Annotated in this window: 219 protein-coding genes and 2 pseudogenes (2 of these 221 only partly in view); 84 read left to right on the forward strand and 137 right to left on the reverse strand. The window is 66.3% G+C overall.

Going from position 1 to position 220632, the window contains the following annotated elements:
- Positions 1-269, reverse strand: the beginning of a protein-coding gene (gene thrH / locus ACM0M4_RS17675) for a bifunctional phosphoserine phosphatase/homoserine phosphotransferase ThrH (RefSeq protein ID WP_003098078.1). 349 nt of this gene lie to the left of the window's left edge; only the first 269 of its 618 coding nucleotides appear in the window; it begins with the start codon at positions 267-269; its stop codon lies off the left edge, out of view.
- Between the two features lie 203 nt (positions 270-472).
- On the opposite strand from thrH, the gene ACM0M4_RS17680 reads away from it, so the two are divergent.
- Together ACM0M4_RS17680 and ACM0M4_RS17685 are read left to right on the forward strand one after the other, a co-directional pair.
- Positions 473-1207 carry a phosphoadenylyl-sulfate reductase gene (locus ACM0M4_RS17680; RefSeq protein WP_003087779.1) on the forward strand — a complete coding sequence of 245 codons (735 nt, stop codon included), beginning with the start codon at positions 473-475 and terminating at the stop codon, positions 1205-1207.
- Between the two features lie 64 nt (positions 1208-1271).
- The gene (locus ACM0M4_RS17685) at positions 1272-1619 is read left to right on the forward strand and encodes a hypothetical protein (RefSeq protein WP_003098081.1); all 348 of its coding nucleotides are present in this window, start codon (positions 1272-1274) and stop codon (positions 1617-1619) included.
- 56 nt (positions 1620-1675) lie between these two features.
- On the opposite strand, the gene cysB is transcribed toward ACM0M4_RS17685, so the two are convergent.
- The 4 genes from cysB to ACM0M4_RS17705 form a co-directional block, all read right to left on the reverse strand.
- Complete coding sequence (cysB, locus tag ACM0M4_RS17690; protein ID WP_003087775.1) at positions 1676-2650, reverse strand: HTH-type transcriptional regulator CysB; 975 nt, start codon at positions 2648-2650, stop codon at positions 1676-1678.
- A 131-nt stretch (positions 2651-2781) separates the two neighbouring features.
- The gene (locus ACM0M4_RS17695) at positions 2782-3279 is read right to left on the reverse strand and encodes a universal stress protein (protein ID WP_003087770.1); all 498 of its coding nucleotides are present in this window, start codon (positions 3277-3279) and stop codon (positions 2782-2784) included.
- A 162-nt stretch (positions 3280-3441) separates the two neighbouring features.
- Positions 3442-4389 carry a putative 2-dehydropantoate 2-reductase gene (locus ACM0M4_RS17700; protein ID WP_003140019.1) on the reverse strand — a complete coding sequence of 316 codons (948 nt, stop codon included), beginning with the start codon at positions 4387-4389 and terminating at the stop codon, positions 3442-3444.
- Positions 4389-4766, reverse strand: a complete 378-nt coding sequence (locus ACM0M4_RS17705) for a thioredoxin family protein (protein WP_003120319.1) — start codon at positions 4764-4766, stop codon at positions 4389-4391. Before ACM0M4_RS17705 ends, ACM0M4_RS17700 begins: the two co-directional genes overlap by 1 nt.
- 317 nt (positions 4767-5083) lie before the next feature.
- Between ACM0M4_RS17705 and ACM0M4_RS17710 the strand changes: the two genes are divergently transcribed.
- Positions 5084-6160: a 3-deoxy-7-phosphoheptulonate synthase gene (locus tag ACM0M4_RS17710; protein WP_003087765.1), complete on the forward strand. Its 1077-nt coding sequence runs from the start codon at positions 5084-5086 to the stop codon at positions 6158-6160.
- Between the two features lie 57 nt (positions 6161-6217).
- Here the strand turns inward: ACM0M4_RS17710 and ACM0M4_RS17715 are convergent, their stop codons facing one another.
- On the reverse strand, positions 6218-6502 hold the full coding sequence (locus tag ACM0M4_RS17715) for a GNAT family N-acetyltransferase (RefSeq protein ID WP_003087762.1): 285 nt from the start codon (positions 6500-6502) through the stop codon (positions 6218-6220).
- A 386-nt stretch (positions 6503-6888) separates the two neighbouring features.
- Between ACM0M4_RS17715 and ACM0M4_RS17720 the strand changes: the two genes are divergently transcribed.
- Positions 6889-7578, forward strand: coding sequence for a crotonase/enoyl-CoA hydratase family protein (locus ACM0M4_RS17720; protein ID WP_003087759.1), 690 nt, complete (start codon positions 6889-6891; stop codon positions 7576-7578).
- Between the two features lie 149 nt (positions 7579-7727).
- Positions 7728-7916 (forward strand): hypothetical protein, encoded by a 189-nt coding sequence (locus ACM0M4_RS17725; protein ID WP_003087758.1) that lies wholly within the window; start codon positions 7728-7730, stop codon positions 7914-7916.
- Positions 7917-7987: 71 nt separating this feature from the next.
- Here the strand turns inward: ACM0M4_RS17725 and ACM0M4_RS17730 are convergent, their stop codons facing one another.
- Positions 7988-8494 carry a macro domain-containing protein gene (locus ACM0M4_RS17730; protein ID WP_003087757.1) on the reverse strand — a complete coding sequence of 169 codons (507 nt, stop codon included), beginning with the start codon at positions 8492-8494 and terminating at the stop codon, positions 7988-7990.
- 220 nt (positions 8495-8714) lie between these two features.
- Here ACM0M4_RS17730 and ACM0M4_RS17735 point away from each other — a divergent pair, with 220 nt between their 5' ends.
- From ACM0M4_RS17735 to ACM0M4_RS17745, 3 genes are all read left to right on the forward strand, one after another.
- Complete coding sequence (locus tag ACM0M4_RS17735; RefSeq protein WP_025297358.1) at positions 8715-9203, forward strand: hypothetical protein; 489 nt, start codon at positions 8715-8717, stop codon at positions 9201-9203.
- A gap of 154 nt (positions 9204-9357) precedes the next feature.
- Positions 9358-9576 carry a hypothetical protein gene (locus tag ACM0M4_RS17740; protein ID WP_054376038.1) on the forward strand — a complete coding sequence of 73 codons (219 nt, stop codon included), beginning with the start codon at positions 9358-9360 and terminating at the stop codon, positions 9574-9576.
- A gap of 27 nt (positions 9577-9603) precedes the next feature.
- On the forward strand, positions 9604-9843 hold the full coding sequence (locus ACM0M4_RS17745) for a hypothetical protein (protein WP_003087754.1): 240 nt from the start codon (positions 9604-9606) through the stop codon (positions 9841-9843).
- 57 nt (positions 9844-9900) lie between these two features.
- Here ACM0M4_RS17745 and ACM0M4_RS17750 read toward each other — a convergent pair whose 3' ends face one another.
- Positions 9901-10623, reverse strand: coding sequence for an amidotransferase (locus ACM0M4_RS17750; protein ID WP_054376042.1), 723 nt, complete (start codon positions 10621-10623; stop codon positions 9901-9903).
- A 244-nt stretch (positions 10624-10867) separates the two neighbouring features.
- On the opposite strand from ACM0M4_RS17750, the gene ACM0M4_RS17755 reads away from it, so the two are divergent.
- Positions 10868-11239: a glutaredoxin family protein gene (locus tag ACM0M4_RS17755; protein WP_003087752.1), complete on the forward strand. Its 372-nt coding sequence runs from the start codon at positions 10868-10870 to the stop codon at positions 11237-11239.
- An 8-nt stretch (positions 11240-11247) separates the two neighbouring features.
- Here ACM0M4_RS17755 and ACM0M4_RS17760 read toward each other — a convergent pair whose 3' ends face one another.
- Both ACM0M4_RS17760 and ACM0M4_RS17765 read right to left on the reverse strand, forming a co-directional pair.
- On the reverse strand, positions 11248-12246 hold the full coding sequence (locus tag ACM0M4_RS17760; RefSeq protein WP_042853652.1) for a hypothetical protein: 999 nt from the start codon (positions 12244-12246) through the stop codon (positions 11248-11250).
- Positions 12247-12268: 22 nt separating this feature from the next.
- Positions 12269-13240: an aldo/keto reductase gene (locus tag ACM0M4_RS17765; protein WP_003117709.1), complete on the reverse strand. Its 972-nt coding sequence runs from the start codon at positions 13238-13240 to the stop codon at positions 12269-12271.
- A 151-nt stretch (positions 13241-13391) separates the two neighbouring features.
- Here ACM0M4_RS17765 and ACM0M4_RS17770 point away from each other — a divergent pair, with 151 nt between their 5' ends.
- Positions 13392-14306 carry a LysR family transcriptional regulator gene (locus tag ACM0M4_RS17770; RefSeq protein ID WP_004342915.1) on the forward strand — a complete coding sequence of 305 codons (915 nt, stop codon included), beginning with the start codon at positions 13392-13394 and terminating at the stop codon, positions 14304-14306.
- Positions 14307-14555: 249 nt separating this feature from the next.
- On the opposite strand, the gene ACM0M4_RS17775 is transcribed toward ACM0M4_RS17770, so the two are convergent.
- The 3 genes from ACM0M4_RS17775 to ACM0M4_RS17785 form a co-directional block, all read right to left on the reverse strand.
- Entirely contained in the window at positions 14556-16700 is a 2145-nt protein-coding gene (locus tag ACM0M4_RS17775) for a 3-hydroxyacyl-CoA dehydrogenase NAD-binding domain-containing protein (protein ID WP_221345406.1), read from the reverse strand.
- A gap of 13 nt (positions 16701-16713) precedes the next feature.
- Entirely contained in the window at positions 16714-17919 is a 1206-nt protein-coding gene (locus tag ACM0M4_RS17780) for an acetyl-CoA C-acetyltransferase (protein ID WP_003087747.1), read from the reverse strand.
- Positions 17920-18489: 570 nt separating this feature from the next.
- On the reverse strand, positions 18490-19377 hold the full coding sequence (locus tag ACM0M4_RS17785; protein ID WP_003087746.1) for an AEC family transporter: 888 nt from the start codon (positions 19375-19377) through the stop codon (positions 18490-18492).
- A 112-nt stretch (positions 19378-19489) separates the two neighbouring features.
- On the opposite strand from ACM0M4_RS17785, the gene ACM0M4_RS17790 reads away from it, so the two are divergent.
- Positions 19490-20311 carry a cytochrome c gene (locus ACM0M4_RS17790; RefSeq protein WP_003100707.1) on the forward strand — a complete coding sequence of 274 codons (822 nt, stop codon included), beginning with the start codon at positions 19490-19492 and terminating at the stop codon, positions 20309-20311.
- 7 nt (positions 20312-20318) lie between these two features.
- Here ACM0M4_RS17790 and ACM0M4_RS17795 read toward each other — a convergent pair whose 3' ends face one another.
- The 6 genes from ACM0M4_RS17795 to ACM0M4_RS17820 all read right to left on the reverse strand — a co-directional run bounded on the left by ACM0M4_RS17795 (position 20319) and on the right by ACM0M4_RS17820 (position 25784).
- On the reverse strand, positions 20319-21050 hold the full coding sequence (locus ACM0M4_RS17795) for a peptidase (RefSeq protein WP_221345407.1): 732 nt from the start codon (positions 21048-21050) through the stop codon (positions 20319-20321).
- Positions 21051-21131: 81 nt separating this feature from the next.
- A complete protein-coding gene (locus tag ACM0M4_RS17800; protein ID WP_003113560.1) occupies positions 21132-21932 on the reverse strand; it encodes a transglutaminase family protein in 801 nt (266 codons plus the stop codon).
- On the reverse strand, positions 21929-22882 hold the full coding sequence (locus ACM0M4_RS17805; protein ID WP_003087742.1) for an alpha-E domain-containing protein: 954 nt from the start codon (positions 22880-22882) through the stop codon (positions 21929-21931). Before ACM0M4_RS17805 ends, ACM0M4_RS17800 begins: the two co-directional genes overlap by 4 nt.
- Positions 22883-22884: 2 nt before the next feature.
- The gene (locus tag ACM0M4_RS17810) at positions 22885-24297 is read right to left on the reverse strand and encodes a circularly permuted type 2 ATP-grasp protein (RefSeq protein ID WP_003087741.1); all 1413 of its coding nucleotides are present in this window, start codon (positions 24295-24297) and stop codon (positions 22885-22887) included.
- 349 nt (positions 24298-24646) lie between these two features.
- Entirely contained in the window at positions 24647-25345 is a 699-nt protein-coding gene (locus ACM0M4_RS17815; protein WP_003100718.1) for a type 1 glutamine amidotransferase, read from the reverse strand.
- A 97-nt stretch (positions 25346-25442) separates the two neighbouring features.
- Positions 25443-25784, reverse strand: a complete 342-nt coding sequence (locus tag ACM0M4_RS17820) for a ribonuclease E inhibitor RraB (protein WP_003087738.1) — start codon at positions 25782-25784, stop codon at positions 25443-25445.
- A gap of 352 nt (positions 25785-26136) precedes the next feature.
- On the opposite strand from ACM0M4_RS17820, the gene ACM0M4_RS17825 reads away from it, so the two are divergent.
- Positions 26137-28194 (forward strand): putative bifunctional diguanylate cyclase/phosphodiesterase, encoded by a 2058-nt coding sequence (locus ACM0M4_RS17825; RefSeq protein ID WP_003113558.1) that lies wholly within the window; start codon positions 26137-26139, stop codon positions 28192-28194.
- Between the two features lie 170 nt (positions 28195-28364).
- Positions 28365-30659 carry a beta-glucosidase BglX gene (gene bglX / locus ACM0M4_RS17830; RefSeq protein WP_003113557.1) on the forward strand — a complete coding sequence of 765 codons (2295 nt, stop codon included), beginning with the start codon at positions 28365-28367 and terminating at the stop codon, positions 30657-30659.
- Between the two features lie 102 nt (positions 30660-30761).
- Here the strand turns inward: bglX and pscL are convergent, their stop codons facing one another.
- The 28 genes and pseudogenes from pscL to popN all read right to left on the reverse strand — a co-directional run bounded on the left by pscL (position 30762) and on the right by popN (position 49669).
- Positions 30762-31406: a SctL family type III secretion system stator protein PscL gene (pscL, locus tag ACM0M4_RS17835; protein ID WP_054376050.1), complete on the reverse strand. Its 645-nt coding sequence runs from the start codon at positions 31404-31406 to the stop codon at positions 30762-30764.
- Positions 31385-32005 carry a SctK family type III secretion system sorting platform protein PscK gene (gene pscK, locus ACM0M4_RS17840; protein ID WP_034010006.1) on the reverse strand — a complete coding sequence of 207 codons (621 nt, stop codon included), beginning with the start codon at positions 32003-32005 and terminating at the stop codon, positions 31385-31387. Before pscK ends, pscL begins: the two co-directional genes overlap by 22 nt.
- An 8-nt stretch (positions 32006-32013) precedes the next feature.
- A pseudogene (gene pscJ / locus ACM0M4_RS17845) lies at positions 32014-32759 on the reverse strand (SctJ family type III secretion inner membrane ring lipoprotein Psc).
- Positions 32756-33094, reverse strand: coding sequence for a SctI family type III secretion system inner rod subunit PscI (pscI, locus tag ACM0M4_RS17850; RefSeq protein WP_003120330.1), 339 nt, complete (start codon positions 33092-33094; stop codon positions 32756-32758). The pseudogene pscJ and the gene pscI overlap by 4 nt, the downstream one beginning before the upstream one ends.
- Positions 33094-33525: a YopR family T3SS polymerization control protein PscH gene (gene pscH / locus ACM0M4_RS17855; RefSeq protein ID WP_221345408.1), complete on the reverse strand. Its 432-nt coding sequence runs from the start codon at positions 33523-33525 to the stop codon at positions 33094-33096. The genes pscI and pscH overlap by 1 nt, the downstream gene beginning before the upstream one ends.
- Entirely contained in the window at positions 33522-33869 is a 348-nt protein-coding gene (gene pscG / locus ACM0M4_RS17860) for a YscG family type III secretion system chaperone PscG (protein WP_003100735.1), read from the reverse strand. The genes pscH and pscG overlap by 4 nt, the downstream gene beginning before the upstream one ends.
- A 2-nt stretch (positions 33870-33871) precedes the next feature.
- Positions 33872-34129, reverse strand: coding sequence for a type III secretion system needle filament protein PscF (pscF, locus tag ACM0M4_RS17865; RefSeq protein ID WP_003087729.1), 258 nt, complete (start codon positions 34127-34129; stop codon positions 33872-33874).
- 2 nt (positions 34130-34131) lie between these two features.
- Positions 34132-34335: a YscE family type III secretion system co-chaperone PscE gene (pscE, locus tag ACM0M4_RS17870; protein WP_003100751.1), complete on the reverse strand. Its 204-nt coding sequence runs from the start codon at positions 34333-34335 to the stop codon at positions 34132-34134.
- Entirely contained in the window at positions 34298-35596 is a 1299-nt protein-coding gene (pscD, locus tag ACM0M4_RS17875) for a SctD family type III secretion system inner membrane ring subunit PscD (protein WP_003100752.1), read from the reverse strand. Before pscD ends, pscE begins: the two co-directional genes overlap by 38 nt.
- A 1-nt stretch (position 35597) precedes the next feature.
- Positions 35598-37400, reverse strand: coding sequence for a SctC family type III secretion system outer membrane ring subunit PscC (gene pscC / locus ACM0M4_RS17880; RefSeq protein ID WP_003109511.1), 1803 nt, complete (start codon positions 37398-37400; stop codon positions 35598-35600).
- The gene (gene pscB, locus ACM0M4_RS17885) at positions 37400-37822 is read right to left on the reverse strand and encodes a YscB family type III secretion system chaperone PscB (protein ID WP_003100754.1); all 423 of its coding nucleotides are present in this window, start codon (positions 37820-37822) and stop codon (positions 37400-37402) included. The genes pscC and pscB overlap by 1 nt, the downstream gene beginning before the upstream one ends.
- A gap of 33 nt (positions 37823-37855) precedes the next feature.
- Entirely contained in the window at positions 37856-38686 is an 831-nt protein-coding gene (exsD, locus tag ACM0M4_RS17890; protein ID WP_003124833.1) for a T3SS regulon anti-activator ExsD, read from the reverse strand.
- A gap of 97 nt (positions 38687-38783) precedes the next feature.
- On the reverse strand, positions 38784-39620 hold the full coding sequence (exsA, locus tag ACM0M4_RS17895) for a T3SS regulon transcriptional activator ExsA (RefSeq protein ID WP_003120334.1): 837 nt from the start codon (positions 39618-39620) through the stop codon (positions 38784-38786).
- Positions 39621-39917: 297 nt separating this feature from the next.
- The gene (gene exsB / locus ACM0M4_RS17900; RefSeq protein WP_016253569.1) at positions 39918-40331 is read right to left on the reverse strand and encodes a YscW family type III secretion system pilotin ExsB; all 414 of its coding nucleotides are present in this window, start codon (positions 40329-40331) and stop codon (positions 39918-39920) included.
- Positions 40332-40339: 8 nt separating this feature from the next.
- Entirely contained in the window at positions 40340-40585 is a 246-nt protein-coding gene (gene exsE / locus ACM0M4_RS17905; RefSeq protein WP_003100766.1) for a T3SS regulon translocated regulator ExsE, read from the reverse strand.
- Between the two features lie 8 nt (positions 40586-40593).
- Positions 40594-41031 carry a type III secretion system regulatory chaperone ExsC gene (gene exsC, locus ACM0M4_RS17910; protein WP_009876222.1) on the reverse strand — a complete coding sequence of 146 codons (438 nt, stop codon included), beginning with the start codon at positions 41029-41031 and terminating at the stop codon, positions 40594-40596.
- 125 nt (positions 41032-41156) lie between these two features.
- Positions 41157-42044, reverse strand: a complete 888-nt coding sequence (gene popD / locus ACM0M4_RS17915) for a type III secretion system translocon subunit PopD (RefSeq protein WP_003100771.1) — start codon at positions 42042-42044, stop codon at positions 41157-41159.
- A gap of 11 nt (positions 42045-42055) precedes the next feature.
- Positions 42056-43228, reverse strand: coding sequence for a type III secretion system translocon subunit PopB (popB, locus tag ACM0M4_RS17920; protein WP_023910221.1), 1173 nt, complete (start codon positions 43226-43228; stop codon positions 42056-42058).
- Positions 43209-43715: a SycD/LcrH family type III secretion system chaperone PcrH gene (pcrH, locus tag ACM0M4_RS17925; protein ID WP_003100779.1), complete on the reverse strand. Its 507-nt coding sequence runs from the start codon at positions 43713-43715 to the stop codon at positions 43209-43211. The genes popB and pcrH overlap by 20 nt, the downstream gene beginning before the upstream one ends.
- A gap of 8 nt (positions 43716-43723) precedes the next feature.
- Complete coding sequence (pcrV, locus tag ACM0M4_RS17930) at positions 43724-44608, reverse strand: type III secretion system needle tip protein PcrV (RefSeq protein ID WP_003109502.1); 885 nt, start codon at positions 44606-44608, stop codon at positions 43724-43726.
- Between the two features lie 9 nt (positions 44609-44617).
- Positions 44618-44914 (reverse strand): LcrG family type III secretion system chaperone PcrG, encoded by a 297-nt coding sequence (pcrG, locus tag ACM0M4_RS17935; protein WP_003100790.1) that lies wholly within the window; start codon positions 44912-44914, stop codon positions 44618-44620.
- 27 nt (positions 44915-44941) lie between these two features.
- Positions 44942-45376, reverse strand: a complete 435-nt coding sequence (gene pcrR, locus ACM0M4_RS17940) for an LcrR family type III secretion system chaperone PcrR (protein ID WP_023114221.1) — start codon at positions 45374-45376, stop codon at positions 44942-44944.
- The gene (gene pcrD, locus ACM0M4_RS17945; RefSeq protein ID WP_003100792.1) at positions 45373-47493 is read right to left on the reverse strand and encodes a SctV family type III secretion system export apparatus subunit PcrD; all 2121 of its coding nucleotides are present in this window, start codon (positions 47491-47493) and stop codon (positions 45373-45375) included. Before pcrD ends, pcrR begins: the two co-directional genes overlap by 4 nt.
- Positions 47490-47819 (reverse strand): type III secretion system chaperone PscY, encoded by a 330-nt coding sequence (pscY, locus tag ACM0M4_RS17950; RefSeq protein ID WP_003087695.1) that lies wholly within the window; start codon positions 47817-47819, stop codon positions 47490-47492. The genes pcrD and pscY overlap by 4 nt, the downstream gene beginning before the upstream one ends.
- A 4-nt stretch (positions 47820-47823) precedes the next feature.
- Positions 47824-48189, reverse strand: coding sequence for a type III secretion system protein PscX (pscX, locus tag ACM0M4_RS17955; protein WP_003100794.1), 366 nt, complete (start codon positions 48187-48189; stop codon positions 47824-47826).
- The gene (gene sycN, locus ACM0M4_RS17960) at positions 48186-48557 is read right to left on the reverse strand and encodes a type III secretion chaperone SycN (RefSeq protein WP_023090639.1); all 372 of its coding nucleotides are present in this window, start codon (positions 48555-48557) and stop codon (positions 48186-48188) included. Before sycN ends, pscX begins: the two co-directional genes overlap by 4 nt.
- Positions 48544-48822: an Acr1 family type III secretion system gatekeeper subunit Pcr1 gene (pcr1, locus tag ACM0M4_RS17965; protein ID WP_003087693.1), complete on the reverse strand. Its 279-nt coding sequence runs from the start codon at positions 48820-48822 to the stop codon at positions 48544-48546. The genes sycN and pcr1 overlap by 14 nt, the downstream gene beginning before the upstream one ends.
- Positions 48803-49669: a SctW family type III secretion system gatekeeper subunit PopN gene (gene popN / locus ACM0M4_RS17970; protein ID WP_003087692.1), complete on the reverse strand. Its 867-nt coding sequence runs from the start codon at positions 49667-49669 to the stop codon at positions 48803-48805. The genes pcr1 and popN overlap by 20 nt, the downstream gene beginning before the upstream one ends.
- A 190-nt stretch (positions 49670-49859) precedes the next feature.
- Here popN and pscN point away from each other — a divergent pair, with 190 nt between their 5' ends.
- The 8 genes from pscN to pscU are packed head-to-tail and all read left to right on the forward strand — an operon-like array spanning position 49860 to position 56425.
- Positions 49860-51182 (forward strand): SctN family type III secretion system ATPase PscN, encoded by a 1323-nt coding sequence (gene pscN, locus ACM0M4_RS17975; RefSeq protein ID WP_003120341.1) that lies wholly within the window; start codon positions 49860-49862, stop codon positions 51180-51182.
- Entirely contained in the window at positions 51179-51655 is a 477-nt protein-coding gene (gene pscO, locus ACM0M4_RS17980; protein WP_003109497.1) for a type III secretion system central stalk protein PscO, read from the forward strand. The genes pscN and pscO overlap by 4 nt, the downstream gene beginning before the upstream one ends.
- The gene (gene pscP / locus ACM0M4_RS17985; protein WP_077446889.1) at positions 51643-52749 is read left to right on the forward strand and encodes a type III secretion system needle length determinant PscP; all 1107 of its coding nucleotides are present in this window, start codon (positions 51643-51645) and stop codon (positions 52747-52749) included. Before pscO ends, pscP begins: the two co-directional genes overlap by 13 nt.
- On the forward strand, positions 52746-53675 hold the full coding sequence (gene pscQ / locus ACM0M4_RS17990) for a SctQ family type III secretion system cytoplasmic ring protein PscQ (protein ID WP_003120343.1): 930 nt from the start codon (positions 52746-52748) through the stop codon (positions 53673-53675). The genes pscP and pscQ overlap by 4 nt, the downstream gene beginning before the upstream one ends.
- A complete protein-coding gene (gene pscR / locus ACM0M4_RS17995; RefSeq protein ID WP_003087674.1) occupies positions 53672-54325 on the forward strand; it encodes a SctR family type III secretion system export apparatus subunit PscR in 654 nt (217 codons plus the stop codon). Before pscQ ends, pscR begins: the two co-directional genes overlap by 4 nt.
- A 2-nt stretch (positions 54326-54327) precedes the next feature.
- The gene (gene pscS, locus ACM0M4_RS18000) at positions 54328-54594 is read left to right on the forward strand and encodes a SctS family type III secretion system export apparatus subunit PscS (RefSeq protein WP_003087672.1); all 267 of its coding nucleotides are present in this window, start codon (positions 54328-54330) and stop codon (positions 54592-54594) included.
- Positions 54591-55379, forward strand: coding sequence for a SctT family type III secretion system export apparatus subunit PscT (gene pscT / locus ACM0M4_RS18005; protein ID WP_003114621.1), 789 nt, complete (start codon positions 54591-54593; stop codon positions 55377-55379). Before pscS ends, pscT begins: the two co-directional genes overlap by 4 nt.
- Positions 55376-56425, forward strand: a complete 1050-nt coding sequence (gene pscU, locus ACM0M4_RS18010; RefSeq protein ID WP_003103203.1) for a SctU family type III secretion system export apparatus subunit PscU — start codon at positions 55376-55378, stop codon at positions 56423-56425. Before pscT ends, pscU begins: the two co-directional genes overlap by 4 nt.
- 105 nt (positions 56426-56530) lie before the next feature.
- On the opposite strand, the gene ACM0M4_RS18015 is transcribed toward pscU, so the two are convergent.
- The 3 genes from ACM0M4_RS18015 to speE all read right to left on the reverse strand — a co-directional run bounded on the left by ACM0M4_RS18015 (position 56531) and on the right by speE (position 60526).
- Positions 56531-58633, reverse strand: coding sequence for an LTA synthase family protein (locus ACM0M4_RS18015; protein ID WP_003103200.1), 2103 nt, complete (start codon positions 58631-58633; stop codon positions 56531-56533).
- A gap of 2 nt (positions 58634-58635) precedes the next feature.
- Positions 58636-59505, reverse strand: coding sequence for a YncE family protein (locus ACM0M4_RS18020; protein ID WP_031756912.1), 870 nt, complete (start codon positions 59503-59505; stop codon positions 58636-58638).
- Positions 59506-59665: 160 nt separating this feature from the next.
- On the reverse strand, positions 59666-60526 hold the full coding sequence (gene speE / locus ACM0M4_RS18025) for a polyamine aminopropyltransferase (RefSeq protein WP_003120347.1): 861 nt from the start codon (positions 60524-60526) through the stop codon (positions 59666-59668).
- A 148-nt stretch (positions 60527-60674) separates the two neighbouring features.
- Between speE and ACM0M4_RS18030 the strand changes: the two genes are divergently transcribed.
- Positions 60675-61568 (forward strand): DNA-3-methyladenine glycosylase family protein, encoded by an 894-nt coding sequence (locus ACM0M4_RS18030; protein WP_003449989.1) that lies wholly within the window; start codon positions 60675-60677, stop codon positions 61566-61568.
- 15 nt (positions 61569-61583) lie between these two features.
- Here ACM0M4_RS18030 and ACM0M4_RS18035 read toward each other — a convergent pair whose 3' ends face one another.
- The 6 genes from ACM0M4_RS18035 to aroC all read right to left on the reverse strand — a co-directional run bounded on the left by ACM0M4_RS18035 (position 61584) and on the right by aroC (position 66015).
- Positions 61584-61775, reverse strand: a complete 192-nt coding sequence (locus tag ACM0M4_RS18035; RefSeq protein ID WP_003103184.1) for a PLDc N-terminal domain-containing protein — start codon at positions 61773-61775, stop codon at positions 61584-61586.
- Positions 61776-61823: 48 nt separating this feature from the next.
- The gene (gene mtnC, locus ACM0M4_RS18040) at positions 61824-62501 is read right to left on the reverse strand and encodes an acireductone synthase (RefSeq protein WP_012614299.1); all 678 of its coding nucleotides are present in this window, start codon (positions 62499-62501) and stop codon (positions 61824-61826) included.
- 71 nt (positions 62502-62572) lie between these two features.
- Positions 62573-63118 carry a 1,2-dihydroxy-3-keto-5-methylthiopentene dioxygenase gene (locus ACM0M4_RS18045; RefSeq protein WP_003087656.1) on the reverse strand — a complete coding sequence of 182 codons (546 nt, stop codon included), beginning with the start codon at positions 63116-63118 and terminating at the stop codon, positions 62573-62575.
- The gene (locus tag ACM0M4_RS18050; protein WP_003103182.1) at positions 63115-63732 is read right to left on the reverse strand and encodes a methylthioribulose 1-phosphate dehydratase; all 618 of its coding nucleotides are present in this window, start codon (positions 63730-63732) and stop codon (positions 63115-63117) included. The genes ACM0M4_RS18045 and ACM0M4_RS18050 overlap by 4 nt, the downstream gene beginning before the upstream one ends.
- Positions 63729-64880: an MFS transporter gene (locus tag ACM0M4_RS18055; protein WP_003087654.1), complete on the reverse strand. Its 1152-nt coding sequence runs from the start codon at positions 64878-64880 to the stop codon at positions 63729-63731. Before ACM0M4_RS18055 ends, ACM0M4_RS18050 begins: the two co-directional genes overlap by 4 nt.
- A gap of 43 nt (positions 64881-64923) precedes the next feature.
- On the reverse strand, positions 64924-66015 hold the full coding sequence (aroC, locus tag ACM0M4_RS18060) for a chorismate synthase (protein ID WP_003087653.1): 1092 nt from the start codon (positions 66013-66015) through the stop codon (positions 64924-64926).
- 107 nt (positions 66016-66122) lie between these two features.
- Between aroC and ACM0M4_RS18065 the strand changes: the two genes are divergently transcribed.
- Together ACM0M4_RS18065 and ACM0M4_RS18070 are read left to right on the forward strand one after the other, a co-directional pair.
- Positions 66123-67106, forward strand: a complete 984-nt coding sequence (locus ACM0M4_RS18065; protein WP_004342835.1) for an alpha/beta hydrolase — start codon at positions 66123-66125, stop codon at positions 67104-67106.
- A gap of 77 nt (positions 67107-67183) precedes the next feature.
- Positions 67184-67963, forward strand: a complete 780-nt coding sequence (locus tag ACM0M4_RS18070; protein WP_003087649.1) for a hypothetical protein — start codon at positions 67184-67186, stop codon at positions 67961-67963.
- 24 nt (positions 67964-67987) lie between these two features.
- Here ACM0M4_RS18070 and prmB read toward each other — a convergent pair whose 3' ends face one another.
- Positions 67988-68902 carry a 50S ribosomal protein L3 N(5)-glutamine methyltransferase gene (prmB, locus tag ACM0M4_RS18075; RefSeq protein ID WP_031643022.1) on the reverse strand — a complete coding sequence of 305 codons (915 nt, stop codon included), beginning with the start codon at positions 68900-68902 and terminating at the stop codon, positions 67988-67990.
- Positions 68903-69072: 170 nt separating this feature from the next.
- Here prmB and ACM0M4_RS18080 point away from each other — a divergent pair, with 170 nt between their 5' ends.
- The 4 genes from ACM0M4_RS18080 to folE all read left to right on the forward strand — a co-directional run bounded on the left by ACM0M4_RS18080 (position 69073) and on the right by folE (position 71399).
- Positions 69073-69669, forward strand: coding sequence for a cysteine hydrolase family protein (locus ACM0M4_RS18080; protein WP_003103179.1), 597 nt, complete (start codon positions 69073-69075; stop codon positions 69667-69669).
- A 172-nt stretch (positions 69670-69841) separates the two neighbouring features.
- Positions 69842-70162 (forward strand): hypothetical protein, encoded by a 321-nt coding sequence (locus tag ACM0M4_RS18085; protein ID WP_003087644.1) that lies wholly within the window; start codon positions 69842-69844, stop codon positions 70160-70162.
- 56 nt (positions 70163-70218) lie between these two features.
- Positions 70219-70776, forward strand: a complete 558-nt coding sequence (locus ACM0M4_RS18090) for a Smr/MutS family protein (protein WP_003087642.1) — start codon at positions 70219-70221, stop codon at positions 70774-70776.
- Positions 70777-70853: 77 nt separating this feature from the next.
- Positions 70854-71399: a GTP cyclohydrolase I FolE gene (folE, locus tag ACM0M4_RS18095; protein ID WP_003087639.1), complete on the forward strand. Its 546-nt coding sequence runs from the start codon at positions 70854-70856 to the stop codon at positions 71397-71399.
- Positions 71400-71463: 64 nt separating this feature from the next.
- Here folE and ACM0M4_RS18100 read toward each other — a convergent pair whose 3' ends face one another.
- A complete protein-coding gene (locus ACM0M4_RS18100; protein WP_003087637.1) occupies positions 71464-71925 on the reverse strand; it encodes a bacteriohemerythrin in 462 nt (153 codons plus the stop codon).
- Positions 71926-72170: 245 nt separating this feature from the next.
- On the opposite strand from ACM0M4_RS18100, the gene ACM0M4_RS18105 reads away from it, so the two are divergent.
- Entirely contained in the window at positions 72171-72551 is a 381-nt protein-coding gene (locus ACM0M4_RS18105; protein WP_003114616.1) for a VOC family protein, read from the forward strand.
- A gap of 27 nt (positions 72552-72578) precedes the next feature.
- On the opposite strand, the gene ACM0M4_RS18110 is transcribed toward ACM0M4_RS18105, so the two are convergent.
- From ACM0M4_RS18110 to tssA, 17 genes and pseudogenes are all read right to left on the reverse strand, one after another.
- Positions 72579-73568: a serine/threonine-protein kinase gene (locus tag ACM0M4_RS18110; protein ID WP_003097784.1), complete on the reverse strand. Its 990-nt coding sequence runs from the start codon at positions 73566-73568 to the stop codon at positions 72579-72581.
- On the reverse strand, positions 73565-74293 hold the full coding sequence (locus ACM0M4_RS18115; protein ID WP_003087627.1) for a PP2C family protein-serine/threonine phosphatase: 729 nt from the start codon (positions 74291-74293) through the stop codon (positions 73565-73567). Before ACM0M4_RS18115 ends, ACM0M4_RS18110 begins: the two co-directional genes overlap by 4 nt.
- The gene (tssM, locus tag ACM0M4_RS18120; protein ID WP_054375959.1) at positions 74293-77820 is read right to left on the reverse strand and encodes a type VI secretion system membrane subunit TssM; all 3528 of its coding nucleotides are present in this window, start codon (positions 77818-77820) and stop codon (positions 74293-74295) included. The genes ACM0M4_RS18115 and tssM overlap by 1 nt, the downstream gene beginning before the upstream one ends.
- Positions 77821-77835: 15 nt before the next feature.
- Positions 77836-78705, reverse strand: coding sequence for a type IVB secretion system protein IcmH/DotU (gene icmH, locus ACM0M4_RS18125; RefSeq protein WP_221345409.1), 870 nt, complete (start codon positions 78703-78705; stop codon positions 77836-77838).
- 2 nt (positions 78706-78707) lie between these two features.
- Positions 78708-80039: a type VI secretion system baseplate subunit TssK gene (gene tssK / locus ACM0M4_RS18130; protein WP_003087620.1), complete on the reverse strand. Its 1332-nt coding sequence runs from the start codon at positions 80037-80039 to the stop codon at positions 78708-78710.
- A complete protein-coding gene (tssJ, locus tag ACM0M4_RS18135) occupies positions 80036-80542 on the reverse strand; it encodes a type VI secretion system lipoprotein TssJ (RefSeq protein WP_003110438.1) in 507 nt (168 codons plus the stop codon). The genes tssK and tssJ overlap by 4 nt, the downstream gene beginning before the upstream one ends.
- Before the next feature lie 5 nt (positions 80543-80547).
- Positions 80548-81741, reverse strand: a complete 1194-nt coding sequence (tagH, locus tag ACM0M4_RS18140) for a type VI secretion system-associated FHA domain protein TagH (protein WP_054375960.1) — start codon at positions 81739-81741, stop codon at positions 80548-80550.
- Between the two features lie 17 nt (positions 81742-81758).
- Positions 81759-81899 (reverse strand): hypothetical protein, encoded by a 141-nt coding sequence (locus ACM0M4_RS18145; protein ID WP_003087614.1) that lies wholly within the window; start codon positions 81897-81899, stop codon positions 81759-81761.
- Positions 81900-81987: 88 nt separating this feature from the next.
- Positions 81988-83499, reverse strand: a complete 1512-nt coding sequence (locus ACM0M4_RS18150; RefSeq protein ID WP_003097799.1) for a sigma-54 interaction domain-containing protein — start codon at positions 83497-83499, stop codon at positions 81988-81990.
- A gap of 10 nt (positions 83500-83509) precedes the next feature.
- Entirely contained in the window at positions 83510-86143 is a 2634-nt protein-coding gene (tssH, locus tag ACM0M4_RS18155) for a type VI secretion system ATPase TssH (RefSeq protein WP_079741923.1), read from the reverse strand.
- 6 nt (positions 86144-86149) lie between these two features.
- On the reverse strand, positions 86150-87157 hold the full coding sequence (tssG, locus tag ACM0M4_RS18160) for a type VI secretion system baseplate subunit TssG (RefSeq protein WP_047688359.1): 1008 nt from the start codon (positions 87155-87157) through the stop codon (positions 86150-86152).
- The gene (gene tssF / locus ACM0M4_RS18165) at positions 87121-88908 is read right to left on the reverse strand and encodes a type VI secretion system baseplate subunit TssF (protein WP_023119620.1); all 1788 of its coding nucleotides are present in this window, start codon (positions 88906-88908) and stop codon (positions 87121-87123) included. Before tssF ends, tssG begins: the two co-directional genes overlap by 37 nt.
- A gap of 159 nt (positions 88909-89067) precedes the next feature.
- Positions 89068-89229, reverse strand: a pseudogene (locus ACM0M4_RS18170) (PAAR domain-containing protein); the annotation flags it as partial.
- 10 nt (positions 89230-89239) lie between these two features.
- Positions 89240-89647 (reverse strand): type VI secretion system baseplate subunit TssE, encoded by a 408-nt coding sequence (gene tssE, locus ACM0M4_RS18175; protein WP_003097809.1) that lies wholly within the window; start codon positions 89645-89647, stop codon positions 89240-89242.
- 12 nt (positions 89648-89659) lie between these two features.
- Entirely contained in the window at positions 89660-91135 is a 1476-nt protein-coding gene (gene tssC / locus ACM0M4_RS18180; RefSeq protein ID WP_003087596.1) for a type VI secretion system contractile sheath large subunit, read from the reverse strand.
- A gap of 27 nt (positions 91136-91162) precedes the next feature.
- A complete protein-coding gene (tssB, locus tag ACM0M4_RS18185) occupies positions 91163-91669 on the reverse strand; it encodes a type VI secretion system contractile sheath small subunit (RefSeq protein WP_054375962.1) in 507 nt (168 codons plus the stop codon).
- 35 nt (positions 91670-91704) lie between these two features.
- Positions 91705-93261, reverse strand: coding sequence for a type VI secretion system protein TssA (gene tssA / locus ACM0M4_RS18190; protein ID WP_003097814.1), 1557 nt, complete (start codon positions 93259-93261; stop codon positions 91705-91707).
- Positions 93262-93958: 697 nt separating this feature from the next.
- Here tssA and ACM0M4_RS18195 point away from each other — a divergent pair.
- The 5 genes from ACM0M4_RS18195 to ACM0M4_RS18215 all read left to right on the forward strand — a co-directional run bounded on the left by ACM0M4_RS18195 (position 93959) and on the right by ACM0M4_RS18215 (position 102725).
- On the forward strand, positions 93959-94477 hold the full coding sequence (locus ACM0M4_RS18195; RefSeq protein WP_003083317.1) for an Hcp family type VI secretion system effector: 519 nt from the start codon (positions 93959-93961) through the stop codon (positions 94475-94477).
- A gap of 199 nt (positions 94478-94676) precedes the next feature.
- Entirely contained in the window at positions 94677-96719 is a 2043-nt protein-coding gene (gene tssI, locus ACM0M4_RS18200) for a type VI secretion system tip protein VgrG (protein ID WP_115288820.1), read from the forward strand.
- Complete coding sequence (locus tag ACM0M4_RS18205; RefSeq protein ID WP_022580605.1) at positions 96709-97449, forward strand: DUF4123 domain-containing protein; 741 nt, start codon at positions 96709-96711, stop codon at positions 97447-97449. Before tssI ends, ACM0M4_RS18205 begins: the two co-directional genes overlap by 11 nt.
- Positions 97446-102281 carry an RHS repeat-associated core domain-containing protein gene (locus ACM0M4_RS18210; RefSeq protein ID WP_434323469.1) on the forward strand — a complete coding sequence of 1612 codons (4836 nt, stop codon included), beginning with the start codon at positions 97446-97448 and terminating at the stop codon, positions 102279-102281. The genes ACM0M4_RS18205 and ACM0M4_RS18210 overlap by 4 nt, the downstream gene beginning before the upstream one ends.
- A 9-nt stretch (positions 102282-102290) precedes the next feature.
- Complete coding sequence (locus tag ACM0M4_RS18215) at positions 102291-102725, forward strand: hypothetical protein (protein WP_010792391.1); 435 nt, start codon at positions 102291-102293, stop codon at positions 102723-102725.
- A gap of 362 nt (positions 102726-103087) precedes the next feature.
- On the opposite strand, the gene ACM0M4_RS18220 is transcribed toward ACM0M4_RS18215, so the two are convergent.
- On the reverse strand, positions 103088-103690 hold the full coding sequence (locus ACM0M4_RS18220) for a glutathione S-transferase family protein (protein WP_003120413.1): 603 nt from the start codon (positions 103688-103690) through the stop codon (positions 103088-103090).
- 55 nt (positions 103691-103745) lie between these two features.
- Positions 103746-104912, reverse strand: coding sequence for a PLP-dependent aminotransferase family protein (locus tag ACM0M4_RS18225; RefSeq protein WP_003097818.1), 1167 nt, complete (start codon positions 104910-104912; stop codon positions 103746-103748).
- 81 nt (positions 104913-104993) lie between these two features.
- Here ACM0M4_RS18225 and ACM0M4_RS18230 point away from each other — a divergent pair, with 81 nt between their 5' ends.
- Entirely contained in the window at positions 104994-105470 is a 477-nt protein-coding gene (locus ACM0M4_RS18230; protein WP_003097819.1) for a MarR family winged helix-turn-helix transcriptional regulator, read from the forward strand.
- 49 nt (positions 105471-105519) lie between these two features.
- On the opposite strand, the gene ACM0M4_RS18235 is transcribed toward ACM0M4_RS18230, so the two are convergent.
- Positions 105520-106155, reverse strand: coding sequence for a hypothetical protein (locus tag ACM0M4_RS18235; protein WP_023081819.1), 636 nt, complete (start codon positions 106153-106155; stop codon positions 105520-105522).
- Positions 106156-106385: 230 nt separating this feature from the next.
- On the opposite strand from ACM0M4_RS18235, the gene ACM0M4_RS18240 reads away from it, so the two are divergent.
- Positions 106386-107582 carry a benzoate/H(+) symporter BenE family transporter gene (locus ACM0M4_RS18240; protein ID WP_003087572.1) on the forward strand — a complete coding sequence of 399 codons (1197 nt, stop codon included), beginning with the start codon at positions 106386-106388 and terminating at the stop codon, positions 107580-107582.
- A gap of 6 nt (positions 107583-107588) precedes the next feature.
- On the opposite strand, the gene ACM0M4_RS18245 is transcribed toward ACM0M4_RS18240, so the two are convergent.
- Together ACM0M4_RS18245 and ACM0M4_RS18250 are read right to left on the reverse strand one after the other, a co-directional pair.
- Positions 107589-108482, reverse strand: a complete 894-nt coding sequence (locus tag ACM0M4_RS18245) for a bile acid:sodium symporter family protein (protein ID WP_003117741.1) — start codon at positions 108480-108482, stop codon at positions 107589-107591.
- A gap of 158 nt (positions 108483-108640) precedes the next feature.
- Positions 108641-109402: an SDR family oxidoreductase gene (locus ACM0M4_RS18250; RefSeq protein WP_003120415.1), complete on the reverse strand. Its 762-nt coding sequence runs from the start codon at positions 109400-109402 to the stop codon at positions 108641-108643.
- Between the two features lie 250 nt (positions 109403-109652).
- Here ACM0M4_RS18250 and ACM0M4_RS18255 point away from each other — a divergent pair, with 250 nt between their 5' ends.
- Complete coding sequence (locus ACM0M4_RS18255; protein WP_003120416.1) at positions 109653-110657, forward strand: NADP-dependent oxidoreductase; 1005 nt, start codon at positions 109653-109655, stop codon at positions 110655-110657.
- A 163-nt stretch (positions 110658-110820) separates the two neighbouring features.
- Entirely contained in the window at positions 110821-112542 is a 1722-nt protein-coding gene (locus ACM0M4_RS18260; protein WP_003087559.1) for a SulP family inorganic anion transporter, read from the forward strand.
- On the opposite strand, the gene ACM0M4_RS18265 is transcribed toward ACM0M4_RS18260, so the two are convergent.
- Positions 112523-114481 carry a methyl-accepting chemotaxis protein gene (locus tag ACM0M4_RS18265; protein WP_023106744.1) on the reverse strand — a complete coding sequence of 653 codons (1959 nt, stop codon included), beginning with the start codon at positions 114479-114481 and terminating at the stop codon, positions 112523-112525. The two genes, ACM0M4_RS18260 and ACM0M4_RS18265, sit on opposite strands and share 20 nt — an antisense overlap.
- Before the next feature lie 200 nt (positions 114482-114681).
- On the opposite strand from ACM0M4_RS18265, the gene ACM0M4_RS18270 reads away from it, so the two are divergent.
- Positions 114682-115089: a DUF5086 domain-containing protein gene (locus ACM0M4_RS18270; protein ID WP_003087555.1), complete on the forward strand. Its 408-nt coding sequence runs from the start codon at positions 114682-114684 to the stop codon at positions 115087-115089.
- A 6-nt stretch (positions 115090-115095) separates the two neighbouring features.
- Here the strand turns inward: ACM0M4_RS18270 and ACM0M4_RS18275 are convergent, their stop codons facing one another.
- A complete protein-coding gene (locus ACM0M4_RS18275) occupies positions 115096-115704 on the reverse strand; it encodes a flavin reductase family protein (RefSeq protein ID WP_003087553.1) in 609 nt (202 codons plus the stop codon).
- Positions 115705-115841: 137 nt separating this feature from the next.
- Between ACM0M4_RS18275 and ACM0M4_RS18280 the strand changes: the two genes are divergently transcribed.
- A complete protein-coding gene (locus ACM0M4_RS18280; RefSeq protein ID WP_023094782.1) occupies positions 115842-116189 on the forward strand; it encodes a GFA family protein in 348 nt (115 codons plus the stop codon).
- Here ACM0M4_RS18280 and mnmH read toward each other — a convergent pair.
- The 3 genes from mnmH to ACM0M4_RS18295 all read right to left on the reverse strand — a co-directional run bounded on the left by mnmH (position 116168) and on the right by ACM0M4_RS18295 (position 118673).
- Positions 116168-117277, reverse strand: a complete 1110-nt coding sequence (mnmH, locus tag ACM0M4_RS18285; protein ID WP_003087548.1) for a tRNA 2-selenouridine(34) synthase MnmH — start codon at positions 117275-117277, stop codon at positions 116168-116170. The two genes, ACM0M4_RS18280 and mnmH, sit on opposite strands and share 22 nt — an antisense overlap.
- A complete protein-coding gene (gene selD, locus ACM0M4_RS18290; protein WP_003087546.1) occupies positions 117277-118311 on the reverse strand; it encodes a selenide, water dikinase SelD in 1035 nt (344 codons plus the stop codon). Before selD ends, mnmH begins: the two co-directional genes overlap by 1 nt.
- 83 nt (positions 118312-118394) lie before the next feature.
- Positions 118395-118673, reverse strand: a complete 279-nt coding sequence (locus ACM0M4_RS18295) for a hypothetical protein (protein WP_003097836.1) — start codon at positions 118671-118673, stop codon at positions 118395-118397.
- A gap of 114 nt (positions 118674-118787) precedes the next feature.
- Here ACM0M4_RS18295 and ACM0M4_RS18300 point away from each other — a divergent pair, with 114 nt between their 5' ends.
- The gene (locus tag ACM0M4_RS18300) at positions 118788-119825 is read left to right on the forward strand and encodes a patatin-like phospholipase family protein (RefSeq protein ID WP_003087542.1); all 1038 of its coding nucleotides are present in this window, start codon (positions 118788-118790) and stop codon (positions 119823-119825) included.
- A 3-nt stretch (positions 119826-119828) separates the two neighbouring features.
- On the opposite strand, the gene ACM0M4_RS18305 is transcribed toward ACM0M4_RS18300, so the two are convergent.
- The 10 genes from ACM0M4_RS18305 to ACM0M4_RS18350 form a co-directional block, all read right to left on the reverse strand.
- Entirely contained in the window at positions 119829-120434 is a 606-nt protein-coding gene (locus tag ACM0M4_RS18305) for a DUF4893 domain-containing protein (protein WP_034025211.1), read from the reverse strand.
- Positions 120435-120544: 110 nt separating this feature from the next.
- Complete coding sequence (gene glsB, locus ACM0M4_RS18310; RefSeq protein WP_003087537.1) at positions 120545-121453, reverse strand: glutaminase B; 909 nt, start codon at positions 121451-121453, stop codon at positions 120545-120547.
- Positions 121454-121574: 121 nt separating this feature from the next.
- The gene (locus tag ACM0M4_RS18315) at positions 121575-122267 is read right to left on the reverse strand and encodes a response regulator (protein WP_003114598.1); all 693 of its coding nucleotides are present in this window, start codon (positions 122265-122267) and stop codon (positions 121575-121577) included.
- Positions 122268-122367: 100 nt separating this feature from the next.
- Positions 122368-125025: a sensor histidine kinase gene (locus tag ACM0M4_RS18320; protein WP_003114597.1), complete on the reverse strand. Its 2658-nt coding sequence runs from the start codon at positions 125023-125025 to the stop codon at positions 122368-122370.
- Between the two features lie 107 nt (positions 125026-125132).
- Positions 125133-125684 (reverse strand): potassium-transporting ATPase subunit KdpC, encoded by a 552-nt coding sequence (kdpC, locus tag ACM0M4_RS18325; RefSeq protein ID WP_003087529.1) that lies wholly within the window; start codon positions 125682-125684, stop codon positions 125133-125135.
- A 53-nt stretch (positions 125685-125737) separates the two neighbouring features.
- The gene (gene kdpB, locus ACM0M4_RS18330) at positions 125738-127810 is read right to left on the reverse strand and encodes a potassium-transporting ATPase subunit KdpB (protein WP_221345410.1); all 2073 of its coding nucleotides are present in this window, start codon (positions 127808-127810) and stop codon (positions 125738-125740) included.
- An 11-nt stretch (positions 127811-127821) separates the two neighbouring features.
- Positions 127822-129516 (reverse strand): potassium-transporting ATPase subunit KdpA, encoded by a 1695-nt coding sequence (gene kdpA / locus ACM0M4_RS18335; RefSeq protein ID WP_034038668.1) that lies wholly within the window; start codon positions 129514-129516, stop codon positions 127822-127824.
- A gap of 10 nt (positions 129517-129526) precedes the next feature.
- The gene (locus ACM0M4_RS18340) at positions 129527-129616 is read right to left on the reverse strand and encodes a K(+)-transporting ATPase subunit F (RefSeq protein WP_003097848.1); all 90 of its coding nucleotides are present in this window, start codon (positions 129614-129616) and stop codon (positions 129527-129529) included.
- Positions 129617-129803: 187 nt separating this feature from the next.
- A complete protein-coding gene (locus tag ACM0M4_RS18345; protein WP_054376287.1) occupies positions 129804-130958 on the reverse strand; it encodes an acyl-CoA dehydrogenase family protein in 1155 nt (384 codons plus the stop codon).
- A gap of 54 nt (positions 130959-131012) precedes the next feature.
- Complete coding sequence (locus ACM0M4_RS18350; RefSeq protein ID WP_003097851.1) at positions 131013-131879, reverse strand: IclR family transcriptional regulator; 867 nt, start codon at positions 131877-131879, stop codon at positions 131013-131015.
- Positions 131880-132120: 241 nt separating this feature from the next.
- Between ACM0M4_RS18350 and ACM0M4_RS18355 the strand changes: the two genes are divergently transcribed.
- The 4 genes from ACM0M4_RS18355 to ACM0M4_RS18370 all read left to right on the forward strand — a co-directional run bounded on the left by ACM0M4_RS18355 (position 132121) and on the right by ACM0M4_RS18370 (position 136514).
- Complete coding sequence (locus ACM0M4_RS18355) at positions 132121-132906, forward strand: enoyl-CoA hydratase (protein WP_003087516.1); 786 nt, start codon at positions 132121-132123, stop codon at positions 132904-132906.
- 3 nt (positions 132907-132909) lie between these two features.
- A complete protein-coding gene (locus ACM0M4_RS18360) occupies positions 132910-134439 on the forward strand; it encodes a 3-hydroxyacyl-CoA dehydrogenase (RefSeq protein ID WP_115288821.1) in 1530 nt (509 codons plus the stop codon).
- 137 nt (positions 134440-134576) lie between these two features.
- A complete protein-coding gene (locus tag ACM0M4_RS18365) occupies positions 134577-135224 on the forward strand; it encodes a FadR/GntR family transcriptional regulator (RefSeq protein ID WP_003097856.1) in 648 nt (215 codons plus the stop codon).
- 15 nt (positions 135225-135239) lie between these two features.
- Positions 135240-136514, forward strand: coding sequence for a CynX/NimT family MFS transporter (locus tag ACM0M4_RS18370; protein WP_003114593.1), 1275 nt, complete (start codon positions 135240-135242; stop codon positions 136512-136514).
- Positions 136515-136565: 51 nt separating this feature from the next.
- On the opposite strand, the gene ACM0M4_RS18375 is transcribed toward ACM0M4_RS18370, so the two are convergent.
- From ACM0M4_RS18375 to ACM0M4_RS18430, 12 genes are all read right to left on the reverse strand, one after another.
- Entirely contained in the window at positions 136566-137633 is a 1068-nt protein-coding gene (locus ACM0M4_RS18375; RefSeq protein ID WP_003097861.1) for an AI-2E family transporter, read from the reverse strand.
- Between the two features lie 165 nt (positions 137634-137798).
- On the reverse strand, positions 137799-138605 hold the full coding sequence (locus tag ACM0M4_RS18380; protein WP_003097863.1) for a DUF4892 domain-containing protein: 807 nt from the start codon (positions 138603-138605) through the stop codon (positions 137799-137801).
- Positions 138606-138613: 8 nt separating this feature from the next.
- Positions 138614-139276, reverse strand: coding sequence for a glutathione S-transferase family protein (locus ACM0M4_RS18385; protein ID WP_003114590.1), 663 nt, complete (start codon positions 139274-139276; stop codon positions 138614-138616).
- 79 nt (positions 139277-139355) lie between these two features.
- Entirely contained in the window at positions 139356-140216 is an 861-nt protein-coding gene (locus ACM0M4_RS18390; RefSeq protein ID WP_003097867.1) for an alpha/beta fold hydrolase, read from the reverse strand.
- On the reverse strand, positions 140213-141025 hold the full coding sequence (locus tag ACM0M4_RS18395) for an alpha/beta fold hydrolase (RefSeq protein ID WP_023096833.1): 813 nt from the start codon (positions 141023-141025) through the stop codon (positions 140213-140215). The genes ACM0M4_RS18390 and ACM0M4_RS18395 overlap by 4 nt, the downstream gene beginning before the upstream one ends.
- Positions 141026-141126: 101 nt before the next feature.
- On the reverse strand, positions 141127-141768 hold the full coding sequence (locus ACM0M4_RS18400) for a LysE family translocator (RefSeq protein WP_003122890.1): 642 nt from the start codon (positions 141766-141768) through the stop codon (positions 141127-141129).
- 40 nt (positions 141769-141808) lie between these two features.
- Entirely contained in the window at positions 141809-142633 is an 825-nt protein-coding gene (locus ACM0M4_RS18405) for an AraC family transcriptional regulator (protein ID WP_003097872.1), read from the reverse strand.
- A 57-nt stretch (positions 142634-142690) separates the two neighbouring features.
- Entirely contained in the window at positions 142691-143128 is a 438-nt protein-coding gene (locus ACM0M4_RS18410) for a hotdog fold thioesterase (RefSeq protein WP_003087490.1), read from the reverse strand.
- A gap of 49 nt (positions 143129-143177) precedes the next feature.
- Positions 143178-144845 (reverse strand): AMP-binding protein, encoded by a 1668-nt coding sequence (locus ACM0M4_RS18415; protein ID WP_004342765.1) that lies wholly within the window; start codon positions 144843-144845, stop codon positions 143178-143180.
- 126 nt (positions 144846-144971) lie between these two features.
- Positions 144972-145436: a phosphohistidine phosphatase SixA gene (sixA, locus tag ACM0M4_RS18420; protein ID WP_003117751.1), complete on the reverse strand. Its 465-nt coding sequence runs from the start codon at positions 145434-145436 to the stop codon at positions 144972-144974.
- The gene (locus ACM0M4_RS18425) at positions 145433-145774 is read right to left on the reverse strand and encodes a DUF4389 domain-containing protein (RefSeq protein ID WP_003097882.1); all 342 of its coding nucleotides are present in this window, start codon (positions 145772-145774) and stop codon (positions 145433-145435) included. The genes sixA and ACM0M4_RS18425 overlap by 4 nt, the downstream gene beginning before the upstream one ends.
- Before the next feature lie 13 nt (positions 145775-145787).
- Positions 145788-146810: an NAD(P)H-dependent glycerol-3-phosphate dehydrogenase gene (locus ACM0M4_RS18430; RefSeq protein WP_003097883.1), complete on the reverse strand. Its 1023-nt coding sequence runs from the start codon at positions 146808-146810 to the stop codon at positions 145788-145790.
- Positions 146811-146960: 150 nt separating this feature from the next.
- Between ACM0M4_RS18430 and ACM0M4_RS18435 the strand changes: the two genes are divergently transcribed.
- The 7 genes from ACM0M4_RS18435 to ACM0M4_RS18465 all read left to right on the forward strand — a co-directional run bounded on the left by ACM0M4_RS18435 (position 146961) and on the right by ACM0M4_RS18465 (position 156210).
- Positions 146961-149069, forward strand: coding sequence for a TonB-dependent receptor plug domain-containing protein (locus tag ACM0M4_RS18435; RefSeq protein WP_003132906.1), 2109 nt, complete (start codon positions 146961-146963; stop codon positions 149067-149069).
- Positions 149070-149240: 171 nt separating this feature from the next.
- Entirely contained in the window at positions 149241-149999 is a 759-nt protein-coding gene (locus tag ACM0M4_RS18440) for a hypothetical protein (protein ID WP_003132907.1), read from the forward strand.
- Positions 149996-151951 carry an ATP-binding protein gene (locus tag ACM0M4_RS18445; RefSeq protein WP_003097889.1) on the forward strand — a complete coding sequence of 652 codons (1956 nt, stop codon included), beginning with the start codon at positions 149996-149998 and terminating at the stop codon, positions 151949-151951. Before ACM0M4_RS18440 ends, ACM0M4_RS18445 begins: the two co-directional genes overlap by 4 nt.
- A gap of 188 nt (positions 151952-152139) precedes the next feature.
- Entirely contained in the window at positions 152140-152655 is a 516-nt protein-coding gene (fabA, locus tag ACM0M4_RS18450) for a 3-hydroxyacyl-[acyl-carrier-protein] dehydratase FabA (RefSeq protein WP_003087475.1), read from the forward strand.
- An 11-nt stretch (positions 152656-152666) separates the two neighbouring features.
- Entirely contained in the window at positions 152667-153884 is a 1218-nt protein-coding gene (fabB, locus tag ACM0M4_RS18455; protein WP_003087471.1) for a beta-ketoacyl-ACP synthase I, read from the forward strand.
- Positions 153885-154038: 154 nt separating this feature from the next.
- Positions 154039-155664 carry a methyl-accepting chemotaxis protein gene (locus tag ACM0M4_RS18460; RefSeq protein WP_003097894.1) on the forward strand — a complete coding sequence of 542 codons (1626 nt, stop codon included), beginning with the start codon at positions 154039-154041 and terminating at the stop codon, positions 155662-155664.
- Between the two features lie 105 nt (positions 155665-155769).
- A complete protein-coding gene (locus ACM0M4_RS18465) occupies positions 155770-156210 on the forward strand; it encodes a winged helix-turn-helix transcriptional regulator (protein ID WP_003087468.1) in 441 nt (146 codons plus the stop codon).
- 173 nt (positions 156211-156383) lie between these two features.
- Here the strand turns inward: ACM0M4_RS18465 and ACM0M4_RS18470 are convergent, their stop codons facing one another.
- Together ACM0M4_RS18470 and ACM0M4_RS18475 are read right to left on the reverse strand one after the other, a co-directional pair.
- On the reverse strand, positions 156384-156860 hold the full coding sequence (locus ACM0M4_RS18470) for a DUF3859 domain-containing protein (RefSeq protein ID WP_003087466.1): 477 nt from the start codon (positions 156858-156860) through the stop codon (positions 156384-156386).
- A gap of 68 nt (positions 156861-156928) precedes the next feature.
- Complete coding sequence (locus ACM0M4_RS18475; protein WP_003097898.1) at positions 156929-157963, reverse strand: amidohydrolase family protein; 1035 nt, start codon at positions 157961-157963, stop codon at positions 156929-156931.
- Here ACM0M4_RS18475 and ACM0M4_RS18480 point away from each other — a divergent pair.
- The 5 genes from ACM0M4_RS18480 to ACM0M4_RS18500 all read left to right on the forward strand — a co-directional run bounded on the left by ACM0M4_RS18480 (position 157962) and on the right by ACM0M4_RS18500 (position 163620).
- Entirely contained in the window at positions 157962-158867 is a 906-nt protein-coding gene (locus ACM0M4_RS18480) for a substrate-binding periplasmic protein (protein ID WP_003097899.1), read from the forward strand. The two genes, ACM0M4_RS18475 and ACM0M4_RS18480, sit on opposite strands and share 2 nt — an antisense overlap.
- 38 nt (positions 158868-158905) lie before the next feature.
- Positions 158906-159328, forward strand: coding sequence for a MarR family winged helix-turn-helix transcriptional regulator (locus ACM0M4_RS18485; RefSeq protein ID WP_003120438.1), 423 nt, complete (start codon positions 158906-158908; stop codon positions 159326-159328).
- A 206-nt stretch (positions 159329-159534) separates the two neighbouring features.
- A complete protein-coding gene (locus ACM0M4_RS18490; RefSeq protein WP_003097907.1) occupies positions 159535-160026 on the forward strand; it encodes a (2Fe-2S)-binding protein in 492 nt (163 codons plus the stop codon).
- Positions 160023-162269: a xanthine dehydrogenase family protein molybdopterin-binding subunit gene (locus ACM0M4_RS18495; protein WP_003120440.1), complete on the forward strand. Its 2247-nt coding sequence runs from the start codon at positions 160023-160025 to the stop codon at positions 162267-162269. The genes ACM0M4_RS18490 and ACM0M4_RS18495 overlap by 4 nt, the downstream gene beginning before the upstream one ends.
- 49 nt (positions 162270-162318) lie before the next feature.
- Complete coding sequence (locus ACM0M4_RS18500; protein ID WP_031673141.1) at positions 162319-163620, forward strand: cytochrome c; 1302 nt, start codon at positions 162319-162321, stop codon at positions 163618-163620.
- Positions 163621-163630: 10 nt separating this feature from the next.
- Here the strand turns inward: ACM0M4_RS18500 and ACM0M4_RS18505 are convergent, their stop codons facing one another.
- Positions 163631-164413, reverse strand: a complete 783-nt coding sequence (locus ACM0M4_RS18505; RefSeq protein WP_003117756.1) for an AraC family transcriptional regulator — start codon at positions 164411-164413, stop codon at positions 163631-163633.
- Positions 164414-164493: 80 nt separating this feature from the next.
- Here ACM0M4_RS18505 and panB point away from each other — a divergent pair, with 80 nt between their 5' ends.
- A complete protein-coding gene (gene panB / locus ACM0M4_RS18510) occupies positions 164494-165315 on the forward strand; it encodes a 3-methyl-2-oxobutanoate hydroxymethyltransferase (RefSeq protein WP_016561746.1) in 822 nt (273 codons plus the stop codon).
- Between the two features lie 10 nt (positions 165316-165325).
- Here the strand turns inward: panB and ACM0M4_RS18515 are convergent, their stop codons facing one another.
- From ACM0M4_RS18515 to ACM0M4_RS18535, 5 genes are all read right to left on the reverse strand, one after another.
- Positions 165326-166051: a dienelactone hydrolase family protein gene (locus ACM0M4_RS18515; RefSeq protein WP_003114260.1), complete on the reverse strand. Its 726-nt coding sequence runs from the start codon at positions 166049-166051 to the stop codon at positions 165326-165328.
- 67 nt (positions 166052-166118) lie between these two features.
- Positions 166119-168023 (reverse strand): molecular chaperone HtpG, encoded by a 1905-nt coding sequence (gene htpG / locus ACM0M4_RS18520; RefSeq protein ID WP_003087446.1) that lies wholly within the window; start codon positions 168021-168023, stop codon positions 166119-166121.
- A 117-nt stretch (positions 168024-168140) separates the two neighbouring features.
- Positions 168141-169370 carry a hypothetical protein gene (locus ACM0M4_RS18525; RefSeq protein ID WP_023099741.1) on the reverse strand — a complete coding sequence of 410 codons (1230 nt, stop codon included), beginning with the start codon at positions 169368-169370 and terminating at the stop codon, positions 168141-168143.
- A 36-nt stretch (positions 169371-169406) separates the two neighbouring features.
- Entirely contained in the window at positions 169407-169853 is a 447-nt protein-coding gene (locus ACM0M4_RS18530) for a PaaI family thioesterase (protein ID WP_003087441.1), read from the reverse strand.
- On the reverse strand, positions 169850-170323 hold the full coding sequence (locus ACM0M4_RS18535; RefSeq protein WP_003106488.1) for a PaaI family thioesterase: 474 nt from the start codon (positions 170321-170323) through the stop codon (positions 169850-169852). The genes ACM0M4_RS18530 and ACM0M4_RS18535 overlap by 4 nt, the downstream gene beginning before the upstream one ends.
- Positions 170324-170495: 172 nt before the next feature.
- Between ACM0M4_RS18535 and ACM0M4_RS18540 the strand changes: the two genes are divergently transcribed.
- Positions 170496-170732, forward strand: a complete 237-nt coding sequence (locus tag ACM0M4_RS18540) for a hypothetical protein (protein WP_003087435.1) — start codon at positions 170496-170498, stop codon at positions 170730-170732.
- Positions 170733-170790: 58 nt separating this feature from the next.
- On the opposite strand, the gene ACM0M4_RS18545 is transcribed toward ACM0M4_RS18540, so the two are convergent.
- From ACM0M4_RS18545 to sdhC, 11 genes are all read right to left on the reverse strand, one after another.
- Positions 170791-171555, reverse strand: a complete 765-nt coding sequence (locus ACM0M4_RS18545; RefSeq protein WP_003106486.1) for a DUF599 domain-containing protein — start codon at positions 171553-171555, stop codon at positions 170791-170793.
- Between the two features lie 145 nt (positions 171556-171700).
- Positions 171701-173014, reverse strand: coding sequence for a branched-chain amino acid transport system II carrier protein (brnQ, locus tag ACM0M4_RS18550; protein WP_003114263.1), 1314 nt, complete (start codon positions 173012-173014; stop codon positions 171701-171703).
- Positions 173015-173324: 310 nt separating this feature from the next.
- The gene (gene sucD / locus ACM0M4_RS18555; protein WP_003087428.1) at positions 173325-174212 is read right to left on the reverse strand and encodes a succinate--CoA ligase subunit alpha; all 888 of its coding nucleotides are present in this window, start codon (positions 174210-174212) and stop codon (positions 173325-173327) included.
- Positions 174212-175378 carry an ADP-forming succinate--CoA ligase subunit beta gene (sucC, locus tag ACM0M4_RS18560; RefSeq protein ID WP_003087425.1) on the reverse strand — a complete coding sequence of 389 codons (1167 nt, stop codon included), beginning with the start codon at positions 175376-175378 and terminating at the stop codon, positions 174212-174214. The genes sucD and sucC overlap by 1 nt, the downstream gene beginning before the upstream one ends.
- Before the next feature lie 309 nt (positions 175379-175687).
- On the reverse strand, positions 175688-177124 hold the full coding sequence (lpdA, locus tag ACM0M4_RS18565) for a dihydrolipoyl dehydrogenase (protein WP_003087422.1): 1437 nt from the start codon (positions 177122-177124) through the stop codon (positions 175688-175690).
- Between the two features lie 68 nt (positions 177125-177192).
- On the reverse strand, positions 177193-178422 hold the full coding sequence (odhB, locus tag ACM0M4_RS18570) for a 2-oxoglutarate dehydrogenase complex dihydrolipoyllysine-residue succinyltransferase (protein ID WP_003114264.1): 1230 nt from the start codon (positions 178420-178422) through the stop codon (positions 177193-177195).
- A gap of 42 nt (positions 178423-178464) precedes the next feature.
- The gene (locus ACM0M4_RS18575; protein WP_003087413.1) at positions 178465-181296 is read right to left on the reverse strand and encodes a 2-oxoglutarate dehydrogenase E1 component; all 2832 of its coding nucleotides are present in this window, start codon (positions 181294-181296) and stop codon (positions 178465-178467) included.
- Between the two features lie 256 nt (positions 181297-181552).
- Positions 181553-182260 carry a succinate dehydrogenase iron-sulfur subunit gene (locus ACM0M4_RS18580; protein WP_003087410.1) on the reverse strand — a complete coding sequence of 236 codons (708 nt, stop codon included), beginning with the start codon at positions 182258-182260 and terminating at the stop codon, positions 181553-181555.
- Positions 182261-182271: 11 nt separating this feature from the next.
- On the reverse strand, positions 182272-184044 hold the full coding sequence (sdhA, locus tag ACM0M4_RS18585) for a succinate dehydrogenase flavoprotein subunit (RefSeq protein WP_003087407.1): 1773 nt from the start codon (positions 184042-184044) through the stop codon (positions 182272-182274).
- A gap of 3 nt (positions 184045-184047) precedes the next feature.
- Positions 184048-184416 carry a succinate dehydrogenase, hydrophobic membrane anchor protein gene (sdhD, locus tag ACM0M4_RS18590; protein WP_003104386.1) on the reverse strand — a complete coding sequence of 123 codons (369 nt, stop codon included), beginning with the start codon at positions 184414-184416 and terminating at the stop codon, positions 184048-184050.
- Entirely contained in the window at positions 184410-184796 is a 387-nt protein-coding gene (sdhC, locus tag ACM0M4_RS18595) for a succinate dehydrogenase, cytochrome b556 subunit (RefSeq protein WP_003104388.1), read from the reverse strand. The genes sdhD and sdhC overlap by 7 nt, the downstream gene beginning before the upstream one ends.
- A 348-nt stretch (positions 184797-185144) precedes the next feature.
- On the opposite strand from sdhC, the gene gltA reads away from it, so the two are divergent.
- Positions 185145-186431 carry a citrate synthase gene (gene gltA, locus ACM0M4_RS18600; RefSeq protein ID WP_003087400.1) on the forward strand — a complete coding sequence of 429 codons (1287 nt, stop codon included), beginning with the start codon at positions 185145-185147 and terminating at the stop codon, positions 186429-186431.
- 114 nt (positions 186432-186545) lie between these two features.
- On the opposite strand, the gene ACM0M4_RS18605 is transcribed toward gltA, so the two are convergent.
- The 3 genes from ACM0M4_RS18605 to ACM0M4_RS18615 all read right to left on the reverse strand — a co-directional run bounded on the left by ACM0M4_RS18605 (position 186546) and on the right by ACM0M4_RS18615 (position 188401).
- Complete coding sequence (locus tag ACM0M4_RS18605) at positions 186546-187154, reverse strand: START domain-containing protein (protein WP_003104390.1); 609 nt, start codon at positions 187152-187154, stop codon at positions 186546-186548.
- Positions 187155-187287: 133 nt separating this feature from the next.
- The gene (locus tag ACM0M4_RS18610) at positions 187288-187542 is read right to left on the reverse strand and encodes a YkgJ family cysteine cluster protein (RefSeq protein ID WP_003087397.1); all 255 of its coding nucleotides are present in this window, start codon (positions 187540-187542) and stop codon (positions 187288-187290) included.
- 103 nt (positions 187543-187645) lie between these two features.
- Entirely contained in the window at positions 187646-188401 is a 756-nt protein-coding gene (locus tag ACM0M4_RS18615) for a hypothetical protein (RefSeq protein WP_054379987.1), read from the reverse strand.
- Positions 188402-188516: 115 nt separating this feature from the next.
- On the opposite strand from ACM0M4_RS18615, the gene ACM0M4_RS18620 reads away from it, so the two are divergent.
- Entirely contained in the window at positions 188517-188858 is a 342-nt protein-coding gene (locus ACM0M4_RS18620) for a DMT family protein (RefSeq protein WP_003104394.1), read from the forward strand.
- Between the two features lie 6 nt (positions 188859-188864).
- On the opposite strand, the gene ACM0M4_RS18625 is transcribed toward ACM0M4_RS18620, so the two are convergent.
- The gene (locus ACM0M4_RS18625; RefSeq protein ID WP_003104396.1) at positions 188865-189731 is read right to left on the reverse strand and encodes an NAD(P)-dependent oxidoreductase; all 867 of its coding nucleotides are present in this window, start codon (positions 189729-189731) and stop codon (positions 188865-188867) included.
- 103 nt (positions 189732-189834) lie between these two features.
- On the opposite strand from ACM0M4_RS18625, the gene ACM0M4_RS18630 reads away from it, so the two are divergent.
- Together ACM0M4_RS18630 and ACM0M4_RS18635 are read left to right on the forward strand one after the other, a co-directional pair.
- Complete coding sequence (locus tag ACM0M4_RS18630) at positions 189835-190386, forward strand: exonuclease domain-containing protein (protein ID WP_003104398.1); 552 nt, start codon at positions 189835-189837, stop codon at positions 190384-190386.
- A 94-nt stretch (positions 190387-190480) separates the two neighbouring features.
- Complete coding sequence (locus ACM0M4_RS18635) at positions 190481-190762, forward strand: pyrimidine/purine nucleoside phosphorylase (protein WP_003087375.1); 282 nt, start codon at positions 190481-190483, stop codon at positions 190760-190762.
- 117 nt (positions 190763-190879) lie between these two features.
- Here the strand turns inward: ACM0M4_RS18635 and ACM0M4_RS18640 are convergent, their stop codons facing one another.
- On the reverse strand, positions 190880-191476 hold the full coding sequence (locus ACM0M4_RS18640; protein ID WP_054379988.1) for a DUF1287 domain-containing protein: 597 nt from the start codon (positions 191474-191476) through the stop codon (positions 190880-190882).
- 10 nt (positions 191477-191486) lie between these two features.
- On the reverse strand, positions 191487-192632 hold the full coding sequence (locus tag ACM0M4_RS18645) for an ATP-NAD kinase family protein (RefSeq protein ID WP_023132106.1): 1146 nt from the start codon (positions 192630-192632) through the stop codon (positions 191487-191489).
- 209 nt (positions 192633-192841) lie between these two features.
- On the opposite strand from ACM0M4_RS18645, the gene ACM0M4_RS18650 reads away from it, so the two are divergent.
- On the forward strand, positions 192842-193021 hold the full coding sequence (locus ACM0M4_RS18650) for a PA1571 family protein (RefSeq protein WP_003104406.1): 180 nt from the start codon (positions 192842-192844) through the stop codon (positions 193019-193021).
- A 68-nt stretch (positions 193022-193089) separates the two neighbouring features.
- Here ACM0M4_RS18650 and ACM0M4_RS18655 read toward each other — a convergent pair whose 3' ends face one another.
- Entirely contained in the window at positions 193090-193971 is an 882-nt protein-coding gene (locus ACM0M4_RS18655) for a LysR substrate-binding domain-containing protein (protein WP_003104408.1), read from the reverse strand.
- A gap of 377 nt (positions 193972-194348) precedes the next feature.
- Here ACM0M4_RS18655 and ACM0M4_RS18660 point away from each other — a divergent pair, with 377 nt between their 5' ends.
- The 6 genes from ACM0M4_RS18660 (at position 194349) to ACM0M4_RS18685 (ending at position 200738) form a co-directional block, all read left to right on the forward strand.
- The gene (locus ACM0M4_RS18660) at positions 194349-195710 is read left to right on the forward strand and encodes an MFS transporter (RefSeq protein ID WP_003144858.1); all 1362 of its coding nucleotides are present in this window, start codon (positions 194349-194351) and stop codon (positions 195708-195710) included.
- 55 nt (positions 195711-195765) lie between these two features.
- Positions 195766-196119 carry a RidA family protein gene (locus tag ACM0M4_RS18665; protein WP_003104412.1) on the forward strand — a complete coding sequence of 118 codons (354 nt, stop codon included), beginning with the start codon at positions 195766-195768 and terminating at the stop codon, positions 196117-196119.
- A gap of 10 nt (positions 196120-196129) precedes the next feature.
- Complete coding sequence (locus ACM0M4_RS18670) at positions 196130-197527, forward strand: FAD-dependent oxidoreductase (protein ID WP_003104413.1); 1398 nt, start codon at positions 196130-196132, stop codon at positions 197525-197527.
- Positions 197528-197678: 151 nt separating this feature from the next.
- Positions 197679-197867 (forward strand): hypothetical protein, encoded by a 189-nt coding sequence (locus ACM0M4_RS18675; RefSeq protein WP_003449842.1) that lies wholly within the window; start codon positions 197679-197681, stop codon positions 197865-197867.
- 127 nt (positions 197868-197994) lie between these two features.
- Positions 197995-199359 (forward strand): glutamine synthetase family protein, encoded by a 1365-nt coding sequence (locus ACM0M4_RS18680; protein WP_003106001.1) that lies wholly within the window; start codon positions 197995-197997, stop codon positions 199357-199359.
- Between the two features lie 68 nt (positions 199360-199427).
- Positions 199428-200738: an NAD(P)/FAD-dependent oxidoreductase gene (locus ACM0M4_RS18685; protein ID WP_003106000.1), complete on the forward strand. Its 1311-nt coding sequence runs from the start codon at positions 199428-199430 to the stop codon at positions 200736-200738.
- A 31-nt stretch (positions 200739-200769) separates the two neighbouring features.
- On the opposite strand, the gene tusA is transcribed toward ACM0M4_RS18685, so the two are convergent.
- Both tusA and rlmM read right to left on the reverse strand, forming a co-directional pair.
- Positions 200770-201009, reverse strand: a complete 240-nt coding sequence (gene tusA, locus ACM0M4_RS18690; protein WP_003105999.1) for a sulfurtransferase TusA — start codon at positions 201007-201009, stop codon at positions 200770-200772.
- Positions 201010-201093: 84 nt separating this feature from the next.
- On the reverse strand, positions 201094-202152 hold the full coding sequence (gene rlmM / locus ACM0M4_RS18695) for a 23S rRNA (cytidine(2498)-2'-O)-methyltransferase RlmM (protein ID WP_003087345.1): 1059 nt from the start codon (positions 202150-202152) through the stop codon (positions 201094-201096).
- A 326-nt stretch (positions 202153-202478) separates the two neighbouring features.
- Between rlmM and acnA the strand changes: the two genes are divergently transcribed.
- Entirely contained in the window at positions 202479-205211 is a 2733-nt protein-coding gene (acnA, locus tag ACM0M4_RS18700) for an aconitate hydratase AcnA (protein ID WP_003105996.1), read from the forward strand.
- A gap of 372 nt (positions 205212-205583) precedes the next feature.
- Positions 205584-207149: a methyl-accepting chemotaxis protein gene (locus ACM0M4_RS18705; protein WP_003140182.1), complete on the forward strand. Its 1566-nt coding sequence runs from the start codon at positions 205584-205586 to the stop codon at positions 207147-207149.
- 37 nt (positions 207150-207186) lie between these two features.
- Here ACM0M4_RS18705 and cprA read toward each other — a convergent pair whose 3' ends face one another.
- The gene (gene cprA / locus ACM0M4_RS18710; protein ID WP_003087328.1) at positions 207187-208344 is read right to left on the reverse strand and encodes a cationic peptide resistance protein CprA; all 1158 of its coding nucleotides are present in this window, start codon (positions 208342-208344) and stop codon (positions 207187-207189) included.
- Positions 208345-208432: 88 nt separating this feature from the next.
- Positions 208433-209065: an alpha/beta hydrolase family protein gene (locus ACM0M4_RS18715; RefSeq protein WP_003105994.1), complete on the reverse strand. Its 633-nt coding sequence runs from the start codon at positions 209063-209065 to the stop codon at positions 208433-208435.
- 187 nt (positions 209066-209252) lie between these two features.
- Here ACM0M4_RS18715 and ccoN (ACM0M4_RS18720) point away from each other — a divergent pair, with 187 nt between their 5' ends.
- The 12 genes from ccoN (ACM0M4_RS18720) to ccoS all read left to right on the forward strand — a co-directional run.
- On the forward strand, positions 209253-210680 hold the full coding sequence (ccoN, locus tag ACM0M4_RS18720; protein ID WP_003087322.1) for a cytochrome-c oxidase, cbb3-type subunit I: 1428 nt from the start codon (positions 209253-209255) through the stop codon (positions 210678-210680).
- Between the two features lie 10 nt (positions 210681-210690).
- Positions 210691-211299, forward strand: coding sequence for a cytochrome-c oxidase, cbb3-type subunit II (gene ccoO, locus ACM0M4_RS18725; RefSeq protein WP_003087318.1), 609 nt, complete (start codon positions 210691-210693; stop codon positions 211297-211299).
- 5 nt (positions 211300-211304) lie between these two features.
- Positions 211305-211490 carry a CcoQ/FixQ family Cbb3-type cytochrome c oxidase assembly chaperone gene (locus tag ACM0M4_RS18730; RefSeq protein ID WP_003087314.1) on the forward strand — a complete coding sequence of 62 codons (186 nt, stop codon included), beginning with the start codon at positions 211305-211307 and terminating at the stop codon, positions 211488-211490.
- Entirely contained in the window at positions 211487-212413 is a 927-nt protein-coding gene (gene ccoP, locus ACM0M4_RS18735) for a cytochrome-c oxidase, cbb3-type subunit III (RefSeq protein ID WP_003087308.1), read from the forward strand. The genes ACM0M4_RS18730 and ccoP (ACM0M4_RS18735) overlap by 4 nt, the downstream gene beginning before the upstream one ends.
- 364 nt (positions 212414-212777) lie before the next feature.
- Entirely contained in the window at positions 212778-214205 is a 1428-nt protein-coding gene (gene ccoN, locus ACM0M4_RS18740) for a cytochrome-c oxidase, cbb3-type subunit I (RefSeq protein ID WP_003087306.1), read from the forward strand.
- A 14-nt stretch (positions 214206-214219) separates the two neighbouring features.
- Positions 214220-214831: a cytochrome-c oxidase, cbb3-type subunit II gene (ccoO, locus tag ACM0M4_RS18745; RefSeq protein ID WP_003087303.1), complete on the forward strand. Its 612-nt coding sequence runs from the start codon at positions 214220-214222 to the stop codon at positions 214829-214831.
- 5 nt (positions 214832-214836) lie between these two features.
- Positions 214837-215022, forward strand: coding sequence for a CcoQ/FixQ family Cbb3-type cytochrome c oxidase assembly chaperone (locus ACM0M4_RS18750; protein WP_003087298.1), 186 nt, complete (start codon positions 214837-214839; stop codon positions 215020-215022).
- Positions 215019-215975 (forward strand): cytochrome-c oxidase, cbb3-type subunit III, encoded by a 957-nt coding sequence (gene ccoP, locus ACM0M4_RS18755; RefSeq protein ID WP_003087292.1) that lies wholly within the window; start codon positions 215019-215021, stop codon positions 215973-215975. The genes ACM0M4_RS18750 and ccoP (ACM0M4_RS18755) overlap by 4 nt, the downstream gene beginning before the upstream one ends.
- Positions 215976-216192: 217 nt before the next feature.
- Positions 216193-217608, forward strand: a complete 1416-nt coding sequence (gene ccoG / locus ACM0M4_RS18760; protein ID WP_003087288.1) for a cytochrome c oxidase accessory protein CcoG — start codon at positions 216193-216195, stop codon at positions 217606-217608.
- Between the two features lie 11 nt (positions 217609-217619).
- Positions 217620-218159, forward strand: coding sequence for a FixH family protein (locus ACM0M4_RS18765; protein WP_003114667.1), 540 nt, complete (start codon positions 217620-217622; stop codon positions 218157-218159).
- A complete protein-coding gene (locus ACM0M4_RS18770; protein ID WP_003159980.1) occupies positions 218156-220591 on the forward strand; it encodes a heavy metal translocating P-type ATPase in 2436 nt (811 codons plus the stop codon). The genes ACM0M4_RS18765 and ACM0M4_RS18770 overlap by 4 nt, the downstream gene beginning before the upstream one ends.
- Positions 220570-220632, forward strand: partial view of a cbb3-type cytochrome oxidase assembly protein CcoS gene (ccoS, locus tag ACM0M4_RS18775; protein WP_003087273.1) — the 5' portion only. Its footprint extends 147 nt past the window's final position; 63 of the gene's 210 nt are visible here — the first part of the coding sequence; it begins with the start codon at positions 220570-220572; its stop codon lies off the right edge, out of view. Before ACM0M4_RS18770 ends, ccoS begins: the two co-directional genes overlap by 22 nt.

Here is a 220632-nt window from a genome sequence, read left to right on the forward strand (position 1 = left end):
GAGAGGATCACCACCTGGAAGCGCTCGCGCAGCCAGTCGACGAATTCCACCGCCCCCTCCAGCGGCTTCAGGGTGGCGATCACCTCCTGGATGTCGCCCAGCTTCAGGCCATGTTCGTCGAGGATGCGCAGGCGCTGCTTCATCAGCACGTCGTAGTCCGGAATGTCCCGGGTGGTCGCCTTCAAGGCGTCGATACCGGTTTTTTCCGCGAACGCGATCCAGATTTCCGGAACCAGCACGCCTTCCAGGTCAAGACAGGCAATTTCCACAGGACTCTCCTCGAAATTCTCTGAACGATGGGGTGACGACGGACGCGGCACTCTAGCCCCTCGCCGAGGGCAAGGCAACGCCGGCTTATTCCTGGAATCAAGGTCGACAGGGGTAAATGGTTATTTAGGGCCATATGCCGCCCTTTGCTACCATTCCCGCCACAGAGCGCAACAGCGCCGCCCAGCACCAGGACCCCAGCCCGATGAGCCAGCCTTTCGACCTTCCCGCCCTCGCCTCCAGCCTTGCCGACAAATCCCCCCAGGACATCCTGAAAGCCGCCTTCGAGCACTTCGGCGACGAGCTGTGGATCTCCTTCAGCGGCGCCGAGGACGTCGTCCTGGTAGACATGGCCTGGAAGCTCAACCGCAACGTGAAGGTGTTCAGCCTCGACACCGGTCGCCTGCACCCGGAAACCTATCGTTTCATCGACCAGGTCCGCGAACACTACGGCATCGCCATCGACGTGCTTTCCCCCGACCCGCGCCTGCTCGAACCCCTGGTGAAGGAAAAGGGCCTGTTCAGCTTCTACCGGGACGGCCACGGCGAGTGCTGCGGCATCCGCAAGATCGAACCGCTCAAGCGCAAGCTCGCCGGCGTGCGCGCCTGGGCCACCGGCCAACGCCGCGACCAGAGCCCCGGCACGCGCAGCCAGGTGGCGGTGCTGGAAATCGACGGTGCCTTTTCCACGCCGGAAAAGCCGCTGTACAAATTCAACCCGCTGTCGTCCATGACCAGCGAGGAGGTCTGGGGCTATATCCGCATGCTCGAACTGCCCTACAACAGCCTGCACGAACGCGGCTATATCAGCATCGGCTGCGAACCCTGCACCCGTCCGGTGCTGCCCAACCAGCACGAGCGCGAGGGCCGCTGGTGGTGGGAGGAAGCCACCCACAAGGAGTGCGGGCTGCACGCCGGCAACCTGATCAGCAAGGCCTGAAACCGTCGATAGAGCGTATGCAATCGGGGTAAAGTGCAGGTCGAACCCCGAGCGGAGACCCAGCATGCGCATCACCATGGTCAAGAAAGTCCTCGCCAACGGCGAGGACTGCCGCAAGTGCAAGGAAGTCCGGCAACGCCTGGAACAAGGCGGCTACCTGCCGCGCATCCATCGCACCCTGGTGGCCGACGAACGCGACCCGAACAGCGCAGGCTGGATGGTCGCCGCCCAATATGGCGTAGAGACCGCGCCGTTCTTCGTGGTTCGCCACGACGACGGGCGCGAACAGGTCTACACCGTGTTCATGAGCTTCCTCCATGAAGTCCTCGAACCGCGAGCCGAGCAGTCCGCGGACGCTGATCGCGAAGCGCTGGCCAGGCTGGCCGGTCGCGACAATCTCGACATGCTCTGAGGGCCAGCCATGAAAAAGCCCGGCACCAGGCCGGGCTTTTTCATGGGCCGAGGCGATCAGTAGACCGGCAGTTCGATGCCGTCGAACAACTCGTCCAGCTCGGCCTTGTTGTGGCATTGCACGGCCTTGGCCAGCAGCTCGCGGGTCAGGTGCGGAGCGAATTTCTCGATGAAGTCGCACATGAAGCCGCGCAGGAAGGTGCCGCGGCGGAAGCCGATCTTGGTCACGCTGGACTCGAACAGGTGGCTGGCGTCGAGGATCACCAGGTCGTTGTCGAGCTTCGGATCGACCGCCATGTGCGCCACGATGCCGACCCCCAGGCCCAACCGCACGTAGGTCTTGATCACGTCGGCATCGGCCGCGGTGAATACCACCTTGGGCACCAGGCCGCGCTGGCTGAAGGCTTCGTCGAGCTTGGAGCGGCCGGTGAAGCCGAACACGTAGGTGACGATCGGCTGCTCGGCCAGGGCTTCCAGGGTCAGTTTCGGCAGCTTGGTCAGCGGATGCCCGTGGGGCACGATGACGCAGCGATTCCAGCGGTAGCAGGGCATCATGATCAGGTCGCCGAACAACTCCAGCGCCTCGGTGGCGATGGCGAAGTCGACGGTGCCGTCGGCGGCCATTTCGGCGATCTGCATCGGCGTGCCCTGGTGCATGTGCAGGGAGACGTCCGGGTACTGCTTGATGAAGCCGCTGATCACGTTGGGCAGCGCATAGCGCGCCTGGGTGTGGGTAGTGGCGATGGACAGCGTGCCCTTCTTCTCGTTGGAGAATTCCTGGGCGATCTGCTTGATGCTCTCGACCTTGCGCAGGATCTCGCCGGCGGTATGGATGATCCGCTCCCCCGCCGGCGTCACACGGGTCAGGTGCTTGCCGCTGCGAGCGAACACCTCGACGCCCAGTTCGTCCTCCAGCAGGCGGATCTGCTTGCTGATGCCCGGCTGCGAAGTATAGAGGCTCTGCGCCGTGGCGGAGACGTTGAGGTCGTGGTGCGCAACCTCCCAGATATAGCGCAATTGCTGAAGCTTCATGGAGATTCCTCGAAAAGGTTGTCGCGACCGGCGATCAAGAACCGAAGGTATATAACCATATTAATGGTTTGAGGAATAAAATTAGACGTTTTTTTTGATTTTGCACGCTTTTTCACCAGCCGACCGCTGGCCTACAGGTCGCGACTACGGTGCTGCAACATCGGCACCAGGTACACCGGTACCTCCGCCAGTTGCACCAGACGCGCGGCAGTCCGGCCCAGCGGCGTGTCGAGCTGGGTGCCGTGGCTATGGCTGCCGGCGACGATCAGGTCCACGGCCAGCTTTTCCGCCTCATCGAGGATCATCTGCGGCGGGTCGCCCTGCACCACCCGCACGCTCTTGACCAGCGCCGCATCCTGGGGCAACTCGCCGAGTTCATCGCGAAACCCTTCCAGGACCCGCTTCTCGATGCTTTCCATGACGTTGTCCAGCCCTTGCGCCCGCAGGTCCTGGAGACGCTCGGTGTCAAGGTAGGTCTGCAGGACCGACTCGGCGAACAGCCCGAGGGGCTCCACCACATGGACGACATAGAGCTCGGCGTTGTAGGCGCGGGTCAGCGACAGGGCGTGTTGCAGGACATAGGGAGCATAGAGCCCCAGATCGGTGGCGTAGAGAATCGAACGAATCATGCGGCCTCCTCGACAGCCTGCGCGGCGGGCCTCATTAGCAGATTAGCAGCAAGCATCCATTCTCCTAGCGTTCCCTGCTGTTTCAGGCTTTTTCCGGCCCGTTGGGGTAAATCCCTTTTCTCCCTGCGAGCGCGGCGCCGGCTGGTCGCCGCGCTCGGCCCTTCAGCGCGGTTGCGCTTCGAGGAAGCGCAACGCCTGGTGCAGCGCCTCGACCCTGGGCATCCGGTAGCCCGCAGCAGCAGCGCGGGCCAGGGGCGCGGCATAGATCGCCGCCAGCTCCAGTGGCCGCCCATGGGCGAAGTCGTGGTACATGCTCGGCCGATAGTCGGGCATCCGCTCGGTCGCCGCCAACAGTTGGTCCGCATAGCCCTCAGGCAGGATGAAGCCGCAGGCGCCGGCAGCACCGATGACTTCCTCCATGATCGCCTCGATCAGCGACCGACTGTCCGCGTTGGCCATCAGCGGCGCGGTGCTGCTCTTCAGCAATACCGACAGCCCGTTGTAGGGGATGTTCCAGACCAGCTTCTGCCAGCGCGCCTGCTCCAGGTCGGGCATCGCCGTGGACTCCAGCCCGGACTCGCGGAACAGCGCGGCACCCTCCTCGACGATCTCGCGCCGGCGTCGCTCGTCGGCCGGTCCGGAATGATAGCCGAGATTCACTCCGCCGTAGGCCTGGTGCTCGATCACGCCCGGTTCGCCGCGATGCACACAGATGAAGCAGAGGCCGCCCAGCAGATGCAGGCTTTCCGGCAGCAGCGGCCGCAGCCGCTCCTCCACGCCCAGACCGTTCTGCAGCAGCAGAACCTTGGCTCCCGGCGCCGCCGCTGCGCGGATCAGGGGTGCCAGTTCGTGATTGCCGGTGGTCTTGGCGCCCACCAGCAACCAGTCGCAGGGCGGCATGTCCTGCGCCGAATGGTAGGCCTGGACCGGCGCCAGGCGCCGGAAGCCATGCACCGCACTATTCAGGCTGAGTCCGGCGCGATTGACCGCCTCGAACTCGCTGCGCAGGAGAAAATGCACGTCGTGACCGGCATGCGCCAGCATCAATCCATAGAAGCCGCCGATGGCTCCCGTACCGATGACGCCGATCCGTTGCTGCTTTGAATCCATCAGGGCAACTCCTCAGGTAAAGCGGTCGACCCCGCCAGCACCGCACCCCGCAAGGCTTCCTGGTGCAGCGGAACGTTCAGTGCGCCATGGAAGCGGCCGTCGCGGACCATGAACAGGGCCGGCAGGTGAAAGACGCCGTAGCGTTCCACCAGGCCGCCATTGCGGCCGGCGTCCACCCAGCACAGGCGCTCGATGGGCAGGTCCATCGCGGGGAGATGGCGCCGGGCCCAGCGGCACGACGCGCAGCCTTCGCTGGTGAATACCAACAGCGAAACCCCTTCCAGGGCAAGCAACTGCCGGTCGGCGTCCAGATCGGTGAGTTCCAGGGACGGCACGCTGCTGACCTCGATAGAAAGGAAGAAATGGGGCCCGACCATCATCCGTATGCTTCGGCTCCTGCGATAGCGCTGGCGCCCTCCTCGGCCAGCGGATACGCGCAAGGCGCGCCCCTCCGCAGCACCTGCACAATATCGTCCGCGGCGGCCTCACCTGCAACTCCGCTGGCAGCCTTGGCCCGGAGCAACGAAGAAAACGTGCGCAGAGCGGGGAAAACACCGGCGAACCGCGTCCCGCCCATTGTCTAGGCCCGGCCCGACACGTTAAGGTTCGTCTCCCCGTTTGCGAACTTCATGCCTGCGCCCTTTCGCAGGGGGCCTCCCGGCGACCGGCGCCCGTGACCTGATTGAGTACCACGATGGCTGATTTACAGATCGACGACCTTAACGTTGCCTCCAACGAGACCCTGATCACGCCGGAGCAGCTCAAGCGTGAAATTCCCCTGACCGACAAGGCCCTGCAGACCGTGGCCCATGGTCGCCAGGTGGTGCGCGACATCCTGGATGGCAAGGACCACCGTCTGTTCGTGGTGATCGGCCCCTGCTCCATCCACGACATCAAGGCCGCCCACGAATACGCCGACCGCCTCAAGGCGCTCGCGGCCGAAGTGGCGGATACGCTGTTCCTGGTGATGCGCGTGTACTTCGAGAAGCCGCGTACCACGGTGGGCTGGAAAGGCCTGATCAACGATCCGTACCTGGACGACTCGTTCAAGATCCAGGATGGCCTGCACATCGGTCGCCAACTGCTCCGCGACCTCGCCGAGAAAGGCTTGCCCACCGCCACCGAAGCGCTCGACCCGATTTCCCCGCAGTACCTGCAGGACCTGATCAGCTGGTCGGCGATCGGCGCCCGTACCACCGAATCGCAGACCCACCGCGAGATGGCCTCCGGCCTGTCTTCCGCGGTCGGCTTCAAGAACGGCACCGATGGCAGCCTGACCGTGGCGATCAATGCCCTGCAGTCGGTCTCCAGCCCGCATCGCTTCCTCGGCATCAACCAGCAGGGCGGCGTATCCATCGTCACCACCAAGGGCAACCGCTATGGTCACGTGGTGTTGCGCGGCGGCAACGGCAAGCCGAACTACGATTCGGTCAGCGTCGCGCTCTGCGAGCAGGACCTGAACAAGGCGAAAATCCCGCTGAACATCATGGTCGACTGCAGCCACGCCAACTCCAACAAGGACCCGGCCCTGCAACCGCTGGTGATGGACAACGTCAGCAACCAGATCGTCGAAGGCAACAACTCGATCGTCGGCCTGATGGTGGAAAGCCACCTGGGCTGGGGCAGCCAGCCGATTCCGAAGGATCTCGACCAACTTCAGTACGGCGTCTCCATCACCGATGCATGCATCGACTGGGCGACCACCGAGAAGAGCATCCGCAGCATGCACGCCAAGCTCAAGGACGTGCTGCCGAAACGCCAGCGCGGCTGAGCGAGGCGGAAACGAAAACGCCGGGCTGATGCCCGGCGTTTTTCATTGCGCACCTGCTCAGGCGGCCGGATCGGCCTGACGCTGGCGACGCTCGATGTAACGCTCCACGTAGGAGCAGGACGGGATCACGCTGTAGCCCATGCGGTCGGCGTACTGCAGGGCGTGTTCGGTCAGCGCGGCGGCGATACCGCGACCCCGCAGCGAATCCGGTACGAAGGTCCGGTAGATGTCCAGCGTCTGCTTGCCCAGGTCCATATACGCCAGATAGGCACGATGGCCATCCACCGTCGTCTCGAACTGATGGCCGCCCACGTCATGATGGATGGACAGGGACTCGCTCACTTTGGATCTCCTCAACGGGTTCGTAACCCGACCCGCGCCTGATTGATAGGGTTCCTCGCGAGGATGCCCCCGCGTACCGGCCTTCAGCAGGCCGCCGGATAACTTCGTCCGTTCTCGTCCCGGCGGCTGAGCGCGCCTGGCGGACATCCTCGAAACGGGTGACCTGCACCGCATGCAAGGCCGGACTAACGATAGGGCCCATATTGCTGTCTTCCCCGGCCAGACTCAACCGTTTCTTCTGCCAGGAACGCGCAGGCGTCACTGGAGCCCTGCTCGGGAGGCCCGCGCAAGCACAATCGCGCATGACCCGCGGGTCAGCCAAAGCGCTTTACGCCGACGACGCCCATCAGTAAGGTCTGCGCCACTCCACCAAAAGGAATCCTGCCATGAGCGAGTTGATCAGCTACCAGTTCGAAGACGGCATCGCCACCCTGACCCTCAACAACGGCAAGGTGAACGCCATCTCCCCGGCGGTGATCGACGCCTTCAACCAGGCTCTCGACCAGGCCTTGCAGGACAAGGCCGTGGTCATCGTCACCGGCCAGCCGGGCATCCTCTCCGGTGGCTACGACCTGAAGGTCATGACCTCCGGCCCGGAGAATGCCGTCAACCTGGTCGCTGCCGGCTCGACCCTGGCTCGCCGCCTGCTCTCCCATCCCTACCCGGTGATCGTCGCCTGCCCCGGGCACGCGGTAGCCAAGGGCGCCTTCCTGCTGCTCTCGGCCGACTACCGGATCGGCGTCGACGGGCCGTTCCAGATCGGCCTGAACGAAGTCGCCATCGGCATGACCATGCACCATGTCGGCATCGAACTGGCCCGCGATCGCCTGCGCAAGTCGGCGTTCACCCGCTCGGTCATCAATGCCGAGATGTTCAGTCCGGCCGCTGCGGTGGATGCCGGCTTCCTCGACACCCTGGTCAGCGCCGACCAGTTGCAGGAAAGCGCGCGTGCAGCGGCCCAGCAGTTGAAGAAACTCAACATGACCGCGCACCGCAATACCAAGCTCAAGGTGCGCAAGGCACTGCTGGAAACCCTCGACCAGGCGATCGAGCTGGACAAGAAGCACCTGGGCTAAGGCCCGCTCCAGCGAAAGCCCGGTTGATACCGGGCTTTTTTGCGCCCAATAATTACTTATTACGCAAAGGTAACTCTCCAGAACTGCTATTTTTAAAAAATTATTACGAATTATCCTGATGACATTCCCAAGGAAAACCGGAGGTCATCATGAAACGCAATGTCTTCGCCGCCATTCTCCTCGGCATGGCTACCACCCTCGCAGTGCAAGCCAGCTTCGCCGACGAATCCAGCCTGATGGAAAACCGCATGGTCCAACTGAACCAGCACGCCATCGAGCAGGCCCAGCAGCAACAGGCTACGGCGCCAACCGCGAGCGACACCGATGCGCAGGGTTGAACGCCGCCTGCCAGGAACGTTTTTCTTTTCCCCGCAACCCTGAAAAGCCCGGCTCACGCCGGGCTTTTCGTTCAGGCCAGCTTTTCCTCGGCCGCCACGCCCTTGCGATAGACCTCGTAGAGAATCACCGGGATCTCCAGGTCGCCCAGGTGGCGAACCACCAGCGGCTTGACCTCGGACCAGTCCAGCCCGCCCACTCCCGTCGCCACGCAGGGCAGAGCCAGGCTGCTCACCCCTTCGCTGCGCACATAGCGGGCCAGCTCGCGCAGGGCATGGCCGACATCCTCCAGGCTCGCCTTGCCCGGCTTGGCGCTGCGACCGCTGTGCAGCATGCCCTGGGTGATCAGGTTGACGATGCACTGGGTCTTGCCCTGCTCGTCGACCCCGGCCCAGACCCAGATGCCGCCCGGCTCGGGCGCTCTGGCATGGGCGGCATGCCGGTAGTCGCGAACCATCGACGGCCAGCGTTCGCGCAAGGCGAGGGCCAGGCCGCTGTCGAAATGGTCCTGGGGCGCGATGCCGTGGGCGATCACCTGGGCCCCGGAAAGCAGAATGTCACCTTCAACTTCACGAATCATGAGCGTTTCCTTCTTGGCTTCGGGACAGGCGCTTCGTGCGCCGCCCTGCATCTTTCACCGTACGCCTTGCCCGCCGGCGCCAGTTGATGCGTATCAAAGACGGCCGGTCCCATCCGCTACGGGCCGACTAGACTGCATGCGAGGGAACCTTGGAGGCGCCTCGCCTCTCCATTGGATTCCAGCCTCGTGCCGTCTCATCCATGACAAGGAAACAACCGCCATGCCGAAATGGATTGCACTTTGCCTGATCCCGCTGTTGGCAAGCTGCGCCACCTGCCGCCAGGACAGCGACAGGGAAAAACTGCTGTACGAGAACGACATGCTGCAGGCGAAACTGATCATCGTCGCCAACGACCGCGATCGCCTGCCGCTGGCCCAGGCCCTGCTGGAGCGCGCGGCGCGCGACGACCGCAGCGGCGAGGCGGACTTCTACCAGGCCGTGCTGTTCGCTCGCCGCGACGGCCAGGCCAGCGATTGCGAGCGCATCACCCGCCTCCTCGAACGTTCCGCCGAGCGACGCTACCCGCTGGCCAACGCAATGCTCTACAAGATCTACGCCGAGCCCTTCCTGTTGCCGCGCGCCGACATTCCCAAGGCCGAGACCTATCGCCAGGCCTACGCCGAGCTGCCGGTCGCGCGCAGCGGCTACCCCTCCTTCGAGCGAGCCCGGCAGGTGGTCGATCGCCTGCTCGCGCCGACTTCGTCCTGATCCATCGGGCCCGAACCCGGGCCCCGCAACCCGTACCGGTCGTTCGGCCAAAGCATCATTTCTGTCGATATTTAATAGCGCGAAAATTCGTTATCCAATCGAATTCTTCTCCGCGATCCTATGCCCATCCGAGGTATCGATCACGGAAGCCGCCATGAAACGTCGCAGCCCACGCCATTACGCCCGCAACACCGCCCTGGCCACCCTGGGTCTGTACGCCATCCTCATGCTGGTCGTGCTGAGCCTCGTCGCCGGCGCCGAAAGCGCCAGGAACGCCATACCGGACAACGACACCGCCACGACCTTCTCCAACCAGATCGGCCAGGCCCTGCCAGGCCTGCTCTCGGGGTTGAACAGTCGACGCGCCGGTTGAACGCCGGCTTCTTTCCCGGGAAACAGCATGAGAAGGCAAACACGGAAATTCTGGATCGTCGCCGCCCTGGCGATATTGACCAATGGCTACTCGCTACTCGGCCTCGCCCAAGGCTCGGCAGGCGCACTGGCGCGCACCATCGAATGCAACCAGGCGATGGTCCGCGCGCTGGCGGCCAACCTGGCGCTGAAGCTGCAGAGCGGCACCCCGCCGGCACGCCCGCAGCGCTGGATCCCGGAGCGCTTCATCCTCGACTGCCCGGCCTGAAACGAAAACGCCGCCAACCCCGGGAGGCTGGCGGCGCTCGCATGGCGCGGAGCCGGCTCAGGCGCCGGTCGGCTGGCGCGCGACGAAACGCATCATCCATTCGGCGACGACGGTGCCCTGGTGGTCCCCCGCCAGGCTATCGACCCCCTTGCGATAGAGTTCCTCGCCCAGGTGCTGCTGGCGCAGTTCGAGCAGTTCGCGGGAGTAGTCGTGGACGAACTCGGGATGCCCCTGGAAGCACAGCACCTGGTCGCCGATGGCGTAGGCGGCATAGGGACAGAAGTCGCTGGAAGCGATCACCCGCGCGTTTTCCGGCAGCCGGGTGACCTGGTCCTGGTGGCTGATCAACAGGGTCAGGTCCGACAGCGCCGGGCTCATCCAGTCGGCCCGTTCGTTCAACTGGTACTGGTGGATGCCCATGCCCCAGCCCTGGCTGGCGCGCTCGGCCTTGCCACCGAGCAGCAGGGCCAGCAACTGGTGGCCGAAACACACGCCGAGGAGCTTGTCGCCGCGCTCGTAGCGGTCCAGGAGGAAGGTCTTCAGGGTCTGGATCCACGGGTCGGGACCGAAGGAGTCGGCCTTGCTGCCGGTCACCAGGTAGGCGTCGAAGCGCTCGTCGTCCGCCGGATAGCGCCCCTCCACCACGTTGTAGATGACGAATTCGGCGGCGATCGGTTGCTTGGCGAACAGTTGCTGGAACATCCGGCCGTAGCCTTCGTAGCGCTCGATCAGCTCGGGACGAAGGATATCGGTTTCCAGGATACAGATGCGGAGCGACATAAAGACTCTCTGAAGAAGTGGGGTTATTGTCGTTTTCGTTTGATTTAATTAACACAGGAGCGCGGGCAAGGGAACCGTCGCCCTGGCCTCGAAAGGAATATCCGGACGATTCGCCAAAAAACAAGCAGCCGGCAGAAAGATTCCCGAGACGCCCAGCCGTAAAGAAATCTGCACAGGAGACGGAAGGACTCCCCATGCCCGGAACCGCCACGTAAACTGGCGGTTTTCCCGCGAGGCACACGCCATGTTGCTCAAGGCAGTACGTAACGGACTGGGTCAGGCGATTATCCTCGCCGACTTCGTCAGCCGCCCCCGCAAGCTGCAGCGCAGCGCCGAGGCCCAGGCCGAGGTCGAGCGGGCGCTGCGGAACCTGTCGCTCTACCAGTTCCGCGCCTGTCCGTTCTGCGTGAAGACACGCCGCGCCATGCACCGGCTGAACCTGCCGATGCAACTCAAGGACGCCATGAACGATCCGCAGGCCCGCCAGGCTTTGCTGGAAGGCGGCGGCAAGGTCAAGGTGCCGTGCCTGCGCATCGAGGAAAACGGCCAGGTGCGCTGGATGTACGAATCCAGCGAGATCATCGCCTATCTGGAGGGTCGTTTCGCCAACGCCTGAGCGGCCGATCAACCGCCCCCGGCCGCGTCCAGGGGCAGCCGGTGGATCAGGAAACGCGCCGGCACCTCGCCCTCGCGCCCCGGCAACAGGCGGTGGCGAATGCGTGACTCGCTGACATAGGCGCAACCCTGTCCGGTGACGGTCAGGTTGACCGGCGACTCCAGGCCCTCGCGTATCACTTCGATGCCGCGCCGCCCTGGAGCGAGCGGCTCGGCGATCCGCAGCACCTTGCCGGCACCGCTGCGGATGGCGTTCTCCAGCACGATCAGCGAGCCGTCCGGAGCCAGCGCCATGCCGTCCGGATTCTCCAGCGTTCGGGGCAGCTCCATCTCGCGCAGCCGCGGACGCGAGGCGACCCCTTCGACGACATGGATCGCCCCGCTACCGAAGTTGCCGACCAGCAGGGTGTCGTCGTCCACCCGGACGATGCCCGCCGCGCCCAGGCCGCCGGGGCCGGCCAGGCGGCTGTCGCGCAGCAACACCTGGAACGCCGGTTCCCCGGGCCGCAGCCGCATCAGGCTGCCATCCCGGGTTTCGCTCAGGTAGACCGTTCCGTCCGGCGCCACCGCGAGATCGTTACCCATCCCGTCGCCGGGCAGGGTCAGATATCGGCGCACGGCACCGGCCGCGAGATCCAGGGCGAACACCCCATGCGGCCGGCGCCGGCCAGCGGGTAGGAAGTCCGGCGAATTGCCCCAGAGCAGGCCACGCGGCTCGTCCAGCCGCAGCGCGGTGGCAGCGAAGATCGCCGGGCTGCCGGCGAAGAAGGTTTCCCACTCGCCCCCGGGAGGCTTGCGCAGGATGCGCCCGCTGGTGACCAGACCGACGTACAGCGTTCCATCGGCGGCATGGGCGATGCCGTTGGGATACCGGGCCCCCGCTGGCAGGACGATGCTCGTCGCGGCGCAGGACGGCTCGCGCTCGCCCGGCGCACGGGCGAAAACCGGCAAGACGGTCGCCGATACCATGGATACCAGCAGCAACACGGAAGCCTGTCGTCTCATCATGCTTTCTCCGTCGATGTGCGCCCTACCAGCGCGGGGTCCGGGCGCGCACCGTGAGCGGCGCCTCCAGCGTGGCGCACTCCTCTTCGGCGAGGTCCAGCGTCAGCGCCGCGAGGGCATCCTCGAGGTGATGCGGCCTGGACAGGCCGACGATCGGCGCGGCGACACCGTTCCGGCCAAGCAGCCAGGCCAGGGCGAGTTGCGCCGGTGGAAGCCCGCGGGCAGCGGCGAGTTTCTCCAACGCGCCGAGTGTCGACTCGACTTCCTCCCTGCCGCCGTACCAGCGCGGGGCCTGTTCGTCCGTCCGGGTCCGCAGCGTGCCGGCGCTTCGCGCTCCGGCCAGCAGCCCACGCGCCAGCGGCGACCAGGGCGTCAACGCGATCCCCTCTTCCCGGCACAGCGGCACGAGGTCCTCCTCGTCCTCGCGAACGATCAGGTTGTACTGGCTCTGCATCGAGATGAATTGCGCCAGGCCGTGGTGGCGCTGGAAGGCGAGCATCTTCATGAAGCGCCAGGCCGGCATCGACGAGGCGCCGAGGTAACGGACCTTGCCGGCACGCACCAGGCTGTCGAGGGTTTCGCAGGTTTCCTCGATCGGGGTTTCCGGATCGAAGCGATGGATCACGAAGAGATCCAGGTAGTCCGTACCCAACCGCCGCAGCGAGGCATCCACGCTGGCAAGCAGATGCTTGCGCGACAAGCCGCAGGCGTTGGGCCTGTCGCTCATGGGAAAGAACGCCTTGGTGGCGATTACCAGGTCCTCGCGCTGCGCGAAGTCCCTGAGCGCGCGTCCGAGGATCCGCTCACTCTCGCCGGTGGAATAGATATCGGCACTGTCGAAGAAGTCGATCCCGGCTTCCAGCGCCTCGCGAATGAACGGACGCGCCCGTTCCTCGTCCAGCACCCATGGACGCCACGCCGGATCGCCATAGGTCATGCACCCCAGGCAGAGTCGGGAGACTTTCAGGCCGCTGTTGCCAAGACGGACATGCTGCATCGTACGACCTCGTCGGAGGGCTCTGAAAAGAGCGGTTTCCCCGGCCCCACCCTGTTCATGAGCCAGGTTTCCCGACGATGCTATATTGCTGCCGAATAGCTAACTATCCTGGAAAAATCTCTTTCATTGATCGAGTTATTTTAATAATCCAATGAAGAAGCCCGATCTCGCCGGTCTCGCCGCCTTCGTCGCCATCGCTCGCGAACGCAGTTTCCGCCGCGCCGCCGCCACCCTCGGCGTAACCCCGCCGACGCTCAGCCACACCCTGCGCGAACTGGAAACCCAGCTCGGCATCCGCCTGCTCAACCGCACCACTCGCAACGTCTCGCCGACCGAGGCCGGCGAGCACCTGCTGGCACACCTGGACCCGGCGTTCGAAGACATCGCCGCCGCGCTGGACAGCCTTAACCGCTTTCGCGAAACGCCTCACGGCCTGGTACGAATCAACGCACCGCGAAACGCCATCGGTCTCGTCCTCGCGCCACGTTTCGGCGAACTGGCCCGCGACTATCCCGGCATCACCCTGGAAGTGGTGGCGGACGAGGGTTTCGCCAATATCGTCGAAGCCGGTTTCGACGCCGGCATCCGCCTCGGCGAAGACCTCCAGCACGGCATGCGCGCCGTGCGGGTCGGCCCGGACCTGCGCTTGGCCATCGTCGCGACCCCGGCCTACTTCCGACGGCAAGGCAGGCCGGGTAGCCCGGAGGAATTGCTCGGCCACCGTTGCATCGGCTGGCGCAAGGTGTCTTCCGGAGAGCTTTACAAATGGCAATTCAGCAAGGGCACGAAAGCGCTTTCGGTGGCCGTGAGCGGACCGCTGGTCCTCGACGACCCGCGCCTGATGCTACAGGCGGCGCTGGCCGATGTCGGGATTGCCTTCGCCATCGAGGAGGAAGTCGCCGAGCACCTCGCCGCCGGCCGCCTGGAACGGGTCCTGGCGGATTGGTGCGCCCCCTTTCCCGGTTTCCATCTCTATTATCCGAACCGCCGCAACCACCCGGCGGCGTTGAGCACCGTGATCGACCTGCTGCGCTACCCCGGCGAGGAACACCCAGGTCCCGCGTAGGCACATCGGCGGAAGCGCCCGTGGCGGCCTGGAGGCAAGCATGGAGGCTGGCCTGTATCGACGCACGGCGTAGGGCGGATAACCGCATCGCGGTTATCCGCCGAACCTCGGCATATCGGCGGATAGCGCCCATGGCGCTATTCGCCCTACCCGTGGCGGCCTGGCTGGCAAGAACCTGGGCATACCGGGGTGGCGTCATCCGCCGCGGAAAGCCGGCCCGAAGGCCGGCTCTCCATGCGACGCCAGGACTCAGAACAGCTCGCCCTTCGCCGCCTTCTCCAGCAACAGCGCCGGCGGCTCGAAGCGCTCGCCGTACTGTTCGACCAGGTATTGGGCGCGGGCGATGAAGTCCTTCAGGCCGTACTGGTTGATGAACTGCAAGGCGCCCCCGCTCCAGGCGGCGAAACCGATACCGAAGATCGAGCCGATGTTCGCGTCGGCGGTGGAGTGCAATACCCCCTCCTCCACGCAACGCACGGTCTCGATGGCCTGGATGAACAGCAGGCGGTCGCGTACGTCCTCGGCGGATATTTGCGCATCGGGCTTCTCGAAGCGGCTCTTGAGTTCCGCCCAGAGATGTTTCCTGCCGTTCGCCGGGTAGTCGTAGAAGCCGGCGCCGGCCGCCTTGCCCGGGCGCTTGTACTCATTGACCATCAGGTCGATCACGGCGAACGCGGGGTGCGTCGGCAGAGCCTTGCCCTCGGCCTCGAGGTCACGGGCGGTCTGGTTGCGGATGTGGGTCATCAGGCTCAGCGAGACTTCGTCGGAAATCGCCAGCGGCCCCACCGGCATACCGGCCTGGCGCGCCTGGTTGTCGATCATCGCGGCGCTCACGCCTTCGCCGAGCATGGCGATGCCTTCGTTGGTGAAGGTGCCGAATACCCGCGAGGTGAAGAAGCCGCGGCTGTCGTTGACCACGATCGGCGTTTTCTTGATCTGCAGCACGTAGTCGAAGCCGCGCGCCAGGGTTTCGTCGCTGGTCTTTTCGCCGCGGATGATCTCCACCAGCGGCATCTTGTCCACCGGGCTGAAGAAGTGCAGGCCGATGAACTTCTCCGGCCGCGCCACCGCCTGGGCCAGCCCGGTGATCGGCAGGGTCGAGGTATTGGATGCCACCACCGCATCGGCCAGGGCATGCTTCTCGGCCTCGGCGGTGACCTTGCCTTTCAGCGCGCGGTCCTCGAAGACCGCCTCGATGATCAGGTCGCAGCCTTCGAAGTCGGCTTCGCTGACGCTCGGCACGATCCGCGCGAGGAAGGCGTCGCGCTTCTCGGCGGACAGGTGCCCACGCGCAACTTTCTTGTCCAGCAGCCTGGCCGAATAGGCCTTGCCCTTCTCCGCCGCTTCCAGCAAGACGTCCTTGAGCACCACCTCGATGCCGGCCGCCGCCGATACGTAGGCGATGCCCGCGCCCATCATCCCGGCGCCGAGCACGCCGACCTTCTTCGTCGCCCGCACCGGATACCCCTGCGGCCGCGACTTGCCGGCGTTGATCTCGTTGAGCTGGAACCAGAAGGTGCCGATCATGTTCTTCGCCACCTGGCCGGTGGTCAGCTCGGTGAAATAGCGCGCCTCGATCAGTTGCGCGGTGTCGAAATCGACCTGGGCGCCTTCCACCGCCGCGCACATGATCTTCTCGGGCGCCGGGAAGCAACCCTTGGTCTTGTCGCGCAGCACCGACGGTGCGATGGCCAGCATCTGCGCCACGTTGGGACTGGCAGGCGTACCGCCGGGAATCTTGTAGCCGGCGCTGTCCCAGGGCTGCTTCGCCGCCGGGTTGGCGAGGATCCAGGCGCGGGCCTTCTCCAGCATTTCCTCGGGGCTGTCGGCCAGTTCGTGGATCAGCCCGGCCTTGAGCGCTTCCGCCGGACGCACCTTCTTGCCTTCGGCGAGGTACGGCAGGGCTTTCTCCAGGCCAAGCAGTCGCACCATGCGCACGATCCCGCCGCCGCCCGGCAACAGGCCGAGAGTCACCTCCGGCAGGCCGAGCTGCACGCCGGGATTGTCCAGGGCGATGCGGTGGTGGCAGGCCAGGCAGATCTCCCAGCCGCCGCCCAGCGCAGCGCCGTTGATCGCGGCGACCACCGGCTTGCCGAGGGTCTCCAGGCGCCGCAGTTGGCCCTTGAGTTCGAGGATGCCCTGGTAGAAGACCGGGGCGTCGGCCTTGGTGACCTTGATCAGCTCGTTGAGATCGCCGCCGGCGAAGAAGGTCTTCTTCGCCGAGGTCAGCACCACGCCGGCGATCCCCTCTTTCTCCGCCTCCAGCCGTGCGATGGTCTTCGCCATCGCCTCGCGGTAGACACCGTTCATGGTGTTGGCGCTCTGCCCGGGCATGTCCATGGTCAGGACGACGACGTTGTCCTGGCCTTTTTCGTAACGGATAGCGTCAGTCATTCCGGTTCTCCCTTCACACGCGCTCGATGATGGTGGCGATGCCCATGCCGCCGCCTACGCAGAGGGTGGCCAGGCCGTAGCGCAGGTTGCGCCGCTCCAGTTCGTCGAGCAGCGTGCCGAGGATGATGCAGCCGGTGGCGCCGAGCGGGTGGCCCATGGCGATGGCGCCGCCGTTGACGTTGACCTTGCTTTCCGCCACGCCCATGTCCTTCATGAATTTCATCACCACCGAAGCGAACGCCTCGTTGACTTCGAACAGGTCGATGTCTTCCACCTTCAGGCCGGCCTTGGCCAGGGCCTTGCGGGTCGCCGGCGCGGGGCCGGTAAGCATGATGGTGGGGTCGGTGGAGGTCACCGCGGTAGCGACGATCCGCGCCCGCGCCTTCAGGCCCAGTTCGCGGCCCTTGGCCTCGGAGCCGATGAGCATGGCGCTGGCGCCGTCGACGATCCCCGAGCTGTTGCCCGGCGTATGCACGTGCTCGATGCGCTCGACCTGGCTGTACTTGCGCAGCGCGGTGGCGTCGAAGCCCATCTGCCCCATCATCTCGAAACTCGGTTTGAGCGCGGCGAGCCCTTCCAGGGTGGAGTCGGCGCGAATGAACTCATCGTGGTCGAGCAGGACGATGCCATTCTGGTCGGCGACCGGCACCAGCGACTTGCCGAACAGCCCTTCGGCGCGGGCCTTGGCGGCCTTCTGCTGGGAGCGCAGGGCGAAGGCATCGACATCGGCGCGACTGAAGCCTTCCAGGGTGGCGATCAGGTCGGCGCCGATCCCTTGCGGGACGAAGCTGGTGTGCAGGTTGGTTTCCGGATCCAGTGCCCAGGCGCCGCCGTCGGAGCCCATCGGCACGCGTGACATGGACTCGACGCCACCGACCAGGACCAGGTCCTCGAAGCCGGAGCGTACCTTCATCGCCCCCAGGTTCACCGCCTCCAGGCCGGAGGCGCAGAAACGGTTGATCTGCACGCCGGCAACCTGTTCGTCCCAGTCGGCCACCAGCGCCGCGGTCTTGGCGATATCGGCGCCCTGGTCGCCCACCGGCGTCACGCAGCCGAGCACGATATCGTCGACCTGGGCGGTATCCAGGTCGTTGCGCCGCTGGACCGCGCGCAACAGCCCGGCCATCAGGTTCACCGGCTTGACGCTGTGCAGCGCGCCATCCTTCTTGCCCTTGCCGCGGGGAGTACGCACGGCGTCGTAAATGAATGCGTCGGTCATGGCGGTCTCTCTTATCCTGTTCTCGTCCGGCCGAGCGGGCCTCCGCCTACCTTAAACAGGCTCGCCGGCGGGACAATGACCGAACCGCTCAGGCTGATTGACCGCCCAGCTCAGCCTGCAACGCCGGGAAGATAGCACCATGCCATCTTTCGACCGGAAACCCGGACACCGGACGAACGGTCGAGACGCACGCCAGAGCCGTCACCACGCTGTCATATAGAGGGAATATGTCTAGACCGCAGCAGCTTGTATCCAAGTGGTCTAAGCCCGCGCAGGCCGGGGCTTAGACTGATTCATGCAAGCGTTCGAAAGGGAGGTCGACGCCGGGGATGCCGGGCCGACCGAAGAGTACGCCACTGCGTGGCAAGCCGTTCCGCCGGGCCGTAGCGCGGAGCAGGCAGCCACCCGACAACAAGAAAGGCAGACAGGCCATGTTGAACGAGCAGCCAAAAAGATGGCGGCAAGCGAGCCTCATCGTCTTCGCCACCACAGTCATCCTGATCCTTCCCAACCTTAACAGTCTGATCCGCTAGGGCACCTGCTGCCTGCACGCTGCGCACCGCCTCGCGGTCAGCGCAGCGCAGGCAGCCACCAGGTCAGCAGCAGCGGAATGAAGGCGAACGACAGCAGGGTCGAACACAGCACCAGGCTGGCGACCTGATCCGGCGAACGATTGCCGCGCAAGGCGTAGAGATAGTTGAACACCGCCACCGGCATCGACGACTGCACCACCAGCACCCCCTGCGCCAGCGGCGGCAATTGCAACGCCAGCGCCACCGACCAGCCCACCAGCGCCCCCAGCAGAAGACGCAGGCCGCCATAGAAGAAGCCATTGCCCAGTTGCCGCGGGCGGATGCTGGCCAGGGACACGCCGAGGGTGATCAGCATCAGCGGAATGGTCAGCCCGGCCATCAGGTCGACGGTATTCGCCATCCAGCGTGGCAGTTGCAGGTCGAGCCCCATCAACAACAAGGCCAGCAGCACGCTGAGCAGGATCGGATTGCCCAGCAGCGAGCGCCAGGAGCGCTCGCCGCTCATCCAGAACACGCCGAGGCTGAAGTTGCCGATCGACATGATCAGGTAGAACGCCACCGCCAGGGTCATCCCCGCCTCGCCGAACGCATACAGGCACACCGGCAGGCCCATGTTGCCGACATTCGGGAAGCTGTAGGCCGGCACCAGCACCTGCCACTCCTGGCGCCCGAGGCGCGCCGCCGCCCAGCCCAGCGCAGCCATGCAGACGCAGATCAGCGCGCTGGCCAGGGCCATCCGGCCGAAACTGTGCAGGTCCACCCGGGTATGCGCCAGGGTGGCGAGGATCAGGCATGGCGAACCGATGTTGAACACGATGCGCGAAACGAACTCGGTCGGATAGGCGTGTCCGAGACGGACCCAGACGTAACCGACACCGGCGCCGAACAGCACGGGCGCCATCACGGCGAACAACTCGGCGAGCACGGGAACCCCTTGGTTAGCCAGCTATGCAATGGCCCGCATGCTACCGCGAGGCCCCCGTTCCGTGCCAATCTCTCGCTCCATGCCATAACCGGCGGATGCACGAGGAACCCGCATGCCTGTCACTCTCCCGCGCCTGGCGTTGCTAGGTGCCCTGCTCTTCCCTGTGGCTGCCGCCTGGGCCGCCGAGCTCCGCCTGGAACTGCCGGGGGGCACGCAGACCTGGAGCAGCGAAGAACTGCTCAGGCATCCGCAGGCCCGCGACCTGGACATCCCGGCCGACGTCGCCTACCGCCGGAACATGCGCTACCGCGCCGTGCCACTGGCGGCGTTGTTGAAAGGCGTGCATCCCGAAGACCATTTGCAGGCCGTGGCCAGCGACGGCTTCGCCGCCGAGTTGCCGGCCGCCCCGCTGCTCGCCGAACAGGGCTCGCAAGCCTGGCTGGCGATAGAGGATCCGCAGCGCCCCTGGCCGCCGCTGGGCGCCGGCAAGCCGTCCGCCGGGCCGTTCTATCTGGTCTGGAGCAAACCCGAGGAAAAACGCATCGGTCCGGAGCAATGGCCCTTCCAGGTCGTCCGCATCCGCTACCAGTCCCCTCTGGCCGAACGCTTCCCGGCCCTGCTGCCGGCCGCCGACGCCAGCGCGGAGGTGCGCGCCGGCTTCGCCGTGTTCCAGAAGAACTGCCTGGCCTGCCACCGTCTCAACGGTGCCGGCGACGCCCAGTTCGGCCCGGACCTGAACCTGCCGTACAACCCCACCGAGTACTTCCAGCCGCAATTCCTCGCCCGCTACATCCGCGACCCGCAGGCGCTGCGGCAATGGCCGCAGGCGAAGATGCCGGCGTTCCCGGAACGGGTGATCGACGACCAGGAGTTGCGCCAGTTGATCGGCTACCTGCGCCACATGGCCGGCCGCAAGGCGGGCGCGGCCGGCTGAAGCGGCGTCAGATGTTGTACACCGAGGGCGGCGACGGCAGGCGCTCCAGCAAGTCGTGCAGGCCGGCGCTCCACTGGCGGCGGATGGCGCTGAAATAGGCGTCGTCCTCTGTGACCCGGTAGCCCTCCGGCAGGATCAGGCTGTCGCGGTGGTAGACCAGCAGGTCCAGCGGCATGCCCACCGAGAGGTTGCTGCGGATGGTCGAGTCGAACGACACCAGCGCGCAGCGCAGGGCCTGCTCCAGCGGCGTGTCGAAAGTCAGGTTGCGGTCGAGGATCGGCTTGCCGTACTTGCTTTCGCCCAGTTGCAGGAAAGGCGTGTCCGGCGTGGCCTGGATGAAGTTGCCCTGGGGATAGATGCTGTACAGCGCCGGCGGTCCGCTGGCGATCTGCCCGCCGACCAGGAAGGAACAGCTCAGGTCGGTATTGCCGGCCAGATTGCCGCTGTCGCGGGCCAGCACCTCGCGGGTGGTCTCGGCGACCAGCGCCGTGGCGTCGTAGACCGAGGGCACGTTGAGCAGGCTGGCGCCGTCCCGGCGGATGCGCTGCTGCAGCAGGTTGATCACCGATTGCGAGGTCGCCAGGTTGCCGGCCGTCTGCACCACCAGCAGGCGCTCGCCGGGCGTGCCGAAGGTGAACAGCTTGCGGAAGGTGGCGATATGGTCGATCCCGGCGTTGGTCCGCGAATCGGAGGCGAACACCAACCCATCGGCCAGGTGCATCGCGACACAGTAGGTCATCTCGAATCTTCCTTATTCCGTCCGTCCCCGCCCCTCAAGCGTAAAGGCAATCGCCGATAACGCCAGGCGCGCAATGGATCGTCACTGTTGCTGCACCTGCAGCAGCGGCACGCTGACCAGCACCCTCGCATGCATCTGCTCGCAACCGCCGCCACGGCGCAAGCCGCGCACCGGGCAGGCATCCAGGTAGTCGAGGCCGACGGCCAGCTTGAGATGGCGCTCCGGACGGCCGAGCCGGTTGGTCACGTCGAAGCTGTACCAGCCGTCGCCGAGCCAGGCCTCGGCCCAGGCATGGCTGGCCAGGTGCGTATCGTCCTCGGTGTAGAGGTAGCCGGAGACGTAGCGCCCCGGCACGCCCTGGCTGCGGACGCAGGCGAGGAAGGCATGCGCATGGTCCTGGCAGACCCCGGCGCGTGCGCCGAAAGCCTCGATGGCGGTGCTGTCGACGCGGGTCGCCCCCGGCTGGTAGAGGATATGCTCGTGCAGCGCATGCATCAGGTCGAGCAGGCCGCCGCGGTCCTTGCGGCCGCCCATGGCGCGTTCGGCGAAGGCGCGCATCTCGGCATCGGCGCCGGTCAGGCGGGTGCTGCGCAGGAACGGCAACGGCGACTGGCGATCGTGCTCCACCTCGCGCTCCTCGTCGATCTCGACCAGGCCGTGGGCGGCGATCAGGACCGACTCATGCGGTTCGTCCAGGGTCAGGACGTGCAGGATGTTGCCGTACGGATCGCGCAGCGGCCGCGCCGGGCGCGGCAGGTCCAGGCGCCAATCGACCACGTGCTGGCGCTCGCTGTCCTGCGGGGTCAGGCGCAGGTACTGGATGCTGGCGCGCACCCGGTCTTCGTAGCGATAGGTGGTGTCGTGGGTGATCGAGAGTCTCATGCGGCCTCCAGGTAGGAGCTGTGAATGGCGTTGGCCAACTGGCGAACCAGCAGGATGTAGTCGGTGATCCAGGTATGCAGGCCCTGTTCCAGCACCTCGTCGATGCCGGTGTAGCGCACCCGTGCCTCCAGCTCGGCGGCCAGGCGCTGCGCCGGCCGGCCGTTGACGCCGGGCAGGCCGGAAAGGATCTCGCTCAGTTCCTCGATGCAGGACAGCAGCGAACGTGGCACGTCCTCGCGCAACAGCAGCAATTCGGCGATGTTGCGCGCGTTGGGCGAGGCGCGGTACAGCTCGGTGTAGCCCTCGAAGGCGGATAGCGCCCGCAGCAGCGCGCTCCACTGGTAGTAGCCGCGCGCGGTGCCCTCGTCCGCCCCGGCGAGCGCCGCTTCGCCCTGGGTCTGGTAGCGCGCATCGAGCAGGCGCAAGGTATTGTCGGCGCGTTCGATGAAGGTTCCGAGACGGATGAAGCGGAACGCATCGTTGCGCATGCTGGTGGCGAAGGTCGCGCCGCGGAACAGGTGCGAGCGGTCCTTCACCCATTCGCAGAAACGACTGATGCCATAGCGCAGGATGCCCTCGGCGGCGATGCCGCGCATTTCCAGCCAGGTGGCGTTGATGTTCTCCCACATGTCCAGGGTGATCCGCCCGCGTACCGCGTGGGCACTGGCACGCGCAGCGGCCAGGCAGCTGTATATGCTCGCCGGGTTGTCCGGGTCGAGGGCGAAGAAACTCAGCAGGCGCTCGGCGGCCAGTTCGCCGTGGCGCTCCAGGTAGGCGTCGAGGGTGCCGGTGATCAGCAGCGGCATGGCCAGTTCGTCCAGGCCGCCGCCGTTGCGGTCCTGCGGCAACAGCGACAGCGAATAGCTGACGTCGAGCATGCGGGCGAGGTTCTCCGCGCGCTCCAGGTAGCGCGACATCCAGTACAGGTCGGAAGCGGTCCGGCTGAGCATGCTTATTCCTCCACCACCCAGGTGTCCTTGGTGCCGCCGCCCTGGGACGAATTGACCACCAGCGAGCCTTCGCGCAACGCCACCCGGGTCAGCCCGCCAGGCACCAGGCGAACCCGATCCGGCGCCGACAGGACGAACGGCCGCAGGTCGATATGGCGCGGCGCGACGCCGCTCTCGACGAAGGTCGGGCAGGTCGACAGGGACAGCGTCGGTTGCGCGATATAGGCCTCCGGGCGAGCCTTCAGGCGCTCGCGGAACAGCTCGATTTCCTCCCGGCTGGCCGCCGGTCCGACCAGCATGCCGTAGCCGCCGGAACCCTGGGTCTCCTTCACCACCAGCTCCGGCAGGTGCGCCAGGACGTGCGCCAGTTCCTTCGGCTTGCGACATTGCCAGGTCGGCACGTTGTGCAGTAGCGGGTCTTCGCCGAGGTAGAAGCGGATCATGTCCGGCACGTAGGGATAGATCGACTTGTCGTCGGCCACCCCGGTACCGATCGCGTTGGCCAGCACCAGGTTGCCGGCCCGGTAGGCGGCCAGCAGGCCGGGCACGCCGAGCAGCGAATCCGGGTTGAACGCCAGCGGGTCGAGGAAGGCGTCGTCGATCCTTCGGTAGATCACGTCCACCGGTTGCGGTCCGGCCGTCGTGCGCATGTAGACCCGCTCGTCGCGGACGAACAGATCGGCGCCTTCGACCAGTTCCACGCCCATCTCGCGGGCGAGGAAGGCGTGTTCGAAGTAGGCGCTGTTGAAACGTCCCGGCGTCAATACCACCACGCTCGGCGATTCGACGTCACTGGCCCGCTTTAGGGTGTCGAGCAGCAGGTCCGGGTAGTGGTCGATCGGCGCCACGCGCTGGCGGACGAACAGCTCGGGGAACAGGCGCATCATCATCTTGCGGTTTTCCAGCATGTAGGAAACACCGCTGGGCGTGCGCAGGTTGTCCTCCAGCACGTAGTAGTTGCCGCTGCCGTCGCGGACCAGGTCGACCCCGGCAATGTGCGCGTAGACGTTGCCCGGCAGGTCCAGTCCCTGCATCGCCAGTTGGTACTGGTCGTTGGCCAGGACCTGCTCGGCAGGAATCACCCCGGCCTTGAGGATGCGCTGTTCGTGGTAGAGGTCGGCGAGGAACAGGTTCAGCGCCTGGACGCGCTGGATGCAGCCGGCCTCGATGTGCGCCCACTCCGCCGCGGGAATGCTGCGCGGGATGGTGTCGAAGGGGATCAGGCGCTCGGTGCCCTGCTCGTCGCCGTACAGGGTGAAGGTGATGCCGGCGCGGTGGAACAGCAGGTCGGCTTCACGCCGGCGTTGCAGCAGTTGCTCTTCAGGGGTGTCGGCCAGCCAGCGAGCGAATTCCCGATAATGCGAGCGGCATTCGCCGCCAGCATCGTGCATCTCGTCGTAAAACATGCGTGCCATGCCGGACTCCTTGTCGTCACGAACGATGGGGAACTCGCAAAGCCCGTGCCAGCGCGCGGATCACGGCTCGTCGGCGATTCGCAGGGTCGGCGCGGCGGGTTCGCCCCAGTCTGGTGCATCCTGCCCACAAGGAGAGGAAGGGCGCCCCGTTCGACGGCATGCGCGCCCCGCGGCCACGGACCGGCATCGACCTGCCGATCGCGAAGCGACCTGTGGGACCGATAAGTCTAGAACAGACCCGGAAGGGAGACGGCTTATCCCCTCCCTTCCATGCAGACAGCCGTCTCGCTCGAACGAGCGATAAAGCGGACCGGCGGTAGTGCCAGGGGGGCGCCCGCGGCCGGGAAGGTCAATCGATCAGCGACAGCCAATGACGGTAGAAACCCTCGGCCACCCGATTCAGCCCGGCAATCCTGGCAGGCAACCCGGCCAGCATGTCCTCGGCGGATTGCTGGCTGGGCTGGGAGGGATCGAGCAGGTGCGGCCAGCCGGCGATCCAGCGCCGCACCAGTTCCTCGGTCATTTCCGGATGGCCTTGCAGGCCGAGTACGTGACCACCCCAGGAAAACCCCTGGTTCTCGCACCACGGGCTGGACAGCAGGCGCTCGGCGCCCTGCGGCAGGTCGAAGGCATCGCCATGCCACTGGAAGATCGAGAAGCGCTCCGGCAGCCCGGCCAGCCATGGACTGTCGCGGCTTTCCCGCTGCATGGGCTGCCAGCCCATTTCGGTGTAGGGCTGTTGCCGCACCGTCGCGCCCAGGGCGCGGGCCAGCAACTGGCCGCCGAGGCAATGGCCGATCAGCGGGATGCGCCGCTCGATGAAGCGACGCAGCAGCGCCAGTTCGTCGCGCAACCAGGGCAGGTCGTCGTTGACGCTCATCGGCCCACCCATGATCGCCACCGCTCGCGGGCGTTCGGCGTCGAGACCGGCGAGTTCGCCGAGATCGGCGCGGATCACGCGGAAGTCCAGGCCGCGCTCCGCCAGCACGGCACCCAGATGGCCTGGCGGACAGAACTCGGCATGGGTCAGGATCAGAATATCGCTCATGGCTTACCTCCTTCCCCAGTCTGAAGGAAAGCCTTCGAGGAAGGAAAGCCCGACGCAGGAGCCCCGGCCCAGGATCGCGGCCGGGGTCCCGCCGCCGTCACGGACGCAGCGAAGTGACCTCCTGGGTCACGCCCCACCCGTCCAGCACGCCGCCCAGCGGCACCACGACTTCCTCCAGGTCGTGTTCGAAGGCACCGATGGCGGCATGGGTGGCGTACATCACCTTGCTGACCTGCAGGTTCCAGGAGCCATCGTCGCGAGCGACGACCTGGGCCCTGAGGGATTCGCCGCGAAACTGGCCCGCTGCCTGGCGGGCCTCCCGCTCACTGGGAAAGATGGCGAAGAAGTCGATGGGATGGATGCGCGCGAAGTCGAAGCCGCCTTCTTTCATGCGACGCAGGACATTCACGCTGACATCATCCGAGAAGGGCTTTTCCATGAGACGCACCTCCTGTCGAGACATTCAGAAAGTTCACCGATTCCCCATTCAGCTGAAGCCATCGTCGGCGATCATGAGAGTTTTTTGATCAAGCCAGAGGAAGATCGGACGACCATGGCTTCTTTCAGGGTAGCGTCAACCTGCCAGCGCTGCCGAGCTTTCCGCCGCCTGCCCCGGCGGGCGGCGACCGGCGGCAGACAAAGCGCTGTACAAAAGGCCCGGCCGTTGAGCAAGATTCCGCCTGCGCCGGCAACCGTTGGTCCTGCCCGATGGCATTGGCGAAAGCGACTCGTGCAATAATATCAGGTTGATATCAACCACTTCTCTCCCGCTATCCCGTTCGGACGCTTTCATGCTTATCAGCAGCTACAACCAGGTTCTTGTCGCCTTTTCCCTGATTGTGGCCATCCTGGCGTCCTACACCGCTCTCGACATGGCCGGCCGGGTGACCCTGGCGAAAGGCCGCGAGGCGCTCTCCTGGCTGATCGGCGGCGCTTTCGCCATGGGCTTCGGCATCTGGTCGATGCATTTCGTCGGCATGCTCGCCTTCAGCCTGCCGATCCCGCTCGGCTACGACCTGGGCCTGACCCTGCTGTCGCTGCTACTGGCCGTCGGCAGTTCGGCCTTCGCCCTCTGGCTGGTGTGCCAGGCGGAACTCCCCTGGCAACGCCTGGCGCTGGGCGCCCTGCTGATGGGCAGCGGCATCGCCGCCATGCACTACACCGGGATGGCCGCCCTGCTGATGATGCCGGGGATCGTCTACGACCCGCTGTGGCTCGGCCTCTCCATCCTGATCGCGGTGATCGCCTCCGGCGCCGCGCTGTGGATCGCCTTCCGCCTGCGCCATGGCAGCCGGCGCATCGTCCTGGTCCGCGCCGGCGCCGCCCTGGTGATGGGCTGCGCCATCGTCGGCATGCACTACACCGGGATGGCCGCCGCGCAGTTCCCCCTGGGCAGCTTCTGCGGCGCCGCCGGCCGAGGCATCGACAACGGCTGGCTGGCGGTGCTGGTCATCGTGATCACCCTGGCGGTGATCGCCATCGCCCTGATCGTCTCGGTGCTGGACTCGCGCCTCGAGGCACGTACCTCGGTGCTCGCCACCTCCCTCGCACGAGCCAACCGCGAGCTGATCCAGTTGGCCCTGCACGACAACCTGACCAAGCTGCCCAACCGCATGCTCCTCGACGACCGCCTGGAGCAGGCGATCCAGCAGGCGATCCGCGACGATCGCCGGTTCGCCGTGCTGTTCATGGACCTGGACGGCTTCAAGGCGGTCAACGATGCCTACGGCCATCACCTCGGCGACCTGTTGCTGATCGAAGTCGCCGAGCGTATCCGCGCCAACGTCCGCGCCCAGGACACCATCGCCCGCCTCGGCGGCGACGAGTTCGTCCTGCTGATCGAGGCCCGAGAGCCCGCCGACGCCGCGACCCTGGCCGAGAAGCTGGTGAAGCGGATCAGCCAGCCGTACCAGATATCCCGCCACGAGGTGCGGATCTCGGCGAGCATCGGCATCGCGCTCTACCCCGGCGACGGGCAGACCCGCCACGAGCTGATGATCAATGCCGACGCGGCGATGTATCACGCCAAGGACCAGGGACGGAACGGCTACTGCTTCTTCGAGAGTTCGATGAACGCCAACGCCCAGGAACAGTTGCAACTACTGCATGACCTGCGCCAGGCCCTGGAGCGCCGGCAACTGGTCTTGCACTACCAGCCCAAGGTACTGGCGCCGAACGGACCGATGATCGGCGTGGAAGCGCTGCTGCGCTGGGAGCATCCGCAACACGGGCTGATCACCCCCGGCCAGTTCCTGCCGCTGGCGGAAAAGACCGGCCTGATCGTGCAGATCGGCGAGTGGGTGCTCGACGAAGCCTGTCGGCAGATGCGCCTCTGGCTGGACGGCGGACATGCGGACTGGAACATCGCGGTGAACCTTTCGGCCCTGCAGTTCGCCCATGCCGGCCTGGTCGACTCGGTACGCAACGCACTCCTGCGCCACAGCCTGGAGCCCAGCCACCTGATCCTCGAGGTGACCGAATCGACCGCCATGCGCGATGCCGATGCCAGCCTGGTGATCCTCGAGCAGTTGTCGGCGATGGGCGTCGGCATCTCCATCGACGACTTCGGCACCGGCTACTCCAGCCTGCTGTATCTCAAACGCCTGCCGGCGAGCGAACTGAAGATCGACCGTGGCTTCATCAACGAGCTGGCCCACGACAGCGACGACGCCGCGATCGTCTCGGCGATCGTCGCCCTCGGCCGCACGCTGAACCTGAAGATCGTCGCCGAGGGCGTGGAAACCGAGGCCCAGCAGGAGTTCCTGACCCGCCTCGGCTGCAATTCGCTGCAAGGCTTCCTGCTCGGCAGGCCGATGCCGGCCGAGCAGTTGCTCGCCAGCGTCGCCTGAGCGCCGCCAGCGGCGCGCCACGGGACCTGTCAGAACCGGCAGATTCGCCCATCGCCGTCTCGTTGACTTCCGCCCGCGCTGCGAACACCTTATGTCGCGCCCGCCGGGCGGCATGCCGCGACATGTCACGCCGCCACGACGAGCGTCTATCCAATAACGAGAAAACATGCATGAACAGGCTGTGTGTACTGGGGCTTCTCATCGGGCTGAGCGGGAGCCCGGCACTGGCGGCTGGCCAGGGCGAATCCGGCAATCCGCCGGCCACCGACAAGGAGCGTTTCATCGCCAGCCTGATGGCTCGCATGAGCAACGCGGAAAAGATCGGCCAGCTACGCCTGGTCAGCGTCGGCGCCGACCATCCCAAGGAAGCGCTGATGGCGGATATCCGCGCCGGCAAGGTCGGCGCCATATTCAATACCGTGACCCGCCCGGACATTCGCGCCATGCAGGACCAGGTCCGCCATAGCCGCCTGAAGATCCCGCTGTTCCATGCCTACGACGTGGCCCACGGGCACCGCACCATCTTTCCCATCAGCCTCGGCCTGGCCGCCAGCTGGGACCCCGAGGTGGTCGCCCGCAGCGCGCGGATCTCCGCCCTGGAAGCCAGCGCCGACGGGCTCGACATGAGCTTCTCGCCGATGGTCGACATCACCCGCGACGCGCGCTGGGGGCGGGTCTCGGAAGGCTTCGGCGAAGACACCTACCTGACCTCGCTGCTGTCCGGCGTGATGGTCCGTGCCTACCAGGGCTCCAACCTGGCCGCCCCGGACAGCATCATGGCGGCGGTCAAGCACTTCGCCCTGTACGGCGCGGCCGAAGGCGGCCGCGACTACAACACCGTGGACATGAGCCTGCCGCGCATGTTCCAGGACTACCTGCCGCCCTACAAGGCCGCGGTGGACGCCGGCGCCGGCGCGGTGATGGTCTCGCTGAACACCATCAACGGCGTGCCCGCCACCGCCAACCGCTGGCTGCTGACCGACCTGTTGCGCCAGCAGTGGGGCTTCAAGGGGCTGACCATCAGTGACCACGGCGCGGTGAAGGAACTGATCAAGCACGGCCTCGCCGGCAACGAGCGGGACGCCACGCGCCTGGCGATCCAGGCCGGTGTCGACATGAACATGAACGACGATCTCTACTCGACCTGGCTACCGAAGCTGCTGGCGGCCGGCGAGATCGACCAGGCCGACATCGATCGCGCCTGCCGCGACGTGCTGGCGGCGAAGTACGACCTCGGCCTGTTCGCCGATCCCTACCGGCGCCTGGGCAAGCCGGACGACCCGCCGTTCGACACCAACGCCGAGAGCCGCCTGCACCGCCAGGCCGCCCGCGAGGTGGCTCGCGAAGGACTGGTCCTGCTGAAGAACCGCGACGGTCTGCTGCCGCTGAAGAAACAGGGGCGGATCGCCGTGATCGGCCCCCTGGCCAAGAGCCAGCGCGACGTCATCGGCAGTTGGTCGGCAGCCGGCGTGCCACGCCAGGCGGTAACCGTCTACCAGGGCCTGGCCAATGCCGTCGGCGAGCGTGCCACCCTGCTCTACGCCAAGGGTGCCAACGTCAGTGGCGACCAGGCGATCCTCGACTACCTGAACAGCTACAACCCGGAAGTCGAGGTCGATCCGCGCTCCGCCGAGGCGATGCTCGAGGAGGCCTTGCGCACCGCGCGCGACGCCGACCTGGTGGTCGCCGTGGTCGGCGAATCGCAGGGCATGGCCCACGAGGCCTCCAGTCGCACCGACCTGCGCATCCCGGCCAGCCAGCGGCGGCTGCTGAAGGCACTGAAGGCCACCGGCAAGCCGCTGGTGCTGGTGCTGATGAACGGCCGACCGCTATCGCTGGGCTGGGAGCAGGAAAACGCCGACGCGATCCTGGAAACCTGGTTCAGTGGCACCGAAGGCGGCAACGCCATCGCCGACGTGCTGTTCGGCGAGCACAACCCCAGCGGCAAGCTGACCATGTCCTTCCCCCGCTCGGTGGGCCAGGTTCCGGTCTACTACAACCACCTGAACACCGGCCGGCCGATGGACCACGACAACCCCGGCAAATACACCTCGCGCTATTTCGACGAAGCCAACGGCCCGCTCTACCCGTTCGGCTACGGCCTCAGCTACACCGAGTTCAGTCTCTCGCCCCTGCGCCTGTCCAGCGAACGGCTGGCCCGCGGCGCTACCCTGGAAGCGCGGGTCACGCTCAGCAACAGCGGCAAGCGCGCCGGCGCCACGGTGGTCCAGCTTTATCTGCAGGACCCGGTCGCCAGCCTCAGCCGTCCGGTGAAGGAACTGCGCGGGTTCCGCAAGGTGATGCTGGAGCCCGGCGAATCGCGGGAGATCGTCTTCCGCCTCGGCGAGGCAGACCTGAAGTTCTACGACAGCCAGCTCAGGCACACGGCCGAGCCAGGCGAGTTCAAGGTCTTCGTCGGCCTGGATTCGGCGCAAACCGAAAGCCGCAGCTTCACCCTGCTCTGAAGGCGCCGACCGCACCGCCAGCGTCGCCGCCGCGGGCGAACGGCAGCGCCTCAGCCCTCGGCCCGGAGCCAACGCCCGGGCCGGGGGCGGCGCCTGGTTCCCTCAACCGGCGTCCCCTTCCTCCTCGCCGCTCCGCGCCACGCTCTCCGTCAATGCGGCCTGCAACGCCGCCAACTGGCTGTCGAGCGAAGCGTCGATGATCCCGATCTCGGTTTCCAGGATGCAACCGCCCTGGTCCAGCCGGGCATCGCCGACCACTTCCAGGTAGCCCACCTCGGGGAAATCCTTGAGCACCCGGGCGACCTGCTCGCGCACCGCGGCCAGTTGTTCCGGCTGGACGTGCAGGATCACCTGCTTCTGGTTGCTCACCAATGCCAGTGCCTCGCGCGTGGCCGCCAGGGTCAGCTCGACAGCGTCGTAGTGGCGCAACACCTTGCGCACCGCCTGCAGCACCACCTCGCCAAGCTGGCGATCGACCTGCCGGTAGTAGCGATTGCAGCGCAGTAGCGTTTCCTGGATCAGCCCGGCCTGGCGCAGACGCGCCTCCTCCAGTCCGGCCTCCCAGCCCAGGCGCTTCTGCTCCTGGTAAACCTCGTGGGCCTCGCGCTCGATTTCGGCGGCACGCTCGCGGGCCGCTTCCACCAGGCGGTTGGCGCTGAGGTAGTCCTGGAAGTCGCGGGCGCGCAACAGGGCCTGCCCGGGGGCCAGCCGTACGCGACTGGCGTCTAGTTCAACAAATGGAAGCATTCATCGCTCGCTTGTCGGGCGACCTTCAGGCACAGGGTCCGCGCCAGGGATCGCCGTTGTTCGTCGAAGGTCCAGTCCGCCGGGGCCGGCATGGCCTCCAGGCGCAGGCGCAGACGCCGCGAGAAACCGCAGTCGGCATCGCTACAGGCGGCCAGCCAGAAAGCCAGGCCGCAGCGCCGGAAATAGCCTTCTTCCGGGTTTTCCGGCAAGGCCCGCTGCCAGCCGGGCGGCCAGCGACCGATGAGCAGGTCGAGCTGTTCCAGGCAGAAACGCTGGCCCTGTTCGCCGATCTGCGCGCGGATGCGCCGAACCCGCGCACCATCCAGCACCTGCCGCAAGGCCTGGCCGTGCAGCAGCGCGCCGAGCCAGCCCAGGGTCCGTTCCAGCGCCGCCTGCGGGTAAAGGGCCAGCCCGCCCAGTTGCGCGGGCATGCGGAACGCGCAGTCCAATTCCAGTTGCTCCAGCAGCCAGGCGTTGAGAACGCTCTGTCGCCGCCAGTCCGGCAGCGCCGGCAGCAACCGCAGCAATACCGCGGGCAGGTGCGACTCGTGAATGTAGCAGGCCGGGCAGAAGCGCAACTGGTAGGCCGTCAATGGCATCGCGCCGCTCAGCCCCGTTGCCGGTGCCAGAAGAACTGCGCCAGGTTGCTCGCCAGCAGCAACGCCAGCAGCAGGCCGAACAGACCGAGCAGGCGTCCGCGCGAGTGCTCCGCCACCTGGATCGAGAAGACACTCTCGAAGCGTGGCGCCAGCGGGACCTGGCGGACCCCGGCCGACGGCACCAGGACCACGCTGATGCGGTCGTAGCTGAGTCCTTCGATGCCGTTGTTCACCAGTTGCTTGATCTGCGGCACGTAGGCATCCAGTTGCACGTCGGCGGCGTGCTTGATGAACACCGAGGCCGATGCCGGCGAGGACTTCCTGCCCAGTCCGTCGCGCTCCTCGGGCAGCACCACATGGACCCGCGCCACCAGCACGCCATCGATCTCGGAAAGGGTATGGGAAATCTCCTGGGCCTTGGCGTAGTTGAGCCGCGCGCGCTCTTCGATGGGCGAGGAAATCAGCCCGTCCTTGGGAAACACATCCTTCAGCGTGGAGAAGTTCTCCCGCGGATAGCCCTTGCGCTTGAGCACCTCCACCGCCTCGGCGATATCCGATTCCTCCACCAGCAGGCGCACGGTGCCATCCTTGTCCGCCTGCTTGTCCGCGGAAACGCCCTCCGAACGCAACAGCGCCAGCATCTCGTTACCTTCCTTCTGGCTGATCCCGGTATAGAGTTCGACCTTGCACCCGCCCAACGCCAGGACCAGCGCCAGGAGCGCCATGCGCGACAGACCTTTCCCGTTCGCCTCATTGGGTCTTCATCAGGGTTTCGACGTTCTGGCTCATGCGCCCGACGGTCTTGGCGATCAGCTCTTCCTGCATGGTGATGCGCATCAGCGACCACTGCATCTGCATCAGGCTGTTGGGATCGTCGCCGGGCGTCGACAGCTCCACCTGCAACTCCTGCTTGGCCTGGCTGAAACGCTCCCTGATCTGCCCCAGTTCGCTGAGCAGGTCGCCGCCCAGGCTGCCGGCACCGCCCATCGCCCGTTCGAACTCGGCGACGTGGGCCGCGCCGGCCGGGCCGCCGGAGAGTTCTTCGAGACTGGTGATCTGCGCCTGGGCGCCCATCCGAGAGATATCCATCATGACTCCAGGTCGAGTTTGTGGCTGTTGCGCACGAGGTTGTCGAGCATGCCGTTGAGCGGGATCAGCACCTGCAATTCGCGACGCGCCATTTGCGCCAGGTATTCGCCGCCCGGCGCATGCTCGACTGCACCGAGCAACTGGAGGAGAAAGGTTTGCTGCTGGCGCCCCAGCGGCAGTTCCGCACGGAGCATCGCCTTCAGCTCCAGGCGGTCCGCCTCCAACCCTTGCAGCGGCTGGGCAAAGCGCTGCAGCAGGCGCTCGCCGAGAGCGCCGTTCTCCAACCCGGCCAGGCGGCGTCCGGCCGCCGGCGGCTCGCCGCCGAGGGCCTGCTCGAAAGCCAGCACCTGATCGACAGCCGGCAGGTTCGCCGCCTTTGGACTGGCCGACGGATAGACGGCGAATCCCGGCGGCGTGTCGATGCGGCTCATGTCCGCACCTGGGCGCGCATGCCGGCGGCGAAGTCGGCCAGGGCAGGATCGCTGCTGCCGCCCAGCCCGGCCAGCCTGCGGTCCAGCGCGGCGCCCAGCCCCAGGTGCCACTCGCACAAGGCGAACCAGGGCTCCAGCGCCGGCCAGGGATTGCCATGGGCGAAGGCCAGGGCTTCCTGATAGCGCCCCTGGTTGGCCAGGCTGGAAATCCGGATCAGCCGCGCCGCTTCGTCCTGTCCGAGGCGCTCCAGCCACTCGGCGATGCACAGCGCCTCTTCGTGGCAGTGCTGCCCGCTGCCGGCCAGCGCCAGTTCCGCCAATTCGCGTATCAGTGAAGTGTCCATGTTCAGATCTTCTGCAGGATGCCTTGCATCAGGTCGCGCAGCGCACGGGTCACCGTCGAGTTGATGTTGTAGATGACCGACCACTTGTTGATCTTGTGTTGCAGCTCGGCCAGCAGCGCCGGGTTGTCGGCATTGTCGGTCCCCTGCAAGGCCTTGATCGCGTCGTTGACGTCCTTGTTCGCTGCGTTGGCCTGCTCCTTCAGGGCATTGGCCACGGTATCGAGGGTATTCCCCGGGTTGGGGTTGAATATCTGCGCCATGCTTAGTCCTCTGTGAGCTGCGAAAGAATGCCGAGACCGCCTTCGAGGGCCCGGGCCTGCTGTTGCAGGAACTGGAAACGCTCCGGGCCGGCGCCTCTGGCCAGTTCCCGGCGACACTCCGCCAGCGCCGCCTGCAGACGCTGCCGGAGCGCTGCGGCATGCGTGCCGTCAGCGACCGACAGTCGCGTTTCCAAGGCTGTCATCATGGAGCACCTCCCCTTTGAGATTGATGATGAAACGCTGCTTGCCGCGGGCCACCAGGATCGACTCCGGCTCGATGGCGAGGATTCGCACACCGCGGGATGTCGAGGCGCCCACCGGGTATTTCTGGCCGTCGCCGAGCACTACATAGGGCACCCGCCCCAGCGACACCGAGCGAATCGTGAACTCCAGTTCGTCGCCGCTGGCGCGCTTGCCGCGACTGAGCAGCTCCAGGCTCGGGCGGTTGCCGAATTCCTGCTGGAACTCGCGCTGCAGGCGGTAGAAGGCGCTGAGCTGGACCTCGTCGAGCGTGCCGCTCAACTCGATGCGCTCGCCGCGCTCGCGGAAACTCAGTTGCCGGTCGAGGCCGGCGTCCGCCAGCAGGCGCTCGAGGCGGCGCAGGTGCGAGCCGGCCACCCGGACCTGGTTTTCCACCCCGAGCAGGCCCGGCACCTCGGACTCCAGCAATGCGTCGATCCGCGCCCAGCGTTCGTCCTGTTCCGCCAGTTCGCCGTTGAGCCGGACCCAGCCAGGCTTGTCCGCGTTGCTGCTGAGGATCTGCCGATAGCCGAATTTCTGCAGGATGAAATCCACGCCCTGGCGAATGTCTTCCATGCTCCGTGCTTCCAGTCGGTAGTCCACGCCGCTGCCATCGAGGTAGCGCTGTAGCGCCAGGCGCCGGGCGTTGTCCTCCAGGTAGCCGCCGAGCAGGAGACTGTCGCCCTGGCGCTGCACATCCACCTCGCTCATGCCCTGCTCGCGCAGGTAGGCGCGCACCTTCGCCAGGGGCTCCTCGCCGGCCATGCCGTGCTGGCGGGCCGACCAGGGTTCGACGAGCATGCCCAGCAGACACAGCGCCAGCGCCAGGCTGACGCCGAGCAGCCAGGCCCCGCCGGCACGGGCGGACGACTTGCGGCGCACTGGCGCGGTCTGCACCTCGGCTTCGGGGAAACGCTCGGGAAAACTCCGCTGCGGGTCGCAGAATGCCCAGCGCAGCGGGCCGCAGGTCTGCCCGGCAAGCGCCTGCAGGATCGCTCCGGCGACTTGCGCCTGGCCGTCCTGGCGAGGCTCGCAGCCCTCCGCCCATTCCAGCAGGCGCACGCCCTGGGCATCGACCTCGAGCACCAGGTGGACTGCCGCGATGCCCTCGTCGAGCAACACCAGGTCGGCCTGCAACGGATCGCTGCCAAGCGCCACCCGGCCCTCTCCGAGCGAGACTTCGGCGCCCTGGTTCAGCCCGCTGTAGAAGCGGATCTTCCAGGCCATGCTAATTCCCGCGCTCCGCGCCGACGCACCAGGCGCCGTCCTTGGGACAGGCGCCGTCGGTCACCCGCCAGCCCTCCTGCGCACCCATCCGGCAGGGCGTGAGGAACGAACCCTGGCCGGCCTGGCGCAAGCGCTCCTGTTCGGCCCTGGCCGGCGCCAGCGCCTGGCAGCGGGCGCTACCGAGCAGCTTGCGCAACGACAGGCTCTGGTTCGACAACTCGTCGATTTCAAGCAGGCCGCCGCGCAGGTCGCGACGGTTGTTCAGCGCCAGGTAATGGCCGACGCCATCGTCGATCAGCCGCGGCTCGATGAGGAACAGCCGCACCGAGCGGCGCACGGTGTCCGCGGTAGTGCGGAACAGCGCGCCGAGATAGGGAATGTCGCCGAGCCAGGGTACCTTGCGCTGGCTCTGGCTCAGTTCGTCGCGGTAGATGCCGCCGATCAGCAGGCTCTGGCCATGGCCCACGCGGGCGATGGTATCGATCACCGTGCGGTTGATCGTGGGGATCTTGTCCAGGCCGGCGCTATTGGGTTTCTGGCTGCCGTCCTCGATGTGCAGACTGAGGCTGATCTCCGGCGTATCGCCGAGAGTCACCACTCGCGGCGTCATTTTCAGCATAGTGCCGTAGGTGATCGCCTTCAGCTCGGCCACCCGCTCGCCCGTGACCCGCACATAGTAGGTTTCGCTCTGGTCGAGCACCGCCTGGGTATTCTCCTGGGTCAGCAGGGTCGGCCGGGATCCGATCTGCGCCTGCCCCTGGCTCTGCAACAGGGTGACCTTGGCCAGCAGGAAATCCAGCCCGCGACTGTCCACCAGGCTGCCGACCGCCCCGTTACCGGCGCCGCCGCCCTCCTCGCTATCCTGGCCGGTGGTGCGGATCTGGATCGACTTGTTGTTGCCCAGGCGAATCCCGGCGCTCCAGTCGACGCCCAGCTGGGCGAGGTTCTCGGCATTGATGTCGATGATCGACAAGCCGACCTCGATCCGCGCCGAGGGCCGGTCGAGGGCTTCGATCAGGCGGCGATACATGGGCAACCGGTCCTTGTGGTCGCGCACCACCACCGCATTCAGCGACGGTTCCGCCTGGACCACCGCATGGCTCGATTGCGGTCCCGGGCGCAGCTTGCCCGGCTCGTCGCCCACCGCAACCACGTTGGCATCGCTGAGCACCCGCGAGAGGATGCTGGCGATGCCCGGCGCCTCGATCTCGTCGTCGCGGTACTCGATCTTGCGGTCCTCGGCGACCGCATAGCGCAGCGGGAAGATCTCCACGCTGAGGTCGCCGGTCTTTTCGCTGCGCAGGGTGTATTGCTGCTCCAGCACCTGGGCGGTCTGCTCGACCAGTTCGAGATAGCGCCCCGGACCGGACACGTGCACCAGCCGCCCGGAAGGGTCGGCACGCCAGCCGAAGCGCGGCTCCCAGATGCCGGCGGCGGTCAGCGCGCGCTTCAGCTCGGCCTCGCCGACCTGCTCCAGCCTCACCAGCCGCGATTGCATCTCGGTGGTCTTGAATACGTACAGCACGGTGCCGTCGTAGTACCAGCCGAGGTTGTAGAGGGAGGCCATCAACTGCAGGAAGGCCTGCGGGCTTTCCAGGTCGAAGCGACCGCTGACCTGGTCGTTGACCTTGTCGCTGACGATCACCGAGGCATCGTAGTTGGCGCCGAAGTTGGCCAGCACGTCGCGCAGGCTTTCGCCCTGCGCCACATAGTCGTAAGGCAGGCTGGGCCAGTCCAGCGGCTGCGCGCGCAAGACCGCGCCAGGCAGCAGCGCCAGCAGTCCGCCGATCAGCAGGCGGCGCATCAGGGACGCCACACCGGAGCCTGCGGCGGCAACCCGCGGGGCAGCGGTTCCAGCTCCGGCGCCAGCGCCTCGAGCAGCCCCACCTGGGCGGCCAGGGCCCGTTCGAGTCGCTCGGGATCGAGGCCGTCGAGGCCCAGCCGCGCCTGCAACAGCAGGCGCCCGTCCGCGTCCAGGACGATGGCCTGGGGATAGCGCCGGCTCCAACTGGCGACCCGCGACAACAGCGCCCGCAGCAACCCCAGCTGGTCGCGCTGCGGATCCAGGGGGGCGTGCTCCAGCGGGCTTTCCAGCAGCAGGTCGTCGCCCTGGCGCAGCAACAGGACGCTCTGTCCGTCGATGCGCAGGTGGTACGAACCCGTCCGATCGGCAACAAAGGGCCCTTGGCCCAGGCGAGTGGCCAATCCGCTCAACAGATGATCCATGATTCCTCGGTAGGGCCGGCTTTCGCCGGCCGCTCAGCTCTGCCAGTAGAAGTGATCCTGTGCCTGGCACAGGTTGCGTTCGTGCAGCCAGGCCTGGACGGCGTCCGCCGCGCCGACGTCGTCGTCCAGCCGGCAGAGAGGTTGCCAGAGGCATTCGAGGACCTCGGGGATCGGCTCGAAGCCGGCCAGCCCGCCGCTGGCGAGCAGCGTCGCCATGCCCCGCTGCCAGTTCGGCCAGGCGCTCTTCGCCAGTGCCGAAGCCGTCTCCAGCTTGCCGGCCAGTTCGGCCACCTGTTCCTGGGTGCGCGCCTGGCACTTGGCGACCCTGGCCAGTTCCTCGCGGGCCTGCTCCGGCTCCAGCTCGGCCACGCGGGACCAGAATTCGGACTTGACTCGCAGTTGCCGGGACTGGGTCTCCAGCTCCACCAGCGACAGGCGCCAGCCGGGGATCGCCTGGTCGAGCAGGCTTTCCCACCAGCCATAGACCGGCAGCAGGACCCAATCGATCATCGACTGCGGCACGGCGAGGTTGACCCGGTCGCCCAGTTCGGCGCACCAGCCGTCGTCGTCCTGCGCCGCGCAGAGGAGAATCTGCCGCACCTCTTCGCGCCCCAGCGCCAGGCCGCGCGCCAGGCGCTGCTGCAACCACTCGCAGCGGAACAGTTGCTCCAGCCGCAGGCGCGGCAGCATCCGCTGCAGCAACGCCAGTTGCCGCGCACTGATGATTCCGGACTCACGATACAAACTGCTCGATGCGTAACCCGGCACCCGACCCCGCGAGCGGGCGTCCGAGCCCACCACGGATACCCGCCTGCCAGCGAACACCGCTTCTCGGGAGTATTGCTTATCGTCTTCCTGCTCCATTCTCTGCCTTGGCTTCCTCACTACATTGCGCGCTCGTCAGAGCCTGCAATTTGGGCCGATTCTACTCATGCAGCCGCTACCGGGCTTTCAAAAAACGTCAGTTATTTTTAGCCCGGCATTCGTCCTTCCCCTGCCGCGAGCGGCTCGGTGTGCAGCCGAAACGGCGGCGATAGCTCTGGGTGAAATAGGACTGACTGGAAAAGCCCGCCTCCATGGCGATATCGACGATGCTCATGTCGCTGTTGAGCAGCAACTGATGGGCATAGAGGATTCTCCGCTCGCTGATCCAGGCGCGCGGCGAAACCCCATAGACACTGCCGAACAGCTCCTTGAAGGTGGTCAGCCCCATGCCGAACTCGCGGGAGAAGTCGGACAGCTTCCACTCGTTGAGGTAGTGCTTCTCCATGAATAGCTGCAGACGCTCGACATGCCGGTTGCTCAGTTGCCGCAGGACCGACATCAGCAGCGGCCCCTGCGGACTGAACGCGAAGAGCATCAGCAACTCCTCGATCTTCAGGCAGGCGAGCATCGGCGGATGCTCATGCACAAGCAATTCCTTCAACCCCTTGACGCAACCGGCCAGCAGAGGCGTGGCAGCGAACGCGATGATGCCCGGCACGGGCTCGTCGCAACGCTCGACTTCACTCAACAGCGCGCCGAAGCGCTGGACGAAGCCTTGTAGAAACTGGGCAGATAATGGAATCCAGAGTATTCGGCTGTCCTTTCCCTTGGTACTTACGACATAGCTTCCGCGGCGGACGAAAAGCAACTCGCCAGGCGCCAGGCAAAAAGTGGAATCGATGTCCTGGACGGTCAGTTCGCCCTCGAGCAGAACATATACGCCCTCTTCCTTGTTTACCCTGTATTCGAAAGTTGGAATGTTCCAATGACAAGACGTTATCTGCTTTCGGCCAAGAGATTTGGCTCCTTGCATATTATAAGAACCCCAACACTTCCCGTCGTACCTTGAATGCCCCGCCTAGCGGAGAGGCATGAATACGCTCCGTTTTATTGATTTTCAAAGCCATGAGCACGGAGTCGATTTTATAATAATCAGGATTATCCGACGTGCGCTGATTCGCAGAGCGAGTCGGCTTCCGCCAATTAATCCAGCCTTCTTTAGAAGCGGAACAAAAGTACCAGCTTTATTATTCGAGGCCTTCCCTGAAAACGAACGAGACTTGCACTTCTTTAATCTCCATACGCACTTTCCGAAACAGCAGGCAATGTATCAATCGTTGCCAGATCTTTCTTCCGGGCGAGCGGCCGTACAATTCGGAAAACAGTCGCGCCGAACCAGCCGGACCCGCTCATCGACGCCCGCCGCCACCTGTTGCCAGGCGCTCGCCTGGACCGCCGCGACGCCCACCCAGGAAAGCTCGGTACGCAGGTACAATGCCTCGCCCTCCAACCTGTCGACCTCCAGATCGAAGGCATAGCGCAACGGCAACCCGGACACCCAGTAGCGCCGCTCGGCAATCGTTTGCATCCTTCCCTGAACGACGGCATACAGGCGCAGCCTGAGTTGCGCCTGGCGCGCCTGCAGGGAAACGCCGCCCACCGAACCACCCACCGTCACCTTCGGCGACATCGGCGCGGGCTGGCTGACGCAACCGCCGAGCAGCAACGCCAGCGGCAACAGCATCCAGCACCTCACCTGCGCCGGACCGTGCGCGCCTCCAGCGGCGTGCCGTCACCGTCGGCGAGACGCTGCAAGGCCTGCTCACTACGCGGATCGCCAGCCACGTTGCGCGCCAGCCAGCGCGCCAGCCCGGCCACGCTGGAACGGTCCTCGCCGCGAACGGCCGCGCGGGTCACCGAACGCCCCTCGAAATGCCCCACCGCCTCAGCTCCAGCGTCTTGGGACGGCTGCACCGGCGAAATCGATTCGATTTTCATGGGGCCGCTCAAACCCTCATGCCGACCGCAGCGACCGCCTCGCGATCACTGTCGCACGGCAGCAGGCGCTGCCAGAACTCGGCGTGATCGAGCAGGTTGGCCAAGGTCGCCTCAAAGCATTCGAGGGTCAGTTGCGCTGCGAGAATCTGCGCATACAACTGGACCTTGCCGGTCAGCTCGTCGAAGCCGAAATGCAGATCGAAACGGTGCCAATGGCGGTTGAAGCTGGCGAGCTGGCGAAAGATCCCCTCGCCCAGCACATCGATGCCCACCACATCGGCCTCCAGCAACAGACGCTCGCGCTCGGCGAGCAGCAACAGGGTGACGCCCACCTGTTCGTCGAACAGGAGGCTCGCCATGCCCTCCTCGTCGAGGGACAGGGAAGGCAAACCGATACGGCCTGCGAACTCGGCAAGCAGTCGGTTGACCTTGCTCGTTAAATCCATGGGGGCGCCTCCTAAAGCTCAGCGCATGCTAGCACCGGGCTATGCATCGCTTTTGTCACTGAGAGACTTTTCTTTTAAGAAAAAAGCCACATCGCTGTGGCCTTTTCCTCCCGCGCGGAGACGGCTCAGACCACTCCGGCCGCCGCACGCCAGGCCTGGTTATGGCTCTGGGTGTACTGCTGGATGAGCTGCAGGACGTCCTTCATGAAGCCGGCATCGAAGCTCATCTGGTCCTCGACCTTCTGCTTCTGGCTCTGCCCGATGGTGGCGTTGACCTCTCCTTCCCGGGCGCTCGCCTGCGATTCGCCCTGGCGCACCTGGACCGAGGCGTTGGCCATCTGGACGAAGGACTGGATCACCGTGTTGGCCACCTGTAGGGCGCCGTTGCGGCTCTCGAAGGCACGGCCCGCCGCACGCAACGCCACACTGTCCTGCACCTGGTCCGCCGCCCAGACCTTGCCGACGATCTTGCGATCCTCGTCGGAGGTCTTGCCAAGCGCCTGCATCTTCGCGTCGATCAGTTCGTTGCGCCCATCGATGTTCTTCTGCAGGGTCTTCTCCTGGCTGATGGCCTTGCCGTTCTTCAACGCGCCGAGACTGCCGACCACTGCCGAGGCCAACGCGCCGACGCCGGCGATCACCGCCATGGCGATCATCAGCGTGGCGCCGCTGCGCATCTCGTCCACCTGCGCCTTCTGCGCATGGATGATCGCCTGGTTCTCGTTGTCGCGCTGGAGCACGCCCAGCTCGCGCGCCTTCTGCGCGATGCGGAAGAGAATCAGCAGAAGCTCGACGCTGCTGTCCAACTCGCTGCCGGCCGCTTCCATGCGCACCGGGTCGAGCGCCTGGCGCGGAGCGTTCAGCTCGACCCGGTCGGCCCGCGTGGCCGGCGCCTGCGCCAGTTCCGCAGCCGCTTGCGGCGTGCCGACGGAACGCCCGGCAGCGCCGGGAGCGATCGGCTCGGAGGGGATCGCGGCCTGGGTAGCCGCCAGGGAATATTGCGTATCGATCATGTGACGCCTCCTCAGATCGCTGCCGGTCGGCTGGACAGGTTGTGCAGGGTTTCACCCTTGGCCTGGAGCATGGCGAAGATCCGCTCCATGATTTCCTGGAATGCTTCCAGCATGCGGCTCAGCTCTTCCTTCAGGCGCTCGATCACGCCCTGCAGGGTGGTCAGGTCGGCACGCGATTCCTGCACGTCGGCCTGGCGGTTCGCGGCCTTCGCCTGGAATCCCGAATGAGTGGCCTGGGCCGCGCCGTTGGCGACGTCCAGGGTCAGGTCGGAAACCTGCACGCCGAGTTTCAGCGAGTGCGACAGCGATTGGCCGGCCAAACTGCCGAACTTGCCGCCCAGGTCGGCGACCTTGCTCGCCAGGCTGGCGGTCATCTCGGCCGCCTTGCCGCCGATCTTCGCGCCCAGCTTGGCCAGCCCGCCGACCGCTGAGCCGCCGAAGCTGACCACCGCCGCCAGCAGCGCGACGGCGATCTCGATACCCATCAGTGCCGGGCCGAGCTTTTCCATCACTTCCTTGCTGATCAATCCGTCCGCGGCTGCCTGCTGTACCGACTGGGAGACCACTCCCATGACACCGCCCGCGATCATCAGTGCACCCGCGGCCGCGCCGACGCCGGTTGCCACCATGATTGCGCCGACGATGATCGAAGCTATTGCACTGATCCAACCAAAGATTTTGGCTGCCAGACCGGACTTCTGGGCTTCTTTCGCGGCTTCTTCCGATTCCCTGATCTTCTGCTGGTTGTCCTCCATCTTCTGCAGGTTCTGCTTTCGCGCCTGCTCGATTTCGGTCAGCTTGAGTTTCTTCTGCTGGTTCTCGACTTCGCCGGTGATTTTCGCCAGCTCGATCTCGAACGCCTGCGGCGACATCAGGCCGGTGGACAACAGCGTCGAAGCGCCGGCCAGCACAACCTGCCGCGCCAGTCCGGCATCCTCGCCCACTGCTTGCACCAGGCTGGCGATCTCCGCACGATTGGCGACCTCCAGGCGCTGCTGGCTGGCTGCGGACGGCGGCGTCAGCGCCACCCCCGTGCCGCTCGCGGAAGCCGCGGCCGGCGCCGCCAGGCGCTCCACCCGCAGACTCTCGACATCCCTCGCGACCGGCCTGCCGAGCGCCGGGATATCCCCGGCGTCGGCCACCCCGTAGGGCAGTCCGGCGCGTTCAAGCGTTATCGGATTCATATGCTCGATCCTTTCTCGCGGTTACGGCTTCCAACATGGCGCCGGCACGCGCGGCCAGGGCCTCGTGCGCCGGCTGTGCCGCGGCCAGGGCCCGGGCCGAGTAGAAGCCACTCTCGGCTCCGTCGAGATCACCCAGTTGCAGGTGGCACTCGGCGGCATGGAAGGGAAAGCGCGGCTCGTTGATGTCCATCAGCGCGCCGTAGCTGTAGCTCTGCAGGGCCTGTTCATAGAGACCGAGGGACTGGCGGCAGGCGCCCAGGCCGAGAAAGTAGCGGGCGTCGTAGTGGTCGAGCATGCACAGTGCCTGGAAGATCTTCTGCGCGTCGTCCCACTTGCCCGCCTGGTACTGGTTGAAGCCCAGCGCATAGAGCTGCTCCAGGGTGTCCTCGCTGAGTCCGCGAAGCATCGCCAGGGTGCCGCCGTCGCGCAGGAAGGCCTCCAGCGCCTGTTGCTGGTCGGTGTCGGAAGGGGTCGCTTGCTGGTTCATGGATACCTCTAGATCGCGCTGAGAATGTCGCGCAGGACGCTGTCGTATTTCTGGATGAAGCGGTTGAGCGCCTCGACCGCCGAGTTGTAGCGGGAGCTGGTGTCGTTGAGCAGGGTGGTCTTCTCGTTGACCTTGTCGTTCAGCGGACGCGAGCGGTCGCTCACCGTGGTGGCGAAATTGCCGACCGGGTTGTTGTCCTTCTCGAAGGGGTACTCATCCTTGAGGCCCTTGAGTTCCCCGCTCTGCTTCGGCGAGCCGCTGAGAAAATCCTTGATCGACAGCTTGCCGCTGAAGGTATCCAGATTGCTCAGCAGCGCATACTCGGGGCTGTCCTTCCACCTGGGATCGCCGACGGCATAGCCATAGAGCGTGGGGTCGACCAGATCGATACCGCCAGCGTCGATCCTGATGCCCTGCTTGGCCGACAGCGCGGCGTTGATCTGCGACTGGATCACGCTGTAGACCTTCAACTCCGCGGTCAGCGCCTTGAGCTCGTCGAGCAGCGCCTTGCGCTTGCCGTCCTGGGTCTGCAGGACATCCTTGTAGACACCGATGACATCCTCGTCGAGACGGCCGTGCAGGCTGAAATAGGCCGACACCAGGAACTCGCGCAGATCCCACTGCGCACCGGGCTGCCGACGTGCCTGCAGGACTTCGCGGAGTACCTCGAGGCCCTGCCCCGGAGGCGCGGACGGATTGGCCGCGAGCAACCAGGCGAGCGCCTTGAGCACTTGCGCCTCGCTCAGCGGCTGGCCGGCGTGGGCCAGCACGATCCGCTCGCTGCGCAACAAGGCCAGCAGTTCCTCCTGCTCGGCACTGGCAGGCGCCGCCGGCGCGGCCAGGAGTTCGTCCAGGAACAGCTCGCGAGCGGCATTAAAGTTTCTGACTTCCATCGTGATTCCTCAGATCAACAAGCCACGCATCGGCGTCGGACGCCGCGGCCGGGTACCCTGCTCGCCCTGCGTCGGCTGAGAACTGCGCATGCGCCGCAGTTCGGCCAGCAGCTCCTCTTCGGCGGCTCGCGCCAGCTCTCGCTCCGGCGCCTGGAACAGCAGCTCGCCGGCGTCCGCGGCAAGCCCCAGGCCTTGCCACATTTCCGCCAGCAGGCGGCCGCGTTCCTCGCTGTCGCGAATCGCCAGTTCGGCGGCCTGGACGGTCGCCCGCAGGGTGTCTTCGGTGTATTCGTTCATGTCGCCCATGGTAGGGATCGACGTTGCCGGAGCCTGTCAGGCACGGTCGGGTTTTTGTCGTTTTCGCAGGCTTCGCTGCGTCACCACCCGCCCGGCCTCCAGCTCGAACCAGCCGTCGGCGGGCTCGGCGGCGCCGGTCCAGCGGCGATAGAAGCGCGCCATGCGCTCGCCAGGCAGTGGGCTGCCGGCCAGCGCCAGGACCTTGCCGTAGAGACGCTGGCGCGGCCCCAGCGTATCGAGCGTGGCCTCCGCCAGCAGGTACAGCGCGGCGAATGGATTGGCCAATCCGCTGCGCGCCTGCCGCCGACGCAACATCACGATCCAGACCCGCTCGCCGTCGCAGCGCCAGGCCAGTTCGCAGCCATAGGCCAGGACCTGCCAGCCGAGCGCGATCGAGGTGTCGCGCAGGCAATGCGGACGCACCGCCAGGCCGCGGGCGAGAAACCAGGGAATCAGCGGATCGGCGCTCACAACACGATCCTGCCAAGCGGCTGGATGTTGATCTGCTGGGTCAGCTCCTGGTAGGACAGCACCGGCAGCCCGGCATAGTCGCTCTCCACCAACTTGCGCACGTAGCGGCGGATATCCATGGAAACGATCAGCACCGGCCGGTTCTGCATCTGCGCGAGATCGCCGACGGTCTGCCGCACGCGCTCGAGGAAGGCCTGGGTTATCGCCGGGTCGAGGGCCAGGTAGCTGCCGGCGCTGGTCTGGCGGATGCCACCGCGGATCTGCTCCTCCACCGCCTGGTCCAGCAGATAGGCGGGAAGGATATTGTTGCCGCTGGAGTACTTGTAGCAGATGTAGCGCTTGAGGCTGCTGCGGATGTACTCGGTGAGCTGCACCACGTCCTTCTCCTTCTGCCCCCACTCCACCATCGCCTCGAGGATCGCCCGCATGTTGCGGATCGAGATGTCCTCGCCGACCAGGCGCTGGAGAATCTCGGTCATCCGCTGCAGGGGAACGATCCGCTGCGCCTCCTTCACCAGCTCGCCGTAACCCTGCTCCATCTGCTCCAGCAGGTAGCGCGTCTCCTGGATGCCGATGAAATCCTCGGCGTACTCCCGCAGCACATGGGACAGGTGCCAGGTGAGCACCTGCTCCAGGCCCAGGCAGGCACAGCCGGAACGCTCCAGGCGATCCTGATGCGCCTGCTCCACCCAGCTCGCCTCTTCTCCCGGCACCTGCAGCTCTGCCGGCTCGTGGGGGACCGCGAGCAGTTCCAGCTGCGCGGCGCGTTCGCGCACCAGCAACCAGCCCGGCCGCAGGCATCCGCGCGCGACCGGGACCTCCTGTAGCTGCACCAGGTATTCGCCATCGCCCATCGCTTCGTTGAAGCGCAAGTGGATACCCGGGAACGGCACGCCGAAATCCAGGTACAGCGCGCGTCGTACCCGCACCAGCTCCTCGTTCAGCGACATCGCCTCGAGACGTTCCTGGAGGCTGGCATCGACGTCGATCAGCAACGGCACGGTGAGGGCGAATTCTTCCTGCTCGGCGAGACGCCCGGCCTTCGGCTTGCCGCCGCCAGCCTTGCCACGCGCCTTGGCCGATGGCGCTCCGGCGCCCTGCGCGAGCAGCGCCGGCAGGTCGCGGGAACCGGCGCTGGCCTGGGCCCGCTGGCGCCAGAGCATGAAGTAGCCGCCGCCGCCGACCAGCAGCGCGAGAGCCAGGAAGGTCAGGGTCGGGAAACCGGGAATCAGGCCGAACAGCACCAGCAACAGGCCGCCGATCAGCAGCGCCTTGGGCTGCGCCACCACCTGTTCGCCGATGTCGCTGCCGAGGTCCGCCGATTCGTCGGAAGACACCCGGGTGACGATGATCCCGGCGGTGATGGCGATCAGCAACGCCGGCACCTGCGAGACCATGCCATCGCCGACGGTCAGCACCGCGTACAGTTGCAGCGCGTCGGCGGTGCTCAGGCCCTTCTGCGTGACGCCGATGGCGATGCCGCCGAGGATGTTGACGACGATGATGATCAGCCCGGCGATGGCGTCGCCCTTGACGAACTTCATCGCGCCGTCCATGGAGCCGAACATCTGGCTTTCCTTTTCGATCACCGCGCGCCGCGCCCGCGCCTCGTTGACATCGATCACGCCAGCACGCATGTCGCCGTCGATGCTCATCTGCTTGCCCGGCATGGCATCCAGGGAAAAGCGCGCGCTGACCTCGGCGACCCGCTCGGCACCCTTGGTGATCACCAGGAACTGCACGATGGTGATGATCAGGAAGATGATGATGCCCACCACCAGGTTGCCGCCGACCACGAAGCTGCCGAAGGTGTTGACGATCTGCCCCGCGTCGGCCTGCAGCAGGATCATCCGTGTGGTGCTCACCGACAGCGCCAGGCGGAACAGCGTGGTGATCAGCAGCACCGCCGGGAACACCGAGAACTGCAACGGCGAGCCGATGTACACCGACATCATCAGCAGGACCACGGAGATGGTGATGTTGACGGCGATGAGGATGTCCAGCAGCAGCGGTGGCAGCGGCAGCACCATCATGAACACCACCGCCAGCAGCAACACCACCAGCAGGATGTCCTTGCGCTCGCCGACCCGGCCGAGAAGCCCGCTCAGGTCGTTCATTCCCGCGCCTCCAGCTCCAGCGCCCGGGCGTGCGCGGCACGCGCCGCGTCGAGACGCCCGGCGAGCTGTTCGGCACGGCTCAGGCAAAGCCACAGACCGGGCTCCTCCTCGCCATCCTCCTGCAACTGCCGGCACAGGCGCACGGCGGGCTCGCCGAGGCCTTGCTGGAGCAACGCCAGGAGCAAGGCGCGGCGCCCGTCGCGGCGCTCCGGCGCAACGCTCAGCAAGGCCTCCAGCAACACCTGGGCGCGTCGCGGCTGGCCGCATTGCAGGTGCAGCCAGCCCAGCATCAGCAACAGGCGCTGTTGCGTCGGTTTCAACGTCATCGATTCATACCTTGTGCAACAGGTTCAGGGCCATTTGCAGCAGTCGCTCGTCTTCGTCGCGCTCGCCGAGCAGGCAGGCCGCAGCCTGCAGGGCTGGCTGGCGGGGCAGCGTGAGGGCCAGGCGGAGATCGCGCAGCGCCTGGCGGAAGTCGCCGGGGCGCAGCAGGCCGTGGAACTCCAGCTGGGGCCGGGCGTAGTCGAACAGGCGCTGTTGCGCCTGCTGCGCGGGATACAGGCTGGCGACGTGGGTCTCCACCGGCCGGCCGTCGGGCGCCAGCAGATGGCGCTCCGGCAGGGGCGGCGCGAACGGCTCGGCATGCGCCAGGTCGAGTCGTTCGATGCCGATGTGCCAGGCACCGACCCGGCTCATGCGGCGAGCACTTCGCTGCGCGCCGAGTGCAGCGCCTGCAAGGCCTGGTGCAGCGTCGGGATGCCGACCTGCCGGGCTTCCAGGGTGATGCACAGCAGCAGGCGCGATTCGCCGCTCCAGGCGCAACGCAGCGGCAGGCTCCCGGCCGCGCGCGCATGGCACAGGCGCAACGCCCGCAGGGTGCCGCGATAGGCCTGGTGCCAGGCCAGGTCACAGGCCAGCCAGAGCGACAACTGTTCGCCATGGCGTTCCAGCTGCAAGGTGCCGCTGTCCTCGAAATCCAGTTGCACCACGCGCGCCAGCGGCGCCGGTACGCTCACCCGCAGGTCCTGGCAGAACTGCGCGACGGCCAGCTCAACCCAGTCCATGCTGCTGCTCCTCTTCGCGCTCGATCGCCAGGTCGAGTGCCATCTGGCAGGCATTCAAAAGATTCTGGCGCTGCTCGTCGTCGCCGAACACTTCGACCGGCAACAGGCGGTAGAGACGCTTCAGTTCGCGGAAGAAATGGATCTGCCGGGCGACGTCGGCCAGCGGCAACGGCTCGAGCAACGCCTGCACCTCGGCGACGCCGACCCAGCGCTTCTCGAGCAAGGCGATGACTGCGCCGGTCAATTCAGAAGGCCCGTATGCCATGGCCCCGCTCCCCCGTCACCAGCACCTGCCAGAGCGCCCCCACCTGCTCCGCCAGGCCGCCGAGCACGCGCAGCTTGTGCATGTCGCTCATGACCCGCTCCAGCTTCACCGGATCGAGCCGGCTCGACTGACTGTCCAGGTCGGCGCTCAGGGCTTTCTGCAGGAAGGCCACGACCCGCTCCAGCGGCGTCGCGGCGAAGCGCGCCTGGATGTCCTGCCAGGCCGCCGACAGGCCCCGGTAGTCGAGTACCGCGTCACGGTAGGTATCGCGCAGCGCCTGGATATCGCCGACACCGGCGGCGGAAGCCTCGGCGGCCAGCGGCTCGATGCGCAGGCCGAGTTCGATCTCCAGGCCCTGCTCGTCGGCCATCCGCAGCAACGCCTGGTCGACCAGCGCCAGCATCGCCCGCGCCTCCGGCCGCCCGGCCAGGACGTCGCGCGCCCGCGACAGCGCCAGGAAGCGCTGGCTGATCTCGCTGGAGAAGCCCTCCAGGTAAGCGCTGAGCTGCGCCAGGCTGCTCAGTTGACCGCTGCCCAGGTGGGCGATCAGCGCCTCGAGCTTCTGCTGGCTTTCCAGGTCCGGAATGCGCTTCCAGTACTCCTGCAGCATGGCCTGGACTTCGCTCAGGCGCGCATGGGCGTCGCTCAGGCGGCGCTTGGCCAGGGATTTCTCGGCGCGCTCGGAAAAGGCGAAGGTCAGCTCTTCCGCGGCATCGGCCAGCGACTGCGAAACGGAGACGTAGTGGACGCGCTCGCCCTGGAAGCTGCCGCCGGCCTGCTGCGCGGGGGCGTTGGCCGCTTCCCGCGGCGCGAGGGGCGCGGCGGAGGAACTCTGGAGGATGTCCATCGTGGCTGTGGCTCCTGGTCTGCAAAGGCGGCGCAGTATAGGAACCGGCCCGGTGCCGCCGATGCCAATATCGGCCGGTTTTTTTTAGCCGCGGCGGCAACCGATTTCTAAAAACTCCCGGCTGGCACTGAAATTCGTCGCGCGAGGCTTTCTCTATAGTGCGCGCCGACTCCAGCCGAACCGATCCGCCATGCCCGCGCCTCTCTCTCCTCTCATCGTCCGGATGCGCCACGCCATCGAAGGCTGCCGGCCGATCCAGATCCGCGGGCGGGTCACCCAGGTCACCGGAACCCTGCTCAAGGCCGTGGTGCCCGGCGTGCGCATCGGCGAACTCTGCCAGTTGCGCAATCCCGACCAGAGCCTGGCGCTACTCGCCGAGGTCATCGGCTTCCAGCAGCACCAGGCGCTGCTCACCCCGCTCGGCGAGATGCTCGGGGTTTCCTCCAACACCGAAGTCAGCCCTACCGGCGGCATGCATCGCGTGGCGGTTGGCGAGCACCTGCTCGGGCAGGTGCTCGACGGCCTCGGCCGCCCCTTCGACGGCAGCCCGCCGGCCGAGCCGGCGGCCTGGTATCCGGTCTACCGGGATGCCCCGCAACCGATGAGCCGGCGCCTGATAGAGCGGCCGCTATCGCTGGGTGTGCGCGCCATCGACGGCCTGCTGACCTGCGGCGAAGGCCAGCGCATGGGCATCTTCGCTGCCGCCGGCGGCGGCAAGAGCACCCTGCTGGCCAGCCTGGTGCGCAATGCCGAGGTGGATGTGACGGTACTCGCCCTGGTCGGCGAACGCGGTCGCGAAGTCCGCGAGTTCATCGAAAGCGACCTCGGCGAACAGGGGCTGCGCCGCTCGGTGCTGGTGGTCGCCACTTCCGACCGACCGGCGATGGAGCGCGCCAAGGCCGGTTTCGTCGCCACCAGCATCGCCGAGTATTTCCGCGACCAGGGACGCCGCGTCCTGCTGCTGATGGACTCGCTGACCCGCTTCGCCAGGGCCCAGCGCGAAATCGGCCTGGCGGCCGGTGAACCGCCCACCCGCCGCGGCTATCCGCCATCGGTGTTCGCCGCGCTGCCACGCTTGATGGAGCGTGCCGGGCAATCCGAGCGGGGCTCGATCACCGCGCTCTACACCGTGCTGGTGGAAGGCGACGACATGAGCGAGCCGGTGGCCGACGAGACCCGCTCGATTCTCGACGGGCACATCGTGCTGTCGCGCAAGCTGGCCGCCGCCAACCACTATCCGGCCATCGACGTGCTGCACTCGGTGAGCCGGGTCATGAACCAGATCGTCGACGACGATCAGCGCCATGCGGCCGGACGCTTGCGCGAATGGCTGGCGAAGTACGAGGAAGTCGAGTTGCTGCTGAAGATCGGCGAATACCAGAAAGGCCAGGACAGCGAAGCCGACCAGGCCATCGAGAAGATCGCGGCGATCCGCCAGTGGCTGCGCCAGGGTACCCACGAAACCAGCGATTACGCACAGGCCTGCGCGCAGTTGCGGAGCCTCTGCGCATGAGCCTGGCGCTGCTGTTGCGCGTCCGACGCCTGCGCCTGGACCGGGCCGAGCGCGCCCAGGGCCGCCAATTGCTACGGGTTCGCGCCGCGGCGCAGGAACACACCGAGCGCCAGGCGGCGCAACGGGACTACCGCGACTGGCGACTGGCCGAAGAGCAACGGCTGTTTCTCGCCTGCCAGGCGGCCATGCTCGACCGCCGGCGCCTGGAAGCCTGGCAGCAGCAGGTAGGACTGCTGCGGGAAAAGGAAGCCGGCCTGGAACAGGACTGCGCCGAGACCGCGCAGCGCCTCGAAGGGGAGCGCGAGCGCCTGCGGCAGTGCCGGCGAGAACTGCTGGAACGCCAGCGGCAACTGGAGAAGTTCGCCGAACTGGAGCGCCACGTCGACGCCGAGCGCCAGGGGCTGCGCGAACGCAGCGAGGAAGGCGAACTGGAAGAATTCACCCGCCACGAGACCTGGCCATGCTCAAGCTGAACGCCGTGGATACGGCTCCGCTCGTGTCGTCCGACACCCCTGCCCCCCTTCCGCCGCTGCGCGCGCAGCAGATCGCCTTCGAACAGGCCCTGCCCGCGCACCGACCGCCGGCGCCCAGGCCACCGTTCGACAAGGGCGACGAAACGACAGAGGCCGAAGAGCCCGCCGCGACAGCCGACGCGCCGACCTCGACGCCTCTCGCCGACCAGCCCGCGGCGCCTGCCGCCGACCGGCCGCCGACCACTCGGCAAGCCCCCGTGCCAGTTGCCGCGGACGCAACGCCAACGCCAACGCCAACGCCAACGCCAACGCCAACGCCAACGCCAACGCCAACAGTGTCGCCGTCCGGATCGGTAGCACGGCAAGCGCCGGCGGTCTCCGCGCGCGTCGCGGCGTCCACGCAAGCCCGGGAGCCGGCCAGCGTTTCGGCGCCTCCGGTCGACGAACCGCCGCTGGTGCCGGTGTCCTCCCACCCGCAAATCGCAGGTCGGACGCATGAGCGGCCACAGCCCGGCCCCGGCTTCCCGGCGAAAACCGCAGCCGAGGTCGCGTCCACGGCGCAGGCCAGTGTCCAGGCTTCGCCGCCCGCGCCGACAGCGGGCGGCGAAGGCCGCGGAGAGGAGCGTCGGCAACCCGGAGAAACCGATCCATCCGCACTGCCCCCCGACGACCAAGCGCCTGTGCCACTGCCTGCCATGCAAACCCCCGGCGACCGCCTGCTGGCACGCCTGCTGGCATCGAGCGGGAGCCGGCCACTGCCGCTGGCCGATCTCGCGCGCCTGCTCGATGCCGTGCAGGGGCGCATCCAGGTCGCCAGCGCAGCCGAAAGCCATGCGGCGCGCCTGCAGGTGCGACTGCCCCAGCTCGGCGCCGTGGAGGTGCAGGTCCTGCATGGCCATGGCCAGTTGCAGGTCGAGATCAGTGCCAGCCCCGGCAGCCTGGCGTTTCTCCAGCAAGCCCGTGGCGAGTTGCTCGAACGCCTGCAACGGCTGCATCCGGAACAACCGGTGCAACTCACCTTCAACCAGCAGCAGGACAGCGGCCAGCGCTCGCGGCAACGTCGCTACCTGCATGAAGAGTGGCAAGCCGAATGAACGGTACGGACCTCGACCTGCCGCTCGCCAGCCGCGCCGAACTGGATCTCCAGCGACGTCTCGCGCGTTGCCGTCGCCACTATGCCGGCAACGCTTTGCAAGCGCGCCTGGACATCGCCCAGGCCGCCCCCGACGTCGATCTCGAACTGAGCCTGGCGTGGGACGGCCTGCCCCTGCGCTTTCTCTGCCAGGCTCCGGCGCTCGCCCACTGGCTCGCGCCGAACCTGCAGGAGGCAGCCTTCGCCAGCCTGCCGGCGGCCCTGCAACTGGCCTTGCTGGAGCGCGAAGGCAACGTCTTTCCCGGCCTGGTCTGGTACGGCCTGAGCCCGGCGCAACCACGCGCTGCGATGGGCCTGCGTTTGAGCCTGGAACGCGACGACCAGCGCCTGGCGCTCTGGCTCGACGGCGATCCCGCGACGCTGCTGGCACGCCTGCCGCCGCGCCCCTCGGCGCAACGCCTGGCCATACCGCTGCGCCTGTCGCTGCAATGGCCCGGCCTGCCGCTGGACGCCAGCGAGCTGCGCACCCTGGAGCCCGGCGACCTGTTGCTGCTGCCTGCCGGTCATCGCCCCGACGCAGCGCTGCTGGGGGTTCTCGAAGGACGCCCCTGGGCGCGCTGCCAACTCCACTCCACGCAACTGGAACTGCTCGACATGCACGACACCCCCTCCCTCGCCGACGGCGAGGACCTGCACGAACTCGACCAACTGCCGATCCCGGTCAGCTTCGAGGTCGGCCGCCGCACCCTGGACCTGCATACCCTCTCCACCCTGCAGCCAGGCTCGCTGCTCGATCTCGACAGTGCCCTGGACGGCGAAGTGCGCATCCTCGCCAACCAGCGCTGCCTCGGTATCGGCGAACTGGTCAGGCTCCAGGATCGGCTCGGGGTGCGCGTAACCCGCCTGTTCGGACACGACGAAGCATGATCCAATTGCCCGACGAGCTCGGCCTGATCCTCGGCCTGGCCCTGCTCGCGCTGGTCCCGTTCATCGCGGTGATGGCGACCTCCTTCATCAAGATGACCGTGGTCTTCTCGCTGCTGCGCAACGCCCTGGGCGTCCAGCAGATTCCGCCGAACATGGCGATGTACGGGCTGGCGATCATCCTCAGCCTGTACGTGATGGCACCGGTCGGCTTCGCCACCCGCGACTACCTGCGCAACCACGACGTCAGCCTGAGCGACTCGGCATCGGTGGAACGCTTTCTCGACGAGGGCATGGCGCCCTACCGGAACTTCCTCAAGCGGCAGATCCAGGAGCGCGAACACACCTTCTTCATGGAAAGCACCCGCCAGGTCTGGCCCAGCGAATACGCCGAGCGGCTCGACCCGGACAGCCTGCTGATCCTGCTGCCGGCCTTCACAGTCAGCGAACTGACCCGTGCCTTCGAGATCGGCTTCCTGATCTACCTGCCCTTCATCGCCATCGACCTGATCATCTCCAACATCCTCCTGGCGATGGGCATGATGATGGTGTCGCCGATGACCATTTCCCTGCCGTTCAAGCTGCTCCTGTTCGTCCTCCTCGACGGCTGGGCGCGGCTGACCCACGGCCTGGTCATCAGCTACGGAGGCTGACCATGAGCAGCGCCGACATCCTCCACTTCACCAACCAGACCCTGTGGCTGGTGCTGGTCCTGTCGCTGCCGCCGGTACTGGTCGCGGCCCTGATCGGCACCCTGGTATCGCTGGTCCAGGCGCTCACCCAGATCCAGGAGCAGACCCTCGGCTTCGTCGCCAAGCTGGTGGCCGTGGTGGTGGTACTGTTCGCCACCAGCGGCTGGCTGGGCGGCGAGCTGTACCGTTTCGCCGAAATGACCCTGCTGAAGGTGCCGCTGGTGCGATGAGCGTCCAGGACCTGCAGCAACTGCTGCTGACCTACAGCCTGCTGCTGCCGCGGATCATCAGTTGCTTCGTGGTCCTGCCGGTGCTGGCTAAGCAGACCCTGGGCGGCGGCCTGGTGCGCAACGGCGTGGCCTGTTCGCTGGCGCTGTTCGCCTACCCGATCGTCGCCGGCAGCCTGCCGCCGGCCCTCGGCGCGCTGGACATCGCCCTGCTGATCGGCAAGGAAGTGCTGCTCGGCCTGCTCATCGGCTTCGTCGCCACCATTCCCTTCTGGGCCATGGAAGCGACCGGCTTCATCATCGACAACCAGCGTGGCGCGGCACTCGCCTCGACCTTCAACCCCAGCCTGGGCAGCCAGACCAGCCCCACCGGGCTGTTGCTGACGCAGACGCTGATCACCCTGTTCTTCTCCGGCGGCGCCTTCCTCGCGCTGGTCGGCTCGCTGTTCAGGAGCTATGCCAGTTGGCCGGTGAGCAGTTTCTTCCCGCAGCTCGGCAGCCAATGGGTGGCATTCTTCTACGCGCAATTCTCGCAGATGCTGATGCTCTGCGCGCTGTTCGCCGCGCCGCTGCTGATCGCCATGTTCCTCGCCGAGTTCGGCCTGGCGCTGGTCAGCCGCTTCGCCCCGTCGCTGAACGTGTTCATCCTCGCCATGCCGATCAAGAGCCTGGTGGCCAGCCTGCTGCTGGTGCTCTACCTGGGCATCCTCATGGAGCACGCCTACGATGCCCTGCTGCTCGCCGTCGACCCGCTGCGCCTGCTGCGTCCCGTGCTGGAGACGCCATGAGCGCCGAGAAGACCGAGCAGCCCACGGCGAAGAAGCTGCGCGACGCCCGCCGGCAAGGCCAGGTGGTGAAGAGCAAGGAAATTGTCTCCAGCGCGTTGATCCTGTCGCTGGTGGCGCTGCTGATGGGCTTTTCCGACTACTACCTGGAGCATCTCGGCAAGCTGCTCCTGCTGCCCGCCGAGTACATCGACCTGCCGTTTCGCCAGGCGCTGGAGACCATCCTGGAGAACCTTCTCCAGGAGCTCCTCTACCTGCTGGCGCCGGTCCTGCTGGTCGCGGCGCTGGTGGTGGTGCTCAGCCATGTCGGCCAGTACGGTTTCCTGCTCAGCCTCGACAGCGTCAAACCGGACCTGAAGAAGATCAACCCGGTGGAGGGCGCGAAGAAGATCTTCTCGATCCGGAGCCTGGTGGAGTTCCTCAAGTCGACCCTGAAGGTCGCCCTGCTCTCCCTGCTGGTCTGGTTGACCTTGCAGGGCAACCTGGCCAGCCTCCTGCGGATTCCCGCCTGCGGGCTGGACTGCGTGGCACCGGTGAGCGGGCTGATGCTCAGGCAACTGATGCTGGTCTGCGCGGTCGGCTTCCTGGCGATTGCCGTCGCCGACTACGCCTTCGAACGCCACCAGCACTACAAGCAGTTGCGCATGAGCAAGGACGAGGTGAAGCGCGAGTACAAGGAGATGGAGGGCAGTCCGGAGATCAAGAGCAAGCGCCGGCAATTCCATCAGGAACTGCAATCGAGCAACCTGCGCGCGGATGTCCGGCGCTCCTCGGTGATCGTCGCCAACCCGACCCACGTCGCCATCGGCATACGCTATCGACGCGGCGAAACGCCCCTGCCGCTGGTCACCCTGAAGCACACCGACGCCCTGGCCCTGCGGGTCCGGCGCATCGCCGAGGAAGAAGGAATCCCGGTGCTGCAACGAATTCCGCTGGCACGGGCGCTGCTGCGCGACGGCAATGTCGACCAGTACATACCGGCGGACCTGATCCAGGCCACCGCCGAAGTCCTGCGCTGGCTGGAAAGCCAGCAGACGGATACGCCCTGATCGCTATCGGGCAGGGCGGCCGCCGCGGCACCGGCGACGCAAGACGCTGCGACCTGGCGCCGAAAAAAAGGGGCCCGAAGGCCCCTTTCACATGCTTGCTACGGGTCAGTCCTTGTCCGGGATCCCGTGTACCACGCCCGCGGTATTCTCCAGCAGGCTCTTGGTCGCGGTCTGGATGAACGACTCCAGCTTCTTCTGCAGCTCGGCCTGGTCCGGCACTTCCTTGGTGATCACCGCCTTGGCATCGCCGCCCAGCTGGTAATCGTAGACGCGCACGTCACCGTCCTTCGGCCGCACCAGGATGCGGTTGCCGGAGACGATGGCGACGTTCTGCTCGCTGCCCGACGGCTTGATCACGCCGAAGCCCTTGTCGCCTTCCGGCAGGTTCAGCAGGTCGCGGCCCCAGCACTGGTGGACGGTCTCGCCGCCGAGCAGGCCCATGATGGTCGGCACGATGTCGACCTGGGTACCGACGGTCGGCAGGTGGGTACCGAACTTCTCCTGGATGCCGGGGGCGATCAGCAGCAGCGGCACGTTGAAGCGGTGCAGGTCCATCTCGGTGAGCTGCTCGGGGCTGCCGAAGCCATGGTCGCCGACCACCACGAAAAGGGTGTCCTTGTAGTACGGCGACTTCTTCGCCTTCTCGAAGAACTGGCCCAGCGCCCAGTCGGAATAGCGCATGGCGGTCAGGTGCTCGTCGAGCGAACCGTAGCCGGTCACGCGCTCCACCGGCAGGTCCTTCGGCAACGCATAGGGCACGTGGTTGGAGAGGCTCTGCAACAGCGCATAGAACGGCTTGCCGGTGCTCGCCAGCTTGTCCAGTTCCTCGTTGCCACGGGCGAACATGTCCTGGTCGGAGACGCCCCAGGTCGGATCGGAGAACACCGGGTCGACATAGTCGTTGCGGCCGATGAAGGTGGTCATGCCCTGGTTGCTGAAGAAGCCGGACTGGTTGTCCCAGGCGAAATCGCCGTTGTAGACGTAGACGTCCTCGTACTGGCGGGCGCTGAGCAACTGCGGCAGGCCGGAGAACTTGTGGCCGCCCTCCGGGGTTTGCATCAGGTATTCGAAGCCCGGCAGGTTGGGGAAGCAGGCCATGGTGGCGAACATGCCCTGGTGGGTATGGGTGCCGTTGGAGAAGAACTGGGTGAACAGCAGGCCTTCCTTCGACAGCTTGTCGAAATACGGCGTGATGTTGCCCGGCGCGCCCAGGGCGCCGACATAGTGGCCGGCGAAGCTTTCCAGCAGGACCACCACCACGTTGCGGATCGGCAGGGTATTCGCCGCCGGCGGGGTGAACTCGCGGCGCACCGCGGCCTCATCGGCGTCCACCAGCTTGTCGTTGGGGGTCAGCAACATCTGCCGGGTGGTCTCCAGGGCGACCTTGTCGTCCAGGGTGGCCTTCCAGATGTTCGCGCGGTCTTCGGAGAAGCGCTCCTTGGCCGCCTTGACCAGGGTCAGGGTGCCGTTCAGGCCCAACTGGTTGGCGAACATGGACTCGGTGGTGAAGGCATCGCCCCAGCGCAGCGGCGGGCCCTGGCGCAGGGTGCCGCGGGCGGCGAGGACGCAGACCAGCACGCAGAGGAACAGCACCACGCCGCGCACGTACCAGGGCGCGGCAGCGCTCGGCCGGGCGATCACGCTGTCTTCGCGCGGCTTGCGCTGGCTCGGGCGGGTCGCCAGGTCGATGGCCTTGAACACCCGGTACAGCACCCAGGTGGCGAAGGCCCAGGCCAGCAGGTAGCGGACCACCGGGAAGCCGTACCAGAGCATGCTCATGACGGTCTTCGGGTCTTCCGACATGTACTGGAAGACCAGGCTGTTCAGGCGCTGGTGGAACTCGCGGTAGAAGTCCAGTTCGAGTACGCCGAGGAACAGGGTGATGCTGGCGAACAGCGTCAACCATGTACGGAACAGGCCGCGAGCGGCCATCGCGCGTACCGCGAACAACGACAGCACCAGCGGCGCCACGGCATAGACGACGACCCGCAGGTCGAAACGCACGCCGTTGCCGAACGCCTCGAGGAAGGTGCTCGCCGGGGTCGCGCCGATCAGTTCGCGGTTGTAGATCAGCAAGGCCAGGCGCAGCAGGCTGAACATGACCAGCAGCACCAGCGCGCTGAGCGCGGTGAACGCCAGGTGGCTGCGGATGGTGGGCTGGAACAGCCGTGGGGGCGATTGGGTGGTTCGGACTTCCGTTTGGTCCATGTTTACAATTCGCTCTTCTGTCGTTCGATTTCGAGAATGCGGTCCCGCCCCTGCTCGGCCAGCAGGTAGCGGCCGGGCCCGATGGGCAGTAGGGACTGTGCGGAACGCAGGCGCCGTGCGATCACCTGCAGCGGCCCGTCGGGCGGCAGCAGCAAGGCTCGCGCGTTATGCGTCGAGTCCTCGGTGATCCACAGGCCTTCGCTGTCGCACAGCAAAAAGCTCGGTGCATTCAGTCCGTTCAGCACCACCTCGTCCTCGGCCCCCTCATGCAGACGCATGACGTGGCCACGTTTCTTTTCCGTGTAGAAGACGCTTCCGTCCGGGCAGGCGGCCACCCCTTCGGAGCGCTGCAATCCCTCGCGCAGTACCGTCAGTCCGCCGGTCTCCGGGTCGTAGCGGAGAATCCGCCCGTCCAGGTCGCGATCCTCGGCGGCGTACAGGTAGCGGCCGTCGCTGGCGACGCCCTCCACCTGGATGCCGTCGAACAGCGGCCGGGCCTGCTGGGCATGCCACCAGAACACCGGCGAGGCGCCCTGCTCCTGGCTGATCGCGATGCCGTTGCGGAAGCTGGCCATGCCGTCGGGCTTGGACAGCCCGTCGAGCACCGTATCGCGGCTGCCATCGGCGGCGATGCGGAACACCAGGCCCTTGCCGTCCTGCAACTCCTGGCTCACGTAGAGCAGGCCGTCCGGGTCGCGGGCCAGGGCGCTGACGTGGGGAATGTCCTCGAGCACTACCCGGTAGGTCCAGCCGGATACGGTGGCTGCCGGGGCGAAACGCTGCCAGCCGAGGAAGGCCAGGGCGATGAAGAGGACGCTACCGAGCAGGCAGGAGACTACTACGCCGCTCTGGCGCAATCGTTTGGTCAGCATTCGATGCACTCAAGGACAAAACTGCCATTTATAGCCATGGCAACGGAAAAAAGCGCGCAGATTTTCCCGGATCGATTGTGAAAAAAATGTTAGCTGGCAGTAACAGGGGATGTCGGAGCGACGCATGAAAAAGGGCCTTGCGGCCCTTCTTGGTGAAGCGTCAGTCGTTGTCCTGCTTGCCGATGGCCTGCAGCACGTACTGCGGCAGAGCAAACGCGCCCAGGTGGATATCGGCGTTGTAGTAGCGGGTGGCGATGCCGCTGTCGCGGAAGCGCTGGCGCAGCGTTTCCAGCGGAAGGCGACGCAGGCCTTCGCGGGTCGAACCCCAGGCGAAGGTCATGGCGCCGCCGATATAGGTCGGCACCGCCGCCTGGTAGAAATGCCAGTCGGCGAACAGCCCGTCGGTACGTGCGGCGGTGGTGCGCACTTCCTCCAGTTGCATGAACGGCGTGCCGTTCTGGGTGACCAGGATGCCACCCTCGTTCAGGCAGCGCCGGCAGGCCTGGTAGAAGTTCTCGGAGAACAGCACCTCGCCAGGGCCGATCGGGTCGGTGGAGTCGGAGATGATCACGTCGAAGCGTTCTTCCGTGGTAGCCACGAAGCGCATGCCGTCGTCGATCACCAGGTTCAGCCGCGGGTCGTCGAAGGCGCCCTGGGAGTGGTTGGGCAGGAACGCCTTGCACATGTCGACCACGGTGCCGTCGATCTCGACCATGGTGATCCGCTCGACGCTCTTGTGCTTGGCCACCTCGCGCAGCATGCCACCGTCGCCGCCGCCGATGATCAGCACGCGCCGGGCCGCGCCGTGGGCGAGGATCGGCACGTGGGTGAGCATCTCGTGGTAGATGAACTCGTCGGCCTCGGTGGTCTGGATCACTCCATCGAGCGCCATCACCCGGCCCATCCGGGCGTTTTCGAAAATCACCAGGTGCTGGTGCTCGGTGCGCACCTCATGCAGCATGTTGTCGATGCTGAAGCGCTGGCCGTAGCCCTGGTACAGAGTTTCCTGATAATCGCTCATGGGCCGGGATCTCCCTGGTAAGGCTGCAATCTGGCAGCGGGACTTGCCCGCGCCGCGAAGAAAGGCGCGCATTCTACGCTGGCGGCAATGACAGGTCGAACCCCGCCGGCGGATGGCGCCGGCTGCGCCGGACAGGTATCGTCTGCCCATGAGCCAGCCTACCTCTCCCCTCGTCCTGCACCTGCCCTACCAGTCACCCTGGGAATGGCGCCAGTTCCACCAGCATTTCGCCCTGCGCCTGCTCGCCGGTGTCGAAAGCCTGGGTGACGACCACTATGCCCGCAGCTTCCGGGCCAACGGTCGCCCGGCCTGGTTCGAGGTGCGACCGCTGGCGGAACGCCAGGTCCTGGCGCTGAGCCTCAGCCCGTCCGCCCATGCCCTGGCCGCCGAACTCGAGGCACGGGTCCGCCGGATGTTCGACCTGGACAGCGACCCGGCCGCCATCGCCCGGCATTTCGCCGGGGATCCCCTGCTCGGCCCGCTGGTGGCCGCCAATCCGGGACTGCGCCTGCCGGTGGCCTTCGATCCCTTCGAACAGGCGGTGCGCGCCATCGTCGGCCAGCAGGTCACGGTGAAGGCCGCGGTGACCATCACCGGGCGCCTGATCCAGCGCCTCGGCGAGCCGCTGGAAGATCTCGGCTACGACGGCATCAGCCACCTGTTCCCGACGCCCGCCGCGCTGGCGCAAGCCAACCTCGACGGCATCGGCATGCCCGGCAAGCGGGTACAGACGCTGCAACGCTTCGCCGCGGCGATCGCCTCGGGAGAGCTGAGCCTGGACCTGGCGGACGGCCCCGAGGCCCTGGTGGAGCGCCTCTGCGCGTTGCCCGGCATCGGCCCCTGGACCGCCGAATACATAGCCCTGCGTGCCATGGGCGAAGCCGACGCCTTCCCCGCCGCCGACCTCGGCCTGCTGAAATCCACGGTCTGGGGGCCGCAAGGCATCGATGCGCGCAGCCTGAAGGCCCGCGCCGAGGCCTGGCGGCCTTGGCGCGCCTACGCCGCGATCCACCTGTGGAACCACTACGCCGCAGGCGGCTAACGCCGCGGCGGGAGGCTACAGCCTGACGTTGCCGCGCGGGCCGGCGATGGCCCAGATGATCAGGCCGAGCACCGGCAGGACGATGATCACCAGGACCCAGATGATCTTCATCCCGGTTTCCGCAGCGCTTTTCAGGATGTTGACGATGGCCCAGATATCCAGGGCCAGGATGACCAGGCTGATCAGCCCGCTGAGGGTGGAACCCATGGCGCGATGCTCCCGAGCAAGAGTGTTCCCTCAGGATAGCCGGCGCGTTCACTCCACGAGGATGTCGGCGAAGCTGGCCACCGTCGGATGGCCGTCCAGGCTGCCGCCTTCGCGGGCCAGGCCGAGCGTGCGCATGCCCGCGTCGCGCGCGGCATCCAGTTCCTGCACCACGTCGGAAAGGAAAAGGATTTCCGCGGCCGGCAGGCCGATGGCCCCGGCGATCCGCGCATAGGAGGCGCTTTCCCGCTTCGGCCCGCTGGTAGTGTCGAAGTAGCCGGAAAACAGCGAGCCCAGGTCGCCGGCCTCGGAACAGCCGAAGATCAGCTTCTGCGCCTGGATCGAGCCGGAGGAATAGACGTACAGGTCCAGCCCACGGGCCTTCCACTCGCGCAGCGCCTGCACCGCGTCCGGGTAGACGTGGCCCTTCAACTGACCGTCGCGGTAGCCCTGGGCCCAGACCATGCCTTGCAGGGCCTTCAGCGGCGTCACCTTGCGGTCCTCGGCGATCCATTGCAGGAGGATCGCGATCACCCGCTCGACATCGGCGTCCGCCTCACCGCTCTCGGCACGCACCGCCGCCAACTGTGCGGCTACCTCGGTCTCTCCGGCGTGTTCGCGGACGAAGTCCGGCAGGTGCCGGGCGGCATAGGGAAACAGCACGTCGAAAACGAAGCTGACCGCGCTGGTGGTGCCTTCGATGTCGGTGAGGATGGCTTTGATGGTCATGCGGACTCCGGATGAAACCGCCCCCGGCAGGACCGGGGGCGCGGATGGTGACGGATGGGACGGTGCCTCGCTCAGTCTTCCAGCAGGGGGAAGCGGCTGGCGATGTCGTCGCCGGTGAACTGGGCGACCCAGCCCTCCGGGTTGTTGAACAGGCGCACGGCGACGAAATGCGGGTGCTCGCCCATGTCGAACCAGTGGCGGGTGCCGGCCGGCACAGAGATCAGGTCGTTGCGCTCGCAGAGCACGGCGTAGACATGCTCCTCGATATGCAGGACGAACAGGCCGCGCCCGGCGACGAAGAAGCGCACCTCGTCTTCGCCATGGCGGTGCTCGTCGAGGAACTTGGCGCGCAATTCGGCCTTCTGCGGGTGGTCGCTGTTCAGGCTGACCACGTCCACGGTGATGTAGCCGCGCTCGCGCTTGAGCCGCTCGATCTCGTGGGCGTAGGCGGCGATCACCTCGTCCTGGCTGGCGCCGGCGGCGATCGGCGCGGCGGCTTCCCAGCGTTCGAAACGGACGCCGACCTCGGCCAGGGTCGAAGCGATGTCCTCGGCATGGGTCAGCAGCTTCAGCGGCTGCTCCGGCTGGTTCTCGTGATAGACGGTAAGGCTGCTCATCGGCTCAGACTCAGTACTTTCAGTTCACACTCGAACAGAAACTCGAAAGCTTCCACCTGACGCAGGGCATCGCTCATGCGCGCGCCCCAAGTGTACAGCCCGTGGCCGCGGATCAAATACCCCGGGCAGTGCGGATGCGCCTCCAGCCAGGGCTGCACGCGGCTGGCCAGGCGGGCGATGTCCTGGTCGTTGTCGAAGATCGGCACCTCGACCTGGCCTTCGTGGGTGGTGACCCCGGCGAAGGCCTTCTGCAGTTCGTAGTCCTGCAGCACCAGGCGGTCGCCGCGGACCAGGCGGGAAAGCACGGTGGCATTCACCGAGTGGGTATGCAGCACCGCGCCGATCGCCGGGTTCCAGGCATACAGCTGGGTGTGCAGGAGGGTCTCCGCCGAGGGTTTCTTGCCCGGTTCCAGGCTGTTGCCGGCCAGGTCGGTGGCCAGCACGTCGTCGAAGCCCAACTGGCCCTTGTGCTTGCCCGAGACGGTGAGCAGCGCGCGCTGTTCGTCCAGGCGCGCGGAGTAGTTGCTGCTGGTTGCCGGCGACCAGCCGCGGCCGTAGAGGAACCGGCCGGCGTCGATGATCTGCTGGGTCAGCTGTTCACGGTTGTCGTTCATGCCCGCACCTCTTGCAAACGGGTACTGATGATAGCGGCTGCCAGCAAGGCTGCCAGGCTGGCGATGGCGAAGGTCCAGGCAGGGCCCAGGCTGTTCCAGCTATAGCCGGAATACAGCGCGCCCAGGGCTCCGCCGGTACCGGCCAGCGCAGCATACAGGGCCTGGCCCTGGCCCTGCTGGCGCGGGCCGAAGCTACGCTGCACGAAATGGATGGCAGCCGCATGAAAACTGCCGAAGGTGGCGGCATGCAGCGTCTGGGCAAAGACCAGCAGCGCCAGGCTGTCGGCCAGGTTGCCGAGAAGCAGCCAGCGCAACGACGCCAGCAGGAAGCTCGCGGCCAGCACCTGGCGCAGGCTGAAGCGTTGCAGCAGGCGTGGCATGGCGAGGAACAACATGACCTCGGCGACCACCCCCAGCGCCCAGAGCAGACCGATCAGCGCCCGGCTGTAGCCCAGCGATTCCAGGTGCAGGGTCAGGAAGGTGTAGTACGGCCCATGGGACAGCTGCATCAGGCACACGCACAGGTAGAACGCCAGCACGCCCGGCTGGCGCAACTGGGCGAGGAAGCCGCCCTCGCCTTCGCGCGGTTCGCGATGGGCCGGCTGGGCATTGGGCACCCACCAGCTGCACAGCACGATGCCGAGCATGATACCCAGCAGCGTCGCCGGGTAGACATCCAGGCTCAGGCGCTCGAACAGCGCGCCGAGACCGACCACGGTGCAGATGAAACCGATCGAGCCCCACAGGCGAATCCGGCTGTAGCTGGCGCTGCGCTCGCGCAGGTGGGCCAGGGTGATGACCTCGAACTGCGGCAGCACGGCGTGCCAGAAGAACGCGTGCAACGCCATCACCAAGGCCAGCCAGGCGTAGCTGTGGCTGACGAAGATCAGCGAGAAGCCCAGCGCCGTGCATACCGCGCCGAAGCGCACGATAGCCAGGCGCTGGCCGCTGCGGTCGCCCAGCCAGCCCCACAGGTTGGGCGCGACGCAACGCATCAGCATGGGAATCGCCACCAGCTCGCCGATGCGCGGGCTGGGGAAGCCCAGGTGATGGAAATACAGGGCGAGGAACGGCGCCGTGGCGCCGAGCAGGCTGAAATAGAAGAAATAGAAGCTGGACAGGCGCCAGTAGGGAACCGCGCTGGTCACGATCCGCCGTTCACCCGTCCCGCATCGCTGCCTGCCACAGCCCTCACAGCTGCGGCAGGACCGGGGTGTCGACGCGCACGTCGGCGTTCTGCCCACGCTGGCGCAGCAACTGGTCGAGCAGGACGATGGCCATCATCGCCTCGGCGATCGGCGTGGCGCGGATGCCGACGCACGGGTCGTGACGGCCCTTGGTGATCATGTCCACCGGCTCGCCGGCGGTATCGATCGAGCGCCCGGGAGTGGTGATGCTGGAGGTCGGCTTCAGCGCCAGGTGGGCGACGATCGGCTGGCCGGAGGAGATCCCGCCGAGGATGCCGCCGGCATTGTTCGACAGGAAGCCTTGCGGGGTCAGTTCGTCGCGGTGCTCGGTGCCGCGCTGGGCGATGCTGGCGAAGCCGGCGCCGATCTCCACGCCCTTCACCGCGTTGATGCTCATCAGCGCATGCGCCAGTTCGGCGTCCAGGCGGTCGAAGATCGGCTCGCCCAGGCCCGGCGGCACGCCTTCGGCAACCACGGTGATCTTCGCCCCGACCGAATCCTGGTCGCGGCGCAATTGGTCCATGTAGGCCTCCAGCTCCGGCACCTTGTCCGGGTCGGGGCTGAAGAAGGCATTCTGCTCGACGCTGTCCCAGCTCCTGAACGGAATCTCGATCGGCCCGAGCTGGCTCATGTAGCCGCGCACCTGGATGCCCAGGCCCGCCAGGTATTTCTTGGCGATAGCCCCGGCGGCCACGCGCATGGCGGTCTCGCGCGCCGAGGAACGGCCGCCGCCGCGGTAGTCGCGCACGCCGTACTTGTGGTGGTAGGTGTAGTCGGCATGGGCCGGGCGGAACAGGTCCTTGATCGCCGAGTAGTCCTTGGACTTCTGGTCGGTGTTGCGGATCAGCAGGCCGATCGGCGTGCCGGTGGTCTTGCCCTCGAACACCCCGGAAAGAATCTCCACCTCGTCGGCTTCCTGGCGCTGGGTGGTGTGCCGGCTGGTGCCGGGCTTGCGCCGGTCGAGGTCGCGTTGCAGGTCCCGGGCGGACAGTTCCAGCCCCGGGGGGCACCCATCGACGATGGCGACCAGCGCCGGGCCGTGGCTTTCGCCTGCGGTGGTGACGGTGAAGAGCTTGCCGTAGGTGTTGCCGGACATGCGAGGCTCCGCGTGAGAACGAGAGGGAAAGACATCGGAGTATACCCGTCAAGGACGGGCCTGCGAACCTTCCCCGGAGGACGCGATCAAAGCGCTATCATCGGCCCATGAAGACCTCCATGCCGCGCGCCCTCCTCGCCCTGTTCTGCCTGCTCGCCAGCCTGGCCCACGCCGCTCCCAACAGCATCCTGCACCGCCCCTACGACCTGGACACCGGGCACGGCGTGCTGCGCGGCTCCTTGCTGCTGCCGCGCAGCGCCGTGCCGCCGCCGGTGGTCCTGCTGGTCGCCGGCTCCGGTCCCACCGACCGCGACGGCAACAACCCCTTCGGCGGCAACAACCGCTACCTACTGCGTCTCGCCGAGGCCCTGGCCGAACGCGGAATCGCCAGCGTGCGCTACGACAAGCGGGGAGTCGCCCGCAGCCTGGCGGCGGCGCCGCGCGAGGAAGACCTCAGCGTCGGCGTCTATGTCGACGACGTGGTCGCCTGGAGCGAGCGGCTGGCCCGCGACCCGCGCTTCTCCCGGCTGATCCTGGTCGGCCATAGCGAAGGCGCGCTGATCGCCAGCCTGGCGGCGCCTCGCACGCCGGCCGAGGAATTGATCGCCATCGCCGGCAGCGGCCAACCCATCGACCGGGTGTTGCGCGAGCAACTGCGCGGTCGCCTGCCGCCGGCGCAACTGCGCCAGGCCGACTCGGTGCTGGCTTCGCTGAAGGCCGGGGAGACCCGCGGCGATATCCCGCCGGCGCTCGCCAACCTGCTCCGCCCCAGCGTGCAGCCGTACCTGATCTCGCTGTTCCGCGAAGACCCGGCCCGCGCGTTCGGCAGCCTGCGCATCCCGACCCTGATCGTCCAGGGCCGCAATGACATCCAGGTCGGCGTCGCCGACGCCGAGGCGCTCCAGCGAGCCAAGCCCGACTCGCAACTGGTGCTCATCGACGGCATGAACCACATCCTGCGGATCGCCCCGAGCACCGGTCTCCAGCAGCTTTCCGCCTACAACGACCCGAACCTGCCGCTGGCCCGGCAACTGGTCGAGGCGGTCAGCCGCTTCATCCTGCGCGGCGCAGAGGCGGAAAAAGGCCGCTGAGCCGCTACAGAAATCGCTTCCCGCGCCGACAAGTTCTGAAAGCCGGCCCGTGAAGGCGGCCGGCCAGAGGATGTCCGATGATCGATAGCGATACCCAACCGGCCGCAGAAGAAGCCGAGAAGAAACCGCCGCACCCCTGGGCCGAACTGGCGCCGGAGCATTTCCGCCTGCTCCGCCTGGCGCCACTGCCCACCGACCGCGCGACCGGCGCCCGCCCCCTGCGCTTCGTCCAGCTCGGCAGGGTCGAACGGCACAGCGCGGACCAGAGCCTGCTGCGCCTGAGCATCCAGGTGCCAGGCCTGATGCTGCGCAAGGAGCAGAACCTGCTGGAGGTCTGGGCCGATCATCGCAACAAGGAAGTGCGTTTCGGTTCGGACGCCGGGCTCAGCCTGGAACCCTTGAACCGCGGGCTGGGCCGTTTCCTGCTGGCCCAGGCGATCGCCTGGGCGCAACGACGCTGGGCCCACTACAAGGTGGAAGGCGGCGCACTAGCGCTGAAGGATGGCCTGACCGAAGACGCACGCCTGCGCCGCGACCATTTCATCCGCGCCCAGGGCTTCGACGTCAGCTATGAGGACCAGCGGTTGCTCAAGGCCCGCTACAGCGCCGGCCGGGTCAGTGAGCTGCACAGCGATTGGCACAAGGACAAGGTGCAGATCGTGCCGCTGCTGGACGCCGCGGCGATGCTGGAACAGGCCGAGCAGACCCTGCAGGCCCAGGATGCTGAGATCCGCCAACTGGAACAGCGCATCAACCACTACCGCCGCGACGACACCAGCCTGCGCTTCACCATCGCCTGCCTGACCGCCTTCGCGGTGTTCCAGGCCGGCCTGCTGATCTGGATCGCCACTCACTGAACCGGCGGCACCAGCCGCCTCCGATCACTTTTCCAAGCGCGAACGGAACAGTTCCCGGTGCTCGCGGCACTGCGCGGCGGACAGCATGAACACCCCGTGGCCGCCGTGCTCGAACTCCAGCCAGGTGAAGTCCACTTCCGGATACAGCACCTGCACATGGACCTCGCTGTTGCCCACCTCGACGATCAGCAGGCCTTTCTCGCTGAGGTGGTCGGCCGCCTCGGCGAGCATCCGTCGCACCAGGTCCAGGCCGTCGTCGCCGCAGGCCAGGCCGAGTTCAGGCTCATGATGGAACTCCGCCGGCATGTCGGCGAAATCCTCGGCATCCACGTAGGGCGGATTGGACACGATCAGGTCGAAGCGCTGGCCGGGAAGCCCGGCGAAACCGTCGCCCTGGACGGTGTAGACCCGCTCGCCGAGGTCGTGGCGCTCGATATTGACGTTGGCCACCTCCAGCGCATCGAAGGACAGGTCGGCGAGCACCACCTCCGCCTGCTCGAACGCATAGGCGCAGGCGATGCCGATGCAGCCGGAACCGGTGCAGAGGTCGAGGATTCGCGCCGGCTCGGCCGGCAGCCAGGGCGCGAAGCGCTGTTCGATAAGTTCGGCGATAGGCGAGCGCGGCACCAGCACGCGTTCGTCGACGCTGAAGGGAATCCCGCAGAACCAGGCTTCGCCCAGCAGGTAGGCCGCCGGAATCCGTTCCTCGATGCGCCGCCGGAGGATCTCCGCCAACTCGGCGCGTTCATCGTCTTCCAGGCGGCAATCCAGGTAGCTGTCAGAAATTTCCCAGGGAAGGTGCAGGGAACCCAGAACCAGGTGGCGCGCCTCGTCCCAGGCATTGTCGGTGCCGTGACCGAAGAACAGGCCGGCGGCGTGGAAACGGCTGACAGCCCAGCGGATGTAGTCGCGCAGGGTGAGCAGACGGGACTCGGACATGACGGAATTGCTCCTCGCAACGCACAAAAGGGCGACATTCTAGCCGATCGCGCCGGAGCTGGCCTCCAGCGCGGGAAGTCCATACCACTTTAGTGCGCATGCGGCAAAGGTTCACAGGCTCGCCGATAGGGGCCAGAATGAAAGGCATGTGCCTTCTCAGGAGTAGTGACATGCCTCATCCGCTCACCCTTTTGCAGATCAGCGGACGCGGCTACCCGCCAGCCCCCCTTCGGCAGAGCACCTTGCTGATCATCGATGCCCAGGAAGAGTACCGCAGCGGCGCCCTGCGCCTGCCAGGCCTCGACGCCGCCGCCGCGGAGATCGGCGTGCTGGTGCAGGCGGCCCGCGCCAGCGGTACGCCCATCGTGCATGTACGCCACCTGGGTATCCAGGGCGGCCTGTTCGATCCGCAAGGGCCGCGCGGCCAGTTCCTCCCGGAACTGCAACCGGAAGCCGGGGAAAAGGTCGTGGAGAAACGCCTGCCCAATGCCTTCTCCGGCACCGAGCTGCACGACCTGCTGCAGAACCACGGCCGTCTCGACCTGATCGTCTGCGGCTTCATGACCCATTCCAGCGTCAGCACCACCGTGCGCGCGGCCAAGGACTACGGCTACCGCTGCACCCTCGCCGATAGCGCCTGCGCCACCCGCGACATACCCACCCTGAACGGCGGGGTCCTGAGCGCCGCGGATCTGCAACGCGCCGAGATCGCCGCCCTCGGCGACAACTTCGCGGCGATCGTCGCCCAGGCCCGGGAACTGCTCTGACCGCCCATCCAGCCGCCCTCCCGTCCCGCCCTGCGGAGGACTAGTCTGCCTGCAGGGCCATGGCTTGCGGCGAGAAGACGAGTGGCGCACGGTTTGCCCACGGCTCCCGGGAATCCGGGAACCCGGCCGGAAGGTTCCGGTCCTAGCCCCGATGACACACGAGGAAGTCGGGATGAAGTTGTCCGATAGTTTCGATGCGCGCCGGCTGCGCCCGCGCCGGCCGAGAGTCTGGCGCTGGCGCCTGGCGGCGGCGTTCGCGGCCCTGGTGGCGAGCCTGGGCGTGCTGCTGTCGCTGGCCGGCACCTCGGCCTTGATCGGCCGCCAGCCGGCTGTCGGCATGCTGCATATCGAACCCGCCGCTGGCGGCGTCTTGCTGGCCCTTGGCCTGCTGTCGCTCTGCCTCGGCGTGTTCTTCTGGCGTTTCAGCCGCCGCCGCAGCCGCCGCAACAGCGACCTGAGCCTGTCGCCGAACCTGATGAAAAAGCGCGACTGAGCGGGCTGCCGGCGTCCGGCCGATCCGGTAAACTGCGCCGCTTCGCGGAGGCTCCCATGCAAGACGACGACTTTTCCCTGTTCAAGAGCGAGATGCGCGGCGTCAAGCGCATCTCGGTCGATCGAGCCGATACCGGCAAACCTCGCAACGACCGCCAGCAACTCAAGCAGCGCCAGCTCAATGCCAGCGTGCGCAACGACGAAATCCGCGTCGATGGCCTGTCCGACCAGTTCGTCATCGACGTCGGCCCCGAGGACGAGCTGTCCTGGGCCCGCGACGGCGTCCAGGAAAGCCAGTTGCGCAAGCTCAAGCAGGGCCTGGTGCCCTTCGACGGTAGCCTCGACCTGCACGGCATGAGCGTGGAGAAGGCCCGGCAGACGCTATGGGACTTCCTTGCCGAGGCCACCCGCCTGGAAATCCGCTGCGTGCGCGTGACCCATGGCAAGGCCGCGCGCAAGGACGGACGCAGCCCGCTGGTGAAAAGCCACGTCAATACCTGGTTGCGCCAGCACCCGCAGGTGCTCGGTTTCACCTCCTGCCTGCCACGCCACGGCGGCACCGGCTCGGTCTACGTGATGCTGCGCAGGACCATGCTCGAAGGCCGCGACGAGTAGCCGGCAAGCGCCGAGTCTTGCCAGCGGCCCGGCGACGTCCTACCCTCCGCGCTGGTAATCGTCTGACTGGAACGCCCATGTCCCTGGAACAACACTACTCCTCGATCCTCACCCAGCTCGGCGAGGACGTTAACCGCGAAGGTCTGCTGGACACGCCCAAGCGTGCCGCCAAGGCCATGAAGTACCTGTGCCGCGGCTACCAACAGAGCCTGGAAGAAGTCGTCAACGGTGCCCTGTTCAGCTCCGACAACAGCGAAATGGTATTGGTCAAGGACATCGAGCTGTACTCGCTCTGCGAGCACCACCTGCTGCCCTTCATCGGCAAGGCCCACGTGGCCTATATCCCGAACGGCAAGGTGCTCGGCCTGTCGAAGGTCGCGCGGATCGTCGACATGTACGCCCGCCGCCTGCAGATCCAGGAGAACATGAGCCGGCAGATCGCCGAGGCGGTCCAGCAGGTCACCGGCGCCCTCGGCGTCGCGGTGGTGATCCAGGCCCAGCACATGTGCATGATGATGCGCGGCGTGGAAAAGCAGAACTCGTCCATGGTCACTTCGGTGATGCTCGGCGAATTCCGCGACAACGCAGCCACCCGCAGCGAATTCCTCAGCCTGATCCGCTGAGGCCAGGTCCGCTGGCGAAAGAACCGGCCCCACTGGGCCGGTTTTGCGTTTCCCTCCCCGGCGATCAGCCGAAGAAGCGCTTCATCGAGCGCGACAACCAACCGCCCTCGCTCTTGTCCTTGACCAGTTCGGACATGCTGTGGCGTACCGCATCCACATATCCGGCGTCGTCGTTGCGGATGTGGTTGAACAGCCAGCGCGAGAGCAAGCCCTTGAGTTCGTCGCCGACATCCTCGCCGGCCTGGAAGCGCACCCGGTATTCGGAGACCCGGCGGATGAACAGCTCGTGGATCTTCTTGTGCGCCCGGGAAAACTGGTAGCCGGCGTCCTCCATCAGGGTTTCCTCGAAGGCGAAGTGCGACAGCGTGTAGTCCACCAGCTCCTCGATCACCTCGGCGATCGCCGCGTGTTCCTTGCCTTGCTGGGCGTCGTGCAGGTGATTGATCATCTCGACGATGCGTTTGTGTTGATTGTCGATGACCTGAATACCGGTATTCAGGTCATCCTGCCAGACCAGATGCGCCATGATGACTTCCCCCAAGCGAACAGCGAACGGCCTTTCCGAACGGCCTGGGGCCAGGGTATTTTTGTGACGCAGTACGGGTATTGACGCCGATCAAGCGGGACAAGATGTTAATGAATTTCGCATGAATTCATTCGCCCCCCTCGCGGCGGCATGCCCGCTCGATCCGCTCGGTTTCGCGCGGCTGAACATCGGCCATCGTCGCCGGAAAGCAGCGTCACCAGTGGTCCCGACAGGACAGGAAGGAAATGAACCTGATCGCGCACGTGGAAATACCGGTGTCCGACCTGGAGAGGGCGATGCGTTTCTACGCCTCGGTGTTCGGAGTGGCGTTCGGCGAGGTAGCCACCCTGCACGGAAGCAGAATGGCGCATTTCCCCTTCGAGGAAGGCCGTGACGGTGCCAGCGGCGCACTCGCCGAGGGCGACGTCTACGTGCCTACGCTACATGGGGCGATCATCTACCTGAATGTCGCGGACCTGGATGCCGTCATTGCCCGGGCCCTCGGCGAAGGCAGCGAAATCCTCTTCCCGAAGACGCCGCTTGGCGACGGCGTGTTCATCGCCGAGATCAGGGACAGCGAAGGCAATCGTATCGCCCTGCAGAGCGCTTGCGGAGAGCGGCCGTAGAGGTCCTGCAAACCGAGCGCCGCCGGCTCAACGGGCAAGAACGCCGGCCAGCCAGGAACGCCGCGCGCCCAGCGCTTCCTGCAATTCGCGGACGCCGATGCAGCGCCGTTCGGGGTCGAGGCTCAGGGCGGTACGCAGCGCCGGCCAGCAGCGCCGAGGCAGGTGTCCGGGCGCGCGCAGCTGGCGCTCCAGCCCCTGCTCCCGGGCCTGGTTCGAGGGCAGGCGGCGGAACGGATGGCGACCGTCGGCCAGTTCGTAGAGGACGCAGGCCAGCGCATACAGGTCGGCCGCCGGCGACAATGGCGCGCCCTCGAGCAGTTCGGGAGCGGCGTAGCCCGGAGTCCAGGCGTCGATGCGGCCCCGGCTGAGCTGCGGCAGGCCATCCAGGATGCCTGCCTGCGCCTGGCCGAGGCCGAAGTCGAAGAGCCGCACGCCCTCTTCGCCGAGCATCACGTTGCTCGGCTTCAGGTCGCCATGCAGTACTCCTTGTTCGTGGACGTAGGCCAGAACATCCAGCAACGGCCGGGCGATCGCGCTCAGCTCGGACCAGGGCAGGCCTTCGGGACGCTCGCAGAGCAGGCGGTCGAGCGGCAGGCCAGGCATGAGTTCCATGACGATGTAGGCGCGCTGGCATGCGGTGTCGACGTCGAAGGTGAACAGACGCACGACGTTCGGATGGCGCAAGCGCCGGGTCAGGGCGAACTCGCTATAGAGCAAGGCGCTGGCGTCGGGTGACTCGGCGACCGACTCGTTGAGCAGCTTCAGCGCTACCAGCGGCGCCGGGTCGCCGAACTGCTCATGGAGCAGGTCCCGGGCACGGTAGACCGTCCCCATGCCGCCGGCGCCGAGCATCCGCTCCAGACGGTAGCGCCCGGAAAGAACGTCCGGCAGCGGACCGGGCAACACCGCCGGCAGGTCCGGCGCCGAGGCGGTCGGGGCGGCGAAGGCGAAATAGGTCAGGTTCGCGCCGCCCTCCTCCTCCGGCAGCAGCTCCAGCGACGACAGCGGTTCGTTCATTGGCGGATCACCACTGCCGTCAGGTTGTCCCGTGCGGCGCCGCTCAGGGCACCGTCGAACAGCCGCTCCACCGCCACCTGCGGCGATGCCAGGCTCAACGCGCGACCCAGCGCATCGGCGCTCAGCTCTTCGTAGAGCCCGTCGCTGCAGAGCAGGAAGACATCACCGGGATGCACCTCCAGTTCCAACACGTCCAGCACCAGTTGTTCGCTAGCGCCGACGGCACGGGTCAGCGCGCGCGCCGAGGGATAGGCGCGGGCCTGCTCGATATCCATCCGCCGTTCGTCGACCAGTCGCTGCAACAGCGAGTGGTCGCGGGACAGCTGGTACAGCCGCTGGCCGCGCCACAGGTAGCAGCGGCTGTCGCCGACCCACACGCAGGCCGCCCGCGAACCCTCCACGACCAGCGCCACCACCGTACTGCCGATGATCCTGTCGCCGCGTTCGGCGCTGAGGGTGAGTTCCTCGCCCAGGCGCCGGTTGAGCCAGTGCAGGCACTGGCGCATCGCGTTCAGGCGCTCGTCGAATCCCGCCCGGGCCGGCAGTTCCGCCAGGCTGGTGACGATCATCCGGCTGGCCAGGTCGCCGGCCTGGTGCCCGCCCATGCCATCGGCGACCGCCCAGAGCCCGCGATCCGGGCAGTCCAGGAAGGCATCCTCGTTGCGCGCGCGGACCTTGCCGCGATCCGTGCGTGCCGCGCTGCGCCAGGGCTCGGTGCGTTGCATCAGAGCTGCACCGGCATGCGGAAGCTGCGCAGGACCGCGAGATCGAACGGATTCGGCGTGCGCTGGGCGAGCAGCAGGTAGTTGGCGCGCAGGCCGCCCAGGTCGGCCTTGAGCACCATCACGTCACGCCCGCTGAGGTACTCGGTCTGCATCAGGTCGAACAGCCTGAACAGCGACCAGGGCCCGGTATTGCGTTCGATTCCTACCGGTCGTCCGGCCATCTTCTCCAGCACCAGGCTGGTGCGGCCGCCGTCGGCGTCGCTGGGCCACTTGAACGACATCGGCACGATCGGGCCGTGGCGGTACTCCATGGACTGACCGTCGAAACGGAACTCGGCGCGGCTGACGCCAGGATCGAGGGTATAGGGCTCCAGGCGGAAGCGCACCTGTGGCTCGGCCGGGTTCTCGGCGAAGAAGCTCTGGCGGATCACCTGGGCCGTGCCCATCTGGTCGAGATAGACCTTGGACATCGGCAGACTGTAACCGTCCACGCTGCGCAGGCGGTAACTGCCCGGGTCGCCGCTGACGAAGGGCCGCATGTAGGTTTCGAAGAAGCGTTCGGCGACGCCCTGCGCCTTGAAGAACTCGCGGAAATCGCTGACCGCGACATCGCTGGCGCTGTGCGCGTTGAACGGGTAGCGCTTGTTGATCGCCTTGCTGTAGAAACCGTACAGCTCGCTCTGGTAGCGCTGGTTGAGGTACAGGTAGGCATCGCCGAGGACCAGCCGCCAGGCGTCTTCGGCCAGCACGCTGAACCATCCGCCGAGCGGTCGCGGCAGTCGCGCGGAGGCGTTGCGCAGGTTGCTCAGGGCATCGCGCTGGCCGCCCATGCGGCTCTTCGCCATGTCGAAAGCCGCCTGCTCCGGCTGGCTGGCGCGCGCCAGTCCGGCGAGTTGCAACTGCAACTCGTTGAGCGCCTGCAACAGCGGGGTGAGGTCGGCCGCCGGGCCGTTGTTATCGTCGAGCAGGCGATGCAGGGGCTCGAAGCGGCGTTGCAGGGACTTCTTCGCGGTATCCGGCAGGTTCTTCGCCAACGCGTCCCTGGCCTTGCCGGCCGCCGCGGCGGCCGCCTTGCCCAGCTTGCCGCCCTTTTCCGCGGCCTTGTCGCTGGCCTCTGCCAGGGCCTCGGCGCTCTCCGCCAGGACCGGGAAACGGGTGTTCTCACGGACCTCCAGCAACAACTGGAGGATCGGCGAGTTGGCGGCGAGCAGCCCGGAAACCTGGTCGGCGCCCTCGCCGGCATCGTTGAACGGCAGCAGGCCCAGGCGTCCGACCGCCTCGCTCCAGAAGTTCGCGTAGTCGCGGAAATACAGCTGCTCGAGTTCGACCATCAGGCGCCGCAGGTCCATGTCGCTGATCCCGCTGCCCTCGCCCAGGACCCAGTTGTCGCGAAGGATGTCGTTGACCAGGCTGGCGCCCTGGACCACGAAGTACTGCTGGTAGCCCTGCTGGGTGTAGAACCCCGGAATCACGTAGTCGGTGCCGACGAACAGACCGGCCTGCGGCCCCAGGTGCTGGCCGAAGCGATACTCGGGCAGGCTTCGCGCCTGTTCGCGCAGCACCCGGTAGACCACGTTGGCCAGGGACTCGCTGCGCAGCACCTGGCGTGCCTGGGCCACCAGGGTCTCGTTCAGCGGATAGCTGAACGGTTGCTCGAGCAGACGGGCGAAATGCGTGTTCAGGCCATTCTGCACGGTGCCGTTGCCGGCATAGCGCTGCGACCAGTCGGTAGCCACCCAGTCCTTGAGCCATCCGTTCTCGCGGCGCTCGCGCAGATTCAGCATCAGGTAGGCCCGCAGGCTGTTGAGCAGGCGTTCGCGATTCTGCATGTTGCCGCGGATCTGCGCTTCGAGCATCCGCGCCACGCGCGGCAGCAGTTGCGTCTCCAGCTCGCGGCGATAGGCCGCGGCCAGCGGCGGGTTGACCTCGTTGCCCTGGTACAGCCCGGCGCGCTCGTGCAGCGAGACTTCCCCTTTGGGCGGAAACACGGTGGTCGCCGCATAGCTGCTATCCAGCGTCTTCAGCGCCGCCATGGCGTCATCGCGCTCGCCAAGCGCCTGGCGCTGCTGGGCCCATTGCTGCGCCAGCTCGCGGACCCGCTCCAGGCGCTCGTGGTTGGCCGAGAAACCGCCAGCCCAGAGCAGGCCGAATAGCAGAAGGAGCGCCAGCGAACCGACGTACAGGGCTCGCTGGCCCCAGTGGATGCGCGTGCGTTCGCGGCGATCGAGACCTGCCAGGTTGGCCTCGGGGAAGATCACCTGGCTCAGCAGGTGATGGATGAAGCGCGAGCGCCCGTTGCGCAGGGTCGGCAGCAGGCCGCTGGCGATCCCCAGGTTGGCGCCGATGCCGGCGGTGTCCTCGTCCAGCTGCTGGGCCAGGTGCGGCGCGCTGGTCAGGTAGAAGCCGCGCAGGCGGCTGGCGCGCTGGTAGCGGTTGCCGGTGAAGGCGAGTTCGACGAACAGGCACAACCGCTCGCCGATCTGGCCAAGCTGGTGCGGGAAGTCGAGGATGCGACCGCGACGCAGGGTATCGCGCTCCTGGTGGATGCGCATGATCACCTGGCTGTTCAGGCGTCGCAGAAGGTCCTCGAACGCCTGGCGCAGGACCGTCACATTGGTGCCGTTCTGCTCCTTGCCGAAGCTGGTGCCCAGAACCTGGTCGCTCTCCTCGCGGCTCAACTGGTCGAAGAACTCGTCGAAGCCGAGCAACTGGTCGGCCTTGCTCAGCACCAGGTAGACCGGCAGATCGAGGTGCAGGGTCTGCTGGATTTCCTGCAGGCGCGCGCGCACCTGGCGAGCCAGCGTATCCAGCGCCATCTCGTCGTCACTGAGCAACGTTTCTACCGGAATCGACACCATCACGCCATTCAGCGGCCGTGCGCGGCGGCGCTTGCGCAACAGGCCGAGCAGGGTCGCCCAGGCGCCCCCGTCGACCTCGCCGTCGGCTTGGGTCAGGTAGCGCCCGGCGGTGTCGATCAGGACGCCGTGGTCGGCGAAGTACCAGTCGCAGTAGCGCGTGCCGGCGGTGTCGCGGGTCAGCTTGCGGTCGATCCGGTTGATCGGGAATTCCAGTCCGGAAAAGTCCAGCAGGCTGGTCTTGCCGCTTCCCTGCGGGCCGATCAGCAGGTACCAGGGCAGCTCGTTGCGCCAGCGCTCGCTGCGACCGCGGTACAGGCTGGAGGTCTTCAGGGTGCGCAAGGCATCCTTGAAGCGGCTGCGCAATTCCTTCTGTTCGTCTTCGATCAGACCGTCGCGGCGCAGGCGCTCCTGGCCCTCGTCGCTGTCCTCGACGGCCTTGCGCCGCACTCCGGCGCGCCAGCTGACGAAGACCATCGCCAGCCCCCAGACCAGGAACATCAGGCTGATGCTCAGCAACCGCGAGGTCGGGCTTTCCCAGAACTTGTAGTCGGCGACCGCCAGCAGCGGCCCGACGAACCACACCAGCAATGCCGCCAGGAGTACCAGCAGCAGCGTCCAGACCCACGTCTTGCGCAGGAAGGCGCCGACTTTCTTGAAGAAGTTTTTCATTTCGCGTCCCTGTGTTTACGAACCGGGCTGTCCTGCCGCAGCATCGAGCGACTGGTAAGGCTGCAGCACCGTGTCGCGTTGTTCGCCGAGAACCCAGGCGAATCCCAAATACATCACCACCAGGCAGACCAGGGTGAACAGCGCCACCATCCACCAGGGCACGATCCGCACCAGGCCGCGACGCTGGTCGCTGAGCCCCTGCCAGTGCGGCGACAGTTCGCGCGGCACGTCGCCGCGCAACTGGCGGATCTGCCGGTAGAGCGCATCGGAAATACCGTCCAGGTCGAGCACGCCGCGAGCCATCACCCGGTACTTGCCCTCGAAGCCGAGGGCCAGGCAGAGGTACATCAGCTCCAGCATCGGCAGATGCTTGACCGGGTTCTTCGACAGCCGGTCGAGCAACTGGAAGAACTTCTCGCCGCCGAAGGTCTCGTTATGGAAGCTACTCAGCAGGCTGATCTTCGACCATTCGCTTTCGTTGCCCCACGGGGTGGTCACCACCGCCTCGTCGACCACCGTGCACAGCACGTAGCGCGCCGCCATGACCTGGCTGTTTTCCACGCCATCCTGCACGGCGCGGAATTCGAAGAGCTTCATGGCGGAGGTCAACCGCTCCTTGAGCGCCGCAAGGTTCTCCAGCACGCTGCTGTGCTTGAGCCGGACCACTTCCGAAAGCAGTTCGGAAGCCGCCGCCACCAGCGGGTTCAGGCTGACGTTGAAGGCCTCGCCCGGACGCAGGCGTGCCGCGTAGATCATCCGCTCCTCGAGCTGCTCGAAGCGCGGCGGTTCGGCGAAATCGGTCAGCGGCCCCTGGGCCGGTACCTGTCCCTGGTGATCGAGGAGGACGGTCTTCTCGTCCTCGTGGTATTCCCTTTCCTTGATCATGTTCAGTTCCTGATGGCCCAGAATTTCAGTTCAAGCTCGGAGAACTCGCCGGATACGTGGAACGCGAAACCGCCGGAGCGCTCCAGCTGGGTCATATCCTCGGCGTTGGGTTCGAGAATGAAATAGGTCTTGTTGGAGTGGAACGGGATCTGCCGCGGCGCCACCGGCAGCGGCTTGACCCGGATCCCCGGCAGGTGCAGGTTGACCAACTGGCGAATGTGCTCGACCGCACCCACCTTGAGATGCGCGGGCAGGCGCTGGCGCAGTTCCTCCGACTCGCAATTGGCACTGGCGGCGAGCACGAACGAGGCGCTGCCGAGCAGCTTGTGGTCGTGCAGGGGCGAGACCAGGATGCCGTACTGGCGGGCCTGGAGAGGCAGTTCGATGGCATGCTGCTCGAGCACCATCGACAGGACCTGGCGAATCGCCTCCATCAGCCTGCGGAAGCTGGCGCCCTGGTCGCTGTGCTGGTAACGGCTGTCCAGGCGCGGACGCTTGCTCTCGCTGCCGAAGGTGGCGAGGTCGCCGAGCATGGTCAGCAGCACCCGGTACAACTGCTCCGGATGCACCTGCTCCAATCCCAGGTAGTGGCGCAGCAGCAACTCGGTGCGATTGATCAGTTGCAGCATCATGAAATCGCCGACCTCCGCGCCGCCGACCTTGCCATTGGACCGGATACGCTCGGCGATGGTGTCGCCGCGATGGCCGAGCATGCTAATCACCTCCTTCAGGCAGGACAGCAGGTAGGCGGATGCGTGGGCATGGAGGTAGCTCGGCACGAAGTCGGGGTCGAGGCTGATCACCCCGTCCGGCGTGGTATCCAGCACCACCGCCACCTTCAGTTTGACGTAGGCCTGGTCGCTCTGCTGCTCGCCGAGCAGCAGGCGAAAATCCGGCCGCGCGCAGCTGACCTGCACCATGGAATCCTCGCCGGCGTTGGAGTCCGCCACCTCCAGATCGTAGGCGGTATAGCGCGCCAGGACCTCGGCCTGCTCCGGCCGGCGCGCCTCGATGTGGTTACCGGTGACCAGCGGCAGGGCCAGGTAGATCGGCACGTTCGAGGTATTGGGCGGCACGTCGAGGGCGAGCGGCTCGGTGTTGCCGCCGAGTTCGAACAGGCTGCCGTCGGGCAGTACGCCGGAGGCCTGGCTGATCACCAGCTTGCCCATGTTGAGGAACTGGCGGTCCAGCTCCAGGGCGAGGAAGCCCCAGTTGTAGCTGCCCAGCAACTGGGTCCGGGCCTTCATCTGGTTGTCGTAGTAGCGGTCGTTGTGTTGCAGATGCTGCGGGCGCAGCAGCATGCCTTCCTGCCAGACGATCTTGTGCACGTTCATCGCGCGTCACCCGCCTTGCCGAGCAGTTCGCCGGCATTCAGGATGCCCTTCCGGCCCAGCTTCAGCTCTACCCGGGTCAGCTCTTTCGCCGTGACCGGCACCACGTAGCGCCAGCTTGCCTCGCCGAGATCGCGGTAGGCGGCGAGCACGCCCACGTAGCGGCTCCCCTCCTCCACGCTGAGCTTGAGTTCGACCCGCTCGCCGGGCCGCAGCTCCAGCTCCTCGCTGGTCACCAGGTCGGGGTCCAGGGTCTCCTTGGGACGTTCGTAGAGGCTGAAGAAGTCGGCGTTCTCGAACGCCACCGGGTGCTTCAGCTCGAACAGCCGCACTACCACCGGCGACGGCCGGCCATTGAGGTCGGGATTGACCCGCTCGCCGGCGCTCAGGGCGAGGTCGAGCTTGGTCAGTCTGGAATACGGCGACAGCGTGGAACAGCCGGCCAGCAGCGCCAGGACGGCGAGCATGGCCAGCGCCCTGGCTGGCGGAATCGGGCGACGAGACATGGCGATCATCCTTGGTGCTCGGTGTAGAGGGTGGAAATCAGGCGAACCTGCTCTTCGTAGGCCTGGGCGAAATCACGTGCCAGCAGGCGCTCGCTCCAGTCGTCGTCCTGGCATAGCGACTGGTGGTAGCGACCATAGGCACGCCAGCGGCTGCCCGAGGTGGCCAGCAACGGCCGGCGGCCGTCGCGCTCGAAACGCAGGGTCAGCTGCTGCGGCGAGAAATGCTCGAGGGTCGCGCGCACCGCCGCCCGGCTGGCGCCGAGCAGCGCCACCTGGTGCGCCTGGAGGTCGCGGAAACTGCGTGCGACGGCCTGTTCGCCACTCAACTGGCCAGGCTTGCCATCCCGTAGCAGATGCCCCAGCGCCTCGCCGGCATCGGCGCTGAAGCGCAAGGGATTCTTGCCGGTATCGCGCAACGTGCTCAGCGACAGGCGCAGTTCGTTCTTCAGTTCGCTGCGGGTCCGCAGGCTCTGCTGCAAGCCGCCGATGCACTGCCGCAGCAAACCGGCGGCGTTGATCGCCAGCGCTTCGCGCGCAGCGCCGTCGAGGCCTTCGAGGTCCATTCCCAGAGCCTGGCCGAAACGCTGCCAGAAGGCTTCGTCGCGTTCCGGAGGCGGACTTTCCACGGGTTCCTGCGGAGCCGCCGGGGCGGGCACCAGCTCCGGTACGACCAGGCTTTCCATGTCGATCCGCGCGTAGTCCGCACGCGCCCCGGCCTCCTGGCTGGGCTGGGTGATCGCGCTCAGGTCGTCGAGTTCGTAGGCATCTGCACCGTCCTGGTCGAGCGCCTGCAACGGATCGAGGGCCAGGAAGGCATCGTCCGGAATGATGCTGCCCGCCGGCTGCGGCCGCCCGACGTCCATGGCGAACTCGTCGGGCTCGCGCAGCAGCCGCGCGCGGATCTCGAAGTCGCCGAGCAGGAAGACGCTGTCCTGCTCGATGCGCTGCGGCTCGCCATGCGGCAGGCGGCTGCCGTTGCCGGCGCGGATGCCGTTGCTGCTGGTGTCGGTCAGGTAGAACGCGCCGTTGCGATAGCTGACCCGCGCATGCTGCTTGGACAGGTGCCGCTTGCGATCGGGAATCGCCCAATCGCACTCACCGCCGCGGCCGATGAGGCCGCCGTTCCTGCCGAAGGTCTTGCTGCATAGCTCCGTCGGTACGAATTGCTTGGCGCTGAGCATTTCCAATACCAGTTCCATGAGATCGCTCCTTGCGGTCACTTGCCGCGATTGACCGCCTGCGGATCGCCAAGCGGGCGATAGTCGCCGTCGTTGAATTTGTAGTTGCCGCTGCAACCGGCGAGGCCGCAGAGGACGGCCAGGGCCAGAAGCACGGCGGGCCAGTGACGAACAGGCATCAGGGAGTCTCCATGGAAGGGCCGCGGACGCCGCGCTCCAGGCGCGCGCCCGGCTGGGCTGGTTGGAAGGAAATCTCGATCATGGGCTTCAGGTCCGGGGATCGCCGAAATGAATGTTCAGGCGTCCCATGCGATAGATCAGGGTTCGTCGCGGCAGACCCAGTTCGCGCGCGGCGAGGGTCTGGTTGCCAGCGTTCCTGCGCAGGCAGGCGAGCAGCAGGTCCCGTTCGATCTGCTCCAGATGCTCGCGCAGCTTGAGCGGCGCCTCCGCTTCCGGGGGCGCGCGCAGGGAAAAGTGTTCGGCCAGCAGCACCTCGCCTTCGCAGAGCAGTACCGCGCATTCCACCAGTCCCTTCAGCTCCCGAACGTTGCCGGGAAAGCCATATCCGTCGAGCAGTTCCAGCGCTTCCGCGGACCAGCCCAGCGGCGCGCGGCGCAGGAACACGCAGGCGCGCTCGGCGAAATGCCGGGCCAGTTCGAGGGCGTCGCCCTCGCGCTGGCGCAACGGCGGCAACTCGATGGGAAACTGCGCCAGCCGGTAGTAGAGGTCTTCGCGGAACTTGCCATCGCGTACCAGCAGGGCGAGGTCACGGTGGGTAGCGGCGATGATGCGTACATCGACCTTGTGCGTGTCGTTGCCGCCGAGCGGGCGAATCTCGCCTTCCTGCAACACGCGCAACAGCTTGGCCTGGAGCGAGAGGGGCATGTCGCCGATTTCGTCGAGCAGCAGGGTTCCGCCATCCGCGGCATCGAACAACCCGGGACGATCGCGCTCGGCACCGGTAAAGGCGCCCTTGCGGTAGCCGAACAGCTCGCTTTCCAGCAGGTTTTCCGGAAACGCCGCGCAGTTCTGCACCACGAACGCCTGTGCACGCCGCGGGCCGTACTCGTGGATCGCCCGCGCGACCACCTCCTTGCCGGTGCCGGTCTCGCCCTGCAGCAACACGGTATAGGGGTTGTGCAGGACCTTGCTGATCAGGCGGCAGGTCTCACGCATCGCCGCGCTCCTGCCGATCAGCCCGTAGCCGCTGACCACCGGTGCGCTGGACGGTCCCTGCGGCTCGCCGGAGGGTTGCGAGAGGCGTTGCAGCAGATGCAGCTGGGCCAGCACGAACGAGCCCAGCTGGCCCAGTGGATGGGCGAATCCCTGCAGGTCCAGTGGGCGCCGGGTAGCGCAGACCACCATGCCCTCGACCGTTTTCTCCGGGCTCACCAGCGGAACGCAGAGCAGGGACAGCCAGGGCTGCTCCCCTGCCGGCAGGAAGCCGGTCTCGTGCAGCCGCGACGGCAGGTCGACGAGACTGACCACGCGGTTCTGGCACAGGGCGAACTGCAGCAACTGCTCGCCGGTGTAGTCCGCCGGCAGGCTCGACGGCTCCAGCGCCTGCAACAGGCCGTCCCGGCATTCGGCGTTGAGGGTGAGCGCGGTATGGGTCTGGTCGAGCAGATACAACTGGCTCAGCTCGCAGCCGCTGAGTTCGCCGACTGCGCGTGCGAAACCGCCCAGCAGGGCCGTGATGTCGGTTTCCCGCGACAGCGCGCCGAACTGAGCGAGCAGGGCTTCGGCGAAGGCCAGGGGTTGCGGTACGCGGCTGAACATCGCACCCACCTCAGGCGAACTCGCAGAGCACGCGGCCGTGCTCGCCCAGCGTCGCATGGACCCGCTCGAGACGCTCGTCGCGCGCCATCGCTTCCAGCAAACGGTCGGCCACCAGCGGCAGCAGGTGCGTGTCCAGCAGGTGGTCGATCAACCGTGCGCCGCTGTCGCTCTGGGTGCAACGCTCGGCCAGGTGGCCCACCAGCGCCTGGCTGTAGTCGAAAGCCAGTTGACGGCGCGCCAGGCGCTCGCCGAGGCGTTGCAGCTTGATCTCGATCAGCTCGCGCAGTACCGGGCCGCCCACCGGGTAGTAAGGCACCACGCGCATGCGCGCCAGCAGCGCCGGCTTGAAATGCCGGCTGAGCGCCGGCCGGATGGTTTCCTCCAGGAGTTCGGCGGAAGGCCGCGCGCCGTCCTGGCAAAGCGCGGCGATGTGCTCGCTGGCGAGGTTGGAGGTCATCAGGATCAAGGTATTGCGGAAATCGATCTCGCGCCCTTCGCCATCGTTGGCCACGCCCTTGTCGAAGATCTGGTAGAACAGGTTGAGCACGTCCGGATCGGCCTTCTCCACCTCGTCCAGCAATATCACCGAATAGGGCTTCTGGCGTACCGCCTCGGTGAGCATGCCACCCTCGCCATAGCCGACATAGCCGGGCGGCGCGCCGATCAGGCGCGAGACGGTGTGCTTCTCCTGGAACTCGGACATGTTGATGGTGGTGATGAAACGCTCGCCGCCATACAGCAGGTCGGCCAGCGCCAGCGCGGTCTCGGTCTTGCCCACCCCGCTCGGGCCCACCAGCAGGAACACGCCGACCGGCGCATCGGGCTTGTTCAGCCCGGCCGCGGTGGCGCGCATCGCGCGGTCCAGGGCACTGACCGCCTGTTCCTGGCCACGGATCCGCGCCCGCAGGTCGTCGGCGAAACCCATCACCTTGGCGTTGTGTTCCCGCGCCAGTTGTTCCACCGGTACGCCGGTCCAGGCGCCGATCACCTCGGCAACCAGGCGCGGGCAGACCTCGAAGCTGACCAGCCGCCCCTGGGCCTGGGCATCGGCGAGCGCCTGGCGGGTTTCGTGAAGGGCCTTTTCCAGGGCTTCGACACCGCCATGCTCGTCGGCCGGGAAAGTCTCCGCGTCCGCCTCGCCGCCCTGCTCTTCCCGGTTCGCCTCGCGGGCCCTGGCCAATTGCTGGCGCAGGGCGAGCAGGCGCTCGGCGAGTTCGCGCTGGCGGCTCCACTGGTCCTCCTGTACGTGCCGCTCGCTTTCCGCCTGGGCCAGGCGCTCCTCCAGCGCCTGCAGGGCATCGTGGTCGATCGGCAGGCCTACCTCGGCATCGCGGCGCAGGGCCTGGCGCTGGCGCTCGCCTTCGGCCAGCTCGCCGCGCAGGCGCTCGAGGCTCTCCGGCGCCGCCGCCAGGCTGATGCGTACCCGCGCACAGGCGGTGTCGAGGACGTCGACGGCCTTGTCCGGCAACTGGCGACCCGCCAGGTAGCGGGCGGACAGTTCGGCGGCGGCCACCACCGCGTCGTCGCGCAGGTAGATACCGTGGCTTTCCTCGTAAACCCGGGCCAGGCCACGCAGGATCGTCACCGCCTCGGCAACGCTCGGCTCATGCAACTGCACGGGCTGGAAGCGCCGGGCCAGCGCCGGGTCCTTCTCGAAATACTTCTTGTATTCGGCCCAGGTCGTCGCCGCGATGGTGCGCAACTCGCCACGTGCCAGGGCCGGCTTGAGCAGGTTGGCGGCATCCGAGCCGCCGGCCTGACCGCCCGCGCCGATCAGCGTATGGGCCTCGTCGATGAACAGGATGGTCGGCCTGAGCGCTGCCTTCACTTCGTCGATGACGCCTTTCAGGCGCCGCTCGAACTCGCCCTTCACGCTGGCACCGGCCTGCAACAGGCCCATGTCGAGGGACAACAGCTCGACGTCCCTCAGCGCCGGCGGCACTTCCCCTGCGGCGATCCGCGAGGCCAGGCCTTCGACGATGGCGGTCTTGCCGACGCCGGCCTCGCCGACCACGATGGGGTTGTTTTTCCGCCGACGGGCCAGGATGTCGACCATCTGGCGAATAGCCCCGTCGCGACAGAGCACCGGATCGAGCTTGCCGTCGCGCGCCTGCTGGGTAAGGTTGTGGGTGAAACGCTGCAACAGGGACTCGCCGCCGCCCGGCTTGCCGCTGGGCGCGCCCTCCAGCGGCTGCGAGAGCGCGAAATCCTTCAACCGCTCGATGTCGAGCCGCGCCAGCAGCGGCTGGTAGCGGCTGCCGGCATAGCGCAACGGGTTGCGTAGCAGGGCCAGGATCAATGCCGCCTGGTCGATCTGGCTACGGCCCAGTTCGAGGTTGGCCAGCAACAGCGCATCCTGCAGCCACTGCACCAGCTCGGGCGCGAACACCGGATTGCGCGAGGCACTATGCTCGCCCCGCGCTTGCAACGCGGCGTTGAGTTCGCCGGCGTCCACCGCGGCATCCTGCAGGGCGCGCGCCAGCAGTCCCTGGGGACGCTCCAGCAGGCCCAGCAACAGGTCCTCCACCAGTACCTTGCTGCCGCCACGGGCTACGCAGCGCTCGGCCGAGCCTTCGAGGTCGCGCCGGGTGTCGGCATCCAGCGCCTGAATCAGTTGTTGCAGGTCTACGTTGATCATGCTCATCCATCCTTAATGAATCTTGCTGCCCAGCGTCACCACGCCATCCGCGCGCTCCCGGCCCAGCCAGCTGGTCCAGCCAAGGCGGCAGGCGTTCTGCGCGCCGATGCGGAACTCACGGATTTCCTCGTGGCGCAAGACCAGCCGGATGTCGTAGTCGAGCGGGTCGCGCAGGGTGAAGCGAACCAGCGCGCAAAGCGGCTGGTAGCCGGGACCGATCGGCAGGAACTCGTGGAAGCGCTGCCAGTCGAGCTGGCGGATATGAATGCGGAACTTGCCGCTGCGGTCGCGGACCCGTTCGCCCAGCACCGCGTCTTCGCCAAGCTGGCTGTTGAACAGGCCGAGCCGGTTGCGCTGCTCTTCGAGGATCGCGACGCGCCGTTCGATACACTGCTCGGCGACCAGTTCGGCATGCTTGAAGTAGTAGCGCAGCACCGACTCGATCAAGGCCGCCGAGTGCGCCCGCAGGCTGAGCAGGCCCAGGTAGGGCAGCAGGCGTTTCCAGTTCAGTTCCCTGGCCTTGCGGATCTCTTCCCCGCCCAATCCGACGAGGGCGAACAACTGAGCGGAGAACGCATCGCTCGCACCGCTCTGGAAGCTCACCCGGTAACGGTACTTGCGCCAGATCGGCAACAGCAGCCGATGCAGGCGGTGATGGAAGAGATCGAGGAAGTTCCGCGTAGGATTGCCCTCCTCGCTGTCGCCCAGGGCCTGCTCGCTGTAGAACGCCGGCAACGGCGAACTGGCACCGAACAAGCCGATCAGGTTGAAACGCAGCCGCGCCCGCAGCATGCCGCGCTCTTCGAAGAACTCCACCCGATCGACATCGCTGCCCGGGAAGCCGAGGCTAGGATTGGCCTGGAATTCCAACTGATCGTAGAGCGCCTCGTCTCCCAGGCCGGGATGTTCCTGGCGCAGGCGATCCATGACCAGCAGGACCGCCTGGAACAGCGAGTACTCGCGAATGCCCAGGGCCAGCGCGCTTACAGCAGGGGCTGCAAACCCATGCGCGGTTTCCATTGGTACACGTCTCCCTGTGTGCTCCTCACCCGCAACTCGTGGTAGGAGTTGATGCTGGCGTAAAGCGCGAAAAATTCGTTCAGAACCGAAGCGAACACGAACAGGTCGCCCTCGCCGATGTAGCCTTCCGGATCGATCGCCAGCTCGGTACGCAAGCCGCGCAGCGGCAGGCCCCGATGCAGGCGGTCGACATGCTCGTGGCGGACCGACTTGAGCCCGCCCAGCAGGCGCTTGCTGACCTTCGCCGCATGCTGGTCGTAGTAGCGCGGCAGGTCGTAGGTTTCGAGGATCACCTTGAGCGCGTCGACGTTGGCCAGCGACAGGTAGTTGAGCGACATGTTGCTGATCAGTTTCCAGAGGAAATCGCGGTTCAGCGGCGGCGCGTAGCTCGGCGTCGCCGGGGTGATATTGCGGAAACCGAGGAACTCCGGCGTGCCTTCGCAGGCGACGCAGATATCGCCCAGGCGCAGCCGTTGGGGCAGGTTCTGGTTGGTGCAGGTCAGTTCCACCGACAGCGTCTCGATCTGCTCGGGATGGCGGATGCCGAAGCTCAGGTAGGTGTCCAGGCCATCGTGCAGCAACGAGGTACGTTGCCGGACGCTGTAGTGGGGCCGTGCTTCGGGAACGTCGAAGCTGGGATCGTGCTCGAAGGACTCGAACGGCACGTAGGCCTGGTAGCCGAGCCCACCCGGCCGCCAGCCGGTGACGCCCTCTACCGAGAACACCCCGCAGTCCTCCAGGCTGTATTCGGCCGGCATCAGCAGGTATTCGTCCTGCTTGCCGTCTAGGCGGATCGGCAGCGCATCGTGGCGGAACAGGTTGGCCACCGGCGTACAGTACAGCTTGACGTTCTCCAGCGTCGGGTGCAGGCGCTGGATGCCGCTCTTGCGGATATCGAAGCGCAACTCGAGGCCGCGGACCTGCTTGAGGGTTTCCTCGGGCAGCGCGCCGAGCAGGTCCAGGCCATCCACGTCGACGAACAGGAACTTGTCCTGGAACGCGAAGTACTCCTGCAGGTAGCGATAGCCACGGAAGGTATTCAGCGGATAGGGAATCAACGCCTCGTCTTCGGCGAAACCCACCGGCTGCACCCGCTCGCCCGTCAGGCGGAACGACATCGGCTTGCCGGCCACGCCATCCAGCGGCCGCCCATGGGCGTCCAGCGGAATCAGCTGGATGCTCTCCAGGTTGCGCAGCAGGCACAGGTAGAGCATCTGGCTGATGTAGCGCTCGCCGGCCAGGTGCAGGCGCAGCCGACTCAGGCCCAGCTCGCCGAGGTGCCCGTCGCAGTTCATCGCCAGGCGCAGGCCGAGCAGCGCGCCTTCGCCGGTCACCGAATAGTTGAGCGCCTCCAGCACCAGCGGCAGGACCTCGGTGGCGTAGCAGGTACGGAAGCGACAGGCGACCTCGCCCACCGGCCGGCTCTCGACCGGCGTATCGCGCTCCACGCGCAGCGCCCCGCCCGGGCGGGTCAGGGGGTCGAACTGGAGAATGCTGAAAGCCGGCAGCGGGCGCATATAGTTCGGCCACAGCAGGTGCATCATCGAGTGGCTGAGTTCCGGCAACTCGTCGTCCAGCTTCTGCCGCAACCGCCCGGTCAGGAAGGCAAAGCCCTCGAGCAGGCGCTCGACATCCGGATCGCGTCCGACCTGCCCGAGAAACGGGGCCAGGGCCGGGCTACGCTCGGCGAAACGGCGCCCCAGCTGGCGCAGTGCGGTGAGTTCGCTCTGGTAGTAATGATTGAAGGACACGGCCTACCTGCTGGATATCGTTTCACTGATGGCAGTCGTCTGACCGCTGCCGCCAAAACCGCAATGACATTTCTGGCCTGAAGATCGGAAACCCACGGTGTCCGTTGTCTTTCCGTAATCGACCCGATTCGCGCCCATCTCAGAAGACCTCATGGACGAACCAGGCATCGAAGCGCGCCAGGCCGAGGCGTCACCCTGGCGGGCCGCCGCGAGGCCGTCGAAGAACACGTCGGCGGAACCGACGACGATTGGATTGCTGCCGTGCCCGGGGAGCGGACAAGCGGTGGGATCGGAAACGCGGGCTGCGGGTTTGCCGGACATCGAAACCTCCTTAGCTGACCTTCACCTGGCCGCTGCCATCCAGGCATGCGGAAAAACTCACCTGGCGCTTGAAACCTTCCACCTCCAGCAACCCTTCGATGCTGAAGGCCAGGCGGAGCTGGTCGTTGTCGCGCGGCAGGGAAACGACACGCACGTCGCTCAAGCGCGGTTCGTAAGCCTCGATGAAACCTTCGATGGCCGAGCGGGCCTGGCTCAGGGAGTCGTGCAGGCTCAGGCGCATGTCGTTGAGATCGGGCAACCCGTAGTCGGACAGCGTCTGCACGCTGCCCGCCCGGGTGCTGAGCATCTTGCCCAGATGGGCAGCCACCGACGCCATGGCGGAAACCTCGCGGCTCCAGCCGACGCGCTTATCCGCGTCGCCGTTCAGGCGCTCGAACAGGCTGCCGTATCCGGTCATGGAAAGCTCCGCTTACTCTTTGTCCAGCTTGCCGACCAGCGACAGGGTGAAGTCCGCCCCCATGTACTTGAAGTGCGGGCGCACGTTCAGGCTGACGCGGTACCAGCCCGGCTCGCCCTCGACGTCACTGACGATGATCTGTGCAGCGCGCAGCGGGCGACGGCCGCGCACTTCGGCGCTGGGGTTTTCCTGGTCGGCGACGTACTGGCGGATCCACTTGTTCAGCTCCAGCTCGAGGTCGGTACGCTCCTTCCACGACCCCAGCTGTTCGCGTTGCAGGACCTTCAGGTAATGGGCCAGGCGGTTGACGATCATCATGTACGGCAACTGGGTGCCGAGCTTGTAGTTCAGCTCCGCGGCCTTGCCTTCGGCGCTGATGCCGAAGAACTTCGGCTTCTGCACCGAGCTGGCGGAGAAGAACGCGGCGTTGTCGCTGCCCTTGCGCATGGTCAGGGAAATGAAGCCTTCCTCGGCCAGTTCGTACTCGCGGCGATCGGACACCAGCACCTCGGTGGGGATCTTGGTCTCGATCTCGCCCATGCTCTCGAAGTGGTGCAAAGGCAGGTCCTCCACCGCACCGCCGCTCTGCGGCCCGATGATGTTCGGGCACCAGCGATACTTGGCGAAGCTGTCGGTCAGCTTGGTGCCGAAGGCATAGGCGGTGTTGCCCCACAGGTAATGCTCGTGGCTGTTGGCCACGGTCTCCTTGTAGGCGAACGACTTGACCGGATTCTCTTCCGGATCGTAGGGCGTGCGCAGCAGGAAGCGCGGTACGGTCAGCGCCACGTAGCGGGAATCCTCGGACTGGCGGAAGCTCTGCCACTTGGCGAACTGCGGGCCTTCGAAATGATCCTTCAGGTCCTTCAGGTCCGGCAGGCCGGTGAAGCTTTCCAGGCCGAAGAACTTCGGACCGGCGGCCGCCACGAACGGCGCATGGGCCATGCAGGCCACGCTGGAGACGTATTGCATCAGCTTGACGTCGGGCGAACTGGGCGACATGTAGTAGTTGGCGATGATGGCGCCGACCGGCTGGCCACCGAACTGGCCGTATTCGGCGGTGTAGATGTGCTTGTACAGGCCGGACTGCATCACCTCGGGCGAGTCCTCGAAATCGTCCAGCAGGTCCTGCTTGGAAACGCTGAGAATCTCGATCTTGATGTTCTCGCGGAAGTTGGTGCGGTCGACCAGCAGTTGCAGGCCGCGCCAGGCCGACTCCAGCGCCTGGAAATCGGGATGATGGAGGATCTCGTCCATCTGCGTGCTGAGCTTGGCATCGATCTCGGCGATCATCCGGTCGACCATCGCCTTCTTCACCGGCTCGCCGTCGTTCTGCGGCTTGAGCAATTCCTCGATGAAAGCGGAGACGCCGCGCTTGGCGATGTCGTAGGCCTCGTCGTCCGGGCTCAGGCGGGTCTCGGCGATGATGCTGTCGAGAATGTTGTATTCGCCGTTCTGGTTCCGGCCTTGCTGTGCGGCACTGGTGCTCATGTATCTGCTTCCTTGGCTAGGGGTGGCTCAGGCGTCCTGGGAGGGGGCGGCGCTCAGCCCCAGCTCGCCCAGCACACGGCTACGGGACTCGTCGTCGGCGAGTACGCTTTCGATGGCCTTGCGGAACGCCGGGGCGTTGCCCAGCGGGCCCTTGAGGGCCACCAGCGCATCGCGCAACTCCATCAGCTTCTTCAGCTCGGGCACCTGCTCGACGATGCTGGCCGGGTTGAAGTCCTTCATCGAGTTGATCTGCAGCGCCACCGCCAGCTCGTCGCTGCCGCCCTCCTCCTGGAGACGATTGGGTACGCTCAGCGTCAGCCCCAGCTCCTGCTTGGCCAGGACCTCGTCGAAGGTCATCTTGTCGATGCCGATCGGCTTGCGGTCCTCCACCTTGCGCTCATCCGCGCGCTGGGTGTAATCGCCGATCGCCAGTAGCTTCAACGGCAGTTCGATTTCTTCCTGGGCACCGCCAGTGGCGGGCTTGAAGGTGACGTTGATGCGTTCCTTTGGGGCTACCGAGCCTTCTTTGGCCATGGCTTTTTCTCCTTGAGAATTGAGGGCGCGAAGCCCTATTCGAGCACCACCTCGAGATCGAGGTGGCACAGCCTGCGATAAATGTCTTCCTTGCGTTCTCGCACGGCGTGGTTCTGCGGCAACAGCTCGCAGCAGCTATGCAGCAGGTGCAGTACATCCAGCGCCAGATCGGGCTCCCAGGCGTGCAATCCCGATTCGTGCAACTGATGGTCGAGGCTCTCCAGCTGGGTCTTGGCCAGCTCGTACTTCTTCGCCAGGAAGCACAGTCGCGCGAGGCTCAGTTGCCAGAAGAACCGGGCGCGCCCGCCGTGGGCGCGCTTCATGCCCTGCTTCAACACCTGTACCGCCGCCTTCAGGCCGTCCTTGCGCAACACCGGCTGGACCTCGTCCAGGGCGACGTCCCATTCGGCCTGCAGGGCCACGGTCTCGACCTTGCGCGGCGCACTGTCGTTCTGGAGATGGGGCATGACATGGGCGCTGATCCAGCCGCGGGTGGCCGCATCGGCGAATGCGCTGCCGTCGTGGAAACGCAGCTCCACCAGCCCCGGCAGACGCTGCAGGAGCAAGGCGAAATGCATTTCGACTTCCCGCATCGCCTGCTCGGCGTTGAGCCCTTGCAGGCACTCCCAGACCAGGCGCTGGCCGTCGAACCAGAACGGCGCCCGTGCCAGGCTCGCCTCCAGCTCCACCAGGAGATCGGCGTACAGGCCCTGGGCGAAACGCTCCTGGTAGCTTTTCAGCTTGTCCGCCGGCACTCCCCTTAGCGCGGTGACCTGTTCGGCATTGCGCTCGGGCATGGACTCGATGGGCAGCCAGAGCATCGTCCGGTTGAGGCGCAGCGCGCGCAGATCGGTGGCTTTCTGCTTCAGCCACCAGGCGCACAGGGGGCGTGCAGCCTCCTGCTGGGCGCGCATGGCCTTGTGGGCGTCGCGCTCGTTGTCGATGGGCGCACCAGGCGCCAGCAACTGGCTGGCCGCCTGCTTGACCTGGGCCACCACGGCGCCGACCACGCCAGGTTCGGGCTGGTTGTCGGCGGCGCGCTGGAGCATGCCCGAAAGGCGTCGACTGATCGGCAGCAACAAGGGCGCGTCGTCGCCCAGTTGCGCGGTCAGCGCGGTATCGAGTTTTTCCAGGTGCTCGGCGAGACGCCGGAACAGGGGGAGTTGCTCCTTGATCGGTACGTTCTCGTTCAGCGCCTGCTCCAGCCGGGGCACCAGCCAGGCAATGGCCGCGGCGCGAGTGCGCGCCTTGAGCGGATGGATCTCGACCCAATGCCGGCTGCACAGACGTTCCAGCAATCCCAGTCCGGCCAGCAAACCGGGAAAGGATTCCCGTTGGTAGAGGGCCCAGGTCAACCAGGCTGCAACACGCAGGTCCTTGGATTGGGCACGAAGCAGCGCTTCGCTGTTTTCCAGGATTTTCAACCAGTCAGTCTGGCCGTTCTCATGGAGCGAGAGCGCCTTGCCCAGCTCATTTTCCAGCGCCTCGTATTCGCTGGAAAAACGCACATCCTCACCCGCAAAGACATCCTTTGAAATCGGCTGTTCCGCGAGTTCCAGATAATGCGAGGAGAGCTTGCTCGAATAGGTCATCCTAACCCTTCAATGCACACCATGTGCGCCAATGAATATCTTAACAATTCAACTAGTTGGCATAAAAACCGAACGAAAATCCCAATAGCCTGAAAAGCTCTTTGCCTTTTCCATGAAAACAACATAAAAACTGGCAAGCAACAGGACATTCCCTCTTTGGGAATTTTCCTATTCATTGATACGAATCAATGAAAGATTTTCAGCCAAACGTCAGGCGTCTGCGTCCATGCCCTTTACGGCTTGGCTATAGCCATCATAACGACATTGATGGCCATTTGGAAAACCCTACCAAAACAGGTAGTTAAAAATTTATAAAAAATAAGGCAGGCAACAGTGGATTCCTCTGGAGAGCCTCGAAACATAGGCCTTCCAAGCGGACCAACAGCTGATTTAGAGCGTAATAGCGATTGTGCAAGAAGTTGCACAATGAAAACCAAGAAACATCCCCAATAACAGCCCACAGCCCTTGAAAATACTGGCCTGGACACTACTGCGCAAAAAGTTGCACAGCACTGCGCAACTTCTTGCTCAATTCACTTGTTATTTTTCATTCAAAACGAGACATGGATAACAATTATCCGTCGGATGCGTTTGATTTATAAGGATAGTTAAAACACTGGCATGAGAATTGTTAGGTGAAGTTGCCCGAGGGGTGGTCCAACCCGCGGGATTTCCTACTCACGCAAGGAGAGCATCCATGGCAACCCCCGCCTATATGTCCATCACCGGCACCAAGCAGGGCCTGATCACCGCCGGCGCCTTCACCGAGGACTCGGTCGGCAACACCTACCAGGAAGGCCACGAGGACCAGGTGATGGTCCAGGGCTTCAACCACGAAGTGATCATCCCGCGCGACCCGCAGTCCGGCCAGCCGACCGGCCAGCGCGTGCACAAGCCGGTGGTCATCACCAAGGTCTTCGACAAGGCCTCGCCGCTGCTGCTGGCCGCCCTGACCTCCGGCGAGCGCCTGACCAAGGTCGAGATCCAGTGGTACCGCACCTCCGCCGCCGGCACCCAGGAGCACTACTACACCACCGTCCTGGAAGACGCGATCATCGTCGACATCAAGGACTACATGCACAACTGCCAGGACCCGGGCAACGCCCACTTCACCCACCTGGAAGACGTGCACTTCACCTACCGCAAGATCACCTGGACCCACGAAGTCTCCGGCACCTCCGGCTCCGACGACTGGCGCTCCCCGGTCGCCGGCTGAGCCGCGACCGCCGCACGGGGCCAGCCTTGCTGGCCGTCGTGCCCTCGATGACCCATAGCGCCGTGGTCAGGAAAGCCCGCGCCGGGTCGATGCCGCTTTGTTTGTTGTAGGCAGCTTCCGATCGAGCCTGCGCGCCCTTGTCTCGCCCGCGCCAGGCAGGACAATCGAATCGGTCGCCTGCGCCAGTGAGGGACAACGGATGTTCGCAGCAGCCAACCAGACCCACTTCAGCCTCGCCATCGACGGCCTCGCCATCGACCTGCAGGTGCTCTCCTTCAGCGGCCGCGAAGCCATCAGCCAGCCGTTCGCCTTCGACCTGGAGCTGGTCGGCGAACGCCCCGTGCCGGACCTCGAAAGCCTGCTGCACAAACCCGCCTTCCTTACCCTCGGGCCCGCCGGCAACGGTATCCACGGCCTGGTGCGCAGCGCCGGACAGGGCGACTCGGGCAAGCGCTTGACCCGCTACCGCATCACCCTCGTCCCGCAACTGGCCTACCTCGCCCAGCGCACCAACCAGCGCATCTTCCAGCACCTCACGGTGCCGCAGATCGTCGGCCGGGTGCTGGAGGAACACGGCATCCTCGCCGACGCCTACCGCTTCCAGCTCGGCACCCGCTACCCCGAGCGCGAATACTGCGTGCAGTACGACGAGAGCGACCTGCAGTTCGTCCAGCGCCTGTGCTGCGAGGAGGGCATCCATTTTCATTTCCAGCACAGCGCCACGGCGCACCTGCTGGTGTTCGGCGACGACCAGACGGTGTTCCCGCGGCTCGCGCCGGTGGCCTACCAGCAGGACTCCGGCCTGGTCGCCGACCGGCCGGCGGTCAAGCGCTTCGGCGTACGCCTGGAAACCCGCACCAGCCGCGTCACCCGCCGCGACTACGACTTCGAGAAACCGCGCCTGACGCTGGAAAGCGCCGCCCGCGGCGAAGCCCGGCCGGACCTCGAGGACTACGACTATCCCGGTCGCTTCGTCGACCGCGAGCGCGGCAAGCACCTGGCCAGGCGTGCCCTCGAACGGCAGCGCAGCGACTACCGCCTGGCCGAGGGCCGCAGCGACCAATCGTTGCTGCTCAGCGGCCACTTCCTGCCGCTGGCCGCCCATCCCCAGGCGGGCTGGAACGACCTCTGGCTGCTCACCGAGGTGATTCACGAGGGGCGGCAGCCGCAGGTGCTGGAAGAAAGCATCGTCTCCGACGTCTCTGCGAGCCCGGACGACTTCCGGCAGGGTTACCGCAACCGCTTCCAGGCCACGCCCTGGGAGGCGTTCTTTCGTCCCCCGCCGACGCCGCCGAAGCCGCGCATCCTCGGCACGCAGAGCGCGGTGGTGACCGGACCGAAGGGCGAGGAAATCCATTGCGACCGCTACGGTCGGGTGAAGGTGCAATTCCACTGGGATCGCGAGGGCCAGGCCGACGACAGCAGCAGTTGCTGGTTACGCGTTGCCTCCGGCTGGGCGGGAAGGAACTACGGTGCCATCGCCATCCCGCGGGTCGGCATGGAGGTGCTGGTGACCTTCCTCGAAGGCGATCCCGACCAGCCGCTGGTCACCGGCTGCCTGTTTCACAGGGAACATCCGGTGCCCTACGAACTGCCGGGGCACAAGACCCGCAGCGTCTTCAAGAGCCTCAGCAGCCCTGGCGGCGGTGGCTACAACGAGCTGCGCATCGAGGACCGCAAGGGCCAGGAGCAGATATTCGTCCATGCCCAGCGCGACTGGGACGAAAACATCGAGCACGACCAGAAGATCCGCGTCGGTCACCAACGCCACGACACCGTGCAGGCGAACAGCTACAGCGAGTTCAAGGCCGAGGAACACCGCACCACCCACGCCGAGCGCAAGGTGGAGATCCGCGCCAGCGACCACCTCACCGTAGCCAACGACCAGCACCTGAAGATCGCCAGCGGCCAGTTCGTCGAGGCCGGCCAGGAGATCCACCTGAGCAGCGGCCTGAAGGTGGTACTGGAGGCCGGCGCCGAACTGACCCTCAAGGGCGGCGGCAGCTTCCTCAAGCTCGACGCCAGCGGCGTGACCCTCTCCGGGGCCAACGTCCGGGTCAACTCCGGCGGCAGCCCGGGCAGCGGCAGCGGCGCGGCGCCGCTGTTGCCGGGGCCGCTGCGGCAGGCCGACAGCGACAAGGCCGGCGCCCTCCTCACCCCGGCCCAGATCAATACCCTGAAGCGCAACGCGCCCTTCTGCGAAGAGTGCGAGAAGTGCAAGGACGGTGCCTGTGACCTCTGACGCCCTCTCCCCGCGAACCTGGCTGGCCCGACATCCGCTTCAGGCAGGCGAATGCTTGTACGCGATCTTCGGCAGCGCCAGCGATGCCGCGCCCCTGCAAGCCTACTACCGGGAAGACAGCCCACCCCTACCGCTCCCTCTCTGGAACGGTACGCCATATGCCGACTGGCAACCGGTGATGCCCTACCTCGCGAAGCTGTCCCCCAGCAGCGTATTCCTCGATTGGGCTGCCAGCGAAAAGTCTCGCGACTGGGGTTGGCTGGCAGTTTCCACCTGGTCGACAGACGCAATCCTAGAGCACCTACGCAGCCTCACCCAGGTACGCATGCCGGATGGCAGCGAAGTGTTCTTCCGTTTCTGGGACGGCCGTCACCTGCTACCGATACTCGCCCACCTCGGCGAGAAAGCGCACGAAGTACTGCCGATGTTCGGCCGTTACCTGATCAATGGCAAAGCACTCGAAACCGGCCAGGGCCATCTCCATGCCGCCCGTCCCTACCCCTGGTGGGAGGTTCCGCGGGCACTGGTCGACACGCTGCATGCCGACGACCCGACTACCGCTATCGACAACCTGCTGCAGTGGCTGCGCGAGAACCACGCAGATCTGTACTTCGCCTATCCCGAGCGAAGCCTGCAATTGCGCGCCAGACGCCTCATCGCGAAAGCCGTCGCCATGGATGAGATCGGCGGCCTGTTGTTGAACCAGTTGGAAAAGGACCTGACCCCATGATCTCGTCGTTCTACGCCATGTTCATGCTGCGCGGAGTGAACGCGAAGCAGCCGGATGCCAGCCAGTTGATCGGCGAATTCAGCTCCGGGGTGCTCAACCGCTATGAGGAATATGCGAACAGTTGGCTCTGGGGCTGGGCACTCGACGTCCAGCAGACCATCGCCCTTTCCGATGGGAACGGCAACGAGTTGACCAGGCTGAAAGCCGACAAAGACGCCAACATCCTCGAAGACGTCGCCTCATGTCCGGTCAACGGTCAACTGAAACTGCTGCATACTTTCGAATCGACCAGTTTCGTGCCCATCGGCAACACGCCTTACGAAATCACTCGGATAGGCAGCAGGACACCGCAGTTCAAGGGCGTACTGGATGCAGATGGGATGGCGAGCATAAGCGGCTGCGCTCCCAATACGCTGTACCAGGTCAAGTTCTACCCAGAGGTAAGCATCCAGGAGATCGACGCGCTCTACCGCTCCTACGACGACGTAATCGCCAAGCTGAACGAATGGCTTCTGGAGCAATGGAACGGCCCGCTTTCCGCCGAATGGAAAAGGCTCGCGCCGGTTGGCGACCGTAGGCGGATGGAGCAGATAAACGACGCCTATCTGGACGGCATGGGCAAAGCGCTGGTCAATCTCTGGGATGATGTGGTCGAGCTGTTCAGCATCCTCGCGAACCTCGACGAGCACGCGGCGAAACTCCTTGAGTTCATCAACGAAGCGGATTTCGAAAAGCTCAAGGCTCAGGCCAAGGAACTCCTCGGTACCGCCTTGCTGATCGCCAGCGACGAACCGCTTCTGTTCATCTATGCCAGCGCCATCGTGTGCTGGACCCAGTTGCTGCCGCCCACGACTGCCGCGGAAATGGTCGCGGAACTCTCCACCGGCCTGCTCCTCGATATTCTGCTCGGCATCATCCTGACCGGCGGAGCCGGTCTCGCCGTTCGCCTGGCCGTCAAGGGCTCGAAAGCGATCAAGGCCTCCGAAGGTGCGATGCTGCTGCGCAAAGCCATGCAGGTGCTGATCGATACCAGCTGTCGGCATTCCCTCCAGTTGCACGCGGAAAAGCTGAAACCTCTGGCCGTCCGCGGTGAAGTGATGGCCAACAGCTCCAACAAGATCACCGCACAGATCCAGAGCACCGCCCAAGGCATCGCCCGCACCGAGCCCGACACCCTGCCGCTGAGCCGAGGAAAGCGCGCGAACACCTCGCTCTCCAGCAGTCATGCGACGCCCGATGCCTCCGCACCCGGTAGGACGCCCGCCGGCAAACCCGCCGACCAGGCCGCCCAGACCTGCGTCAAGGACTGTCCCGTTTCGATGGTCACCGGCGAGGAGCTGCTGACCCTGACCGACTGCGAGCTAGACGGTCCGCTGCGTTTCGCCTGGACGCGCCTGTACCGCACCAGCGCGGCGGAAATCGACAATGGTCTGGGCTTCGGCTGGAGCCATGCCCTCTCCCATCGCCTCGATCGCGACGGCGACGAGTTGGTATGGACCGATCACGAGAACCGCCGGACCCGCTTCCCGATCCCTGACGCCCAGCGCCCGGCGATCACCAACCGACTGTCGCGCGCCGCCATCTACCTCGGCGGCGACCCATCCGAACTGATCCTTGCCCAGGCCGGCGAAAAGCCGCGCTTCTACCACTTCCGCAAAGACCCGGACGGCGCTTACCTGATCGCCATCAGCGACGCCTACGGCAACCGCCTGGAACTGAGTCGCGACCGCCTCGGCCGGCCGCGCCGCCTCAGCCACAAGGCCGGGCGCGCGCTACTGCTGTGCTACCAGGGCAGGCACATCGAGCGCGTCGAGTACCAGGTGTACCAGCCCGCCGATAACCTGGAGGCCTGCTGGCACACCACCCAGGTACTCGCCCGCTACCGCTGCAACGAACGTGGCCAGTTGATCGAAGCCGGAAACGCACTCTACGAGGCCGAACGCTATCGCTACGACGCGCGCAATGTCATCCTCGAGCGCCAGTTGGCCGGCGGCGCCTCGTTCTTCTGGGAATGGGAAGGCGAAGGCAAGCAGGCCCGCGCGGTCCATCACTGGGCCAGCTTCCCGCAGATGGACTCGCGCTACGTCTGGAACGAAGACGGCAGCGTTACCGCGATCAACGCCGACGGCAGCGAGGAAGTCTATGTCCACGACGACAACGCGCGCCTGGTACGCCAGGTCGATCCCGACGGAGGCGAAACCCTCAGGCACTACGACGAGAAGGGCCAACTGGTCGCCGAACGCGATCCGTTGGGAACGATCACCGAGTACCGCTACGACCAGGCCGGACGCTTGGAGGCACTGCTCCCGGCCGAAGGCGAGCCAACCTGCTATAGCTACTTCGACGGCTTCGTGCGCCGCGGCGAGGCGCAGTGGAAGTACGAGCGCAACGCTCAGGGCGACATCACCCGCCAGACCGATCCCGAAGGCAACGTCACCCACTACGCCTACGACCACCGCGGCTGCCTGGTGGAAATCACCCATGCCGACGGCAGCCTGCACCAGTTGACCTGGAATCCGCTCGGCCAGTTGATAGAAGAACAGCTTCCGGACGGTAGCGTGCGCCGCTATCGCTACGACACACTGGGTAGACAGATCACCCGCCAGGACGAAAGCGGCGCCATCACCCGGTTCCAATGGGATGCAGCAGGCCGCCTGAGCCAGATCACCCTGCCCGGTGGCGCCAGCCGCATGTACCGCTACAACGCTTACGGCAAGGTCACCAGCGAGTGCGACGAACAGGGCCGGATGACCCGCTACGAATATCTTGACGACCTGCACCTGGTCAGCCGGCGGATCAACCCGGACGGCAGTCAGCTGCGCTACCGCTACGAAAACGCCCGGCTACTGCTCAGCGAGATCGAGAACGAACGCGGCGAACGCTATCGCCTCGATTACCACGGCAACGGCCTGATCAGCCAGGAAACCGGCTTCGACGGCCGCCGCACCGCCTATCGCTACGACCTCAAAGGCCAGCTTCTGGAGAAAACCGAGTACGGCGACGACGGCAGCGAACTGCGCACCACCTACCAGCGCGACAGTACCGGGCGCCTGCTGGCGAAGACACTGCCCGACGGCAATCGGGTCGACTACCGCTACGATACGCTCGGACGCCTGGTCGCCGTCGACGACGGCACCTGGCCGCTGGCCTACGAATACGACCTACGGGACCGCCTGGTCCGCGAGCACCAGGGCTGGGCCACCCTTCACTACGCCTACGACGCCCTCGGCCAGTTGATCCACTGCCGACTGCCCGACGGCAACCGCGTCGACTACCGCTACCAGACCGGCGGCACCCTCTCGGCAATCGATCTCAACGGCCAGTCCCTGACCCGGCACCAGTTCGGTAGCGGTCGCGAACGCCAGCGCCAGCAGGGCGAACTGCTCAGCCAATACCACTACGATGAGCAGGGCCGCCTGCTGGCCCACCAGGTCAGTCAGCGGCAGCGCCATCTCTACCAGCGCCAGTACCGCTATGACGCTAGCGGCAACCTGGCCGCCATCGAGGACAGCCGCAAGGGCATTCGCAGCTTCCACTACGACCCGCTGGACCGCCTGCTCGGCGTACGCGGTGAAACCCCGGAAAGCTTCGTGCACGACCCGGCCGGCAACCTGCTCGCCCAGGGCGGGCAATTCGACGCGCGACAGATGGAGGTTCGCGGAAATCGCCTGCTGACGCAGGGCGACCGGCATTTCGACTACGACGCCCACGGCAATCTCGTTCGCGAACGCCGCGGCACCGGGCAGAAGCTGGTCACCGAATACAGCTACGACTGCCAACACCGCCTGATCGGCGTCAGCCTGCCGGACGGGCGCCAGGTCGTCTACCGCTACGACGCCTTCGGCCGACGCATCGCCAAGCAGGTCGACGGGCGCAATACCGAGTTCCTCTGGCTCGGCGAACGCCTGCTCGCCGAGAGCGGCGACCGGCACTACCGCACCTATCTCTACGAACCCGACAGCTTCCGCCCGCTGGCCCTGCTCGACGGCGAAGGCCCGGAACAGGTCGAACCCTGCTACTACCAACTCGACCACCTCGGTACCCCGCAGGAACTGACCCGCGCCGATGGCCGCCTCTGCTGGTCGGCGCGCTACCGGGCTTACGGCAATGTGCTCAAGCTGGACATCGCCGAAGTGGATAACCCACTGCGCTTCCAGGGCCAGTATTTCGACGCCGAGACCGGGCTGCACTACAACCGCCATCGCTACTACAATCCAAGCACGGGACGCTACCTGACCCCCGATCCGATCAGGCTGGCAGGTGGGTTGAACAGCTACCGGTACGTGCCGAATCCGACGGGGTGGGTGGACCCGTTGGGGCTGGCCTCAAATAAAACTCGCTGTCCCGAAGCATTAGACAATAATCCCCGCAAAGGGATTAACTCCACATCCGGCAGCAAAAAGCCGGCAGGACCAATCGTAGAGCTGGATGCGCAGGGAAACGAGATTTACTACCGAACACTAAGCGAGCAGCACCTTGAGATACTGAGGAACAACTTTGAAGTACCTCCGACGAGTGAGACCTTCATCTCCCCGCTACAATCCTACTCCCAAGAGTATGATGGGAAATTAGTAAGACTTACAGCCAGTCCAGGCACCATGAATGAGCTGTCTAAAATTGGAGTAACTGCAAATTCCGGAACCGGCCTATTGCTTCCAGATCTCCCTCCCGCCCGAAAGGGCTGGAAACAGAACAATGCACTATTCAAACTCGAAGCACTAAAAAAGCCAACGATAAATGAAGGAGGCGGCGTTATCAACACTGGCCTTGGGGATGGAAAAGCCCTAGAGATTTTCAACAAGAACCTAATAGACTTCGAAGTAATAGACTAGAGAAACCTCATGAAAACCATTTACAACTTCAAACAGCGTATCAAAGAAGACCCCGAGTACATTCGAAAAGCCCATGAACTCACTTTGAATACAACGAAGCCTAAAGCTGGCCTTAAAGGGACTTATGGACTACTGGGCTCAAAGGAATGGTGGGACAATCTTGAAAACGGATCAATTCCACAAAAAGAAATTTCCGGAACCATAAAGAAAGTATATTTAACGGGGCAAGACAACACCGAAGATTTCAACACGATAGATATAGAAACAGAAAACAAAACCCTCTGCACGGAGGGCACTTACACAAACAAGAATACCGACAGAAAGCATTACGAAGCAGGAAAAAAAATCACCATAAAATATGCTTTCGACCCACTAAAAAAGCCCAAGCCAAATGGAGAAATCGACTATTCAAAAATAGTTGTTGAGATATCAATATCCGAATAACTGAAAATCAGCCTTAGGGAAGGTTATATAAAAAACCAAAAGACAGAAGCAAATGAAAATCCCCTATCCATGGGAATCATACATCGGAAAGTTGACATGTTCTTTTCTCGAATAACCAGAAAAGCTGGAGGATGCCAGCGAATCAGGATCGCTCCGACGAAACGCTAGCAAAGCACCATGAGCAAGTATGAATCCAGCTGAGATAACGCACACTTACTCATGACCTGGCCCAACACTGCCGGGAATTTTCCCTGGCACAGGAAGTTCACGCATCTTGCCCAATGAGTGGAAATTTCGCTCTACCCGAAATTCCCGCTCATGACAGAAATCACTGCCTCGCCAACCGCTGATCGAATCTCCCCTCAATCCAGCATCCCCACATACCCCGGCACCTCCCCCACTCGCTTGATCCACGCGCGGATCGCCGGGTAGGCCGTCAGGTCGAAGCCGCCTTCATGGGCGACATGGGTGTAGGCGTAGAGGGTGATATCGGCGATGGAGAACTGTTCGCCGACCAGGAATGGCGTGCGCGACAGCTGTTTCTCCATGACGTCGATGGCCTTGTAGCCGCCGATCTTCTTCTCTTCGAACTCGGCGCGGCGGGCTTCCGGGAGGCCGAGGTAGAGCTTGATGAAGCGCGCCACGGCCACATAGGGCTCATGGCTGTATTGCTCGAAGAATTGCCATTGCAGCACCTGGGTGCGCAGGCGCGGTTCGCTGGGCAACAGGGCGCTGCCGTCGGCGAGGAAGTTGAGGATGGCGTTGGACTCCCACAGGCAACTGCCGTCCTCCAGCTCCAGCACCGGTATCTTGCCGTTGGGGTTCTTCGCCAGGAACTCCGGGGTCTGGGTCTCGCCCTTGAGAATGTCCACCGGTACCCACTGGTAGTCGATGCCGAGCAGCGACATGGCCAGCTTGATCTTGTAGCAGTTGCCCGAACGGTAATCACCGTAGACCTTGTACATCGTGTCGCTCCTCGGATCGGATGGCCGGCGCCCTCGGAGGAGCGCCGATGAGGGTTCAGGCCGCTTCGGCGGCCTGGGCGTCGCGGACGACCTTGGCCAGGCGCCGCAGGCCTTCGTGCAGGCGCTCCGGGGCGACGTGGCTGAAGTTCAGCCGCAGACGCCCGAGGTTCTGCTCCGGCTCGGCGAAGAAAGGTTCGCCGGGCATGAATGCGACATCGGCGGCCAGCGCCGGCTGGAGCAGGGTGCGGGTATCCAGCGGCTGCCTGAGGGTCAGCCAGAAGAACAGCCCGCCCTCCGGGATATTCCATTCGGCCAGCTCACCGAAGTGTTCCAGCAGCGCCTCCTGCATGGCGTCGCGGCGGACCCGGTAGAACTCGCGCAGTTCGGCCAGGTGCTGGCGGTAGGCCTCGCTGCCGAACCATTGCAGCGCCTGCCACTGCCCTACCCGGTTGGTATGCAGGTCGGCCGACTGTTTCAGCCGCAGCAGGTGGGGGAACAGGTCCGGGGTGGCGATCAGGAAACCGACGCGCAGGCCCGGCAGCAGGGTCTTCGACACCGTGCCGGTATAGATCCAGCTGGACTTGCGCAGGCGGCTGACCAGCGGGGTTGCGCGGCCCTCGTCGAACACCAGTTCGCGATAGGGTTCGTCTTCGATCAGGGTCACGCCGAATTCGTCTAGCAGCGCCGCCACCGCGTCGCGGCGTTCCTCGCTGTAGCGCACGCCGGACGGATTCTGGAAAGTCGGGATCAGGTAGGCGAAGGCCGGCTTGTGTCGCTCCAGGCGCTGCCGCAGGGCAACCAGGTCGGGGCCCTCGGCACCCAGCGGCACGGTCACGCAATCGGCGCCGAACAATTGGAAGGCCTGTAGCGCGGCGAGGTAGGTCGGCGCCTCGAGCAGCACCTCGGTGCCCGGATCGATGAACAGCTTGCTGGCCAGGTCGAGGGTCTGCTGCGAACCGCTGACGATCAGCACCTGGCTCGCCTCGCAGGGGACGCCGAGGGCGCGCGCTTCGGCGGCGATGGCTTCGCGCAGGGCAGGCTCGCCTTCGCTCATGCCGTACTGGCCCATGGAGGCCGGCATCTGCTCCCACTGCACCTTCGGCAGCATCGGCTCGGCCGGCAGCCCGCCGGCGAACGACATCACCTCCGGACGCTGCGCCGCGGCAAGGATTTCGCGGATCAAGGAGCTTTTCAGGCGGGAGATGCGTTCAGAGAAGGCCATGGGATCACCGGTAGCGTAGGCGGGAAAAAATGAGTCAAACTGCTTGACCGAAACTACGATGCCGCGCCCGGAAGCGTCAATATGCCTGACCTGAAAAACCACGCCGTCCAGCAGCAGGCCATGATGGAAGCCTTCTTCTTCGCGTACCAGGCCTTCACCACCAAGCCTGACGAGATGCTCGCCCGCCGCGGCCTGGGTCGCGTGCACCACCGCGTGCTGTTCTTCATCGCCCGCTATCCGGGCCTCAGCGTGAAGGAACTGCTGGCCCTGCTCGGCGTGACCAAGCAGGCGCTGAACATCCCGCTGCGCCAGTTGCTGGAGATGAACCTGATCGGCAGCGCCACCGCCGACGACGACAAGCGCAAACGCCTCCTCGGCCTCACCGCCGAGGGCGTGCGGTTGGAAAAGGCGCTGCGTCGCGAGCAGTCGCGGCTGCTCCAACGCTGCTTCGAGGAAGCCGGCGGCGAAGCGGTCTCCGGCTGGCTGGCGGTCAATCGCACCCTGGCTCGGGCGCATGCAGGCAGCCGCGGCGAAGCGGCGACGGAGGCCGCCGACTGACGCCCATGGGCCTGGCGCCTGGACGCTCGGCAAGCCGACCGGCTGCCCGCTAGCCCCGCTCCAGCTCCCGCGCCGCGCGCCAGCAGGCCAGCGCCATGGCCAGGGTGGCGGCCAGCAGCGGCAGTACCGCCAGCACCAGCAACAGCACCGAAGCCAGCATCGCGCCGCCGGCGATGTCCAGCCAGGCCATGATCCGCAGCGACGGATAGAGGTTTTCCTGCTTGAGCAGACGCAGGCCCAGCCAGAGGGTGGTAGCGCCGATCAGCGCAAGCAGCGCGAAGTACACCAGCGCCTGCCAGTTCCAACCCTGCAGCGCATCGTCGGTAACCGCCAGCAGGCTCCAGCCCTCGCCCAGCAGGGTCAGGAGAATCGACAACCATACCGGCCAGGCCAGCGAGGGGCCGCGAAAGCGCGACTCGACCAGGTGCTTGAGCCGCAGCAGCAGGTAGGCGCCGAGCAGGCTGAGGAGCAGGCCCAGCCAGTCGGCGTAGACCCCGAACGCGGCGCCATCGCCGAATGCCTCCAGCAGGCTGAGCACCATCAGCACCACGCCGCCGGCTATCGAGGCCACGCAGAGCCAGGCGAGGATGCGCAGTTGCGCGGGCGTCCAGCGCCGGCGGAAAGCATCCGGTATGCCCTGCTCGACCAATTCGACACGCGGCGTGGCGTAGGGGTTTGCATCCATGGCGAAGCTCCTCGGCAAATGCCGGGAAGTTACCAGCTCCGCCAGCTTCCGGCAGCTGCGACTGTATGGCCAACTATGTCCGCGGCTGTACCGGGACAGCCCCTGGCCGGCTGTTTAGGCTGCGCAAAACAGAAAAAGATGATCGGCACTCCGCGCCTCGCGCAACCTGCCCCGTGGCTCCGCCCACCGCCGTGCCCGGTCGTCCCGCACACTCCATGGAAGTACCCGGCATGACCGAAACCACCCAGCCCCAGCCTCGTCTGCGTCCGTTCGCCGACTCCTCTCCCGCCGCCGTGGTGGCCGGCTTCGTCGCCATGCTCACCGGCTACACCAGCTCGCTGGTACTGATGTTCCAGGCCGGGCAGAACGCCGGCCTCAGCAGCGCGCAGATTTCCTCGTGGATCTGGGCCCTGTCGATCGGCATGGGCCTGGCGACCATCGGCCTGACCCTGCGCTACCGGGTGCCGATCGTGATCGCCTGGTCCACCCCCGGCGCGGCGCTGCTGATCAGCAGCCTGCCCGGAGTGCCGTACAGCGAGGCGATCGGCGCCTTCATCGTCTGCGCCCTCCTGATCACCCTGTGCGGCGTCACCGGCAGCTTCGAACGCCTGATGCGCCAGGTTCCCTCCTCGCTGGCCTCGGCGCTGCTGGCCGGGGTGCTGTTCCGCATCGGCATCGAGATCTGCAACGCCGCCGAGCAACAGACCCTGCTGGTGCTGGCGATGTTCTTCAGCTATCTGCTGTGCAAACGCTTCTCGCCGCGCTATGCGGTGTTCGCTGCGCTACTGGTGGGGGTGCTGCTGGCCGGGATACTGGGCCAACTGGACTTCAGCAGGTTCCGCCTGGAACTGGCGGTACCGGAGTGGACCACGCCGAGCTTCTCCCTGGCCGCCACCATCAGCATCGGCATCCCGTTGTTCATCGTCGCCATGGCGTCGCAGAACATGCCCGGCATCGCCGTGCTGCGCGCCGACGGCTACCAGGTGCCGGCCTCGCCGCTGATCTCGAGCACCGGCATCGCCTCGATCCTGCTGGCGCCGTTCGGCTCCCACGGGATCAACCTGGCGGCGATCAGCGCGGCGATCTGCACCGGTCCCTCGGCCCACGAGGACCCGCACAAGCGCTATACCGCGGCGCTCTGGTGCGGCTTCTTCAACTGCGTCGCGGGAACCTTCGGCGCCACCCTGGCAGCGTTGTTCGCGGCGTTCCCCAAGGCACTGGTGCTGTCCATCGCCGCCATCGCCCTGCTCGGCTCGATCATGAACGGCCTGGCCAACTCGATGGCCGACGAGCGCCAGCGCGAGGCCGCGCTGGTGACCTTCATGGTCACCGCCTCCGGCTTCACCCTGCTGTCCATCGGCTCGGCGTTCTGGGGCCTGGTGGCCGGCCTGCTGACTCAGTTCGTGCTCAACTGGCGGCGCGGCTGACCGACCTCAGTCCGGCGCCGTCACGGGCGCCGGCGCGGCCTGGTGGCCACGGCTGACCCACCAGCCGAAGGCCGCCGCGGTGAAGAACATCAACACCCCGTAGATCGCCGGCGGAATCGCCATGGTGCTGTTGTTCAGCAGGCTCGGACTCAGCGCCAGGGCGATCGCCAGGGTGCCGTTGTGGATGCCGATCTCCATGCCGATGGCCACCGCCTGGGCCTTCGGCAGGCGCAGCAGGCGCGGCACCCAGTAGCCCACCGCCAGGCTCAGCAGGTTGAAGGCCAGCGCGGCCAGCCCGACCACCGGCGCGTAGGTGACGAAGGTCTGCCAGTCCTTGGCCAGCGCCAGCAGGATGATCACCAGCAACAGCAGCGCGGAAAGGATCTTCACCGGCTTCTGCAGGCGATCCGCCACGGCCGGCAGGCGGTTGCGCACCAGCATGCCGATGGCCACCGGGCCGAGGACGATGACGAAGACCTGCACGACCTTGCCGAACTGCAAGGGAATCGCCTGCCCGTCGCCCATGAAGTATTGCAGCGACAGATTGACGATCAGCGGCATGGTGAGGATGGCGATCACCGAGTTCACCGCGGTCAGGGTGATGTTCAGTGCCACGTCGCCATGCGCCAGGTGGCTGTAGAGGTTGGCGGTGGTGCCGCCGGGCGAGGCCGCCAGCAACATCATGCCGACCGCCAGGGCCGCCTCCAGGGCGAAGCCCTGGACGATCAGGAAACAGGCCAGGGGCAGCAGGACGATCTGGCACACCAGGCCGACCAGCACCGGCTTCGGGTAGCGCACCACGCGGAGGAAGTCGGCCGGGGTCAGGGACAGTCCGAGACCGAGCATGATGATGCCCAGTGCGATGGGGAGGAACAGGGTCAGGATGGGATCGGCGGTCATTATTGTTATTGCTCCGATGCGATGGAGACGGGCTCAGGCCCCGGATTCTCGACCCAGGTTAGTCCCCCGGCAGTGGCCTGGCGCGCCAAACCGCGCACCGACCTGTAACAGAATGCGAATGCCCCGCGCCGGGGCATCCCGATTGTATCGCCGCCCGCTCAGATCGCCGTCGCCCCGCCGTCCACCGGCAAGGCGATACCGGTGGTGAAGCCCGCGTGGTCGCTGCACAGGTAGAGCACCGCGGCGGCGATTTCCTCGACCCGTCCGACCCGACCCAGCGGATGCATCGCGGCGGCGAACTCGGCCTTGCGCGGATCGGCCTCGTAGGCGCGGCGGAACATGTCGGTGTCGATCACCGCCGGACACACGGCGTTGACGCGGATGCCCTTCTTCGCGTACTCGATCGCCGCCGATTTGGTCAGGCCGATCACCGCGTGCTTGGAAGCAGCGTAGATGCTCATCTTCGGCGCCGCGCCGAGCCCGGCGACCGAGGCGGTGTTGACGATCGCGCCGCCGCCCTGGGCCAGCATCAGCGGGATCTGGTGCTTCATGCACAACCAGACGCCCTTCACGTTGACAGCCATGATGGCGTCGAACTCGGCTTCGTTGCCGTCGGCCAGCTTGCCCTGCTCGATCTCGATGCCGGCGTTGTTGAAGGCGTAGTCGAGACGGCCGTAGGCCGCCGCGCAACCCTCTACCAGCGCCTTGACCTCGGCGTCGCGGGTGACGTCGCAGCGAATGAAGAGGGCTTCGCCACCTGCCTGGCGGATCGCCTCGACCGTGCCCTCGCCGCCGGCGCTGTCCAGGTCGGCGACCACCACCTTGACCCCGGCGGCGGCGAAGGCCAGCGCGGTAGCGCGGCCGATGCCCGCCGCACCGCCAGTGACCAGTGCGACCTGGCCGGAAAGAAGTTTGCTCATCTGCTGCTCCTCGGAAAATCGCCTTCCGCCAACCGCGACGGAACCGGGCCGCGCCAGTCTAGCCAGGGCCGGCGCAAGGCATAGCACTATCAGGGGACTGGAGGATGGGCCATCCAGCCCGCTGATAAGACTGATGGCGGCGAATCATCGGCATAGATGACCGGTCATTTCCGCACTCGCCTTCGCTTGCCGCCGGCGCCGGCGCCAGCTATCCCTAGGGGCCTGTTTCCCGACATTCGAGTGCCCTGCCATGACCTCCCAGATCAATCGGCAATACCAGTTGGCCCAGCGTCCCAGCGGGCTGCCCGGCCGCGATACCTTCAGTTTCGTCGAAACCCCGCTCGGCGAACCGGCCGAGGGCCAGATCCTGGTGAAGAACGAGTACCTGTCGCTGGACCCGGCGATGCGCGGCTGGATGAACGACGCCCGCTCCTACATCCCGCCGGTGGGGATCGGCGAGGTGATGCGCGCGCTCGGCGTCGGCAAGGTGCTGGTTTCGAAGCACCCCGGCTTCCAGGCCGGCGACTACGTCAACGGCGCCCTCGGCGTGCAGGACTATTTCGTCGGCGAGCCCAAGGGTTTCTACAAGGTCGACCCGTCCCGCGCGCCGCTGCCGCGCTATCTCTCGGCGCTGGGCATGACCGGCATGACCGCCTACTTCGCGTTGCTCGACGTCGGCCAGCCGAAGAACGGCGAGACCGTGGTGATCTCCGGCGCCGCCGGTGCGGTGGGCAGCGTTGCCGGGCAGATCGCCAGGCTCAAGGGCTGCCGGGTGGTGGGCATCGCCGGCGGCGCCGAGAAATGTCGCTTCCTGGTCGAAGAACTGGGCTTCGACGGCGCCATCGACTACAAGAACGAAGACCTCGCCGCTGGACTCAAGCGCGAATGCCCGAAGGGCATCGATGTGTTCTTCGACAACGTCGGCGGCGAAATCCTCGACACGGTGCTCACCCGTATCGCCTTCAAGGCACGCATCGTCCTCTGCGGGGCGATCAGCCAGTACAACAACAAGGAAGCGGTGCGCGGCCCGGCCAACTACCTGTCGCTGCTGGTCAATCGGGCGCGCATGGAAGGCATGGTGGTGATGGACTATGCCCAGCGCTTCCCAGAAGGCCTGAAGGAGATGGCCACCTGGCTGGCGGAAGGCAAGCTGCAATCGCGCGAGGACATCGTCGAAGGCCTGGAGACCTTCCCCGAGACCCTGCTCAAGCTGTTCAGCGGGGAAAACTTCGGCAAGTTGGTGTTGAAGGTCTGAGGTCCGCCGCCGGCGCGAAGAAGCGGCGGATAGCGCCTTGCGCTATCCGCCCTGCGCCTCGCCTCGAAGAGCGTGTGCACTGAAGAAATAATGATTCCCGGCAATCCTGCCGCCTGTCCTTCGGGCTAAGCTGCGGCATCCGCGCCTGCAAGGAATCAGCCGCATGCCACTCGCCCGCTGGGTACCCGGACTCGATAGCCTGCTCCACTACCGCCGCGCCTGGTTCCGTCCGGATGTCCAGGCCGGGCTGTCGGTGGCGGCGATCCAGATCCCCACTGCCATCGCCTACGCCCAGATCGCCGGCTTCCCGCCCCAGGTAGGCCTCTATGCGTGCATCCTGCCGATGCTGATCTACGCCCTGATCGGCAGCTCGCGACAGTTGATGGTCGGCCCCGACGCGGCGACCGCGGCGATGGTCGCCGCCGCCATCACCCCGCTGGCGGCGGGCGACCCGCAGCGCCTGGTGGACCTGTCGATGATCGTCGCGATCATGGTCGGGCTGTTCTCCATCGTCGCCGGCCTGGCCCGCGCCGGATTCATCGCCAGCTTCCTCTCGCGACCGATCCTGGTCGGCTACCTCAACGGCATCGGCCTGAGCCTGCTGGTCGGGCAACTGGGCAAGCTGTTCGGCTACGAGGCGGCGACCAGCGGCTTCGTCGCCGGCATCCTCGCGCTGCTGGAGAACCTGCTGCACATCCATTGGCCGACGCTGATCCTCGGCAGCCTCTCGCTCTTGCTGATGGTGCTGCTGCCGCGGCGCTTCCCGCAGTTGCCCGGGGCGCTCTGCGGCGTCCTCCTGGCCAGTCTCGCCGCGGCGCTGCTGGGCCTGGATCGCTACGGCGTGGAACTGCTTGGCGAGGTACCGGCCGGGCTGCCGCAACTGAGCTGGCCGCAGACCAGCCTGGAGGAACTGAAAAGCCTGCTGCGCGACGCCACCGGCATTACCGTGGTCAGCTTCTGCAGCGCCATGCTCACCGCGCGCAGCTTCGCCGCCCGCCACGGCTACAGCATCAACGCCAACCACGAATTCGTCGCCCTCGGCCTGGCCAACATCGGCGCCGGGGTCTCCCAGGGCTTCGCCATCAGCGGCGCCGACTCACGCACCGCGGTGAACGACATGGTCGGCGGCAAGACCCAACTGGTCGGCGTGGTCGCCGCGCTGGTGATCGCCGCCACCCTGTTGCTGCTGAACAAGCCCCTGGGCTGGGTGCCGATGCCGGCGCTCGGCGCGGTCCTGTTGCTGGCCGGCTGGGGCCTGATCGACGTGCAGGCGCTAAAAGGCTTCTGGAAGCTCAGCCGCTTCGAGTTCAGCCTCTGCCTGCTGACCACCGTCGGCGTGCTCAGCGTCGGCGTGCTGCCGGGAATCTTCGTCGCCGTCAGCATCGCCGTACTGCGCCTGCTCTACTACACCTATCGCCCGAGCGACGCGGTGCTCGGCTGGATGCACGGCATCGACGGCCAGGTCGAGCTGGCCAAGTACCCGCAGGCCACCACTCTTCCCGGCCTGGTGATCTACCGCTTCGACGCCCCCCTGCTGTTCTTCAACGCCGACTACTTCAAGCAGAGGGTGCTTGCCGTGGTGGACGGCAGCGAGCGGCCGAATGCGGTGCTGCTCAACGCCGAAGCCATGACCAACCTCGACATCAGCGGCCTGGCCACCCTCCACGAGGTGCAACAGATCCTCAAGGCCCAGGGCGTGCACCTGTCGCTGGCGCGGGTGACCGGGCAGACGCTGGACCTGCTGCAACGCTCGAGCATGCTCGGCGAGATCAAGCCGCCGCTGGTGTTCAGCTCGGTGCGCTCCGGGGTCAGTGCTTATCGCTACTGGCTGCGCCAGCAGGAAAGACTCGCCGCCCAGGCCGCGGCTACAAGCGGAAATGCCTGACCATGCCCTGTAGTTCGCGCCCCAGCTCCGCCAGTTGTTCGCTGGACGAAGCCGTCGACTGCATGGCCTGGGCCGACTGATCGGCCACCTCGCGGATCGCCGTGACGCTGCGGTTGATCTCCTCGGCGACCGCGCTCTGCTGCTCGGAGGCCGCGGCGATCTGCTGGTTCATCTGCTGGATCAGCGCCACCGCCGTGGCGATGTTGCCCAGCGCCGCCTCGGTCTGCAGCGCGTCGTCGACGCTCTGGTCCACCAACTGGTGGCTGCGCTGCATACGCTGCACCGCCTGCTGCGTGCCATTCTGCAAGGCACCGATCAGGGTCTCGATCTCGGCCGTGGACTGTTGGGTGCGCCGCGCCAGCGCCCGCACCTCGTCGGCGACCACGGCGAAGCCTCGACCCTGGTCGCCGGCCCGCGCCGCCTCGATGGCGGCGTTCAGCGCCAGCAGGTTGGTCTGCTCGGCCACGCTCTTGATCACGTCCAGCACGCTGCCGATGCGCTGGCTGTCGGCGCTCAGCGCCTCGACGCTGGCGGTGGCCGCGCGCACCGCCTCGGCCAGTCGCTCGATCCGCTCCAGGGTCTGGCGTACCACCTCCTGACCGACGCTGACCTTGCCGTCGGCGCTTTCCGCCGACCCCGCGGCTTCCTCGGCGTTGTGCGCCACTTCGTGGACGGTGGCGGCCATCTGGTTCATCGCCGTGGCCACCTGTTCGGTTTCCGCCCGCTGGCTGTCGATTCCCAGGCGGGTGCGCGTGGTAACGCCGGACAGCGCCTCGGAGGCGCCGGCAATCCGCCCGACGCCGTCCTGCAACTGGCTGACGATACCGCGCAGGCTACCGGTCATGGCGCGCATCGCGGCCATCAGTTGGCCAACCTCGTCGCGCCGCTCGCTGTCGACCCGCACCGCCAGGTCGCCTTCGGCGATCCGCTGCGCCACGCCCATCGCCTGGCGCAGCGGACGGACGATCAGCAGGCTGATGCCGAAGGCTGCGCCCAGGCCCACCAGCAGCGCCAGCACGGCGGCGCCGACGATCAGCAGGGAGTTTGTCCGCAGGCTGTGGAGCATGGCCTGCTGCTGCGCCTCCCAGCTACGGTCGACACGCGCCATCACCTGCCCGGCACGCTCGCCCATGGCGGCGTACATCTGCCGCTCCTGGCGCTGGCTGGCGCGGTACTCGGCGAGCTTGTCGGCGAAACCGCGGATATTGGTCAGCACGTCCTTGACCACCGACACGTAGGCATCGTCAGTGATCGCCTGCTCCAGCCGGGCGGCCAGCTCCAGCGCCTCGCGCAGCGATTTCGGCGGCCCCTCCTGCGCATCCGCGGCGCGCGCTTCGAGACGCGAGCGGGCCTCGTCCAGCCCCTGCAGGACCAGGCGATTGACCTGGGCGACCTGGGCCGCCTGCTGCAACAGCGGTTCGCCGTCGCGTCCCTGGCTCTCCTTCAGCGCATAGGCGCCATCCTCGGCCAGGCTGGACTGGAGGATATCGAGGCTGTTGGCGGCGCCGTTCAGCGACCAACTGGCGCTTTCCCAAGCCAACTGGCGTCCCTGGATGGACTGCTCGAAGCGGCCGAACGCTTCGAGGTACGCTGCCAACACCTGCTCCACCTCGGCCATGCCAAGCGCCTGATCGGCGTCGCCGTCGGCCTTGAGCCGGCCCACCCGTTCGAGGGTCGCGGCCAGGCGCTGGCGCAAGCGCTCGGCGTCGCTCTTTTCCCCGTGCAGGGCAAAGTCCTTCTCGGCCTGGCGAACCTCCAGCACGTCGCGATTGATCGCGCTCATCTCCTGCAGGCGCGCGAAGCGCTGCCCCAGCGCATGCAGCGAGAGCACCGCGAGCGCGGCCACCAGCGCGGTCAATAGCAGGACCAGGGTAAAACCGATGGCCAGTTTCTTCGCCGTGCCGAGATCGGCCAGACGCCTGCGCAGCAACCCCAGCATGACTCCCCTCCCCCGTGCGCGCCGTCTGCGTGCGCATTTCCCGCTGTATCGCGCGTTTTTCGCCGAACCTGAGCGGCCGGGCAAGGTAGTGGCACGATAATGGCCAGGAGAGATATGCGCAGGTCGTTTCCAGGATATCCGGGCTGACGTCGGTCGAGCGCGGAGCCATACTGGGCGCCCCATGGAAAAAGGAGCTTGCCATGCGTCCCGTATTGCCGCTGTTGCTGTCGCTGAGTCTGTGCGCCCCCGCCCTGGCCGACTGGAGCGGCCCGATCGAGCAGCCGCTCTGGTCATTGCCGGCGGCGCCGGGCCTGTCGCGCTGGCTGATCGTGCACAACCTGTCGAGCGCGGCGGCCGACGGCCTGTACCACGTCGAGGTCCTGGAGCGCCGCCAGGGCCAGCAGCCCTGGCAGTTCCAGCGCCTGGCCGCGCACCTGGCGCTGACCGAACAGGCGCTGCGCGCGAGTATCGTGGCGCCGCTGAAACGCGGCGGGGTGTATCCGGAAAGCTACCAGTTCGCCTATCGCCAGTGGCAGGAACGCCAGGCCGCGGGCCAGGCGCCGGTGTGCCGGCGCACGGTCGACGAGTGCCTGCGGGCGCCGGACTGAGCCCGACTACCTGGGCCGGATCATGCTGAACGTGTCGCGGGTATAGCTGTAGTGGCTGCCGCCCAGGCGACCGACCAGGTCGAGCCTGTCGCTATCCACATGGCGCTCGTCGGCCAGCACGGCATCATCGACATGGGCCAGCAGCACGCGGGCGAAGATCAGGTGGCAATTGGGGTTCTCCGCCGGATACGGCTTGATCTCCGCCACCTCGCACTCGAAGGCCACCGCCGCCGCGGCGATCCGCGGCGGCGCCACGCGTACGCTGGACACGGTAGGGATGCCGACCGTCTCGATCTCGCTCACGCCATGGGGTAGCCAGGCGGAGGTGGCGTTCATGGTCTCGGCCTGGGCGGCGCCGACCAGGTGGATAACCAGCTGCCCGGTGGCCTGGACGTTGCGCAGGGTGTCCTTGAGGCTGCCGTCGTCGCGCAGGCTGACGTTGACCATCAGGGTCGGCGGCTCGTCGCTGATCACCTGGAAGAAACTGAACGGGGCCAGGTTGCTGGCACCCTCGGCGGACAGGGTCGAGACCCAGGCAATCGGTCGCGGGGTGACGGTGGAAGCCAACCAGCGATAGGCCTCGGCGGGAGCGATGGTGGTGAAGTCCAGTTGCATGGCGGTCTCGCGGAAATCGACGGAGGGGACGCCGATTATGCCGCAGCCCCGCAGCTCTCGCGACCGTCTGCGCCGCGGCCCTGCGCCACCTGGAGGCAGCGGCTAGACTTGCCCTACCCTCACCCAGGAGCCCTGCCATGAACTATCGAGGAAGCTGCCACTGCGGAACCATCGCCTACGAAGTCGAAGGCGACCTCGACCAGGTGATCCAATGCAACTGTTCACTGTGCAGCCGGCGCGGCTGGCTGCTGTGGTTCGTCCCGCGCGAGCGGCTGGCGCTGAAGACGCCGGCCAGCGCGATGCACACCTACACCTTCAACACCCATCGCCTGCAGCACCACTTCTGCCCCACCTGCGGCTGCGCGCCGTTCAGCGAAGGCATAGGCCCGGACGGCCAGGCGATGGCCGCGGTCAACGCGCGCTGCCTGGAGGACATCGACGCCAACGCGCTCCCGGTACAGCACTACGATGGCCGCAACGCCTGACGCTGGCGCAGGTAGCCGATCACCTCGGCCTGGTTGCCGCGGAACTCGACGCGGTCTTCCTTGCTCTGCCGCTGGAAGGCGTACATCGGGTCGTAGTACTCCTTGAGCAGCCCCTCGATCCAGCCGCGATGGGTATCCACCGAGCCGTCGCGGCCCTGCTCTTCCAGCGCCTGCACGAGGATCGCCGCCAGCCGCTGGTAGCGCTCGCCGCCGAGGCGCTTGACGATGCCGGCGAGGCTCTTCTGCAGGTAGGCGGAGAAGGCGGCGAAGCCCTCCTCCACGCCCACCACACGCTCGAACTCGCTGCGCAGATCGATCACGTAGTCCCTGAGGATACGCTCGACACGCTGCTCGAAGGCATCCTCCAGCCAGACCAGCGGGTAGCCCTGCATACCCTGGTACAGCTCCAGCGGCAAGGAGCAGCTGCCGACGATCCGCCCCTCGTCCTCAAGGACGAACTGGCCGACGCCACGATGACGCTTCTTCAGGATGTCGATGGCCAGGCGGTTCTCGAAGTCTATCTGCGCCGGCTGCGGCGTGGCTCGCCGGCCAAAGCTGGAGCCGCGATGGTTGGCGTGGCCTTCGAGATCGAGGCTGTTGTCCAGCGCCGCGATCACCTCGGTCTTGCCGCAACCAGTGAGGCCGCCGACCAGCACGAAATCGCACTCGTCGACCGCCGCGCGGGTGGTTTCGAAAAGGAAGTTGCGCAACGCCTTGTAGCCGCCGATCACCCGTGGGTAGTCGATGCCGGCGTCCTGCTTCAGCCACTGCTGGACGATCTGCGAGCGCAGGCCGCCGCGGAAGCAATACAGGTAGCCGTTCGGGTTGGCTTCGGCGAAGGCTTTCCAGGCCGCCAGCCGTTCGGCCTTGAGCGCCCCGCAGACCAGTTCGTGGCCAAGGGCGATGGCGGCCTGCTGGCCGTGCTGCTTGTAGCTGGTGCCGACCTTCTGCCGCTCGATGTCGTTCATCAGCGGCCGGTTGACAGTGTTGGGAAAGGCGCCCTTGTGGTACTCCACCGGGGCGCGCACATCCATCAGGGGGATATCGTCGAGAAACAGTTCGCGGTAGTGCTGGGTGTTGTCGCGCATTACAGCACCTGTACCGCGAGACTCTGTCGCTCGACCAGCTCGCCGATCGGCGCCAGTTGCAGGCCGAGTTCCGCCGCCACGGCGAGGAACTCCGCCTCGCCTTCCGGAGCCACCGCCACCAGCAGGCCGCCGCTGGTCTGCGGATCGCAAAGCAACAGCTTCTGCACTTCCGGCAGTGGCGCGATGCGCTCGCCATAGCTGTCGAAGTTGCGCAGGGTGCCGCCAGGCACGCAGCCCTGCTCCAGGTAATATTCGGCACTGGCCAGGCGCGGTACCGCGGCGTACTCCACGCGTGCGGTGAGCTTGCTGCCGTCGGCCATTTCCACCAGGTGGCCGAGCAGGCCGAAACCGGTGACGTCGGTCATCGCCTTGACCCCCGCCAACCGGCCGAAGCGCGCGCCGGGCCTGTTCAGGGTGCACATCCAGTCACGCGCCACGCCGACGTCCTCGGCGCGCAGCCTGGCCTTCTTCTCGGCGGTGGTGAGGATGCCGATGCCCAGCGGCTTGGTCAGGTACAGCCTGCAGCCGGCCTCGGCGGTGTCGTTGCGTTTCATGAAGCGCTTCTCCACCACGCCGGTCACGGCCAGGCCGAAGATCGGCTCGGGGGCGTCGATGGAGTGTCCGCCGGCCAGCGGGATGCCGGCTTCCTCGCAGACCTTGCGGCCGCCGGCGATCACCTCGCGGGCGACTTCCGCGGCCAGCACGTTGACCGGCCAGCCGAGGATGGCGATGGCCATCAGCGGGTCGCCGCCCATGGCGTAGATATCGCTGATGGCGTTGGTCGCGGCGATACGGCCGAAGTCGAAGGGGTCGTCGACGATCGGCATGAAGAAATCGGTGGTGGAGACCACCCCGCGCTCCTCGTCGAGGGCGTAGACAGCCGCGTCGTCGCGCGAGGCGTTGCCGACCCAGAGCTTCGGATCGAGGTTCTGCGCGCCGCTGCCGGCGAGGATCACCTCCAGTACCTTGGGCGAAATCTTGCAGCCGCAGCCGGCGCCGTGGCTGTACTGGGTCAGGCGGATCGCCTCGCTCATCGGTGTACTCCCGTGGATGTCGGAAAAGTGCCCATTCTAGCAAAGCCGGCGCCGCCGCCAGAGGACCGATCGCCGCGCCCGGCTCAGCGCCCGGCGCGCGACTCGCGGATATAGAAGCGCGCCTTCTCGGCCTTGCTGGTGCAGCCCTCGTAGGCCTCGAACTGCTGCTGGGTCTTGGCCCCGGTGAGCAGGGTCAGGGCCTTCGAGTAGCTGACGGTGCCGGCGAAGCCTTCGGCCTTGGCCAGGTCGAGTTCCTTCCAGGCCGCGTCCAACTGGTCGGCGCAGTTCTCCCGGTAGGCGGTCTTGCCGGCGCAGCCGGCCAGGGTCAGGGCAAGGACGGGCAGAACGATCCAGGTTTTCATCGAACGATCTCCGGACAGGGAAAGGGCCGCGCATCGCCGCGACGCACTTGGCGGCGGCCGGGCGACACGCGTATCGTTTTCGCTTCGTCACGCAGTATTGGCAAGGGGTTGCAGATGAGCAAACAGGTCGCCCTGGTATTGGGCTCCGGCGGTGCGCGCGGCTACGCGCACATCGGCGTGATCGAGGAACTCGAGGCACGCGGCTATGAGATCACCTGCATCGCCGGTTGTTCCATGGGCTCGGTGATCGGCGGCATCTACGCCGCCGGCAAGCTGCGCGAGTACCGCGAGTGGGTGGAAAGCCTGGATTACCTCGACGTGCTGCGCCTGCTCGACGTCAGCTTCCGCCTCGGCGCGATCCGCGGCGAGCGGGTGTTCGGCAAGATCCACGAGATCCTCGGCGAGGTAAACATCGAGGACCTGTCGATTCCCTACACGGCGGTTGCCACCGACCTCACCAACCAGCAGGAAATCTGGTTCCAGGAAGGCTGCCTGCACCAGGCCATGCGCGCCTCGGCGGCAATCCCCAGCCTGTTCACACCGGTCATGCAGGGCAGCCGCATGCTGGTCGACGGCGGCCTGCTCAACCCGTTGCCGATCGTGCCGGTGGTGTCGGCCCACAGCGACCTGATCATCGCGGTCAATCTCAACGCCACCAACCAGAAGCAGTACCACCTGCCGGTGATCGAGCGTCCGGCCGCGCTCAAGGGGCGCTTCGACAGCATGATCGAGAGCCTCGGCCACAAACTCTCGTTCTTCCGCCGCCACGGCGACGACAATACCCCGCCGGAGCTGAGCGCCGACGCCCTGCTCCATCCGGTTCCGGCGGAATCCGAGGAGCCCGCCGAGCCGCAACTGCAACAGCCAGCCGCGGCGCCGCAAGGCAAGGACTCGCCGAAGTCGGCCAGCGGCACCACGGTGGTGGAAAGCAGCGGTCCGGCATCGCTGCTGGAACTGGTCAACCAGAGCTTCGAGGTGATGCAGACCTCGCTGGCGCAGTACAAGATCGCCGGCTACCCGCCGGACATCCTGATCAACGTGCCGAAGCGGGTCTGCCGCTTCTTCGAGTTCTACAAGGCGCCGGAATTGATCGCCCTCGGCCGGCAGATCGCCAGCGACACCCTGGACCGCTACGAGGAAGACAACGCCTGAGCCTCAGCGGCTGAACTCGAGGACCTCGTAGCCGCCGCGCCGTTCCGGGAACAGCAGGAGGAAGCCACCGGCGTGCGGGCGCAGCAGCGCGACCACGTCGGACTCAGCCGGCGCGCCGTGGGCCAGGCCACTGAAGGCCACCTGGGGCTCGTCGTTGACCGTGGCGCCGCCGAGGAACACGTAGCGCTGCGTGCCTTCGCGGAACAGGTAGCCGCTGACCCGCTGCGAACCGCTGGTCTTCTCCAGGAACAGGCCGCGGTCGGTACGCCGGATGCGGCACTGGAAGTTCGGATAGCGATAGATGCCGTACTGGTCGGCCTGGGTCGAGCGGCACTTCCAGTCGCCCAGCAGGCCTTTCTCGTCGACGGCGACGACGGGCTGCGCCAGGCTGAGTTCCAGTTGCTCCAGTTCCGGCAGGAATTCCTCGAAGGCACTGTCGTAGTAGCGCTTGTTGATGGCCTGGGCGTCCTGCTCGACGGCCAGCACGCTGCGCTGCTGCTGTTCGCTGGTGTAGCCACGCCAGTCCGGTTCGGCGGCGCCGGCATGCGCGCAGGCGGCGAGAACGGTGAGGCAGGCGAAGACACGGGAAACGGGGATCGGACGGGACATGGCGACCTTCCTGGCGAGTGGACCGGCGCATCCGGCGCCGGCAAGCGGTAGCCGCAGAACATAGCGCAGCGGCGCCGGGAATTCGAGCGCCGCCACGACGGGCGGCGGTTTCAGAAGATCGACCAGCCGATCCGCTCGCTGAGTTTCTCCAGCGCGGCGATACCCGCCAGCGAATTGCCCGCGGCGTTCAGTTCCGGCGACCAGACACAGACCGTGAAGCGCCCCGGCACTACCGCGATGATGCCGCCGCCGACACCGCTCTTGCCCGGCAGGCCGACCCGATAGGCAAAGTTGCCGGCCTCGTCGTAGAGCCCGCTGGTGGCCATGATCGCGTTGACCTGCTTGGTCTGCCGCTCGTTGAGTACCTGCTCGCCGCTGTGCTTGCAGAAGCCCTTGTCGGCGAGGAAGCAGAACGCCCGCGCCAGGTCGACGCAGCTCATGCGCAGCGCGCAATGATGGAAATAGCTGAGCAGCACCGCCTCGACGTCGTTGTGGAAGTTACCGAACGATTTCATCAGGTAGGCCGCCGCCGCGTTGCGCGAGCGGTGCTGGTACTCCGAGCGCGCCACCACCGAGTCCGACACCACTTCCGGGTTGCCGCACAGGCGCCGGACGAAATCGCGCATCGATTGCGCCGGCGCGGCGAAACGCGACTGGTTGATGTCGCAGATCACCAGGGCGCCGGCATTGATGAACGGGTTGCGCGGCTTGCCGCGCTCGAACTCCAGCTGCACCAGGGAGTTGAAAGGCTGGCCGGAGGGCTCGTGGCCAAGGCGTTGCCAGATGTCCTCGCCGGAATGCTGGATCGCCTGGACCAGGCTGAACACCTTGGAAATGCTCTGGATGGAAAACGGCCGAAGGGCGTCGCCGGCATGGAACAGCTCGCCGTCGCGGCTGTACACGGCGATCCCCAGCTGGTTCGGCTCGACGCCGGCGAGCGCGGGGATGTAGTCGGCGACCTTGCCGCGCCCGATCAGCGGGCGGACTTCATCGAGAATCTCGTTCAACAGTTGCTGCATGATGACCTTCGTGGTGACACCGGGGCACCGACCCGGGCGCATCCGGGCCAGCGCGAATGCGCGGCATCATAGGCGATGAACGCACGGGAGGCATGCCCCTCGCGCAGAATTGCGCTGCGCGTCAGCTGTCGCGCAGGCGATAACCGACACCCGCCTCGGTCACCAGGAAGCGCGGGCTGGCCGGATCGTCGCCGAGCTTCTGGCGCAGGTGGCCGACCACGACCCGCAGGTAATGGGTGTCTTCGACATGGGTCGGCCCCCAGATATCCTTGAGCAGTTGCTGCTGGGTCACTACCCGTCCGAGATGGCGTGCCAGCGCGGCGAGCACTGCATACTCCTTGCGCGTCAGCGCCACTTCCGCACCCTCCAGGGTGACTCGGCGATAGGCGAAGTCCACCTGCAACGGGCCGACCGCCACCGACGCCTCCGGGCTTTCGCCCTGCGCCGCCTGGCGCAGCAGGACGCGCACGCGGGCGAGGAACTCCTGGATGCCGAACGGCTTGGTCACGTAGTCGTTGGCGCCGCCGTCCAGGGCCAGTACCTTCTCGCCCTCGCTGGCGCGCACCGACAGCACCAGCACCGGCACCTGCGACCATTCGCGCAGGTCGCGAAGGATGTCCTGGCCGTCGCGGTCCGGCAGGCCGAGGTCGAGCACCACCAGGTCCGGTCGGTTCAGCGCGGCCTGGGCCAGCCCCTCTTCGCCGGTGCCGGCCTCGAGCACCCGGTAGCCCTGGGCATTGAGGCTGATACGGAGGAACTTGCGGATCTGCGGTTCGTCGTCGATCAGCAGGATGCTGTTCTGCAATTGGGTCATGGCACTCGGCACGGCAGGTGAACACGGCGACAGGCCAGCGGCGGCGTCGCGGAAACGGCAGGAATAGCGCGAGCGCAGGCGCCAGGCAAGTGCGCCGGGCTCATTCGTCGCCCTCCAGTTGCCCGAGGTCCGGCTGCGGATGCAGCGGCAGGTGCAGGACCAGCGTGGTGCCGCGACCGTCGAGGCCTTCGCCGACGCTGATACGCCCGCCGTGGGCGCCGATCATGCCCTGGCAGATCGCCAGGCCCAGGCCGGTGCCCTGGCCACCGCGGTCGCCACGGGCAGCGGTGTAGAACATGTCGAAGATCTTCTCCCGCTCGGCCTCGGGAATCCCCGGCCCCTCGTCGCTCACCGCGAAACGCAGCTCGGCGGCATCCTGGCTGACCTCGATGCGCAACCGGCCGTGGTTCGGCGAGAAGCGCGCGGCATTTTCCAGCACGTTGATCAGCGCCTGCTCGATCAGCGCCGCATGCACGTAGAGCAACGGCAGGTCGTTGGCCACGATCGCCTGCACCCGGTACGGCGCCAGCACCGCGCGCAGGCGGTTCAGCGCGCTGCCGACGATGTCGCCCGGCGCCACCCAGTCGCGCGCCAGCTTCAGGCCACCGTGGCCGAGACGGGTCATGTCGAGCAGGTTCTGGATATAGCGGTCCAGTCGCTCGGCCTCGTCGCGGGTGCTTTCCAGCAGTTCGCGACGATCCGCCGGCGGGATCGCCTCGCCCAGCGCCAACAGGCTGTCGATGGAGCCGCGCATGGCCGTCAGCGGCGTGCGCAGGTCGTGGGAGACCGAGGCGAGCAAGGCGCTGCGCAGTTGCTCGGTTTCGCCGTGCAGGCGCGCGGCCTCCAGGTCCTCGGCCAGGCGAGCCCGCGCCAGGGCCTGGGCCAGGGGCTGGCCGAGGGCGGCGAGCAGGCGCCGGCGCTGCGGGCTCAGCGGCTGGCCGTCAAGCGGCGCGACACCGAGCAGTGCCAGCGGTCCCTCTTCCGCCGACAGCGGCCACCACCACCAGCGTCCTCCGGGCAGCGTGCCAGTACCGAGGCCGGCCGGCTGGTCGTGGGCCCAGGCCCAGTCCGCGGCGACCCGTTCCTGGTCGGCGAGTTGCCGCTGCACGCCGGCCTCGGTCTTCCACTCGCCATTGACCTGACCGAGCAGGCAGACCTCGACGTCCTTCCAGTCGTCGAACTGCTGGGCGGCGGCGGCCAGCACCGCCTGGCGGTCGGTGGCGGCGGTGAGCTTGCGCGACAGCTCCAGCAGCAGGCTGGTTTCCTCCTGGGTATCGCGCAGCGCCTCCAGCTGGCGCCGCTGGCGTGCCGCCAGGTTGCCGGTGAGGCCGGCCATGAACAGGAAGAACGCCAGGCTCAGCAGGTCTTCGTGGCGATGGATGGCGAAGGAAAAATGCGGCGGGATGAACAGGAAGTCATAGGCCAGGAACGACGCCACCGCGCACAGCAGTGCCGGCATCAGGCTGCTGCGCACTGCCACCAGCAGCACCGCCATCAGGAACACCAGGGAGATGTTCGGCAGCTCCAGCAGGTGCGCCACGATCCAGGCCAGGCCGCTGGCCAGGGCGGTCGCCAGCAGCGCCAGCAGATAGTCGTTCCACACCACCGGATAGCGTGGCCGCGGTTCCGCCGGGCGCAGGTCGGCCTCGCTGTCCAGGGCACTGATCTCCAGGCCCTGGCCGTCGCGCAGCAGACGCCCGGCGAGACCACCGCCGAAGGCCCGGCGGTACCAGCGGCGCCGCGACTGGCCAACCAGGACCAGGCTGGCGCGGCGCTCGCGGGCATGTTGCAGGAGGGTCCGCGCCACCTCGCCGGCGCGCAGCACGACGATCTCGCCGCCGAGCCGCTCGGCCAGTTGCTGCGCACCCTGCAGGCGCATCCGCGCCTGCTCGCCGCGCAAGCCGCCGGTATCGACGTGTACCACGCTCCAGGGCAGGTGCCGACGTTCGGCGACCCGGCAGGCGTGGCGCACCAGGCGTTCGGCCTGTTCGTCACCGTCGATGCCCACCAGCAGCCGCCCGCGCAACGCCGGCGCTTCCTCGCCGCGCTGGCGGTAGCGGTGGTTGAGGTCGGCGTCGACCCGCGCGGCGGCGGTCTGCATCGCCAGTTCACGCAGCGCGGTGAGGTTGGTCTGCGAGAAGAACGCATCGATCGCCGCCCGCGCCTGTTCCGGCACGTAGACCTTGCCCTCGCGCAGGCGCTCCAGCAGCTCGCGCGGCGGCAGGTCGATGAGGACGATCTCGTAGGCCTCCTGCAACACCCAGTCCGGCACCGTCTCGCGGACCTGCACGCCGGTGATGTCGCGGACCTGGTCGTTGAGGCTCTCCAGGTGCTGGACGTTGACCGTTGTGTAGACGTCGATTCCCGCCGCCAGCAACTCCTGGATGTCCTGCCAGCGCTTGGCGTGGCGGCTGCCGGGAACGTTGCTGTGGGCCAGTTCGTCGACCAGGGCCAGCGCCGGCGGGTCGGCGAGGAGACCGTCGAGGTCCATTTCCTGCAGTTTCATCCCTCGATACTCGAGGCTGCGCAGCGGCTGCTGCGGCACGCCTGCGAGGAGGGACTCGGTTTCCGCCCGCGAGTGGGTCTCGACCACCCCGGCGCGCAGTTTCACGCCCTGGCGCAACTGGGCCTGGGCGGCCTGCAGCATGGCGAAGGTCTTGCCCACCCCCGGCGCCGCGCCGAGAAAGACTTTCAGGCGGCCGCGCCCGTCAGCGGGCAGGTCGGCCAGCAGCGCGTCGGCGCGTGCGGTGTCGGTCATGGATCGGTCGTACTCCGTTGCTCTGCGCCGCGCAGGGCGGACGATCGCCGGCGATCATCCGCCGATGCGGCGATATTGCAAGCCCTTGCGCGGGTCTCTGGGGAAACCTAGCGCTTCAACCCCGCCAGCGCCATGTTCAGCGCCAGCACGTTGACCACCGCCGGCCCCACCAGCGGCCGCTCGGTGTGGCTTTCCACCAGGTCTTCCACCAGCCGCAGCGGCAGCCCGCGCGCCGTGGCCACCCGCAGTGCCTGGTAACGCGCGGCCTGCGGCGGCAGTTGCGGATCGAGTCCGCTACCGGAGGTAGTGACCAGCGCCAGCGGCACCGGCCCCTGGTCGGCGATACGCTCCTGGGCGGCGTCCCTGGCGATACGCTCGGCCAGTGCCGGGTTGCTCGGCGCCAGGTTGCTCGCGGCACTGGAAACGGTGGCGTAGTCGCCCGCCGAAGGCCGCGAATGGAACCACTCCTCGCCGTCGAACTTCTGCGCGATCAGCCGCGAGCCGAGCACCTTGCCCTCGGCGTCGCGCAGCAGGCTGCCATTGGCCTGCTCGGGGAACGCCAGTTGGGCGATACCGGTGACCAGCAGCGGATAGGCCACGCCGGTGACCAGGCTCAGCACCAGCAGTGACGCCAGTGCCGGACGGAGTTGCTTGAACATGTGCAGATCCTCTCTTCAGTCCCAGGCCCTCGCCCGACGGCGAGGGCCGTTGTTCATGCCAGGCCGACGGCGGTCAGCAGCAGGTCGATCGCCTTGATCCCGAGGAACGGCGCCACCAGGCCGCCGACGCCATAGATCAGCAGGTTGCGCTGCAGCAGTTGCGAAGCGTCCGCCGCCTGCACCCGCACGCCGCGCAAGGCCAATGGGATCAACGCGACGATGATCAGCGCGTTGAACACGATGGCCGACAGGATCGCGCTCTGCGGGCTTTGCAGGCGCATCACGTTGAGCACGTCGAGCTGCGGGTAGATGCCGACGAACAGCGCCGGCAGGATGGCGAAGTACTTGGCCACGTCGTTGGCGATGGAGAAGGTGGTCAGCGCGCCGCGGGTGACCAGCAACTCCTTGCCCACCTGGACCACGTCGAGCAGCTTGGTCGGGTCGCTGTCCAGGTCGACCAGGTTGGCCGCCTCGCGGGCGGCCTGGGTGCCGTCGTTCATGGCCATGCCGACGTCGGCCTGGGCCAGCGCCGGGGCGTCGTTGGCACCGTCGCCGCACATCGCCACCAGGCGACCTTCGCCCTGCTCCTGGCGAATCCGCGCCAGTTTCTTCTCCGGGGTAGCCTCGGCGATCACGTCGTCGACCCCAGCCTCGGCGGCGATGGCAGCGGCGGTCAGCGGGTTGTCGCCGGTCACCATCACGGTGCGGATGCCCAGCCGGCGCAGTTCGGCGAAGCGCTCGCGAATGCCCGGCTTGACCACGTCCTTCAGGTGAATGGCGCCGAGCAGCCGGCCGTTGGCTACCACCAGCAGCGGGGTGCCGCCGCTCTGGGCGATCTTGTCCACCTCCCGCGAAAGCACCTCGGGCATCTTCTCCCGCGGCAGGTCGATGAAGCGCAGCGCCGCATCCACCGCCCCCTTGCGGTACACCTGGCCGTTCCAGTCGACCCCGGACAAGCGGGTTTCCGCGCTGAAGGCGATCGGCGTCAGCTCCTCGCGGCGCGGCTCCTCGATCGGATGCAGGATGCGCAGGTATTCGACCATCGACTTGCCTTCCGGGGTGTCGTCGGCCAGCGAGGCCAGCAACGCGCCCTCGGCCAGTTCCTTGCCGCTCACCCCCGGCGCGGCGTACAGCGCGCTGCAGCGGCGGTTGCCGAAGGTGATGGTGCCGGTCTTGTCGAGCAGCAGCACGTGGACGTCGCCGGCCGCCTCCACCGCGCGACCGGACTTGGCGATCACGTTCAGGCGCACCAGGCGGTCCATGCCGGCGATGCCGATGGCCGAGAGCAGGCCGCCGATGGTGGTCGGGATCAGCGTCACCAGCAGCGCCACCAGGAACACCAGCGGCAGGTTGCCGCCGGCGAACAGGGCGAACGGCTTGAGGGTCACCACTACCAGCAGGAAGATCAGGGTCAGGCCGATCAGCAGGATGTCCAGCGCCACTTCGTTGGGGGTCTTCTGCCGCTTGGCGCCTTCCACCAGGGCGATCATCCGGTCCAGGGTCGACTCGCCCGGGTTGGCGCCGATCCGTACCAGCAGCCAGTCGGACACCACCTGGGTGTTGCCGGTCACCGCCGAGCGATCGCCGCCGGACTCGCGGATCACCGGCGCCGATTCGCCGGTGATGGCGGCCTCGTTGACCGCCGCCACGCCTTCGATGACTTCGCCGTCGCCGGGAATCATCTCGCCGGCCTGGACCCGTACCACATCGCCCTTGCGCAGGCTGCTGGCAGCGACGCTCTCGAAACTGCCGTCGGCGCGCCGCTTATTGGCGGAGAGGCCCTGGCTGCCGGCCTTGAGACTGTCCGCGCGGGCCTTGCCACGTCCCTCGGCGAGCGCTTCCGCGAAATTGGCGAAGAGCACGGTGAACCACAGCCAGAGGGCGATCTGCAGCGCCACCGAGGTCGGCACCGCCTGGTCGGGGACGAAGCACAGCAAGGTGGTGAGCACGGCGGTCAGTTCGACCACCAGCATCACCGGCGAGCGCAGCAACTGGCGCGGGTCGAGCTTGACGAAGGCTTGCAGCAGCGCCGGCCGCCACAAGGCGGCGAGGCTGGTGGACGCGTTGTGGCGACGTTCGAGCGATTTGTGCAAGGCGTTCTTGGACGCCTGGGTCTGAGCGTTCATGTGCGATTCCTTCAGAAGCCGAGGCTCAGTTGTTCAGCGATCGGGCCGAGGGCCAGGGTCGGCAGGAAAGTCAGGCCGCCGACCAGCAGGATGGTCACGGTGAGCAGGCTGGCGAACAGCGGACCATGGGTCGGGAAACTGTTCGGCCCCACCGGGCTGGCCTTCTTCGCCGCCAGGCTGCCGGCGATGGCGAGGATCGGCAGGATGTAGCCGAAGCGGCCGATGAGCATGGCCAGGCCGATCATCAGGTTGTGGAACGGCGTGTTGGCACCGAAACCGGCAAACGCCGAGCCGTTGTTGGCGCTCCCCGAGGTGTAGGCGTAGAGCAGTTGGCTGAAGCCGTGCGGGCCGGGATTGGTCACCGCCGAGGCCGGCCCCGGCAGGCTGGCGGCGATGGCGCCGAGCACCAGCACGCCGACAGGCATCACCAGCAGGGTGAATACCAGCAGGCGGACCTCCTTCGCCTCGAGTTTCTTGCCCAGGTACTCCGGCGTCCGCCCGACCATCAGGCCGGCGAGGAACACCGCGATCAGGACGAACAGCAGCATGCCGTAAAGGCCGGCGCCGACGCCGCCGAAGATCACCTCGCCGAGCATCATGTTCAGCAGCGGCAGCATGCCGCCCAGGGGGCTCAGGCTGTCGTGCATGGCGTTCACCGAGCCGTTCGAGGCGGCGGTGGTGGTGATCGCCCAGAGCATGCTGGCGGCGGTGCCGAAGCGACTCTCCTTGCCCTCCATCGGTGCGCCCTGCTCGACCGGCAACTGCGCCAGCGCCGGGTTCGGCTGGTATTCGGCCCACAGCGACAAGCCCAGGCCGAGGCAGAACAGCAGCAGCATGCAGCCGAGGATCGCGCGGCTCTGGCGCAGGTCCTTCACGTAATGGCCGAAGGTGAATACCAGCGCCGCCGGGATCAGGATGATCGAGGCCACTTCGAACAGGTTGCTCCAGGCGCTCGGGTTCTCGAACGGATGGGTCGAGTTGACGCCGAAGAAGCCGCCGCCATTGGTGCCCAGCTGCTTGATGGCGATCTGGCTGGCCGCCGGGCCGAGCGGGATGGTCTGCTCGGCGCCTTGCAAGGTGGTGGCATGGACATAGTCGAAGAAGGTCTGCGGCACACCCTGCCAGACCAGCAGCAACGCCAGCAGCAGGCACAGCGGCAGCAGCACGTAGAGGGTGCCGCGGGTCAGGTCGACCCAGAAGTTGCCCAGCTGTCGTGTGGAGCGGCGGCTGATGCCGCGCGCCAGGGCCACCAGCACGCAGAGGCCGACCGCCGCGCTGACGAAGTTCTGCACCGTGAGGCCGACCATCTGGCTGAAGTAGCTCAGCGAGGCCTCGCCGCTGTAGGCCTGCCAGTTGGTGTTGGTGACGAAACTGACCGCGGTGTTGAACGCCAGTGTCCATTCCAGGCCCGGCAGGTGCTGCGGGTTCAGCGGCAGGCTGCCCTGCAGCATGAGGATCGAGAACAGCAGGACCAGGCCGGCCAGGTTGAATGCCAGCAGCGCCAGGGTGTAGGTCTTCCAGTCCTGCTCGCTCGCCGGATCGACGCCGAACAGGCGATAGCAGACGCGCTCCAGTGGCGCCAGCGGCGCGCTGAGGAGATTGCGTTGGCCTTCCATCACCTTGAAGCAGTAGCGCCCGAGGAACGGTGCAGGCACCAGGACCAGGGCGAAAAAGGCCAGGATCAAGAGAATCTCGTGGCTGTTCATGTGCCCTCCCCTAGGCACGGTCGGCGCGTAGCAGCGCCACCAGCAAATAGACGAACAGTCCCGTGGCCAGGGCCAGGGACAACCAATCCAGAACGGTCATGTGTGCGATCTCTCCTTCGAGCGGCCTCTGCCGCTTGAGGGAAAGTCTCCGCAAAGGGGGCGTAAAGAAGCGATTCAGGGCCGCGTCGGACGGCATAAAGAAAGCGTAAAGAGTGGCGCGGACAGCGCCTGGGACAGCAACCGGCCGGGGACTGCGCCACGGCCGGTGACAAGGCGAAGGATCGACGCTAGCCCTGGGCGGCGCGGATCATGTTGCGGGCGATCAGCAGTTGCTGGATCTGCGTGGTGCCCTCGTAGATGCGGAACAGCCGCACGTCGCGATAGAAGCGCTCGATCCCGTAGTCGCCGATATAGCCGGCGCCGCCGAAGATCTGCACCGCGCGGTCGGCGACGCGGCCGCACATTTCCGAGGCGAACAGCTTGGCGCAGGACGCCTCGGTACCGACATCGCGGCCTTCGTCGCGCTGCCGCGCGGCGTCGATGACCATGCAGCGCGCCGCGTAGGCTTCGGCCTTGCTGTCGGCAAGCATCGCCTGGATCAACTGGAACTCGGCGATCGGCTGGCCGAACTGCTTGCGTTCCAGGGCATAGCGCAACGCATCCTCGAGCATCCGCTCGGCGACCCCCACACAGACTGCGGCGATGTGCAGGCGGCCCTTGTCGAGCACCTTCATCGCGGTCTTGAAGCCGACGCCCTCGACCCCGCCGATCAACTGACTGGCAGGCACCCGGCAGTCGTCGAAGATCACGTCACAGGTATGCGCGCCCTTCTGTCCCATCTTGCGATCCGGCTTGCCCAGGGACAGCCCGGGCGTACCGCGCTCGACGACGAAAGCGGAGATTCCGCCGGCGCCACGGATCACCGGGTCGGTGCGCGCCATCACGGTGTAGATGCCGGCCTGCGGGGCGTTGGTGATGAAGCGCTTGGTACCGTTGAGCACGTAGTGCTCGCCGTCACGCACCGCCGTGGTCTTCAGCGAGGCGGCGTCGGAACCGGAGTCCGGTTCGGTGAGGCAGAACGAACTGAGCAGTTCGCCCGACGCCAGGCGCGGCAGGTAGCGCCGCTTCTGTTCTTCGGTGCCGTCGATGACGATGCCCTGGGAGCCGATGCCGTTGTTGGTGCCCAGCAGCGAACGGAACGCTGGCGAGGTCCGCCCCAGCTCGAAGGCGATGCTCACCTCTTCCTCCATGGTCACCCCGAGGCCGCCGTAGGCCTCCGGGATCGACAGGCCGAACAGGCCCATCTCGCGCATGCGGGCGATGATCGCCTCGGGAATGCGGTCGGTTTCCGCCACTTCCTGCTCATGAGGCACCAGGCTTTCGCGGACGAACTGGCGGATGCTGTCCAGCAGCAGGTTCAGGGTTTCCGGATCACGAATCATGCTCACTCCAATAGGCCCCTAGGCCGGTTGCCATGATTCCGTCACCGGCCTCGGTCAGCGGGTGGCGGCCTCGATGTTGTGGACCATGTGCAGCAGGCGCGGGCCGATGTCGTCCTCCAGTTTCTCGCGCTTGAGATGGAAACTCGGCCCGCCGCAATTGAACGCCAGTAGCCCATGGCTCTCATGGTGCAAGGCCACGCCCACCGCGTTGACGTCGCGTTGCCACTCGCCGAGCGACAGGCAGAAGCCGTAGTCGGCATAGTCGCGGAAGGCCCGCTCCAGCCCCTTGCGCACTTCCGGCCAGTCTTCCGGGTGGCGCTTGCGGATGTGCCCGAGGATGAACTCCCGCTCGTCCTCCGGCATCGCCGCCAGGCAGGCCCGACCGATCGCGCTGCGGTGCAGCGAGAGGTGGCTGCCGACCTGGCGACGCATGGTCAGGTTGGCCTCGCCATGCACCACGTCGAGGTAGACCATGCTCAGCCGGTCGCGGGCCGCCATGGCCACCGCGGCCTTGGCGTAGCCGGCCATCTCTTCCATCAAAGGGCGGGCGAGCGCGCGAATCGACAGGTTCGAGAGCATCGCGTAGCCGAACGACATCACGCCCACTTCCAACTGGTACTTGCCGCTATGCGGCAGGTGACGCAGATAGCCCAGCCGGGTCAGGGTGTGGGTCAGACGCGACACCGTCGGCTTCGGCAGGCCGGTCTTCTTCGCCAGTTCCTGGTTGCCCAGCAGGCTTTCCCGTGGTGTGAAACAGCGCAGCAATTCCAACCCGCGGGCCAGCGCGGTGACGAACTGGCGGTCCTTGAGTTCCTCGTCTTTCTCCTGCATCGGGTCGATCAGCACAGCTTCGAAGGCGGACACTTCCGCTTCCGTACTGGCACCTTCCGCCGGACTCCGGCGCTCGTCGTTGCCGCGCATAGTAGGGACCCCTTTTTCAAAAAATCAATAAAACAAAATCATATTTCGCATAGCGAAACTAATAGAAGAACCCATGCACTTTCAACAACGAAAATAAAATCCTTTTAAAACAGTAAATTGTATAAGTAGATCGTCCAAAATCCGACGCGAGTATTTACAACGCCCCGGCTGGCGCTGATTATTTTCGATAAATCATGAAACTATATTTCGCATAGCGAAATATCAATTCATCGGAGCTTCCATGTCCGCCGATCCTTCGCCCGTGGTCCTGCTCGAATTTCCCGCAGCCGATATCGCCCTGCTTCGCCTCAATCGTCCGCAAGCCAGGAACGCGCTGAACGACGAAGTGCGCCAGCGCCTCGCCAGCCACTTCCAGACGCTCGGCGCGGATCCGGCGATCCGCGTCATCGTGCTCACCGGCGACTCGCGCTGCTTTGCAGCTGGCGCCGATCTCCGCGATCTCTCGACGAGCACGGCGATCGGCCTGTACGGCCGCCACAGCGAGCGCTACTGGGAAGCCATCGCGCGCTGCCCGAAGCCGGTGATCGCCGCGGTCAACGGCTTCGCCCTGGGCGGCGGCTGCGAACTGGCGATGCATTGCGACCTGATCGTCGCCGGCGAGTCGGCACAGTTCGCCCAGCCGGAGATCAAGGTCGGGGTGATGCCGGGTGCCGGCGGCACCCAGCGCCTGGTACGGGCGGTGGGCAAGTTCCAGGCGCTGCGCATGCTGTTCACCGGCTGCCTGGTGAAGGCTCCGCAAGCGCTGGCCATGGGCCTGGTCAGCGAAGTGGTGGCGGACGAGTCGACGCTGGCGCGCGCCCTGGAACTGGCCACGGAGATCGCCCGCCTGCCCCCTCTGGCGCTGGCGCAGATCAAGGAGGTGGTCCTGGCCGGTGCCGACCTGCCGCTGGACAGTGCCCTGGCCCTGGAACGCAAGGCGTTCCAGTTGCTGTTCGACTCGCAGGACCAGAAGGAAGGCATGCACGCCTTCCTAGAGAAACGCCCGCCGAACTACCAGGGGAAATAGACGATGCCCGATATTCGTTGTATCGCCGTGGTCGGTACCGGTGCGATGGGCACCGGGATCGCCCAGATCGCCGCCCAGGCCGGCCTGACTGTGTGGCTGTTCGACAGCCGCGCCGAGGCCGCCGCCAAGGCACGCCAGCGCCTGCGGCAGACCTTCGAGAGCCTGTGCGGCAAAGGCAAGCTGAGCGCCGCCGACGCCGAGGCCGCGCAAAACCGGCTGCGGGTGGCGGAACGCCTGGAACAACTGGGCGACTGCGAACTGGTGGTGGAGGCCATCGTCGAGCGCCTGGAGGCCAAGCAGGAATTGCTGCGCCGGCTGGAAGCCATAGTCGCGCCGGAGACCATCCTCGCCAGCAATACCTCGTCGTTGTCGATCACCGCCATCGCCGCCGCCTGCGAGCGGCCGCAGCGGGTCGCCGGCTTTCACTTCTTCAACCCGGTGCCGCTGATGCGCGTGGTCGAGGTGGTCGACGGCCTGGCCAGCGCTCCGGAAGTCGGCGACGCCCTGCTCGCCCTCGCCGCGCGCCTGGGCCACCGCGGCGTACGGACCAAGGACAGCCCCGGCTTCATCGTCAACCATGCCGGCCGCGCCTATGGCACCGAGGCCCTGCGCATCCTCGGCGAAGGCGTCGCCGAATGCGCCGAGATCGACCGTGTGCTGCGCGAGTGTGCCGGCTTCCGCATGGGGCCGTTCGAACTGCTCGATCTTACCGGCCTCGACGTGTCGCACCCGGTAATGGAATCGATCTACCAGCAGTACTACCAGGAACCGCGCTACCGCCCGCACCCGCTGACCCGCCAGTTGCTCGCCGCCGGCCGTCTCGGGCGCAAGAGCGGCCAGGGCTTCTATCGCTACGTCGACGGCCAGCCGCAGGACAAGCCCGGTCCGCAACCGGTGCCGCAGGCCGCCATCCGGCCCCCGGTGTGGCTGGGCTGCGAAAACGAGGACGACCGTCGCACGCTCGCCGAACTGCTGCATCGCCTCGGCGTCGAGCCGGAAACCGGCGAACGCCCTTCCGCCGCAGCGCTCTGCCTGCTGGCCGCCTGGGGCGAGGACCTGAGCAGCGCCGTGCAGCGCTTCGCCTGTCCCGCCGAGCGCAGCGTCGGCATCGACCTGCTCTGCGACCTCGAGCGCCGGCGCTGCCTGATGCTCTCGCCACTGACTACCCCGGCCATGCGCGACGCCGCCCACGCGCTACTGGCTGGCGACGGCGTCGGGGTCACGCTGCTGCGCGACAGTCCCGGCTTCGTCGTCCAGCGGGTACTGGCGATGATCGTCAACCTCGCCTGCGACATCGCCCAGCAGGGCATTGCCAGCGTCGAGGATATCGACCAGGCGGTGCACCTCGGCCTCGGCTATCCCCACGGCCCGCTGGAATGGGGCGACCGCCTCGGCCCGCGGCGCCTGCTGAGCATTCTCCAGCGCTTGCAGACGCTTACCGGTGACCCGCGCTACCGGCCCAGTCCCTGGCTGCGCCGACGAGCGCAACTGGGCATCTCCCTGCGCGCCGGCGAAACCGCCGCCGTAGGCTGACGCATCGGCGACCTGGCGGCGCAGCGTCATGCGTCTCGCCGCCAAGCCAACGCTTTTTCCCCGAGCGACGCTTTCCGGGCTTGCAGCTGCCGAGGTATCCTGCGCGCAAATTCATCCGATGATTGGATGTTTCTTCCGTGACCATTCCCCTCAAGCGCTCCCTGGTGGACATCGCCCTGGAGCAGATCCGCCAGCGCATCGACGCCGGCCATTGGCCGCTCGGCCAGCGCCTGCCGCCGGAGCCGGAACTCGCCGAGCTGCTCGGCATGAGCCGCAACACCGTGCGCGAAGCGGTGCGGGTGCTGACCTTCTCCGGCGTGCTGGAAGTCCGCCAGGGCGACGGCACCTACGTGCGCGCCTGCGCCGATCCGCTGGAAACCATGCTGGTGCTGGCGCGCAGCGCGGTGCAGCACTCCCTGGAGGCACGCGGGATGATCGAGATCGAGGCGGCGCGCCTGGCAGCCGTTCGCCGCGACGACAGCGACCTGAGCGCATTGCGCGAACATCTCGACGCTTCGCGCCAGCGCTACGGCAGCGCCGACCTGCAGGACTACATAGAGCACGACGTCCGCTTCCACCAACGGATGGTCGATGCCGCCCACAATCCGGTGCTCAGCGAACTCTACCGCTATTTCTCGCAGGTCATCCGGACCTCGCTGGAACGCACCATGGCCGACCCACAAAGGGCCCAGCCCTGCTTCGAGCTGCACCAGCAACTGCTCGACGCCATAGAACGCGGAGACCCGGACGCTGCCGCCGCGGCCAACCGCGCACTGCTGATCTGAACCCGGGACAGACCCATGACTCACGCCTTGAATGCCCGGCCGGGAGCGCATCCCGGCCATCCTCCGGAAGAACTGCTGATCGATGCCGAAGTCGACGACGAACCAGTTCCGCCGGCGCCGCCACTACGCCCCTGGCTGCTCCTGCTGGGCCTGGTGCTGGTGGCGCTGAACCTGCGCCCGGCGCTGTCCAGCCTCGCCCCCCTGCTCAACCAGGTGCGCGACGATACCGGCCTCTCGGCCGCTGCCGCCGGCCTGCTGACCACCGCGCCGGTACTCTGCCTGGGGTTGTTCGCGCCGCTCGCGCCGCGCCTGGCCCGGCGTATCGGCGCCGAGCGCAGCGTGCTGCTGATCCTCTTCTGCCTGGCCGGCGGCATCGTCCTGCGCAGCCTGTTCCCGGTGTTCGGCCTGTTCGCCGGCAGCGTCCTGGCCGGCGCCAGCATCGGCATCATCGGCGTGCTCCTGCCGGGCATCGTCAAACGCGACTTCCCGCGCCAGGCCGGGGTGATGACCGGGGTCTACACCATGGCCCTGTGCCTCGGCGCAGCGCTCGCCGCCGGCGCTACCGCGCCGCTGGAGAAGCTCTTCGGCAACTGGGAACTGGCGCTGGCGTTCTGGTCGCTGCCGGCGATCCTCGCCGCCGCCTTCTGGCTGCCGCAGACCCGCCAGGGCCAGCACGCCCATCGCCAGGCCTTCCGTGTCATCGGCCTGTGGCGCGACCCGCTGGCCTGGCAGGTCACGCTGTACATGGGCCTGCAATCGTCCCTGGCCTACATCGTCTTCGGTTGGCTGCCGTCGATCCTGATCGACCGCGGCATGACTGCGGTAGAAGCCGGCCTGGTGCTGTCCGGCTCGGTGATGCTGCAACTGATCACCGCCCTGCTCGCGCCCTGGCTCGCCGCTCGCGCCAGGGACCAGCGCCTGGCGGTGGTGCTGGTGATGGCGACCACCCTCGCCGGCCTGCTCGGCTTCCTCTATGCGCCGCTGCAGACCATCTGGGGCTGGGCGGTCCTGCTCGGCCTCGGCCAGGGCGGTACCTTCAGCATCGCCCTGGCGCTGATCGTCCTGCGCTCGCGCGACGCCCACGTCGCCTCGCATCTGTCGGGCATGGCCCAGGGCGTCGGCTACACCCTGGCGGCCATGGGGCCGTTCATGGTCGGCGTGGTCCACGACCTGACCGGCGGCTGGAACGCGGTCGGCTATATCTTCATCGGCGTCGCCATCGCCGCCACCCTGTTCGGCCTCGGCGCCGGGCGCAGCCAGTACGTGGGGGCCCGCAGCGAACACCTGTAGCCCCGCAGACGCAAAAAGCCCCGCATCGCGGGGCTTTTTCTCCTTCGTCACTCAGGCATCCGGGCCGCGCCCTTCGGCGGGCGGCGTCCGCGGCGTGCTGGCGATCCAGTCGCTGAGCAGGTTGTAGGCCACTGCCAGCAGGATCGGGCCGAGGAACAGGCCCATGAAGCCGAACGCCAGCAGGCCGCCGAATACCCCGAGCAGCACCACCACCAGCGGCAGGTTGCCGCCACGGCTGATCAGGTAGGGTTTGAGGATGTTGTCCACCCCGCTGATGATGAAGAAGCCCCACAGGCCGAGGAACACCCCGTGGCCATAGTCGCCCTTGAAGAACAGCCAGGCGGTGGCCGGCCCCCAGACCAGCGGCGGGACCATCAGTAGGCTGCAGGCGAAGGTCAGCAGGCCGAGCAGCATGGCTCCCGGTACGCCGGCGATCATGAAGCCGATCCAGGCCAGCAGGGCTTGCGCCGCGGCGGTACCGATCACCCCGTTGACCACCCGCTGTACGGTGCCGGCGACAAGGTCGCGATAGTGCTCCGCGCGGTTGCCGATCAGGCGTTCCAGGGCACGGTGGACGATGGACTCCAGGCGCGGCCCGTCGCGGTAGAAGAAGAAGATCAGGATCAGGCTGAGGACCAGTTCAAGGATCCCTCCGCCGATCTTCGCGCTGCGCGCCAGCAGCCAGTTGCCGACCTCGCCGACATAGGGCTTGAGCACGTAGAAGAACGCCACGCCCTGTTGGTCGATGGAGTCCCACCAGCCGATCAGGCGGTCGCCGATCAGCGGTACGCCGGCCATCCACGAAGGCGGCGGCGGCAGGCCCTCGACCTGGAGATTCTTCAGCAGCTCCATCAGCGAGCGAACGTTGTCCGCCAGGCCGAAGCCGAGCCAGATCAGCGGCAATGCCACCAGGACGATCCAGCCCAGGGTCAGCAGGCCCGCCGCCAGCGACTCGCGGCCACCGAGCAGGCGCGTGAGCATGCGCATCAGCGGCCAACTGGCGAAAGCCAGCACCGCGGCCCAGAACAGCGCCGACCAGAATGGCGCCAGCACCCAGAGACTGGCACCGAGCAGACCGAACAGCAGCACGCGAAGCAACAGCCGATCGTTATCGAACATCAAGGCAGGCCTTCCTCAAAGGGGGATACACCGATAGACAGCGCTCGGCGTGCGCCGTTTCCAGCCGGAGCGTGGGGCGCGGGGGAAAGGCAGTCTACTCTGGCGGGCGGCCTTGCCGAAGGCATTTTCGCCATCGCCCGGGCCCGCAGGCCCGGGCGAACGCGTTCAACGCAGCCAGTTGAGGTGCAGGCCCTCGACCTCCGACTGGCCCAGCTCCATGCGGCTGTTCAGCACGCCCTGCCCGCGCAGGGCGTCGCGCCACTCCTGGGCGTGCTTGCCGGACAGCTCGACCCGCACCCCGGTATCCAGGCGCAGGGTCCGCACCAGCAGCTCCAACCAGGAGCCGGCCGGCTCCGCCGGCACATGGCTGAGGGTCAGTTCGCCGTTGGCCTTGAGCAGGCGCAGCAGGGTCGCCGGGCTCGGCAGCAGTTCCGCCAGCGGCGCATCGGCCTTGAGTTCCTCGGCCTGCAGGTAGGCGCGGCGATTGCCACGGGTGATCGAGTAGACCGCCACCAGGCTGTTCTCCTGCGGCGCCGCCAGACGCACCAGCAGGTAGGCCTGCTGCTCGTCCGGGCCGTACAGCTTGGCATTGCCGAACACGGCGTTGGCCAGCAGGCTGCTGGAGCCGCAGTCGCGTCGCTCGCACCAGAACAACGGCGTGGCGTCGGCCTTGAGCAGCGCGGTGCGCGCCGCGGCGAACGCCTCCTGGCTGCTGTGCTCGGGCGGCAAGCGGTAGGTCAGTGCGGTCAGCTCGCCTTCGGCGCGCACCTCGCCCTCCATGCGCAGGCGACCGCTGATGCGACTGATCGCCCCTAGCGGGTAGATCCGTTCCTCACTCGGCGCCTGACGGAAGTCGACGATCTCGGCGCGCGGGAAGCGCGGCAGGATGTCCAGGTCATGGCTGCCGGGAAGGTCGGCGGCCAGCGCCGAAAAGCTGAAAACGCCCAGGGATAGCAACAGGAACCCTCGCATACCGGCCCTCAACGGGTCAGCATCGACTGGGCGGTACGGATGGCGTCGTCGCCCTCCTTCTCCCGCCGCGGCACCAGCAGTCCGCGCTGCACCGCGGGACGCGCCTCGATGGCGGCGATCCAGCGCTGCAGGTTGTCCAGCCCGTCGACGGCGACACCGGACCAGTCGTGGATGCGCACCCAGGGATAGGTGGCGATATCGGCAATGCTGTAGTCGCCGGCGAGGTACTCGGCCTCGCCCAGGCGACCGTCGAGAACTTCGTAGAGGCGCCGGGTCTCATGCTGGTAGCGGTCGATGGCGCCCTGCAACTTCTCCGGGAAATAACGGAAGAACACGTTGGCCTGCCCCTGCATCGGGCCGACCCCGCCCATCTGGAACATCAGCCACTGGATCACCCGCGAGCGGCCCTTGACGTCGGTGGGCATCAGTTGCCCGGTCTTCTCGGCGAGGTAGATGAGGATCGCGCCCGACTCGAAGACGGCGAAGTCGTCGTTGTCGCGGTCGACGATGGCCGGGATGCGGCCGTTGGGATTGATCCTGAGGAATTCCGGAGCCTTCTGCTCCTTCTTGTCGAACGACAGCGCGTGCACCCTGTAGGGCAGGCCCATTTCCTCGAGGGCGATGGAAACCTTGTGGCCGTTCGGCGTGGCGGCGGTGTAGAGATCGATCATGCGGTGACTCTCCGTAACGATCCGTCCAGCCTTACGGCTGGACCCGGAATAGTCAAGGAAACAACGGCAAGCCGGTGTTTCAGCGCGCGAAGAAGGCCGCGAAGACCCTGGCCACCGCCTGCGCCCCGGCCTCATCGTCCAGATGCAGGTGATGCCCGCCCGGCAGGTGGTGCCGCTCGAACGGCAGGGTCTCCAGCAGCGCCCGCATGCGCGGCTCCACCGCCAGCATGCCCTGTTCGGCCAGCACCAGGCTGACCGGGCATTCCACGCTGCGCACGAAGTTCAGCGCGTGGGCCTGGGTCAGGCGCAGCGGCGACGGTAGGGTCAGGCGCGCGTCGGTGCGCCAGGTATAGCCACCGGGCACCGGTTCCAGGCCGCGCTGGGCGAGCAGTTCGGCGGCCTCCCGGGAGATCTCGCCGACCCCGCGCATCCGCGCTTCCACGGCTTTTTCCAGCTCGGCATAGACCGGCTTGCGCTTGTGGCGTAGCGCCAGTTGCGCCTTCAGCGCTTCGCCGAGCTTCTGCGGCGCCTTGTCGGCTTCGCCAGTGTAGGGAATCAGGCCATCGATCAACGCCAGCCGCTCGATGCGCTCGGGCAAGGCCCCGGCGAGCAGCACCGAGACGATGGCGCCCATCGAGTGCCCCAACAGGGAAAACCGCTCCCAGCCCAGTTGCTCGGCCACCATCAGCACGTCCAGCGCGTAGTCCCAGAGCAGGTAGCTGGCGCCCTCGGCACGATGCGCGGAATGCCCGTGGCCGGCGAAGTCGAGGGCGACGATACGCAGCCCGGCGAGCTTCGGCGCCAGGCGCGAGAAGCTCATGGCGTTGTCCAGCCAGCCATGCAGGGCGATCACCGGCTTGCCGTCCGGCGGACCGAACAGATGCGCGGCCAGTTCGATGTGCGGCAGGCTGATGCGTACTTCCTCGACCTGCAGGCTCATGCCGAACGCTCCTCGGTCGCCCGCGACCAGCGATCGAACACGCCTTTCAGCAGTTCGGCGGTTTCCCGCGGGCGCTCCAGCGGGAACATGTGGCCGCCGGGCAGCGACATGAACTCGCCGCGCGGCATCGCCCGGATCAGCCGGGTGTGGTGCGGCAACACCACCTTGCTGTGCCGCCCGCGCACCATCGCCAGCGGCACCTGCAACTGTCGTGGACGCCCCGGACTGCTGTGCGGCACGCTACGGTAGATGCTGATCTCGGTGGCCGGATCGAAGCGCAGGCGCAGGCCGGAACCGCCGCCGCTGTCGGCCAGCCCGTGGCGTACGTAGGCCTCCAGGCAATCGGGGTCGAAGCGGCGGAACAGCGCCTTGCCGGAGAAGTACGCCCGCGCCTCTTCCAGGTCGGGGAACGCCTCGCGACGCCCCAGGGTGCGCCCGGCCGGAGTGATCCGGTCGATGAAGCCGAAGCGCTTGGCGGCACGGATCATCAGGCGGTCGGCGAGGGTCAGCACCGGCGAATCGAGCATCACCACGCCGCGGTAGAGTTCCGGCCGGCGCAGCGCCGCGTGGTAGTGCAGCACGCCGCCGAGGGAATGGCCGACGCCCCAGACCGGCTGTTCCAGGCTGGCGAGGTGGTGCAGCAGTTCGTCCACCAGGTTGTCCCAGTTGTCGTTCACCGGGAAACGCGGGTCGTGCCCGTGCATTTCCAGGTGATCCACCCGGTACTCCGGCGCCAACGCCTCGAACAGCTTGGCGTAGGTAGCCGACGGGAAGCCGTTGGCGTGGGCGAAGAAAACCGATTGCGACATGCGCGACGTCTCGACAGGGCTGATGCCAGGGATTCTCCGGCAGCCTCGCCGAGGCGGCAATGGCTTTGCCGGCTGCCTTGCACGGCGAAGCGGCCAAAACCTCAGGCAGAGCGGACGAGATGCTCGAGGATCGCCGCCGCCACCAGCAGGAACACCACCCCGCAGGCCGCGTCCAGCCAGGGCACCGCGCGCAACAGGCGTGCCTGCAGGGCCGGGCGGGTAAGGGTCAGGCTGAGCAGGCCGAACCAGCAGGCGCCCATGCCGAACAGCAGCGCCGCCACCGCCAGTTTGCCGCCGAGCGACATCTGCGCGGGAATCAGGCTGCCGAGCAAGGCGATGAAGAACACCAGCGCCTTGGGATTGAACAGATTGGTCGCCACTCCGCGCAGCCAGGGCCCCAGGGGCGACGGCGGCAGTGCCCCGTCGAGCCGGCCCGGCTGGCCGTCGCCGCGCCGCAGCCAGGCGCGCAGCGCGCCGACGCCGAGCCAGGCCAGGTACAGCGCGCCGAGCGCCTGCAGGATGGCGAACAGCACAGGCGTACGGCTGAGCAGCAGCGACACGCCGGTCAGCACCAGGGTGGTATGCAGGAGAATCCCGCAGGCCAGCCCCAGCGCGCTGGCCAGGCCGGCCCGCCGCCCTTGGTGCAGGGACGTGCGCACCACCAGGGCGACATCGGGACCGGGGCTGACCAGGGCTATGGCGAACACTGCCGCCAGGGTCAGCAAGACAGACAATTCCTGCATGGCTACTCCACGAAAAAGGGATCGGAAAGGAAAACGCGAATCAGCGCTGGCGCAGGCGCGCCGGCGGTAACCCATAGGTGCGCCGGAACAGACGGCTGAAGTGCGCCTGGTCGTAGAAACCGAACTGCTGGGCCACCTGGCTCAATGGCTGCTCGCCGCGCAGAACCAGCGGCAAGGCGCGCTCCAGGCGCAGTTGGGTCAGCCACTGATGGGGCGGCAGGCCGCAGTGACGGCGGAAGCGCCGCAGCACCTGCCAGGGGCTCAGGCCGCAGAAGGCGGCCAGTTCCTCCAGGTTCGGCGGGTACTCCAGGCGCGACTCCAGCCAGTCGCGCAGCCGCGTCCAGTCGCGCTGGCCGAAGCCTTCCCGGTCGCCCTCCTCCAGGCGCAGGCTGCTGCCCAGGCTGAGCAGGCAGGCCAGCGCCTGCCAGAGGTGCTCTTCCAGGGCCAGACGGTTCTCCAGCGCCGCCGCTCCGCCGAGCATGCCCAGGTGCAACTGACGCAGGCGCTGCTGCAGACGCTCGTCGCGGACCAGGCTGCTGGTCAGGCGCGGCGCCCCCCGGCGGCCGTCGCTGAAGTCACGGCTGGCGCGCTCCAGCCAGTCGGCATCGAGCGCCAGGACGCGGATACGGTAGCCCTCCTCGCCGGCGCTGCTGCCGTCGTGGATGCTTTCCGGCGCCATCAGCAACGCGTCGCCGGCCCCGGCCAGGCGCCGTTCGCCGCCGGCGGCATAGCGATGCCGGCCCTGCAACAGCAAGCCGATGTGGTACTCCAGGTGGAAGTGCCGGGGAAAGGAAAAGCGGTTGTGCTCGGCGTCGATCAGGCGTACGCCGGGAATTCCGCTGCTGAGATGGGTGATCTGTTCCATCCCGCTACTCTACCGCCCGCGGGACGGAACGATCTTGGACAAAATTGCGGACCGCGCTCAGCCCGCCCTGCCCGCCAATGGCACCACCGCCATGGTCAGGCGGGCGATGCAGCTCGGCTTGCCGTCGTCGCCACTGAGGCGGATGTCCCAGACATGGGTGGTGCGCCCCAGGTGGATCGCCCTGGCCACCGCGGTGACCCGGCCGCTGCGCAGGCCGCGCAGGTGGTTGGCGTTCACTTCCAGGCCGACGCAGTAGTACTGGCTGGTATCGACGCACAGGTAGCTGGCCATCGAGCCCAGGCTTTCCGCGAGGACCACCGAGGCGCCGCCATGCAGCAGGCCGAACGGCTGGTGGGTACGCGAGTCGACCGGCATGCTGGCGGTCAGCGACTCGTCGTCGAAGGCTTCGAAGCGGATGCCAAGCAGGTCGCCGATGCTGTTCTTCTGCGAGGCGTTCAGTTGCTCCAGGTCGGGCGTTTGTCGCCAGAGGCTCATGGGAATTCCTTGCGCAAGGGGGAAGCCAAGGGCTTCCCGTCGGTGGGAGTCATTCGTGCCAGAGCACGGCCTCGCGGCGTTCCACCCATTCGTGGAAGCGCGAGCCATAGGCACCTTCCACCATATTGCGCTTGATCTTCAAGGTCGGTGTGAGGAAACCGTTGTCCACCGCCCAGGTTTCCTGCACCAGGACCAGGCCGACCAGGCGCTCGTGCTTGTCAAGCGCACCGTTGACCTGTTCCAGGTGCGCCCGCAGGCTGCTTTCCAGCGCCCCGCGGGTCCCGTTGAGGGCCTCCCGGCGACCGACCTCGGAGAGCACGCAGAGCCCCAACGGCGCGCTGAGGCCCTCGCCGACCACGCAGACCTGCTCGATGCGATCGTGCACCGCCAGGCGGTTCTCGATCGGCGCCGGCGCCACGTACTTGCCCTTGCTGGTCTTGAAGATTTCCTTCATCCGCCCGGTCAGGCGCAGGTTGCCTTCGGCGTCCTGCTCGCCCTTGTCGCCGGTGCGCAGGAAACCGTCGGCGGTGAGCACCTCTGCGGTCTTCTCCGGCTCCTTGTAGTAGCCGACCATGGTCGCGCCGCTACGCACCTGCACCTCGCCCTCGTCGCTGATGCGTACCTCGACGCCGGGGCTGTTCTGGCCGATCCAGCCGGTCTTCTGCCTGCCGGGCCGGCAGACGTGGGAGTAACCGCTGTTCTCGGTCATCCCGTAGACCTCGAGCACATCCAGGCCCAGGCGGCGATACCAGAGCAGCAGCGCCTCGGGTACCGGCGCCGCGCCGCAGAGCGCGTAGCGCACCGCGTCCAGGCCTAGCCCGGCGAGCACCTTGCGACCGACGATGCGGCCGAGGAACGGCAGCTTCAGCAGGCGGTCGAGCTTCTGCGCCGGCATCTTCGAATACACCCCCATCTGGAACTTGGTCCAGATGCGCGGCACGCCGAACAGCAGGGTCGGCCGCGCACGCTTCATGTCCTCGACGAAGGTGTCCAGGCTTTCGGCGAAGAACACCGTGGTTCCCCCGTAGAGCGACCCCATCTCGACGAACATCCGCTCCGCCACGTGGCACAGCGGCAGGTAGGAGAGCATCCGGTCGTCTTCGCGGGTGCCGAACAGTTCCACGCCGCGGCTGGCGGCGAAGGCGAAACTGCTGAAGTTGTGCATCACCCCCTTGGGCACGCCGGTGGTTCCGGAGGTGTAGATCAGGGTGGCGAGTTGCTCGGCGGCGGTCGGCGTATCGCCTTCGAGCGGCGCGCAGGCCTGCAGGTCGCTCCACTGGCGGTCGAAACGCCCTTCCGGGTGCAACGGCATGGCCACGGTCGGTATGCCCTCGGGGACTCCGGGCGCCATCGCCGGCCAGTCGTCGAGCTTGCCGACGAAGACCACCGCCGACTCGGAATGCTCCAGCACCTGGCGCGCCGACTCGGCGGTGAGATTGGGATAGAGGGGGACGGAAACGTGCCCGGCCATCCAGATCGCCAGGTCAGTGACGATCCAGTGCGCACAGTTCTTCGAGATGATCGCGATACGGCTGCCGGCGGGGAGATCCAGGCTGCGCAACCAGGCGGCTGCACGCCGCGCCTGGTCGCCCACCTCGCCCCAGCTCAGCTCCTCGACCCGGCCGCCACCGATGGGCTGCACCAGGTAACGCCGTTGCGGATGACGCTTTTCGCGCTCGAAGAAGACTTCGAGCGGCAGACGATTTGCAGTGACCACGTACCGCCTCCGTTGTTGTTGTTCTGGGAGATCGACCAAGCACTTGCTTGGTCGAATATTCCATCACAGCCAACCGCAGGCAAGCCGGGAAATGTTTCGGTTTGTAGTCGTTGTGCCAGGCGCTTCCTAGCCGTGCCGCGGGTGATGCAGCGAGACCAGGGTCATCAGCCCGGCGGCGGCGAAGTCGCCTTCCAGCTCGGCCAGCGAGGCAGTGCTCATCGGCAACGGATCGCGCCGGTTGCCATGCACCAGCAGACCGCCCAGCGCCCCGACCAGGGGCTGGTGGCTGACCAGCAGGAGATTGCGCTCGCTGCGCTCGTCGAGGAAACCGAGCACCTCGCGCGGATCGTCGTCGGGGGTCAACCAGGGCGCGGTGCCGACCGGCTCGACCAGGCCCAGTGCCTCGCGCACCAGCTCGGCGGTCTGCTGGGCGCGCACGTAGGGGCTGGCGAGAATCCCGTCCAGCGGCAACCCGGCCAGCCGCGCGGCGCTCTGCAGCACCTCCTTGCGTCCATGGGCGGTCAGGCGCCGCTCGGAATCCCGGCTGGCGTGCGGTTCGGCCTCGCCGTGGCGCAACAGCCAGAGTTTCACAACTTCGGCTCTTCGTCGCGCGCCGGGTGCGCGGCGGGCGGCACGCTGTGGGCGGCCTCGCCCTCGGCGGCGCGGGCGCTCGGCCAGTCGGCGAACGGCCAGGGTTTCTCGTCGCTGTGGAAGGTACCGAAACGGCCGATCTGCGCCAGGTACTGGCTGAGGCTGTCGCCGAAAGCCATCAGGCTGCCGTTCGGCGCGCCGTAGATCAGTCGGTAGACCAGTTGGATCACCACCACCGCCCCGAGGAGCAGTTCGGCGACCTGCCAGACCAGGACGAACAGCAGCATCCAGAGGATGCGGATGGCGATCGATTCGCGTGCTTGCGGGTCTGCGGACATGGCGGTCTCCTCGTCAGAAGCCGGTGGTGGGAATGAAATCGACGTCGGTCTTCGGCTCGCCGCGCATCAGCAGCTGGATGACCTGCGCCAGGGTGCGGCCTTCGAAGAGGATCGCATGGAGACCGGCGACCAGCGGCATGTACACCTGCATCTCGTCGGACTTTTCCTTGAGTACCTTGAGCGTGTTCACACCCTCCGCGGTCTCGCCCATGCGCGATACCGCCTCCTCCAGGCTGAGCCCCTCGCCGAGGGCGTGGCCGACCTGGTAGTTGCGGCTCTTCGGCGAGGAACAGGTGACGATCAGGTCGCCGACGCCGGCGAGGCCGAGAAAGGTCATCGGGTTGGCACCGAGCTTGACGGCGAACCGGGTCATTTCCGCCAGCGCGCGGGTAATCAGCATGCTGCGGGTGTTCTCGCCCATGTCCATCGCCGCGGCCAGGCCGGCCATGATCGCGTAGACGTTCTTCAGCGCACCGCCGAGTTCCACTCCGAAGCGGTCGCGGCTGGCGTAGACGCGGAAGGTGCGGCCGTGCAGGGCCGCCTGGACGCGGGCGCACAGCTCGTCGTCCTCGCTGGCGACCACCGTGGCGGTCAGCTCGTGCTCTGCGATCTCGCGCGCCAGGTTCGGGCCGGAAATCACCCCGATGCGGGCTTGCGGGGCGATTTCCTCGAGGATCTCACTCATCAGCTTGAAGGTGTGCGCCTCGATGCCCTTGGTCAGGCTCACCAGCAGCTTGTCCGTCAATGCCGCCTGGTGTGGTTGCAGCACCTTGCGCAGGGCGCTGGAGGGCAAGGCGACGAAGATCAGTTGGCAATCGGCCAGGGTGCGCTCCAGGTCGGTGACCGGCTCGACCCCGGGATGCACCTTGACCCCTTTCAGGTAGCGCGGGTTCTCGCGTCGGCTGCGGATCGCCTCGGCCTGCTCCGGGTCGCGCATCCACTGGCGGACCGCCTGGCCGTTCTCGGCCAGCAGGTTGGCGATGGCGGTGCCGAAACTGCCGCCGCCGAGCACGGCAATCGGTTGCTGCTCTGTCATGATTCATCCATTTCTGGCCGCCACGCGGCAATCACGCCATTATACGGTCGGCCAGCCGGCCGACCAGTCTTGACGCCGGCGCTGGCAAAAGCCCGCGCCTCGTTTACCATGCCCGGGCCAGACAATACCTATCGAGAACAAGGTCGTTCCGTGCCCATCGCTTCACGTGCTCCCGCCTCCCTGACCCTGCTGGCCCTGCTGTTCGGCGGCAAGCTCGCGGCCGCCGACCTGTTCAACGATCCCAGCGGCGTTCCCGAAGTATTGACCGCGACACGCCTGAAACAATCCCCGGCGGAAGTTCCCGGCAGCATCAGCGTGCTCGACCGCGAGCTGATCGTCGCCAGCGGCGCCCGCGACATTCCCGAACTGATGCGCCTGGTCCCGGGCATGATGGTCGGCTACCTGTCCGGCAACCAGCCCACGGTCAACTACCACGGCACCAGCATGTCGGGGGCGCGGCGCCTGCAGGTGCTGATCGACGGCCGCTCGGTGTACCGCCCGGGCCTTGCCAGCGTCGACTGGAGCGACCTGCCGCTGGCCCTCGAGGATGTCGAGCGGATCGAAGTGTTCCGTGGGCCGAATACCGTCAGCTACGGCGCCAACGCATTGATGGGGGTGATCAACATCATCACCCGCGCCCCCGGCGAGTCGCCCGGCACGCGCCTGAAGTACACGGCGGGCCAGCGCGGCATCCGCGACTGGTACGCCAGCCAGAGCATCGCCCTGGAAGACAGCGACTTCCGCCTGTCGCTGTCCGGCCAGGAAGACGACGGCTTCGACCGCGACCACGACGGTCACGCCCTGCGCGACGGCCGCCGGCTCAGCCGCTTCAACCTCAACGCCAGCCACAGCCTGGCGCCGAACCAGAGCCTGGAGTGGCAACTGGCGGCCAAGGAAGGCTCGAACCAGCACCCCTACGCCTACCGCTCGCCGTTTCCCCAGGTTCCCGACGACATCGACAACTCCGATACGCTCGCCCACGACTATGCCGGTTCGCTGCGCTGGAATGTCGACCTCGACCCGCGCCACAGCTTCTATATACAAGGCTACGCACAGCACTGGGAGCGCCGGCAGGAATGGAACGCCTGCGAGGCGGCCATTGCCTTCAGCCCGCAACTGGCGCAGCTCTGGGAACTGAACCCGGACTACCTGCGCAGGTTCGCCGACGATCCGACCCGGCTGCCGCCCGGCAGCGCCCAGGAGTTGCAACTGGCGACCCAGGTCCTCGACCAGCTACGCAATGGCGGACTGCGTCCGGTCTGCGGACGGGTCGACCGCAACATCCGGGAAAGCCGCTACGACCTGGAGATGCAGGACACCCTCAGCCTGGGCGACAACCTGCGCCTGCTGAACGGCCTGAGCTACCGCTACGACCAGGCAAACTCCGAGACCTTCTACGGCGGCAGGGTCAGCAGCCAGATCTGGCGGCTGTTCAGCCAATTGGAGTGGCATGCCGGCGAACACTGGCTGCTGCAGGGCGGGGGGATGCTCGAAGACGTCGAGGGCTCCGGCAGTTCGTTCAGCCCGCGGCTGGCGGTGAACTACCTGTTCAACCCCCAGCACAGCCTGCGCGCGGTCTATTCGGAGGCAGTGCGGTCACCGGGCATGTACGAAAACGACGTCGACTGGCGCTACCGGGTCCGCCACCTGACACCGACGCCCTATGGGCAGAGCGAAGCCTACTACTTCGCCAGCGCCCACGGCCCCGGCGACCTGGGCAAGGAACACACCCGTTCGCGCGAGATCGGCTACAACGGTTTTTTCCGCGAGACCGGACTGGCCGTGGATGTACGCCTGTTCCACGAGGAAATCACCGGACTGATCAGCGATCCGCTCAGCGTCGTCGACTTCAGTCCGGACAACGGCGATCGCATCCGCTTCTCCGGCGCGGAAGGCCAGCTCGACTGGCGCCTGGGCCTACGCGACCGCCTGCGCGCCACCTACGCCTATCTCGACTACGACGCCACCAGTCGCTACGACCGGCGCCTGACCGCCCGCCACGGCGGCTCGGCCGGCTGGATGCACGACTGGGGCCAAGGCTGGTCCAGCGCCCTCTTCTATTACGGCGACGATTCGCTCAATGGACATCGTTTCGAACGCGTCGACCTGCGCCTGGCCAAGCGCATTACCCTGGGCAAGGCCGCCCTGGAATTGGCCGGCGTGCTCCAACAGCGTCTCGACGACCAACCGCTGACGTTTCCCGACAACCGCTACGACAGCCGCCACCTGCTCTACTTCAGCGCCGAGGTGACGTTCTAGATGCGTCGCTTGCGCCCCGCCCGTCGGGCTTTCCAGGCGCTGCTCGCGCTCGTCGTCTGCTGTCTCGCGCATGTCGGCGAGGCCGCGCAACTGGTCCTGGTCAGCGCCAACCAGGGGGCCGCGGTGAACGCCTTTCGCGACGCCCTGTCGCAGCGACGGCCGCAGGACCAGGTGGAACTGCGCACGCCCGCGGCCCTGGCGGAGGGGATGGTCTTCAACGACGACACCCGCCTGCTCCTGCTCGGCCCCGAGGCCCTGGCCTGGCGCCTGCGCCAGCACCGGGCGCCACCGACCCTGGCGCTGCTGCTCAACCGGGTCGATGGCCAGCGCCTGCTGCCAGGCGCCAACGGGCATGGCGGACACGGCGTCGGAGGGCTCTGCGTACTCTGGAGCGACCCGCCGGCGGCCCGCCAGCTCCGCCTGGCGCGCCTGATCCTGCCGGGCATCCAGCGCATCGGCGTGCTCTACGGCAAGGACAGCGAATTCCTCCTCGACGAGCTTCGTCGCGAGGCCCGCAGCCAGGGGCTCGAGCTGTTCGTCGCCAGCAGCAGCGGCAACGACGACCCGCGCCCGCTGCAGTTCCTGCTCGGCAATAGTGACCTGCTGCTCGGCATCGACGACAAACAGCTGTACAACTCGCAGAGCATCAAGAGCCTGCTGCTCGGCAGCTACGCCAAGAACCGCGCGCTGCTCGGACCCACCGCAGCCTTCGTCAAGGCCGGCAGCCTGGCGAGCAGCTACAGCGACCAGGAGGACTGGCTGGACACCCTCGACGAATTGCTCGGCCAGGCGCCCAGGCACTGGCCCCTCAGCCTCTATCCAGGGCATTTCAAGGTGCTCGGCAATCGGCAGGTAGCCCGTTCCCTGGGTATCGACCTGGCCAGCGACGCCGACCTCGGCCGGCGCCTCGCCGAAGGAGAAGAACCATGAGCCAGCGCCACGGCTGGGACATCCGTACCCGCATGCTGGCGATCAGCCTGGGCCCGGCGCTGCTGCTGACCCTGTTGCTCACCGCCTACTTCACCTACTCGCGCCTGCAGGACCTGCGCCAGGAACTGACCCATACCGGCCAGTTGATCGCCGACCAGTTGGCGCCGGCCGCCGAATACGGCGTGATCGCCGGCAACACGCCCGTGCTGCAGAAGCTGCTGCAGGCCACCCTCGACACCCCGCATGTGCGCTTCATCGAGGTACGCGACCGCAACGACAATATCCTGGTGTACGTCGAACAGTTGCCCGGCGCGTTGCAGAACGCCGCGCCGATCGACATCTTCCACTCCACCATCCAGCGCCAGCGTATCGCCCTGGCCAGCGACCCGCTGCTGGATGGCGCCAGCGAAGGCGACGGCCAGTCCGGCGAGGACTACCTCGGCCGGGTGGTGGTCGGCATGTCCAACGACGCCTTCAGCCAGCGGCAACAGGAAATCCTCCTGAAGGCCGCCCTGCTGGCCGCCTTCGCCCTGATCCTCACCTTCCTCGTCGCGCGCCGCCTGGCGCAGCGCCTGTCGGCGCCGATCAGCACCATGGGCCAGGCGGTCGAGGCGATCCAGAGCGGCGACTACAAGACCAGCCTGCCGATCCTCGACGACGGCGAGATCGGCGACCTGGCCCGTCACATCAACAATCTCGCCAGCGGGCTGGACCGCGCGAGCCGGGAACAGGAACAGGCGATCAGCCAATTGATCAGCGCCCGCGAGGAAGCGGAGCAGGCGAACCGGGCGAAGTCCGACTTCCTGGCGATGATGAGCCACGAGCTTCGCACCCCGATGAATGGCGTGCTGGGCATGCTGCAACTGCTGGAAACCACCGAGCAGACCCGCGAACAGGCCGAGTACACGGCGCTGGCCACCGAGTCCACCGAACACCTGCTGAAGGTCATCAACGACATTCTCGATTTCTCAAGGATCGAACGCGGCGCGCTGGAACTGGAGTGCATCCCCTTCAACCTGCTGGAACTGGTGCAAGGCTCCGCCCTGGTGTTCCAGCACAGCGCCCAGCAACGCGGACTGGCGCTGGAATTGCAGATCCAGGCCGGCCTGGAGAATATCGAGGTCTGCGGCGATCCGACGCGGATCCGACAGATCCTGGTGAATCTGCTGGGTAATGCGCTGAAGTTCACCGAGGAAGGCGCCATCCATCTCAGCCTGGAGTGGCAGGCTCTCGATCACGACGTACTGTGGCTGACCTGCGCGGTGCACGACAGCGGCATCGGCATCTCGCCGGAACGCCTGGAACATATGTTCGACGCCTTCCAGCAGGCGGATTCGTCGATTTCCCGACGCTACGGCGGCACCGGGCTCGGCCTGGCGATCGCCAGGACCCTGGCGGAACGGATGGGCGGCACCCTGCAGGCAGAGAGCAAGGAAGGCTCGGGATCGACCTTCACCCTGGAGATTCCGCTGCCCTTCCAGCAGTCGCCGGCGCACCGGCAGCAGGCCGCCGGCGACGCTGCCCCGGTCGCCGCCGGTCAGGAAATCCTCCTGGTCGAGGACAATCCGGTGAACCAGACAGTCATAGAAGCCATGTTGCGCAGCCTCGGCTATCGCGTCACCCTGGTCGCCGACGGTATCCAGGCGGTACGCAGCGCCGAGCGCCAGCGCTACGACGCGATCCTGATGGACTGCCGCCTGCCGGTGCTCGACGGCTACTCGGCGACACGGGAAATCAGGGCCCAGGAGAACGGCCGGCAGGTACCGATCATCGCCCTGACCGCCAACGCCCTGCAGGGCGATCGGGAGAACTGCCTGCAGGCGGGAATGAACGATTACCTGGCCAAGCCATTCAAACGGGCGGAATTGCAACGCATACTGCAACGCTGGATCGGCTCGCAGCCGGAACTCCCCGTGACATCGAACGAAACCGGACGAGGGGAGCCGGAATGATCTACGACAAGGGCGGCAAGCGGACGCGGGAATAAAGTGAACATCTGTTCGCCGGACACTGTGACTTTCACCGCAACGCAACAGTCTATGACTAGGCTGCCGCTGCGACGCCGATACAATAACCCGGCGCGACGGCCGCTGGACGAACCGCCACAACCCTGCAGTTCAGGGATTTTTGAGGAGCTCGCATGACCAAACAACACGCCTTCACCCGAGAAGACCTGCTGCGCTGCAGTCGCGGCGAGCTGTTCGGCCCGGGTAACGCGCAACTTCCCGCCCCCAACATGCTGATGATCGATCGCATCGTTCACATCAGCGATGTCGGCGGCAAGTATGGCAAGGGCGAGCTGGTCGCCGAGCTGGATATCAACCCGGACCTGTGGTTCTTCGCCTGTCACTTCGAAGGCGATCCGGTCATGCCCGGTTGCCTGGGCCTGGATGCCATGTGGCAGCTGGTCGGTTTCTACCTCGGCTGGCAGGGCAACCCCGGCCGCGGCCGCGCCCTGGGTTCGGGCGAAGTGAAGTTCTTCGGTCAGGTTCTGCCGACAGCGAAGAAGGTCACGTATAACATTCATATCAAGCGCACGATCAATCGTTCGCTGGTCCTGGCCATCGCCGACGGCACCGTCAGCGTCGATGGCCGCGAAATCTACAGTGCCGAAGGCCTCCGCGTCGGCCTGTTCACCTCCACTGACAGCTTCTAAGGGTTATCCGCATGCGTCGCGTCGTTATCACCGGTCTGGGCATCGTTTCCTGCCTCGGCAATGACAAAGACACCGTTTCCGCCAACCTCCGTGCGGGTCGGCCCGGCATTCGCTTCAATCCGTCCTACGCCGAGATGGGCCTGCGCAGCCACGTTTCCGGTTCGGTCGACCTGAACCTCGAAGAGCTGATCGATCGCAAGGTCTTCCGCTTCATGGGCGATGCCGCCGCTTACGCCTACCTGGCGATGGAGCAGGCGATCAAGGACTCCGGCCTGACTCCGGAACAGATTTCCAACCCCCGCACCGGCCTGATCGCCGGCTCCGGCGGCGCTTCCACCCTGAACCAGATGGAAGCCATCGACACCCTGCGCGAGAAAGGCGTCAAACGCATCGGCCCATACCGCGTGACCCGCACCATGGGCAGCACCGTATCGGCCTGCCTGGCCACGCCGTTCCAGATCAAGGGCGTCAACTACTCGATCTCCTCCGCCTGCGCCACCAGCGCGCATTGCATCGGCCAGGCCATGGAACAGATCCAGTTGGGCAAGCAGGACGTGGTCTTCGCCGGCGGCGGCGAAGAGGAACACTGGAGCCAGAGCTGCCTGTTCGACGCCATGGGCGCCCTCTCCACCCAGTACAACGAGACGCCGGAAAAGGCCTCCCGCGCCTACGACGCCAAGCGTGACGGCTTCGTCATCGCCGGCGGCGGCGGCATGGTGGTGGTCGAGGAGCTGGAGCATGCGCTCAAGCGCGGCGCCAAGATCTACGCCGAGATCGTCGGCTACGGCGCCACCTCCGACGGCTACGACATGGTCGCCCCGAGCGGCGAAGGCGCGATCCGCTGCATGCAGCAGGCGCTGGCCACCGTCGACGCGCCGATCGACTACCTGAACACCCACGGCACCTCCACCCCGGTCGGCGACGTCGCCGAGATCCGAGGCGTGCGCGAAGTGTTCGGCGACAAGGCGCCGGCCATCAGCTCGACGAAGAGCCTGTCCGGCCACTCGCTGGGCGCCGCCGGCGTACACGAGGCGATCTATTGCCTGCTGATGATGGAAGGCGGCTTCATCGCCGGCTCCGCCAACATCGACGAACTCGACCCGGAAGTGGCCGACCTGCCGATTCTCCGCGAGACCCGCGAGAACGCCAAGCTCGATACCGTCATGAGCAACAGCTTCGGCTTCGGCGGCACCAACGCCACCCTGGTCCTCAAGCGCTGGCAGGGTTGATTCCCTCCATAGCCGCATGAAGCGCCCTTCGGGGCGCTTTTTTGTACCCAGCGTTTCTTTACCCGGACTGCATGAACGGGCTAAACCTCCCGCCCTGCCTGCCGATAGTACTGGTCAGCCCCGTCCCTCTTCCTGCCCCCTGGAATCCGCCATCATGTCTTTGCGCAGTATGCCCATCGCGACCCGTGCCGCCCTGAGTTTCGCCCTGATCACCGCTCTGCTGGTCATCACCGGCATCTTTTCCCTGAACCGGATGGGTTCGCTCAACGAAGCCTCTTCGGACATCAGCGACAACTGGCTGCCTAGCGTCCGCGAAAGCGCCGAGTTGAACGTTCTGCTCGCCGAACTGCGGCAGGTGCAACTGGCCCATGTGCTGGCGGCGGACGATAGCAGCAAGCGCTTCCTGGAAAGCCGCATGACGGAAATCGGCAAGGAACTGACCGATCGCGAGGGCGCCTACCAACGGCTGATCAGTGGTGCCGACGAGCGCTCGATCTACGAGCGCTACCTGGCTACCCGGCAGACGCTCCTGCAAAGCCAGCAGACCCTGGTGCAGATGTCGCGCAGCAAGCCGCTGGAAGAGACCCGCCAGTACACCGAAAGCACCTTGCTCGACCAGTACCGCGCCACCCAGCAGCAACTGCAGGCGCTGATCGACTTCAACGTCAAGGGCGCCAGCCAGGCCAGCCACACGGCCGATGAGGTCTATGACAGCGCCTTCGCCGCAGTGATCGGCGTACTGCTGGTCGCCGGCCTCGCTACCGTGGTACTGGCCTGGCTGTTCACCCGCAGCATCACCCAACCGATCGGCGAGGCGCTGCGAGTGGCCGAGGTGATCGCTTCCGGTGACCTCACCAGCCGCATCGACACCTCTGGCCGCGACGAACCGGCCAAGCTGCTGGTCGCCCTCCAGGGCATGCAGGCACAACTGCGCCAGACCATCCAGCAGATCGGCAGCTCGGCGACCCAACTGGCCTCCGCCGCGGAGGAACTCAGCGCCGTCACCGAGCAGGGCAACCGCTCGCTGACCCAGCAGAACGACGAAATCCAGATGGCCGCCACCGCGGTCAACGAGATGACCGCCGCCGTCGAGGAAGTGGCGCGCAACGCCAGCTCCACCTCGGACGCCTCGTCCGCCTCCGAGCAATCGGCGCAGAACGGACGCCAGCGGGTACTGGAGACGGTCCAGGCGATCCGCCTGATGAGCGAAGAAGTGGACAATACCTCGGCGCTGGTCGGCGGCCTGGCGGAAAAGGCCCAGGACATTTCCAAGGTCCTCGACGTGATCCGCGGTATCGCCGAACAGACCAATCTCCTGGCGCTCAACGCGGCCATCGAGGCGGCTCGCGCCGGCGAGCAGGGCCGCGGTTTCGCCGTGGTCGCCGACGAGGTTCGCGCCCTCGCCCATCGCACCCAGGAATCCACCCGCGAGATCGAGCAGATGATCGCCAACATCCAGGAAGGCACCGGCGCCGCGGTCGGCGCCATGGACAGCAGCAGCGTACGCGCCCGCAACATGCTGGAGATCGCCGAAGCCGCCGGCCTGGCGCTCAACGAGATCGCGGAGCGGGTCGGCCAGATCAACGAGCGTACCCTGGTGATCGCCAGCGCCTCCGAGCAGCAGGCCCAGGTGGCCCGCGAGGTCGACCGCAACCTGGTGAACATCCGCGACATCTCGCTGCAGACGTCCGCCGGCTCCAACCAGACCGCCGCCGCCAGCCAGGAACTGTCGCAACTGGCCATCGACCTGAACAACATGGTCACCCGCTTCGTCGTCTGACCATGCCGTGCGCCGTCTCACGGCGGCGCACTTCCTCCGGTTGCCCAGCGTGGAGCCCGGGTTTTACCATGAAACCCGATCCTCTCCCCCTCCGGAGCCGCCCAGATGGTCAAGCGCACCAGCCACAAGCAAGCCAGTTGTCCAGTCGCCCGCCCGCTGGACGTGATCGGCGACGGCTGGTCGATGCTCATCGTGCGCGATGCCTTCGAAGGACTGACGCGCTTCGGCGAATTCCAGAAGAGCCTCGGCCTGGCCAAGAACATCCTGGCGGCGCGCCTGCGCAACCTGGTGGAGCACGGCGTGATGGTGGCGGTCCCGGCCGAAAGCGGCAGTCACCAGGAATACCGTCTGACTGACAAGGGACGCGCGCTCTTCCCCCTGCTGGTGGCGATTCGGCAGTGGGGCGAGGACTATTTCTTCGCCCCGGACGAATCCCATGTCCGCCTGGTCGAGCGCGACAGCGGCCAGCCGGTGCCGCGCCTGCAGGTACGCGCCGGCGACGGCAGTCCGCTCGCCGCGGAAGATACCCGGGTCAGCAGGGACTGATCGAAGGACGAACAGGCTACCGACGGCATCCGTTCGTACGCCGCCCAAACGGCGGATAACCGCAGGCGGTTATTCGCCCTACCGCACGCAGGCAACCCTTGCCCGGTAGAGCGAATGGCGCCCCCGCGTTATCCACGCCACACAAGAAAACCAGCGCTTTGCATGGCTCGCGCTCAGCGCACGTCGAAGGATTTCTCCGCCAGCAGGCGATCGCCCTGGAACACCATCAACCGCCATTCGCCCTTCACCACTTCGTGCGGCTCGGTGAATTCGTAGGCCATGACATCGGTCGGCGCGCCCGGCACCAGCTTCTGCACCACTTCGAACTTGTCATGCCGCTGACCATCCGGAGTGACCACGCCCGGGGTGAGGTAGAGCAGCGTCAAAGGCGTATCGCCTTCCTGCTTGCCGCTGAGTTGATAACGCATGCCGAACTTGGTGCCGAGCTTGGCCGGGACTTCGGTGGTCTGCTGGATGTTCTGCTCGCTACGGGTCAATACCCGTTCGCCGGGCTGGAAGTCCTGGTAGCGGCTTTCGAACACGCCATATTCGATGGGGCCGTCGATACGCACCTCGGCCTGCGCCGCCACGGCGACGCCGGCGCCGAGCAGGAAGACGGAACGACTGATGCAAGAACGGATGAAGGACATGACTCACTCCTGGATGGGACTGGCGCGAGCCTATGACGCCGGCATGACAGACTGATGACGAATCCGGGTTATTCGCCTCGCGGATCGGCGGGCTGGCGCGGCAGCACCGCCAGAAAGTTGTCCCGCGCCACCTGGCGAGCGACCTGCTCGGGCAAGGCGTCGAGGAACGGATCGAAGCTCGCCATCAACTCGGGCAGGCTGTCGAACTGGCCGACCACATCGGAACCGAGCATGAAGCGTTGCGGAAACCGCTCGACCAGTGCCAGCCACTGCGGATCGGGCTTGCCCTGCTCGTCCAGCAGGTACGGGCGCAACACCGACCAGGACAGGTCGATGTAGAGGTTCGGGTAGCGCTGTAGCAGACGCCGAAGGGTCGGCAGGAGGAAGTCCAGTTTCTTCTGGTGGCGATGGATCTCCATGCTGGTCCCGGCATGGGCCCAGATGAACCGCACATGCGGGTGATTGCGCAGGGGCTCCTCGATTTCCGCCAGGTACAGCGGGTTGCGTTCGCGCTTGGAAGTGACGTTGGCGTGCAGCAACACCGGCAGGTCGAATTCGGCGGCCAGGTGATAGACCCGCGCCAGCGCCTCGTTGTTGGCCCTCGGCACGTCGCCGTAGGTCAGCGCGGTGAGGTCGTCGTGACGGGTAAAGATCTCGCCGATGCCCTGCCAGAGTCCCGGGTCCAGCTCCAGCATGCGACGGATGTGCGCGTCGGCGTTCTTGTCGGTCGGGTTGAAACCGGTCAGGAACGGATGCACGCGCCGCCGCTGCTCGGCTGGCAGGGATTTCACCGCCGCCGCCACGATCACGTCGGTGGCGCTGTACCAATAGGCTCCGGCATCGTCACCAGCGTAGTAGCGCGGCCGCTTCGGCTCGTCCTCGTGCCATTTCTTGGCGACCGCGACGCCGCTGAGCATCACATGGTCGACCCGGCCTTTGTCCATCGCCTCCAGCAGCCGCGGCATGCCTTCGCTTTCCTGGAAAAAATCCACATAGTGCACGTGAGCGTCGCTGTAGCGATAATCCCTGGCATGGGTCAAGGATGTCACCAGGGACAGGGCGAACAATGTCGAAAACAGGGCACGCGTACGGGGGCCAGCCATGGCATTCCTCCTGATAGGCCTGAGTGAACATAGACCGCTGCCGCTCGGCCAGGGTTCGCCGCTCCGCTGGCTGGCCCTGCTGTTCGGCCTGCTGGCCTGGCATGCCGGGGCTGGCGAACGGGTGATCTATCCGCGCCACTCCGAAGGGCGCAACCCCGAACCCTACGTCGTCGAGCTGCTGCAACTGGCGCTGGCCAGGAGCGGCGGCGACTACCGCCTGGAGCCCAGCGCGCAGCCCATGCCGCAGTCCCGTGCGCAACTGCGCCTGGAGCAGGACGATCCGGGCCTGCAGGTGATGTGGGCGCAGTCCCGCGACGACCTGGAAGAGACCCTGCTGCCGATCCGCATTCCGATCTATCGCGGCCTGATCGGCTGGCGCATTCCCCTGGTCAGCGCCGCCAACAAGGATATCCTGGCCTCGGCGCGGACCCTCGACGATCTCCGCCGCCTGCGCTTCGGCCAGCGCCAGGACTGGGCCGACACACCGATCCTGCGCGCCAACGGCCTGGAGGTGAAGACCAGCCAGAACTACGAGAGCCTGTTCCGCATGCTCGATGCCGGTCGCTTCGAGGTCTTCCCCCGCGAGGTCGTAGTGATCGACGGAGAACTGGAGGACGCCTCCCGCGCCGGGCTGCACCTGGCGATCGACCAGCACGTGGCCCTGCACTACCCCGCGGCCTTCTATTTCTTCGTTTCGCGTCAACGCCCGGAACTGGCCGAGGCCATTCGCCAGGGCCTGGAGAAGGCGATTGCCGACGGTAGCTTCGAACGGCTGTTCGAGCGACATTTCAAGACGCGGCTGGGCAAGCTTGCCCTTCGGCAGCGGAGAATAATCGAGCTGAAAAACCCCTATCTTCCAGGAAAAACTCCTTTTCAGCGCGAGGCGCTCTGGTACCGGCCGTGAGCTAGAATGAAGCCCTCACGCCACCACCGATGTCCAGCATGTCCCGTAACGCCCCGTACCGCCTCGACGACCAGATCGGCTTCATCCTGCGCCAAGCCAACCAGCGCTATGCGGCGTTGTTCGCCAATGGCATCGGCAACGGCCTGACCCCCACCCAGTGGGCCGCCCTGGTCCGCCTCGGCGAGACCGGACCCTGCCCGCAGAACCAGCTCGGCCGACTCACCGCCATGGACGCCGCGACCATCAAGGGCGTCGTCGAGCGCCTGGACAAACGGGGACTGATCCAGCGCAGCGCCGATCCGGACGACGGCCGGCGCCTGCTGGTCAGCCTCAGTCCTGCCGGACGCGCCGAACTCGAGGCCGGCCTGGCGGCCGCCCGCGAGATCAACCGGCAGGCCTTGGCCCCCCTCTCCCCGCAAGAACAGGAAACCCTGCGCGGGTTGCTCGCTCGCCTGACCTGAGGCCATTGCGGTCTATCCTTTTGTCCGCGTTGCGTCGCCCGGAGCTGCGCCTTTCGTCGTAGCGGCCTGCCATTGACAGTTCGCCGCAGGCGTTCATAACATGTTTGTATACAAACAAATTCCCGCATAGCCGCATGCTACCAGGCACGGCTGACGGGATATACGCCTGATGAACAGCCATGCCGCCGGCATGGGGAGAAACCGCCATGAGCGATGCCCTTGCCCTGACCGTCAACGGTCAGTCCCTGCGCCTCGATGTCGCCCCCGATACCCCCCTGCTCTATGTCCTGCGCAACGACCTGCAACTGAACGGTCCCAAGTTCGGCTGCGGCCTCGGCGAGTGCGGCGCCTGCACCGTGCTGATGGATGGCGTCGCCACCCGCTCCTGCATCACCCCGGTGGAGGCCGCCGTAGGCCGCCGGGTGGTTACCCTCGAAGGACTCGGCGATGCCGCCCATCCCCATCCGCTGCAACAGGCCTTCATCGACGAACAGGCCGCCCAATGCGGCTACTGCATCAACGGCATGGTGATGACCGCCAAGGCGTTGCTGGATCGCAACCCGAACCCCAGCGACGGCGAGATCCGCCAGGAATTGGCCTACAACCTGTGTCGCTGCGGCACCCATGTGGAGATTCTCAAGGCCGTGCGGCGTGCCGCCGAGAGCCTGAAGGAGCATCAGGAGGAGCACCCGGCATGAGCCTGGCCAATCCCTCGCGACGCGGCTTCCTCAAGGCCGGCGGCCTGCTGCTGGTCACCGTCAACCTGCCCGCCCCGCTGCTCGCCCTTGCCGAGCAGGGCGCCACCGACCTGCCGCTGGACCAGGTCGACTCGTTCATCGCCATTGCCGCGGACGGCAAGGTCACCGCCTTCTGCGGCCACGTCGACCTTGGTACCGGCATCCGCACGGCACTGGCGCAGATCGTCGCCGAAGAGTTGGACGTCGCGTTCGAGCAGGTCGAGATGATCCTCGGCGACACCCGTCGCACACCGGACCAGGGGCCGACCATCGCCAGCGCCAGCATCCAGGTCAGCGCCGTGCCGCTGCGCCAGGCCGCCGCCGAAGCCCGGCGCTTCCTCCTGCGTCAGGCCGGAAGCCATTTCCCGGTGCATCCGGACAGCCTGCGCAGCGAAAACGGCCAGGTCTTCGCCGCCGCCAATCCGCAGCGACGGATCGGCTACGGCGAGTTGCTGCGAGGCCAGCGCTTCAACCTGAACATCGACGGCAAGGCGCCGCTCAAGCCGCGCAGCGAGTACCGTCTGGTCGGCAAGCCGGTGCGTCGGGTGGACATCCCGGCGAAGCTGACCGGTCAACTGACCTATGTCCACGACATGCGCTTGCCCGGCATGCTGCATGGACGAGTGGTACGCCCGCCCTATACCGGCGCGGATGTCAGCGCCCCGCTCGGCAGCGGCCTGCTGGCGGTGGACGAAAGCTCGGTCGCCGGGCTGCCGGGGCTGGTCAAGGTGGTCGTGATCGGCGACTTCGTCGGCGTGGTCTGCGAACGCGAGGAGCAGGCGATCCGCGCCGCGCGCCAGCTCAAGGTGCGCTGGAAGGACTGGCAGGGCCTGCCGCCGCTGGAACCCGACCGGCTCGAGGACACGCTTCGCCGGCATCCGAAGAAGCCACGCACGCTGCACGACTCACCCGGTCTCGAGCAGCACCTCGCGGGCATCGCCCGGCCGCTGTCGGCCACCTATGTCTGGCCCTACCAGTTGCACGCCTCCATCGGCCCTTCCTGCGCCCTCGCCGAGGTCGATGCGCAGCGCGCTCGCGTCTGGTCCGGCACGCAGAACCCGCACGACCTGCGCAACGACCTGGCCAGGCTGCTGCAGCGCGAGACCGGGGACATCGAGGTGATTCGCATGGAAGCCGCCGGCTGCTACGGACGCAACGGCGCCGACGACGTCAGCGCCGACGCCGTGCTCCTGGCGCAGGCAGTGGGCCGGCCGGTGCGGGTACAACTGATGCGCGAACAGGAACATGGCTGGGAACCGAAAGGCACCGCGCAACTGATCGAGGTCCGCGGCGGTCTCGACGAGCAAGGCCGGGTGGCGGCCTACGACTTCGCCACCTGCTACCCCTCCAACGGCGCGCCGACCCTGGCCCTGCTCCTCACCGGGCGGATCCCGGCCACCCCGCAGGTGGCCGACATGGGCGACCGCACCGCGATCCCGCAATACCGCTACCCGCGGATGCGGGTGGTGGCCAACGACGCCGCCCCTATCGTCCGCGCGTCCTGGATGCGCGGCGTCTCGGCGCTGCCGAACGTGTTCGCCCATGAGTCCTACGTCGACGAACTGGCGCACCTGGCCGGCATCGACCCCATCGCCTTCCGCCGCCGCTACCTGGACGACCAGCGCGCCCTGGCGCTGATCGACGCCCTGGTCGCCCGCGCCGGCTGGCAGCCACGCACCTCCCCCAACCCAGAGGCGCGCCGGGACGGCTTGCTGAAGGGACGCGGCTTCGCCTATGCGCGCTACTTCCACAGCAAGTTTCCCGGTTTCGGCGCCGCCTGGGCCGCCTGGATCGTCGACGTCGAGGTGAACCCGGAGAACGGCGCGGTGCGCGTCGCCAAGGTCTGGGTCGCCCATGACTGCGGGCAGATGGTCAATCCCGATGGGGTCAGGCACCAGGTCCACGGCAACGTCATCCAGTCCACCAGCAGGGTACTCAAGGAGTTCGCCACCTTCGACCGCCGTGGCGTCACCAGCCTGGAATGGGGCGGCTACCCGATCCTCGGCTTCCCCGAACTGCCGGAGATCGACGTACTGCTGCTCGACCGCCCCGAGCAGCCACCGATGGGCGCTGGCGAGTCAGCCTCGGTGCCCAGCGCCGCGGCCATCGCCAATGCGATCTTCGACGCTACCGGGGCGCGCCTGCGACAGGTGCCGTTCACTCCGGAACGCGTACTCGCGGCGCTGCGCAGCGCGCAGGCCTGATCCTTTTCCCCGGGGCGCCGCGGCGCCCCGCGCAGTGGATGACTGACAGATGAAGAAGGCAACACGCATCGGCCTCTGGGCCTCCGGCAGCCTCGTCGCGCTCGCCGCCATCGCCCTCGGCTACGCCTGGCAACCGGCCATCGGGCCACTGGAAGGCACACCCGGTCCCTTCAGCGCCGAGCAGATCGCCCGCGGCGAACGCCTCGCCGCCCTCGGCGACTGCGCGGTCTGCCACACTCGCGAAGGCGGCCCGCGCAACGCCGGCGGACGGGCCTTGCCGACGCCGTTCGGGACGATCTACAGCAGCAACCTCACGCCGGATCGCGCGAGCGGCATCGGTGGCTGGTCCTACCCCGCCTTCGAGCGGGCCATGCGGCATGGCGTGGCCCGCGACGGCAGCTACCTGTATCCGGCGTTCCCTTACACCGCCTTCACCAGGACTCGCGACGAAGACCTGAAGGCCCTGTACGCCTACCTGATGAGCCAGCCGGCGGTGCACAGCGAAACGCCTGCCAACCAGCTGCCGTTCCCCTTCGACCAACGCCAGCTGATGGCCGGCTGGAACCTGCTGTTCCTGGAGCCCGGCGCCTACCGCGACGAGCCGACGCGCAACCAGCAATGGAACCGCGGCGCCTATCTCGCCGAAGGCCTCGGCCATTGCAGCGCCTGCCACTCGCCGCGCAATGCGCTCGGCGCGGAAAAGTCCGGCAGCGCGCACTTCGCCGGCGGCGAGGCGGAGGGCTGGACCGCGCCAGCCTTGAACGCCAGTTCGCCGGCGCCCATCGCCTGGAGCGAGGAGGCCCTCTACGCCTACCTCCGCCACGGCTATTCGGCCTACCACGGGGTCGCCAGCGGGCCGATGGCGCCAGTGGTCGGCGAAGGCCTGGCCAAGCAGTCGGACGAGGACCTGCGGGCCCTGGCCCATTACCTTGCGTCCTACGCCGCTGCCCCGGCCGGGGAAACCGATCAGCAACAGGCGCAACGCCTCGACCGGCAGGGCTACGGCCGCGTGCAACCGCCCAGCGGCAGCGGCGCGCGCCTGTTCGCCGGGGCCTGCCTGGCCTGCCACCATGACGGCGACGGACCGCGCTTCTTCGGCGTGCGTCCATCCCTGGCGCTGAACAGCAATGTGCATGCGGACAGCCCGGACAACCTGCTGCGGATCATCCTCGACGGCATCCACAGCCCGGCCACCGGCGACCTCGGCTATATGCCCAGCTTCCGCCACAGCCTCGACGACCGGCAAGTCGCCGCCCTGGCCAACTACCTGCGCGAGCGTTTCGCCGGCAAGCCCGCCTGGCCGGACCTCGCGGCCAAGGCGGCAAGCCTGCGCCGACAGGCGGCGCCCTGAAGCATGCGGCTCAGTTGGGCAAGCGCAGGGAGCGGGCGAAGCAACCGGGGGTCTGGCCGAAATGACGCTGGAACAGGCTGATGAACGCCGAGGTGGAGTCGTAGCCAAGGTCGCTGGCCACCCGCGTCACGCTGGCGCCCTCCTCCAGCGCGGCGACCGCGTTGAGCAGACGCAGGCGCTGGCGCCACTCGCGAAACGACAACTGGGTCTGCTCGCGGAACAACCGCGCCAGGGTCCGTCGGGACGCCCCCACCAGTCCCGCCCAATCCGAGATGCCGCGCGGATCGGCGGGATCCGCCTGTAGCGCGTCGGTGATCCGGCGCAAGCGCGGGTCGCCAGGCAACGGCAGGTTCAGCGGCGCCTCGCGAAGGCGCCCGACCTCATCGGCGACCACCTGCATGAGACGCTCGGCCTCGCCACCCGGCGGATATTCACGGGGAAACTCCGCCGCCCGCAGCAACAGTTCGCGCAGCAGGCCGGACACCTCCAGTACCCGGCAACCGCCGGGCAGCGAACGATCCAGGTAGAGACTGCGGAACAGCACAGGGTTGCAAGCCTCCGCGGCGTGCCGGACGCCCGGCGGAATCCACAGCGCCCGCTGCGCCGGCACCAGATAGCTGTGCCGCTCGGTGCTGGCGCGCAAGGTGCCGCTGGCGGCGTACATCAGTTGGCCCCAGGGGTGCTCGTGCATCTCCACCCGGTGCCCGGCGGGCATCTCGAAGGCGCGCAGGTACACCGCGCAGGGCAGGCTGCGGAATCGCGGCAGGTCGCGTTCTTGTCCCGTTTGCGGCATCGGTTGTCCCCATCCGTCGAGTGAGCGGTGCGCGGCCGATGGTAGCGTGTGGCTCCCCATAGACAAACCGGAGCCACGCCATGAGCAGTCATCGCCCGCAACATCGCCTGTCCGTTCCCGATATCCGGCGCCGCAAGGGTGCCGGCAGCCTGGTGGCGCTGACCGCCTACAGCACGCCCATGGCCCGCCTCCTCGATCCGCATGCCGACCTGCTGCTGGTCGGCGATTCGCTGGGCATGGTGCTCTATGGCATGCCCAGCACCCTGGGAGTGAGCCTGGAGATGATGGTCGCCCACACCCTGGCGGTGATGCGCGGCAGTCGGCGCGCCTGCGTGGTGGCCGACTTGCCGTTCGCCAGCTACCAGGAATCGCCCCGACAGGCGTTCCGCAACGCCGCACGCCTGCTGGCCGACAGCGGCGCCCAGGCGGTGAAGCTGGAAGGCGGAGAGGAAATGGAAGAAACCGTGGACTTCCTGGTACGCCGTGGCATACCGGTGCTCGCCCATATCGGCCTGATGCCGCAGCAGGTCAACGCCATGGGCGGCTTCAAGGCCCAGGGGCGTGACCCGGAAAGCGCAGAACGGGTACGCCGCGACGGCCTCGCCATGCAGCGCGGCGGCGCCTTCGCGGTGGTCATCGAAGGCGTAGGCGAGCCGCTGGCCCGTCGCCTTAGCGAAGAACTGGCGATCCCCTGCATCGGTATCGGCGCCTCGCCGGCCTGCGACGGCCAGGTACTGGTCAGCGAGGACCTGCTCGGGCTAAGCGGCGAACAGGTACCGCGCTTCGTCGAACGCTACGCGCGCCTCGACCGGGAAATCGACGAGGCGGCCCGGCGCTTCGCCGAAGACGTGCGCGAACGGCGCTTCCCCGAGGCCAGGCATTGCTTCGCCATGCGCGAGTGAGCCGGCGGTCTCAGGCGAAGACTTCCGCCAGCAGGTCGTCCATCGCCTGGAAGGCACGCCGGGAGGTCCTGGCGTCATAGTGCATCTTGCCCGGCAGCTTGGCGTTCGGATCGGTGAAGGAATGCACCGCGCCGCCGTAGCTGGTGAGCTGCCAGTCGACGCCGGCATCGGTCATCTCCCTGGCGAAGGCCGGCAACTGCTCGCGCGGCACCAGCGGATCGGAGGCGCCGTCGAGGACCAGTACCGCGCCCTTGATGTTCCTGGCATGCGCCGGGTCCGGCGTATCCAGGGTGCCATGGAAGGACACGAAGGCCTTCAGCTCGGCGCCGTCGCGAGCCAGCTCCAGCGCGCAGCAACCGCCGAAGCAGAAACCGAAGGCAGCCTGGCGGGTCGTATCGACAGCCGCGAGCGCCTGTCCGCGCAAGGCCGCCAGCGCTGCCTGCATGCGCTTGCGCAGCAGGGCCCGGTCGTTCTTCAGCGGCATCATCGCCGCGCCCGCCTCGTCGCCGTTCTGCGGACGCACGTCCCTGCCGTAGAGGTCCGCCACCAGCACCACGTGCCCACGGCCGGCGACCTGCCGGGCGATGTCCAGCGCGGCGGCGCTCACGCCCATCCAGTTCGGCGCCATCAGCAGGCCCGGGCGCGGCCCCGCGTGGCTGGCGTCGTACACCAGTTGACCTTCGTACGGCTGCCCATCGATGTCGTAGGCGACCGGCTCTACACGAATCTCACTCATGGGTACTGCTCCTGCGAGAGTTGGAAAAGACAAAGCCCGCCGAAGCGGGCTTTGTCGGGGCTACTGCTTAAGCGGACAGCTCCACCAGCAGCTTGTTCAGTCGGCGTACGTAGGCGCCCGGATCCTTGAGGCTGTCCCCCGCGGCCAGGGCGGCCTGGTCGAAGAGAATATGCGACAGCTCGCCGAAGCGGTCCTCGTCCGGCTCCGCATCCAGCTTCTCGATCAGCGGATGCTGCGGGTTGATCTCGAAGATCGGCTTCGAGTCCGGCACTTTCTGCCCGCTGGCCTCGAGGATCTGGCGCATCTGCAGGCCAAGGTCCTGTTCGCCGATGGCGAGGATCGCCGGCGAATCGGTCAGGCGGTGGGAAACGCGGACTTCGCTGACCTGCTCGTCGAGCACCTTCTTCAGGCGCTCGATCAGGCCTTCCTTGCTCTTGGCGACTTCTTCCTGGGCCTTCTTGTCCTCTTCCGAGTCCAGGCTGCCCAGGTCCAGGTCGCCGCGGGCGACATCGACGAACTGCTTGCCGTCGAACTCCGGCAGGTAGCTCATCAGCCACTCGTCGATGCGATCGGTGAGCAGCAGCACCTCGATGCCCTTCTTGCGGAAGACTTCCAGGTGCGGGCTGTTCTTCACCTGCGAGTAGCTCTCGCCGGTGAGGTAGTAGATCTTGTCCTGGCCTTCCTTCATCCGACCGATGTAGTCGGCCAGCGCTACGCTCTGCTCGCCCGAATCGTCGCCGGTGGAGGCGAAGCGCAGCAGGCCGGCGATCTTCTCCTTGTTGCCGAAGTCTTCCGCCGGGCCTTCCTTGAGGACCTGGCCGAAGTTCTTCCAGAAGGTCTTGTACTGCTCCGGCTCGTTCTTCGCCAGCTTCTCCAGCATGTCCAGCACGCGCTTGGTCAACGCCGACTTCATCGAGTCGATCACCGGATCCTTCTGCAGGATTTCCCGGGAGACGTTCAGCGACAGGTCGTTGGAGTCGACCACACCCTTGATGAAGCGCAGGTACAGCGGCAGGAACTCGTCGGCCTGGTCCATGATGAACACGCGCTGTACGTACAGCTTCAGGCCCCGCGGCGCTTCGCGATGGTACAGGTCGAACGGCGCGCGGCCCGGCACGTAGAGCAGCGAGGTGTATTCCAGCTTGCCTTCGACCTTGTTGTGGCTCCAGCTCAGCGGATTCTCGAAGTCATGGGCGACGTGCTTGTAGAACTCCTGGTATTCCTCGTCCTTCACCTCGGCGCGCGGACGGGTCCACAGCGCGCTGGCGCGGTTGACCGTTTCCCATTCCGGCTCGGCCGGCTTGTCGGCCTCTTCGCCGTGGAATTCCTTGGGTAGCTCGATCGGCAAAGCGATGTGATCGGAGTATTTCTTGATCACGTTGCGCAGGCGCCAGCCATCGGCGAACTCCTCCTCGCCCTTTTTCAGGTGGAGGACGATGCGGGTGCCGCGCTCGGGCTTGTCGATGGTGGCGACGTCGAACTCGCCCTCGCCCTTCGACGACCAGTGCACGCCTTCGCTGGCCGGCTGGCCGGCGCGACGGGAGTAGACATCGACCTTGTCGGCGACGATGAAGGCGCTGTAGAAACCGACGCCGAACTGGCCGATCAGGTGCGAATCCTTCTTCTGGTCGCCAGACAAGTTCTTCAGGAAGTCGGCGGTCCCGGACTTGGCGATGGTGCCCAGGTGAGTCACCACATCCTCGCGGCTCATGCCGATGCCGTTGTCTTCCAGGGTGACGGTGTTGGCTTCCTTGTCGAAGCTGACGCGGATCTTCAGCTCGGCGCCGCCCTCGAGCAGCTCGGGATTGGCCAGGGCTTCGAAACGCAGCTTGTCGGCGGCGTCCGAGGCGTTGGAAATCAGTTCGCGGAGGAAGATTTCCTTGTTCGAATAGAGAGAATGAATCATCAGGTGAAGCAGTTGCTTCACTTCAGTCTGAAAGCCCAGTGTCTCTTTTTGGGTTTCCACGCTCATCGCTCCAAGCTCCATCAATGACATAAGCCGCGTACCACGGCGGATGTCCCCTAGGTGGGGCCTTCTTCCGGCTTTTCAAGCGCTTATGCGAAAAAACCGCGCACCGTCGTACGACGACTAGCGTTCGAGCAGTTCGAGACGGGCGATCTCCGCCGGGCGCAACAGGTAGCTCGCCTCCCCCGCACCGGGCATTTCCCGGCGGATCACCAGGCGCCCCTCGCTGTCGAGGCCGGTGAAACGGCCCTCGGCGATACGCCCGCGTACCGTAGTGGCCTTGACCAGGCGCTGGCTGTAGCGCTGCGGTTCGACCTGGACCAGCTCCAGGTCGAGGGTGGCGTTGCCCGGCGCCGGCAGCGCCTGCGGCTCGGGCGGCGCCACCGCGGCCACGGTCGCAGGCTCCGCCGGCAAAGCGGGGAACGCGTCGCCGCGCACCGACCACTCCCGCCGGGCGTTCTTCTCCAGCGTCAGCTCCAGTACCTGAGCCTGGCCGGCCACCAGGGCCTCGATACGCAGCGGCCGCGCATGGCTGGCCGCGCGCCAGGACGGCGCCCGCACGAGGCTGACGTCGCGGCTGGCGAAACGTCGCTGCAGATAGTCGCGCAAGACCAGGGCTAGGGTATCGTCGGAGTCGTAGCCCAGGTCGACCTTGCCGTGCCGATAGCGCAGCCGGTCGGTATACAGCTCGACGTGGCCGCTGAGGGTGGTCCGGTAGTCGCTCGGCAGGCTCAGGTGGAACTCGCCCTCCAGGCGGTTCGGCGCCTTGGGCCGCAGGTCCAGGTGCAAGGTATAGCCACGCAGGAGACGACGCGCCTCGGGCAGGTCCTGATCCGGTTGCAGCCAGCTCAGCTCGACTTCTGGCAACGCGCCGCCGTCCTCGGGCAGCACGTCCAGGCGCAGCGCCCCGAGCGGCTGTGCCGGAAGGCGGATCTGCAGCTCGCGCTGGGCGTAGAAATCGTGCCCCTGGCGCAGGCTCAGCACGCCGCCGATCAACTCGCCGCTCTGCGGCGCGAAAGGCTTGCCGTTGAACTCCCCGCTGAGCGCGATGGCCAGTTCCGCCGGCGGCCTGGCCTCCGGCTTTAGCCAGCGCAGGCTGAGGATCGCCTCCAGTCGCGCAGCGTCGTGACTGGCCAGCAGCGCCAGGCCGACCACCAGCGGGATGCAACCCAGCGCGGCCAGCCCGACGCCCTTGCGCGCCGTACGCCAGTGCACGCCGATATAGGCCAGCGCCACCGGCGGGAAAAGGCTGCCGTAACCCCACAGCAGACCGGTACCGAAGGCCAGGACGATGACCCAGATATAGCCGGCGACCATCAGCAGCAGGCCGCCCAGAATCAGCAAGGCATCCATCGCGATATCCTCAGCCCACTTTCCGCAGCGTACGGCTCACGGCTCGTCCACCTTGAAATGCGCCCGCGCAGTGGCGATGGGCTCGCCCTGGGTGGTCTGCCAGGCGTTGATCGCGACGTTCGCCACCCGTCGCCCCTGGCGCCAGACCTGGCATTGCGCGTAGGTATCGCGGAAGTGCCCGGCACGCAGGTAGTCGATGGAGAAATCGATGATCTTCGGCAGGTGCGGAATGCTCATGAAGGTCAGCAGGTGCAACATCGCCGCATGCTCCATGAAGCCGGCGATCACGCCGCCATGGATGGCCGGCAGGGTCGGGTTGCCAATGTTGTCCTTGTTCGCCGGCAGGCGGAAGACCATGTCGTCGCCCAGGCGCAGACATTCGATGCCGAGCAGCTTGGCGTACGGGATCAGCTCCACCAGCGGGCTGTAGTCGTTGTTCCGACGCGCGTCGCGGACCAGTTGCTCGAGGCTGGTCGGGCTCATGCCGCACCTCCCTGCGCGGCCGGCCTGGCCGCCCCGGCGCGGGCCGAACCGCCCATGCGCATGAAAGCGCCGACGACATGGGCGATGGGCTGGCCCGGATCGTCCTGGTAGGCGAAGCCGCGGGTGAAGATCACGTTCGGCGTGACCCGGTAGCACTCGGCGAAGCCATAGACATCCTTGTGCGGTTCGGCGGGATGCATGTAGTCGATGCGCAGGTCGAGCGTCGGGCAGATCTCGAAGTCCGGCAGCACGCAGACCGTGGAAATACCACAGGTGGTGTCCATCAGGGTGGTGATCGCGCCGCCGTGGACGACCCCGCTTTCCGGGTTGCCGATGATCGCCTGGCTGTAGGGCAGGCGCAGGGTCAGTCCTTTCTCGTCGGCGGCCTCGACCGTCAACCCCAGCACCTGGCAATGACGCAAGGCCGAGAGAAAGCGCCGGGCGCGCTCGAGGAGAGGATTTTCCGACATGACGGCGACCTTGCTGGGAGTTTTCTGGAGGGCGAATCATACCCTGCCGCCAAAGCCCCGGCAGCCGGGGTTTTGGACATAACGATCGAAATAGTCGAAGTGTGTGGAACTTCACGCCAGCGCAAATGTTCAAAGGGCTACAACGAGGAAAGCCGCACATGGAGGCTAAACGATGAAAAAGACCGTAACTCTTGCCCTGCTGCTCGCTGCCAGCCTTGGCCTGGCCGCTTGCGACAAGAAAGAGGAAGACAAGGCAGCGGCCCCGGCAGCTCCGGCTACCGAGACCCAGCCGAGCGCTCCGGCTACTCCCCCTGCCGAGCCCAGCGCCCCGGCGCCGTCGAGCGACACTCCGGCAACCCCGCAGACTCCGGCACCGACTCCGGAGCAACCGCAACAGAACCAGCAATAAGTTCTCGTTGACGTACCCTGAAAGAGCCCGCGCAAGCGGGCTTTTTCATGCCCGGGATTCAGCCCCTGGGCACCTCGCCCTCGCCTTCCCGCGGGCTTTCGGCGATTGCGGTCTCGGTGTAGACCATCACCTCCAGCACGTCCGAATGGAATTCGCGGCGATACAGGACCAGCACCACGCCGGCCGTCACCAGCATGAAGAACCAGGAATTGATGAACCAGGCGAGCATGGCCAGGCCGAAATAGTACGAGCGCAAGCCGAAGTTGAACTGGTTGGCCGCCAGCGAGATGACCCGGGCGGCACGCTCGGCAAAGGATTTGCGCTCCAGCTCGCCGACGTTGCGCTCGCCGATCATCGGTGCCGAGCCGACCAGGATCGCCGCGAAGTTGTATTGGCGCATGCACCAGCTGAAGGTGAAGAAGGCATAGACGAAGACCACTGCCAGGCACAGCAGCTTCAGTTCCGACAGTCCCCGGCTGGCCTCCTCCACGAACGGCAGGTCGGCCAGTACCGAGACGGCGCGATCGGTGGAGCCCAGCAGGGTGAGGATGCCGGCGAGGATGATCAGCGTGCTGGAGGCGAAGAACGACGCATTACGCTCCAGGTTACCGATCACGCTGGCGTCGGCGATACGGTTGTCGCGCAGCAGCAACCGGCGCATCCAGTCCTCCCGGTAGAGGTGCAGGACGCTGGCCAGGCAGGCGGTGTCGCGACCCTTCCAGGTGGCGTAGCGGGTGTAGCCCACCCAGCAGAACAGGAACCAGAGCGCCGCCAGCAGGTGTTGCAGCAGGTGCCCGTTGAAAATGCCGAGTTCGGCGGTCATGAAAACTCCCTCTTGAGCCGGCCGGGAATCGCCCCGCCGTTGTTTCGCGCCGTTGGGACGCCGCTCGCCGCGGCCAGGACACGACTTTCGTCGGCTCATGAAAAAGGCCGCCCGGAGGCGGCCTTCCTGGGGTTCGCCTGACGTCTCAGGCGACCGCTTCGCGCGGCTTGCCCAGCAGCCGATCGCAAACGACTGCCAGGACCAGCGCAATGGATACCGGCAGCAGCCAGCCAAGGCTCTGATCGGCGAGCGGAAGCTTGGCGAAGACGTCCGGCACCCACCCGTTCAGCTTGGCCGCCCCCAGCCCGTCGACGATGCCGAAGAGCAGCGCGACGATCATCACCGGCACGAACACCCGCGGGGCCGACACCCAGAGCCGGTCGAACAGGCTCAGGGCGATCAGCACGATGGCGAGCGGATAGAGTCCCACCAGAACCGGTACCGAAAGGCTGATCAACTGGGTCAGTCCCTGGTTGGCGACCAGCAGGCTGAACAGCGAGAACACGATCACCACCGTCTTGTACGAAACCGGCAGCAGGTCGCTGAAGAACTCGCCGCACGCCGTGATCAGCCCTACCGCCGTGGTCAGGCAGGCCAGGGTGATGACCACCGCCAGCAACAGGCTGCCGGAAACGCCAAAGGTCTGCTGCACATAGGCGGTGAGGATCTGTACGCCATTCTGGGCGTCGCCGGCGATGCCCTGGCTGGTGGCGCCAAGATAGAACAGCGCCAGGTAGACCAGGGACAGGCCGGTGGCGGCGATGACCCCGGCGATCATGGAATAGCGCGTGACCAGCCGGCTGTCGCTGATGCCGCGGTCGCGAATGGCGGTGGCGATGACGATACCGAAGACCAGCGCACCGAGGGTATCCATGGTCAGGTAGCCCTGCAGGAAGCCCTGCACCAGGGGCGCGCTCTGGTACTCGCCGGAACTGCTGCCGATCTCTCCCGCCGGCGCGAAGATCGCCGCGCCGCCAAGGACCAGCAGGGCCGACAGCAGCACCGGCGTGATGACCTTTCCGACCCGGTCGACAAGGCGACCCGGGTTCAGCACCAGGAACAGAACCACGGAGAAGTAAGCGACGGTATAGATGAGCAACGGCACGCCGCCGTCCCCGGTGAAGGGCGCGACGCCCATCTCGAAGGACACCACGGCTGTACGCGGGGTGGCGAACAGCGGGCCGATGGCAAGATAGACGGCGATGGCGAACGCCACTCCCGCGCGCCGCCCGATCGGCTGGGTCAGGCGGCCAATACCGCCTCCGACCCGGGCCAGGGCGACCACCGTCAGCAACGGCAGGCCGACACCGGTAAGGAGGAAGCCGAAAGCCGCGCTCCATACGTGTTCGCCCGCCGCCATGCCGGCACTGGGAGGAAAGATGATGTTACCCGCGCCGAGAAAAAGCGCGAACGTCATGAAGCCAAGGGCGAGCAGGTCGAACCCTTTCAAATGAGTCATAGGAGGATGTACCACTGGCAGAAGTCTCGGTTGTTCGGGGTTTCCCTTTGGGGGTGTTAGGAAACAACGTCCTTCCGGATGAGGAGGACCGGTCAAGCCGCCCGACCCCTTTTGAGGGCCATGTGGCGTTATAGCTGCAGGCGCACTGGCCTGCGGGATGATGCGTGGCGCGCCCGGGGTTTTGTCGGACACGAACCGTTGGCAATGATAGCGCATCGCGGCAACATTCGTTTGACGGATGCGATAGAACGACGAAGGCCACCGCTGTGAGGCGGTGGCCTTCGTCCTGGAACTCAGAAAACCCGGGAAATCAGGCCTTCTTCACTTCCCAACCGGTCAGCTCGGCCAGGGCCTTGCCGATGTCGGCCAGGGAACGCACGGTCTTCACACCGGCGTCCTGCAGGGCGGCGAACTTCTCGTCCGCGGTGCCCTTGCCGCCGGAGATGATGGCGCCGGCGTGGCCCATGCGCTTGCCCGGAGGGGCAGTCACACCAGCGATGTAGGACACCACCGGCTTGGTCACGTTGGCCTTGATGAAGGCCGCGGCTTCTTCTTCGGCGGAACCGCCGATCTCGCCGATCATGACGATGGCTTCGGTCTGCGGATCTTCCTGGAACAGCTTCAGGATGTCGATGAAGTTGGAGCCCGGGATCGGGTCGCCGCCGATGCCCACGCAGGTGGACTGGCCGAAGCCGGCGTCGGTGGTCTGCTTCACGGCTTCGTAGGTCAGGGTGCCGGAACGCGACACGATGCCTACCTTGCCCGGCAGGTGGATGTGACCCGGCATGATGCCGATCTTGCACTCGCCGGGAGTGATCACGCCCGGGCAGTTCGGGCCGATCAGGCGTACGCCCAGCTCGTCGCACTTGACCTTGGCGTCCAGCATGTCGAGGGTCGGGATGCCTTCGGTGATGCAGACGATCAGCTTGATGCCGCCGAATGCCGCTTCCAGGATCGAGTCCTTGCAGAACGGAGCCGGAACGTAGATGACCGAGGCTTCGGCGCCGGTGGCTTCCACGGCTTCCTTGACGGTGTTGAACACCGGCAGGCCGAGGTGGGTGGTGCCGCCCTTGCCGGGGGTCACGCCGCCGACCATCTTGGTGCCATAGGCGATGGCCTGTTCGGAGTGGAAGGTGCCCTGGCTACCGGTGAAGCCTTGGCAGATGACTTTGGTGTCTTTGTTGATCAGGACGCTCATTACTTACCCTCCGCGGCCTTGACGACTTGCTGGGCAGCGTCGGTCAGGCTGGTTGCCGCGATGATGTTCAGGCCGCTTTCGGCCAGGACCTTGGCACCCAGTTCAGCGTTGTTGCCTTCCAGGCGGACGACAACCGGAACCTTCACGCCGACTTCTTTGACGGCGCCGATGATGCCTTCGGCGATCATGTCGCAACGCACGATGCCGCCGAAGATGTTCACCAGGACAGCCTTCACGTTGCTGTCGGACAGGATGATCTTGAACGCTTCGGTCACGCGCTCCTTGGTCGCACCGCCGCCAACGTCGAGGAAGTTGGCCGGCTTGCCGCCGTGCAGGTTGACGATGTCCATGGTACCCATGGCCAGGCCGGCGCCGTTGACCATGCAGCCGATGTTGCCTTCCAGCGCGACGTAGTTCAGCTCCCACTTCTGCGCATGGGCTTCACGGGCGTCGTCCTGGGACGGGTCGTGCATGGCGCGCAGCTTCGGCTGACGGTACAGGGCGTTGCTGTCGATGTTGATCTTGGCATCCAGGCAGTGCAGGTTGCCGTCTTTCTTGATCACCAGCGGGTTCACTTCCAGCAGGGCCAGGTCGTAGTCCTGGAACAGCTTCGCCAGGCCGACGAAGATATGGGTGAACTGCTTGATCTGGTCGCCCTTCAGGCCCAGCTGGAAGGCCAGCTCGCGGCCCTGGTACGGCTGCGCGCCGACCAGCGGGTCGATGGTAGCCTTGAGGATCTTCTCGGGAGTGTCGTGGGCGACCTTCTCGATGTCCACGCCACCTTCGGTGGAAGCCATGAACACGATGCGGCGGCTGGAACGATCGACGACGGCGCCGAGGTACAGCTCCTTGTCGATGTCGGTGCAGGACTCCACCAGGATCTTGCTGACCGGCTGGCCGTTGGCGTCGGTCTGGTAGGTCACCAGGTTCTTGCCCAGCCACTGCTGGGCGAACGCCTTGGCGTCCTCTTTGCTCTTCACCAGCTTCACACCGCCCGCTTTACCGCGGCCGCCGGCGTGCACCTGAGCTTTGACGACCCACTCGCTGCCGCCGATCTTGTCGCAGGCTTCTGCGGCCTCTTCGGGGGTGTCTACGGCAAAGCCCTTGGATACAGGCAGGCCGTATTCAGCGAACAGCTGCTTACCCTGATATTCGTGGAGATTCATGCTTGTCTACCGTTATTCGTCTAGGTATTGCGCATTTCGGCGGAGCGCTCGTGGCGCCCCACCACCTGTGACCGTCGTTTCGCGAACCACCCGGCTCGCGAAAAAACAGTCCGGCGGCATACGCCCGCGGCCACCTCGCAACGGTCGCCGGCGCTCACCCGCCGTGGTTCTTCTGAAAGTCTGCCGCCTGCGGCATCCCGACGCAGGCGGCAAACCGTGGATTCTACAGAACCCGGACCCGACAAGGCCAGGAACCTGTCCTGGCCTGACGGACGACGCGTCCCGCGTCGCTGTGACGCCCCGGATCACTCAGCGCTTCTTGCGGTTGGCGATGTGGATGGCATGGCCATTCACTGCCAGGGCAGCTTCGTGCAGGGCTTCGGACAGCGTCGGGTGAGAGAAGACCATCATGCCCAGGTCTTCGGCGCTGGTGCCGAATTCCATGCCGATCGCGCCTTGCTGTACCAGCTCGGCGGCGCTCGGGCCGATCACGTGGACGCCCAGGACGCGGTCGGTCTTCGCATCGGCGATGACCTTGACCAGGCCGGTGGTGTCATTGGCAGCCATCGCGCGACCGCTGGCGGCGAACGGGAAGGTGCCGACGTTGACTTCGACGCCCTCGGCCTTGAGGGTCTGCTCGGTCTTGCCGACCCAGGCGATTTCCGGGTGGGTGTAGATGACCGACGGAATCAGGTCGTAGTTCATCTGCGCCTTGTGGCCGGCGATGCGCTCGGCGACCATCACGCCCTCTTCCGAGGCCTTGTGCGCGAGCATTGCGCCGCGAACCACGTCACCGATGGCGAAGACGCCCGGAACGCTGGTCTTGCAGTGGTCGTCGACGTAGATGAAGCCACGCTCGTCCAGGGTCACGCCGCTGTCGGCGGCCAGCAGGTCGGTGGTCACCGGGCGACGGCCGACCGCGACGATCAGCTTGTCGAAGGTTTCCTTCTGCTCGCCGTTGGCGTCGGTGAAGGTCACGGTGACCTGCTTCTTCTTCACTTCCGAAGCGGTCACGCGGGCACCCAGGCGAATGTTCAGGCCTTGCTTGGTCAGGACCTTCAGGGCTTCCTTGGCGATCTGCTCGTCGGCAGCCGGGAGGAACTTGTCCAGAGCTTCCAGCACGGTCACCTCGGCACCCAGGCGGGCCCATACCGAACCCAGCTCCAGGCCGATGACGCCGGCGCCGATCACACCCAGCTTCTTCGGCACGGCCTGGAATTCCAGGGCGCCGGTGGAGTCGACGATGATGTCGTCGGTCAGCGGGGCCGGCGGGATCTCCACCGGGCGGGAGCCGGAAGCGATGATCACGTTCTCGGCTTCCAGGACCTGGGTCTTGCCGTCCAGGCCGGTCACTTCCACCTGCTTGTTGGCCAGCAGCTTGCCGTGGCCTTCGAAGGAGGTCACGCCGTTGGCCTTGAACAGGGTAGCGATGCCGCCGGTCAGGTTCTTGACGATGTTGGCCTTGCGCGCAACCATCGCCGGAACGTCGATGGTGACGCCCTTGGCTTCGATACCATGGACTTTGAAGGCCTCTTTGGCCTCATGGTACTTGTAGGAGCTGTCCAGCAGCGCCTTGGACGGGATGCAGCCAACGTTCAGGCAGGTACCGCCGAGCGCCACCTTGCCTTCCTTGCCGATGTACTTCTCGATGCAGGCGGTCTTCAGGCCCAGCTGGGCAGCGCGGATGGCGGCAACGTAACCGCCGGGGCCGGCACCAATCACTACCACGTCGAATTTCTGGCTCATATCTCAATCCTTATTCGGGTGAAACCGGACGGCCCCACGAGGGGGCCGCCGTGAAGAGAAACGCTAAATCAGACGTCCAGCAGCAGGCGAGCCGGATCTTCCAGCAGGTCCTTGATCGCCACCAGGAAGCTCACCGCTTCCTTGCCGTCGATCAGACGGTGGTCGTAGGACAGCGCCAGGTACATCATCGGCAGGATCACCACCTGGCCGTTCACGGCCATCGGGCGCTCCTGGATCTTGTGCATGCCGAGGATGGCGGTCTGCGGCGGGTTGACGATCGGGGTCGACAGCAGGGAACCGAACACGCCACCGTTGGAGATGGTGAAGGTGCCGCCGGTCATGTCTTCGATGGTCAGCTTGCCTTCCTTCGCCTTCTTGCCGAAGTTGGCGATACCGCCCTCGATCTCGGCCAGGCTCATGAACTCGGCGTTACGCAGTACCGGAACCACCAGGCCGCGGTCGCTGGAAACGGCAACACCGATGTCCTGGTAGCCGTGGTAGACGATGTCGTTGCCGTCGATGGAAGCGTTGACCCCCGGGAAGCGCTTCAGCGCCTCGGTGGCGGCCTTGACGAAGAAGGACATGAAGCCCAGGCGCACGCCGTTGTGCTTCTTCTCGAACAGGTCCTTGTACTTCGAACGCAGGTCCATGATCGGCTTCATGTTGACCTCGTTGAAGGTGGTCAGCATGGCCATGGCGGACTGCGCCTCGACCAGGCGCTCGGCGACCTTGGCCCGCAGGCGGGTCATCGGCACGCGCTTCTCGACACGGTCGCCGGCGGCGAAGATCGGCGCCTCGGCAGCCGGGGCGGCAGGCTTGGCCGGGGCGGCCGGGGCGTTCTTCTTCGCTTCGACCGCAGCGACCACGTCTTCCTTGGTCACGCGACCGCCCTTGCCGGTGCCGGCGATGCTGTTCGGATCGATGCCGGCTTCCTCGGCCAGCTTGCGCGCGGCCGGGGACAGGATGGCGTCGTCGCCGCCAGCGGCGGCCGGAGCGGCGGCCTGGGCAGCCGGAGCGGCGGCGGGCGCAGCGGCAGCCGGAGCGGCCGGAGCGGCGGCACCGCCTTCGTTCAGCTTGCCGAGCAGCTCGTTGCTCAGAACGGTGTCGCCTTCGTTCTTGATGATCTCGGCCAGCACGCCGTCAGCCTCGGCGAGAACCTCGATGACCACCTTGTCGGTCTCGATGTCGACGATCAGTTCGTCGCGCTTGACTGCTTCGCCCGGCTTCTTGTGCCAGGTGGCGACGGTGCCGTCGGCGACCGATTCCGGGAAGGTTGGGGCTTTGATTTCGATAGCCATTGTGTGCGTTTCCTTAAATTCGGTTTCTTCAGCGCGTAGGCGTTAAACAGTAAAGGCGTCTTGCAGCAGTTTTTCCTGCTGCTCGGCGTGCATCGAGGCGTAGCCGCAAGCCGGAGCAGCGGAGCCTTCGCGGCCGGCGTACTCGAGATTGAGGCCCTTCTTGTGCGCGGCGATGACACGACGCATGTGATGCTGGCTGCAGAACCAGGCGCCCTGGTTCATCGGCTCTTCCTGGCACCAGACGATGTGCTTGAGGTTCTTGTACGGAGCCAGAACTTCCGCCAGGTCGTCTTCCGGGAACGGATACAGCTGCTCGATACGGACGATCGCGGTATCTTCGCGGCCTTCCGCGCGACGCTTCTCCAGCAGGTCGTAGTACACCTTGCCGCTGCACAGCACGACGCGGTCGACCTTCTTCGGATCCAGGCTGTCGATTTCCGGGATCACGGTCTGGAAGGAACCGTTGGCCAGATCTTCCAGGGTCGAGATGGCGAGCTTGTGACGCAGCAGGGACTTCGGCGTCATCACCACCAGCGGCTTGCGCAGCGGGCGGATCACCTGACGGCGGAGCATGTGGTAGACCTGAGCCGGGGTGGTCGGCACGCAGACCTGGATGTTCTGCTCGGCACAGAGCTGCAGGTAGCGCTCCAGGCGCGCGGAGGAGTGCTCCGGGCCCTGCCCCTCATAGCCGTGCGGCAGCAGCATGGTCAGGCCGCAGAGTCGGCCCCATTTGCTTTCGCCACTGGTGATGAACTGGTCGATGACCACCTGGGCGCCGTTGGCGAAGTCGCCGAACTGGGCTTCCCAGATCACCAGCGAGTTCGGCGTGGTGGTGGCGAAACCGTATTCGAACGCCAGCACGGCCTCTTCCGAAAGGAAGGAATCGTAGATATCCAGGCGCGGCTGGCCGTCGAACAGATTGGCCAGCGGTACGTAGACCGAGTCGTCCTTCTGGTTGTGCAGCACCGCGTGACGGTGCGAGAAGGTGCCACGGCCGACGTCCTGGCCGGTCATCCGTACCGGATGGCCTTCGAACAGCAGGGTCGCGTAGGCCAGGGTCTCGGCGAAGCCCCAGTTGATCGGCAGGCCACCGGCCGCCATCTTCTGGCGATCTTCGTAGATCTTCGAAACCTGGCGCTGAACCACGAAGCCTTCCGGCACTTCCAGCATCTTGCTGGACAGTTCCTGCAGGGTCTTCAGGTCGAAGCGGGTGTCGTGACGCGCGGTCCAGGCATGACCCAGGTACGGACGCCAGTCGACGAACAGTTCCTTGTTGGGTTCCTTGACCAGGCTCTTCACCACGTGCAGGCCGTTGTCCAGGGCGTCGCGGTAGTCGTCGATCTTCGACTGAACCTGCTCGGCGCTGAGCACGCCGGCATTCACCAGGGCATCGGCGTACAGCTCGCGGGTAGTACGCTGCTTGGCGATCTGCTGGTACATCAGCGGCTGGGTGCCGCTCGGCTCGTCCGCCTCGTTGTGGCCGCGGCGACGGTAGCAGACCAGGTCGATGACCACGTCACGCTTGAACTGCATGCGGTAGTCGACGGCCAACTGGGTGACGAACAGCACGGCTTCGGGATCGTCGCCGTTGACGTGGAAGATCGGCGCCTGAATCATCTTCGCCACGTCGGTGGCGTACTCGGTGGAACGCGCATCGTCCTGGCGGCTGGTGGTGAAACCGACCTGGTTGTTGATCACCAGGTGGATGGTGCCACCGGTCTTGTAGGCGCGGGTCTGCGACATCTGGAAGGTTTCCATGACCACGCCCTGTCCCGCGAAGGCGGCATCGCCGTGGATGGAAATCGGTACCACCTTGTCGCCGGAGCTGTCCTTGCGGCGGTCCTGGCGAGCACGAACGGAACCCTCGACCACCGGGGAAACGATTTCCAGGTGCGACGGGTTGAACGCCAGCGCCAGGTGGACTTCGCCACCGCTGGTCATCACGTTCGAGGAGAAGCCCTGGTGGTACTTCACGTCACCGGAGCCCAGCTCGACGATCTTCTTGCCTTCGAACTCGTCGAACAGGTCGCGCGGGTTCTTGCCCAGGGTGTTGACCAGGACGTTCAGGCGACCGCGGTGAGCCATGCCGATGACGATTTCCTTGGCGCCGTAGGAACCGCAGCGCTGGATGATCTCGTCGACCATCGGGATCAGGCTTTCGCCGCCTTCCAGGCCGAAACGCTTGGTGCCCGGGTACTTGGTGCCCAGGTACTTCTCCAGGCCTTCGGCCGCGGTCAGGCGCTCGAGCAGGTGCGCACGCGCCTCGGCGGAGAAGCCGGGACGGCCACGCACGCTTTCCAGACGCTGGAGGAACCACTTGCGCTGCTCGGAATCGACGATGTGCATGAACTCGGCGCCGAAGGTACCGCAGTAGGTGCTCTTCAGGCTGTCGACGATTTCACGCAGGGTCGCCTCTTCCTTGCCGATGTAAAGCTCACCGGTGCGGAAAGTGGTGTCCAGGTCGGCACCCGTCAGACCGTAGTGGTCGATCGACAGGTCGGCAGGCGCGGGACGCTGCCACAGGCCGAGCGGGTCGAGGGTGGAAGCCTGGTGGCCGCGGAGACGGTAAGCGTGAATGAGACGAAGGACTTCGACCTGCTTCTTCTCGTGCTCGCTGCTCACGCTACCGGCGGAAACCGGCTGGGCACGGCGCTGGTTCTTGGCCAGCAGGACGAAATGATCGCGCACTGTGGAGTGCGAGACGTCGGGGGCGGGATTGCCATCGGCGGGAAGCTTCTGGAAATACGTGCGCCACTCTTCTGGCACAGCGTTAGGGTCGTGCAGGTAGAGCTCGTAGAGCTCTTCGACGTAGGCAGCGTTACCACCGGATAGATGGGCACTGTTCCACATCCGCTGCATTACGCTTTCGTGCATGCTAGGTCACCCTCGGTAAGGGGACAACCACCTGGCGAAACCTTGAAGGCTCCGAAGTCCTCAGGCAGCGACATCGGTATGGCCACTACAGATCCCGCAGATAGTCCGGGTACCAGCCCGGATGCCCCTGCTGGTCATATTTTTCAAATCTGGGCCATGGCTTTGTGAGCTTGGCCCGCTTAGTTGCTGCGACGCCGGAAGAACTCCGGCGCCACAGGTGTTGCTAGGTACAACTCATATAACAACTGCGAGAGGATCAGGTTCCGCTCTGCAGCAGCATATTACGCACGTGGCCGATCGCCTTGGTCGGGTTCAGACCCTTCGGGCAAACGTTCACGCAGTTCATGATTCCGCGGCAGCGGAACACACTGAACGGGTCGTCCAGCGAAGCCAGGCGCTCTTCGGTCTTGGTGTCACGACTGTCGGCCAGGAAACGATAGGCTTGCAGCAGTGCGGCCGGACCGAGGAACTTGTCGGGGTTCCACCAGAAGGACGGGCAGGAGGTCGAGCAGCAGGCGCACAGGATGCACTCGTACAGACCGTCCAGCTTCTCGCGCTCTTCCGGGGTCTGCAGACGCTCGATGGCCGGGGCCGGCGTATCGTTCTGCAGGAACGGCTTCACCTTCTCGTATTGCTTGTAGAAGATGCTCATGTCCACGACCAGGTCACGAATGACCGGCAGGCCGGGCAGCGGACGGATCACCAGCTTGCCGCCCTTCAGGCCGGCGGCCGACAGCGGGGTGATGCAGGCCAGGCCGTTCTTGCCGTTGATGTTCATGCCATCGGAGCCGCAGACGCCTTCACGGCAGGAACGACGGTAGGAGAAGCCCTCGTCCTGTTCCTTGATCAGCGCCAGCACGTCGAGGACCATCACGTCCTTGCCGTTGGTGTCGACCTGGAAATCCTGCATGTACGGCGCAGCATCTTTGTCGGGGTTGTAACGATAAACACTCACTTGCAACATGGCGGGCACCCTTAGTAAGTCCGAACCTTGGGTTCGAATGCCGGAACGGTCTTCGGCGCGAAGTTGACGGAACGCTTGGATACGCGCTTCTCACCCGGGAAGTACAGGGTGTGGCACAGCCAGTTCTCGTCGTCGCGCTCCTCGAAGTCTTCACGGGCGTGGGCGCCACGGGACTCCTTGCGGTGCTCGGCCGCGATCGCGGTGGCCTCGGCCACCTCGAGGAGGTTTTGCAGTTCCAGCGCTTCGATGCGCGCGGTGTTGAATGCCTGGCTCTTGTCGTTGATCTTGACGTTGGCGATACGCTCGCGCAGGTCGGCCAGCTGGGCGATGCCCTTCTGCATGTACTCGCCGGTGCGGAACACACCGAAGTAGTTCTGCATGCAGCTTTGCAGCTCGCGCTTGAGCGGAGCGACTTCTTCGCCGCTGGTGCGCTCGTTCACGCCGTTCAGGCGCTTGAAGGAGGCTTCCAGGTCGCTCTCGGAAGCGCCGCGGGCGTCGATGCCCTCTTTCAGCGCTTTTTCCAGGTGCAGACCGGCGGCACGGCCGAATACCACCAGGTCGAGCAGCGAGTTGCCGCCCAGGCGGTTGGCGCCGTGTACCGATACGCAGGCCACTTCGCCCACGGCGAACAGGCCTTCGACGATCTGGTCGTTGCCGTTGGCGTCCTGGGTGATGGCCTGGCCATGGATGTTGGTGGCAACGCCGCCCATCATGTAGTGGCAGGTCGGGATCACCGGGATCGGCGCAACGACCGGGTCGACGTGGGCGAAGGTCTTGGACAGTTCGCAGATGCCGGGCAGGCGGCTGTGCAGGACTTCCTCGCCGAGGTGGTCGAGTTTCAGCAGCACGTGGTCCTTGTTCGGGCCCACGCCGTTGCCGGCCAGGACTTCCTTGACCATGGAACGGGCGACCACGTCGCGACCGGCCAGGTCCTTCGCGTTCGGCGCATAACGCTCCATGAAGCGCTCGCCGTGGGCGTTGATCAGGTAACCGCCTTCGCCGCGGCAACCTTCGGTGACCAGTACACCGGCGCCGGCGATGCCGGTCGGGTGGAACTGCCACATCTCGATGTCCTGCACCGGCACGCCGGCACGCAGGGCCATGCCCACGCCGTCACCGGTATTGATCAGCGCATTGGTGGTGGAGGCGTAGATACGGCCGGCACCGCCAGTGGCCAGGACCACGGCCTTGGAACGGATGTAGACGGTCTCGCCGGTCTCGATGCAGATGGCGATGATGCCGACCACCGCGCCGTCCTGGTTCTTCACCAGGTCAACCGCGTACCACTCGTTGAGGAACGAGGTGCCATTCTTCAGGTTGGCCTGGTACAGGGTGTGCAGCAGCGCGTGGCCGGTACGGTCGGCGGCGGCGCAGGTACGGGCGGCCTGGCCACCCTTGCCGAAGTCCTTGGACTGGCCGCCGAACGGACGCTGGTAGATGCGACCGGTTTCGGTACGGGAGAACGGCAGGCCCATGTGCTCGAGCTCGAACACGGCCTCGGGGCCGACGGAACACATGTATTCGATCGCGTCCTGGTCACCGATGTAGTCGGAGCCCTTGACGGTGTCGTACATGTGCCAACGCCAATCGTCGTTCGGGTCGGCCGAAGCGATCGCGCAGGTGATGCCACCCTGTGCGGATACGGTGTGGGAACGGGTCGGGAAGACCTTGGTCACCACGGCGGTCTTGTGGCCGCCCTGGGCCAGTTGCAGCGCGGCACGCATGCCGGCGCCACCGCCACCGACGATGATGGCGTCAAAGGAAAGTGTACGAATGCTAGCCATGGATCACATACCCCAAAGAATCTGCACACCCCAGACGAAGAATGCGAACATCGCCATGCCGCAAACCGCCTGGAAGAGGAAACGCACGACTGTCGCCGCCTTGCCGAGAGCCATCGAAGTCAGGTAGTCGGTGGAGATGGTCCACATACCGACCCACGCATGGACGCTCAGGGCAACCAGGGTCAACAGGCTGAAGATGCGCATCCAACCCTGCGAGAACAGGCCGTGCCAGTCCGCGTAGGAAATGTTGGGGTGAGCAATGAGGTAGCCCAGCAGGAAAATGACATAAGCCGCGAGAACGACCGCGGAAACGCGCTGGGCCATCCAGTCGTAGAGGCCGGAGCGCGAGAAGTTTGTGACGTTAGTTACCATACCCATACCCCCGCCAGAACGATCAGCACCACCGCGATGGCGATGACGATTTTGGAGCCACGCTTACCGCCTTCCAGCGTCTCGCCGACGCCAGCGTCCATGACCAGGTGGCGAACACCAGCCACCAGGTGGTACAGCAGCGCAGACAGCAGGCCCCAGATCACCAGCTTGGCCAGGGGACTGGTCAGGCACGCCTTCACCTGCTCGAAGCCTTCTTCCGAACTCAGCGACTTGTCGAGCGCGAACAGCAGCACGGCAATACCGAGGAACAGGATGACGCCAGAGATACGGTGGAGAATGGACGTGTAAGCGGTGACAGGGAGTTTGATGGTCCTTAGGTCTAGGTTTACAGGTCGTTTGCTATTCACGGCTTTTTTCACACTGAGAGCCCTAACGAACAGGGCTAGTTGTCGGGAAGTGCACTTGTCAGGTACCCATCACCAGGGAGTGGCGACCGTCTATGAAAGCGGGCCAGGAATACCCCTTGCGGTCGGACGCCGAGTATAGACAGTTAGGCTACTAATGACAACGAAAACACCCATCGCCAAATGGTTGATTGCGGGCCTTTTATAAAAGGCGTAAATAGCCCCCTTTTTCTGCGAAAACCCCGCCACGGAAGGCTCTACGGCATGGATTCGCGCAAATTGACTTTCGAATTTATCCCTCTATAGTGGTGCGGGCCCTGCGTGGGGGGTACTGATGATTTCAAGCATAAATAGGAGGCCATCATGGCTGACAAAAAAGCGCAGTTGATCATCGAGGGCTCAGCCCCCGTCGAACTGCCCGTCCTATCCGGTACCATGGGTCCCGATGTAGTGGATGTACGGGGCCTCACCGCCACGGGCCACTTCACCTTCGATCCTGGCTTCATGTCGACCGCCTCCTGCGAGTCGAAGATCACCTATATCGACGGCGACAAAGGCGTCCTCCTCCATCGCGGCTACCCCATCGAGCAACTGGCAGAGAAATCCGACTACCTGGAAACCTGCTACCTGCTGCTGAACGGCGAGCTGCCCACCGCCGCGCAGAAGGAACAGTTCGTCGGCACCATCAAGAACCACACCATGGTTCACGAGCAGTTGAAGACCTTCTTCAACGGCTTCCGCCGCGACGCCCATCCGATGGCCGTGATGTGCGGCGTGATCGGCGCCCTCTCGGCCTTCTACCACGACTCCCTGGACATCAATAACCCGAAGCATCGCGAAGTCTCCGCGCATCGCCTGATCGCCAAGATGCCGACCATCGCCGCCATGGTGTACAAGTACTCCAAGGGCGAGCCGATGATGTATCCGCGTAACGACCTGAACTACGCGGAAAACTTCCTCCACATGATGTTCAACACCCCCTGCGAGACCAAGCCGATCAGCCCCGTGCTGGCCAAGGCCATGGACCGCATCTTCATTCTCCACGCCGACCACGAGCAGAACGCCTCCACCTCCACGGTGCGTCTGGCCGGCTCCTCCGGCGCCAATCCGTTCGCCTGCATCGCCTCCGGCATCGCCGCCCTGTGGGGACCGGCCCATGGCGGCGCGAACGAAGCGGTGCTGCGCATGCTCGACGAGATCGGCGACGTGTCCAACATCGACAAGTTCGTCGAGAAGGCCAAGGACAAGAACGATCCGTTCAAGCTGATGGGCTTCGGCCATCGTGTCTACAAGAACTTCGACCCGCGCGCCAAGGTCATGAAGCAGACCTGCGACGAGGTCCTCCAGGAGCTGGGCATCAACGACCCGCAACTGGAACTGGCGATGAAGCTGGAAGAAATCGCCCGCCACGACCCCTACTTCGTGGAACGCAACCTGTACCCGAACGTCGACTTCTACTCGGGGATCATCCTCAAGGCGATCGGCATTCCGACCAGCATGTTCACCGTGATCTTCGCCCTGGCGCGTACCGTCGGCTGGATCTCGCACTGGCAGGAAATGCTCTCCGGCCCCTACAAGATCGGCCGCCCGCGCCAGCTCTATACCGGCCACACCCAGCGCGACTTCACCGCCCTCAAGGATCGCGGCTGAAACCCGTCACGTCCGGCGAGAAAGGCTGCTTCGGCAGCCTTTTTTGTGCCCGCCCCTTTCCGCCGGACACAAAAAAACCGCCCCGGAGGCGGTCTTTTTGCAGGGAAGGCGCGCTCAGCGCTTCTCGGCAGCGCTACGCAGGCCCTTGAGGGTGTTCAGCGGCGCGTCGACCACGAAGCTGTTGGCCAACCAGGAAGGAATGCTGCCACCCGGCTCGGTTTCCACCTGGTAGGTCACTTCCGTCACGCCCTGCCCCTTCGGCTGCAACTTCCACTCGCCGACCAGCTTGGGCACGCGGATCTGGCCCTTTTCCTCGGGGATATAGGTCGGATCGGCCTTAAGGTGACGGATCACGGTGCCATCCGCAGTCTTCTCGGTGGTGACATGGATGACCACGTCGCGACCGGTAACTGGCCAGGGCATGTCGATCTTCGAGTAGGTCCAGGCGTCGGCGCCTTCCTGCTTCAGGAGTTTCATCTCGGCGCAGGCATGGATCCACTTGCAGGAACCCTTGACGTCCTCCTGCAGCGCCTCGATGGTCGCCACGTCGGCCTTGATGTCGGTAACGCCGCGATAAGCCTTGTACTTGGAGCCCTGGACACTGCTGAGGTAGACCTTCACGCCATCCTCGTCCTTGGCCAGCTTCCAGTCTTCGGCCAGCGCATTGCCGGCCACCCCGAACACTGCGGCAGCCAGCACGGTCATACGCAAAATGCCACGCATCGTTCCTGTTCCTCTCTTTATGGTTATTTTCGGTTCGCCGGCCGGGCGGTCGACGCCCTGCAAGCCGCGATCCTGAGCCTTCGGCGCAGGATGCGCAGCAGTATGGCGTGAGACAGCCAGACTTCCAACCCGTTCAAGCGGCAGTGATGACTTCCCACTCCGCGATCAGGGCCAGCGCCTGCTCACGGCTGTCGCCGCAGATTTCCGGATCGGCGCCGAACTGGCCGCATACGGCCGGTCGCTCCGGTCGGCCGAACAGCCCGCAGAGATGGTTTTCGTCCAGGTGCAGGCAGCGTACGCCCGCAGGCTTGCCGGCCGGCATGCCCGGCAGCGGAGAGGAAATCGACGGTGCTATGCAGCAGGCGCCGCAGCCGGCTCTACATTGCATGGGAAGGATCTCGCCCGAAAGTTGGCAGAGGAGCGGCCAGGACAGCCGTCCGAAACGGGCGCAAAGAATACGGACCGGCCAGGCCGCCGCCAAGCCCGGCGGATCAGCGGCGCGTTTCCGCCTCGAGACGCGCGCTGCGAAGCTGCCACTGCTCGCGGTTGCCGGCAGCGAACAGCCAGGCCCTGGCCGACTCCGTCGCTGCCCGCCATTGCACGCGGCCCGGCTCGCGCAGGTCGAGGGATTGCGCCGCCGTCGAGTGGCCGAGGAAGGCGTTGCCAGCGGAACTCCAGTAGCCAGCGATCCCGGCCGGCAAGACCCAGGAGCGACCTTCCGCCTCGTCATCGACGATACCGGACAAGCGCTCCCCCGCTCCACGCCGCCAGGACAGGGCGACCCGGTTCAGCTCGCTGTCCGCCAGCGCGACGCGCACCTCCACGCCGCCCTGGCGCGGCTCGAACGACAGCTCGTAGGCGCTGAGCCGGCCATCGGCGCAGCGCAGGTGCCCCTTCAGGGACAAGCGTCGACCGACCAGTTCGAAGCTCTCCAGGCTCTGCTCCTGGCAGCGCAACTGCAGGCGACCGGCGCTTTCCCGCCCGGCCCCGAGAAAACCGCCCTCGCTCTCCCACAACGGCGGCCGAGCGCTACCCGCCACTGACAGGGCGAGGCTCTTGCCGCCCCAGCTCAAGCGGTATTCGCCCAGGTCGAAATTGCGCGGGATGGCAAACGCCGGCGGCACCCGCAGCTCGCTCCACAGAGCCGGCTCCCGCGACGCCTGGCTCGCCCACCAGGCGGCTGCCAGCACGACGGCCAGCCCGCTCAAGGCGAGCCCCCACACCAGCGAGCGTTTGTGCAACCGCATACCTTTCATCCTTTTCCGAGCACCAGCCCCTACCGGTCGATGCCTGCCCACTTGGATTTATCGCCGCAGCCAATTAGGCTGCGGCGCCGTCCCAATCCCCCGGAGCCCACCCATCATGCCCGTCTGGCTGCAAACCGCCTTGTTGCTAGCCTGTTCCAACCTGTTCATGACCTTCGCCTGGTATGGTCATCTGAAGACTCTCAACAGCAAGCCCTGGATCATCGCCGCCCTGATCAGTTGGGGTATCGCGCTGTTCGAATACCTGCTGCAGGTACCGGCCAACCGCATCGGCTACACCGAACTCTCGGTCGGCCAACTGAAGATCATGCAGGAAGTCATCACCTTGGCGATCTTCGTCCCGTTCAGCGTCTACTTCATGCAGCAGCCGCTGAAACTGGACTACCTCTGGGCCGGCCTGTGCCTGCTCGGCGCGGTGTACTTCATCTTCCGCGCCTGAGCCGCGTCACGAACGCAGCCGGGCGATCAGGCTGGAGGTATCCCAACGACCGCCGCCCATCGCCTGCACTTCGGCGTAGAACTGGTCGACCAGCGCCGTGACCGGCAACTGCGCGCCGTTGCGCCGCGCCTCGGCGAGCAGGATCGACAGGTCCTTGCGCATCCAGTCCACGGCGAAGCCGAAGTCGAACTCTCCGGCCAGCATGCTCTGGTGGCGGTTTTCCAGTTGCCAGGACTGGGCCGCGCCCTTGCCGATCACCTGCATCGCCGCCTCGCCATCGAGACCGGCGCACCGGGCGAAGTGCAGCGCCTCGGCCAGGCCCTGGAGCAGCCCCGCGACGCAGATCTGGTTGACCATCTTGGTCAATTGCCCGCTACCCACGTCGCCCATTCGCCGGACCATCCGCGCATAGCTGCGCAACAGCGGTTCGGCGCGTCGATAGAAGGCCTCCTCGCCACCGACCATCACCGTCAGGGCGCCGTTGACCGCGCCTGCCTGGCCGCCGGAGACCGGCGCGTCGAGAAAGCCCAGCTCACGCTCGGCAGCCAGCAGCGACAGCTCGCGGGCGACTTCCGCCGAAGCGGTGGTGTGGTCGACGAACAGGCTGCCCGGCGCCATTCCGGCGAAGGCGCCCTGCTCGCCCAGCGCCACGGCACGCAGGTCGTCGTCGTTACCGACGCAACAGAACACCAGCTCGGCGCCAGCACAGGCCTCGCGCGGCGTATCGGCGCGCCGTCCGGCGTACTCCTCGACCCAGCGCAGCGCCTTGGCCGACGAGCGATTGTAGACACAGACGTCGTAGCCCTCTCGTTGCAGGTGCCCGGCCATCGGGTAGCCCATCGTGCCCAGGCCGAGAAATGCGACCGCAGTCATTCCGTCATCTCCTCGAAATCCGATCCCGCAGCCTAGCACAGCGGTTTGCCGAGGTCCGGAAGCCCCGCCATACTCAGCGCGGACCCTGGTATGGATAGCTCCGATGCCTCACTGGCTGGTAATCGATCTGGAGGCCACCACCGCGGAAGGCGGCTGGCCCCTGGAGGAAATGGAAATCATCGAGATCGGCGCCACCCTGGTCGCCGCCGCGGACGCCCGCGAACTGGACCACTTCCAGCGTTTCGTACGGCCGGTCAGGCGGCCGCTGCTGACCCACTTCTGCCGCGACCTCACGCATATCAGCCAGGCCAACGTCGATGGCGCAGCCCATCTCAATACGGTCTGGGAAGCCTTCGAGCGCTGGCTCGCCCAGCATCGTCCGCGACTGGCCGGCTGGGCCAGTTGGGGCGACTACGACCGCCGCCAGTTGGAGCAGGAATGGCGCCAGCACGGGCTGACCAGCCAGCTCAGCGAAGTGCCGCACGTCAATCTCAAGCAACGCTTCGGCGAAGTCCGCCAGTTGCCCCGCCCAGTCGGCCTGAACGCGGCCCTGCAACTGGCCGGGATGAGTTTCCAGGGCCAGCAGCACCGCGCCCTGGAGGATGCCCGCAATACCGCACGGCTGCTGCCGCTGGTATTGCCGGTGGAGCATTGAACGAGGCCCGCGCCGCCTAGTGACGCCTTTCCGAGGCTTGGGCATACTGGCGGGCCTTTTCAAACCCGCCTGTTCACCCCTTCAGGAGAAGCCCATGTTCAAGGTCAACGAATACTTCGACGGCACCGTCAAATCCATCGCCTTCGACATGACCGCCGGCCCGGCCACCATCGGCGTGATGGCGGCAGGCGAATACGAGTTCGGCACCAGCCAGCTGGAGATCATGCATGTGGTCGCCGGCGCGCTGACGGTCAAGCTGCCGGGCAGCGACGAGTGGCAGGAATACGCCAGCGGCAGCCAGTTCACCGTCCCGGCGAACAGCAAGTTCCAGCTCAAGGTCGCCCAGGACACCGCCTACCTCTGCGAATATCGCTGAGCCCGGGCAGACAGGAAAACCGGCCGCAGGCCGGTTTTTTCTTGCCCGTCGTCCAGCGGCTGCGGCGGAGGAATCGAGCTGCGCTCATCCGCCGCTGGAACGGCTTGCCCAGCCCATTCAGCCCTGCGGGAAGCGGTAGTGGCCGATGACCTGGTAGCGGAACAGCAGGTCCTCTTCCCGCACGCCGGCACCGATGTTGTGCAACACCAGCGGCCTGCCCTCCAGCCTGCGATCGGAAAGCACGCCGATATGCAGCAGGCCGTTGTCCAGGCGCCAGGCGACTATGTCTCCGGCCCGGTAGGCGGAAGCGTCGCGGCTAGGCGCCAGGGCCAGGCCCTGGCGGCTGAACCAGGTCATCAGGTTCGGTACGCGGCGGTGATCGATGTTGCGGTCGGTACCTTTCATTCCCCATTGCTGCGGGTAGGCCGCGAAGTGGCGACGCATGTCCTCGTGCACCGCCTTCTGTAGATCCAGCCCCTGTCCGCGCAGCGCACGGACCACCACGTCGGTGCAGACCCCGGTCTGCAGCGGCACGTCGCCGCCCGGATAGTCCAGTCGCCGGTAGGCCGGGTCGTAGCCCAGGGTAACGCCCACCTGGGCACGCGCCGCATCCACCAGTCGCTGCGGTTCGACCGCAGCGGCCGCCACCAGCGGCAGTCCGAGCATGGCGAGCAGCAACAGGCGGCGCAGCGCGCCGGATACGTCCTTGTCCATCCTTTTCCTCCTAAGCGCCCGCGGGCGCGTCCTGGTCCTTCGCGTATCCCAGCGGATACAGCAGTTCTTCCTTGTAGCCGGCCCAGACCCGGATGGCGTCCGGGAAGCTGTCGTCCAGCACCGGGTCGCCGCTGTCGACCAGCAACGGGCGGCCCCCGAGGGTCCCCAGCTTGCGCTTGGTGGCGACCACCCGCATGCGCTCCAGGCCGATGGCGCGCAACACCCGGGGACTGATCTGCTGGTTGCCGCGACCGATCACGTGGCCCTGGCCGCCGATGGCGGTGACCAGCAGGTACGCCGGATGACCGTCCACCAGTTCGAACAGCCGCGCCTCGTCGACGTCGCGGGCAATCACCGCGCCATTCTCCAGCACGTCGACACCCAGCAGGGTGGTTTCCAGGCCGAGGTTGCGCGCCAGGCCATGCAAGGTCGAGCCCGGTCCGAGCACATAGCGCACGCCGTCTTCCCAGTTTTCCGCCAGCCAGTCGGCGAGGTCCACCAGCACCAGCTCCTCGGACTCCATCCCTGCCTGCTTCACGTGCTGCATGAAGTGGCCCTCCTCCGGCACTGTCATCTCGCCGTACCAACGCGCGGCGACGCGGCCGGCGCGCAGCGCCTCTTCGTCGAGGTCGCGCACCTCGCCGCTGGCCAGGCGCACCAGGCCGCCCTCGACCAGGCACCTGGCCAATTCGCCGGCCGCGCGCGGACTGATGGCATAGACCCCGGAGTGGATCTTCACCCCGGCCGGAATGCCGAGCACCGGCTGTTGCTCGCGCACCACCCCGGCAACATCCCGTGCTGTGCCATCACCACCGGCGAACAGGATCAGGGCGACACCGGCCTCCTGCAGGCGCTCGATCGCCAACCGGGTATCCGCCGCGCTGCTGACCGCTCCCTGCCACTCGCCGAGCAGGCGATGGCGGAAGCCCATGCGCTCGAGCAACTCGCCACCCATGGCCCCGGGAAAGGTCAGGAACTCGATCTTCTCGACCAGCGGCAACAGGCACTCCAGGGCTATCCGGGTGCGCTCCAGCGCACGTGGTTCGGCGCCTCTGGCCAGGGCCTCGGCGGCCACCCCGTCGCTACCCTTCAAGGCGACCGGGCCACCCAGCCCGGCCAGGGGATTGACCACCAACCCCAGGCGAAACATGTCCATACTCATCCTCGGGCGAACTCCAGGACGCCCACACCGGTCGGACCACTATAACCAGAAAAACCCAGCGGTAGCCGGCAAGCTGGCACGCCGACTGCAAGATTGCTATGGTCCATGGCTTTCGCGTTGGAGCGGCACGACATCCGCCGTTTGTCACGGCGGTTTCATCTGCGCTCCCTAGACTGCCGATAAACCTGATGAGGAGACGGGCAATGAATTCGCAACACACCGATACCGCCAAGCGCCGCGTGATCCCCTTCAATACGCAGCAGCACACCGGTGGCGCCATCATCGACGCCCAGGGCCGGGAGATCCCGATCACCGAGGTGATGATCCAGCGCGCCTGCCGCGAACTGGACAGGTCCCTGGAGCAGGAACAGAAGCAGGCCTGAGCGCCCGCCAGCACGACTTCGAAGCCCGGCATCCGCCGGGCTTTTTTTCGCTTGCGCGAAGCCGCGCCCTAGCTCGGCGCCGGCAGGTCCTCGCCGACCAGGTCGAGGAAGGTCTCGACGATCCGCCGCGAACGCTGTTCGCGCAGGCACACCAGGGTCTCGGTCAGGCGTCGCTGGCAATCGACGATGGGTAGCGCATGGACCCGCGTGTCGGCGCCGAACTCCGCGGCCGACACCACCCCCACGCCGATCCCCGCCACCACCGCCTCGCGCGAGGCCTCGCGGCCCTCGACCTGGATCGCCGGACGGATCCGCAGGCCGGCGCGGCTCATCTCCTCCTCCAGGGTCTGGCGGGTCACCGAGCCCTGCTCGCGCAGCACCAGCGGCATGTCGTCGAGATCGGCGAGCCGGATCGACTCGCGCCCGGCCCACGGATGGCTGAGCGAAACGAAGGCGACGATCGGGTCGTTGCGCAGGGTCAGCGAAAGCAACCGCTCGTCGCTGACGTCCCGGCCCAACAGGGCCAGGTCGGCCTGGTAGCTGAACAGTCGCTGCAGAGACTCGTCGGTATTGCCGGTCTCCACCCGCACCGCGATGCCCGGATAGCGCTCGCAGAAACGCGCGATCTGCGGCAATACGTGCACCGGCGCATCCACCGCCAGGGTCAGGGTGCCGGTCTGCAGGGCGCTGGAGGCGGACAACAGCTCCTCCGCCTCGGCCTCGATCGCGAACAGCCGCTGGGTCACCGCGAGCAGGCGCTCGCCCAGTTCGCTCAGGCGCACCGAGCGCTTGTTACGGTGGAACAGCAGCACGCCGTAACGCTCCTCCAGCTTGCGCACCTGGTCGGAAACCGCCGGCTGGGTGAGAAACAGGCGCTCGGCGGCGCGCGTGAAGCTGCCGTACACGGCGACCGCATGGAAAGCCTTCAACTGTGCATGGGATACCGACATGGACCTTCACCATTCCAGGCAGGACAAGGGGTTCCGCGCCATGGGCGGCGCACACGGGAATGACCGTTCGGTCAACTTCCTCGACCCACGCCGCGCCAGGCTTACGGACAAACAAGTAAAACTTATATTTAAAATTTGATAAATCGATTTCATTTATTTATCCGGAATTGTTTCCATCGCTTCACCACAGCGCGCCAGCGCCTCGGCAGCCAGCCCCTGCCAGGGCAGCCGCAACCCTTACCCAGGAGGTGAAGCCGACTCCAGATACCTCTGACCAGGCACCGCGACATGGCGGTGCGGAAGTGCTCATCAGAACAACAACAAGGCGTGTTCCCCTCACACCTGCCGGCACCGATAACAAGATCGAGGTCAGATCCATGAATCAACGTCCCGGGACGGCGCTGCCGTCCTCTCCCGTGTCCAGCTTCCAGCGCTGGCGCCTGCAGATATTCGCGATCACCTGGCTGGCCTACGCCGCCTTCTATTTCACCCGCAAGGCCTTTTCCGTCGCCAAGCTCGGCATCGCCGAAGATCCGGACTTCCAGTTGGACAAGATGGCGATGGCCGATCTCGACGCCATCTATCTCGCCGCCTATGCCGTCGGCCAGTTCACCTGGGGCGTGCTGGCCGACCGCTTCGGCCCGCGCATCGTGGTGTTCGGCGGCCTGCTGATCTCCGCACTGGCCGCGCTGGTCATGGGCACCTTCGCCACCCTGCCGATCTTCGCGACCTGCATGGTGGTCCAGGGACTGGCGCAGTCCACCGGCTGGTCGGGGCTGTGCAAGAACATCGGCAGTTTCTTCGCCACCCACGAACGCGGTCGGGTGCTCGGCCTGTGGAGTACCTGCTACGCCTTCGGCGGCCTGGTCGCCTCGCCGTTCGCCGGCTGGTGGGCGTACAGCGTGTTCGGTACCTGGCACGCGGCGTTCTACTCCAGCGCCGCGGTGGTCGGCGGCGTGGCCCTGCTGTTCCTGCTGTTGCAGCGCAACCGCCCGGAAGACGTCGGCCATCCTCCCGTCGAACCGCAGGCCGCGAGCGAAGCCGTGCGCTATGCCGGCTTCAGGCCGGAAGGCGGCAACGGCGGCAGCCTGCAGGTGCTCGCCAAGGTGGTGCGCAACCGCACGGTGCTCTGCCTCGGCCTGGCCTACTTCCTGCTCAAGCCGGCGCGCTACGCGATCCTCCTGTGGGGACCGGTGATCGTCTACGAACGCATGCCGGCGCTCGGCAAGGTCGGCGCGGCGATCGTTCCCACCGCCTTCGAGGTAGCCGGCCTGCTCGGCCCGATCCTGATCGGCTTCGCCTCGGACAAGCTGTTCGGCGCACGGCGCATGCCGGCCTGCGTGATCAGCCTGCTGGCGCTGACCGTCTGCCTGGCGCTGTTCGTCCCGGCGATGACCACCGGCAGCATTCCGATAGTGGTCGGCCTGCTGTTCATGATGGGACTGACCCTGTACGGCCCGGACTCGATGATCTGCGGCTCCGCCGCCATCGACTTCGGCACCAGCGAGGCCGCCGGCACCGCCTCCGGCTTCGTCAATGGCTGCGGTTCGGTGGGCGCGATCCTCGGCGGTCTGTTGCCCGGCTATTTCGACACCTACACGGTGTTCATCGGCTTCACCATCGCAGCCCTGATCGCCACCGCGGTGCTCCTCCCGCACTGGAACAGCCGGCCCGGCGGCGCACGGGAAAGCCTGCGGAATATCCCCAGCCTGGCGGACTTCCGTCCCATCCGCTCCTGACCGTCCGCGGCGGGAACCTCCGCCGCGTCCTTCTCCACGAACCGGGAACCCCCTCATGCATATCGAACGTTTCGAAGTCGTCAAGCGTCGGGCCGAGATGGCCCTGCACGGCAACACGGTCTACATCGGCGGCCAGGTCGCAGACGACCCCAGCGGTGACATCCAGGACCAGACCCGCCAGATCCTGGAGAACATCGACCGGCTGCTCCAGAGCGTCGGCAGCGACCGCGGCCAGGTGCTCTCGGTACGCATACTGCTAGCCCACCGGGAGGACTACGCCGGTCTCAACCAGGTCTGGGACCAGTGGTTTCCCGAAGGCCGGGCGCCGACCCGCGCCTGTAGCCTGGCCGAGTTGATCGACCCGCGCTGGCGGGTGGAAATGATCGTCGTCGCCGCCCGCCCGCAGTGAGAGCACAGCCATGACCTTCCGACCCTTCTGGCTGGACCAGGCCCTACGCTCCGAACATGCAGCACCCTGCCCGCCGCTGGCCGGGGATACCCGCGCCGACGTGTGCATCGTCGGCGGCGGCTACACCGGCCTGTGGACCGCCATCATGCTCAAGGAGCACGATCCCGGGCTCGACGTGGTGCTGGTCGAGGCCGATCTCTGCGGCGCCGGCGCCAGCGGCCGCAACGGCGGCTGCGCGCTGTCCTGGTCGGCCAAGTTCTTCACCCTGGAACGGCTGTTCGGACTAACCGAGGCGATCCGCCTGGTCAAGGCCTCCGAGGACAGCATCCGGGCCATCGGCGCCTTCTGCCAGCGCTACGACGTCGAGGCCGACTACCGGCTGGACGGCACCCTCTATACCGCAACCAACCCGGCCCAGGTCGGCAGCACCGACAGCGTGATCGCCGCTCTGGAGCGCCACGGCATCAACTCCTTCGCCAAGCGCCCGCTGGCCGACGTGCAGCGCCTGGCCGGCTCGCGCAGGCACCTGGAGGGTTGGTTCTCGCCGGCTGCCGCGACGGTGCAACCAGGCAAGCTGGTTCGCGGCCTGCGCCGGGTCGCCCTGCAACTGGGGGTACGCCTGTACGAAGGCACGCCGATGCGAGGACTGGAGCACGGCCGCCCGGCGGAAGTGGTCACCCCCCACGGGCGGGTCGTCGCCGGCCGCGTGGTGCTGGCGCTGAACGCCTGGATGGCGAGGGCCTTCCCGCAGTTCGAACGCAGCGTGGCGATCGTCTCCAGCGACATGCTCATCACCGAGCCACGACCAGACCTGTTGCAGGAGATCGGCCTGACCAGCGGGGTCAGCGTGCTCGACTCACGGATCTTCGTGCATTACTACCACAACACCCCGGACGGCCGGCTGATGCTCGGCAAGGGCGGCAACACCTTCGCCTACGGCGGACGCATGCTGCCGGTGTTCGACCGCCCCTCGCCGTATCTCGGACAACTGCGCGGCAGTTTGCGGGAGTTCTTCCCCGAGTTAGCCGAGGTCGCCATCGAGGCCAGCTGGAACGGTCCGTCGGATCGCTCGGTGACCGGCCTGCCGTTCTTCGGCCGGCTCGACGGCCGCGACAATGTGTTCTACGGCTTCGGCTACTCCGGCAGCGGCGTCGGTCCATGCCACATGGGCGGGCAGATCCTTTCTTCGCTGGCGCTCGGCCTGGACAATCCCTGGACCCGTTCGCCGCTGACCCAGGGGCCGCTCGGCCGCTTCCCGCCGGAGCCGATCCGCTATGTCGGTTCGCTGATGGTGCGCAACGCGATCCGTCGCAAGGAGCACGCCGAAGACGCCGGCCGGCGCCCGCGTCATCTCGACGTACGCCTGGCCAGGTTCGCCGCCGCCGCGGGCAAGGCCGACAAGGGTTGAGCCGCTTTCCGGGCGTCTCTTCAGCCCATTCGGGGGCGCCCTTCTTTTTCCTTCGGTTTCGATTTCGCTCAAGCAAAGGTCGTAAAAAGCGCATTTAATTCACCCGTCAGCCTGTGCGAGGCTGTTCCAACCCCTGGCCCAGTTTTCCTTCATGCACCTACCGACGACGCGCACCCTGCCCTACCAGCCTTCCGCCAACCCGGCCGGAACGCCCGCGCGTCTACCCCGCAAGCACAGCCGCTGGCTGGAACTGGAGCCGCTCTCCCTCCCTCTCGAACTGGCCTTCTGGGCGCTCTGGCATTGCCGCCACGCGCGTCCGCCGGACGCTCGTCACGCCTGATATCCCTCCGGCCCCGCGCAACGGCGGGGCCGGCCTGCCGCTTGCATGCCGTTCCGCGACGCTGCCGTCGCCGGAGCGCCGCTGCGAGCGTCGCGACGCTACCGGACAAGACCGACAAGAGAGCCCCATGAACTTCGCCTGCGAACAAGAAGCCCAGGATTTCCTGGCCGCCAACCCCGACATCGAACTCTTCGAACTGTTCATTCTCGACGCCAACGGCGTGCCGCGCGGCAAGCTGCTGCACCGCGACGAGCTGCTGGCCGTCTACCGCAGCGGCCGGCCGCTGCCGAGCACCATCCTCGGGCTGACGATGAACGGCGAGGACGTCGAGGACTCCGGCCTGGTCTGGGACGTCGGCGACATCGACTGCCGCGCCTACCCCCTGTCCGGCAGCCTGGTGCGCCTGCCCTGGCGACAGATCCCGACGGCGGCGGTGCAGGTCAGCATGCACCCGAGCGAGGGCCTGCCCGCCAGCGTCGCCGATCCGCGGCACCTCCTGGTGCGAACCATCGACGCGCTGAAGAGCGAGGGCTATCACCCGGTGATGGCCGCCGAGCTGGAGTTCTACCTGCTCGACCGTGAGCGCGACGCCAACGGCCGCCCGCAACCGGCCCGCGACGCCGATGGCGGCCGCCCACGGGCGACCCAGGTCTACGGCCTGCGCGAACTGGAGCAGATCGAGCCGTTCCTCGCCGACCTCTATGCCGCCTGCAAGGCGCAGGGCCTGCCGGCACGCACGGCGATCTCGGAATATGCCCCGGGCCAGGTGGAAATCACCCTCGACCACGGCGACGCCCTCGCCGCCATGGACCAGGCGATCCGCTACAAGCGCCTGGTCAAGGGCATCGCGCACAAGCACGGGATGCTCGCCTGCTTCATGGCCAAGCCGTTCGACGACCTGGCCGGCACTGGCATGCACCTGCACGTCAGCCTGGCCGACGAACAAGGCCACAACCTGTTCGCCAGCGACGACCCCGCCGGCACGCCGTTGCTGCGCCAGGCGGTCGGCGGCATGCTCGCCAGCCTGCTCGACTCGCTCCTGCTGTTCTGTCCCAACGCCAACTCCTACCGGCGCTTCCAGGCCAACAGCTACGCGCCGCTGGCGCAGACCTGGGGCGTCGACAACCGCACCGTGAGCCTGCGCGTGCCGGGCGGCCCGGCCTCCAGTCGGCATATCGAGCACCGCATCTGCGGCGCCGACGCCAACCCCTACCTGGCCGCCGCGGCGCTCCTCGCCGGGGTCCACCGCGGCATCCGCGAAGGCATCGATCCGGGTGCGCCGGTGGAGGGCAACGGCTACGCCCAGGCCGGCAAGCGCCTGCCCACCGACTGGCTGACCGCCCTCGATACCCTGCAAGGCTCCGAGTGGGCGCGGGAAGCCTTCGGCGAGCCGTTCCTCGGCGTCTACCTGGCGGTGAAGCGCGCGGAATACCGGCAATTCATGGGCGAGGTCGGCGAGCAGGACTGGCGCTGGTACCTGACCCAGGCCTGAGATCCCGGACCCGCCCGCATACGGCGGCGCGCCGGCAGGACGCTCCGCACTGGAACAAGGAATACCCGATGAACGCAGCAATCCATCCCCGTCCGGCCGCGGAACGCGCGCCGTCCTACTACGCCGCCACGCTCAACGAGGAAACCGACTATCCGACCCTGCTGGGCGCGGTGACGGTCGACATCGCCATCATCGGCGGCGGCTTCACCGGCGTCGCCACGGCGGTCGAACTGGCCGAGCGTGGCTACAAGGTAGCCCTGGTCGAGACCCATCGCATCGGCTGGGGCGCCAGCGGGCGCAACGGCGGCCAGGTCACCGGCAGCCTGTCCGGCGACGCGGCGATGCACAAGCAGATGCGCCAATGGCTGGGCGCCGAGGTCGAGGACTTCATCTGGCACCTGCGCTGGCGCGGCCACGAGATCATCCGCCAGCGGGTGGAGAAGTACGGCATCGCCTGCGACCTTCGCCATGGCCACCTGCACGCGGCGATGAAGGCCAGCCACATGGGCGAGCTGCAGGCCTCCTACGAGGAGGCGGTGCGCCGCGGCATGGGCGACCAGGTGGTCCTGCTGGACAAGGCCGGCGTCCAGGCCCACCTGGAGACCGAGCTGTACTGCGGCGCGCTGAAGAACACCCGCAACATGCACCTGCACCCGCTCAACCTGTGCATCGGCGAGGCCAGGGCGGCGGCCGGCCTCGGCGCTCTGATCTTCGAACATTCCGAGGTGCTGGATATCGTCCACGGCCCGCGGCCGGCGGTGATTACCCGCGAGGGAAGGATCGAGGCGCAGCAGATCCTGCTTGCCGGCGATGTCTACCACAAGCTCGAACGCAGGCAGCTCAAGGGGATGATCTTCCCGGCCATGGGCGGAATCGTTACCACCCGGCCGCTGGGCGAGCTGGCACGGGAGATCAACCCGCAGGGGCTGGCGGTCTACGATTGCCGCTTCGTCCTCGATTACTACCGCCCCACCGCCGACGGCCGCCTGCTGTTCGGTGGCGGCGCCAACTACTCGGGCCGCGACTCGCGGGACATCGCCGCCGAGCTGCGGCCATGCATCGAGCGCACCTTCCCGCGCCTGAAGGGCGTGGAGATCGAGTTCCAGTGGAGTTGCGCCATGGGCATCGTGATGAACCGGATCCCCCAGCTCGGCAAGCTCTCCGACAACGTCTGGTACTGCCAGGGCTACTCGGGGCATGGCGTGGCCACCAGCCACATCATGGGCGAGATCATGGCCAAGGCGATGAGCGGGAGCCTGGAGCAGTTCGACACCTTCGCCCGTTGCAAGCACCTCAGGGTGCCGCTGGGCGACCTCTTCGGCAATCCGATGCTGGCCGCCGGGATGTGGTACTACCAGCTCATGGAGAAGCTGCGCTGAAGCGCGAGGGATGGCGGGATCCGCGGAAGGCCTAGTCGGCCTTCTTGCGGATCCAGTAGAGATAGGTGCCCGCCTCTTCCTGCTGCTCGACCAGCTCGTGGCCGAGGAACACGCAGAACTTGGGGATGTCGCGGCGGGTCGAGGGATCGGTGGCGATCACCTTGAGCAGGCCGCCGGGCGCCAGGTCGCGGACCTTGTTGTGCAGCATCATCACCGGCTCGGGACAGTTCAGGCCGGTGGCGTCGAGAATGGCGTCGACAGAATGGGTCATCGGGAAACTCCGCAACAGAATCCGCGCATTGTCGCGCATGCGGCGCGGCCGGTCACCTGTCCCCGGCCGGAATGCCGCCGCCCCTCAGCGTTCGAGGCGGCGTAGATGGCAGGTCACTTCCTCGCGGTCGTGATACAGCTGCTTGCAGCCGATCGCTACCTTCAGGCCGCGCGCGTCAAAGCTCTCGCGCAGGCGCTGGAGGATCTTGCGCACCTCGGCATAGCGCTGCTTCATCGGCAGCTTGAGGTTGACCACCGCCTCGCGGCAAAGCCCTTCGCCGATCCAGGTCTCGATCAACGCACCGGTGCGTGCCGGCTTCTCGACGATGTCGCAGACCATCCAGTCGACCCGCTGGCGCGGGCGGTACTGGTAGCCGTCGACCTTCTGGTGGTCGACCAGCCCGGAATACATCAGGTTCTCCGCCATCGGCCCGTTGTCCACGGCGGTCACCCGCATCTCCCGGTTAACCAGTTGCCAGGTCCAGCCGCCCGGCGCCGCACCGAGGTCCACGGCGAGCATGTCCGGCGCCAGGCGCTTGTCCCATTCGCTGCGCGGGATGAACTGGTGCCAGGCTTCCTCCAGCTTCAGCGTCGAACGGCTCGGCGCCTCGCGGGGAAACTTCAGGCGCGGGATGCCCATCGGCCAGAGCGCGCTGTTGCGCGGCTCGGCGAGGCCGACGAAGACTTCCCGGCCGGAGCGGAAGGTCAGCAGCAGGCGCGGCAGCGCCGGGTCCTCCTGCAACCGCCCGGCCTTCACCAGCGCCGCGCGCAGCGGTTTCTCGAACTTGCGGCAGAAGGTCGACACCTCCTTGCCGGCATTGGTGTCCAGCACCTCCAGCCAGAGGCTGCCGCAAACCGGATAACTCGCCAGCTCCGCCAGCAGTACCTCGATGCGCTGGCTTTCCGGCAATTCGATGAAGCCGGGCCCGCGCGCCCACTGGCGCGGGAAGATCAAGTCGGCGAAACGCAGGCGGCGCATCAGGCGCTCGGCGCCGTCGGCGTCCTGGCAGACGAACTCGACGTGGGCGCTGGCCGGCTTGCTCTTGGCGTAGCCGGGAATCTCGAGAGTGGCTGCATGCTCGGCGATTTCGGCGCAGACTTCACCTTCGAAGCCTGGCCGGCAGTGCATCAACAGGGTATTCATGGGGTTGTCTCCTTGGCCGCGCACTATAGTGCCGGGCATGCCTCAAGGGAACTGCAGCGACCGTTCGTCGGTCCAGTGTATATGGCAGGAGCCCTCGAGCCGGTCTAGCTTGAAGGTTTCGAACAACGCTATCCCAAAGTCTGACTCTCGCCAGCGGCCGGTACCGATGGGATCGGGCCACCGCGCATTACCGAGGTAACGGCACCCTGGCGTCCGCGGACGCCGCGGGTCCCGGGCGAAGCCAGGCACTATCGGCTCGACGACGGGCCTGGCGTCAGGACGAGGCCAGGCCCGCCGCCCCCGGGCCCGCCGTGAGGAAATCAGAAATGCCTGCTTTGGACAGCCTGAAAACCCTTCGCAGTCTCGCTGTGGACGGCAAGACCTACCACTACTACAGCCTCCCGGAAGCCGCCCGGACCCTGGGCGATCTCGGCAAGCTGCCGATGTCGCTGAAGGTCCTGCTGGAAAACCTCCTGCGCTGGGAGGACGGCAGCACCGTCACCGGCGACGACCTCAAGGCCCTCGCCGGCTGGCTCAGGGAGCGCCGTTCCGACCGCGAGATCCAGTACCGCCCGGCGCGGGTCCTGATGCAGGACTTCACCGGGGTGCCCGCGGTGGTCGACCTGGCCGCCATGCGCGCGGCCATGGCCAAGGCCGGCGGCGACCCGCAGAAGATCAACCCGCTGTCGCCGGTGGACCTGGTCATCGACCACTCGGTGATGGTCGACAAGTTCGCCAGCGAATCGGCCTTCGAACAGAACGTCGAGATCGAGATGCAGCGCAACGGCGAACGCTACGCCTTCCTGCGCTGGGGCCAGAACGCCTTCGACAACTTCAGCGTGGTACCGCCGGGCACCGGCATCTGCCACCAGGTCAACCTGGAGTACCTGGGCCGCACGGTCTGGACCAAGGACGAGGATGGCAGGACCTACGCCTTCCCCGACACCCTGGTCGGCACCGACTCCCACACCACCATGATCAACGGCCTCGGCGTGCTCGGCTGGGGCGTCGGCGGCATCGAGGCGGAAGCCGCCATGCTCGGCCAGCCGGTATCGATGCTGATCCCCGAGGTCATCGGCTTCAAGCTCACCGGCAAGCTGCGCGAGGGCATCACCGCCACCGACCTGGTGCTGACCGTCACGCAGATGCTGCGCAAGAAGGGCGTGGTGGGGAAATTCGTCGAGTTCTACGGCGACGGCCTGGCCGACCTGCCCCTGGCGGACCGCGCCACCATCGCCAACATGGCCCCGGAATACGGCGCCACCTGCGGCTTCTTCCCGGTGGACGAGATCACCCTCGGCTACCTGCGCCTGTCCGGACGTCCGGAAAGCACGGTCAAGCTGGTCGAGGCCTACAGCAAGGAACAGGGCCTGTGGCGCGAGAAGGGCCACGAGCCGGTGTTCACCGACACCCTGCACCTGGACATGGGCGAAGTCGAGGCCAGCCTGGCCGGACCGAAGCGCCCGCAGGACCGCGTGGCCCTGCAGAACGTCGCCAGCGCCTTCAACGAGTTCCTCGGCCTGCAACTGCATCCCTCCAGCACCGAAGAAGGCCGCCTGCTCAGCGAGGGCGGCGGCGGCACCGCGGTCGGCGCCAACGCCGCCTTCGGCGAGATCGACTACCAGCACGACGGCCAGACCCACCGCCTGAAGAACGGCGCGGTGGTGATCGCCGCCATCACCTCCTGCACCAACACCTCCAACCCCAGCGTGATGATGGCCGCCGGCCTGCTGGCGAAGAAGGCGGTGGAAAAAGGCCTGCAACGCAAGCCCTGGGTGAAGAGTTCGCTGGCGCCGGGCTCCAAGGTGGTCACCGACTACTTCAAGGCTGCCGGCCTGACCCGCTACCTCGACGAACTCGGCTTCGACCTGGTCGGCTACGGCTGCACCACCTGCATCGGCAACTCCGGCCCGCTGCTGGAGCCGATCGAGAAAGCCATCCAGCAGGCCGACCTGACCGTCGCCTCGGTACTCTCCGGCAACCGCAACTTCGAAGGCCGCGTGCACCCGTTGGTGAAGACCAACTGGCTGGCCTCGCCGCCGCTGGTGGTGGCCTACGCCCTGGCCGGCAGCGTGCGGATCAACCTCAGCGAGGAACCGCTGGGCACCGGCAAGGACGGCCAGCCGGTCTACCTGAAGGACATCTGGCCGAGCCAGAAGGAAATCGCCGAGGCGATCCAGAAGGTCGACACCGAGATGTTCCACAAGGAGTACGCCGAGGTCTTCGCCGGCGACGAGAAATGGCAGGCGATCCAGGTGCCGCAGTCGGACACCTACGAGTGGCAGGCCGACTCCACCTACATCCAGCATCCACCCTTCTTCGAACACATCGCCGAGGCGCCGCCGGCCATCGCCGACGTCGAGCAGGCGCGGGTGCTGGCGGTGCTGGGCGACTCGGTGACCACCGACCACATCTCCCCTGCCGGCAACATCAAGGCCGACAGCCCGGCCGGCCGCTACCTGCGCGAGCACGGCGTGGAACCGAAGGACTTCAACTCCTACGGCTCCCGTCGCGGCAACCATGAGGTGATGATGCGCGGCACCTTCGCCAACATCCGCATCAAGAACGAGATGCTCGGCGGCGAGGAAGGCGGCAATACCCTGTACGTGCCCAGCGGCGAGAAACTGGCGATCTACGACGCGGCCATGCGTTACCAGGAGGACGGCACCCCGCTGGTGATCGTCGCCGGCAAGGAATACGGCACCGGCTCGTCGCGCGACTGGGCGGCCAAGGGTACCAACCTGCTGGGCGTGAAGGCGGTGATCGCGGAGAGCTTCGAGCGCATCCACCGCTCCAACCTGGTCGGCATGGGCGTGCTGCCGTTGCAGTTCGAGAACGGCCAGGACCGCAAGAGCCTGAAGCTGACCGGCAAGGAGGTGCTGAACATCCGCGGCCTCGGCGGCGAACTCAAGCCGCACATGCCGCTCAGCGTGGAAGTGACCCGCGAGGACGGCAGCCAGGACAGCTTCAAGGTCCTCTGCCGCATCGACACCCTCAACGAGGTCGAGTATTTCAAGGCCGGCGGCATCCTCCACTACGTGCTGCGCAGCATGCTCTGAGGCAGCGGCGGTACGCGCGGAGGGGTGGCTTCGGCCACCCCTTTTTCATTCCGGCGCCCGGGGCCGCGGGCGCTTCGCAGGGCGAACGACGCCCCGGCGTCATCCGCCGATACCCCGCAGGACCGGCGGATGGCCGCCTCGCGCTTATCCGCCAGGCCCCTCCCCAGCCCATGCGCGCCGCCGGGAACGACACGAAACCGTAACGCATTGACCTCCATCAGCGAATCCGCCATCTATCCGACCACGTGGTCGGTTCTCATGCTTTGGGTCAATAGCTATCTGTTTTTCCTCGTGAAAGCATTCACAAATCCCTCATGTGAAAGGCGTTTTCGCCGATGCAGAGGTAAATGCTTCACTTGTTTTGGAAGGCCCATGCGCAACAATCAGCCCATCACCCAGCACGAGCGCGTCTATCCGGCGGAACAACGCCTGATCACCACCACCAATCTCAAAGGCATCATCACCTACTGCAACGAAGCCTTCATCGACATCAGCGGCTTCAGTCGCGAGGAGCTGATGTCCGCGCCGCACAACCTGATCCGTCACCCCGACGTCCCGCCGGCGGTGTTCGCCCACATGTGGACCACCCTCAAAGCCGGCCGCCCGTGGATGGGGATCGTCAAGAACCGCTGCAAGAACGGCGACCACTACTGGGTCAGCGCCTATGTCACGCCGATCTACGACCAGGGCGCGGTGGTCGGCTACGAGTCGGTGCGGGTCAAGCCGACCGCCGAACAGATCCAGCGCGCCGAGGCCCTCTACCGTCGCCTCGGCGCCGGCAAGCCGGCGATCCCCCGGCGCGACCGCTGGCTGCCGGTACTGCTCGACTGGCTGCCGTTCATCCTGATCAGCCAGATCGGCTTCCTCATCGGTATCTGGCTGAACTCCTGGTGGGGCTTCATCCTCGCCGGCCTGCTCGCCGTTCCGCTCGGCCTGGCCGGACTGCGCTGGCAGAAGCGCGGGCTGAAGCGCCTGATGCGGCTCGCCGAACAGACCACCTCCGACCCGCTGATCGCGCAGATGTACACCGACAGCCGCGGCGAGCAGGCGCGCCTGGAAATGGCCATCCTCAGCCAGGACGCGCGCCTGAAGACCTGCCTGACACGCCTGCAGGACACCGCCGAATACCTCACCGAACAGGCGCGCCAGGCCGACACCCTGGCCCACCACAGCTCCGCCGGTCTGGAACAGCAGCGCGCAGAGACCGAACAGGTGGCCACCGCGGTCAACGAGATGGCCGCCACCACCCAGGAAGTGGCGAACAACGTCCAGTTGACCGCCGACGCCACACAGAAGGCCAACGAACTGACCTCGCGCGGCCGCGACATCGCCGCGGAGACGCGCAACGCCATCCAGCGCCTGTCGGAGTCGGTGGGCGAGACCGGGGCCGCGGTGAGTCGCCTGGCCCAGGACAGCAACGAGATCGGCGGCGTGGTCGATGTGATCAAGGGCATCGCCGACCAGACCAACCTGCTCGCTCTCAACGCCGCCATCGAGGCGGCGCGGGCCGGCGACCAGGGACGCGGCTTCGCCGTGGTGGCCGACGAAGTGCGCTCGCTGGCGCAACGCACCGCGGCCTCCACCGAGCAGATCCACCACCTGATCGCCAAGTTGCAGAACACCGCCAACGATGCGGTACATACCATGGAGAGCGGCCTGCAGCAGGCCGAAGCCGGGGTCCAGCGGGTGCTGGAAGCCGACAGCGCGCTGGTCGGCATCAGCGAGGCGGTCAGCAACATCACCGAGATGACCACCCAGATCGCCGCTGCCGCGGAGGAACAGAGCGCGGTGGCCGAGGAAATCAACCGCAACATCAGCACCATCGCCGCCCTGGCCGAGCAGACCTCCGACGAGGCGCTGCGCACGGCGAAACTGAGCGAGGAACTGACCACCACCGCGCAGAGCCAGTATTCCCTGGTCGAGCGCTTCAACCGCTGAGATCAGGCCGCGGGGAGGAAGCTCCCCGCACCTGCCGTCACTTGAAGTCCCATTGCATCTGCGCCGGGATGCTCACCGCGCTTGACGACTGCACGCAGACGTCGAGGTAGTCGGTGAAGCGCGGCGGCGCGGAGATTCCCTCCTCCAGCAGACGGCTGTTGTCGAACAGGTAGTTGAGGTCGGCAAAGCCGCTGTACAAGCGCAACGCGCGCAGGACCAGACGCGGATTGGCCGGGCCGATGCGCGACTCGAAGCTCTTCGCCAGTTCCTTGAGGTCGTCCACCTCCACCTTGCGGTAGCGCTCGCCTACCGGCGCCGCCCCGTTGGCGCGGGCGAAGGCCTCGTCGATCTCGCCGAAGGTGCAGGCCGCGCGATGGCCGGCGGAGATATGATAGAGGCTGTGCCCCAGGCACGGCTTCAGCGCCAGGCCGATCAGCGCCTCGGCGCAGTAGTCGACCGGAATCACGTCGATCTGCTCGTCCAGGCCGCAGGTGAAGCTTTCCAGGGCGAAGCCCATGCGGAAGACCCAGAAGATGCTGCCGGAGGCCTGGCAGCCAAGGGTACGGTGGCCCACCACGATGGATGGCCGCGCCACCACCAGGGGCAGGCCCGGCAGTTCCTCGCGCATGCGCCGCTCGATTTCCGCCTTGGACGCGGTGTAGTCCACCAGTTGCTGCTCCGCCGCCGGGAATTCCCAGGACTCGCTGATCGGCGACTCTCGCTGCGGTCCGCAGCACATCGCGGTACCGACGTGGAGGAAACGCTTCAGTCGCTTCGAACGGCTCAGCACGTCGGCGAAGGCGAAAGTGCCGTCGACGTTGACCGGCCAGATGGTCGGGTTCTTCGAGAACGACGCCACGGCGGCGCAATTGATCACCCGCTCCACCTGCATCAGGCGCGGCGTCTCGCGGGCCAGCCAGGAGGTGTCGAGGAAATCGCCGCAGAGGATCTGCTCCGCCCGCAGTGCCAGGCAGTCGGCTTCGTCGACGCCATGCATCAGCAGGTTGCCGCGCAGGCGTTCGAGCCCCTGCTGGCGGGATTCGGCGCGGACCAGGAAGGACAGGTTGGCGCCGTGCCCGGCGGCGATCAGCTGGGCGGCGACCGAACCGCCGAGAAAGCCGGTGGCCCCCGTCAGCAGGATGCGTTCGCGGGTATCGATAGCGGTGATCTGCTCACCGTCGGCATGCATGTTCATGTCTTCCCCCCTCAGAGAAGTCAGTCGCCCACGCCTCGATGCGAGGGTGGTTGCGCCGCAGCTTATGAGGGGATGCCTTAAGGAACCGTTAATGGCCCTGGAGCCCGCGAAGGAAGCCGGCCACCTCCCGCGCCGTTGCCGCCAGGTGCTGCTCGTGGGTCAGGCCGGAGGCCTTCAGCGGCTTGAGGTCGTGGTCCGCCGCGGCCAGCCAGTGCAGGCGGATCGTCGGCGCCAGCGCATAGCCCGCCACCGCCTCGCGGTTGCCCAGGGCGTCGCGCTCGCCCTGGACGATCAGGGTCGGCGTGCGCAGCCCGGCGAGGTGCGCGACCCGCGGCTTCTCCGGCTTGCCGGCGGCGTAGAACGGGTAGCCGAGGCAGACCAGGGCATCCGCGCCCAGCTCGTCGGCCAGCAGGCTGGCCATGCGCCCGCCCATCGACTTGCCGCCCAGGGCCAAGGGCCCGTCCAGGGTCTCGCGGACCTGCGCATGGACTCGCCGCCAGCAGTCGAGCAACTGCGCCTGCGGATTCGGCGGACGCTTGCGGCCGTCCTCGCGGCGCTGGGCCATGTAGGGAAACTCGAAGCGCGCGACGGCGATGCCCTGGGCGGCGAGCAGTTCGGCGATGCGCTCCATGAACGGGCTGTCCATCGGCGCCCCGGCGCCATGGGCGAGAATCAGGGTGGCCGACAGCGAGCCGGCCGGGCGGTTCCATTTCAGCGACAACTTGCCACACCTCGTATGCAGTGGGGGTCGGGAAGCCAATTGATCCCGATCAATATTTCATAACGCCCCATTATCCATGCTTCCTCTCGCTAATTACGCCAATTAGACCAGCCCCAATGGGGGGACGCCCGGCATCCCAACTGCCGGAAAAAGCCATAGCGTATAACCGTGGATGGAAGCCCATAGCATGAGCACCACTAACCCAGAGTCCGCCTATAACTACAAGGTGGTCCGCCAATTCGCCATCATGACCGTGGTCTGGGGCATCGTCGGCATGACCGTCGGTGTCCTGATCGCCGCCCAGCTGGTATGGCCCGACCTGAACTTCGGCTTGCCGTGGACGAGCTTCGGCCGCCTGCGCCCGCTGCACACCAACGCGGTGATCTTCGCCTTCGGCGGTTGCGCACTGTTCGCCACCAGCTACTACGCGGTGCAGCGCACCTGCCAGGTGCGACTGTTCTCCGACACCCTCGCCTCCTTCACCTTCTGGGGCTGGCAACTGGTGATCCTGCTGGCCGCCATCAGCCTGCCGCTGGGCTACACCTCGTCCAAGGAGTACGCCGAGCTGGAATGGCCGATCGACATCCTGATCACGGTGGTCTGGGTCGCCTACGCGGTGGTGTTCTTCGGCACCCTGGTCAAGCGCAAGGTCAAGCACATCTATGTGGGCAACTGGTTCTTCGGCGGGTTCATCCTCACCGTCGCCATGCTCCACGTGGTGAACAACCTCGAGCTGCCGGTGACCTTCACCAAGTCCTACTCGCTGTACGCCGGCGCCACCGACGCCATGGTCCAGTGGTGGTACGGGCATAACGCCGTGGGCTTCTTCCTCACCGCCGGCTTCCTCGGCATGATGTACTACTTCGTGCCCAAGCAGGCCGAGCGTCCGGTCTACTCCTACCGCCTGTCCATCGTCCACTTCTGGGCGCTGATCGCGGTGTACATCTGGGCCGGCCCGCACCACCTGCACTACACCGCGCTGCCGGACTGGGCGCAGTCGCTGGGCATGGTGATGTCGCTGATCCTCCTGGCGCCGAGCTGGGGCGGCATGATCAACGGCATGATGACCCTCTCGGGCGCCTGGCATAAGCTGCGCAGCGACCCGATCCTGCGCTTCCTGGTGGTGTCCCTGGCGTTCTACGGCATGTCCACCTTCGAAGGCCCGATGATGGCGATCAAGACCGTCAACGCCCTCTCCCACTACACCGACTGGACCATCGGCCACGTACACGCCGGCGCCCTCGGCTGGGTCGCGATGGTTTCCATCGGCTCGCTCTACCACCTGATCCCGAAGGTCTTCGGCCGCGAGAAGATGTACAGCCTGGGCCTGATCAACGCGCACTTCTGGCTGGCCACCATCGGTACCGTGCTTTACATCGCCTCGATGTGGGTCAACGGCATCACCCAGGGCCTGATGTGGCGCGCGGTCAACGAGGACGGCACCCTGACCTACTCCTTCGTCGAAGCGCTGGCCGCCGGCCACCCCGGCTTCATCGTGCGCATGCTCGGCGGTTTCATCTTCCTGCTCGGCATGTTCCTGATGGCCTACAACACCTGGCGCACCGTCAGTGCCGCCAAGCCGGCCGAATACGAAGCCGCCGCACAGATCGCCTGAGGAGCCGAGCATGAAACACGAAATACTCGAGAAGAACGTCGGCCTGCTGGCGCTATGCATGGCCGTGGCCGTGAGCATCGGCGGCCTGACCCAGATCGTGCCGCTGTTCTTCCAGGACGTGACCAACACCCCGGTCGAAGGCATGAAGCCCTATACCGCGCTGCAACTGGAAGGCCGCGACATCTATATCCGCGAAGGCTGCGTCGGCTGCCACTCGCAGATGATCCGTCCGTTCCGCGCCGAAACCGAACGCTACGGCCACTACTCGGTGGCCGGCGAGAGCGTCTGGGACCACCCCTTCCTGTGGGGTTCCAAGCGTACCGGTCCGGACCTGGCCCGCGTCGGTAGCCGCTACTCCGACGACTGGCACCGCGCACACCTGTTCAACCCGCGCAACGTGGTGCCCGAGTCGAAGATGCCGGCCTACCCGTGGCTGGTGGAGAACAAGCTCGACGGCAAGGACATCGAGAAGAAGCTCGAAGTGATGCGCACCCTCGGCGTGCCCTATACCGACGAAGACATCAAGGGCGCCAAGGACTCGCTGAAAGGCAAGACCGAGATGGACGCCGTGGTCGCCTACCTGCAGGTGCTCGGCACCTCGATCAAGAACAAACGGTGACGGCAATGGATATCGGGACGCTGCGAGGACTCGGCACGCTGCTGATCATGGTCGCCTTCATCGGTCTGGTGATCTGGGCCTACAGCGGCAAACGCAAGAAGAGCTTCGACGAAGCGACGATGCTGCCCTTCGCAGACGATCCCGAAGCCAAAAAGCACGTCGAGCAAGCTTCTAGGAGTAACAAAGAATGACCACCTTCTGGAGTCTGTACATCACAGCTCTTACCGTCGGTACCTTGATCGCCCTGCTCTGGCTGGTCTTCGCCACCCGCAAGGGCGAGGCCAAGGGTACTACCGAAAAGACCATGGGCCACTCCTACGACGGCATCGAGGAGTACGACAATCCGCTGCCGAAGTGGTGGTTCATGCTGTACATCGGCACCATCGTCTTCTCCGTCGGCTACCTGGTCCTGTACCCGGGCCTGGGTAACTGGAAAGGCGTGCTGCCGGGCTACGAGGGCGGCTGGACCCAGGACAAGCAGTGGGAACGCGAGATGAACATCGCCCAGGAGAAGTACGGGCCGATCTTCGCCAAGTACGCCGCCATGCCCATCGAGGAAGTGGCCAAGGACGAGCACGCCATGAAGATGGGCAGCCGCATGTTCGCCACCTACTGCTCGATCTGCCACGGTTCCGACGCCAAGGGCGCCCTCGGCTTCCCCAACCTGGCCGACAACGAGTGGCGCTGGGGCGGTGACCCGCAGAGCATCGAGACCACCATCCTCGGCGGTCGCCACGCGATCATGGCGGCCTGGGGCGACATCCTCGGCGAAGACGGGGTGAAGAACGTCGCCGCCTACGTCCGCACCGAACTCGCCGGGCTGAAGCTGCCGGAAGGCACCAAGGCCGACGTCGAGGCCGGCAAGCAGATCTTCTCGGTCAACTGCGTCGCCTGCCACGGCCCGGAAGGCAAGGGTACCGCCCTGGTCGGCGCGCCGAACCTGACCAACCCCGGCGCGTTCATCTACGGCTCCAGCTACGCCCAGCTCCAACAAACCATCCGCCATGGCCGCCAGGGCCAGATGCCGGCCCAGGAGCCCTACCTGGGCAAGGAAAAGGTGCACATCCTGGCCGCCTACATCTACAACCTGTCGCACAACCAGGGCAGCAACTGACCCCTCCCCCCACCCGCGCCCTCCCGGGCGCGGGTCCTTCCCCCGGTCTCAGACCTTAGTCCCAGGCGGCGCGACGAAGTGTCGCACCAGCGGACGCCTTTCCTACCCTTCCTTTTCAATCGCGTCTAAGCTGCTCTGCATTCGTCCCTCTCCGGCAGAGCGACGGGACACCTAACTTCACCGGCCGAACCCACTCGCCCGGATAGCGCCAAAAAGCCATACGGCCGCCTTGGAAAGCGCTCTGAAGCAGGCATCAAACTGGCGTCGCCCCTGGCCTGGCGCGTTGCAATGCCCACCCGCTTTCTCCATACTTGCCGCCGATTTTTTGTCCCTAAAAAAGTCCATTAACCGTGGAACCCCTAGCATGAGCACAGCAATCAGTCAGACTGCTTATAACTATAAGGTGGTCCGCCAGTTCGCCGTTATGACGGTGGTCTGGGGGGTCATTGGAATGGGTCTCGGTGTCCTGATCGCCGCCCAACTGGTATGGCCCGAATTGAACTTCGACCTGCCGTGGACGAGCTTCGGCCGCCTTCGCCCCCTGCACACCAACGCGGTGATCTTCGCCTTCGGTGGGTGCGCCCTCTTCGCCACCTCGTACTACGTGGTGCAACGTACCTCGCAAGCCCGACTGATTTCAGACACGCTGGCGGCCTTCACCTTCTGGGGTTGGCAGGCCGTGATCGTGGGCGCCGTGCTGACCCTGCCGCAGGGTTTCACCACCTCCAAGGAATACGCCGAACTGGAATGGCCGCTGGCCATCCTCCTGGCGATCGTCTGGATCACCTACGCGATCGTGTTCTTCGGCACCATCGTCAAGCGCAAGGTCAAGCACATCTATGTGGGCAACTGGTTCTACGGTGCCTTCATCCTGGTGACGGCGATGCTGCACATCGTCAACCACATGTCGCTGCCGGTGAGCTGGTTCAAGTCCTACTCCGCCTACTCCGGCGCCACCGATGCGATGGTCCAGTGGTGGTACGGGCACAACGCCGTGGGCTTCTTCCTGACCACCGGCTTCCTCGGCATGATGTACTACTTCGTGCCCAAGCAGGCCGAGCGTCCGGTCTATTCCTATCGCCTGTCCATCGTCCACTTCTGGGCGCTGATCTCCCTGTACATCTGGGCCGGCCCGCACCACCTGCACTACACCGCGCTGCCGGACTGGGCGCAGTCGCTGGGCATGGTGATGTCGCTGATCCTCCTGGCACCGAGCTGGGGCGGCATGATCAACGGCATGATGACCCTCTCCGGCGCCTGGCATAAGCTGCGCACCGACCCGATCCTGCGCTTCCTGGTGGTATCCCTGGCCTTCTACGGCATGTCCACCTTCGAAGGCCCGATGATGGCGATCAAGACCGTCAACGCCCTCTCCCACTACACCGACTGGACCATCGGCCACGTGCACGCCGGCGCCCTCGGCTGGGTGGCGATGATCTCCATCGGCTCGCTCTACCACCTGATCCCGAAAGTCTTCGGTCGCCCGCAGATGCACAGCATCGGCCTGATCAACGCGCACTTCTGGCTGGCCACCATCGGCACCGTGCTGTACATCGCCTCGATGTGGGTCAACGGCATCACCCAAGGCCTGATGTGGCGCGCGGTCAACGAGGACGGCACCCTGACCTACTCCTTCGTTGAAGCACTGGTCGCAAGCCACCCGGGCTTCATCGTGCGCATGATCGGCGGTGGTTTCTTCCTCACCGGCATGCTGCTGATGGCCTACAACACCTGGCGCACCGTGCGTGCTGCCAAGCCGGCCGAATACGAAGCCGCCGCGCAGATCGCCTGAGGAGCCCGACGTAAATGAAGAACCACGAAATACTCGAGAAGAACGTCGGCCTGCTGGCCATCTTCATGGTGATCGCCGTCAGCATCGGCGGCCTGACCCAGATCGTTCCGCTGTTCTTCCAGGACGTGACCAATACCCCGGTCGAAGGCATGAAGCCGCGTACCGCCCTGGAACTGGAAGGTCGCGACATCTACATCCGCGAAGGCTGCGTCGGCTGCCACTCGCAGATGGTCCGTCCGTTCCGTGCCGAGACCGAACGCTACGGCCATTACTCGGTCGCCGGTGAAAGCGTCTGGGACCACCCGTTCCTGTGGGGTTCCAAGCGTACCGGCCCGGACCTGGCCCGCGTCGGCGGCCGTTACTCCGACGACTGGCACCGCGCGCACCTGTACAACCCGCGCAACGTGGTGCCCGAGTCGAAGATGCCTGCCTACCCGTGGCTGGTAGAGAACAAGCTTGATGGCAAGGACACCGCCACCAAGATGGAAGTCCTGCGCAAGCTGGGCGTGCCTTACACCGACGAGGACATCGCCGGTGCACGTGAAGCCGTGAAGGGCAAGACCGAGATGGACGCCCTGGTGGCGTTCCTTCAAGGCCTGGGAACCTCTATCAAGAGCAAACGGTGAGTGTGATGGATATCGGGACTCTGCGTGGACTGGGCACCGTGGTGATCATGGTCGCCTTCATCGGCCTGGTGATCTGGGCCTACAGCGGCAAGCGCAAGAAGAGCTTCGACGAAGCGACGATGCTGCCCTTCGCAGACGATCCCGAAGCCAAAAAGCACGTCGAGCAAGCTTCTAGGAGTAACAAAGAATGACGACCTTCTGGAGTCTGTACATTACAGCTCTCACCCTCGGCACCCTGCTGGCGCTGACCTGGCTGATCTTCGCCACCCGCAAGGGCCAGCGCAGCAGCACCACCGACGAGACCGTGGGCCACTCCTACGACGGCATCGAGGAGTACGACAACCCGCTGCCGAAGTGGTGGTTCATGCTGTTCGTCGGCACCCTGGTGTTCGCCGTGGGGTACCTGGCCCTGTACCCGGGCCTGGGCACCTGGAAAGGCCTGATGCCGGGCTACCAGTCCGCCGACGAATTCGCCGACAAGGAAAAAGGCTGGACCGGCGTCCACCAGTGGGAAAAGGAAATGGCCAAGGCCGACGAGAAATACGGCCCGATCTTCGCCAAGTTCGCCGCGATGCCCATCGAGGAAGTCGCCAAGGATCCGCAGGCGGTGAAAATGGGCGGTCGCCTGTTCGCCTCCAACTGCTCGATCTGCCACGGCTCCGACGCCAAGGGCGCCTACGGCTTCCCCAACCTGACCGACGCCGACTGGCGCTGGGGCGGCGAGCCGGAAACCATCAAGACCACCATCATGGCTGGCCGCCACGCCGCCATGCCGGCCTGGGGTGAAGTGATCGGCGAGGAAGGCGTGAAGAACGTCGCCGCTTTCGTCCTCACCCAGATGGATGGCCGCAAGCTGCCGGAAGGCGCCAAGGCGGACATCGAGGCCGGTAAGCAGGTCTTCGCTACCACCTGCGTCGCCTGCCACGGTCCGGAAGGCAAGGGCACCCCGGCGATGGGCGCTCCCGATCTGACCCACCCCGGCGCGTTCATCTACGGCTCCAGCTTCGCGCAACTGCAGCAGACCATCCGCTACGGTCGCCAGGGTGTGATGCCGGCGCAACAGGAACACCTGGGCAACGACAAGGTGCACCTGCTGGCCGCCTACGTATACAGCCTGTCGCACGGCGAGAAGAGCGCCGAATAAGCGCTCCCTCCCCCACGACCCAGACGGCGCCGGCAACCCCGGCGCCGTTTTATTTTGTGCAAAAGAAAAGCGCGAATGGGACAATACGCGACCAAAAGTCGCACAGTTACCGCAAAAAGCCTGATAGATCAGGCGTATAATCAGTAGGCGTGCAACTATTTTCTGACCCTGTCGGCATGTACCGGCCGGGCGCCCCCCACTGCCGTGGTACGCACTGATGAGCAAACAGATTCCCGTTCAAGACGTCACCCCGCCTGCCAAGGGCGACACCAATAACAACGATCTCTACGCCAAGCGCGAGAAGATCTACACCCGGGCCTTCACCGGTATCTTCCGCCGACTGCGCATGGTGGGCGGTGCGGCGCTCTTCCTCCTCTACTTCGGTACCGTCTGGCTCAACTGGAGCGGCCGCCAGGCCGTCTGGTGGGACCTACCCGAGCGCAAGTTCTATATCTTCGGCGCCACCTTCTGGCCGCAGGACTTCATGCTGCTGTCCTGGCTGCTGATCGTCTGCGCCTTCGGCCTGTTCTTCATCACCGTGTTCGCCGGTCGCGTCTGGTGTGGCTATACCTGCCCGCAGAGCGTGTGGACCTGGATCTACATGTGGTGCGAGAAGGTCACCGAAGGCGACCGCAACCAGCGCATCAAGCTGGACAAGGCTCCGATGAGCGGCAACAAGCTGCTGCGCAAGACCGCCAAGCACAGCCTGTGGCTGCTGATCGGCCTGGTCACCGGCCTGACCTTCGTCGGCTACTTCTCGCCGATCCGCGAGCTGATTCCCGAGCTGCTCACCGGCCAGGCCGACGGCTGGGCCTACTTCTGGGTCGGCTTCTTCACCCTGGCCACCTACGGCAACGCCGGCTGGCTGCGCGAGCAGGTGTGCATCTACATGTGCCCCTACGCGCGCTTCCAGAGCGTGATGTTCGACAAGGACACCCTGATCGTCTCCTACGATCCGCGTCGTGGCGAGAAGCGCGGCCCGCGCAAGAAGTCCCTCGACTACAAGGCCCAGGGCCTGGGCGACTGCATCGACTGCACGATGTGCGTGCAGGTCTGCCCGACCGGCATCGACATCCGCGACGGCCTGCAGATCGAGTGCATCGGCTGCGCGGCGTGCATCGACGCCTGCGACAGCATCATGGAGAAGATGAACTACCCGAAAGGGCTGATCAGCTACACCACCGAGCACAACCTCAACGGCCAGAAGACCCACCTGGCCCGGCCGCGCCTGATCGGCTACGCCATCGCCCTGGTGCTGATGATCTCCGCCCTGATCACCGCGGTGGTCCTGCGTCCGCTGGTCGGCTTCGACGTCAGCAAGGACCGCGTGCTCTACCGCGAGAACGAACTCGGCCGCATCGAGAACGTGTACAGCCTGAAGATCATGAACAAGGATCAGCAGGACCACACCTACATCCTCGGCGCCAAGGGTCTCGAAGGCCTGACCCTGGAAGGCCGGCGCGAGCTGAAGGTGGCGGCGGGCGACATCCTCAACCTGCCGATGGAACTGTCCATCGAGCCGGAGAAGCTGCCTTCGACCACCAACGAGATCGTCTTCACCATCGAGTCGGCCGACGACCCGAGCATCCATAAAGAAGCGAAGAGTCGCTTCATTGGCCCACGCACCCGTTGAGTAACTTGAGCATGCAGTCCGAGACCCACCCTCAACCCTGGTACAAACACTTCTGGGCCTGGTTCATCGTGGCCCTCCTGGCGACCTCGGTGGTGCTCGGGCTGAGCCTGGTCACCATCGCGGTGCGCAACCAGGACACCCTGGTCACCGACAACTACTACGAGGCCGGCAAGGGCATCAACCGCTCCCTGGAACGCGAGAACCTGGCCGTACGCCTGCAGGTGCACGCCAAGGTCAAGGTCGACGACCTGACCGGCGAAGTCGAAGTGCGCCTGACCGGCAACAGCCGTCCGGATCGGCTCACCCTCAACCTGATCTCGCCGACCCAGCCGGAGAAGGACCGCCGCGTGGAGCTGCTGCGCAGCAACTCCGACCGCGAGCGCTACGTCGGGCAACTGACCGACGCCGTCGAGGGCCGTCGCTTCGTCGAACTGCTCGGCCAGGAAGGCAGCGGCCAGTGGCGTCTTTTCGAGGAAGAGGTGGTATCGCCGACCGTGGTCATGGAGCTGGGTGACGAACCGCTCCAGGGAGCAGAAGCGAAGCGCCCATGAGCGCCCCCCTGCCCTGCTACCACTGCGGCTTGCCGGTCCCCGCCGGCAGCCGCTTCGAGGCCCGCGTGCTCGGCGAGACGCGGGCCATGTGCTGTCCGGGCTGCCAGGCGGTGGCCGAGGCCATCGTCGCCGGCGGCCTGGAAAGCTACTACCGGCACCGCAGCGAAAACGCCGCCAATCCCGAAGCCTTGCCCAAGGCGCTCAGCGAAGAGTTGCAGCTCTACGACCGCCCGGACGTACAGGGCGGCTTCGTCCGCCATGAGGGCGAGCTGGCGGAAACCAGCCTGATGATCGAAGGCATCAGTTGCGCCGCCTGCGGCTGGCTGATCGAGAAGCACCTGCGCCAGTTGCCTGGCGTAGCCGAGGCGCGGCTCAACCTGTCCAACCATCGCCTGCACGTGCGCTGGCAGGACAGCCAGTTGCCGCTCAGCCAGTTGCTCGGCGAACTGCGCCAGATCGGCTATGCCGGCCATCCCTACCAACCCGACCGCGCCACCGAGCGCCTGGCCATGGAGAACCGTCACGCCCTGCGCCAGCTCGGTGTCGCCGGGCTGCTGTGGATCCAGGTGATGATGGCGGTGATGGCGACCTGGCCGGAATTCAACCTCGACCTTTCCGCCGGCATGGACCGCATCCTGCGCTGGGTCAGCCTGATCCTCACCACGCCGATCGTCTTCTACTGCTGCGGCCAGTTCTTCCGTGGCGCCCTGCGCGACCTGCGCACCCGCCACCTGACCATGGACGTCTCGGTGTCGCTGGCGATCGGCGGCGCCTACGTCGCCGGCATCTGGTCGACGATCACCGGCCAGGGCGAGCTGTATTTCGACGCGGTCGGCATGTTCGCCCTGTTCCTCCTCGCCGGCCGCTACCTCGAACGCCGCGCGCGGGAGCGCACCGCCGCCTCCACCGCGCAACTGGTCAACCTGCTGCCGGCGTCCTGCCTGCGCCTGGACGCCGCCAACCAGGGCGAGCGCATCCTGCTCAGCGAACTGCGCGTCGGCGACCGCGTACTGGTACCGCCAGGCGCCGTGCTGCCGGCCGACGGAGTGATCCTCGACGGCCAGTCCAGCGTCGACGAGTCGCTGCTCACCGGCGAGTACCTGCCCCATCCACGCCAGGCCGGCGACGCCGTCACCGGCGGTACCCTGAACGTCGAGGGGCCGCTGACCGTCGAGGTCGGCGCCCTTGGCGACGACAGCCGCCTGTCGGCCATCGTCCGCCTGCTGGAACGCGCCCAGGCGGACAAGCCGCGCCTGGCGGAACTGGCCGACAAGGTGGCGCAGTGGTTCCTGCTCATCGTCCTGCTGGTCGCCGCAGCGGTCGGCGCGCTGTGGTGGCAGGTCGACCACCAGCGCGCCTTCTGGGTGGTGCTGTCGCTGCTGGTCGCCACCTGCCCCTGCGCCCTGTCGCTGGCCACGCCCACCGCGCTCACCGCGGCCACCGGCAGCCTGCACAAGCTCGGCCTGCTGATCACGCGCGGGCACGTGCTGGAAGGGCTGAACCACATCGACACGGTAATCTTCGACAAGACCGGCACCCTCACCGAAGGCCGCCTGACGCTCAAGCAGGTGCTACCCCTGCGCGATCTCGACGCGGATCGCTGCCTGGCCCTCGCCGCCGCCCTCGAGAACCGTTCCGAACACCCCATCGCCCGCGCCTTCGGCCGTGCGCCGGAGGCCGCCGACAGCGTCGCAAGCCATCCGGGACTGGGCCTCGAAGGCCTGGTGGAAGGCCGCCGCCTGCGCATCGGCCAGGCCGCCTTCGTCAGCAACCTGGGCGGCAGCGCCACGCCCGCGATGCCCGGCGACTCCGGACAGTGGCTGCTGCTCGGCGACGAGCAGGGACCGCTGGCCTGGTTCGGTCTCGACGACCGCCTGCGCAGCGACGCCCCCGCCCTGCTCGCCGCCTGCAAGGCGCGCGGCTGGCGCACCCTCCTGCTATCCGGCGACGCCTCGCCGATGGTCGCCAGCGTCGCTGCCGAACTGGGCATCGACGAAGCCCGCGGCGGCCTGACCCCGGACGACAAGCTGGCCATGCTCGAACGCCTGCACGGCGAGGGCCGCCGGGTGCTGATGCTCGGCGACGGAGTCAACGACGTACCGGTGCTCGCCGGTGCCGACATCAGCGTCGCCATGGGCAGCGCCACCGACCTGGCCAAGACCAGCGCCGACGCGGTGCTCCTGTCTAACCGCCTGGACAGCCTGGTGCAGGCTTTCCGGCTGGCGCGCCGCACCCGCCATATCATCATCGAGAACCTGGCCTGGGCCAGCCTGTACAATGGCCTGGTCCTGCCCTTCGCCGCGCTCGGCTGGATCACCCCGGGCTGGGCGGCGATCGGCATGTCGGTCAGTTCGCTGCTGGTGGTGGTCAACGCCCTGCGGCTGACCCGAATCCCTTCGCCGAGGTCCGTATGGCCGCGCTCTACATCCTGATCCCCGTCGCGATCGTCATCGTCGCCATCGCCATCTACGTG

It is taken from the genome of Pseudomonas sp. 18-147, assembly GCF_051048045.1.
Classification (GTDB): domain Bacteria; phylum Pseudomonadota; class Gammaproteobacteria; order Pseudomonadales; family Pseudomonadaceae; genus Pseudomonas; species Pseudomonas aeruginosa.

What these genes read in the sequence shown, in the direction of transcription:
- pscL (WP_054376050.1), bottom strand. Translation starts at nt 31,406, where the DNA reads ATGCTTCCATTTGTTGAACTAGACGCCAGTCGCGTACGGCTGGCCCCC.
- popN (WP_003087692.1), bottom strand. Translation starts at nt 49,669, where the DNA reads ATGGACATCCTCCAGAGTTCCTCCGCCGCGCCCCTCGCGCCGCGGGAA.
- ACM0M4_RS18265 (WP_023106744.1), bottom strand. Translation starts at nt 114,481, where the DNA reads ATGCTGGGGTTGCTGCGCAGGCGTCTGGCCGATCTCGGCACGGCGAAG.
- ACM0M4_RS17790 (WP_003100707.1), top strand. Translation starts at nt 19,490, where the DNA reads ATGCCTGTCACTCTCCCGCGCCTGGCGTTGCTAGGTGCCCTGCTCTTC.
- ACM0M4_RS17805 (WP_003087742.1), bottom strand. Translation starts at nt 22,882, where the DNA reads ATGCTCAGCCGGACCGCTTCCGACCTGTACTGGATGTCGCGCTACCTG.
- ACM0M4_RS18575 (WP_003087413.1), bottom strand. Translation starts at nt 181,296, where the DNA reads ATGCACGAAAGCGTAATGCAGCGGATGTGGAACAGTGCCCATCTATCC.
- pscO (WP_003109497.1), top strand. Translation starts at nt 51,179, where the DNA reads ATGAGCCTGGCGCTGCTGTTGCGCGTCCGACGCCTGCGCCTGGACCGG.
- ACM0M4_RS17720 (WP_003087759.1), top strand. Translation starts at nt 6,889, where the DNA reads ATGAGCGAGTTGATCAGCTACCAGTTCGAAGACGGCATCGCCACCCTG.
- exsA (WP_003120334.1), bottom strand. Translation starts at nt 39,620, where the DNA reads ATGCAAGGAGCCAAATCTCTTGGCCGAAAGCAGATAACGTCTTGTCAT.
- ACM0M4_RS18275 (WP_003087553.1), bottom strand. Translation starts at nt 115,704, where the DNA reads ATGCAACTGGACTTCACCACCATCGCTCCCGCCGAGGCCTATCGCTGG.
- ACM0M4_RS18280 (WP_023094782.1), top strand. Translation starts at nt 115,842, where the DNA reads ATGAACTATCGAGGAAGCTGCCACTGCGGAACCATCGCCTACGAAGTC.
- mtnC (WP_012614299.1), bottom strand. Translation starts at nt 62,501, where the DNA reads ATGACCATCAAAGCCATCCTCACCGACATCGAAGGCACCACCAGCGCG.
- exsB (WP_016253569.1), bottom strand. Translation starts at nt 40,331, where the DNA reads ATGCTGTTGCCGCTGGCGTTGCTGCTCGGCGGTTGCGTCAGCCAGCCC.
- ACM0M4_RS18660 (WP_003144858.1), top strand. Translation starts at nt 194,349, where the DNA reads ATGAATCAACGTCCCGGGACGGCGCTGCCGTCCTCTCCCGTGTCCAGC.
- ACM0M4_RS18020 (WP_031756912.1), bottom strand. Translation starts at nt 59,505, where the DNA reads ATGCTGACCAAACGATTGCGCCAGAGCGGCGTAGTAGTCTCCTGCCTG.
- ACM0M4_RS17705 (WP_003120319.1), bottom strand. Translation starts at nt 4,766, where the DNA reads ATGGTCGGGCCCCATTTCTTCCTTTCTATCGAGGTCAGCAGCGTGCCG.
- tssH (WP_079741923.1), bottom strand. Translation starts at nt 86,143, where the DNA reads ATGAGCATGATCAACGTAGACCTGCAACAACTGATTCAGGCGCTGGAT.
- ACM0M4_RS18405 (WP_003097872.1), bottom strand. Translation starts at nt 142,633, where the DNA reads ATGGAACAGATCACCCATCTCAGCAGCGGAATTCCCGGCGTACGCCTG.
- pscY (WP_003087695.1), bottom strand. Translation starts at nt 47,819, where the DNA reads ATGACGTTGAAACCGACGCAACAGCGCCTGTTGCTGATGCTGGGCTGG.
- cprA (WP_003087328.1), bottom strand. Translation starts at nt 208,344, where the DNA reads ATGAACATGCATGCCGACGGTGAGCAGATCACCGCTATCGATACCCGC.
- ACM0M4_RS18340 (WP_003097848.1), bottom strand. Translation starts at nt 129,616, where the DNA reads ATGACCGTTCTGGATTGGTTGTCCCTGGCCCTGGCCACGGGACTGTTC.
- ACM0M4_RS18495 (WP_003120440.1), top strand. Translation starts at nt 160,023, where the DNA reads ATGAGCCTGGCCAATCCCTCGCGACGCGGCTTCCTCAAGGCCGGCGGC.
- ACM0M4_RS18385 (WP_003114590.1), bottom strand. Translation starts at nt 139,276, where the DNA reads ATGATCGATCTCTACACCGCCGCCACGCCGAACGGCCACAAGGTTTCC.
- ACM0M4_RS17815 (WP_003100718.1), bottom strand. Translation starts at nt 25,345, where the DNA reads ATGAGCGATATTCTGATCCTGACCCATGCCGAGTTCTGTCCGCCAGGC.
- ACM0M4_RS17730 (WP_003087757.1), bottom strand. Translation starts at nt 8,494, where the DNA reads ATGATTCGTGAAGTTGAAGGTGACATTCTGCTTTCCGGGGCCCAGGTG.
- ACM0M4_RS17695 (WP_003087770.1), bottom strand. Translation starts at nt 3,279, where the DNA reads ATGATTCGTTCGATTCTCTACGCCACCGATCTGGGGCTCTATGCTCCC.
- ACM0M4_RS18145 (WP_003087614.1), bottom strand. Translation starts at nt 81,899, where the DNA reads ATGCCTGTTCGTCACTGGCCCGCCGTGCTTCTGGCCCTGGCCGTCCTC.
- ACM0M4_RS18065 (WP_004342835.1), top strand. Translation starts at nt 66,123, where the DNA reads ATGAAGACCTCCATGCCGCGCGCCCTCCTCGCCCTGTTCTGCCTGCTC.
- exsD (WP_003124833.1), bottom strand. Translation starts at nt 38,686, where the DNA reads ATGGAGCAGGAAGACGATAAGCAATACTCCCGAGAAGCGGTGTTCGCT.
- exsE (WP_003100766.1), bottom strand. Translation starts at nt 40,585, where the DNA reads ATGAAAATCGAATCGATTTCGCCGGTGCAGCCGTCCCAAGACGCTGGA.
- ccoO (WP_003087303.1), top strand. Translation starts at nt 214,220, where the DNA reads ATGAAGAACCACGAAATACTCGAGAAGAACGTCGGCCTGCTGGCCATC.
- aroC (WP_003087653.1), bottom strand. Translation starts at nt 66,015, where the DNA reads ATGTCCGGCAACACCTACGGCAAGCTCTTCACCGTCACCACCGCAGGC.
- ACM0M4_RS18115 (WP_003087627.1), bottom strand. Translation starts at nt 74,293, where the DNA reads ATGCAACGCACCGAGCCCTGGCGCAGCGCGGCACGCACGGATCGCGGC.
- ACM0M4_RS17710 (WP_003087765.1), top strand. Translation starts at nt 5,084, where the DNA reads ATGGCTGATTTACAGATCGACGACCTTAACGTTGCCTCCAACGAGACC.
- pcrV (WP_003109502.1), bottom strand. Translation starts at nt 44,608, where the DNA reads ATGGAAGTCAGAAACTTTAATGCCGCTCGCGAGCTGTTCCTGGACGAA.
- ACM0M4_RS18770 (WP_003159980.1), top strand. Translation starts at nt 218,156, where the DNA reads ATGAGCGCCCCCCTGCCCTGCTACCACTGCGGCTTGCCGGTCCCCGCC.
- ACM0M4_RS18360 (WP_115288821.1), top strand. Translation starts at nt 132,910, where the DNA reads ATGCCCGATATTCGTTGTATCGCCGTGGTCGGTACCGGTGCGATGGGC.
- ACM0M4_RS18460 (WP_003097894.1), top strand. Translation starts at nt 154,039, where the DNA reads ATGTCTTTGCGCAGTATGCCCATCGCGACCCGTGCCGCCCTGAGTTTC.
- ACM0M4_RS18400 (WP_003122890.1), bottom strand. Translation starts at nt 141,768, where the DNA reads ATGCAGGAATTGTCTGTCTTGCTGACCCTGGCGGCAGTGTTCGCCATA.
- ACM0M4_RS18240 (WP_003087572.1), top strand. Translation starts at nt 106,386, where the DNA reads ATGACCGAAACCACCCAGCCCCAGCCTCGTCTGCGTCCGTTCGCCGAC.
- popD (WP_003100771.1), bottom strand. Translation starts at nt 42,044, where the DNA reads ATGATCGATACGCAATATTCCCTGGCGGCTACCCAGGCCGCGATCCCC.
- prmB (WP_031643022.1), bottom strand. Translation starts at nt 68,902, where the DNA reads ATGTCCGAGTCCCGTCTGCTCACCCTGCGCGACTACATCCGCTGGGCT.
- ACM0M4_RS18525 (WP_023099741.1), bottom strand. Translation starts at nt 169,370, where the DNA reads ATGGATGCCTTGCTGATTCTGGGCGGCCTGCTGCTGATGGTCGCCGGC.
- ACM0M4_RS18625 (WP_003104396.1), bottom strand. Translation starts at nt 189,731, where the DNA reads ATGACTGCGGTCGCATTTCTCGGCCTGGGCACGATGGGCTACCCGATG.
- pscB (WP_003100754.1), bottom strand. Translation starts at nt 37,822, where the DNA reads ATGGATCATCTGTTGAGCGGATTGGCCACTCGCCTGGGCCAAGGGCCC.
- pcrH (WP_003100779.1), bottom strand. Translation starts at nt 43,715, where the DNA reads ATGAACCAGCAAGCGACCCCTTCCGACACCGACCAGCAACAGGCGCTG.
- ACM0M4_RS17760 (WP_042853652.1), bottom strand. Translation starts at nt 12,246, where the DNA reads ATGATGAGACGACAGGCTTCCGTGTTGCTGCTGGTATCCATGGTATCG.
- selD (WP_003087546.1), bottom strand. Translation starts at nt 118,311, where the DNA reads ATGAGCGAGGCGATCCGCCTGACCCAGTACAGCCACGGCGCCGGCTGC.
- ACM0M4_RS18765 (WP_003114667.1), top strand. Translation starts at nt 217,620, where the DNA reads ATGCAGTCCGAGACCCACCCTCAACCCTGGTACAAACACTTCTGGGCC.
- popB (WP_023910221.1), bottom strand. Translation starts at nt 43,228, where the DNA reads ATGAATCCGATAACGCTTGAACGCGCCGGACTGCCCTACGGGGTGGCC.
- ccoG (WP_003087288.1), top strand. Translation starts at nt 216,193, where the DNA reads ATGAGCAAACAGATTCCCGTTCAAGACGTCACCCCGCCTGCCAAGGGC.
- ACM0M4_RS18470 (WP_003087466.1), bottom strand. Translation starts at nt 156,860, where the DNA reads ATGTCCTTCATCCGTTCTTGCATCAGTCGTTCCGTCTTCCTGCTCGGC.
- pscD (WP_003100752.1), bottom strand. Translation starts at nt 35,596, where the DNA reads ATGGCCTGGAAGATCCGCTTCTACAGCGGGCTGAACCAGGGCGCCGAA.
- ACM0M4_RS18500 (WP_031673141.1), top strand. Translation starts at nt 162,319, where the DNA reads ATGAAGAAGGCAACACGCATCGGCCTCTGGGCCTCCGGCAGCCTCGTC.
- tssJ (WP_003110438.1), bottom strand. Translation starts at nt 80,542, where the DNA reads ATGTCTCGTCGCCCGATTCCGCCAGCCAGGGCGCTGGCCATGCTCGCC.
- ACM0M4_RS18640 (WP_054379988.1), bottom strand. Translation starts at nt 191,476, where the DNA reads ATGGACAAGGACGTATCCGGCGCGCTGCGCCGCCTGTTGCTGCTCGCC.
- fabA (WP_003087475.1), top strand. Translation starts at nt 152,140, where the DNA reads ATGACCAAACAACACGCCTTCACCCGAGAAGACCTGCTGCGCTGCAGT.
- ACM0M4_RS17740 (WP_054376038.1), top strand. Translation starts at nt 9,358, where the DNA reads ATGAAACGTCGCAGCCCACGCCATTACGCCCGCAACACCGCCCTGGCC.
- ACM0M4_RS17810 (WP_003087741.1), bottom strand. Translation starts at nt 24,297, where the DNA reads ATGGCACGCATGTTTTACGACGAGATGCACGATGCTGGCGGCGAATGC.
- tssB (WP_054375962.1), bottom strand. Translation starts at nt 91,669, where the DNA reads ATGGCCAAAGAAGGCTCGGTAGCCCCAAAGGAACGCATCAACGTCACC.
- pscI (WP_003120330.1), bottom strand. Translation starts at nt 33,094, where the DNA reads ATGGATATCTCTCGGATGGGCGCCCAGGCGCAGATCACCAGTCTCGAA.
- panB (WP_016561746.1), top strand. Translation starts at nt 164,494, where the DNA reads ATGAGCAGTCATCGCCCGCAACATCGCCTGTCCGTTCCCGATATCCGG.
- ACM0M4_RS18015 (WP_003103200.1), bottom strand. Translation starts at nt 58,633, where the DNA reads ATGGACCAAACGGAAGTCCGAACCACCCAATCGCCCCCACGGCTGTTC.
- ACM0M4_RS17750 (WP_054376042.1), bottom strand. Translation starts at nt 10,623, where the DNA reads ATGTCGCTCCGCATCTGTATCCTGGAAACCGATATCCTTCGTCCCGAG.
- tssK (WP_003087620.1), bottom strand. Translation starts at nt 80,039, where the DNA reads ATGAACGTGCACAAGATCGTCTGGCAGGAAGGCATGCTGCTGCGCCCG.
- ACM0M4_RS18665 (WP_003104412.1), top strand. Translation starts at nt 195,766, where the DNA reads ATGCATATCGAACGTTTCGAAGTCGTCAAGCGTCGGGCCGAGATGGCC.
- fabB (WP_003087471.1), top strand. Translation starts at nt 152,667, where the DNA reads ATGCGTCGCGTCGTTATCACCGGTCTGGGCATCGTTTCCTGCCTCGGC.
- ACM0M4_RS18580 (WP_003087410.1), bottom strand. Translation starts at nt 182,260, where the DNA reads ATGTTGCAAGTGAGTGTTTATCGTTACAACCCCGACAAAGATGCTGCG.
- ACM0M4_RS18045 (WP_003087656.1), bottom strand. Translation starts at nt 63,118, where the DNA reads ATGAGCAGCCTTACCGTCTATCACGAGAACCAGCCGGAGCAGCCGCTG.
- pcrD (WP_003100792.1), bottom strand. Translation starts at nt 47,493, where the DNA reads ATGAACGACCTGAGCGGGCTTCTCGGCCGGGTCGGCGAGCGCAAGGAC.
- pscN (WP_003120341.1), top strand. Translation starts at nt 49,860, where the DNA reads ATGCCCGCGCCTCTCTCTCCTCTCATCGTCCGGATGCGCCACGCCATC.
- ACM0M4_RS18465 (WP_003087468.1), top strand. Translation starts at nt 155,770, where the DNA reads ATGGTCAAGCGCACCAGCCACAAGCAAGCCAGTTGTCCAGTCGCCCGC.
- ACM0M4_RS18350 (WP_003097851.1), bottom strand. Translation starts at nt 131,879, where the DNA reads ATGCGCGGCAACGACGAGCGCCGGAGTCCGGCGGAAGGTGCCAGTACG.
- ACM0M4_RS18195 (WP_003083317.1), top strand. Translation starts at nt 93,959, where the DNA reads ATGGCAACCCCCGCCTATATGTCCATCACCGGCACCAAGCAGGGCCTG.
- ACM0M4_RS18425 (WP_003097882.1), bottom strand. Translation starts at nt 145,774, where the DNA reads ATGTCCGCAGACCCGCAAGCACGCGAATCGATCGCCATCCGCATCCTC.
- ACM0M4_RS18490 (WP_003097907.1), top strand. Translation starts at nt 159,535, where the DNA reads ATGAGCGATGCCCTTGCCCTGACCGTCAACGGTCAGTCCCTGCGCCTC.
- odhB (WP_003114264.1), bottom strand. Translation starts at nt 178,422, where the DNA reads ATGGCTATCGAAATCAAAGCCCCAACCTTCCCGGAATCGGTCGCCGAC.
- ACM0M4_RS18035 (WP_003103184.1), bottom strand. Translation starts at nt 61,775, where the DNA reads ATGGGTTCCACCCTCAGCGGGCTGATCAGCCTGGTCATCCTGGCCCTG.
- ACM0M4_RS17765 (WP_003117709.1), bottom strand. Translation starts at nt 13,240, where the DNA reads ATGCAGCATGTCCGTCTTGGCAACAGCGGCCTGAAAGTCTCCCGACTC.
- pscE (WP_003100751.1), bottom strand. Translation starts at nt 34,335, where the DNA reads ATGATGACAGCCTTGGAAACGCGACTGTCGGTCGCTGACGGCACGCAT.
- ACM0M4_RS18270 (WP_003087555.1), top strand. Translation starts at nt 114,682, where the DNA reads ATGCGTCCCGTATTGCCGCTGTTGCTGTCGCTGAGTCTGTGCGCCCCC.
- ACM0M4_RS18705 (WP_003140182.1), top strand. Translation starts at nt 205,584, where the DNA reads ATGCGCAACAATCAGCCCATCACCCAGCACGAGCGCGTCTATCCGGCG.
- ACM0M4_RS17755 (WP_003087752.1), top strand. Translation starts at nt 10,868, where the DNA reads ATGTTGCTCAAGGCAGTACGTAACGGACTGGGTCAGGCGATTATCCTC.
- pscX (WP_003100794.1), bottom strand. Translation starts at nt 48,189, where the DNA reads ATGAGCCGGGTCGGTGCCTGGCACATCGGCATCGAACGACTCGACCTG.
- pscT (WP_003114621.1), top strand. Translation starts at nt 54,591, where the DNA reads ATGAGCGTCCAGGACCTGCAGCAACTGCTGCTGACCTACAGCCTGCTG.
- pscP (WP_077446889.1), top strand. Translation starts at nt 51,643, where the DNA reads ATGCTCAAGCTGAACGCCGTGGATACGGCTCCGCTCGTGTCGTCCGAC.
- ACM0M4_RS17770 (WP_004342915.1), top strand. Translation starts at nt 13,392, where the DNA reads ATGAAGAAGCCCGATCTCGCCGGTCTCGCCGCCTTCGTCGCCATCGCT.
- tssA (WP_003097814.1), bottom strand. Translation starts at nt 93,261, where the DNA reads ATGACCTATTCGAGCAAGCTCTCCTCGCATTATCTGGAACTCGCGGAA.
- ACM0M4_RS18110 (WP_003097784.1), bottom strand. Translation starts at nt 73,568, where the DNA reads ATGAACGAACCGCTGTCGTCGCTGGAGCTGCTGCCGGAGGAGGAGGGC.
- ACM0M4_RS17825 (WP_003113558.1), top strand. Translation starts at nt 26,137, where the DNA reads ATGCTTATCAGCAGCTACAACCAGGTTCTTGTCGCCTTTTCCCTGATT.
- ACM0M4_RS18750 (WP_003087298.1), top strand. Translation starts at nt 214,837, where the DNA reads ATGGATATCGGGACTCTGCGTGGACTGGGCACCGTGGTGATCATGGTC.
- ACM0M4_RS18355 (WP_003087516.1), top strand. Translation starts at nt 132,121, where the DNA reads ATGTCCGCCGATCCTTCGCCCGTGGTCCTGCTCGAATTTCCCGCAGCC.
- icmH (WP_221345409.1), bottom strand. Translation starts at nt 78,705, where the DNA reads ATGATCAAGGAAAGGGAATACCACGAGGACGAGAAGACCGTCCTCCTC.
- ACM0M4_RS17780 (WP_003087747.1), bottom strand. Translation starts at nt 17,919, where the DNA reads ATGACCGACGCATTCATTTACGACGCCGTGCGTACTCCCCGCGGCAAG.
- speE (WP_003120347.1), bottom strand. Translation starts at nt 60,526, where the DNA reads ATGAGCGATTATCAGGAAACTCTGTACCAGGGCTACGGCCAGCGCTTC.
- ACM0M4_RS18430 (WP_003097883.1), bottom strand. Translation starts at nt 146,810, where the DNA reads ATGACAGAGCAGCAACCGATTGCCGTGCTCGGCGGCGGCAGTTTCGGC.
- ACM0M4_RS18100 (WP_003087637.1), bottom strand. Translation starts at nt 71,925, where the DNA reads ATGGCGCATCTGGTCTGGCAGGATGACCTGAATACCGGTATTCAGGTC.
- ACM0M4_RS18680 (WP_003106001.1), top strand. Translation starts at nt 197,995, where the DNA reads ATGAACTTCGCCTGCGAACAAGAAGCCCAGGATTTCCTGGCCGCCAAC.
- ACM0M4_RS18730 (WP_003087314.1), top strand. Translation starts at nt 211,305, where the DNA reads ATGGATATCGGGACGCTGCGAGGACTCGGCACGCTGCTGATCATGGTC.
- ACM0M4_RS18670 (WP_003104413.1), top strand. Translation starts at nt 196,130, where the DNA reads ATGACCTTCCGACCCTTCTGGCTGGACCAGGCCCTACGCTCCGAACAT.
- brnQ (WP_003114263.1), bottom strand. Translation starts at nt 173,014, where the DNA reads ATGACTCATTTGAAAGGGTTCGACCTGCTCGCCCTTGGCTTCATGACG.
- kdpC (WP_003087529.1), bottom strand. Translation starts at nt 125,684, where the DNA reads ATGTTCAAGCAACTCCGTCCGGCACTGGCGTCACTGCTGGTGCTGAGC.
- pcrG (WP_003100790.1), bottom strand. Translation starts at nt 44,914, where the DNA reads ATGGGCGACATGAACGAATACACCGAAGACACCCTGCGGGCGACCGTC.
- ACM0M4_RS18605 (WP_003104390.1), bottom strand. Translation starts at nt 187,154, where the DNA reads ATGCGTGGCATTTTGCGTATGACCGTGCTGGCTGCCGCAGTGTTCGGG.
- ACM0M4_RS18050 (WP_003103182.1), bottom strand. Translation starts at nt 63,732, where the DNA reads ATGAACGACAACCGTGAACAGCTGACCCAGCAGATCATCGACGCCGGC.
- ACM0M4_RS18535 (WP_003106488.1), bottom strand. Translation starts at nt 170,323, where the DNA reads ATGTCGGAAAATCCTCTCCTCGAGCGCGCCCGGCGCTTTCTCTCGGCC.
- ACM0M4_RS18030 (WP_003449989.1), top strand. Translation starts at nt 60,675, where the DNA reads ATGAGCCAGCCTACCTCTCCCCTCGTCCTGCACCTGCCCTACCAGTCA.
- ACM0M4_RS18530 (WP_003087441.1), bottom strand. Translation starts at nt 169,853, where the DNA reads ATGAGCCCGACCAGCCTCGAGCAACTGGTCCGCGACGCGCGTCGGAAC.
- ACM0M4_RS17680 (WP_003087779.1), top strand. Translation starts at nt 473, where the DNA reads ATGAGCCAGCCTTTCGACCTTCCCGCCCTCGCCTCCAGCCTTGCCGAC.
- ACM0M4_RS17700 (WP_003140019.1), bottom strand. Translation starts at nt 4,389, where the DNA reads ATGGATTCAAAGCAGCAACGGATCGGCGTCATCGGTACGGGAGCCATC.
- ACM0M4_RS18370 (WP_003114593.1), top strand. Translation starts at nt 135,240, where the DNA reads ATGACTCACGCCTTGAATGCCCGGCCGGGAGCGCATCCCGGCCATCCT.
- glsB (WP_003087537.1), bottom strand. Translation starts at nt 121,453, where the DNA reads ATGCAGCAACTGTTGAACGAGATTCTCGATGAAGTCCGCCCGCTGATC.
- pscR (WP_003087674.1), top strand. Translation starts at nt 53,672, where the DNA reads ATGATCCAATTGCCCGACGAGCTCGGCCTGATCCTCGGCCTGGCCCTG.
- ACM0M4_RS18380 (WP_003097863.1), bottom strand. Translation starts at nt 138,605, where the DNA reads ATGCGAGGGTTCCTGTTGCTATCCCTGGGCGTTTTCAGCTTTTCGGCG.
- ACM0M4_RS18675 (WP_003449842.1), top strand. Translation starts at nt 197,679, where the DNA reads ATGCACCTACCGACGACGCGCACCCTGCCCTACCAGCCTTCCGCCAAC.
- ACM0M4_RS18540 (WP_003087435.1), top strand. Translation starts at nt 170,496, where the DNA reads ATGAAAAAGACCGTAACTCTTGCCCTGCTGCTCGCTGCCAGCCTTGGC.
- pscS (WP_003087672.1), top strand. Translation starts at nt 54,328, where the DNA reads ATGAGCAGCGCCGACATCCTCCACTTCACCAACCAGACCCTGTGGCTG.
- ACM0M4_RS17775 (WP_221345406.1), bottom strand. Translation starts at nt 16,700, where the DNA reads ATGACTGACGCTATCCGTTACGAAAAAGGCCAGGACAACGTCGTCGTC.
- ACM0M4_RS18250 (WP_003120415.1), bottom strand. Translation starts at nt 109,402, where the DNA reads ATGAGCAAACTTCTTTCCGGCCAGGTCGCACTGGTCACTGGCGGTGCG.
- kdpA (WP_034038668.1), bottom strand. Translation starts at nt 129,516, where the DNA reads ATGAACAGCCACGAGATTCTCTTGATCCTGGCCTTTTTCGCCCTGGTC.
- pscG (WP_003100735.1), bottom strand. Translation starts at nt 33,869, where the DNA reads ATGGACACTTCACTGATACGCGAATTGGCGGAACTGGCGCTGGCCGGC.
- pscQ (WP_003120343.1), top strand. Translation starts at nt 52,746, where the DNA reads ATGAACGGTACGGACCTCGACCTGCCGCTCGCCAGCCGCGCCGAACTG.
- ccoP (WP_003087292.1), top strand. Translation starts at nt 215,019, where the DNA reads ATGACGACCTTCTGGAGTCTGTACATTACAGCTCTCACCCTCGGCACC.
- sucC (WP_003087425.1), bottom strand. Translation starts at nt 175,378, where the DNA reads ATGAATCTCCACGAATATCAGGGTAAGCAGCTGTTCGCTGAATACGGC.
- bglX (WP_003113557.1), top strand. Translation starts at nt 28,365, where the DNA reads ATGAACAGGCTGTGTGTACTGGGGCTTCTCATCGGGCTGAGCGGGAGC.
- tusA (WP_003105999.1), bottom strand. Translation starts at nt 201,009, where the DNA reads ATGACCCATTCTGTCGACGCCATTCTCGACGCCACCGGCCTGAACTGT.
- ACM0M4_RS18105 (WP_003114616.1), top strand. Translation starts at nt 72,171, where the DNA reads ATGAACCTGATCGCGCACGTGGAAATACCGGTGTCCGACCTGGAGAGG.
- ACM0M4_RS18230 (WP_003097819.1), top strand. Translation starts at nt 104,994, where the DNA reads ATGCCTGACCTGAAAAACCACGCCGTCCAGCAGCAGGCCATGATGGAA.
- ACM0M4_RS18515 (WP_003114260.1), bottom strand. Translation starts at nt 166,051, where the DNA reads ATGAGTGAGATTCGTGTAGAGCCGGTCGCCTACGACATCGATGGGCAG.
- ACM0M4_RS17800 (WP_003113560.1), bottom strand. Translation starts at nt 21,932, where the DNA reads ATGAGACTCTCGATCACCCACGACACCACCTATCGCTACGAAGACCGG.
- gltA (WP_003087400.1), top strand. Translation starts at nt 185,145, where the DNA reads ATGGCTGACAAAAAAGCGCAGTTGATCATCGAGGGCTCAGCCCCCGTC.
- pscF (WP_003087729.1), bottom strand. Translation starts at nt 34,129, where the DNA reads ATGGCGCAGATATTCAACCCCAACCCGGGGAATACCCTCGATACCGTG.
- ACM0M4_RS18445 (WP_003097889.1), top strand. Translation starts at nt 149,996, where the DNA reads ATGAGCCAGCGCCACGGCTGGGACATCCGTACCCGCATGCTGGCGATC.
- sycN (WP_023090639.1), bottom strand. Translation starts at nt 48,557, where the DNA reads ATGGACTGGGTTGAGCTGGCCGTCGCGCAGTTCTGCCAGGACCTGCGG.
- ACM0M4_RS18505 (WP_003117756.1), bottom strand. Translation starts at nt 164,413, where the DNA reads ATGCCGCAAACGGGACAAGAACGCGACCTGCCGCGATTCCGCAGCCTG.
- tagH (WP_054375960.1), bottom strand. Translation starts at nt 81,741, where the DNA reads ATGGAACTGGTATTGGAAATGCTCAGCGCCAAGCAATTCGTACCGACG.
- rlmM (WP_003087345.1), bottom strand. Translation starts at nt 202,152, where the DNA reads ATGAATACCCTGTTGATGCACTGCCGGCCAGGCTTCGAAGGTGAAGTC.
- pscC (WP_003109511.1), bottom strand. Translation starts at nt 37,400, where the DNA reads ATGCGCCGCCTGCTGATCGGCGGACTGCTGGCGCTGCTGCCTGGCGCG.
- ACM0M4_RS18295 (WP_003097836.1), bottom strand. Translation starts at nt 118,673, where the DNA reads ATGAAAACCTGGATCGTTCTGCCCGTCCTTGCCCTGACCCTGGCCGGC.
- ACM0M4_RS18225 (WP_003097818.1), bottom strand. Translation starts at nt 104,912, where the DNA reads ATGGCCTTCTCTGAACGCATCTCCCGCCTGAAAAGCTCCTTGATCCGC.
- ACM0M4_RS18395 (WP_023096833.1), bottom strand. Translation starts at nt 141,025, where the DNA reads ATGTCGCAATCGGTTTTCTTCGCCCACGCCAACGGCTTCCCGTCGGCT.
- ACM0M4_RS18150 (WP_003097799.1), bottom strand. Translation starts at nt 83,499, where the DNA reads ATGTTCAGCCGCGTACCGCAACCCCTGGCCTTCGCCGAAGCCCTGCTC.
- ACM0M4_RS18475 (WP_003097898.1), bottom strand. Translation starts at nt 157,963, where the DNA reads ATGGCTGGCCCCCGTACGCGTGCCCTGTTTTCGACATTGTTCGCCCTG.
- pcr1 (WP_003087693.1), bottom strand. Translation starts at nt 48,822, where the DNA reads ATGGCATACGGGCCTTCTGAATTGACCGGCGCAGTCATCGCCTTGCTC.
- acnA (WP_003105996.1), top strand. Translation starts at nt 202,479, where the DNA reads ATGCCTGCTTTGGACAGCCTGAAAACCCTTCGCAGTCTCGCTGTGGAC.
- mnmH (WP_003087548.1), bottom strand. Translation starts at nt 117,277, where the DNA reads ATGCGCGACAACACCCAGCACTACCGCGAACTGTTTCTCGACGATATC.
- ACM0M4_RS18320 (WP_003114597.1), bottom strand. Translation starts at nt 125,025, where the DNA reads ATGACCGACACCGCACGCGCCGACGCGCTGCTGGCCGACCTGCCCGCT.
- tssM (WP_054375959.1), bottom strand. Translation starts at nt 77,820, where the DNA reads ATGAAAAACTTCTTCAAGAAAGTCGGCGCCTTCCTGCGCAAGACGTGG.
- ACM0M4_RS17725 (WP_003087758.1), top strand. Translation starts at nt 7,728, where the DNA reads ATGAAACGCAATGTCTTCGCCGCCATTCTCCTCGGCATGGCTACCACC.
- ACM0M4_RS18480 (WP_003097899.1), top strand. Translation starts at nt 157,962, where the DNA reads ATGGCATTCCTCCTGATAGGCCTGAGTGAACATAGACCGCTGCCGCTC.
- pscH (WP_221345408.1), bottom strand. Translation starts at nt 33,525, where the DNA reads ATGAGCCGCATCGACACGCCGCCGGGATTCGCCGTCTATCCGTCGGCC.
- pscK (WP_034010006.1), bottom strand. Translation starts at nt 32,005, where the DNA reads ATGCCATTGACGGCCTACCAGTTGCGCTTCTGCCCGGCCTGCTACATT.
- ACM0M4_RS18610 (WP_003087397.1), bottom strand. Translation starts at nt 187,542, where the DNA reads ATGCAATGTAGAGCCGGCTGCGGCGCCTGCTGCATAGCACCGTCGATT.
- ACM0M4_RS18635 (WP_003087375.1), top strand. Translation starts at nt 190,481, where the DNA reads ATGTTCAAGGTCAACGAATACTTCGACGGCACCGTCAAATCCATCGCC.
- ACM0M4_RS18630 (WP_003104398.1), top strand. Translation starts at nt 189,835, where the DNA reads ATGCCTCACTGGCTGGTAATCGATCTGGAGGCCACCACCGCGGAAGGC.
- ACM0M4_RS17685 (WP_003098081.1), top strand. Translation starts at nt 1,272, where the DNA reads ATGCGCATCACCATGGTCAAGAAAGTCCTCGCCAACGGCGAGGACTGC.
- ACM0M4_RS17735 (WP_025297358.1), top strand. Translation starts at nt 8,715, where the DNA reads ATGCCGAAATGGATTGCACTTTGCCTGATCCCGCTGTTGGCAAGCTGC.
- ACM0M4_RS18215 (WP_010792391.1), top strand. Translation starts at nt 102,291, where the DNA reads ATGAAAACCATTTACAACTTCAAACAGCGTATCAAAGAAGACCCCGAG.
- ccoN (WP_003087322.1), top strand. Translation starts at nt 209,253, where the DNA reads ATGAGCACCACTAACCCAGAGTCCGCCTATAACTACAAGGTGGTCCGC.
- sdhA (WP_003087407.1), bottom strand. Translation starts at nt 184,044, where the DNA reads ATGGCTAGCATTCGTACACTTTCCTTTGACGCCATCATCGTCGGTGGC.
- kdpB (WP_221345410.1), bottom strand. Translation starts at nt 127,810, where the DNA reads ATGAACGCTCAGACCCAGGCGTCCAAGAACGCCTTGCACAAATCGCTC.
- ACM0M4_RS18390 (WP_003097867.1), bottom strand. Translation starts at nt 140,216, where the DNA reads ATGAGCCTGCAGGTCGAGGAAGTACGCATCAGCCTGCCGCACATCGAA.
- ACM0M4_RS17795 (WP_221345407.1), bottom strand. Translation starts at nt 21,050, where the DNA reads ATGACCTACTGTGTCGCGATGCACCTGGCCGATGGGTTGGTGTTCGCC.
- ACM0M4_RS18545 (WP_003106486.1), bottom strand. Translation starts at nt 171,555, where the DNA reads ATGACCGCCGAACTCGGCATTTTCAACGGGCACCTGCTGCAACACCTG.
- pscU (WP_003103203.1), top strand. Translation starts at nt 55,376, where the DNA reads ATGAGCGCCGAGAAGACCGAGCAGCCCACGGCGAAGAAGCTGCGCGAC.
- ACM0M4_RS18070 (WP_003087649.1), top strand. Translation starts at nt 67,184, where the DNA reads ATGATCGATAGCGATACCCAACCGGCCGCAGAAGAAGCCGAGAAGAAA.
- tssC (WP_003087596.1), bottom strand. Translation starts at nt 91,135, where the DNA reads ATGAGCACCAGTGCCGCACAGCAAGGCCGGAACCAGAACGGCGAATAC.
- htpG (WP_003087446.1), bottom strand. Translation starts at nt 168,023, where the DNA reads ATGAGCGTGGAAACCCAAAAAGAGACACTGGGCTTTCAGACTGAAGTG.
- tssI (WP_115288820.1), top strand. Translation starts at nt 94,677, where the DNA reads ATGTTCGCAGCAGCCAACCAGACCCACTTCAGCCTCGCCATCGACGGC.
- ccoO (WP_003087318.1), top strand. Translation starts at nt 210,691, where the DNA reads ATGAAACACGAAATACTCGAGAAGAACGTCGGCCTGCTGGCGCTATGC.
- ACM0M4_RS18485 (WP_003120438.1), top strand. Translation starts at nt 158,906, where the DNA reads ATGTCCCGTAACGCCCCGTACCGCCTCGACGACCAGATCGGCTTCATC.
- ACM0M4_RS18315 (WP_003114598.1), bottom strand. Translation starts at nt 122,267, where the DNA reads ATGACCCAATTGCAGAACAGCATCCTGCTGATCGACGACGAACCGCAG.
- folE (WP_003087639.1), top strand. Translation starts at nt 70,854, where the DNA reads ATGTCCCTGGAACAACACTACTCCTCGATCCTCACCCAGCTCGGCGAG.
- ACM0M4_RS17820 (WP_003087738.1), bottom strand. Translation starts at nt 25,784, where the DNA reads ATGGAAAAGCCCTTCTCGGATGATGTCAGCGTGAATGTCCTGCGTCGC.
- ACM0M4_RS18650 (WP_003104406.1), top strand. Translation starts at nt 192,842, where the DNA reads ATGAATTCGCAACACACCGATACCGCCAAGCGCCGCGTGATCCCCTTC.
- ACM0M4_RS18305 (WP_034025211.1), bottom strand. Translation starts at nt 120,434, where the DNA reads ATGTCCCGTCCGATCCCCGTTTCCCGTGTCTTCGCCTGCCTCACCGTT.
- ccoN (WP_003087306.1), top strand. Translation starts at nt 212,778, where the DNA reads ATGAGCACAGCAATCAGTCAGACTGCTTATAACTATAAGGTGGTCCGC.
- cysB (WP_003087775.1), bottom strand. Translation starts at nt 2,650, where the DNA reads ATGAAGCTTCAGCAATTGCGCTATATCTGGGAGGTTGCGCACCACGAC.
- exsC (WP_009876222.1), bottom strand. Translation starts at nt 41,031, where the DNA reads ATGGATTTAACGAGCAAGGTCAACCGACTGCTTGCCGAGTTCGCAGGC.
- ACM0M4_RS18255 (WP_003120416.1), top strand. Translation starts at nt 109,653, where the DNA reads ATGACCTCCCAGATCAATCGGCAATACCAGTTGGCCCAGCGTCCCAGC.
- ACM0M4_RS18375 (WP_003097861.1), bottom strand. Translation starts at nt 137,633, where the DNA reads ATGTTCGATAACGATCGGCTGTTGCTTCGCGTGCTGCTGTTCGGTCTG.
- ACM0M4_RS18080 (WP_003103179.1), top strand. Translation starts at nt 69,073, where the DNA reads ATGCCTCATCCGCTCACCCTTTTGCAGATCAGCGGACGCGGCTACCCG.
- lpdA (WP_003087422.1), bottom strand. Translation starts at nt 177,124, where the DNA reads ATGAGCCAGAAATTCGACGTGGTAGTGATTGGTGCCGGCCCCGGCGGT.
- ACM0M4_RS18685 (WP_003106000.1), top strand. Translation starts at nt 199,428, where the DNA reads ATGAACGCAGCAATCCATCCCCGTCCGGCCGCGGAACGCGCGCCGTCC.
- ACM0M4_RS18645 (WP_023132106.1), bottom strand. Translation starts at nt 192,632, where the DNA reads ATGGACATGTTTCGCCTGGGGTTGGTGGTCAATCCCCTGGCCGGGCTG.
- sdhD (WP_003104386.1), bottom strand. Translation starts at nt 184,416, where the DNA reads ATGGTAACTAACGTCACAAACTTCTCGCGCTCCGGCCTCTACGACTGG.
- ACM0M4_RS18345 (WP_054376287.1), bottom strand. Translation starts at nt 130,958, where the DNA reads ATGATTCGTGATCCGGAAACCCTGAACCTGCTGCTGGACAGCATCCGC.
- ACM0M4_RS18300 (WP_003087542.1), top strand. Translation starts at nt 118,788, where the DNA reads ATGAGCAAACAGGTCGCCCTGGTATTGGGCTCCGGCGGTGCGCGCGGC.
- ACM0M4_RS18085 (WP_003087644.1), top strand. Translation starts at nt 69,842, where the DNA reads ATGAAGTTGTCCGATAGTTTCGATGCGCGCCGGCTGCGCCCGCGCCGG.
- ACM0M4_RS18620 (WP_003104394.1), top strand. Translation starts at nt 188,517, where the DNA reads ATGCCCGTCTGGCTGCAAACCGCCTTGTTGCTAGCCTGTTCCAACCTG.
- ACM0M4_RS18210 (WP_434323469.1), top strand. Translation starts at nt 97,446, where the DNA reads ATGATCTCGTCGTTCTACGCCATGTTCATGCTGCGCGGAGTGAACGCG.
- ACM0M4_RS17745 (WP_003087754.1), top strand. Translation starts at nt 9,604, where the DNA reads ATGAGAAGGCAAACACGGAAATTCTGGATCGTCGCCGCCCTGGCGATA.
- ACM0M4_RS18235 (WP_023081819.1), bottom strand. Translation starts at nt 106,155, where the DNA reads ATGGATGCAAACCCCTACGCCACGCCGCGTGTCGAATTGGTCGAGCAG.
- tssE (WP_003097809.1), bottom strand. Translation starts at nt 89,647, where the DNA reads ATGACCGGATACGGCAGCCTGTTCGAGCGCCTGAACGGCGACGCGGAT.
- ACM0M4_RS18220 (WP_003120413.1), bottom strand. Translation starts at nt 103,690, where the DNA reads ATGTACAAGGTCTACGGTGATTACCGTTCGGGCAACTGCTACAAGATC.
- ACM0M4_RS18655 (WP_003104408.1), bottom strand. Translation starts at nt 193,971, where the DNA reads ATGTCGGTATCCCATGCACAGTTGAAGGCTTTCCATGCGGTCGCCGTG.
- ACM0M4_RS18410 (WP_003087490.1), bottom strand. Translation starts at nt 143,128, where the DNA reads ATGAGCCTCTGGCGACAAACGCCCGACCTGGAGCAACTGAACGCCTCG.
- ACM0M4_RS18245 (WP_003117741.1), bottom strand. Translation starts at nt 108,482, where the DNA reads ATGACCGCCGATCCCATCCTGACCCTGTTCCTCCCCATCGCACTGGGC.
- ACM0M4_RS18615 (WP_054379987.1), bottom strand. Translation starts at nt 188,401, where the DNA reads ATGCGGTTGCACAAACGCTCGCTGGTGTGGGGGCTCGCCTTGAGCGGG.
- ACM0M4_RS18090 (WP_003087642.1), top strand. Translation starts at nt 70,219, where the DNA reads ATGCAAGACGACGACTTTTCCCTGTTCAAGAGCGAGATGCGCGGCGTC.
- sucD (WP_003087428.1), bottom strand. Translation starts at nt 174,212, where the DNA reads ATGAGCGTCCTGATCAACAAAGACACCAAAGTCATCTGCCAAGGCTTC.
- ACM0M4_RS18260 (WP_003087559.1), top strand. Translation starts at nt 110,821, where the DNA reads ATGCCACTCGCCCGCTGGGTACCCGGACTCGATAGCCTGCTCCACTAC.
- ccoP (WP_003087308.1), top strand. Translation starts at nt 211,487, where the DNA reads ATGACCACCTTCTGGAGTCTGTACATCACAGCTCTTACCGTCGGTACC.
- tssG (WP_047688359.1), bottom strand. Translation starts at nt 87,157, where the DNA reads ATGGAAACCGCGCATGGGTTTGCAGCCCCTGCTGTAAGCGCGCTGGCC.